The organism is Variovorax gossypii (assembly GCF_003965815.1).
In the GTDB taxonomy this organism is placed as follows: domain Bacteria; phylum Pseudomonadota; class Gammaproteobacteria; order Burkholderiales; family Burkholderiaceae_C; genus Variovorax; species Variovorax gossypii.
The window spans coordinates 1,174,232-1,397,770 of the sequence record NZ_RXOE01000001.1 but is presented as its reverse complement, the minus strand read 5'-3'; the positions used below and the strand labels follow the sequence as shown (position 1 = coordinate 1,397,770).

Below are 223,539 nucleotides of genomic sequence, written 5' to 3'. Positions count from 1 at the left end.
CATCGATTACTTCCTGCCCATCGTGGCCGACGCGGAAGCCGGTTTCGGCGGCGTGCTCAACGCCTTCGAACTCATGAAGAACATGATCACGGCTGGCGCTGCCGGCGTGCACTTCGAAGACCAGCTGGCTGCCGTGAAGAAGTGCGGCCACATGGGCGGCAAGGTGCTCGTGCCGACGCAGGAAGCCTGCGAGAAGCTGATCGCCGCGCGCTTCGCCGCCGACGTGCTGGGCGTGCCGACCATCGTCCTGGCCCGTACCGACGCGGAAGCCGCGAACCTGATCACTTCCGATCACGACGCCAACGACAAGCCGTTCCTGACCGGCGAACGCACGCAGGAAGGCTTCTACCGCGTCAAGAACGGCCTGGAGCAAGCCATCAGCCGCGGCGTGGCCTACGCTCCGTACGCCGACCTGGTGTGGTGCGAAACCGGCGTGCCCGACATCGGCTTTGCGCGCGAATTCGCGCAAGCCGTGCACGCCGCCTGCCCGGGCAAGCTGCTGTCGTACAACTGCTCGCCTTCCTTCAACTGGAAGAAGAACCTCGACGACAAGCAGATCGCTTCGTTCCAGGAAGACCTGTCGGCGCTGGGCTACAAGTACCAGTTCATCACGCTGGCCGGCATCCACGTCAACTGGTTCAACACCTTCCAGTTCGCCCACGCCTACGCTCGCGGCGAAGGCATGAAGCACTACGTGAACATGGTCCAGGAACCCGAGTTCGCGGCGCGCGACAAGGGCTACACCTTCGTGTCGCACCAGCAGGAAGTGGGCGCCGGTTACTTCGACGACGTGACCACCGTGATCCAGGGCGGCTCGTCCAGCGTGAAGGCGCTGACGGGTTCGACCGAGGAAGAGCAGTTCCACTGATTCGACGGACGGATTTTTCGCTGTCACTTTCAGCCCGGCCGCGTGCCGGGCTTTTTTGTTGCTGCGTCCGCCGCGAAGTCAGGCTTCGAGCCGCACTTCGCGCACGCCGCGTCCAAGACGCTGGCGCAGCAGGGTGCGCAGCGTGACGCCGTCGGCGTAGCCGACCATGCCGGCGATCTGCTCGAGGCTCTTGTCGCTGGTCTTGAGCAGGTGCACGGCGCGCTCGACGCGCAGATCCTGCACGTAGGAAAGCGGGCTCTTGCCCAGCACCTGCTGCATGCGTCGGGCCAGCGTGCGCTTGCTCGTGCCGGCGGCCTGCGCGGCCTCGTCGAGCGAGAAGCCGTCGGCCAGCCGGCCGCGCGCCCATCGCTCGAAGCGCTCCACCAGCGGGTCGGAGTGAGAGAGGTGGTCGGAGATCACATAGGCCGATTGCGAGGGCCGCGAATCGACGATCAGGTAGCGCGCGACCAGCGTGGCGAGCTCGGGGCTTGCCTGGCGCACGATCCACAGCGCCAGGTCGACATGGCTCAGCGCCGCGCCGGCCGTGACCAGGTGGCCGGAGCTGACCAGCATTCGCGAGTCTTCCAGCTGCACGCCGGGGTAGCGCTGGCGGAACAGCGTGGCGAGCCACCATGTGGTGGTCGCCTTGTGCCGGTCGAGCACGCCCGACTCGGCCAGCACGAAGGTGCCGATGCAGGCGGCGGCCACGTTGGCGTTTCTGTCCGAGCGTTCTTTGAGCGCGGCGCAGGCGTCGCGCACGTCGGCGCGGCGCAACGCGGGCTCGAGTGTCTCGGGCATCTTGCAGCCCAGGGCGGGGACGATCAGCCAGTCGGCCGTTGCCGTGTCTAGTGCGCGAGCCACCGGAACCGCGAAGCCCTGCGAGGTTCGCACGCGCTTGCGAACGCCCGTCAGCGTGACTTCGAACGGTGCCACGTCGAGCTGCAGCATCGCCGTGAGTTCGTTGGCGGTGGTGAACACGTCGAGCACCGTGGACAGGCCGGTGTCGAACACGCCGTCGAGGGCGAGTATGTCGAGCTTCATGGCCATAACGATATCAAAGATGTCAAAAATGCCAATGGATCCAAGGGCGACGGCTGCCTAGAGTTCATGCCAACGCCGCTCAATGTCGCGCGCCGTTCAACACTCAGGAGATTGACCCATGATCAAGTACGCACTGTTTGCCCGCCTCGAAGCCAAGCCGGGCAAGGAAGGCGATGTCGAGAAGTTCCTGGAAGCAGGCCTCGCCATGGCCCGCGACGAGAAGACAACGCCGATCTGGTTTGCGCTGCGCCTGTCGCCGACCACCTTCGGCGTGTTCGATGCATTCGAGAACGAGGCGGGGCGCCAGGCACACCTGACCGGCCCGATCGCCCAGGCGCTGATGGCGAAGGCTCCCGAGCTGTTTGCCGCGCCGCCGTCGATCGAGCCCATCGAAGTGTTGGGACTCAAGAACGCCGCGCCTGCGTCCTGAAGCGGGCAAAGGCTAGAATCGCTGTCTCTGCACTCAACAAGAGCGAGAAAGGCACCTTGGTTATGACACCGCGAACTACCCCGCAAGGATTCAGCGGCTTTTTCTTCACTGAAGGAAAAGGCCGGTAGCCCCGCGCTCGCTGGTTTCTTCCAGCTCCACGACCAAGCAAAGCGCGGCATCCACCGCGCTTTTTTGTTTTTCTCCCCGAGGTTTCTTCAAATGATCCAGATCACGCTCCCCGACAACTCGCGCCGCGAGTTCCCCGGCCCGGTTTCGGTGGCCGAAGTCGCCCAGTCCATCGGTCCCGGCCTGGCCAAGATGACGGTGGCCGGCAAGGTCGACGGCAGGCTCGTCGATGCCAGCGACGTCATCGACCATGACGCGAAGCTGCAGATCATCACGCCCAAGGACGAAGAGGGCCTGGAGATCATCCGTCACTCGACGGCCCACCTGGTCGGCCATGCGGTGAAGCAGCTCTACCCGACGGCCAGGATGGTGATCGGGCCCGTGATCGAGGAGGGCTTCTACTACGACATCGCCTACGAGCGCCCCTTCACGCCCGAGGACATGGCGGCCATCGAGGCGCGCATGCGCGAGCTGATCGCGCAGGACTACGACGTGGTCAAGAAGATGACGCCGCGTGCCGAAGTCATCGAAGTCTTCAAGTCGCGCGGCGAGGACTACAAGCTGCGCCTCGTCGAAGACATGCCCGACGAACAGTCCATGGGCCTGTACTACCACCAGGAATACGTCGACATGTGCCGCGGCCCGCACGTGCCGAACACGCGCTTCCTGAAGGTCTTCAAGCTCACGAAGCTGGCCGGCGCCTACTGGCGCGGCGACGCCAAGAACGAGCAGCTGCAGCGCGTCTACGGCACGGCCTGGGCCGACAAGAAGCAGCTCGACCAGTACATCCAGCGCATCGAGGAAGCCGAGAAGCGCGACCATCGCCGGCTGGGCAAGGAGCTCGACCTGTTCCACATCGACGAAGTGGCGCCGGGCGTGGTGTTCTGGCACCCGAAGGGCTGGGCCATCTGGCAGGCGGTCGAGCAGTACATGCGCAACATCTACCGCGACACGGGCTACTGGGAAGTGAAGGGCCCGCAGATCCTCGACAAGAGCTTGTGGGAGAAGACGGGCCACTGGCAGAACTATCGCGACAACATGTTCACGACGGAGTCGGAAAAGCGCGAGTACGCGCTGAAGCCGATGAACTGCCCGGGCCACGTGCTGATCTTCAAGAGCGACCTGCGCAGCTACCGCGACCTGCCGCTGCGCTACGGCGAGTTCGGCCAGTGCCACCGCAACGAGCCCAGCGGCGCGCTGCACGGCATCATGCGCGTGCGCGGCTTCACGCAGGACGACGGACACATCTTCTGCACGGAAGACCAGATCCTCGACGAGTGCATTGCCTATACGGCGCAGTTGCAGAAGGTCTATGCCGACTTCGGCTTCACGGACATCCTCTACAAGGTCGCCACGCGTCCCGAGAATCGCGTCGGTTCCGACGAGCTGTGGGACAAGGCCGAGCATGCGGTGATGGAATCGCTGCGCCGCTCGGGCGTCGACTTCGTCATTGCGCCTGGTGACGGTGCGTTCTACGGCCCGAAGATCGAGTACACGCTGCGCGATGCCATCGGCCGCCAGTGGCAGTGCGGCACGATGCAGGTCGACTTCAACACGGCCGAGCGCCTGGGCGGCGAATACGTGACGGAATCGAGCGGCCGCGCGCACCCCGTGATGCTGCATCGCGCGATCGTCGGCAGCCTGGAGCGCTTCATCGGCATGCTGATCGAGCACCACTCCGGCGCCATGCCCGCGTGGCTCGCTCCGGTGCAGGTGGCGGTGCTCAACATCAGCGAAGGACAGGCCGATTACGCTTCGGAAGTTGCGAAAGCGCTGCAAAATCAAGGGCTTAGGGTCCAGCTTGACCTGCACAACGAAAAGATTACGTATAAAATACGGAAGCATTCGTTGCAAAAGCTCCCTTATATCGTTGTCGTGGGCGACAAGGAAAAGGAAGCAGGTGCCGTCGCAGTGCGCGCCCGAGGCAATCAAGACCTCGGTGCAATGTCCCTCGAATCGTTCGTGCAACGGCTCGTCCAGGATGTTGCCGACAAGCGTTGATTTGTCCTCGGAACACCCCATATGTTTCCCTGCCAAATCGTGCCGCTTGTCCGCGAGGGCTGAGCGGTTTTCGCTACAGATTTTGTAGCAAATTTTGAAGGATTCCGACCATCGCTACTGCATTCCGCGACCGCCGCCACCGCGAGGAACGCCAACACCGCCTGAACCGGGAAATCATGGCCCCGGAAGTCCGCCTGATCGGCCCGGATAACGAGCAATTGGGTGTCGTGAGTCTTGCCGAGGCTCTACGCCTTGCCGGTGAGCAGGACGTGGATCTGGTTGAGGTCGTCGCGGCGGCCAATCCGCCGGTGTGTCGCCTGATCGAGTACGGCAAGTTCAAGTACCACGAGCAGAAGAAGGCGGCCGAGGCGAAGTCGAAGCAGAAGGTCATCGAGGTCAAGGAAATCAAGTTCCGGCCCGGTACCGACGATGGCGACTACAACATCAAGATGCGCAATATCCGGCGCTTTCTTGATGACGGCGACAAATGCAAGATCACGCTGCGCTTCCGCGGCCGCGAGATCACGCACCAGGAGCTGGGTCTGGCACTGCTGCAGCGCATTCGCGACGAGCTGGGCGATACGATCCTCGTCGAGCAGTTCCCGAAGCTCGAAGGCCGGCAGATGATCATGATGATCGCGCCGGGTCGCAAGAAGCCGGGTGGCGGTGCGCCGAAGCCGGCGGCAGACGCCGGTGCCGCACCGGCAGCGGCTCCCGCCGCGGCCTGAGTGGCCAGGGGCGCAGTAGAGAGGTTTTGAAGGGATTTCGCCTTTGCCCGCACTTCGCAAGAAGCGCAGGCAGGGGCGGGATGAAGAAGTGTCTCGGGGCCAACAAGTCCGTGGAGCATCCATGGCGCCTCACGAGCACAAACTAAAGGAGCATTCACATGCCCAAAATGAAGACCAAGAGCAGCGCGAAAAAACGTTTCCGCGTTCGTCCCGGTGGCACCGTCAAGCGCGGTCAAGCCTTCAAGCGTCACATCCTGACGAAGAAGACCACCAAGAATAAGCGTCACCTGCGTGGTGCAGTCGCAGTGCACGAGACCAACATGGTTTCCGTCGCCGCCATGCTGCCCGGCCGTGGCATCTAACTCAGACGAACAAGGAGTACACACATGCCTCGCGTCAAACGTGGTGTAACGGCTCGCGCCCGCCACAAGAAAGTTCTCGCACTCGCCAAGGGTTTCCGCGGTCGCCGCGGCAATGTCTTCCGCGTCGCCAAACAGGCGGTGATGAAGGCAGGCCAATACGCCTACCGTGACCGCCGTACCAAGAAGCGCGTGTTCCGTCAGCTGTGGATCGCGCGTATCAACGCCGCCTCGCGTGAACTGGGCCTGACCTACAGCCAGTTCGCCAACGGCATCCGCAAGGCCGGTATCGAGATCGACCGCAAGATGCTTGCGGACATCGCCGTGCACGACAAGGCCGCTTTTGCCGGCATCGTGGAGCAGGTCAAGGCCAAGCTGGCTGCTTGATTCTGCACAGCAGGGTGCCGCCTCCGGGCGGCTTCCTGCGCCCACGGCTCAAGGGCTGGCGCTTGAAAAGGCTCCAGCTCTTTTTTATTTCCCCTCGAAGATTTTTGTTGCTATGAACGAGTTGGACTCCCTGGTCGACACCGCACGCGCCGCCTTCGCCGAAGCGAAGACGCCCGCAGAGCTCGAAAACGCCAAGGCCCAGTTCCTCGGCAAGTCGGGCCGCATCACCGAGCTGATGAAGGGCATGGCCGCGCTGAGTGTCGAAGAGAAGAAGTCCCGCGGTGCCGCCATCAACGTCGCCAAACAGGCCATCGAAGCCGCGCTGACCGACCGCCGCCAACAGCTGGCCGACGACGAACTCTCGCTGCAACTTCGCGCCGAGGCGCTCGACGTGAGCCTGCCCGGCCGCCGCCGTATCTCCGGCGGACTGCACCCCGTGAGCCGCACCCTGGAGCGCATCGAGGAGATCTTCTCGAGCATGGGCTTCGATGTGGCCGACGGCCCCGAGATCGAGAGCGACTGGCACAGCTTCACCTCGCTCAACAACCCGCCGAACCATCCTGCGCGCTCGATGCAGGACACCTTCTACGTCGACCTGAATGGCGACGACGGCATCCCTTACAACCTGCGTCCGCACACCAGCCCGATGCAGGTGCGCTATGCGCATCAGCACATCAAGAAATACGCCGCCGAGTTCGCGGCAGCCGCGGCCGACACCACCGGCACCGTGAAGGCACCCGAGATCCGCGTGATCGCGCCCGGCCGCACCTACCGCGTCGACAGTGACGCCACCCACTCGCCCATGTTCCACCAGTGCGAAGGCCTGTGGCTCGGCGAGAACGTGAGCTTCAAGGACCTGAAGGTCGTCTTCACCGACTTCTGCCGCACCTTCTTCGAGCGCGACGACCTCGTGCTGCGCTTCCGCCCGAGCTTCTTTCCGTTCACCGAGCCGAGCGCCGAGATCGACATCCAGTTCGCGAGCGGCCCTCTGGCCGGCCGCTGGCTCGAGGTGTCGGGTTCGGGCCAGGTGCATCCGAACGTGGTGCGCAACATGGGCCTCGACCCCGAGCGCTACATCGGCTTCGCCTTCGGCATGGGCCCCGACCGGCTCACGATGCTGCGCTATGGCGTGAACGACCTGCGCCTCTTCTTCGACGGCGACCTGCGTTTCCTCTCGCAGTTCCAGTAAGCAGCACCCCATCACAGAAAAAACCAGATCGAGATCGAAGAGATGCAATTCCCGGAATCCTGGCTGCGCGAGTTCTGCAACCCGCCCATCGACAGTGCCACGTTGGCCGAAACGCTCACCATGGGCGGTTTCGAGGTCGAGGAGCGCCGACCGGTGGCGCCGCCTTTCACGCGCATCGTGGTCGGCGAAATCAAGGAAGCGGTGCAGCACCCGAACGCCGATCGCCTGCGCGTGTGCCAGGTCGACGCGGGGCAGGGCGCTCTGCTGAACATCGTGTGCGGTGCGCCCAATGCGCGCGTCGGCATCAAGGTGCCTTGCGCGCTCGTCGGTGCCGAACTGCCGCCGGGTGAAGACGGCAAGCCCTTCTTCATCAAGCTCGGCAAGCTGCGCGGCGTTGAGAGCCAGGGCATGCTGTGCTCGGCGCGCGAACTGCAGCTGAGCGAAGACCACGGCGGCCTGCTCGAGCTCGACGCCGACGCGCCCATCGGCGCCGACGTGCGCGACGTGCTCAAGCTCGACGACGTGCTGCTCACACTCAAGCTCACGCCCAATCTGGCGCACGGCCTCAGCGTCTACGGCGTGGCGCGCGAACTCGCCGCGCTCACCGGCGCGCCGCTCAAGACCCCAGCCATCGCGCCCGTGGCCACGTCGTTCGCCGACGTGCTGCCGGTCAAGGTCGAGGCGCCCGATCTGTGCGGCCGTTTCTCGGGGCGCATCGTGCGCGGCGTGGACACCAAGGTCGCCACGCCCGCCTGGATGGTCGATCGCCTTGCGCGCTGCGGCCAGCGCAGCGTGACGCCGCTGGTCGACATCTCGAACTACGTGATGTTCGAGTACGGCCAGCCCAGCCACATCTTCGACCTCAACAAGATCCACGGTGGCCTCACGGTGCGCTGGGGCAAGGCTAGCGAGCAGCTGAAGCTGCTCAACGGCACGACGATCACCGTCGACGAGAAGGTCGGCGTGATCGCCGACGACCGCGAGGTCGAGTCGCTCGCCGGCATCATGGGCGGCGACGCCACCTCGGTGTCCGACGACACGCGCAACATCTACGTCGAAGCCGCCTTCTGGTGGCCCGAGGCCGTGCAGGGTCGCTCGCGCCGCTTCAATTTCTCGACCGACGCTGGCCACCGCTACGAGCGCGGTGTCGACCCGAGCCGCACGGTCCAGATCATCGAGCGCATCACGCAGCTGATCGTCGAGATCTGCGGTGGCCAGGCCGGCCGGATGGACGACCAGACGCTGCGCGTGCCCGAGGCCGCGCCCGTCACGCTGCGCGTTGCGCGCGCGGCCCGCGTGATCGGCATGCCGCTGACGCAGGCGCAATGCGCCGACGCGCTGAAGCGCCTGGGCTTCGCGATCGCCGAGGGCGAGGGCACCCTGACCGTGACCCCGCCGCCGCACCGCTTCGACCTGCTGATCGAGGAAGACCTGATCGAGGAAGTCGCGCGTCTGATCGGCTTCAACAACCTGCCGACCACCGCGCCGCTCGCGCCCATCACCGCCCGCGTGCGGCCCGAGGCACAGCGCAGCCGCTTCGCGGTGCGTCGCAGCATCGCCGCGCTGGGGTATCAGGAAACGATCAACTTCAGCTTCGTCGAAGCGCACTGGGAACAGGACCTGGCGGGCAACGCCAACCCGGTGAAGCTGCTGAACCCCATTGCCAGCCAGATGAGCGTGATGCGCTCCTCGCTGATGGGCTCGCTGCTGCAGGTGCTCAAGTTCAACCTCGACCGCAAGGCGCCCCGCGTGCGCGTGTTCGAGCTGGGTCGCGTGTTCATGCGCGACGACAGCGTCGTCACGACCGACAGCACCGTGCGCGGCGTGAACCAGCCGATGCGCGTGGCGGGCCTTGCGTGGGGCGATGCCGACGAGGCGCGCTGGGACGGCAAGCCCGAGCGCGTCGACTTCTACGACGTGAAGGGCGATGTCGAGGCGCTGCTCGCGCCGCTGCAGCCGGTCTTCGAGGCGGCCGAGCATCCGGCCCTTCACCCGGGCCGCTCGGCGCGCGTGCTGGTCGACGGCAAGGCCATCGGCTTTGTCGGCGAGCTGCACCCGCGCTGGCGCCAGAAGTGGGACTTCTCGCAGGCGCCTGTGCTGTTCGAGCTCGACCTCGACGCCGTTACCGCGCGGCTCGTGCCCGTGGCGCAGCCGGTGCCCAAGCACCAGGCGGTCGAGCGCGACATCGCTGTCGTGGTGGCCGAGGCCGTCACGCACGATGCGCTGATGCAGACCATCCGCTCCGCCGCGGCGGCGCAGGGCCTGCTGCGCGATGCGACGCTGTTCGACATCTACCGTCCGCAGCCGCTGCGCGACGGCGCAGTGGCCGCACCTGGCGCGCTGGCGCAAGGCGAGAAGAGCATGGCGGTGCGCCTGAGCTTCCAGAGCGACAGCGCCACCCTGACGGACGAGCAGGTCGAGCCCGCTGTCCGCTCGATCGTCGAACAACTGGGCGCCAAGCTCGGCGGCCGCTTGAGGGGATGATGAGAATGAACGCTGCCGAATTCACGCTCGAGGCTCTCGAAACGCCTGCGCTCACCAAGGCGCATCTCGCCGACCTGCTGTTCGAGCAGATCGGCCTGAACAAGCGTGAGTCCAAGGACATGGTCGAGGCGTTCTTCGAGCTCGTGGCCAACAGCCTCATCGAGGGCACGGACGTGAAGATCTCCGGCTTCGGCAACTTCCAGATCCGCGTGAAGGCGCCGCGACCGGGACGCAATCCGCGCACCGGCGAAGCCATTCCAATCGGCGAGCGTCGCGTGGCCACGTTCCATGCGAGTGCCAAGCTCAAGGAGCAGATTCACGGAAGCATCGACCAGGGCGGCGCGTCCGAGGTCGAGTGGAGCCTGGGTTCCACCGAATAAGTGCTTGGTGCTGTGCGCCTGCGTAGAGTAATCTCTGAGGTTTCCCGCGCACAGTCTTGATTTCAATGGAGAAAACGCTCCCGCCGATCCCTGTCAAACGCTACTTCACCATCGGTGAGGTCGGCGAGCTGTGCGGCGTCAAGCCGCACGTGCTGCGTTATTGGGAGCAGGAGTTCACGCAGCTGCGGCCCATGAAGCGGCGCGGCAACCGCCGTTACTACCAGCACCACGAGGTGCTCATGATCCGCCGCATCCGCGATCTGCTCTACGACCAGGGCTTCACGATCAGCGGTGCACGCAACAAGCTGCAGGAGCTCGTTCAGGGCGAACGCGATCGCCGCAAGGCGGGCGAGGTGCCGCTCGAAGGCGTGGAAGCCATCGAGATCGACCAGGAAGAATTCGACGCCGCCATCGTGGAAGATTCCGCCGTGTCGGCTGTCGCTCAAACGGCCGATCTGTCGCAGTTGTTGCACCTGCGGCGCGAGCTCTTTGAAATTCGTGAGCTGCTGAGTGTAGGACGCTGAATTTTCGAGGCTATAATCGAGAGCTTCGGTGTGTGGCGCAGCCTGGTAGCGCACTTGCATGGGGTGCAAGGGGTCGAAGGTTCGAATCCTTTCACACCGACCAAAGTCAGTAAATGGAACAACGGCTTACGCTCACAAGGCGTAAGCCGTTTTTCTTTGTGCGCTCCAAATGAGGGCGGCCTGTTTCAGAAAAATGAAGCTCTGCGCCCCCGAGGTTGCGGCTGCCCGAGCGTTCAACCGCGCCCAACGATTGAATCACTGCGACCAGTTGCCGCGTGGCGATCGATGGCGGTCCGGTCGCGGCCGGATTCTGCCGCAGCATGGCAGGTGCGCTGCTGCCGGGGGGCGCGCGCGAGCGACAGGCTCTCTTTCGTTCATCGATCCTCGGGTGGCACGGGCAAACCGATCCTTCGACGGAGCTCCGTGCGCCAGGCTGCTGCATTCTCCTGCTGCTTGTTGAGAACGATCCCTAGGATGTAAGCCGTCAGGGCGGCGCCGATCAGAGCCACGCCGCTCTCGTAGACGATGTCGACGGCGAACTCCTTGAAGCCGTCCGAGAGGAAGGACAACAGGGCTGAGTACTTCAACACCTTGGACGCGGCGACGAGCACGGTGCCCAGGGCGGCGCATGCCCAGAGGAAGACCCTGTGGATGGCGATCGGCGCGGTGATCTCTTCGATCTGATCGGGATACCTGCGGAAGTACGCAACGTCGTCGTTCGTGACTTCCGCGGAGCTGCCGAAGAGCAGGCGGAGGAAGAAAGAGTCGCTGTCTCTTTTCTTGGGGCGGGTTCTCATGGTCGATCTTCGCTGTAGAAGGGCAGGGCGCGGCGTGCGCTCACAGGAGCATCGTTTGTAGCCGGTCCAGGAACGACAGCCCGTCGTCCAGAGGGTGTCGCCCCGATGTCCTTCATGCCAGCGGTCCGGCAGCAGCCTTGCATGGCTGCCGTCCGCCGAAGCGGCTGACCGGCAGGACGGACAGGTGCAGCAGCGCCTGCCGCAGCGTGGTGTCCACGCGTCGCAGCGACAGCCCGTGCCGTACCGCCACCTCCTGCCGGGTGAGTTCATGCACCCGCAGCGCCACCAGGATGTCCTGGTGCCGGTTGGGCAGGACCTGCATGGCGCGCTCGACCGCTTGCAGATCGGAGCGCGCCTCGGCAATCAGTTCTGGTCCCGGCGCGTGGTCGATCAGGTGCTCCAGCGTGTCTTCGTCGGCGCCCGTGAGCTGCCACGGACGCTCGGCACGCAGGCGGTCCGTGGCGGCGTTGCAGGCCACACGGTAGATGTAGGCCACCGGGCTTTGCAGCGCGCCTTCGAAGCGGACCCCGTCCAGCTTCATCCAGGCCTCGTGCAGGCTCTCGCTGGCCGCGTCGGCGCAGCCCAGATGCCGTGCGAGCCGGCGGTGCAGCTCGGTGTAGTTCTCCACCAGCAGCGCCTGGAAATCCGGCGTGGCAGCGTCCGGCGGCGGGGCGCAGTCGATCTCTGCGGCCTCGCCGCAGGGCATGTACATGAGCATGGTCATGGCGCAGCGACGAGGCCTAGCGTCCGCGCGGCAGGCCGCGGCGCTCGCTTTCGCTGAGCCGCGTGATCTGCGCGTCGGTCAGCGCCCCGTGCCCCACCATCTGGATGAAACTCGACGGGTCGTAGCTCGTCTGCTCCGCCGGCTTGCGCCGTACTTCGCCCGTGCCGGGCGCCCCGGCCGCAGGCTCGTCGCCGAAGCCCAGCACCCGCACTGTGAACACCGAGGGAAGCGCCTGGCGCTGCGCCGCTCGCTCGCGTTGCAGCACCTCCTGCGCGGCGCCTGCGGCTTGCGACGCGGCAGCACTGGCGTTGGTGAGCGCGCCGACGTTGACCGCCGCCAGCGTCGGAATGCCCGCCGACTCTCCCTTGACCGCGATGTTGGCCGCGTTCACCACCTGCAGGGCCGCCAGGTTCACGTTGCCCGACACGCGGATGCCTGCTTCGCCCGCATCGATGGTGCCCAGCGGCGCGATCAGGTCGATGTCGCCGGCCGGCACCTCCGGGATCGGCGCCAGCGTCGCAATGCCCGCGCCGGTGCTCGGCACGTTCGACGACAGCGTCACGTTGCCCCACTGGTCGTACTCGCGCTTGGGTGGCGTGTAGACCACCGTCGTCTTCGAGCCCCGGCCGGCGTTGATGTCGCCCTCGGCCGACCAGCCCATGATGTGGCCGCCGAAGGTGGTCATGATGCGGCTCTGGCCCAGCAGGATGCTGCCCAGCGAGTAGGTCGAGATGTCGCCCTTGCCCTGTGTGATGACGCCCGGCGTGATGCCGCCCCTGGCCACGGGTGCATCGCCTTCGATGCCGAACACCTGCGCGCCGCCCGGCGTGAACATCTGGATGCCGCCGCCGAACAGCGTGTTGACGCCGGCCGGTCCGTACATGGTGATGTCGCCGCGGTAGCTGATGGCGCCGCCCGCGGCATCGCTCTCCGGAAAGAGCGCCGCGATGGCGTTGCGCCCGCGCAGGTAGCTGCCGGAGCGTGCGCTGCCTGCATCGTTGTATTCGCGCCCGCTCGCCTTCAGTTCGGCGAAGTACACCTGGCGCGCGAACACGCGCTGCTGCTCGGCCGGCAGCGCGTCGAAGAAGGCCAGGGCCTCGTCCGCCGTGCCGCTGAAGCCCAGGCCGTTGTCCTTGTCGGAGAGCCATGCGAGCAGCTCCGCCTCGTAGGTCTTGACGACCTTGCCGGGCTGGCTGGCCAGCGAGGTGCCGGCCAGCGCGCGGTTGGCTGCGCCGAGGTAGCGCGCCAGGAAGCCCGAATAGTCTGCGCCCTGTGCGCCCGTGCCGGCCATCATCGCGATGCTCGCGCCCAGTCGCTTGTCGCCCGCCGTCAACGGGCCCAGGCTGGCGATGGCGGCGCGGTCTTCCATCACGATGTTGCGGCCCGCGCTGACTTCCAGCGTGCCGGGGCCCGCCACGTTGAAGCTGCTGTAGAGGATGTCGCGCCCGGCGACCACGCGCGAGACGTCCTGCGCATGGCCGTGGATCGCGAGATTGCCGCTGGACGTCGCACTGGTGCCGCCCAGGCTCGTCAGCGCGGGCTGCCCGAGCACGGTGCCCGCGCTCACGATGTCGCGCCCGGCCATCACCCAGCTCGGTGCCGCCGCTTCGTACCAGGTCCGGCCGTCTTCGCGCGCGACGATCTCGCCGCTTCTCAGGCCCACGATGTCGCCGGTCATCGCATAGAAGCGGGACGGCGTGCGCAGCGCATCGGTGGCCGCATAGGTTTCGGGAGCGAACGCGAACAGGCGGAATGGGTCGGTGCGCGCCGTCATCGTCAGCCCCTCCGTGCCGATGTTGCTGGCCACGCGCGTGTTGCCGCTGAAGCCGGTAAAGGCCGGCTTCAGCGGGCTGGGCATCGCCGCCGGGTCCGCGCCCGACTGGTTGATGGGATAGCTGCCCATGTACAGCGAATCGCCGGCAAGCAACTCGAGCTGGCCGCTGCGCGACGGTGCGAGCAGCAGCGACGTGCGCGACGCGTACTCGTTGACACCGTCGCTCGCCGCGTTGGCCGCCGCACCGTTGTAGATACTGCCGCCCGCGGCCACCGCGCGCAGGATCGCCGGATAGACGAAGCGGTAGTCGCTGGCCGACGCGTTGACGCTGGTGGTCAGCGACTGCAGGGTCGATTCGCTCATCTGCGTGCTCGGGGTCAGGCTGCCGCCGGCCGAGAACAGGTCGATGGCGGTGCGGTCGGTCCACAGCGAGAACCAGCTCAGCCCGCCGCCGCCGTAGGTGCCGGAACCGGTACTGAAAGGCGAGCTGTTCTGCATCCGCACACGGCCGGCATCGGCCGCCGCACCAACCACCAGGTCGCCCATCGTGTCGATGCGCATCGCCGAGTCGCCGGGAACCAGCACCAGGCCGCCGGTCGATTCGGCGCGGTTCGAGCTGAAGGGATCGAAGGCGCGCGGGTCCTTCAGGTCGCGCCCGCCCAGGATCATGCCGCCGAGCGACGCCGCGCTCAGCTGCGTGGCGCCGCGCAGGTTGACCAGCGCGCCCTGCAGGTCGTGGTTCGGAACGAAGGTGGTGTTGGCGTTGCCGCGCGCCAGTTGCGAGCTGTTGACGCCGCCGCCGATGCGCATGTCGATGTCGCCACCGCCCGTGAGCACGATGCTGCCGTCATCGGCCACGCGGCCGGTGCTGCCGACCGCCACCACCAGCCCCTGGCTGCGCGCCGTGCCCTTGCGCTCGAGCATGCCGGCATTGCCGCCGGCCTGCACCTGCACGTTGCCGCCGCCGAGTGCGCCGAAGCCGGTGAAGCCCACCAGCGACGGCTTCACGTCGGCGGCCAGCAGGCCCGCCGGGTCCACCGCGTAGCTGCCGAAGTTGATCCACCACGCCGTCGGCAATTGCGCGCTGCCGTCGCCCTGCCGCCAGAGCCAGTTGCCCACGCCCACGCTGGCCTTCTGCGCCGCGTCGTTGGCGGACGTAGACAGCATGTCGCTCGTGAGGTCGCCGCCCGCGCGCACCGTGAGGTTGCCGCCGGCCTCGGGAAACCACGCTTGGTAGATGCGGCCGTCGCCCGCCACCAGCGATTCGTAGTCGGAGCCGCCCGCGCCGAGCACGCTGGTCGTGCCCGGTGCGTTGCCGCGTGCCCGGTTGAAGCGGCCGTCGACACCCGCCGACTGCGTGCCGGCGGTGTAGATGCCGTAGAGCGAGCGGGCGTCGATGTCGCCCGAGGCGATCAGGTCGAGATCGCCGGTGCCGGTGCGCACCACGCTGATGCCCTGGCCGTGCGCGGCAATCACGTTGACGGCCGAGCCGTAGTCGATGCAGGAGCCGGCAATGATGTCGCAGAGCACCAGGTATTCATCGGGAACGGTCGTGCCCGCGGGCTCGCCGAAGACGTTGCCCGGCGCCCAAACGATGCCGGTCTTGGTGATGCAATCGCCCGGGTCCAGGAGCGGGCACAACGCCTCCTCTTCCTTGGTCACCGGCTGCCCCGCGGGCATGCCCCAGTTGTTGTTCTCCGCCCAGACCAGCGTGCCGCCGCCCTTGGTGACGGTGGCGCCGTAATGCGTGTCGGCCAGGCGCAGGCTGCCGGTGTTCGCCAGTGCGATGCGGGTGTCGGCTGCGCCCAGGTCGGCGCCGGCCACCAGCCGCACCGCCCAAGACTCGCTGCCCGCGGGCAGCATCGGCGCCAGCGCCCAGTTGCGCCCGCGCGTGCCGTCGCTGCCGGGGCGCAGCTCGATGTAGCCGACGCCGTTTTCAAGCACCACGCGCGTGGCCGAGGGAATCAGCGCGCCGCGTCCCAGGTCGAGCGCGCCGCGCAGCAGCACGGTGTTGCGAACGACGTCGTTCTCGTAGGCCACCGGCAGCGGCACGCCCTTGGGCCACAGCATGGCGCGCAGCGCGGTGCCGCTCGGCAGCGGTGTGCCGGCGCCCAGTTGCGTGCCTGCGGCCAGCGTGACGGCGTCCTTCAGCAAGGTGCCGCGCGCATGCAGCAGGTTGCCCGCCGCGTCGCGCACGTCGGCGGCCAGCACGGTGCCGGCGGTCAGGGTGAGCGGTTTCGCCAGCGTCGCGGCCGCCGGCAGGCGCACGGCCGCGCCCAGCGTCAACTCCTGGATCGGCAGGTCGTAGTTCAGCGTCGCGCCAGACGGAAACGCCGTGCCTTCGGCCAGGCGGACGCCGCCGATCGGCAGCACGAGGTCGCCGTTGTAGGGCTGCACGCCCGGCACGAGCGCCCAGCCGTTCTCGTCGGGCGTGAGCGGCGGCGGCGCGAAGCCGTCGTTGATGCTGCCGTAGATGTCCATGTTGCCGGCGGCGCGCAGCACCAGGCTGCCCGCTTCGCCGGAGCCGTACACGCCGGTCTTCTGCGTGCGCGGGTTCAGGCTGGCGTAGCGGTAGCCCGACAGGTCGAGGTCGCCCTGCACCACGAGGTCCTTGTCGGTCACGATCTCCACGCCGGGTCGCAGGTGCAGAGCATCGGCATAGGTGGCGTTGTTCAGGCCGGCGAGCTTGCCGTGCAGCAGCGCGCCGTTGGCGAGCGCGGCGTCGATGAACTTCGTGCTCTGCGCGTGCTTCTGGTCCAGGTAGGCCTGGGTGATCTCGCGGTACGGGCGCCCGCTCACCGAGTCCAGCCCGTCCTTGATGACGGCCAACGGGTCGGTGTCGTCGTAGCGCCAGACGGCATTGAGCGCGATGGAGCGCGCGCCTTCGATGTTCAGGCTGCCGCTGGCGTCGATCTTGATGTCGCCGCTGGTCTCGCCGGTGCGCGCCGCGTTGAGCTCCAGCGTGCCGCGCTTCTGGCCGTCGTGCTGGCCGGGCTGGTTGCCGACGGTGGCGTCCGTGCCGTGGCGCAGGTCGATGCGCGCGCCGCCGGCCAGCGTCAGCACGCCGTCGCCGCCGTTCAATTCGACGATGGCGCGGTTGGGCGCGTCGATGATCTTGCCGCGGCTGTCCACGCGCAGCACCGTGCCGTGCGCGTCGAGCAGCGCGCCGCCGCCGATCGTCAGGCCGTTCTTGCCCGCGAGGCGGATGCTGCCCACGCGTTCTCCGCTGGCGTCGATCGTGCCCAGCACCGTGAGGCTGCCGTTGTCGACCGAGACGTTCACCTCACCAGCCTTCAGGCCGTTGCCGATGACGAGATCGCCTTGCTTCAGCTGGAAGCTGCGGCTGCCATACACCGCGCCGTCGTTCAGGCGCCGGTTGAGGCCCGCGAACTGGTCGTCGAGCGTGCCGCTGTCGCCCAGGCGCTGCGCGCGGACGTCCACGCTGCCGGCCTTGAACGGCACCATCGTGCCGCCGGCATCGTAGTGGCCGCTGCTGGCGCCGAGGATGCGGCCCTGCAGGTCGACCACGCCGGCCGCGCTGCCGAGCGCCACGGCCTTGAGTGTGCCGGCGCGGTTGCCCTGCGCAGACAGGTCGATGGTCGCGCCGGCCGCCTGGCGGATGCTGCCCGCCTGGCTTTCGAGGCCGACGTCTCCGCCCCAGCTGAACTTGTCGAGGTCGTTGAAGCCCAGCTTGCGACCGCCGACGTCGATGAGCGCGCCGTCGGCCAACGTGACGTCGTCCTTCGCCGTCAGCGTCAGCTTGCCGGTGGGCAGCACGATGGCGGTATCGAGCACGATGTCGCGGGCGCTCAGCGCGAGGTCCGCGCCCAGCGTCTGGATCGCCTTGCCCGCCGCCGCGTCGTAGCGGTTGCCCCCGGACGCGCCGATGCGCAGCGAGCCGCCGGCGGTGATGCGGTTGACCGCGCCGGCCTCGCCGGTGACCAGCGGCGTCGCGATTTCCAGGTTGCCGCCGCTGTAGGCGTAGCCCTTGCCGTCTTCGTAGGCGCCCTGGCTCTGGTAGACCGAGAGGCTGCCCCTGCGGCTGCTGGTGAGGCGATCGCTGGCGCCCAGCTTCACGGTGGCGAAGCCGAGCGCGAGGCGCGCGTTATCGTCCTGGCCGTTGCTCACGGTGTGGGGCATGTCGCCGAGTTCGATGCGCTCGGCCTGGATGTCGAGCGTGCCGCCGCCGGTACCCGCGCCGCCGCTTGCCACCGAGCCCGGGGCCTGCGTCGCGCCGCTCCAGACCAGGTTGCGCGTGCGGATGGTTGCCACGTCGCCCGCGCTGCCCGAACCGTAGATCGCCGGCGTGCCGAGCACCAGAGTGTCCAGGCGCGATCTGCCCGTGGCCGGATCGATGGTGTCGAGCGTGAGGCTGCCGTAGAAGTTGATGGCGTCGCGCGCCGTGAGGGTGAGCGACTCGAGCGCCGGCGCGCCGGTGCTGGTGTCGCCGTTCAGCAGGCGCTGCAGCACGTCCTGGTTCAGCGTGAGGCCGCTGGCCAGCACGCCGCGCGCCTGTGCGTCGGCCAGTGCCGGCACCGAGCCGGCGTTCACGCCGCCCACCGCCAGCGCCAGGTGGCGCGTACCGTAGCGCGACGCTTCGCTCAGCTCGAACGCGCCGTTGGTGGCCGCCGTGATCGTGCCCTCCGAATAGAAGGTGCTGTTGGCGCTGCACGACGAGGTGTTGCACACGCCCAGCAGGATCGAGCCCTTGCCCGTGGCGGCGGGTGCCAGCACGTCGAGCCGGCCGTTCGACACGGCCAGCAGGCTCGAATCGCCGGGCTGGTAGACGAAGCCCGAGGACGAGTCGTAGATGGGCGCGCCCTGCCCGAGAGTGGAGATGCCGGCACCGGCCTCGACGACCAGGTTGCCACGGCCCGCGAGAAAGACCTCGGGGGCCTTCAGCACGGCACCCGCGCGCAGCTTCACGTTGCTCATCGCCTCGTTGAAGCCGACGTAGCGCCCCTGCTGGCCGTAGATCACCGTGGGTCTCGCGCCGACCACCAGCCGGTCGGCATGCAGGTCGTTCAGCGTATCCGCGTGCACCGAGGCGCCCTCGAAGCCCGCGGTGCGCGACTGCTCCGAGCCCAGCACCTCGAGGTCGCCGCCCAGCACCATGGCGGTACCGCCACGGCCGCCCTGAGCGGCCTGGAAGCGCGCGAGACCGTCGAACTCCAGCGACATGCCGCCGCGCCCGGAGCCCAGCACGAAGGCCAGCGATCCGGCATCGGCCGGCAGCACCCCGCGCGGCACGCCCAGTCGCGCGGCGTCGGCGCGCACGAAGTCGGCGTAGCTCGTCTCGTTGTACTGCGCGTAGGTGCGCAGCACGTCGGCCGGGGTCACGATCACCTGGCTGGGCAGGCTGTCGCGCTGGCCCGTGCCGGCTACCGACAGCCGGCCCGTGGCGGCCCAGGAACCGTTGCGCATCGCCAGCGCCTGCCCGGTAGTGCCGACGCTTCCGGCCGCGCCGTTGAGCTCCACGCGGAAAGCGCCCGGCAGCAGCGCATAGGTCGACGGCATCAACGTGTAGGTGCCCGCCGGCAGGCCGGGCACGCCCGCGCCGATGGTGATCTGCCGGCCCACAGCCGCCTGCGAAGCCCCCGCCGGACCGCTGGCCGGCGCGGCCAGCGGCTGCGCGCCGGGCACGATGGCGTACACCGCGTTGGTGGACAGCGAGGGCAGCGAGAAGCGGCCGTCGGCGCCGATCTGCATCAGCGGATGGAAGCGCGCGTCGGTCGAGCCGCCACGGCCCGCGATGAAGCCGGCGCCGGTGAGTTCGCCGCCACCCGAGAGATCGAGCACCGCGCCGGCCTGCACGTCCACATGCTCGGCGCCGAGCCGGATGCCCGCGCCGCCGCCCGCGCCCACGGGCTGCACCGAACGCCCGTCGTAGCGGTAGTCGATGCCATCGGTCGTGCCGCCATAGGGCATCGTCAGCCCCGCGCCGCTGACCGAGGTGATGCTGCCCGGCAGCAGCGCCACGTTCAGCGCGCCCTGCTTGAGATCGGTGCCCAGCCGGATGCTGCCGAGCGGCGCGCGGACGACGCCGGCCTGCTCGATCACCGCGGCGCCGAATTCGAGCGCGCCGAAGGCCGAATACGGAACGCCGGCCGGCGTATCGCCGCGGCGTTCGATGCGCAACACGCTATCGGGGTCGTACACGACGCGCAGCGCCACCGGGTCCATGCGATAGCCCGCGTTGACGGACGCGATGGCGCCGGTCTCGGGGTAGAGCTGCGCCGCGGAGAACGTGAGGCCGCCGTGCGTCCACAGGCGCGAGCGGCTGTCGTTGTCGTTGGCCAGCAGGAAGCGGATGTCACCGTCGCTCGCCAGTTCCACCTTGCCGAAACCGCGCCGCTCGACGTGCACCGGCGTGAACTCGCTCTGCATGGCATAGCTGCCCTCGGTGCCGAAGGAGATGCTGTTGCCCAGGTCGAGCAGCCGGCCGGCCTGTACCGAGAACTCGGCCCTGGAGTCCAGCGGCGTCATGCCGTGCAGCATGCGCGGGCGCAGCACCCCGACGGCAGCGTAGTACGCGCCCGTGCCCGACAGCTTCACGTAGGGCGCCGCCAGCTGCACGCGCGCCGACGCGCCGGAAGACTCGGCCAGCGACAGCGAACTGGAGAACAGCGTCAGGCCCTGGCCCATGCGCAGCGACACGTCGCCGTCGAACGAGAGCTGGCCGTTGGCCAGCAGCGTGAGGTTGTCGAAGCCGCCGGCGCCCAGCCGGTCGGCCGACAGCCGGGTCTTGCCGTAGCGCAGCGCCGCGTCCGCCTGGCCGGGCGCGAGATCGTCCGGCAGCAGCGAAGCCCGTGATTGCGATTGGGCCACCGTCAGCTCGCGCGGGACGATGGCCTCCTGCTGCGCCCGGTCGAGCCCGCCGGAGTCGTACAGCGGCGACTCGAGCGCGATGTCGAGCGAGCCGCCCGCGGCTCCCGCGCCGCCGGCCGCCGCGCGCAGCGAGCCGTCGATGTGCAGGCCGAGGTACGAGCTCAGCGAGATGCGTCCGCCGTCGGTGGCAACGGTCGTGGAGCCGAGGCCCGGCACGTCCAGCACCGCCTGCGCGCCCGAGGCATCGAGCTTCGCGCCGGGTCGCACGATCAGGTAGGCGTCGGCCGAACTGGCCACCGCGCGGTCGTGGTCGATCGTGCCGCCCAGCACGATGCTGCCACCGCGTTCCACGCGCCCATAGGTGCGCCCGTGCACGTCGGTGGCCGTGTGCGCGCGGCCCGACACGTCGAGCACCGCGTTGTCGCCGATCCAGATCGAGCGCGTGTGGACCTTGCCGTCGGCCTCCGGCGTAAGGCCGGCGACGTCGACGAAGCCGTACTGCTGCTGGCGCACGTCGATGCTGCCGCCATGCGCGTTCAAGGTTCCGTCGATGGTGATCTGGCCGGCCCCGCGCAGCGCGATGGCCTGCCCGGGATCGACCTCGAGCCGCGCGCCGCGCCCGATGGTCAGCGTGCTCGTTGCCGGATCGATCTCGGTGAGCAGGCTGCGACCGGCCTGCAGGCTCAGGCTCGCGCCCTTGCGCTGCTGCAGGACGGCGTTCACGGCGTCTTCCTGGTACAGCGGCGGGGTCCACAGCTCGAGCGCCCGTGCCGTGCCGGCGTCGCTGGCCACGCGGCGCGCGTCGTCCCGGAAGCGATACACCGGCATCGTCACGTCGACTTGCGTGCCTTCTGCCACGGTGAGGCCTTCGCTGCCGGTGATCTCGTAGGCGGAGAAGCCCTTGTCGAAGAAGCCGCCGCCCAGCACCAGCGTGCCGGAATCCGCGGCTTCGGCGCTCGCCGGCTGGTCGGAGACCAGCACCTTGCCGGCCTGGATGGCCAGCGTGCCGCCGCCAGCGACGCCGTGGCCGCGCAGTTGCGCTTCGGGGTCCAGCCGGAGGCTGCCGGCGCGCGTGGTGGTGGCCAGCGTCACGCTGCCGCCCTTGCCGGCCTGTGTCTTGCCGCCCGTTCGCATGATCGCGCCCGAAGACACGTCGATCACGCTCGCCCTTTGCAGCGCCACGTTGCCGGTGCCGCGGATCGACACGCTGCCGCCGTTCGCATATGCCAGGTCCTGCGTGGAAGGGTCGAGTTCCGCGTTGCGCCACAGGCCGCTCGCGTCGAGCCTGGCGCCCTCGGCCAGGGTCACGTGGCCGCGGGGCTCCTTCGCGTTCACGAAGGTGTCGAGCGTGCCGCTCGGGCCGGGCTGAGCGAGCACGTTGCCCAGCACGATGCTGCCGCCGTGGGCGGTCAGGTCGGCCTTCACCGCGACGTCGTTGCCGTACAGCGTGATGTTGCCGCCCGCGGCCGTCTGCAGGTCCGCGTTGACCTCGATGCGGTTGCGCGCCGCGATGCGCACGGCGCCCAGCGACAGGCCGTTGAGCTGCGCGGTGTCGAGCAGCAGGCTGTTCCGGCGTTCGGCCGGCAGGGCCGTGGCGAGGTCCAGCGCCGCCGCGATGCGTTCGCCCGTGTCGCCGGTTTCCTTGAACTCCACCCGGTCCATGGTGGCGTTCAGCAGGTGGTCCAGCGCACCGGTGCGCCGGTCGAACATCGGCAGGTATTCACCGACGATGAGCTGGCCCCTGCGCGACGCCGCGTCGTGCGACTGGTCGTAGCCGTCCAGCCCCGCCTTCGGTGCCTGGGTCTGCCGCGTGCCCTGGAAGGCTTCGGCGGTGATGCCGCCTTCGAGCACTGCTGCACCCGTGGCGACGACCAGCTTGCCGGCATCGCGCCCGACCGTGTAGCCGTTTTCGAGCCGCCTCTGCGGCCCGATCAGCGGGTTGTAGAAATAGCCGGTGTTCTTGGCACCCCAGCGCTTGTGCTCGTCCTCGAAGCCGCGGTAGAGCCCTTCGTAGCGCTGGTCGCCGGGCGCCTTCGAAACCTCGTACAGGCGCCCGTCCGCGCCCTTGAGCCAGGTCTGGCGGATGAAGCCGGTCTGCACGTTCAGCGTGCCGCCCGAGAGATTGATGCTGGAGCCGCCCTGGGTGACGACCTCCGCGCCGCCGAAGGTGACGGTGCCGCCTTGCGCCATCCACTCGCTGGCGGTGTGGCCCTCGGTGCCGAGATAGCCGCCCACTTCGAGCAGGCCGCCGGCCGTGTACCAGCGCTCGCTCGCGTAGCCGTTGGTGCCCTTGGGCACGAACACCAGGCTGCGCCGGTCGATCCACACGTCGTTGTTGTTCAGGCGCTTGCCATCGCGGTTGAGCGGTGCGTCGCGCTGTTCGTTGCCCTGGACATTGATCTTGACGTTGTTGCTCTCCATGGCCAGGTTCACGCCCACGGCGCCGGAGACGTCGATCTGCGCGCGATCGCGTACCAGGGTGCGGGCGGCGGCGGTCACCGCGATCTGCCCGCCGGTTGCAAGCGTCAGGGAATCGGCCTGGAAGTCGACCGTGCCGCTGCTTGCGATCTCGATGCGCGACTGGTCGCGGCGGTCGGCCACCGCCACGATGTCCTGGTTGCCGGTGACGAGCGCGGGGCCGCGCAGGCCGTCGCGCTGGCTGTCCAGCGCGGTGGTCTTGCCGTCGTCCTCGATCACCACGGCCGTGGTGGCGCCTTGCCCGAGCGCGACCTTGCCGTCGGCCCCCACGGCGGCGAGGTGAACGGTGCCGCGTGTATTGACCGTGGTGGTGGCGAGCGCCACGCCGTCTTGCCGCACGTCGCGTCCCACCATCGTCACGTCGCCTTCGCGAGCGACGATCAGGCCGGTGTTGCTCACCTTGCCCGCAAGACTGTCGGTGATGAATTGGGGCGTGACCTCGTTGCCGCGCGTGGTGGAGGCCTGGTTGCCGCCCGTGCCCGAACCCTTCTTGATGATGAAGCTGTCGCCGGCCGCGAGCACCGCCTGGCCCCTGGGCGTAGCGATGTCGCCGGCGTTGTGCACCTCCTGGCCCACCAGCAGCACGTAGCCGCCGCCATCCGTGGAAACGGTCGGCGCCCGCGTCGCGATTCGTGCGCCGGCTTGGACCTCCACCTTGCCTTGCGCATCGGTGAAGCTGGGCGTGGTGCCCGCGCTGTAGATGCCGTTGGCCTTGAACTGCGAATCGGAAATGTGCGCGGCCGCGGCGACCAAGTTGCGCGTGTCGACCTGGCTGGTGCCACTGAAGACGATACCGTTGCGGTTCGCGATCAGCACCGTGCCGTCGGCCTGGATCTGCCCCTGGATCTGCGAAGGCCGCGCCTTCGGATCGTTCACCCGGTTGAGCACCGCCCAGTCGGCCTGCTGGTCGAACTTCACCGTCGTGTTCCTGCCGACGTTGAAGGTCTCCCAGTTCAGGATGGCCCTGTCGCCGGTCTGCTGGATCGCCACGTTCGTGTGCCCGTCGGCCTGCCGCGTCTGCACCGGCGCGTTGGCGTTGGCCCAGCCGGCCGTGAGGCTGTTGGTGTCGACCCTCAGGCCGCCGTCGGCCAGGCCGTCGGGCACCGATGCGTCGTTCTGCGCGGCCGCGCGCGCAGCAGCCTGCGCCGCCTGTTGCGCCGCGATGCCGCGCGCCGTCAGGTTCAGGTTGTTGATCGACTGTTGCAACTGCACGTTGGCGCGCTGTTGCTGCGCCTGCGGGCTGGTGAGCATCGACGCGGGTATGCCGTTGGGCAGGCGACCGGTGGCGCTGGCAGTGTTCTGCGCCATGTTCTTCTGCGCCATCCACGCCGCGCCGAGGGCCTGTTGCGCGTGGGCCGGCAGGGCGATCGTGGTGGTCGCGCCGGCGGCCAGCGCGAGGGCCATGGCCTGCGCCAGCGGCGAAATGCGGAAACTGCGGAAACTCCTCTGATGCACAACGGCGTCGGGCTTGCGGCTTCGGCTGTTGTGTCCCTCGTGTCTTTTCATCTGGCGCCCGGTAAAGAATGAACTGCACGGGCGCGGAACGCGCACCCCTTACTTGACAGACCGGGCGACGTAAACAGAACCGCTAACTTTTTCAATCCTGACCGGGCTCGGGGGCCAATCGAGCTGTCACAAACATCAGCTAAGCACCAGCACGCGGCCCGGCAGCGTGTGCGCCTCGAGGTCGTACGAGCGCTGGATCTGCACCAGCACCGTGTCGAGCGAGGCGATGGCAAAACGCCCGCTCACCGGCCGGTCGGCCAACGCGCGCGCCAGCAGCACCACGCGGCCTGGCCGGTAGCGGTTGATCTCGGCCACCACATGCGCGAGCGGCGTCTGCCGGAACACCAGCACGCCGGTGCGCCAGGCCGACATGTCGGCGCCTTGCACGCTGGTAGCGCCGCCGATGGAGCCCGCGTCGTACACCACCTGCTGGCCTGCTTGCAGGGTGCGCGCGCCCTTGGCGTGCGTGACGCGCACGCTCCCCTCGACGCAGGTGACGCAGGTGCTGCCGTCGATGTGGCGCACCTCGAAGCGGCCGGCCTGCGCATCGCTGCGGCCGGCGCCTGCGACCACACGGAACGGCTGGTCGGCCACGCCCGAGGTGCCGGCTGCCGGGGAGAGATCGACCGCGGCCTCGCCCGAGATCAGGTCTATGCCGACCGTGCGGCCGTCGCGCGTCTGTCGCTGCGCGCTGGTCTGGGTGTTGAGCACGAGGCCGACCCCCTCGGCCAGCACCACCGAGCGCTGCTCGCCGGTGGCAGTGTGGAAATCGGCGCTCCACTCGCTGACCGACGGCCACAGCGCCAGCGGCGGGTACACGGCGGCCGCGACGCCCGCCGCGCTCACCGCGGCCCCGAGGAACGCACGGCGCGCGAGCCGTGGCGACTGTGTCTTCCCTCGCATCGCCTCGCGATGGTCGGCCAGCAACGCCGGCTGCGCCTCCATCATCCGGCCGACGGCCGGGTCGAGCGCCTTCCACAGCCGCTTGGCCTCGGCGAAGGCCTGCGCATGCAGCGCGCTCGCCTCCTGCCAGCGGCGGAAGCCCTCGAGGTCGCGCTGCGTGGCTTCGCCGGACGTGAGGCGGCGCAGCCAGGCCTGCGCTTCGCGCTGGACCTGCGCGGTCTGATCGGGCTCGGCGCGGATGTTCATATCCATGAGACGGCTGCGAGCGCAGGGAACCGCATTTTATTTTTCATGGGCCTCCGGCACATCGAGCGGGCGGCCCATGCGGGCTGCGCAGAAATCGTGGGCGTCCTTCAGCTCCTTTTCCACCGTGCGCAGCGAAACGCCGAGCCGCGCGGCCACTTCGCGCTGCGGCAGGTGCTCCCAGCGCACCATCACCAGCACCTGGCGGCGGCGCGGTGGCATGCGTGCGATGAGCGCCGCGAGCGCGGCCATCTCGGAACGGTCTTCGGCGATCTGCGCGGGGCCGGGGGAGGGGTCGGGCGCGCCCTCGAGCAGCGCGTCGATCTCTTCCGGGGTGGCCGGCCGACCCTGCTTTGCGAGCTGGTCATAGGCCAGGTTGACGGCGACGCGCAGCAGGTAGGACGCGGGGTCGCGCACGCCGTCGATGTCGTCGCGGCTTTCCAGGCGCAGCCAGGTGTCCTGCAGCGCGTCGCCTGCACTGTCGGCGTTGCCCAGCCGGCGCGTGAGCCGCTGCTTGAGCTCGTCGTAGCGCGAGACCAGGAAGTCGCGCAGGGCCGGCAGCGCGTTCTCGGGCATGGCGGCGCGACCTCAGCGCTGCGCCGGGCATTCGAGCCCCGGCGTCTGCGTGCGCGGCAGGATCAGCATGGTGAGCGGCTGCGCCATCCCGGGCGGCGGCGGTCGGTCGATGCGGGTCCGGCTCAAGGTGTCGAGGATCGCGCCGTCGCGCGCGCGGTCGCCGCTGGTGTGCAGCAGGAAGGCGTTGGCGATGCGGCCGGTGCCGTCGATCACGAAGCGCATCGCGGCGCGGTAGTCGCCGGGTGCGGTGCGAGGGTTGCCGCAGAAGGCTTCCCAGATGCGGGTCTGCACGAGGCCGTCGTAGCCGCGGTCGGGCGATGCGGTCGGCATGGCACCGGTGCCTTCGGTGTCGGCGTTCGAGTCGGGCGCGGCCACGGCATCCACCGGGGCGGACTTGAGCACGAAGGCGGCCGTTGCGGCCGAGCCTGCGTAGTCGGCCACCAGGCCCGTGTCCTTCAGCAGCATGCGCAACGCTTCGGAGGGTGTCGTCACGGCGTGCACCGCATTCGATTCGCGCCCCGCCACCAGTGCCGCGTCGAAGAAAACCGGCAGACCAGTGCGCAGACCGTACTGTTCGAGAGCAGCGTGCAGCGGCTGGCGCACGATGTCGAAGCGCACGCGCTCGGCGCCGTGTGCGTCGTCCTTTGCGACCGCGGCTTGTTGCGGCTGCGCGTGCGCGCTCACGGCCAGCAGCGCCATGCAGCCTGCGAGCGCAAGGCTTGCCAGATGAAGTAGAGAGGGAGAGTCATGCCGCATGAGTTCGAAACGCCCGGCGAAGGCCGCCGCCCGGGGGGCATGTTGCTGCGGATGCTAGGTCCGCTTCATGACGGTCGAGTGACTTGGCGCAATGCCGTCGGTCGCGCCGAACTCCTGCGTCAGCGCCCGGGTGTTCGAGGACGCTCGCAGGTGCCTCGTGATCTGGATCGATCAAAAAAAAGCTCGCCCAAGGGCGAGCTGAAGGACCCCGTTCTCGCATGGGGTCGGAGGGAGGAGCCCGCCGGAGGGCGGCGGGCAAGCCAATGATCGCGACCAATCTGGGAGACATTGAGGATGAAGGGCGCGTCGGAGGCTCTTTGATGACGAATCCGAAGGAATCCTGAATACCTGGGAATTAATTCCTTTGGTTGCAGCGGCCTCGGTCCTATCCTCGACGCCCATCATGAGCGCCGCACAACAAATGCAACTCCTCGTCGACCTGCCCGATGGCTGGTCCAGCCGCATCGACATCAAGCAGACCAGCAGCGGCCGTTATGCCGGCGTCGCCGAACTGAACCTGCGGGGCCTGAAGCGCGGAGTGCTCGTCTTCATGCAGCAGCCCACGCTCGAGGCCGCGCTGCAGCGCGTGCGGCTGCGGGCCAGCCAGTTCGCGAGAGAAAGGCTCGGTCCGCAGGACGCGTCGTCGAAGATGCCGTCGCTGCACAGCTAGCCGCCGCTCCCAAGTTGGGGTTTTCTATCTCGCGGATGAGGATTCCCAACCCACGAACCAGCCGCCCTGCGGCACCATGAGGCGTCATTCCCACCGCGAAAGGAAAACGCCATGAAGGCATTCAGAAGACTCGTGGGCGGCGCCATCTCCATCGCCGGAGCCGTGCTGCTCATTACGCAGCACTTGTAGCCGGAAGAGACGGCCGGTCGCGCCCCATCGGATATTCGTCCAATGGCGGCGCAGGCCCCCGAAGCGGACAGTACGGGCTTCCCAATCACTCCTCTTCCGTACGAGATCCCGCCTCATGAAAACCATCCAACGCTTCAAGCTCGCCGCCGCTGCCGTCGCCATCGGCCTTTCTTTCTCCGCCGTCGCGGCAACGCCCGCTGCGTCGGGCGACGCTTCCAGGCCCAGCGTCGTGATCGTCCACGGCGCTTTCGCCGACGGCTCCGACTGGGCCAAGGTGATTCCGCTGCTCCAGGCCAAGGGCCTGCGCGTCGTCGCGGTGCAGAACCCGCTGAGTTCGCTCGAGGACGACGTGTCTGCTGCGAAGCGCGCCATCGACGCGCAGCCCGGCAAGGTCGTGCTGGTCGGCCATTCGTGGGGCGGCTCGGTCATCACCGAGGCGGGCGCCAATGACAAGGTCGCCTCGCTGGTCTACGTGGCCGCCTTCGCGCCCGATGTGGGGCAGAACACCGCCGAACTCGGCAAGGACTACCCGCCCGCGCCCGGCTTCGCGCACATCGTGCCCGATGCTTCCGGTTATCTCTCGCTCACGAAGGAGGGCATGACGAAGCACTTCGCACAAGACCTGCCGGCTTCCGCCACCGCGGTGATGACCGCGACGCAGGGCCCGATATTCGGCAAGTCCTTCGAGCAGAAGCTGACGGTGGCCGCCTGGAAGACCAGGCCCTCGTGGTACCTGGCCACCAGCGCCGACCACATGATCCAGCCCGCGCTGCAGCTCGACATGGCGAAGAAGATCGGCGCGCACCTCACGCGCGTGAACGCCAGCCACGTGCCGCAGCAGTCGCAGCCGGCCAAGGTGGCCGAGGTGATCCTGGACGCCGTGCGCCAATCCAAGTAAGGTGCCGCGAGCCGCCCAAGGTGCATCGCGCGCCTTGGGCGGCTCGTCTTGTTTTCCGCGTAGCCGTACCAGCAGATCCAGTGCAGCCTTCCTCCTCCATCCGGGTCTTCGACGCCATCCGCGCTCTCGCCTTCGTCGGCGATCTCAGCATGGGCCAGCCCATCGACCATTCGGTGCGCACGGGCTGGCTCGCTTCTCGGCTCGCCGCGGCCATTGGCCGCGATGCCGCGACGCAGGGCCATGTCGTATGCGTGGCCCTGCTGCGATGGTCGGGCTGCACGGCCAATGCGCTGGAGTTTTCCGACCTGCTGGGCGACGACGTGGGCGGGCGCCGCACCATGCTCGCCACCGCCTCGGCGCGCGCCGCGGCCGACTTCGCGAGTTCCGTCAGCCCGCTGGCCGAGATCCATTGCGAGGTCTCGGGCGACATCGCGCGCACGCTGGGCATGCCCGCGGCCGTGGAGCTGCCGCTGCGCCACATCTTCGAAACCTTCGACGGAACCGGCAAGCCGGAGGGCCTCGACGCCTCGCGCATCCCCGCCGAGGTGTTCCTCGTCACCATTGCGGGCGACCTGGAGATCTTCTCGCGCGTGCACGGGCTGAACAACGCGCTGCGCTACATCGCCGAGCGTGCCGATGCGCGTTACCCGGCCTTCCTGGTCGATGCGGTGCGCGAGCATGCCGTGGACTGGCTACACGTGCTGGAGCAGGGCGCGGCCGCCGAGCCGCAGCCGCCGTCCGCCGCGCTGCGGGACGCGACCGCGCCGCTCGAGCTGATCGCCGACGTGATCGACCTCAAGCTCCCCTGGATGACCGGCTACTCGCGCAAGGTCGCGGAAGCGGCGTTGCATTGCGCCCGCGGCATGGGCCTGGGCGACGAGCAGCAGCAGCGCATCTACCGCGCGGGGCTGATCCACGGCATCGGTCGCGCCTCGGTGCCGAACGCGGTCTGGGACTCGCCGCATGCGCGCAGCGAAGCCGATGCCGAGCGGCTGCGCCTGGTGCCCTACTGGACCGAGCGCGCGGCGCGGCGCATCGACACGCTGCGTGCCGAAGCCGAGATTGCCTCTTTCGTCGACGAGCGCCTGGACGGCTCGGGCTTCTTTCGCGGAGCCAGGGGCGCGGCCATCGACGCCGAGGCGCGCGCCCTTGCCGCAGCCGCTCACTGGGTGGCGCTTTGCACCAGCCGGCCCGGCAGATCCGCGTTGCCGCAGGCCGAGGCGCTGGCGGCGCTGCACGCCGAAGGCGATGCCAGCCGGCTCGATCCGCAGGCCATCGCGGCGCTCACGGGCCAGCCGCAATCCGCTACTGCATCGGCTCAGCCGTCCGGCGAAGCCTCGGCGCTCCTTTCGGGCCGCGAGGTCGAAGTGCTCGGCCGCATCAGCCTCGGCGAAAGCAACAAGGAAGCCGCGCGCTCGCTGGGCATCAGCCCGAGCACGGTGCGCGCGCACCTGGAGAACATCTTCCGCAAGCTGGGCTGCACCACGCGGGCGGCCGCCACGCTGAAGGCGATGACGCTGGGCCTGCTCTGAGCTCGGAACTCGAGCAGGCCCGGCCGCCGATCAGCCGAAGGTGAACGCGTAGGCCTGCGCGCCCGCGTCGAAAAACTCGATCTCGAACAGCCGGTCCTTCTGGTTCGCCGCCTGGCGCACCAGCTGGTAGAGGCGCTGTCCGTCGATGACGCCGTTGCCTTGCGCGTCGGTGTCGGTGCCGTGGTCCGCGAGCGGCGGCGCGCCATCGATCCGCACCCTGAAGCGCACCGGCTTGCCGTCGGACGACGGGCCGAGCACCAGGTGCAGGTCGCGCGCATGGAAGCGATAGGCGATGCGGCCGTTGGCCTGCACCAGCACCGCACGCTCGCCTTCCACCTTCCATTCGCCCGCCAGCGTCCACTGGTTGGGCTGCAGCGTGGCGACACCTGAGTAGACGCGCGCCCGGTCGTTGGAAATGCCGCCGGGCGAGGCGAAGTTGCGCGCCTGTTCGTAGCCGAGGTAGGTCTCGGCCGAGAGGGCCGGCTCCGCGGCTGCAGCCGCCTGCGTGCCCTGGCCGTCGGGCGAGACAAGCCCCGCCGACGCGACGGGCCGGCCGGCTTCCGCCAGCAGTTGCTGGATGACCTGCTCCGACTTCGCGTACTTGCCCTCGCCGAACTGGTGATGCCGGATGCGCCCCTGTGCATCGACGAGATAGAAGGCCGGCCAATACTGATTGCCGAAGGCGCGCCAGATCGCATAGTCGCTGTCGACCGCCACCGGAAAGCCGACGCCCAGGTCCTTCACCGCGCGACGCACGTTGGCCGGCTGCTTCTCGAATGCGAACTCCGGCGTGTGCACGCCGACCACCACGAGCCCGGCGTCCTTGTACTTCTCGGCCCATGCGCGGACGTAGGGCAGGGTGCGCAGGCAGTTGATGCAGGAGTAGGTCCAGAAGTCGACCAGCACCACCTTGCCGCGCAGGCCTTCGGGCGTGAGCGGGGCGGAGTTGATCCATTCGGTGGCGCCGGCCAGCGAAGGCAGCTTGCCTTCATCAGGCAGCTTCAGCGCGGGCGCGGCCGGAGCGGATTGCGCCGACACGGTCATCAGGCCTTCCGGGCCGGCGGAGGCCCGTGGCTGCGGCTGCGACTGCGGAGGTGGCGCCGGCATGTCGAGCCTGTTCACGAGCGCCTGCTCCAGCGCCGACGTGGTGCCGACCGACAGACGGCTCAGCAGCCCCGTGTCCAGCCCCAGGGCGATGGCGCCGACGCCCGCGAGCACCGCCACGCCGGCCACGCGCCGCATCCATTCGCCGGTGTGCAGCGACTTCTTCATCGCTGAGAACAGCCGTCCGCTGAAGAGCAGCGCCGCCGCCAGCGAGGTGCACGCGCCGGCCGCATAGGCCAGCAGCAGCAGCGAGGTGCCGACGCTCGCGCCATTGAGCGCCGCGCCGGTGAGGATCAGCCCGAGGATCGGTCCCGCACAGGGTGCCCACAGCAGCCCGGTGCCGACGCCCAGCAGCAGCGGCGAGAACACAGAAGCCTTTCCCGAGGCAGGCTCGGACAGCCGCAGCCCGAGCGCCACCAGCGGACGGGTCAGCCGGTCCGCCACCGACGGGAACAGCAGCGTCACGCCGAACACCGCCAGCAATGCGATCGCGGCGCTGCGCCCGTATTCGTTGAGCGCCACGACCCAGCCGCCGCCCACCGCCGCCAGCGTGGCGATGGCCGAGAACGCCAGCGCCATGCCCAGCAGCATCGGCAGGCCGTGCGAGCGGAACGGCCGGTCGGCGCGCGCGAACACGAAGGGGAGCACGGGCAGGATGCAGGGGCTCAGGATGGTGAGCACGCCACCCAGGTAGGCAACGATGAGGAGGAGCATGGTCGGGTCCGTTCGGTGGATGTTGTGGGTGAATGAAAGCGAAGGCAAGGCGAGCGGGGGCCGTCACGGTCTCGCCTGGCGAGCCGCTTGCCTGTCGGTATGGGTATCGGTGGCGGTGGCCGTTGCCGCGCGGCGGCTCAGTCGTCGTGCGGTGCGTCGCGGGTGTTCATGGTCAGCCGGGCTTCCAGCCCGCCTTCGTCACGGTTGCGCAGCGTGAGCTCCGCGCCCATCGCTGTCGCCAGCTGCTGGGCGATGGCCAGGCCCAGGCCGGTACCGCCGGTGTTGCGGTTGCGCGAGCCCTCCACGCGGTAGAAGGGCTTGAGCACGTTCTCCAGCTGGTCGGGCGGAATGCCCGGGCCGTTGTCGACGACGGCCAGCGTCAGCCGGTTGCCGGCGCCTGCGTGCACCTGCAGCCGCACGTCGGTGCCGAACTTCAGCGCGTTGTCGATCAGGTTCGTCAGGATGCGGCGCAGCGCGTTCGGGCGCGTCACGATGGGCTCGCCCGCGCGGCCCTCGAGCAGCACCTGCTCGCCCGAGTCCTCGTAGTCGGCCACCATGCTCTCGAACAGCGCATCGGCGTCGACGCGGCGCGGCGGCTCGGTGGCGCCGTGCAGGGTGCGCGCATAGGTCACGCCTTCGCGCACCAGGGCGTGCATGGCGTCGAGATCCTGGCGGAACTTGTCGCGGTCATGGCCGTCGTCCATCAGGTCGGTGCGCAGCCGCATGCGGGTGATGGGCGTCTGCAGGTCGTGCGAGATGGCCGCGAGGATCTCCACGCGCTCCGCCATGTAGCCCGCGATGCGCTTCTGCATCGCGTTGAAGGCGCGTGCCGCGTGCCTCACTTCGGTCGGGCCTTCCTCGGCCAGCTGCTGGCCCTTCAGGTCGGGGCCCAGCTCGTCGGCCGCGTCGGCCAGCTGCGCCAGCGGCCGCGTGACCAGCCGCACCGCATACCAGGCGCACACGGCCAGCACCAGCAGCTGGACCCACAGCAGCCACATCACCCAGCTCGACACCGGCATGTCCACGCGCCGGGCATGCACCACCACCGAGGAGCCGTCCGACAGCCGCACCTGGATCTGCAGGCCCTGCGGCGGATTGCTCACCTGGCCGACCTTGACGATCTCGAACGGGCGCATCGCATCGGTGATGGCCGTGGCGAACTGCTGCGACAGCTGCGTGTCGGGCGGCGTGCCCTCCGCGTTGCCGCCCAGCACGAAGTGGTAGTTGCGACGCTCCAGCCGCGCGAGCCAGCCTTCGCGCTCGGCGGCGGGCAGCCGGTCGAGGACGGCGACCGAGCTGGCGATGTCGCGTTCGATGCCGATCATCATCAGCTCGCGCATCGCGATGCCGCGCTCGTAGCGGATGGCCATGAAGGTCAGCAGCTGAGCGATGGCCAGCCCGACGACGATGATCAGTGTGACGCGCGAGAAGAGCGTGCGCGGCAGCAGCCGGTGCAGGCCCGCGGGCGGGGCGGCCGGGGCGAGGTTGGCGGAGAGGCTGGCGGGTGTGGGCATGGACTGGTTTATAGACCGGTCCCGCCCCGCGGCGCGGCGCTTTGTATTCCAGTGTGTTGGGCAGCGCGGCCTGACATACAACATTACCCATTACCCGCCGGGGCGCCCGGGCGCCCTGGCGCTCCCTCGCCCGGCCTGGCCGGCGTGCGCGCAAGCAACATAGTGTGGTCGCCCGGCCCTCCGGATACACGGGCATACAAAGCCGCCCGCCGCGGCCCCGAGGCGGGCTACATTGCGGCTACCCGCCGCGTTCCTCCGGCGGACCATCGCACAGCCATGAACATTCCCAAGACCTCCGACCACATCCTCATCGTCGACGACGACCGGGAAATCCGCGAACTGCTCAGCACCTACCTGGTCAAGAACGGCCTGCGCGTAGTCACGGTGCCCACCGGGCGGCACATGCGCGCGGCGCTGGAGGAGTCGGGGCCCTTCGATCTCATCATCCTCGACCTGATGCTGCCCGGCGAAGACGGGCTCACGCTGTGCCGCGACCTGCGCACGGGCAAGTACAAGGCCACGCCCATCCTCATGCTCACCGCGCGCAGCGAGGAGGCCGACCGCATCCTCGGCCTGGAGATGGGCGCCGACGACTACCTGGCCAAGCCGTTCTCCGCGCGCGAACTGCTGGCGCGCATCCGCTCGGTGCTGCGCCGCACGCGCATGCTGCCGCCGAACATGCGCTCCACCGAGGCGGCTTCGAAGCTGGCGTTCGGCGACTGGCAGGTCGACACCACCGCGCGCACCCTGATCGACGACAGCGGCGTGATGGTGGCGCTCAGCGGTGCGGAGTACCGGCTGCTGCGGGTGTTCCTGGACCATCCGCAGAAGGTGCTGAACCGCGACCAGCTGCTGAGCCTCACGCAGGGCCGCGAGGCCGAGCTCTTTGAGCGCTCGATCGACCTGCTGGTGAGCCGCCTGCGCCAGCGCCTGCGCGACGATGCGCGCGAGCCGCGCTACATCAAGACGGTGCGCAGCGAGGGCTATGTCTTTTCGTCGGCCGTGGAGGCGCTGGACTGAGGCCTACACTCGCGCAATGATCAAAGTACTGACGCTGCCGCTGGGTGCTCTCTTCATCGCCGCATGCGCCCAGCCCGAACCGCCACGAGCCGTGGGCATGGCGAACCCGGCTTCGGTCTACTGCCAGAGCCTCGGGGGCAAGACGCTCATGAGGTCGAACGACAAGGGGCAGTACGGTATCTGCCAGCTTCCGGACGGCAGGCAGATCGAGGAGTGGGAGCTTTACCGCCGGGATCATCCGGGGAAGTAGCGAAGCAGGGCGGCTTCACTTCGAAGGCTTCCGCGAGCGCTTGCGCAAGCCGTCTTCCTGCCTGGACGAGATGCACTGGCAGCTCACCGGGTTGCGTACTTCGTGCGCGACGCCGCCTGCGAAGAAGAGCAGGGCGAGCCAGAGTTTCTTCATTTCTTTGCTCCTGTTTGGTTTTGTTCGGGGGGGCCATGTTCGGGGTGCGTGCGAATGGCACCGGGTACTCCCTCCGCGAATGTCCCCCGGCCTGCGGCCTCCTCCCTTATTTCGCTGCGGGAGCACCCGGTGCCATTCGCACATGGGCGCTGCGCCTGTGCGGCCGGATAGACCGCTGCGTCCATCGATCGCGACGATGGGGTGCCTTGCGCAGCGAAATAAAGGGAGAGGCCGAAGGCCGGAGGACTTTCGCGGAGCAAGGTACCCCGTCGGCGTGATCGCGCCCCGGACAACAGCGCTGTTTCAGATCCCGGCAGGCGCAGGCTCGGCCAGCAGCGCCTGGATCTTCTTCTCCGTCGTGCCGTAGCTGCCCTCGCCGAAGTGCGAGTAGACGATCTTTCCCTGCTTGTCGATCAGGTACACGGCCGGCCAGTACTGGTTCCTGAAGGCCTTCCAGGTGCCGTAGCTGTTGTCCTGCGCCACCGCGTGCCTGATCTGCAGGCGCTCGATGGCGTCCTTCACGTTCTTCGTCGACTTCTCGTACGCGAACTCCGGCGTGTGGACGCCGACGACCACCAGGCCCTTGTCCTTGTACTTCTGGTTCCAGTCCTTCACGTATGGAAGGTGGTTCAGGCAGTTGATGCAGGTGTAGGTCCAGAAGTCGACCAGCACCACCTTGCCGCGCAGCTCGCTCAGCTTGAGCGGCTGCGAGTTGAGCCAGGTGTCGATGTTCTGGAATTCGGGCGCCGCGACGGCTTCAGAAGCCGGTATGTCGCCGCCGAACGGCGAGGGCGCCGCGAAGGTCAGTGTGAGGGCGGCCGCCGAGGCGGCGACGGCAACGGCGAAATAGAGGGCGGAAGAGCGAAAGCGCATGGCGGTTCCTTCGGAAGAGTGACGGGCGTTCGTCTGTGAACGGAACCGATTCTTCGCCGGGGCACCCGCCAGTGGAGCGGATTGCGTATTCCTCTGTATCCGCGGGACGCAGCCCGCACACTACGTTTCACGCGCCGCCGGGCGCGACGCTCAATCGACCCTGATGTTCCGCGAGCGAACCAGCGCGCTCACCCTGCCGGTCTCGTCCTGCACGAACTTCGCGAATGCTTCGGGGGTGGTGCCGGCCGGCTCCAGGCCCAGCTGCAGCAGCTTCTGCCGCACGGCAGGATCGTTCACCGCGGCCTGCACGGCTTTCCCGAGCTTCTGCACGATGTCGGCGGGCGTGCCCTTGGGCAGGAACACGCCGTTCCACTCGACCACGTTGTAGCCCGGCAGGCCCGACTCGGCGAGCGTCGGCACCTCGGGCAGCCCCGGCACGCGCTTGAGCGAGCTCACGCCCAGCGCGCGCAGCTTGCCGCTCTTCACGTAGCCCAGCGTCGAGGCCACGTTGCCGAAGTAGGCCGACACCTGCTCGCCCATCACGTCGGTCAGTGCGGGCGCGCCGCCCTTGTAGGGCACGTGCATCAGGTTGATCTTCGCCTGCTCGTTCAGCGCCTCGCCCGCCAGGTGCGAGCCGGTGCCGCCGCCCGCCGACGCGAAGCTCAGCTTGCCCGGGTTCTTGCGCGCGTAGTCGATGAACTCCGGCACCGTCTTGTACGGCGCGGTCGCGGGCACTACGAGGATCTGCGGCGCGGTGGCCACCAGAGAAACGGGAATGAAGTCCTTCGCCGCGTCGAAGGGCAGCTTGCGCAGCGACGGGTTCACCGAGAACGCCGAGGCGTCGTAGAGCACGGTGTAGCCGTCGGCCGCGGCCTTGGCCACGTTGTCGGCGCCGATCACGCCGCCCGCGCCGGGCTTGTTGTCGATGACGATCTGCTGTCCCAGCGAGGCGCTCATCTGCTGCGCGACGATGCGCGCCGTGTTGTCGGCGCCGCCGCCGGCCGCGTAGGGCACGACCATGCGGATCGGCTTGTCGGGCCACGCGGCCCAGCCCAGCAGGGGAACGGCGCAGGCGGCCAGCGTGGCGATGGATTTCAGGAGTCGCTTCTTCATCTCGATGTCTCGGGTCTTTGAGGTCAGGAAAAGTCGTAGAGCCGCGCCGGGTTGTCGACCAGCACGCGGCGGCGCGCGGCCTCGTCGGGCACCCATTCGCCCAGCAGGTCGAAGAGCTGCGCGTCGTCGGGCTTGGCCGTGCGCTCGGTGGGATGGGGCCAGTCGCTGCCCCACACGATGCGTTCGGGTGCCTGCCGTGCCCAGGCACGGGCGATCTCGACCGTGTCGGCATAGCCGCCTTCGGCGCCGAGGGCGGAGTCGAGATACGCGCCCGACAGCTTGATCCAGGTGCGGCCGTTGTCGAGCAGCCGGCTCACCACGCCGTGTGCGGGGTGCGAGAGGCCATCGGGCTGCGGCAAGCGGGCGAGATGGTCGAACACCACCGTGCAGGGCAGGCGCTCGAGCAGCGTCGAGTGCGCGGCGATCTGGTCTGCGCTCCAGTGCAGCTGCACGTGCCAGCCGAGCGCGTGAACGCGATTCGCCAGCGGCTCGACCATGGAGAAATCCGTCGTCGCGTTCGTTGCGGTGTACAGCGTGAAGCGGATGCCGCGAATGCCGCCCGCGTGCAGATGCTGCAACTCGGCATCGCTTACCTCGGGCCGCACCACGGCAACGCCGCGCGTGCGCTCCGCGCCCAGTGCCTGGATGGCCGCCAGCGTCACGCTGTTGTCGGTGCCGTGCACGCGCGGCTGCACGATCACCGTGCGTTGCGTGCCGGTGCGCTGCTGCAGCAGGCGATAGTCGTCGGCGGTGGCGTTGTCCAGCATCGCGTCGGGCGAGCCGTGCAGCGCGAAGCGGCGGTCGTACACGTGGATGTGCGCGTCGCATGCGCCTTCGGGTGCCGCGATGCGTGGCTTGCGCGTGCCGCTGCTGTGGGGCACGGCGGGTTCGTCGTGCATGGCTCAGTCGTCCCTGCCCCGCGTGGCCAGCACGGCCGACGTGTGCTGCCCCAGCGTCGGCGCCGCGAAAGGCTCCGGGCCCGGCGTGCGGCCGAAGCGCACAGGGCGGGTGAAGCCCCGGTACGAGCCCAGCGTGGGATGAGAAAAGTTCGCCACCATGTCCTCGGCCAGCACCTGCTCGTTGTCGAACATGTCTTCCACCGTGCGGGCGGCGGAGCAGGGCACTTCTTCGCCGAAGAGCTCTTCCCATTCGAGCGCGGTGCGCCCGGCCAGCGCGGCGCGCAGCTTCGGCACGATCTCGGCCGCGTGCTGCGCGCGCTTGCGCACCGAGTCGTAGCGCTCGTCGGCTGCCAGCTCCGGCAGCCCGACCTTCGCGCACAGCGCCTGCCAGAAGTGCGGCGTGTTGGCCGAGATGTAGATGTGCCCCTCGCGCGTGGGGTGGATGCCCGTGATGCCGCCCGAGCGCATGTCGCGTCCCACGTCCTTGGGCTCGCCCTCGGCCCACACCATGCGCGCCGACTGCATCGTGAGCGCCGAGCGCAGCAGCGAGACGCCGACGAACTGGCCTTCGCCGCTCTTCTCCCGCTCGTACAGCGCCGAGGCGACGCCGGCGGCCACCAGCGCGGCCGCATAGTAGTCGACCACCGAGCCGTAGATGATCTCGGGCGGCTCGCCGCGCTTGCCCTGCAGCGCGCACATGCCGGTCATGGTCTGCAGAACCTGGTCGTAGCCGGCCTTCTCGCGCAGCGGCCCCGTCTCGCCGTAGCCGGTGACGGCGCAGTAGATGAGCCGCTGGTTCACCGCCTTCAGCTGCTCGTAGGCGATGCCCAGCCGTGGCGGCACACTGGGACGGAAGTTGTGCACCAGCACGTCGGCGGTGCGCACCAACTCCATCAGCGCGGCCAGGTCTTCCCGGTTCTTGAGGTCGAGCATCACGCCAAGCTTGCTGCGGTTCACGCCGATGAAGGCGCGGCTCTCGGCTTCCAGCGTCGAGGGGTACTTGCGCAGGTTGTCGCCGGTGGGCGGCTCGATCTTGATGACTTCCGCGCCCTGGTCGGCCAGCAGCGAGCAGCCGTACGGGCCCGCGATGTAGGCGCTCAGGTCGAGCACGCGCAGGCCGCTCAGCGGGCCGGCGGGGCCCCGGCGTTCGGGCAGGCGCGTGTCGTCAGGGGCGGTGATGCTCATGGGCTTTCTCTTTCCTTGTTCAGTCTGCGGTGATGTTCTGTTGCTTTGCCAGCTTCTTCCAGCGCTCCACGTCGTCGGCGATGACGGTGCCGAACTGCGCCGGCGTGAGCGGCGTGGCGATGGCGCCTTCGCGCAGGAAGTTGGCGGTGATCTCGGGCTTCGCCAGGATCTGGTTGACCGCGCCGTTCAGCTTGGCCACCACGTCGGCCGGCGTGCCCGCCGGCGCCAGCAGGCCCCACCAGAGTTCGAACTCGTAGCCGGGTACGGCGGTGGAAATGGGCGTGAGGTCGGGCGCGATGGGGCTCGGCTTCAGGCTGGTGATGCCCACCGCGCGCAGCTTGCCGGCGCGCACCATCGGCAGCAGCGAGGGGCCGCTGGAAATCAGCAGCTGCGTCTGGTTGCCCACGAGGTCGGTCACGGCCGGGCCCATGCCCTTGTACGGGATGTGCGCGATCTGCAGGTCGCCCACCTTGGCCTTGAGCAGCTCGGTGCCGAACTGGTTGACGCTGCCCGAGCCGGACGAGGCGTAGTTGTACTGGCCCGGCTTCGCCTTGATGGCGGCGATCAGTTCGGCGGGCGTCTTGGCAGGAAACTCGTTGTTGACAGCGACGATGAACGGCCCCTTGGCGAACATCGCCACGGGTGCGAGGCCCTTGACCGGATCGAAGGGCAGCTTCGTCTGCACCGCAGCGTTGGTCGTCATGCTCGACGACACGGCCACCAGCGTGTAGCCGTCCGGCGCGGAACGCGCCACCTGCGCCGTGCCGGTGTTGCCGCTCGCGCCGGGCCGGTTGTCGATGATGACCGGCTGCTTGAGCTGGTCGCCCAGCTCCTTGGCCACCTGCCGCGCGAAGGTGTCGTTGGAGCCGCCGGCCGGGTAGGGCACGACGATGGTGATGGTCTTGCTGGGATAGCCGCCCTGGGCGAACGCGGCGCCGGCGAATGCGGCAAACGCGACGACGGCGAGCGCTCGCGGACGAAGGAAGGATGGGAAATGCATTTTCTTGTCTCCGGTTTCTTTTATTGATGGAAGGCAGTTCAGCCAGGAATCAAGCCCAGGCTGCGTGCGCTCTCGACGATGGCGCGCGCGCGGATCACGAAGGGGATGTCGATCATCTTTCCGTCCACCACGTAGGCGCCGACGCCCCTGGCATCGGCATCGCGCGCGGCCTCGACCACCTTGCAGGCATGCGCGATCTCCTCGTCGGTAGGACGGAACACCTCGTTGGCGATGGCGATCTGGCTCGGGTGGATGCAGGTCTTGCCGAGGAATCCGAGGTCGCGTGCCAGCATCGCCTCGGTACGGAAACCCTCGGCGTCGCGGATGTTCGCGAAGGCGCTGTCGTAGGCATACAGGCCTGCCTCGCCGGCCGCGATGCGCACCGCGAACATCGCCTGCCGGATCGCCGAAGGCTCGCGCCGGGCGATGCCCAGCGGCTCGAACAGGTCGCCCAGCCCCAGCTGCAGGCCTGCCACGCGGGGATGCGCCAGCGCCAGTTCGGCTGCCGTGCGCAGTGCGTTGGGCGTCTCGATGTTCAGCAGCAGGCCGATGGGTGCCTGCACGCCGTTGGCCCGCTCCGCGCGCTCGATGGCTTCGGCGGCCGCGCGCACATGCGCGGGGCTCTGCGGCTTGGGCAGGTTGATCAGGTGCACGCCGTTGCGCGCCACCGCCGCGACGTCGCGCTCGAAGTGCGGCGTGTCCATGGCGTTGACGCGAACGATCAGCGTCTTGCGCGACGAAGCGGCCTCGCCGCTTTCGAGGAACCTGCGCACGGTCTCGCGCGCCTCGTCCTTGCGCGGCTCGGAAACGGCGTCTTCCAGGTCGAGGCTGATGGCGTCCGCTTCGCCGGCGAGCGCCTTGGCGAACAGTTCGGGGCGGGTGCCGGGAACGAATAGCTTGCTTCTCATGGGAGGGCAGTGTTCCCGGTTCATGAGATGAGAAAAACAGCTGTTTGCTGCGATCACATCGCAGAAAATCTATCTTCATGGAAACGGCCTACCTGCAAAGCTTTCTTCTGGTGGTGGAGTCGGGCTCGATGTCCGAGGCCGCGCGCCGGCTCGACCTGACGCCCGGCGCGGTGGCGCAGCAGATCCGCGCGCTGGAGCGCGAGCTCAACGCGCCGCTGCTCGCGCGCGCCGGCCGCACGGTGCAGCCCACCGAGGCAGGGCACCGGCTGGTGCAGCGGGCCCGCACGCTGCTGCGCGAGGTGAGCGACATCAAGGCGCTGGTGGGCAGCGAAGCGGCCGGGGGCGAGCTGGTCATCGGCACCATCAACACGGCCATCCACAGCCTGCTGCCGGACATCCTCGCGCGCTTCGTGAAGGCGCATCCGGGCGTCAAGGTGTTCCTGCAGTCGGGCACCACCGCCACGCTCTACAAGGCGATGCAGCAGGGAGAGCTCGACGCGGCCGTGTGCCTGTATCCGCCGTTCGCGCTCGCCAAGACCTTCGACTGGGCCCTGCTGCGCGAGGAGCCGCTGGTGCTGCTCGCGCCCAGCCGCCTCGCGCGGCGCGATCCGCACGAGCTGCTGCGCACCTCGCCGCTCATCCGCTACGACCGCAACCTCGGCGGCGGCAAGCAGGCCGACCGCTACCTGCGCGCGGCGGGCATCGTGCCGCAGGAGCGCTTCGAACTCAGCTCGCTGCTGGCGATAGCGATGATGGTGGACCGCGGCCTCGGCGTGGCGGTCGTGCCCGACATCGCCTCGCCGCTGCTCGATGGGCAGCGCATCGTGAAGATCCCGCTGCCGCTGCCTTCGGAGACGCGGCGCTTCGGCATCCTGTGGATGCGGTCTTCGCCCCGGCTGAAGCTGATCCACGGCTTTGTCGAAAGCGCGGGGCTTGTCACTGCCGCGAAGGGCAACAGCAACGGCAATGGCTCCCGCAAGCCGGCTGCGCGCTAGGCCGGCTCCATGCCGTGCCGGCGCTTGGCGTCCCCGGTGGCCGGCGAGGCGAGGTAGGCGAGCAGCCCGTCCACGGCATCCGGCCTGGAGGCATTCGCCACCGGTGCGGCACTGAAGACGGTCGTGATCTGTATTTCCGGCGGAAGAGGCCCCAGCAGTTCGATACCTTCGACGCCGATCAGCTCGCTGAGCTGCTGGAAGCCCAGCGAGGCCTCCCCGCGCGCGACCAGCGAGCCCACCGGAACGCCGGGAGCCGCCTGCACCAGCCGTTCCCTGATCGCGTCGGCGATGCCCCATCGCTCGAACAGCGCGATCAACGCAACGCCGCTGGGCCCGGTCGAGTACGCGATGCGGGCCGCGTCCAGCACGGCACGGCGCACCGCTTCCCCGGTGGAGATGTCGACCTGCGCCGCTCCGGCGGCGACCGCCACCGCAACGCCCGAGCGCACCACGTCGACCTTGCGCGACGCATCCACCTTGCCCGCGGCCGCCAGCTTGTCGATGGCGTCCGATGCCAGGACCACCACGTCGAAGGGTTCTCCCGCCGACACGCGCCGCGCGGCATCCACGCCGCCCACCGCTTCGAAAGCGAGCGGCACGCCGCTCGCGCCCGTGTACGCAGTGGCGAGTTCCGCCAGCAGGCCCTTGGTGGCCATGGAGCTGATGCCCCTGATCGAACCGGCCATGCTCACTTGCGCCCGATGAGCCGGTCCGCGTAGGCCTGCCAGTTGCTCGATGCGTCGAGCCCTTCGAACAGCCCGTCGCGCGCCTGCGCGGCAACCCAGTCCTGCTTGGCGGCGATGGCCGCCGTCATCAGCGGCTCGAAGCCGGCTTCGCGAACTGTCTGCGCGGCCTCGCGCATTTCCTCGGCGCGGCGCTTGCCGTGCTGCACGACGCGGCTGAAGAAGTAGGCGCCTTGCTTTTCCCAGTCGATCTGCGGAAAGGTCTCCTTCAGCGTCGGCAGCACGTGCTCCTCGACTCCGTAACGCCTTGCGGTGGCGTAGCTCTCGATGACCAGCGCCTCCAGCCCCTTGATCATGATGCTGCGGCTCATCTTGATCGCCGAGGCGATGCCGAGCCGGTCGCTCACCACGCGCACGTCCATGCCCCAGCCGGCCAGCGTGGCGGCGAGCGCGTCGGCCTGCGCGCCGCCCAGCAGCATCGGCACGCGAATGCCGTAGGGCGGCACCGAGGTCATGACGCCGGCCTCGACGTAGGCGACGCCCGCGGCCTCCAGCGCGGCGGCCGCGCTCTGCTTGGTGCCGGGCGATGCCGAGTTGAGGTCGAGAAAGCGGCTGCCGCTGCGCCCGTGGCGCGCGGCCTCCTCAGCCACGGCGAGCGTGCTGGATGCGGTGACGGCCGACACCAGCAGGCCGGCGTGGCTGCACAGTTCCTGCATGCCGCCTGCAACCTTCATCCCGTCGCCTTCGGCCGCGGCGCGCGCCGCAGCGCCGGTGGCGGGATCGGCGAAGCGCTTGTCCCAGACCCAGACGGCGTCCACGCCGTCTTTCTCGCGCAGGCCGCGTCCGAAGATGCCGCCCACCTCGCCGTAGCCGATGAGGCCCAGTGTGATTCCCATGATCGTGCGTGTCCTTCCTTCAGAAGATGGCTTTCTCGCCGGGCTTCAGCGCCAGCACGCGCGTGCCGCTGCTGCCCAGTGCGCGGATGTACTCGTCCGGCGTGCCCTTGCCGAGCGGGTTGGCGCCATAGTGCATCGGTATCACCGCGGGCGGGCGCAGCCATTCGCGCGTGGCGTAGGCCGCGTCGGTCGGGCCCATCGTGAAGTGGCCGCCGATGGGCATCAGCACGAGGTCGGGCTTGTAGTAGTCGGCGATGAACTTCATGTCGGTGAAGAGTCCGGTGTCGCCCATGTGGTAGATGCGGAAGCCGTTCTCCAGCTCGATGATGTAGCCCACCGGCTCGCCGCCGGGGTGCACCTCGTCCTTGCCGGTGGCCGGGTTCTTCCACACGATGATCGACGAGTGCTCGGCGTGCACGGCCGTCACCTTGATGCCCGGCACCGGGGTGATGGTGCCGCTCTTGTTGAAGCGCGGCGCCAGGGCGGGCGGCAGGATGCCGAGCACGCTCACCGTCTGGTTCATGTCGCCGGGCGCGTACATCGGCACCTGGTTGAGCTGGGCCAGCGCGGGCGCATCCGCGAAGTGGTCGAGGTGGCCGTGCGTGACCAGCAGCACGTCGACCTTGCCCAAGGCTTCGAGGTTCTTGTACTCGGCGGGCGTCAGCGAGTTCTGCTTGAGCCACGGGTCGGTCACGATCACCTTGCCGCCCGGCGTGGTGATGCGGAACGCGGACTGGCCGAGCCAGAGCACTTCGGTCTTGCCGCCGCCCCTGGCTTGCGGGGATTGCGGCGATTGAGGTGCTTGCGCGCAGGCGGCGAGCAGCATCGCGGTGACGATGGCGAGAAGCAGACGGGCGAAGAGCTTCATGTTCGTTATGTTCCTGCGTGATGTCAGTCGACGGTGATGCGGGCGGTCTTGATCACGCGGTTCCAGCGCTTCATCTCGCTCGCGATCAGCTCGCCGAAGGCCTGTGGCGTGGTGGGCGTCGGCTCGGCACCCTCGGCCGCGAGCCGCGCGTGAACCTCCGCCGCATTGAGCGACTGGTTGATCTGCCTGTTCAGCATGGCGACGATGTCCGCCGGAGTTCCGGCCGGCGCGACCACGCCGTACCACTGGTCGGCCTCGAAGTCCTTGGTGCCGGGCACGCCGCTTTCCGCCACCGTCGGCACGTCGGGCAGCAGCGCGATGCGTTTCGGGCTCGATACCGCCAGCGCGCGCAGCTTGCCGGCCTTGATGTGCGGCAGCAGCGCGGGCGCACCGGTGAAGAGCAGCTGCAGCTGGCCCGCCAGCAGGTCGGTGACGGCCGGCGCCGTGCCCCGGTACGGCACGTGCATGAACGAGGCGCCCGTCTGCAGCTTGAGGTATTCGGTGGCGATGTGTGCCGCGCTGCCGTTGCCGCCCGATCCGAAGGCCAGCTGGCCCGGACGCGTCTTCGCCAGCGCGACCAGCTCGGCCAGCGAACGCGCCGGCACCGAGGCGTGCACCACCAGCACGTTGGGCACGCGCGCCACCCAGGCCACCGGCGCGAAGCTGCGCACCGGGTCGTAGTCGAGCTTCGGGTACAGCGAAGGGTTGATCGCCAGCGTGCCGATGTGCCCCATCAGCAGCGTGTAGCCGTCCGCGGGCGACTTCGCCACCTTGTCCGCGCCGATGGAGCCGCCCGCGCCGGGCAGGTTGTCGACAACCACCGGCTGGTGCCATGCACGGCCCAGCTCGATGCCGATGGCTCGCCCGAGCACGTCGGTGGACCCGCCGGGCGTGAAGGGAATGACCATGCGGATCGGCTTGGCGGGATAGGCCTGCTGCGCCATGGCGGCGCGGCTTGCCGGAAGCAGGGCCGTGGCCGCGACGAGGGCCTGGCGACGGGTGATGCCTGTGGTCATGGCCTTCGTCCTCAATCGGGCTTGATGCCGGCTTCTCGGATCAGCTTGCCGTAGCGCGCCACGTCGGCCTTGAGCAGCCTGTCGAACTGCGCCGTCGGCCCCGGCAGCGGAACGCCGCCCGCCGCCGCGAGCTGGTTGCGCACCTCGGGCGAGTCGATGGCCTTCTGCACCGCGTCGTGCAGCTTCTCGACCACCGGCTTGGGCAGCCCGGCCGGCCCGACGAAGCCGTACCAGACGCTGGCCTCGAAGCCCGGATAGCCCGACTCCGCGACGGTCGGCACGCCCGGCAGCACGGCGGAGCGCTCGGCGCTCATCACCGCCAGCACACGCAGCTTGCCGGACTTGGCCAGCGGCAGCGCCTCGAGCGCGTTGACCGCCACCACTTCGACGTGGCCGCCGAGCACGTCGGTGAGCGCCTGCGCGCCGCCCTTGTAGGGCACGTGCCGAAGCTGCAGTCCAGCGGTGTGCTGGAACAGCTCCATCGCGAGATGCGGCGTGGAGCCGTTGCCGGGCGTGGCGACCGTCACGCCGCCTGGCTTGGCCTTGGCTGCCGCGACCAGCTCCTGCAGCGTCCTGATCGGCGATTCCTCGCGCACCGTGAACACCACCGGCACACGGCCGACCGAGGCGATGGGCGTGAGCTCGCGCTCCAGGTCGTAGGGCGCGGGCTGGAACAGCGAGGGGTTCACCGCCAGCGCATTGGCGGCCAGCAGCAGCGTGTAGCCGTCGGGCGCGCTGGTGATGACCGACTTGATCGCGATGTTCGTGCCGGCACCCGGCTTGTTCTCGACCACCACCGGCTGGCCGAGGATGGCCGACATGCGCTGGCCCACCGAGCGGGCGATGGCATCGACCGCGCCGCCGGCGCTGTAGCCCACCAGGATCTTCAGGGGCTTCGAGGGAAAGGCGTCGGCTGCGCCGGCCGTGCCGAACTGGCCGAACGCGATCAGTGCGGCCATGCCCAGCGCAAGGCGCCGGGAAAGCAGGGTTCTCGTCATCTTCTTTGTCTCCGGAATCGAAATCGGGGGCGGGCTCAGCGCGGCTGCGGTGCGGCGGCGTTGTCCCAGGCTTGCGGCGCGGCATCCTTGCCGGCCACCGAATACAGCGCGCCGGGCACGTTGCGGGTCTGCTGGAAGTCCTCCAGCGACTGGCCGCGCATCGCGGCGTAGATGTGCAGGTTCGACACGCCCACCACCGCGCCCAGCTTCTCCAGCATGAAGAAGATCACGCCGTACTGGATCAGCGCGCGCCAGTCGCGGTGGCGCACCATGTCGCGCTCCTTGTCCGTCAGGCCGGCGGCCTCGAAGGCTGCTTCCTCGTCGGCAAGGAACGCCTCGCGATGGGCGGGGCGCGTCATGCCGTGCAGGAACTTGTTGAGGCGGTAGGCGCGCACGCTGGTCTCCAGCGTGAACGGGTAGGTGCCCTGCAGTCTTTCGACGCCGGCCAGCTCCTGGGCCACGCGCTGGCGGTGGCGCTCCACCTCGCCACCGACGGGCGGGCTCGCCAGGTTCTCGTAGATGGCGGTGGCAATGCCCGTCATCGAGGGCAGGTAGTAGCTCTGGTGCGTCTTGCGCACGTTCGACGACAGCGCGCCGCGCATCACCAGCCACATGATGACCTCGGCGCCCTCCATGCCGCCCAGCGTCGCCAGCTCGGCCTGCGTCATCTCGGTCAGGCGCACCGGGTCGTTCTCGATGAGTTCGAGAAACTGCGCGTCCCATGCCGTGTTGTTGAAGCCCGCGCGCTCGCCGTGCACCTGGTGCGAGAGACCGCCCGTGGCGACGATGGCCACCTTGATGTCGTCCGGATAGCTCTCGATCGCGCGCCGCAGCGCCTGCCCGAGCCGGTAGCAGCGCCGCGCCGAGGGCACCGGCGACTGCAGCACGCCGACCTGCAGCGGAATCACCGGAATCGGCCATGCCGGCTTGTGCGGGCACAGCAGCGACAGCGGCGAGAACACGCCGTGGTCGAGCGCGCGGTCCTGGAAGAAGGACATGTCGAACTCGTCGGCCACCAGCGAGCGGCCGATGTGCCGCGCCAGCGCCGGATGGCCGGCCAGGGCCGGCAGGTCGCGCGCGCCGCCGCCTTCGTCGGCCACCTCGTGCCGCTCGCCCACGCCCAGCGAGAAGGCCGAGTAGTGGTCGAAGAAGAAGGAGCTGACGTGGTCGTTGTAGATGAAGAAGAGCGCGTCGGGCTTTTTCTCGGCCAGCCACTGCCGCACCGGCGCGAAGGCCTCGAAGATGGGGGCCCACACCGGGTCGTCCTGCTTGTTCTTGTCGAAGGCGAAGCCGATGGTGGGGGTGTGCGAGCAGGCGACGGCGCCGATGATCTGGGCCATGTTGGGGTTACTCCTGCGCCCTGTGCGGCGCGATGAAGGGAGAAGGTGAGAGGAAAGGAGCCGGCATGCGGGTTCAGCCCCGCGCCAGTTCGGGCTTGCCGGCGGAGTCGTCGTCGGCTTCGGCGGCCCGGGCGCCGAGCACCGCGCCCGCCGCCAGCAGCGCAGGCAGGGCAAGCAGCGAGACGATGGCGCCGAAGCCCCAGCCCATGGTGAGCAGCACGCCGCCGAACATCGAGCCGACGATGCTGCCGAAGCGGCCCATGCCCAGCATCCAGCTCACGCCGGTGGCGCGCGCCATGGTGGGGTAGCAGCCGGGTGCGAAGGCATTGAGGCCCGTCTGTGCGCCGCTCATGAAGAAGCCGGCCAGCGCCACCAGCAGCGCGAGCGATGCCGACAGCGCACCGGCCGAGCCTAGGCAGAGGATGCAGACCGCACCGGCCGCATAGGCCGCGGCGATGACGCGTGTCGGCGCCACGCGGTCCATCGTCCAGCCGACGAGGATGGCGCCGACCGTTCCACCGATCTGGAACATCGCGGTCACGGTCGCGGCGGTCTCGATGGGCAGGCCCGCGTCCTTGATGAGCGTGGGCAGCCAGCCCGTCAGCAGGTAGATGACGAGCAGGCCCATGAAGTAGGTGGCCCACAGCGCCAGAGTCATCAGCCCGTAGCCGCGCGAGAACAGCACGCCGATGGGCTTCTTCGCCGCGACCGGTGGCTCCGTCGCGATGAAGGTTGTGCCGGCCGGAAACACGGTGCGGCAGATGCGGCCCAGCACGGCGGCGATGCGCTCGGCCGGCTGCCGGCGCACGACCATGAAGCGGGCCGACTCGGGCAGCAGCGCCAGCAGCAGGGGCACGAGCACCAGCGGCAGCGCGCCGCCCATCACCAGCACCGAGCGCCAGCCGAAGTGCGGAATGAGCCACGCGGCCGCGAAGCCCACCACGCCCGAGCCCAGGTTGAAACCGGTGAACATCACCGCGATCAGCAGCGAGCGGGAGCGCTGCGGCACGTATTCCGACAGCAGCGTGGTGGTGTTGGGCATCGCCGCGCCCAGGCCCAGGCCGGTGAGGAAGCGCAGCGCAGCCATCTGCGTCAGGTCCTGCGCGAACGCGGTGGCGACCGTGAACACGCCGAACAGGAACACCGAAGCCGTCAGCACGGTCTTGCGGCCCAGCCGGTCCGATGCGGGGCCGGCCACGAGCGCGCCGAAAACCAGCCCGATGGGCGCGGCGCTCATCACGAGGCCGAAGGCGGCGCGCGACACGCCCCATTCCTGCAGGATGGAGGGCGCGAGGAAGCCCATGATCGCGACGTCCATGCCGTCGGCCGCGACCACGAGGAAGCACAGCACCAGCAGCAGCCACTGCATGGCGCTCATGGGGCGTTCGTCGATGAAGGCCTTGACGTCGATACGGGCCGGGTTGTTCATTGCTGTTGTCTCTCGTTGTTCTGAACAGGCGGTCCCGGTCTAGTCCACGTAGCGCAGGCCGGCCTTGGCCAGCGGCTCGCGCATGCCGTACATGTCCAGCCCCAGCTCGCCGGCCGCGAAGCGGGCGCGCTTGCCGGCTTCGTTGGCTTCGCGCGCCTCGGCGGCATCGGCCACGCGCGCCGCGAGCTGCGCGGGCACGACCACCACGCCGTCGATGTCCGCCACCACCACGTCGCCCGGCTGCACCAGCGCGCCGGCGCAGACCACCGGCACGTTGACCGAGCCCAGCGTGGCCTTGATCGTTCCCTTGGAGTGGATGGCGCGGCTGAACACCGGGAAGTCCAAGGCGATGAGGTCGCGCACGTCGCGCACGCCGCCGTCGATCACCAGGCCCTTGCAGCCGCGCGCCTTGAACGACGTGGCGAGCAGGTCGCCGAAGAAGCCGTCGGTGCTGTCGGCGGTGCAGGCGGCAACCACCACGTCGCCGGGCTGGATCTGCTCCGCGGCCACGTGCAGCATCCAGTTGTCGCCGGGCTGCAGCAGCACGGTGACGGCGGTGCCGCACATGCGCGCCTCGGGGTGGATGGGGCGGATGCGCGGTGCCATCAGGCCGAGGCGGCCCAGCGCCTCGTGCACGGTGGAGACGCCGAAGCGCGAGAGCTTCTCGACGGCGGCGGCATCGGCGCGCACCACGTTGCGGTGCACTACGCCGAGTTCCTGGGGGAGGGGAGTGGCAGACATGTTCTTTCAGAGTCCTCGTTGCTTGAGTGCGCGGTCCAGCCGCGGATACACGCGGCGCGCGTTGCCTTCGTAGATCTGGTGGCGCGCCTTGTCGTCGAGCATCGGCGTGGCGTCGATGTAGCGGCGCGTGTCGTCGTAGTTGAAGCCGGTCTCGGGGTCGATGCCGCGCACCGCGCCGATCATTTCGCTGGCGAAGAGCACGTTGTCGACCGGGATCACGCGCGTGAGCAGGTCGATGCCCGGCTGGTGGTACACGCAGGTGTCGAAGAAGATGTTGTTGAGCAGGTGGTCCTTCAGCAGCGGCTTCTTCATCTCCTGCGCCAGGCCCCGGAAGCGGCCCCAGTGGTAGGGCACCGCGCCGCCGCCGTGCGGGATGACGAAGCGCAGCGTCGGGAAGTCCTTGAACAGGTCCGAGGTGAGGCACTGCATGAAGGCCGTGGTGTCTGCGTTCAGGTAGTGCGCGCCGGTGGTGTGGAAACAGGCGTTGCAGCTCGTGCTCACGTGCACCATGGCGGGAATGTCCAGCTCCACCATCTTTTCGTAGATCGGATACCAGTGCCGGTCCGACAGCGGCGGGCTGGTCCAGTGGCCGCCCGATGGGTCGGGGTTGAGGTTGATGCCCACGAAGCCGTATTCGTTCACGCAGCGCTCGAGCTCGGGAATGCAGCTGGCCGGATCGACGCCGGGCGACTGCGGCAGCATGGCCGCGCCGATGAAGTGATCGGGAAAGAGCTGACTCACGCGATGGCACAGCTCGTTGCAGATGGCGGCCCAGGTCGACGACACCTCGAAGTCGCCGATGTGGTGCGCCATGAAGCTCGCGCGCGGGCTGAAGATGGTGAGGTCGCTGCCGCGCTCCTTCATCAGCCGCAGCTGATTGGTCTCGATGGACTCGCGCAGCTCGTCGTCGCTGATCTTCAGCTCCGACACTTTTGGCCTGGCCGACGGGTCCTGGATGGCGGCGATCTGCCGGTTGCGCCAGGCCTCCAGGGACTTGGGCGCGGTGGTGTAGTGGCCGTGACAGTCGATGATCATGCGCGGCGCTCCGGGTGGTGTGCAGGGGATGCTTCAAGCATGGGAGAAGTCTGCGCCGCGGCGGCCCCGCGTGGCGTGAGTTAGCGTTGCGCTGCCATCATTCTTTTTTATCGAATAGGGTTTACCCTCGGTGCCGGAAATGCATGATCGAGAGTGAGGAATCAGCCGTGAGCCCGAAACCAGCACATCACAAAGTTATCGATCGCACGGACAGCGTGGCGCTGGGCATCAACCTGCGCCACCTGCGCGCGTTCTCGGCCGTGGCCTCGGCCGGCAGCATCGCGGCGGCGGCCGAGGCGCTGTTCCGCGTGGCGTCCGCGGTGACGCGCTCGATCCTCGATCTGGAGGCCGTGCTCGGCAGGCCCCTGTTCGACCGGCGCTCGCGCGGCGTGGCGCTCAATGCATATGGCGAGCTGGTGCTGGTGCGCGCGCTTCGCATCGAACGCGAATTCGAGGAGGCGCGCACCCAACTGGCGGCGCGCGGCGGCGTGGCCGGCATCGGCGGCGGTGCCGACGTGCATTCGCTCTTCGCCTCGATCCTGAACGGCCGGCGCCTTGCCGTGGTCGCGAGCCTCGCGGAAAAGCGCAACATGCCGGCCGTCGCGCGCGAGTTCGGCATCACGCAGCCGGCCATCAGCAGCGCGCTGAAAGACCTGGAGAGCGGACTCGGCGTGACGCTCTTCAACCGCAATGCACGCGGGCTCACGGCCACGCCGGCGGGCGAGATCGTGGCCTTCTACTTCAGGCGCGTGCTGTCGGAGTTGAGGCACATCGGCCCCGACATCGCGGCCAGCGAAGGCACGCTGCAGGGCAGCGTGAACGTAGGCGCGCTGCCGCTGGGGCGCACGCAGATCCTGCCGCTGGCGATCGCCTCGCTGCTCGCGCGGCATCCGGGCCTGCACATCGCCACGGTCGAGAGCCCGTACGACGCGCTGGCGGCGTCGCTGCGCAGCGGCGACATCGATTTCATCCTCGGCGCGCTGCGCACCGCGGGCGAGGCGAAGGACCTGCAGCAGGAGCCGCTCTTCGAAGACCGCATCTCGGTGATCGCGCGCGCCGGCCATCCGCTCGCGCGCGCGAAGCGCATCGACTCCAGGATGCTGCGCGAGGCGAGGTGGACGCTGTCGCGCCCCGGCTCGCCTTCGCGCGAACTGCTCGAGCGCTTCTTCTCCGACGCGCGGCAGGCACCGCCGCTGCCCGCAGTCGAAACGGGCGACCTCGCGGTGCTGCGCGGCCTGCTGCTGGAGAGCGACATGCTCACAGCGATCTCTGCGCACCAGCTGCGCTACGAGATCCGCGACGGCAGCCTCGTGGTGCTCGACTTTCCGCTGGAGGAGACCCGGCGCGAGATCGGCCTGACTCAGCGGCTGGGCGCCTTTCCTTCGCCGGGCGCGCGTGCGCTGATGGACGAGATCCGCAAGGTGGTGGCCGGGTCGCCCGATTTCCGGGAGCCGGGAAGGCGGAAGTGAAAGCGCGCGGCGACGGCGTCGAGGCCCCGGCATGCTCCGAAGGCGAGGGCGCCGGTGACAGCCAGCATCGCCGCCATGTGCACGCCGGCTGCCGCGACGGCCAGCATCAGCGAACCCGACGCAGTGATCTCGCGGGCCGCCGGGGCGTCGCTCATGCACAGGGGGATCAGCGCGGGCACCAGCATCAGCCCGGCTCCGTGCGCGGTGGACATGATGAAGGACCAGAGCGCCAGCCCGGCGTGGCCTGAAGGCACTCGCACGCGGCTCGTCGTGCCGTGCCGGAGGTGATGCGCGACGACGGCCGCGAGCAGCCCGCCCGCCAGCACCTGCAGCACCGTGCGATCCATCGAGGGGACGAGCACGACCACGGCCGCCACGAGAGCAACGGATGCCGCATGGCCGATTGCGATCGGCACGAGGGCCCGCAACACCCGCGACCGGTCGCGCGAGCGGAGGCCCCATGCGGCCGCGAAGGCCCATCCGGTGGCGGGATTCAGCCCGTGCAGGGCGCCGACTCCCGCGACCGCCAGCCACGGCCAGAGGCTTGCCATGATGTCGTCGCCTCCATGTGTCGTGGCTGCTGTCCGCGCTTCAGGCCTGCTTTTCGCAGCAGCACGCGCCGATGGCCGGTGCCTGCGCCTGCGACTCGTAGCGGTCGTGGTGGCGCACCCATTCCATCTTGTAGGGCACCTCGCGCTCGTCGCGGCCCTTGGGCATGAGGTCCATCAGGTTGTACGCGCCCATCATCACTTCCACGCCACGGCCGAAGGTCGAGTAGGTGTGGAACACCTCGCCGGCGTCGTTCCTGCAGAAGGCGCTGAGGCCCGGTGCTTCCCCGTGGGGGAAGGGCTGCAGGCCGTAGTTGTAGTAGACCTCGCCGGCGGCGAGCTCCCCGGGGCCGAAGCTGACGTGGAAGTCGCCGTTGAAGTCGCTCTCGTTCGACGACACCCACCTGAACTTCCAGCCCATGCGTTCGCGGAAGCGCTCGATCTCCGCCAGCGGCGCGCGCGAGACGGCCACCAGCGTGATGTCGCGATGCGCCAGGTGCACGTTCATGCCGTCGGTGTGGTCGGCCATGAAGGAACAGCTCTGGCAGCCCTGTTCCCAGCCCGGGCCGAGCATGAAGTGCTGCACCAGCAACTGGCTGCGCCCTTCGAAGAGATCGGCGAGAGTGCGCTTGCCGTCGGGCGTGTCGAAGACGTAGTTCTTGCGCACGCGTTCCCACGGCAGCGCGCGGCGCTCCCGTGCGATCTGGTCGCGCAGGTGCGTCAGTTCCTTCTCGCGCGCCAGGAATGCCTTGCGTTCGGCAAGCCATTGCTCGCTGGAGACGACGCGATGGTTCGTCGGCCCGGATGTCTGGTTCGTGATGGTGTCGGTGTTCATGGTGTCTCCTGGATCAATGCTGGCGGCCGGTGGTGGGGCGGCGCACGGCGCGGACCTTGCCGCTCGCGCCGCCGCCTGCGTAGAAGAGATCGGCGCCGTCGGACTCGAGCCCGCTCACGCCGGCGCCGCGCGGCATTTCGAGCCGCTCCAGCACGGCGCCGGTCTTCGGGTCGATGCGGCGGATGTCGCTTTCCTCCGCCTCCCAGGTGCCGTGCCAGAGTTCGCCGTCGACCCAGGTCACGCCGGTGACGAAGCGGTTCGACTCGATGGTGCGCACCACCGCGCCGGTCTCGGGGTCGACCTGGTGGATCTTGCGGTCGCGGTACTGCCCGACCCACAGGCTGCCCTCGGCCCACGTGAGGCCCGAGTCGTAGCCGTTGCCCGGCGCCGGGATAGACGCCAGCACCTTGCCGGTGGCGGGGTCGATCTTGTCGATGCGCGACTCCGCGATCTGGTAGATGTGCTTGCCGTCGAAGGCAGTGCCCGCGTCGCACGGCACGTCGAGTGTCTGGCTGGTCTCGCCGCTGGCCGGATCGAATGCCACCAGCTTCGCTCCGGTGGCGGCCCAGACGCGCCGGCCGTCGTGCGTCACGCCGTGTACCTGCGTGGCGCTGCCGAAGGGACCGTATTCGCGCACGATCTCGGCCGCGTGCACCGCGGGCCGGGACTTGTTCCTGCTGTTCTCGCTGCTCATCGTTGGCTCCTTGTGAAACGCCTCGGATCGGCGCCTGGAGACAACTCTATTCAATCGGCAGTGCGGCGGGGAGTAACAAGATCGTCGTGAATCCCGCCAGCGGCGGCGACAGCCACTTCTGCGCGCGTGCCTTGCCGATGGAGCGCACGCGGTGCTCCGCCTCCAGCTCGACCAGCGCGCGCTGCACCGTGCGCTGGCTGGCCCCCAGCGCCAGCGCAAGGGCCGAGGTGGACCAGGCCGCGCCGTCGGACAGCAGCGCCACCAGCGAAGCCTGGTCGCCGTCGATGGGCGGCGCGAGCACGGCGACGCCGCGCCCGTCGAGCGGCCTGAGCACGAAGCCGCGCGGCGTGGCCTCGATGCCGGCCAGCCCGGTGACGAGCGCGCGCAGCCGGCCGATCTCGACGCGCAGGCGCGCGCGATGCGTCTCGTCGGGGCGGCGCGTGCGGAATGCGCTTTCGATCAGGGCCTCGCGATCCACGTCGCCGGGCCATGCCTGCGCGAGCGAGCGCGCCAGGGAGAACAGCACCGGCCGCCGGGCGAGCGGGCGCCATGCATCGCCGGCGGCCAGGCCGCGGCGGCATGCGTCGACCACCAGCGTGTCGGAGGCCAGGAGGGCTGCGACCTCGTCCAGGCGCAGGGGCTGTTCGCCGGCCGCGTCGATCCGGCGGGCGGCGGGGCGCTCGAATGCCGCCAGTGCCTCGTTCACCTCGGCGAGCAGGGCGGGCACGCGGGCGCGCGTCGCGGCCTCGTGTGCGCGCGAAAGCGCGGCGCGTGCGGGAGCGATGCGCAGCGAGCGAAGCGCCAGCTCGGCCGCGGCCAGCTCGGTGACTGCGGCCAGCGACGGGGGCAGGCCGCGCGCATCTAGGTGCGCGAGCGCGGCTTCCGCTTCGGCGAGGCGGCCGAGCAGCAGCAGCCGGCGCGCCGCGATCAGCCGGGCCTGCAGTGCGTTGGCATGGTCCTCGTGCGCCTCCAGCGCGGATGCGGCCGCCGACAGCGAACGCGGCGAACCGCCCAGGTCGCGCATCGCCAGGGCCACCTCGGCCTCCGCGACGATGCAGCGGGCGCGCGAGTGCTCTTCATGCGCGCCGAAGCCGCGCGCGGCGCGCCGCAGCAGCTCGCGCGCACGCGGATGCTCGCCGAGCTGCGCCATCGCGATGCCGCGCAGGGCCAGCGCCGGCGGGTCGTCGCGCAGCGCGACCCGCTTGAGGGCACCGAGTGCATCGCCCGCGGCCAGGGCGCGGGCGGAGGCGGCGATGAGGGAATCCATGGCGACAGGTTACCTTGGCGCCGTGCCTCCCTTGCGGCGGAGGCGGCCGGGGCCTAGGCGCCGGCTCTGCCTTCGGGCAGCTTCGCGATCACCTTGATCTCGAGCTGGAAGCCGTAGAGCCATGTCACACCGATGCCGGTCAGCGTGGGGTGCGGCGGGCCGCCCCAGTGTTCCGACACCACTTTCCAGATGGTCTCGAACTTCGATTCGGGGTCGACGATGAAGACGGTGGCGTCGATCACGTCGTCGAAGGTGCAGCCCGCGGCCGACAGGATCGCATCGAGGTTCTGGAATGCGAGGCGAACCTGGGCTTCGAGGTCGGGCTCGGGCGAGCCGTCGGGGCGGCTGCCGACCTGCCCCGAGACGAACAGGAAGCCGTTGGACCGGATGGCCGGCGAATAGCGGTTCTTTTCATAAAGGGCCTGGCGCCCGGCGGGAAAGACGACGTCGCGTGGAGTCATGGATGGGATGCTTTCTTCATTGCTTCTCGGAGCGGATCAGGGCGGTCCGCTGTTGCGATGAAGGGACTTTAGGCAGCCGCGAGGCCCGGATAAACGGGCAAGGCCAACAATCACTGTTTGCACTGGCCAAACAATCGGGAGCAGACATGGACCGTTTCGATGCGATGCAGGCCTTCGCGCGCGTGGTGGAGGCGGGGAGCTTCACCAAGGCGGCGCAGACGCTGCACATGAGCAAGACCAGCGTGACGCAACTGGTGCAGCAGCTGGAGGCCAGGCTGCGCGTGAAGCTGCTCAACCGCACCACGCGCAAGGTCAACGTCACGGCCGACGGGGCGGCCTACTACGAGCGGGTGGTGCGCCTGCTGGCCGACATGGACGATGCCGAGACCAGCCTGTCCGCCGCGACTTCGTCGCCGAGGGGACGGCTGCGTGTGGACGGGCCGAGCCCGCTGGCCCGCATGATCCTGGTGCCGGCGCTGCCCGCGTTCCACGAGCGCCATCCCGACATCCAGCTCGACATGGGCGTGAGCGACCGCGTGGTCGACCTGATCGGCGAGAACGTCGATTGCGTGGTGCGCGGTGGCGAGCTCACGGACCAGTCGCTGATCGCGCGCCACGTGGGCGACCTGCAGCTCGGGGTGCATGCGGCGCCGGACTACCTCGCGCGGGCCGGCGTGCCCTCGCACCCGAAGGAGCTCGAGGACACGCATCACCGCGTCGTGGGGTTCCTGTGGTCGCGCACCGGCAGGAGCCTGCCGTACGCCATGCATCGCGACGGGGAGAGCGTGGTCGTGCACGGGCGCCACGTGCTCTCGGTGGACGACGGCAATGCCTACCTGGCGGCGGGCCTGGCCGGGCTCGGGGTTCTCTGGCTGCCCGACTACATGTCCCGCGCGCACGTTGCGAGCGGCGAACTCGTGCCCCTGTTCGAGGACTGGCGGCTCGATCCGATGCCGCTTTACATCGCATTCCCGCCGAACCGGCACGTCAGCGCCAAGCTGCGCGTGTTCATCGACTGGGTTGCTGGATTGATGGCGCAGCATGCGCCTGTTGCGACCCGGCCGCCTGTTTCGGCTTCGGCCACGCGCCCGAGCAGTAGAGCGCCCACGCGATGAAGACGGGCTGGAACAGCGGGCGGATCCAGAAGTACCAGGCGCCGAACTCCAGGCCCTGCACCGTCTGCCCCTTGAGCGCGACGTTGATGTTCGCGGCGACCACGCAGACCAGCATCACCGAGAGCCAGATGCCCGCCTGCTTCCGCAGGTTCGGCAGGCCGAGGCGCTCGTAGACCGAAACGGGAACCAGCAGCCCCATCCCTCCGGCAAGCTCGGCCACGCCGGTCAGATAGACCCAGGCCAGGGCATGCTGGGCGAGGGCGTCGGGGATCATCGGGGCATAGCGCGTCGATGCGCTCACGAAGTGGTCGATGCCAGTGAACAGGAAGCCGAGGCCCATGCCCCAGCGCATCGCCCCGCGCAGGTCGAGCGGGCGCTTCAGCAGGCGGGAAACCGCCCAGGCAACCGCGCCGAATGAACAGATGAAGAGGAGAAAGCTCATGATGCACGCTCTGTGTTTACAATGGAAACATTATCGGATTTCATTGTTTCCACTGTCAACATCGGGGCTTCGAGCATGAGCACGTCATATCACCACGGCGACCTGAAGGCCGTTCTTCTCGCATATGCCCGCGAGCAGATGGAGCGCGACAGCCTCGACGGCCTGTCGATGCGCGAGATGGCCAAGGCCGTCGGGGTCTCGCACACGGCGGCCTACCGCCACTTCCAGGACAAGCGTGCGCTGATGGAGGCCGTCGCGCTGCAGGGCTTCGAGGAAATGCTGGCCGGCTGCGAATCGGCGATAGCGGCGGTTCTTTCCGCCGAATCGCGTTCGAGGCTCAAGGCTTGCGGCCGTGCCTATGTCGGATTCGGGTTGAAGTCGCCCCGGCTGCTGGTCCACATGTTCGGCGCGGTCTCGCAGTCGCAATCGAACGAAAGCCTCGTGCAGGCCGGGGCCCGGCTCTTCCATCTGCTGCTCGGGTTGGTCGGCGCGGGCCAGGCGGACGGCACCTTCCGCCAGGGCGACGCGAGGCAGCTTTCGCACACCTGCTGGGCCATGGTGCACGGCCTCTCGACCTTGCTCGGCGTCGGCGTGCTGCGCGCACCCACGGCCGAGCTGGAGGCCCTGCATCTCAGCGCGGAGCAAGCCCTGGACGTGCTGCTCGACGGAATGGCGGCAACGGCCGCGCCGCGCTGAGGGCATCGGGCGCGCGCTGTGCGCGTCCTGCACAACACTTGTCGCCGCTCAGGCCTAGGCCCTGGGCGGGGCCGTTCCTAGACTTTCCCCCATCACTTTCGATGGACCTCAAGGAACAGCAAACATGTCTATGTCACCAGGACTTTCCCGTCGCGGACTCATGAGCGCACTGGCCCTGCCTTGCGCCGCGGGCATCGTCGGCGTTTCGCCGGCCGCGGCCGCGGCAGCATCGGCGCCGGCGCCCACGCCCACCATCCGCGCGATGTCGGGCGCGCAGCCGAGGCGGCAGCTGAGCGGCAAGGCTACGGCCCTGCTCGTGATCGATTTCCAGAACGAGTACTTCACGGGCCGCATGCCCATCGCCGACGGACCGCGCGCGGCGGCCCATACACGGCGCCTGCTGGCCTGGGCGGACGAGCACGCCATTCCCGTGTTCCAGATCCAGCACGTGGCCCCGGCCGGCGCCGCGGTCTTCGCCGGCGACGGCGACACCGTCAGGTTCCATGCGGACATGCAGCCGCGGCCGAGCGACAAGGTCGTGCAGAAGGGCACCGTCAGCGTCTTCGCGGGCACCGACATCGCGCAGCAGCTGCGATCGGCCGGCGTCCGCACGCTCGTGATCGCCGGCCTCATGACCCATGCGTGCGTGGCCGGCGCCGCCCGCGATGGTGCCGCGCAGGGCTTCGAGGTGGTGGTGTCGTCCGATGCTACCGCCACCCGCGCGATCCGCCGCGAGAACGGCGACACCGTGCCGCACGGCACCCTCCACCATGCGGCGCTGGCCGAGATCGAGGACACCTTCGGCGACGTGCTGACCACCGCGCAGATCCTGGCGCTGCCGCTTGCCTGAAAATACGCGGCTTCCCCGGAAGCACGCGAAGGAGGGCGGCGCATGGATCAACTGAAGGCGATGCGCGCCTTTCAACGCATTGCGCAGGCGAAGAGCCTGTCGGCCGCGGCCGAGTCGCTGGGCACCACGCACTCCAGCCTCTCGCGCCAGCTGCAGGCGCTGGAGAAATCGCTGGGCGCGCAGTTGGTGCGCCGCGACACGCGCGGTATCACGCTGACCGAGGCAGGGCAGCGCTACCACGCCGCATGCACGGACATTCTTTCGCGGCTCGATGCGGCCCAGGCGGATGTCGCGGCCGACGGCAAGGCGCCCTCGGGAACGCTGAAGGTCAGCATGCCGCTGGCGATCGCCACGCTCGACCTGCCGCAGTGGCTGCCGGCGTTCCAGTCGCGCCACGCCGGCATCCGGCTGGAGGTGGTCTGCACCGACCGCTTCACGAAGCTGGTGGCCGAAGGCATCGACGTCGCACTGCGCATCAGCGCCGGGCTCGAGGACGCCTCGATGATGGCGCGGACGCTGGCGGTCTCAGACATGGTGCTGGTCGCGGCGCCGCGCTACCTCGTCGAGCACGGCATGCCCGCGACACCCGAGGACCTGGCGGCGCACCAGTGCCTGCTGCACAACGGGTCCGAAAGCCCGTCGCACTGGACGCTGCACATGCCCGACGGCCGGCAGCAGGCGTTCAGGCCCGATGCGCGCTTCGCATGCGACACGATCACGGCGCTGTACTCGGCCGCGAAGTGCGGGCTGGGCATTGCCGCGCTCACATGGCACACGGTCCGTGCCGACCTGCAGTCGGGCGCGCTGGTCCGTGTGCTGCCGAGTGTCACGCTCGGGCAGCGCACCTACGCGGCGCTCTATCCGCGCACGCGGCACGTGCAGCCGGCGGTGCGCGCCTTCATCGACTTCATGGCGGGCCACTACCGGTAGCGCGCGCCGACACCGGCTACGCCACCTTCGGCTCGGGAAGGATCGAGGTCAGCGCGAAGTCGACGAGGTGCAGCCAGGTCGCCTCCAGGCCCATGATGTTGTGATGGTCGGAGGCTGGAACGGTCTGCACGCTGACCGGCGTGGGCCATGCCGCGATGAGCTTCTGCGAGCGCTCGGGCAGAACGACGTCGTCGCTCTCGGCCAGCAGCACCTGGGTTTTGGCCGCGACCTCCTTGCAGTGTTCGAGCGAATTGAACTGGTGGCGCAGCAGCAGCGACAGCGGCACGAGCGGAAAGCGCTTCTTCGCCACTTCCAGCATCGAGTCGTAGGGCGTCACCAGCTGCAGGCTCGCGAAGTCCTGCCGCGCGACGAGCTGGATGGCCACGCCCGTGCCGAGGCTGCGCCCCACCACGTGCAGTCGCGCATGCGGAAAGGCCTTGCGCAGGTGCCGGGCGAACTGGCTGGCGTCCTGCACCGAGGCGATCTCCGAAGGATGCCCTTGCGAATCGGCCACGCCGCGGTAGTTGACTGCCGCGAAGCCGAAGCCCTCGGGCAGCCAGTGCAGCGTCTGGGCCGTGGCGCGGACGTCCTCGCCGCGACCGGCGAAATAGATGAAGAGGTCCTGCAGGGCATCCTCGCCCTGCGGGTGGTAGACGTAGCCGCGGACCATGCCGCCCGGCACGGTGTGGGAGTAGGTCGAGAAATCGTCGGACAGCGGAACGACCGGCAGCTTGCGGGCGTTGAAGAGGATGTGCCCCTGGCGTGTGGCGAGAAGCGTCCAGTACGCGGCGATGCTTCCTATCGCGGCCGCCGAGGCGGACAGGGCAATGCGGGCAGCTTTGTTGGATGACAAATTGGGCTCCGGGGAGAAAGGCTGGCGTCTAGGGCCTGTTCACACTATTTCCGGGGTCGCGTTGGCCCCTGGGAGCGCCAACCCTGCGGGAAGGGCAGCCAGGGCGGGCCACTCGGCGTTGCGCTCCTGGCGTGTGCGCGTGCACACGCGTCGTCGCGCGCCTTGATCGGCCCGCCCTGGCTGCCCTTCGCGACCCCTGAAATAGTGTGAACAGGCCCTAGTTTCGCCTCTTTCTCCCGCCGAGAGCCTGGCGGTCTCTTTCTAGCGGGCCGCGATCAGATGCATGGGGCTGAAGGCGATGCCCGGGGTCGTGTCTTCCTCGGCCTGGCGTTGATGTTCGAGCCTGAACCTGCCCACGATCTGCGAGAGGCTGCCCGCCTGCTCCTGCAGCGACTGGGCGGCGGCCGAGGCTTCCTCGACCAGCGCGGCGTTCTGCTGCGTCGTCTGGTCCATCTGAGTCACGGCCTGGTTGATCTGCTCGATGCCCGAGGTCTGCTCCTGGCTCGCGGCGCTGATCTCGCCCATGATGTCCGTCACCCGCTTCACGCTGCCGACGATCTCCTCCATGGTGCGGCCCGCGTCGGCCACCTGGCGGCTGCCTTCCTCGACCTTCTCGACCGAGTCGCCGATCAGCGTCTTGATTTCCTTGGCCGCCGCGGCCGAGCGCTGCGCGAGGCTGCGCACTTCCGACGCCACCACCGCGAAGCCGCGCCCCTGGTCGCCCGCGCGAGCCGCCTCGACGGCCGCGTTCAGCGCGAGGATGTTGGTCTGGAACGCAATGCCGTCGATCACGCCGATGATGTCCACGATCTTCTTCGAGGAGGCATTGATCGAGCCCATGGTCTCGACCACCTGGAACACCACGTTGCCGCCCCGCGTGGCCACTTCCGAGGCGGAGGCGGCCAGCTGGTTGGCCTGCCGCGCGTTGTCGGCGTTCTGCCGGACCGTCGAGGTCAGTTCCTCCAGCGACGCGGCCGTCTGCTCCAGCGAGCTGGCCTGTTCCTCGGTGCGCGAGGACAGGTCCTGGTTGCCCACGGCGATCTGCGTGCTGGCGGTCGACACGTTCGCCACCACGCCGTGCACCTGCGCCAGCGAGCCCTGCAAGGCGTCGCGCATCTGGTCGAGGGCGCGCAGCAGGTGGCCGGTCTCGTCGCTGGCGTAGCTGGACTGGGCCTTGCCCGTCAGGTCCATGGCCGCGATCGACTGCGCCATGCTCTCGGCGCTGCGCAGCGGGCGCGTGATGCTGCGGGCCAGCAGCCATGCCAGCAGGGCGCCGAGCGCCAGGCTCACGGCGGAGCACACGATGAGCAGCGTGCTGGTCTGCGCGCGCAGGTTGTTGGCGCGGGCGGCGGCGGCATCGAGCTGTTCGCGCTGCATGTCCACCACCTGCTGCACGCCCGCGATGTAGCTCACCGAGGTGGGCTGGAACTGCGAGTCGAAGACGCGGTTGGCGCCGTCGAGGTCGCCGGCGAGCTTGAGCTTGCTCACTTCCTCGCGCGCGCCCAGGTAGGCCTTGCGCAGATTGCCGACCTTCTCGAGCAGGGCGCGCTCGTCGGGCTTGACCAGCTTTTCCTCGATGAACTTCTGCAGCTCGTTGGTGTTCTTGATCGACGCCGCCGTGGCCGGCGCGAAGTAGTCGATCAGGCTGGCATCGCTGCTCTTGGCGATGGCCGCCGCCCGCTGCACGCCGGCGGTGGTGTGGCGCAGCCAGTCGGAGCCGGCGCGCTCGGTCTTCACGTTGTCCTCGATCATGGCGTCTATCTCGCGGCTGAGCTGCTGCAGCTTCCACACCGCGGCGGCGCTGGTGGCGAGAAAGAGCGCCAGGATGATGCCCAGCACGATGGCCAGGCGCTTGCCGATTGAGACGTTGCTCAGGAACATGATCGAACTCCGGAAACCAGGAAAAAGAAGAAGGAGGGCGACCGCCGGGGCGCCCTCCATCGCTGGTTATCGGTAGTTCAATTGAAAACTTTAGAAAACTCCGGGCGGAGTTCTCCTGGAAAGGGGCGCGGCGGTGGCCGGGCGGTCCCCTTCGGTTCAGATCTTCAGCGGCGGGAACGACTTGATCAGGTCGTCCAGTGCCTTGATCTGCGTCAGGAAGGGCTCCAGCTTGTCCAGCGGCAGGGCGCTCGGGCCGTCGCACTTGGCCTGGGCCGGGTCCGGATGGGCTTCGAGGAAGAGGCCGGCCAGGCCCACTGCCATGCCGGCGCGCGCCAGGTCGGCCACCTGCTCGCGGCGGCCGCCCGATGCGGCGGCGCCGGCCTCGCGCTGCTGCAGCGCGTGGGTCACGTCGAAGATGATGGGCAGGTTCTGCGACACCTTCTTCATCACGCCGAAGCCCAGCATGTCGACCACGAGGTTGTCGTAGCCGAAGCAGGTGCCGCGGTCGCACAGGATGAGCTGGTCGTTGCCGGCTTCCTTGAACTTCTCGACGATGTTGAGCATCTGCGAGGGGCTCAGGAACTGAGGCTTCTTGATGTTGATCACCCGGCCGGTCTTTGCCAGCGCCACCACCAGGTCGGTCTGCCGCGCCAGGAACGCGGGCAGCTGGAGCACGTCGACCACCTCGGCGACCGGGGCGGCCTGGGCGATTTCGTGCACGTCGGTCAGCACGGGAACGCCGAAGCTGTCCTTCACCGCCTGCAGGATCTTCAGGCCCTCGTCGAGGCCGGGGCCGCGGTAGGAGTGGATGGACGAGCGGTTGGCCTTGTCGAAGCTGCCCTTGAACACGTAGGGAATGCCCAGCTTCTGCGTGATGCGGACGTATTCCTCGGCGCTGCGCAGGGCGAGGTCCTTCGACTCGAGGACGTTGACGCCCCCGAAGAGGACGAAGGGGGCCTCGTTGCTGGTGGCGACTTTGGGGGTGATGGTGACGGTGGACAAGGTTTTCTCCTGACGGGTGCTTCGGTGCAGGGGCCTATTGTCGTTCCGCCGGCCGGGGTTCAGCCTCCGGGCGTCACCGTCAGGTAGAAGGGCGTCAGCGTGCCCGCCACCGGCCGCAGCAGCTTGAGCAGCAGCGGCTTGCCGTAACCCTCGCCCGCCAGCCGCTTGAGCAGGTCGGACAGCTGGGCCAGCGGCACCCCGTCGCAGCCGACCAGGATGTCGCCGCTGCGCAGCCCGTCGCGCGCGGCGGCCGAGCCGGCCACCACCTCGACCACGCGCACCCCGGTGGCCACCGGCCATTCGTTCTCGCGCACCCAGCGCCGGGGCAGGGCCACCGCCGCGCACTGCACGCCGAGCTTGCCGCGGCGCACCGCGCCATGGCGCATCAGCTCGCCGGCCACCCAGCGGGCGGTGTCGATGGCCACCGCGAAGCTCAGGCCCTGGGCCGATGGAATCACCGCCGTGTTCACGCCGATGACCCGCGCGGCGCTGTCCAGCAGCGGGCCGCCCGAGTTGCCGGGGTTGAGGGCCACATCGGTCTGGATCACGTCCTCGATCATCCGGCCGCCACGCGAGGGCAGGCTGCGTCCCAGCGCGCTCACGATGCCGGCGGTTACCGTGAAGTCGAAGCCCAGCGGGTTGCCGACCGCCACGGCCAGCTGGCCCGGCTGCAGCGCGGCCGAACTGCCCAGCGGCAGGAAGGCGCTGGGGTGCGATTCGATGCGCAGCACGGCGATGTCGGTGGGGGCGTCGATGCCGACCAGCCGTGCCGTGCTCTCGGTGCCGTCGGCGAAGGCGGCGCGCAGCTCGGTTGCGCCCTCGACCACGTGGGCGTTGGTGATCGTGAAGCCGTCGGGGGTGAAGAGAAAGCCCGAGCCGCTGCCCTGGGCGCCGGGTCCGTTGCCGCCGCGCTGCGCGGCCTTGCGGACCTTGATGTGGGCGACCGCCGCGCTGGCGGTGTGCGCCACCTGCGTGACGGTGGCCGAGTAGGAGTCAAGAATGAATTCGTCGCGCGCGCCCATGGAGCACCTCTTCTTTCAGTCGGCGGAACCAGAAGGAAATGGCGGTGCGGTGGAGGTTTTCAACCCGGGCGCGGGGCGCGGCGGATGTTCACGAAGCCTTCAGCGAAGGCTCAGCGAGTCTTCAGCAGCCAGCGGGACACTGGAATTCCCAGAAAAACACCCATACCCACGGGAAAAACCAGCTTGAAGCACTTCATCCTTCTGCTCGCCGTCGCCACCCTCGCGGTGGGCTGCGGCCACGATCGCCATCGCCACAACCGGGACCGCGACCACAACGGCATTCCGGACCGCTACGAGCGCAACCGGGACAGCGACGGAGACGGCGTGCCCGACCGCTACGACCGCCGGCCGGTCGATCCGCGCAGGTACTGATCGCCTCAGGGGCCCTTGGGCCGCGAGGAAGGTTCCCAGGAGTCGGGCGTGGTCGCCACCAGCGACTTGAAATCCTTCCACGGCCGCGCGCCGGGAATGGTGCGTCCGCCGACGATCAGCCCCTTGGCGAACACCACCATGCGTTCGCGCAGGTAGGCCCGGTCGGACTCCGGCCAGGTCTCGATGGAATGGGGCCCGCGCGCAAGCACCATCTCCTTCAGGCCGCGGATGCGGTTGTAGGCGGCCACGGTGCCCTCCAGCGTTTCCGCGCGGTCCCACAGGCCCTTGCCGAAGAAGGCGGCCGGCCAGCGGTCCATGCCCGCGAGCGTCGACGAGTTGGGATAGAACACGATGTGGTGCTCGGCCGCCATGCCGCCCAGGAACAGGTTGCGGTCGGCCAGGTCGGGCGAGTCGCCCACGTAGCCCGCGCCGCTGGCGAACGAAGACAGCAGCAGCGCGCCGCGGATGTTGCGCAGGCCCTTGGGCGGCGTGCAGTTGGGCTGGGGCATGTCGAAGCTGCACTGGGCGACGTAGTTCTTCGTCATGGCCCAGGCGGTGGACATCGAGCCGCGCGAATAGCCGCCGAGCACCAGCGGGATCTCGCTGGCCGGCATGCCCGCCAGCAGCCGGCCCCGGGTGGCCTCGCCTTCGAGCGACTCGCCCCTGGGCGTGAGGATGCGCAGGCCGCGCCCGGTTTCCAGCGCCGTGAGCGCGCGGAACACGTCCTCGCCTTGCTCCAGCGTGTTGGTGTCGCTGAAGCCGCCCGACAGCCCCTCGCCGCGCCGGTCGTAGGCCAGCACGTCGAAGCCGGCCTTGTTGAGCGCGTACAGGTTCTCGCGCCACCAGCGCTGGCCCATGGTCTCGGTGGTCGCGTTGGGGAAGTTGACCGGAACGGTCTTGCCGGTCTTCTCGTCGATGCGGTACGAAACCTCGTCGGGATGCTGGATGGCCGTGAGCTGCCCGCCGCCGCCCGGCGCCATGACGACCAGCGCGCGCGTCTTCTTTCCCTTGCCGTCGTCGATGCCCGCGCCTTCGATGTACCAGCCGCGCAGCTTGATGTCGCCGGTCATCTTCAGGTCGATGCGCTCGAAGGTGTCGCGCGGCGCCGTGAACTCCACCACGTAGGTGCGCGCGTCGGCCTCGGCGATGCCCTCGCGGTACGGCGCCCTGGCGAAGAAGGCGGGGCGGCGGATCTGCTTCAGGTCGACGTTGCCGTCGGGATCTATCCTGCCGGACGGGTCGACCACGCCGGTCGAGCGCGTGGCGCGCTCCTTGTTGGGCGGCAGCCACCGCTGCATCTGCGAGTCGATGCGCTTGAAGCAGGCCGGGTCTTTCTTGCAGGCGCGCCAGCGGGCCTTGAGCTTTTCGTCGGTGAACTCGCTGATGTAGTAGTTGCCGCCTGCATACCCGGCGGGCGGGCGGTTGGCCGTCATCAGCACCGGCACGCAGACCTTGGCTCCCTTGCCGTTCTTCGGATCCCGCGGCAGAAGGTAGCCGCCCATCATCGCGTTGCGGTCGGTGCCGACCCAGGCGGTGCAGTCGGTGGGCGGCGGCGTGCTGGCCGCGGCCTCGCGCTGCGCTTCGGTGGGGCCGCTGCTGCACGCGCCAAGCTGCAGGACGAGGATGGCGGCGGCAAGGCCGGACGCGACGGTCCCGGGGCGAAGCCGGGCAGGGCGCGTCGTGATGGTCGCAGTCATCGGCTCAGGGCTTCCGGTTGAAAGAGAAAAGTGCATGCAGCGAAGCGCGAATCTGGAGGCCCCGATCTTCGCCGGATCGACGCGCGGAAAACGAAGCCATGGCCGTTTCAGGGTGAAAGCGCATGCCTCGATTCGCGTAGGACATTTCCTGCACGCGCATGCGCTGCTTTCCACCATCCATGGCCGCGCCGGGAGCGCCCAATCGCCGCCGGTCCGCAAGGAAACATGCGGACACCGGCAGACACGAGGAGACAAGAGAGATGATGAATTTCGAAGGCATCTACTGCTTCGACACCGCCAGCGTGCGCTTCGCCTTCTATCCCGACGGTCCCGGCGGCCCCCGAGCGATCGCGCAGATTTCCGAGGAGACGCTGCACGACGAATTCGGCGTGCGCGAGATCGGCGAGCACCTGCTCGATGCGTGCCAGGAGCACTTCAACGCGATAGAGCCTGCCGCCGTCGCGCGTTACCGCGCAACGCCTGGCCGGGCCATCACGCTCACCATCGAAGACTTCGGGCTCCGCGCCTGAAGCATCGCGGCCGGCGCGCGGACCATCGCGCGGGGCACGGGCGCCTCTCCGACACGGCGAGGAGGCCCGGGCCGTACCCCGGGGCATCCGGCCCCCGGCAGATTGGCATCAGGCCAGAACGAAGAATGCGCGGCTCCCGCTGATGCGGGGCGCAATCGGCTTGTTGCTGCTGCTATGCGCCCGCCCCAGGCGGCGCGCGATGCCGGATCTCGCTTTGCAGCGCGCGCTGGCCGGACGAAAGCGCCAGCTCGTAGCTCTCCGCAGGCTCGAAGGCCTTGCGCAGCACGCGCGGGTGCGTGCCCTGATCGTCGGTTTCGAGCAGCTGCCAGACAAAGGCACCCGGCAGCGGCTCCTCGATGGTGAGTTCGATGGGATGTGTCATGGCGACACCATGGCGCCGCGCGCGTGTTCTGTCTGTAGGCCTGGAACGACGTTGGGGCTGCGCGCCGCGGCCTCTTTCTTTTTCGATGCGGAGCAGCAGGCCATGCGGTGGGTGCACGACAGGACGGAAGGCCCCCTGGGACAAGCCTGGGCTGCCGCAGGGCCCCGGGAGCAGCTCAGGCGATGTCGCCGTGCACCAGCTGCTCGAACACGTCCTGCGTTCCCATCTGCCCGCCCTTGAGCATGACTTCCATGCCGTCGAGCGACGCGTCGTCGCTGTGCACGCGGCACAGCGATGCGCCGGCGCCCATGTCGGCGGCATATGACAGGCCCCACACGTCCAGCGCCTGCATGCCGTGGCTCGATGTGTCGCCGCCGGCCACGCCGATGCGCCCGAGCGGCTGCTTCGCCAGCACGGCGGCCAGAAGGTCGCCGCCGGCGCGGGCGAGGGCCTGTGCGTCGAGATCCGCCGCCGCAGGCATGCCCGGGGAGCCGGTCGAGTGCGGCGCGCGCGTGCAGGCCAGGACGTTGCGCCCCTGCGCGAGGCTGCGCGAGATCGCCTCCGCCTGGTCGGCAAGTGCTGCCGCGTCGCGTCGGGCGAGCTGCGGTGCATCGAGCCACACGATGTCGAAGGACTTCGCGGCCGCGACCTGCGACGCGGTCACGGGCGAGAGGCTTCCCGCCAGGACCAGCACGGGCCCCCGCGCGGGCGCCAGCTTCGCACGCACGGCCCGTGCGCCGCCCGAAGAAGGCATGGCCGTGGCGAGCGCATCGACCACGCTGCTCGGGCCTACGGCAAGCATGGTCGCGCCCTGCGCGCGGGCCCACAGGACCTTGCCGATGGCCGCGAGCTGGCCGGCATCCGCGACGTCGAACAGGACGGCGTCCGCGGGCGGCGCGTTGAGCGCCTGCCGCAGCGCGGTATCGAGTGCGTCGCTGCCGCGCGAGGCGGCGGTGAAGGGCACGCAGTGCACCTCGGCCAGGCCCTGCCTGGCAAGGTGCAGCCGCAGGTCCGCCTCGTCCATGGGCGTCACGGGATGCCGGCTCATGGTGGGATGGCGGTCGACGCGGAACACCTCGCCGCCGCTTCCAGCCGCGGCGAAGAGATTGCCGAAGAGGCAGTAGCGGCCCAGGCCGGGCTGCCCGCCCACGATCGCGGTCCACGGCTGCTGCACGGCCGAGCGCAGCAGGCGCACGGCCGCGCCGATGGAGCCGATGTGCGGCGCGCTGTCGAAGGTCGAGCAGGTCTTGTAGTGCAGCACGCGCGCGCCGAGCGAGCGGAACAGCGCGCCCACCGGGCGGAGCTCGGCCTGCATCTCTTCCGGCGTCATGGCGCGCGCCGCGCCCGCGATGCCCAGCACGTCGAGCGGCCCAGCGCGGTCGAGGCGCGCCGCGTCGGGCGTCTTCAGGAAGAGCAGCGCGCGCAGGCCCGCGCGTGCCGCCGTGCCCAGGGTGTCCGTCGCGCCGGTGAAGTCGTCTCCGTAGTAGACGATTGCCGGCGCCGATGCCTCGGGCCTCATGGCCTGCCGAAGAATGCGAGGGCGCGCGCCAGCTCGGGCTGGTCCCTGGCCGCGTCGGCCAGCGAGACGCCCGCGCGCGCGGCCGACCAGGCCTGGCGGATGCTCGCCACGCCAGCCGCCGCACCGTCGGGGTGGGCGAGGATGCCGCCGCCGGCCATGAAGAGCAGGTCGTCGCTGCCGACGGCCGCCCAGGTGGCGGGCACGGTGCCGGCCCACTGGCCCGACGAGAACGCCGGCATCACGCGGTCGTCCGCCGCTTCGGTGAGCGGGGTGAAGCAGTCGCGCGCCGATTCGACGACCTCGCCGTCGGGCTGCGAGAACTTGCCCTGCAGCCCGTGCACGTGCATGTGGTCCACGCCGGCCAGCCGCCACAGCGTCTGGTAGGCCTGGAAGGAGATGCCCAGCAGCGGATGCCGCGACAGCGCGCCGTAGCCGTTGCGATGCCCGTGCAGTGCCAGGCCGGTGTGCCGGCGCAGCGTCTGGATGCCCGAGTGCCCGCACCAGTTGAGGCTGGCCATCACGCACGAGCCGCCCTCGCGCTCGACCAGGTCGGCGTGGCGCTTCATCGCATCGGTCTCGTCGGTGATGTTGAAGGCCACCATCACGTGCTTGCCGGTGCGCTCGCGGTGCGCGCGCACGACGGCCATCACCGCCGGCACGCGCTCGGCCAGCGGGGCGTGCGCGGGGTCGGCGCAGACTTCGTCGTCCTTGATGAAGTCGACGCCCGCGGCGCACAGCCGGCCCACCAGCTCGGCGGTGTCGGAAGCCCGCATGCCCACGTTGGGCTTGATGATGGTGCCGACCAGCGCGCCGCTTTCCACGCCGGTGGCGCGGCGCGTTCCGGCGATGCCCGCGCGCGGCATCTCGAAGCGCGCACGGTAGTCGGCCGGCAGCCGCAGCGACTCGAGCCGCAGCCCCGTCACCTCGCCCAGGTCGTACAGGTTGCCCGAGACCGTGGCCGCGAGCGTCGGCAGGTTGGCGCCGATGTTCGCCACCGGAAACGCGATGTCGACATGCGCGCGCCTCCACGGCCCTGGGGTGCCCCTGCGCTCGAGCAGCGCGTTGGGCAGCGAGGGCGCGTCGGCCGCTTCGAGCTCTATGACTGCCTCGACTGTCGCACGCGCGCGTTCGCGCAGCGCGTCGGTCTCGCCCTCCACGCGCGTGAAGGTGCCGCAGGACTGCTCGCCGGCCATCACCTCGGCCACGGCGGCCGGATCGAGCGGCGTCTCGATGAGATACCGCGCGCGGATGAGCCCTGGCATGCGCTCGGGTGCCGTCGCGCTCACAGCTTGTCCAGCGCGGGGAAGGGGCGCACCGGCTCGCTGCCATCCCAGCCTTGCGACGCGCTGCGGATCAGGTCGAACATCCTGCCCTTGGGGCCGGCCACCTCCGACAGCTCGATGACGGTGCCCGGGTGGTATTCGGTGTCGAAGTAGACGAAGCGCCCGCGCTCGCCCACCTCGCCGCTCATTACCGCCCTGAAGCCCTGCGCGGTGAGGCGGGCGAGGTCGGCGTCGTAGTCGGCGGTCCAGTAGGCCACGTGCTGCAGCCCGGTGCGCCCGGCCTGGAGGAAATCGCGGTACATCGAGGGCACGTCGTTGCGCGTCTGTATGAGCTCGACCTGCACGTAGCCCGAGTTGGCCAGCGCCACCGAGTTGTGGGGCTCGTGCGCCTCGCCGTTGTAGCGGTAGTTCCTGATCGGCACCTTGGGGTTGTAGAACCAGGGGCCCACGCCGAGCGTGGTGCTCCAGTAGTCCATGGCGGCTTCGATGTCGTGCACGACATAGCCCAGTTGGCGGATCTCGCCGAGGAATCGACTCATTGCGGGTGGCTCCGTGGATGTGAGTTGTTGTGTGTTGTGTCGTCTGTGGAACGCGAGGGCCGGCTCAGGACTTCAGGAAGCCCGTCGAGAACCACGGGAAGGCGGCCACGATCACGAGGCCGATCAGCATCGCGGCGATGTAGCCCCAGATGTGCCTGATGCCCTCGTCGGGATTGACCTTGCTCACCGCGCAGGCGCCGTAGTAGCCCACGCCGAAGGGCGGCGCGAACAGGCCGATGCCCATCGCGAAGATCACGACCATCGCGTAGTGCACCTCGTGCACGCCCGCGGCCTTGGCAATTGGAAAGAGCAGCGGCCCGAACAGCACGATGGCCGGGATGCCCTCCAGCACGCTGCCCAGCACGATGAAGGCGACGATCGACACAGCCAGGAAGCCGTAGGCCCCGCCGGGCAGCGCGCCCATGAGCCGCGCCAGGTCCTGCGAGAAGCCCGACTGCGTGAGCCCCCAGGCCATGGCGGTGGCGCAGCCGACGATGAAGATGATGGCGCCCGAGAGCGAAGCGGTGTCCACCAGCATCGGCTTGATGCGCTTCCAGTCGAACTGCCGGTACACCACCAGGCCCACGATGGCCGAGTAGACGATGCCGATGGTCGACACCTCGGTGGCCGTGGCCACGCCCTCGACCACCGCCGCGCGGATCACGAAGGGCAGCAGCACGGCCGGCAGCGCGACCAGCAGCAGCTTTCCGATCTCCCGCTTGCTGTGGCGCTGCACCGCGCTCAGGTCTTCGCGGCGATAGCGCCACCACACCACCACGCACAGCGCCGCACCGAGCACCACGGCCGGAAGCAGGCCGCCCGTGAACAGCGCGGCAATCGAGATGCCGGTGACCGAGCCGATGGTGATGAGCACGATCGACGGCGGAATGGTCTCGGTCTGCGCGCCGGTGGCCGACAGCAGCGCCACCAGGTCGCCGGGCTTGGCGCCGCGCTTGGTCATTTCGGGGAACAGCACCGGCGCGATGGCCGCCATGTCGGCGATCTTGGAGCCCGAGATGCCCGACACCAGGTACATGGCGCCGATGAGCACGTAAGAGAGGCCGCCGCGCACGTGGCCCAGCAGGCTGGCCAGGAACTGGATCATGGCGCGCGCCATGCCGGTCATCTCGATGAGCGCGCCGAGGAAAATGAAAAGCGGCACCGCCAGCAGGATCAGGTGCGACATGCCCTCGTCGAGCCGCCCGACCATCACCAGCAGCGGCGTGCGCGTGGTCAGCGCAAGGTAGCCGAAGGTGGCCAGCGCGAAGGAGAACGCGATGGGCACGCCCGAGAGCACCGTGGCCGCCACGACGATCACGAAGAAGATCACCAGGTTGAACTTGCCCAGCGTGGCGAAGAGCGGCGCGGCCAGCCAGAAGGCGCCGACCAGCGCCGCCATGCCGAGCAGGGCCACCGCGATCTGCCGGCCGGAGCACACGCGCAGCAGCCGCAGCAGCGCCATCGCCAGCATGATGCCGATGCCCGCGGGAATGGCCGCGGCGCGCCACGCGTTGCTGACCTCCAGCGCGGGCGTGACGATGAACGACTCCTCGTGCGCGTAGTCGATGGACGGCCAGATGATGAGCGCGAGGAACGCGACCGAGGCGGCGATGGCGAAGGCGTCGAGCATGGCGCGCGCCTGCGGGCGCACCTTCTGCACCAGCGCCGTCATGCGCATGTGCTCGCCGCGCCGCAGCGCCACCACCGCGCCGAGCATCGACAGCCACAGGAAGAGGATGGACGCGAGCTCGTCCGACCACACCAGCGGCGCGTGGAACACGTAGCGCGACACCACGCCCGCGAACAGCACGCAGATCTCGGCCAGCACCAGCAGCGCGGCCACCGCCTCGACCGCGCCGCCGAGCATGCGGTCGGCGTGCGAGGCGAAGCGGACCAGCGGATTGGCCGGGGCACCGGTGGACGTGCCCGTGCCCGGAATGGCTGCAGCCTCGAAGGTCGATTCGTGCACCATGGGTCTTCAGGCCAGCTTGCCGACCGCGCCTTCGAGCAGCGCCCAGGCCTCTGGGCCGAAGCGGCCCTTCCATTCGCCGTAGAAGCCCGAGTCGCGCAGCTTGGCGCGGAAGCTGTCGGCCGCCGGGCGGTTGATGGCGAGGCCCTTGGCCTGCAGGTCGCCTACGACCGATTCGTTGAGCTTCTTGATGTCCTCGCGCTGCTGCATGCCGGCGTCGTTGATGGCGCGCGCCACGATGGTCTTCAGGTCGTCGGGCAGGGCGTCCCAGGCGCGGCCGTTGGCGATGAACCAGTAGCCGTCCCAGATGTGGTTGGTCAGCGAGCAGAACTTCTGCACTTCGAAGAGCTTGGCCACCTGGATGATGGGCAGCGGGTTCTCCTGCGCGTCGACGATCTTCGTCTGCAGCGCCGAATACACCTCGCTGAACTGCAGGCTGGCCGGCGCGGCGCCCAGGCCCTTGAACATGGAGATCGACAGCGGGCTCACCGGCACGCGGATCTTCAGGCCGTCCATGTCCTTCGCGGTGGCCACTGCCGCCTTGCTGCTGGTGGTCTGGCGAAAGCCGTTGTCCCACATCTTCTCGAAGGCGTACAGGCGCGACTTGGCGATGGCGCCGCGCACGTGCGCACCGAGCTTGCCGTCCATGGCGGCCCACACCTGGGCGTAGTCGCTGAACGCGAAGCCCACCGCGTTGATGGCGGCCACGGGTACCAGCGTGGCGATGACCAGCGCGGAGGGCGTGAAGAACTCGATGCCGCCGGAGCGCACCTGCGCCAGCATGTCGGTGTCGCCGCCGAGCTGGTTGTTGGGAAAGATCTTGATCTCGACGCGGCCCTTGGTCTCCCTGGCGATGCGGTCGGCCGCTTCCTGCGCGCGGATGTTCAGCGGGTGCGTCAGCGGCAGGTTGTTGCCGTACTTGTACGAGAACTCCGCGGCGCGCGCGATGCGCGGCACCGCCGCCACGATGCCCGCGGCGGGCAGGGCGGAGAAAGTCCGCAGGGCATCCCTGCGGGTCAGGCGGCTGATTGGGGTCATGTCTCGTTGTCTCCGTGATCTTCTGAAGAAGCGCTGCCCGGCCGATGGGCCGACCAGCTGATTGACGGGTTGCGCCGTTGATGCAATCTGATGCATCGTCGAATTCGATGCACAGCGAAGATAAAAGCCTGCATCATTCGGGTCAAACTTCTGCCTGATGGTTTTTGATGTATGCGGGAAAACCCTTCACACACATCCCGGCCCGGCTCGCCGCGTGAGGCGCGGCGCGCCCGCGTGGTCGACATCGCCCGCTCGGCGCAGGTGTCGACCGCGACCGTCGACCGCGTGCTGAACCGCCGCCCCGGCGTGCGCGACGCCACGGTGCAGCGGGTGCTCAAGGCGGCGGGCGAGCTCGACTACCTGCCGGGGCCCGAGCTTTATGCCGCGCTCACGCCGCCGCCGCTGCGGCTCGTGTTCCTGCTGCCGGCCGGCACCAACCGCTTCATCCGCATGCTGGGCGACATGGTGGGCTACTCGCAGGAGCACTGGGCGCCGTTCAACGTGCAGTGCCGCACGGTGTTCATCGAGAGCTTCAACCCTCACGAGCTGGCCGACGCCCTGCGCAGGCACGGCCAGCGTTGCGACGGCATCGCGATGATGGCGCTGGAGCATCCGGCCGTGCGCGAGGCGGTGGCCGCGCTGGCGGCGCGCGGGCTGCCGGTGGTCACGCTGATCTCCGACCTCTCGAACTCGGAGCGCGCGGCCTTCGTCGGGCTGGACAACCGCGCGGCCGGGCGCACCGCGGGCTATCTCATCGGGCGCTTCATCGGCGCGCGGGCCGCCAAGGTCGCGCTGATCGCGGGCAGCCTGAGCTACAAGGCGCATGAGGAGCGCGAGGCCGGCTTTTTGCACGTCATCGACGAGATGTTCCCGCGGCTGGAGGTGGTGGGCCTGCGCGAAGGACAGGACGACGCGGACAAGAACTACCGCCAGACGCGCGCGCTGCTGGAGCAGCACCCCGACATGGGCGGCATCTACAACATCGGCGGCGCCTCCGACGGCGTGGCGCGCGCACTGAAGGAGGCGGGGCGCGAGCAGAAGGTGGTCTTCATCGGCCACGGGCTCACGCCCGACACGCGCGCGCTGCTGATCGACGGCAGCATGGACGCGGTGATCACGCAGAGCCCGCACACCACGCTCATGAACTGCGTGCGCATCTTCACCAACCTGCGCGACCGGCGCGAGGCGCTCAGCGGCGTCGAGACGACGCGCAGCCAGGTGATCTTCAGGGAGAACCTGCCGTAGGCGGCTTGGCACTCAGGCCTGCGCGCCGGCCGGCAAGGCCATCCGCTGCAGCAGCGGCTGCCTTCGCAGCACCTCCTTGCACGGCCCATGGTCGAGCACATGCCCGGCCTCCATCAGCACCACGGTGTCGAAGCGCTCGAGCAGGCTCAGCCTGTGGACCGATGCGATCAGGCAGGCATCCGGGAACGCGGCCGCGATGCGCTCCAGCACCCGGGCCTCGGTGTTCGCGTCGAGCGCGCTGGTCGGTTCGTCGAGCAGCAGCAGCGAACTGCCTTGTGCCGTGAGCACGCCGCGCGCGAGGCACAGCCGCTGGCGCTGGCCGCCTGAAAGATTGAAGCCGCGTTCGGTCACGGCGGTGTCGAGGTCGCCGCCGTTCGCCTTCAGCACTTCGTCGAAGGTGCTGGTGTGCAGCGCGGCCTGCAGCAGCGCGTCGTCGTGCGGCTGTCCGAAGGCGAGGTTCTCGCGCACGCTGGCTTCGAAGAGTTCGGTTTCCTGCGGGATCAGCGTGGCGAGCCGGCGCAGCCGGGCCCAGTCGGCAGGCCGGCCGTCGAACAGCAGCGTGCCGCTGCCGGGTGCGTAGAGCCCGGCCAGCACGCGCAACAGCGTGCTCTTGCCGCCGCCGCTCGGGCCGACGAGGGCGACGCGTTCGCCGCGGCGCAGCGTCAGCGCCACGTCGTGCAGGCCGCTGCGCACGGCGGGCTCGGCGATGCCGGCTTCGTCGATCGGCGCGCCGCGCGGTGCGTAGCGCCATTGCAGCGCCCGGATGTCCAGCTGCCGCCAGGCGGCATCGGCCTCGATCCGCTCGTGCGCCGGCACCTGCCCGGGCGGCGTGGCCAGCGCCTCCTTGTCCGAGGGCGCCTGCCAGATCGGCCCGGCGCTGCCGTAGTCGGTGTGCATGCGCGCGAAGAAGCTGAAGTTGGCGGCCACCGAGGTGACCACGCCGGCGGCCTGCTGCGCGTACTGGTGGATCATGAACACGGCGCCCAGCATCACGACCTGCCCGGGTGCGCGGGCCTGCCACACGTAGATCACCACCAGCCCCCAGGTCAGCGCAAGCCCCATCAGGTCGACCGCGAACCACTTGCCTTCGTTCAGCACCACGGCGCGCTTCAGCGGCAGCGAAATCGCGGCCATGCGGCGGCGCAGCAGCAGGCGCGAGGCACCCTGCAGGCGCAGGCCGATCACGGTCGAGGCGTTGCCCAGGAAGTCGAGCAGGGCGGCCACGTAGCGGCGGTCGGCGTCGTTCTCGGCGCGCGCGAGCTTCATGAGCGCGCGGTCGATGCGCACGATGACCAGGCCGATCAGCACGTAGCCCGCGAGCGCGGTCATGCCGCTGGTGCGCGACAGCAGCGCCAGCGCCACCAGCGGCCCGACGAAGTTGACGGCGTTGGTGAGCCAGATGAACTGGTTCTGCGCGAAGTCCGACAGCGCGCGGCTGGCCTGGTGCACGCGGTGCTGCAGCTCGCCCGAGTGATGGCCTTCGTGCCAGGCCAGCGGCGCGGCGGCGATGCGTGCATACAGCTGGTCGGCCAGCGCCTCGCGCACCTTCACGCCCACGTTGCGCTCGAGGATGCGGCCCGGCCCGTGCAGTGCCCAGGCGCCCACGTACACGCCGGCGAGCCCCGCGATCCAGCGGCCGGCCGTGCCGAGCTCGCCGCGCTGCAGGGCGTTGATGGCCTGGCCCGCGAGGTAGGGCAGCGTGAGGCGGATCAGCTGCGAGGCCGCGAGCAGCGCGGTGGCCGAGAGCAGCTGCGCACGCGCGCCGGCCGCGAAGTGCCACAGCGCGGCGTAGAGCTGGCGGACGGCGGCGCCGGGACTCGTGCTGTTCGTGCTCTTCTTCTCTTCCTTCTTCTTGTCGTCGATAGCCTGCATGCGTGTCAGCCTGCCTTGCGGAACGTGAGGTTGATGCGGATGGCGCCCAGCAGCGGATGCGGCTCGTCCTTCAGCGGCAGCACGCCGTGGTAGCGCAGCCGGTCTTCGCCGCCCCAGACCACGACGTCGCCGTGCGCCAGCGGTACGCGCGCGGCCTTGTCGCCGCGCGCGAGGCCGCCGAACAGGAACACGGCGGGCATGCCGAGCGACACCGAGACGATCGGCGCGCCGTAGTCGCGCTCGTCCTTGTCCTGGTGCAGCGACAGCCGCGCGCCGGGCGCGTAGCGGTTCACCAGGCAGGCATCGGGCGCGAAGCCGTCGAAGCCCGCCGCCGAAGCCGCTTCACGCGCCAGCCGGGCGAGCGCTTCGGGCATGGCGGGCCAGGGCCTGCCGCTGTCGGGATCGGTGGCGCTGTAGCGGTAGCCGCGCCGGTCGCTGGTCCAGCCGAGCGCGCCGCAGTTGGTGAGCGCGACCGACATGGTGAAGCCGCCGGGCGTGACCAGGTGGCGGAACGGCGCCTGCGCTTCCACTGCGCGGATGGCGGGCAGCAGTTCGTCGACGAAGGGGAGGGCGAAGCCGGGCAGCACGAAGGCGCCCGTTCCCAGCGGCTCGCGCGCCGCGCGGGGCGGGTCGTCGAACAGGGCGAGGGTGGTGGCTGCCGCCGGGCCGCCGCCGCTGCCGGTATTCCTGGAGTTCGTCGTCATCCTGTTCATGTCCCCCCGATCTTGCCGAAAAGCCGCAGCCGCCTCGCGGGCCTCGGCCGGCGGCGGGCTGCCTGGAGGCGGCAGACGGGCCTGTGCCTCCCATGTTCGCGTGATGCCCTTTGGCCGTTCAGACCTTACCGTCGTCACCCCTCTGGCCATGAGTAGTGCTTAGGGTTTAAATTCCGAAAAATACGTATCAAATGGGTGACGGTGAATCCACTATGGACGGCGCTCGACTCGCTCTCAGCGTTCCAGAAGGCTGGACGGGCTGGATCGAGCTCATGCGTACGCCCAGCGGCACCTACGCCGGTATCGCCGAACTGAGCTTCAGCGGCATTCCGCGCTGCGCGCTCGTCATCACTCAGCAGCTGTCGTGGGACGCGGCGGTCGAGCGGGCCACGCTGCGGGCCGATCATTTCGTCAGGCAATGGGGGCCGTCGCGCCGCTCCTGAGGGGGCCTTGAATCTCGTGCGGCGGCGCAGCACATGGGCCGGGCTCGTGGTAGAAACCGCGAGCCTTTTTCCGGGTCACGCCCGACCCACGACCCAACCCACGCGCCGCCATCCATGCCGAATTCCTGCCGCCGGACATCCGACAAACCGCATGTCCGATGGCTCGCATGGCTGCTGCTCGGCCTCGCGGCCCTGTGCCTGGCGGGCTGCGCCGGACTGCCGGCGGAAGTGCCGCGCAAGCCCTCGGCGGCCATCGCCGACGGAACCGAAACCACGCTCGGCCGCCTGGTGAAGGCGGCGGCGCCGCCCGGCGAGCCGCTGAGCGGGTTCAGGCTGCTGCCGATGCCGCAGTTCTCGCTGCATGCGCGCATCGAGCTCGCGCGCCGGGCGCAGCGCTCCATCGACGTGCAGTACTACCTCGTGCAGAACGACGAGACCGGCCGCTACCTGCTGCGTGCCCTGCGTGACGCGGCCGACCGGGGCGTGCGCGTGCGGCTGCTGGTGGACGACCTCTACACCGCCGGCGCCGATCCGCTGTTCACCAGCTTCGCCTCGCACCCGAACGTGGAGGTGCGGCTCTTCAATCCGTTTCCCGCCGGGCGCGACCGCTTCGGCACGCGCTGGGCCTGGTCGATTCTCGACTTCGACCGCGTGCACCGCCGCATGCACAACAAGCTCTACGTGGTGGACAACACCATCGCCGTGATGGGCGGGCGCAACATGGCCAACGAGTATTTCCTGCGCGACGGAGGCTCGAACTTCATCGACATCGACACGCTGGTGGCCGGCGAGGTGGTGCCCAGGCTGTCCTCGCTGTTCGACATGTACTGGAACAGCCAGTACGTCTATCCCATCGAGTCTTTGGTGCCGCCCACCGGCGAGACGCCGCGGCAGCTGCGCGATCGCTTCGATCGCCTGACCACCGGCCCCGAGCAGCTGCATCCCGAGGAGCCAGGCTCCACCGACCTGCTGGGCAACAACCCGCTGGCCAAGGACCTCGACGCCGGCGCGCTGAAGTTGGTCTGGGCGCGCGCCGAGGCGTACGCCGATCCGCCCGCCAAGGCGCTGGGAGCGACCGACGAGGCGCGCGGCCTGCCGGCCGACGAGTCGAAGGACAGCGTGCTCTACAACGTGCAGCGCTACCTGCGCGGCGCCGAGAACGAGATCATGCAGACCACGCCCTACCTGATTCCGGGGCGCGGCGGCATGGAGACGATCCGCATCGTGCGCGGCAACGGCGTGAGCTACACCATCGTCACCAATTCGCTGGCGGCCACGGACGAGTCGCTGGTGCACATCGGCTACCGCCGCTACCGCTCGCAGATGCTGCGCCTGGGCGTGGAGCTTTACGAGCTCAGTCCCAAGCGGGTGGAGCAGACGAAGCGCTTCGGCATGTACGGCTCGGCCAGCGGCCGGCTGCACGGCAAGTCGGCGGTGATCGACCGCAAGATCGTCTTCATCGGCTCGATGAACTTCGATCCGCGCTCGATGCTGCACAACACCGAGATCGGCATCTTCATCTTCAGCCCGCAGATCGCCCAGCAGCTCACCAGCCTGATCGGCTTCATACGGCTGGACGGCGCCTACCAGCTGCAGCTGGGCCCGACGGGCGCCATCGAGTGGGTGAGCCCGGCCTCGGGCGACGCGGCCGACACTATCCTGCACCGGGAGCCCGAAACGGACTTCTGGTCGAGGTGGAAGCTCGAACTGCTCGCGCCGCTGGTACCCGAGAGCCTGCTTTAGGCGGGCACGTCCCGCATCCTCAAAACAGAGGATGGTCGACAGGAGGGGGCTCCAGAAGAATCGCAACGCTCGTGTTACGAGTTGATTCTTTTGTTTGCCCCTTCACTAGACAAGACCATCCATGAATACAAACTTCGCGACCCCAGCGGCCTCCGGCCGGTCCTTCTTCAAGACGACGCGCTGCGCGTGCGCGGTGGCGCTCCTGATCTCGCTCGGTGCCTGTGGCGGCGGCGGTGGTGGCGGAGGCGGCGGCTTCGCCGGTTTCCCGGCCGCGGGCGGTAGCAGCAACCCGCCGGCCAGCGATCCGCCGGCCGCATCGGCGCCTGTTACGTTTTCGGGCACGGCGGCCTCCGGTTTGCCGCTGGTGGGTACCGTCACGGTCAAGGACGCCAAGGGCGCGACCAAGACCGAACCGCTGGTCGACGGCAACTACAAGATCGACGTGAGCGGCATGACCGCGCCTTTCGTCTTCCGCGCCGAGGGCACGGTGGCCGGCGAGCGCGTGGTGATCCATTCGGCCGCGACCGCGGCGGACGTCAACGGCACCATCAACATCACGCCGCTGACCGACCTGGTGGTGGCCAACATCGCCGGCCGGCTGGCCTCGCAGTATTTCGACGGCGGCGAGTTCGCCTCGCTCTCGGCCGACGAGCTCAAGGCCGAGTCCGACGCGCTCAAGGCCAAGCTGCTGCCGGTGCTGCAGGCCATGGGCGTGGACGCCAGCATCGACCTGCTGCGCACCGCCTTCACGCCGCTGTCGAGCGCGCTGGACAAGGCGCTGGACGTGCTGCGCGTGAGCGTCGACCCGGCCACCAACGTGGCGACCATCACCAACATCGTCACCCAGCAGCAGATCTCCGACGACCTGGCGGTGAAGGCCGCGGCCGAGCCCGCCGCCGCGCCGATGAGCGGCTCCGGCATGGACACCGCGGCCGACGACATCGTGGCGATCCGCAAGGTGCTCGCGGACTTCGTGGGCAAGTTCGCCACCGGACTGCCCGCGCCGTCGCAGCTGCTGTCGCTGATGACCGACGGCACCAATCCCGTCACCGGCACCTACGGCTTCAGGTTCTCCGACCTCAGCGCCTCGCAGTTCGCCAACGAGACGGCGACCGACACCAGCCTCGTGGGCGCGAGCTTCACCGACGTGGTGATCCAGCGCATCAACTACACCATCGACGCCAACAACACGAGCCCGCGCGCCTACGTCGAGTTCACGCACAAGGACAAGAACGGCATCGCCTTCAGCAACACGCAGGGCATGCAGATCGTGAAGGGCACGGACGGTGCGTGGCGCCTGCGCGGCGACGGGCGCGTGCTGGACATCAATCCGCACATGCACGCCACCAAGGAGAAGGCGACGGGTTGCGTGAGCAGCTCGCTGCAGTTCGAGATCCAGGACACGAACACCTCCAACAGCGGCAACGTCGCGTCGGTGGTCGTCACCGGCCCGGGCCTGCCCGCGGGCGGCCTGCGCCACGTGCGTCCTTCGGGTGGTGGCGCGTGGCCGATCGATGGCTCGTCGACCTACAACTACTACTACCTGACCTCGAACTGCGCCGGCCTGCCGAACGCCGGCCTGGGCGACAGCGCGATCGCGGCGCTTCCCGCCACGCCCGAGTACACCTTCACCGCCTACGAGAGCGACGGCACGACGGTGGCCAAGTTCAACGGCTTCGACATCATCTACAGGCACCGCTTCCATGGCCGTCCGCTGACGCTGGCCGAAACCGCCGCGGTCAGCTACCCGGCCTTCTCGACCACGCCGGCCCTGTCGTCCTATGTGGGCGGGAGCGATTTCGCCATCAGCGCCACCGGCCTGAACGCGGGCTTCGCCGCGCAGTTCTTCCTGAACCTGATGGCGGGCCCCTCGGCCGGTGCGACAGACCGGGCCGATGTCGCTCCCTCGGCAACGGGCACGGCATCGAAGACCTTCAACCTGCCGGCGCAGGGCTCGGTCTACTACAGGAACATGTTCGTCAGCACCTACGACAGCAACTGGCGCGAGATCGTGCTTCGCGACAACACCACGGCCGAATGACCGACTGATACAGGGAGGAAGGGAGGCAGGGCGCCCGTTATTCGGGCGCCCTGGAAAAGCGGAAGAAAAACAAAAGCCCCCGGAAGGGGGCTTTTTCATTGGCGGCGAGTGCGGCCGGGCCGTCGGCCCGTCGGCCGTTACTGCATCAGGCGACCGCTGAGATACGGCTCGGGATCGACCGGGCTGCCGTTCTTGCGGATCTCGAAGCGCAGCTTCACGCGGTCGGCGTTGCTGCGGCCCATCTCGGCGATCTTGTCGCCCTGGCGGACGACGGCGTTTTCCTTCACCAGGATGGTCTGCACGTGCGCATAGGCCGTGAGGAAGGTCTCGTTGTGCTTGACGATGACCATGTTGCCGTAGGCCGGCAGTTCGCCGCCCACGTACACCACGCGGCCGTCGGCCGAGGCGACGACCGGGTCGCCGAGGTTGCCGGCGATGTCGATGCCCTTGACGCGGTCGCCGTCGAAGCGGGCGATGGTCGGGCCGTTCGCGGGACGGATGAACAGTGCCGCCGGGCGCTGCTGCACCGGTGGCTTGGCCGCCGGGGGCGCCGGCCAGGGCGTGTTGAGGTCGACGGTGGAGCAGGCCGCGAGGCCCGCGGCGAGCAGCGCCATGGCGCCGGTGCGTAAAACAAAAGTCTGAAGGTGCATGGGCTCTGTTCGAACGGGTTCGTTGCGGAGGGTTCCTGCAAACCGGCACGCGCGGGGCGCGCCATGCGGGCGATGCTAGCAAACCGCCGCGCCGGCGCTGCGCGAAAGAGCAACCGGCTGTGAAGAGGGCATCGGGCATCCGGGGCATTGCCTGCCCCGGATGCCCGGATGGCGCTACTTGAGCGGAATGGGCGTGCCGCGGTCGATGGGCACCGCCGTCACGCTGTTCTTGGGCGAGCCGTCGATCAGCAGGTCGGAGTAGGTCAGGTAGACCAGCGTGTTGCGCTTGGCATCCACCATGCGCACCACGCGCAGGCGCTTGAAGAGCACCGACAGCCGCTCGCTGTAGACCTCCTCGCGCTTGGGCAGCGGCTGCGTGATGCTCACCGGGCCGACCTGGCGGCAGGCGATGGAGGCTTCGGCCTTGTCCTCGGCCACGCCGAAGGCGCCGGCCAGCCCGCCGGTCTTGGCGCGCGAGACATAGCAGGTCACGCCGTTGACCTTGGGATCGTCGTAGGCCTCGATCACGATCTTGTGGTCGGGGCCGATGAGCTTGAAGGCGGTGTCGACGTCGCCCACGGTTTCGGCCCTGGCCGCCGCTGCCGCCAGCGCGAAGCCGAGGCTGGCGCCGCACAGGAGGGTGGCGCGAAGTGTCTTGTTCATGGATTTCGTCAAACGATGCTGAGCTCGTGCACGCGGTCGAAGCTGCCGCTCCGCCGGTCCTCGAAGTAGTGCTCGAGCGTCTCGCGCACCGTGCGGAAGGCGATCTCGTCCCAGGGAATCTCTTCCTCGGTGAAGAGCCGCGCCTCGATGGTCTCGTGGCCCGGGTCGAACTTGTCGTCGAGCAGGCGCGCTCGGTAGAACAGGTGCACCTGGCCCACGCGAACCACGCTGATCACCGAGAACAGGCCCTCGATCTCGAAGTTCGCGCCGGCCTCCTCGTCGGTCTCGCGGGCCGCGCCCTGGGCGGTGGTTTCCTCGAGTTCCATGAAGCCGGCCGGCAGCGTCCATTTGCCCCAGCGCGGCTCGATGTTGCGCTTGCACAGCAGCACCTTGTCGCCCAGGACGGGGATGGTGCCGACCACGTTCAGCGGGTTCTCGTAGTGGATGGTGTGGCAGGCCGGGCAGACGGCGCGCTGCTTGGTGTCGCCGTCGTCCGGCACGCGGTAGACCACCGCGGTGCCGCAGTTCTTGCAATGCTTGATGGGTACGCGCAGGAGCATGAATGGGTCCGGCCGCCGTCTTCAGACGATCTTGACGGTCAGCGCCGGCAGGCCCGCGACCTCGCCCACGAGCGTGTCGCCGGCCACCACGGCGGCCACGCCTTCGGGCGTGCCGGTGTAGATCAGGTCGCCGGGCTGCAGCTCCCAGGCCGCCGACAGGTGCTCGATGGTCTCGGCCACGTTCCAGATCAGCTTGCTCACGTTGCTGCGCTGGCGGTCGGTGCCGTTGACCTGCAGCGAGATCTCGGCCTTCTCGGCGTCGCCGGCCTGCGCCACGGGCACGATCGGGCCGATGGGCGCGCTCTGCTCGAAGCCCTTGCCGATGTCCCAGGGGCGGCCCTGCTTCTTCATGTCGTTCTGCAGGTCGCGGCGCGTCATGTCGAGGCCGACCGCATAGCCGTAGATGTGCTTGTGCGCGTCGGCCGCGGCGATGTTCCTGCCGCCGGTGCCGATGGCGACCACGAGTTCGATCTCGTGGTGCAGGTTCTTCGTGAGCGAGGGGTAGGCCATGGTGCCGGTCTGGCCCGCGTCGACCACCACCAGCGCGTCGGCGGGCTTCATGAAAAAGAAGGGCGGCTCGCGGCCGGTGAAGCCCATTTCCTTGGCGTGATCTTCGTAGTTGCGGCCCACGCAGTAGATGCGGTGCACCGGAAAGCGGGCGGACTGGCCGGCCACCGGCACCGAGACGGCGGGGGACGGGGCGAAGACGAACTCGGAAGCCATTGAGACGTGTCCTTTTTCAACGAAACCTGGGCGGGAAACCGGCAGTGTGCCAGAGGCGCGGGGCTCACAATAGACGGCCCGAGCGGCGTATTCCTTCTCCATTCCCCTCATTTCCCACCATGCCCATCCGAATCGGCAAGGCCGGCAAGGCCAACGCGCTCAACGAACTAGGTCGCCGCCTCGACGACGAGGGCGACCAGGACGGCGCGCTGGAGGCCTATGCCCAGGCCGGCGCGGTGCTGCCGAACTGGTCGGCCCCCTGGTACAACATCGGCCTCATCCACAAGTACCGCGGCGACTGGGCCGCCTCGCTGCAAGCCAATGCCCGCGCCGTGCAATGCGATCCGCGCAACGAGGGCGCCATCTGGAACCTCGGCATCGCGGCCACGGCGCTGGGAGACTGGGACGCCGCCCGCAACGCCTGGCGGCAGTACGGCATCAAGGTGCCGGACGGCGAGGGGCCGGTCGACCTCTTCATCGGGCTCACGCCCATCCGCGTGCACGGCGACGAGGCCAGTGAAGTGGTGTGGGCCGACCGCATCGACCCGGCACGGGCCATCCTGCGCAACGTGCCCACACCTGACAGCGGCCACCGCTATGGCGACCTCGTGCTGCACGACGGCGCGGCCAACGGCTACCGCCTGCGGGGCGAGCGCGAGGTGCCGGTGTTCGACGCGCTCGAGCTGATCGCTCCTTCCGACTACTCGACCTACGAGGTCATGGTCGAGGACGCGACGAAGGAAGACATCGAGGCGCTGGTCCGGCGCTTCGAGGCCGCCGACGCGAGCGCCGAGAACTGGACGACCAGCATGCAGATTCTCTGCCGCGCCTGTTCCGAGGGGCGCCCTTACGGCGAGGGCCGGCACAACCACGGCGAGGGCGAAGAGCCCGGCACCCTGGGGCCATGGCGCATCGGCATCGCCGCCCGCCAGGAAGAAGCCGCACGCCGCATCCTCGACGAGTGGCGGGATGCCATCGCCACCACGTCGCCGAAGGCCGCGCTGCTGGACTTCCGCTGCGTGCTGGTGGCTATAGCCCGCTCGTGACGCTGCGCCATGGAGGGAGCGCTATGCTTGCGAAATCATGAAGCTGCATAACTACTTCCGCTCCTCCGCCTCGTTCCGCGTGCGCATCGCCCTCAACCTGAAGGGCCTCGACTTCGAATACATCCCCGTGCACATCGCGCGCGGCGACCACCGTACCGGCCCCTTCGCCTCCATCTCCGCCGACAGGCTCGTGCCGCTGCTCGAGGACGAGGGCGAGCGTTTCTCGCAGTCCATGGCCATCATCGAGTACCTTGACGAAGTGCATCCCGAGCCGCCGCTGCTGCCCAGCGATCCGGTGGGCCGCGCCCACGTGCGCGCGCTGGCGCAGTCGATCGCCTGCGAGATCCACCCGCTCAACAACCTGCGCGTGCTCAAGTACCTCGTGAAGGACCTGAAGCTCGACGAGGACGCCAAGAATGCCTGGTATCGCCACTGGGTGCGCGACGGCCTGATGGCCTTCGAGCGCCAGCTCGCGCAGTACCCCGCCGGCACCTACTGCTGGGGCGACACGCCCACCATGGCCGACTGCTGCCTGGTGCCGCAGATCTTCAACGGCCGCCGCTTCGACTGCGACTTCAGCGGCCTGCCGCGCACCATGGCCGCCTTCGAGGCCTGCATGGAGCACGAGGCCTTCCAGCGCGCCCAGCCTTCGCAGGCGCCCGACGCGGAAGCCTGAAGCCCATGGATGCACGCTGGCTCGTGCCCGAGTGGCCCGCGCCGCCGAACGTGCGGGCCGTGTGCACCACGCGCGAGGGCGGTGTTTCCACGGGGCGCTACCGCAGCTTCAACCTCGGCGACCACGTGGGCGACGAGCCCGCGCATGTGGCGGAGAACCGGAATCGCCTTCGCACCGCTGTCGGCGCGCGTCCGGTCTTCCTGCAGCAGGTGCACGGCACGGGCGTGGTCGCGCTCGATGCCGCACAGGACATGGTGCGCGACGGCACCGCGGCCGATGCCTGCACCGCCACTGCCGCAGGCCTGGCCTGCACGATCATGGTGGCCGACTGTCTTCCCGTGCTCTTCACCGACGAAGCCGGCCACCGCGTGGCGGCAGCGCATGCCGGCTGGCGCGGACTGGCGGGCGGGGTGCTCGAGCAGACCGCGAAGGCCTTCGAGGCCGAGGGCGGTTCGCGCGTCATTGCCTGGCTTGGCCCCTGCATCGGTCCCAAGGCCTTCGAGGTGGGGCCGGAGGTCAAGGCCGCCTTCGAGGCGCATTCACCCGAAGCCGCATCCTGCTTCCGGCCCGCGCCGGCGCAAGGCAAATGGCTGGCCGACCTGCCGGCGCTGGCGCGGCAGCGGCTGCAAGCCGCGGGCATCGGGGCGGTGTACGGCAACGACGGCAGCGATCCGTGGTGCACCGTCACCGACGCTTCAAGGTTCTTTTCGCACCGGCGCGACGGCGTCAGCGGGCGCTTCGCCGCCCTGGTCTGGAAGGTTTGAGCCCGCAGCCTCGGCCGCCGCGCGCCTCGCGGCTTCCTGAGCCTCGAGTTCGCGCTGCTTGATCGCTCGGCGCCGTGCGGGAGTGCCCATCAGGTAAACCACCAGTGCCACCGGCGCCAAACCGTACAAAAGAAATGTGAAGATGGCGCCCAGCACGGTGCCTGTGGTGTTGGTGGCCTCGGCCACGGCCATCATCAAGGCGACATACAACCAGCCGATGACGATCAGATGGATAAACACGGAAAGTTTCAGTTGGTAAGTGAGGAGGGCGGCGTTGTGAGGGCCCTTTGAATGCAGCATACTCAAAACACGCAAGCCATCCGTACCGTTTCAGGCGAGGACCAGGAGACATGATGAAGCAACAAGCCACGGGGGCCGATGCGTTCGCGCCCTTCCAGCAGGCACTTTCGGAAGGGTGGAGCAAGGCGCTGGAATCGTTCCAGCAGTCCGCCGCACAGGGGGCTTCGGCCTTCAATGTCGGCGGCACGCCGCTATGGGAACTGCCCCAGGGCATGAAGATGCCCGATCTGCCCCGTTTTTCCATCGATCCCGAAAAACTCCAGTCCATCCAGCAGCAGTACCTTGCCGAGGCCACAGAGCTATGGCGCCAGGGCTTCGATGCGAAGCCCGAGGGCGACAAGCGCTTCGCCGCCGATGCCTGGGGCCGCAATCCGCTTTCGGCCTTCTCGGCAGCCGTGTACCTGCTCAACGGCCGCACCATGCTGAGCATGGCCGAGGCCATCGAGGCAGACGAGAAGACCAAGGCCCGACTGCGCTTCGCCGTCGAGCAATGGATGGCCGCCTCGGCGCCCAGCAACTCGCTGGCCTTCAATGCCGAGGCGCAGAAGAAGGCCATCGACACGCAGGGCGAGAGCATCGCCAAGGGCATCCAGAACCTGCTGCACGACGTCAGGCAGGGCCACCTCAGCATGACCGACGAGAGTGCCTTCGAAGTGGGGCGCAACGTGGCCACCACCGAGGGCGCCGTGGTGTTCGAGAACGAGTTCTTCCAGCTGCTCGAATACAAGCCGCTCACCGCCAAGGTGCATGAGCGGCCCTTCCTGCTGGTGCCGCCCTGCATCAACAAGTTCTACATCCTCGACCTGCAGCCCGAGAACTCGCTGATCCGCTATGCGAACGAGCAAGGCCACCGCGTGTTCGTGGTGAGCTGGCGCAACCCCGACGAGTCGATGAGCAAGGCCACCTGGGACGACTACATCGAGAACGCCGCCATCAAGGCGATCCACACGGTGCAGGAGATCACGGGCAGCAGGCAGATCAACGCGCTGGGCTTCTGCGTGGGCGGCACCATCCTGAGTACCGCGCTGGCCGTGCTCGCGGCGCGCGGCGAGAAGCCGGCCGCCTCGGTCACGCTGCTGACCACCTTCCTCGACTTCAGCGACACCGGCATCCTCGACATCTTCGTGGACGAGCAGATGGTGCAGTACCGCGAGATGCAGCTGGGCAAGGGCGGCCTGCTGCCCGGTGGCGACCTGGCCTCGACCTTCAGCTTCCTGCGGCCCAACGACCTGGTGTGGAACTACGTGGTCGGCAACTACCTGAAGGGCGAGACCCCGCCGCCCTTCGACCTGCTGTACTGGAACAGCGACGCCACCAACCTGCCGGGCCCGTTCTACGCCTGGTACCTGCGCAACACGTACCACGAGAACAAGCTGGCCAAGCCGAACGCGCTCACCGTCTGCGGCGAGAAGATCGACCTCGGCAGCATCGACATCCCGGCCTACATCTACGGCTCGCGCGAAGACCACATCGTGCCCATCGGCGGCGCGTACGCCTCCACGCAGCTGCTGCCCGGCAAGAAGCGCTTCGTGATGGGCGCCTCGGGCCACATCGCGGGCGTGATCAACCCGCCCGCCAAGAAGAAGCGCAGCCACTGGATCCGCGAGGACGGCAAGTTCCCCAAGACCCAGGCCGAATGGCTGACCGGCGCGCAGGAGCATCCCGGCAGCTGGTGGACCGACTGGGCACAATGGCTCAAGGGGCACGCGGGCAAACAGATTCCCGCTCCCAGGGCGTACGGCAATGGCAAGGCCTACAAGGCCATCGAGCCGGCACCGGGACGCTACGTCAAGGCCAAGGCCTGACGGAGTTCGGCTCGGCAAGGCCGTAGCAACAGAGTTTCAAATCACTTCAACGGAGAACCTCATGGAAGACATCGTCATCGTTTCGGCAGCCCGCACGGCAGTCGGCAAGTTCGGCGGCTCGCTCGCCGGCATTCCGGCCACGGAGTTGGGTGCGATCGTGATCAAGGAAGTGATTGCACGCGCCAACCTCACGGCCGAGCAGGTCGGCGAGGCCATCATGGGCCAGGTGCTGGCAGCGGGCGCGGGCCAGAACCCCGCGCGCCAGGCATGGCTGAAGAGCGGCGGCACCAAGGAAACCCCGGCGCTCACCATCAACGCCGTGTGCGGCTCGGGCCTGAAGGCCGTGATGCTGGCGGCGCAGGCCGTGGCCACGGGCGACAGCGAGATCGTGATCGCCGGCGGCCAGGAAAACATGAGCGCCGCACCGCACGTGCTGCCCAACTCGCGCAACGGCCAGCGCATGGGCGACTGGAAGCTGGTCGACACCATGATCGTCGACGGCCTGTGGGACGTCTACAACCAGTACCACATGGGCATCACCGCCGAGAACGTGGCCAAGAAGTACGGCATCGACCGCTCCGCGCAGGACGAACTGGCGCTGGGCAGCCAGACCAAGGCCGCCGCCGCGCAGGACGCCGGCAAGTTCAAGGACGAGATCGTCGGCGTGAGCATTCCGCAGAAGAAGGGCGACCCCGTCGTCTTCAACACCGACGAATTCATCAACCGCAAGACCAGCGCCGAAGGCCTGGCCGGCCTGCGCCCCGCCTTCGACAAGGCCGGCGGCGTGACCGCGGGCAATGCCTCGGGCCTGAACGACGGCGCCGCCGCCGTGATGGTGATGACGGCCAAGAAGGCCGCAGCCCTCGGCTTGAAGCCGCTGGGCCGCATCGCCAGCTACGCCACCGCCGGCCTCGACCCCGCCATCATGGGCATGGGCCCCGTGCCCGCTTCGACCAAGGCGCTGCAGCGCGCCGGCTGGAAGGCCGCCGACCTCGACCTGCTCGAGATCAACGAAGCCTTCGCCGCGCAGGCCTGCGCCGTGAACAAGGAAATGGGCTGGGACATCAACAAGGTGAACGTCAACGGCGGCGCCATCGCCATCGGCCACCCCATCGGCGCGTCGGGCTGCCGCATCCTGGTGACGCTGCTGCACGAAATGCAGCGCCAGAACGCCAAGAAGGGCATCGCCTCGCTGTGCATCGGCGGGGGCATGGGCGTGGCGCTGACGATCGAACGCTAACCAGCGTACAAGGGACGTGTCGGCCGAAAGGCGGGTACGTCCCATTCGATCTTTCACCGCCACCAGTCATGTGGGTCGGCCTTTCCAGAGAGCCAACGCGCGAGATCATCGAGCAGGCGCTTGCACGTCATGCTTCTGGCGCGCGGGTGTGGTGGGGCGATCTTGCCGATCCCACGTTTGATGCCGAGATTGCGCTCAGCATCGACCCGAACCCCAGCGAGTTCCCGTTCGTCATCAACGGATGGGTCGTCGGCGGTCAGGAGTCGCACCAGTACGAGTTGGGGCTTCGGCTGGCAGGAGAGCTTTGCGTGATGCTCGACTGTTCGACCATCTGCGATGGAAGCCATCACGGCCCGACCAAGAGTCCGTACTGGAGCATCATCTGGCAGCGCGGCGTCCCGTTCCTGGCCGACGATTGCGGCACGCTGTTTGCCGACTATTCGGACGGTCTATCGCTCGAGGAGCGGCAGCAGCTCGGCCCGGTCAAGATACTGCACCCTATCCGAATGGACCCTTGGCCCTTCGACTTCAGCGCGCCATCGCCATCGACGGCCGCTGCGCCATCGCCGCGCGCCAGCGCAGCAGCTCGGGGTGCTGCTCCCCGGGCTTGACCCGCACCACGCGGGCGAAATCCACCGCCACCACGGCGGTGATGTCCGCAATGCTGAGCCGGTCGGTGGCGATGAAATCGCGGCCGGCCAGTCGTTCGTTCAGCGTCTCGAAGAAATGCTGGATCCGCGCGAGTCCGCGCTGTGCGAGCTCGGGGATCTGGGCGTAGTTCACCGGTCCGGGCAGCGCGCGGTCGGCCATGGCGGGGGAGCTGTTGCGCAGCGTCTCGGCAATGGCCAGCAGGCCTTCGAATTCGATGCGCCAGTTCCAGCTGGCGATCTCCGCCTTTTCGCGCGGCGTGACGCCCATCAGCGGCGGCTGCGGGTATCGGGCCTCCACCCAGGCCGCGATGGCGGCGTTGTCGGTCAGCAGCAGGCCGTCTTCTTCGTCCGTGCGCAGTGCCGGCACGGTGCATTGCGGATTGATCGCCCGGTAGGCGTCGCCCATCTGCTCACCACGAGCGAGGTCGACCTGCACGGTCGCGTGCGAAATGCCCTTCTCGGCAAGCAGGATGCGCGCGCGCCGCGGGCTGGGTGCGGTGGCGCAGTCGTAGAGAATGATCATCGTCCGTTCAACTCCTGGAACTCATCGCATGAATGGCACGACAGCCTACACGCCGCCCACCGTCTGGTCATGGAACAAGCAAAGCGGCGGGCGCTTCGCGAACATCAACCGTCCAATCGCGGGCGCCACGCATGAGAAGGATCTGCCGGTAGGCAGGCATCCGCTGCAACTCTATTCGCTGGCAACGCCCAACGGCGTGAAGGTGACGGTGATGCTCGAGGAACTGCTGGCGCTGGGCCACGCGGACGCCGAGTACGACGCCTGGCTGATCCGCATCAACGAAGGCGACCAGTTCGGCAGCGGCTTCGTGGCGGTGAACCCGAACTCCAAGATCCCCGCGCTGATGGACCGCAGCGGCGACGCGCCGATCCGCGTGTTCGAGTCGGCCGCGATCCTGCAGTACCTGGCCGAGAAGTTCGGCAACGCATTCCTGCCGACCGAGCGGGCGGCGCGCGCCGAGTGCCTGTCGTGGCTGTTCTGGCAGATGGGCAGCGCGCCTTACCTGGGCGGCGGCTTCGGGCACTTCTATGCCTACGCGCCCACGAAGATCGAATACGCCATCGACCGCTTCGCAATGGAAACCAAGCGCCAGCTCGACGTGCTCGACCGCCGTCTGGCCGAAAGCCGCTATCTGGCGGGCGATGAATACACCATCGCCGACATCGCAGTCTGGCCCTGGTACGGCGCGCTCGCCAAGGGGCAGCTCTACGAGGCGGGCGAGTTCCTCCAGGTAGGCGAATACAGGAACGTGGTGCGCTGGGCCGACGAGATCGCGAAGCGGCCGGCAGTGCAGCGCGGCCGCATGGTCAACCGCACCTGGGGGCAGCCTTCGAGCCAGCTGCACGAGCGCCACGACGCCGGTGACTTCGACACCCGCACGCAGGACAAGCTCGAAGCGGAACAGAAATAGGGTGCAGCCATGAGCGACAGGATCCTGGTCTTCTACGGTTCTTACCGCTCCGACCGCATGGGCGTGCGCCTGGCGGACTACATCGTCGCCGGCTTGCGCGAACGCGGCGACGACGCGGAGCTGATCGACGCGAAGGCGGTCGACCTGCCCATGCTCGACCGCATGTACAAGGAATATCCGAAGGGCACCGCGCCGGCGGCGATGGAAGCCCTGGCCGAGAAGATCCGCACGGCCGACGCCTTCGTCTTCGTCACCGGCGAATACAACTGGGGCCCGCAGCCCGGCCTGAAGAACCTCACCGACCATTTCCTCGAGGAGTGGTTCTGGCGCCCCGCGGCTATCGCGAGCTATTCGGCGGGGCGTTTCTCGGGCGTGCGCTCGGGCACGGTGTGGCATTCGATCCTGTCGGAGATGGGCATGGTCGTCGTGTCGAGCACGCTGGCCGTCGGGCCGATCTCGCAGACGCTGGATGCGGCAGGCAAGCCGACGGGGCCTGCCGGTGAATCGCTGCAGCGTTCGTTCGGGCGCTTCGCCGACGACCTCGCCTGGTGGACCGAGGCGGCGCGTGCGCAGCGTGCGCGCAAGGCGCCCCCGTACTGATCGATGGCCGTGAGTGCGCGCCGGTCGTTCGTCGCCGCTCTCGTGTTCCTGTTCCTGCTGTCGGGTTGCGTTTCCTTTCCGACGCGGTATGCCACGTTCGATTGCAGCTGCCGCGCGGGCAGGGAGCCGGTTCACCTGATTTCACTGAAGGCGCCCACCGGAAAGTGGGCGATCTCCGGTCACGGTGGCTTCCTGTACGGGGAGGTCGCGTCGCTGTCGATTCGCCTGCCTGAAAAGCCGGTCGTGGCTGCGCGCTATGAAGCGGGGCAGATCGTCCTCACTGATGAAAGTCCGTTCCCTTCTGTCGTCGTACCGGTCACGGGCGGCGAAGTGCAGGTCGATCCGCAGAACAGGAAAGTGACGGTCTCGCTCCAGACGGCCGCCGGCGCGTTCTGGGCGAACGGCGTCTATTCCCTGCGCTAGCAGATTTTTGCCACCGGCACCCGCTGCCAGCGGCATCTTGTTCACCGCTCAAAATTTGGGCAAAGTGTGGAATGCCCTTATAAAACAACGACTTGCGTTCCTTTTACAAGGCTCCGCATGAGTTATCCCCAAAGTTGTGCACTGAAAATGGGGAAGAAGCCGGCTTTTCCACATTCCAGTCGCAAGTGGCTGATCCGATAGCGTTTTTCGCTCACGGGAAACCGTGAAAAACTGGGCCTGGAGGCTGTTTGAGGGCCCGGTGAAGCGGTTTTGGTGGCCAAAGTTGTTCACCGCCCAAATTTTGAGCAAACTAAGGAATACCCTTGTAAAACAACGACTTGCATTCGTTTTACAAGGCTCCTCATGAGTTACCCCCAAAGTTGTCCACGGAAAATGGGGACGGGAGCGGGTTGTTCAGCATTCGCGCGCAAGTTGCTGTTTTTACGGTGCCGCATTCAGCTTTCTGACGAAGCCTGCTGCTCGGCATAGTGCCGGCACAGCGTGTCGACCAGCGCCTGCGCGTAGATCGGCAGCGCCGCGCGGTCGCGCACCAGCAGGTATCGCTCCCGCACGCACCAGGCGTCGGCGAGGTCGATGAGCGCGAGCTGCATGCTTTCCTGGTTGCGCCGCGCCGCCGACTCCGGCACCACGCCGATGCCCACGCCGTTGCCGATCATCCGGCACATGGCGTCGAAGCTGCCGAGCTGGATGCGCAGCTTCTGCCGCTTGCCGAGGTTGTCGGTGATCTGCGCAAGGAAGGTCTGCAGCGTGCTGCCTTGCTGCATGCCGATGGCGTCCTCGTCCAGCGTCTCGGCGAAAGAGATCTTCTTGCGCTTGGCGAAGCGATGTTTGCGCGAGGTTGCGAGCACCAGCCGGTCGGTGCTGAAGTGAATGGCTTCCAGCCCCAGCGTGTCGACGCGGCCGGCGACGATGCCGATGTCGGCGCGGCCGTCGAGCACGCCGCGCGGGATCTGAGCATTCGGTTTTTCCTGAAGGTCGACGTTGATGCGCGGGTTGCGCGCCAGGAAGCCCGGCAGGATCTCGGGCAGGAAGTCGGTCACCGCCGTGGTGTTGGCGAACACGCGCAGGTGTCCACGCAGGCCGCCACCGTACTCGAGCAGGTCGGCGCGCAACTGCTCCGTCTGGTGGAGCACGAGGCGCGCGTGATGCAGGAAGGCTTCGCCCGGCGGCAGCAGCCGCACGCCCCGGGCCTCGCGCTGAAGGAGTTGCAGGCCGGCCTGCGTTTCCAGCGCCTTGATGCGCGCGCTGGCGGCAGCCAGCGACATGTGCTGGCGCTCGGCCGCCCGCGTGAGGTTGCCGAGCTCGGCTGTGGCGACGAAGAGGCGCAGGTCGGTGAGGTCGAAGAGCATCGGGCGATGGTAGGCCGCGGGATGCCCGCAGCCTTCGGAAATGCGGAAGGCTGGGTTCCGAAATGGCAGATTGCGCGCGAGGGTAGGGCGGCAGACCATGCGGGCCATGGAGACAAGACACATGAAATTCCGCGCATTGGCGCTGCTGTCGCTGGCGGCCGCGTTCGTGCTTCCGGCGGGCCCCGCGCTCGCGCAAGGCTATCCCTCGCGCCCCGTCACGCTCGTCGTGCCCCAGGCTGCGGGCGGCACCAACGACATCGTCGGCCGCCTCGTGGGCCAGAAGCTCGGCGAGGTGATGAACAACGCCAGCGTGGTGGTCGACAACCGCCCCGGCGCGGGCGGCAACATCGGCACTCAGCTGGTGGCCAAGGGCCCGAAGGACGGCTACACGCTGCTCATGACCATCAGCAGCAGCCAGGCCATCAACCCGGCGCTGTACAAGAACCCGGGCTTCGACCCCGAGAAGGACTTCAAGCCCGTCGGCCTCGTCGGCGCGGTGCCCAACGTGCTGCTGGTCAACCCTTCGTTCCCGGCGAAGAACCTCGCCGAGTTCCTGAAGCTCGCGCGGGCCAAGGGCGCGAACTACCAGTACGCCTCGGCCGGCAACGGCACGCTCAATCACCTGCTCGGCGAAATGCTCAACAGCATGGCCGGCATCTCGATGCAGCACGTGCCGTACAAGGGCGTGGCACCGGCGCTCAACGACGTGCTGGGCGGACAGCTGCCCATCGTGTTCGCGAGCCTGCCTTCGGCGCTGTCGCACATCAAGGCCGGCAAGCTGCGCGCGCTGGCGGTCAGCGGCGAGAAACGCTCTCCCGTGCTGCCCGACGTGCCCACCATCGCCGAGGCCGTGCCCGGCTACAACGGCACGCTGTGGATCGGCCTCTTCGCTCCCGCGGGCGTGCCGGCCGACGTGCTCGCCACGCTGCAGGACGCCACGCGCAAGGCGCTGGCCTCGAAGGACCTGCGCGACAAGCTCGACCAGCAGGGCGTGGAGATCGCCGCGCCGACCACCCCCGAACATTTCTCGGCGCTGCTGCACGACGACCTCGCCAAGTGGGCGCGGATCGTCAAGGCCTCCGGCGCGGCCGTCGACTGAATGACGAACAGGAATCCATGAGCAACGACACACAGACTTCACCCCTCGCGATCGACGGCGAGGCGCTGGCGAAGCTGCAGGCCTGGCAGGGCCGCAGCGAAACGCTGGCCGACGACATCACCGCCGCGCCCGTGCGCGCGCTTTCCGCCACGCTCGATCGCGACGACGCGCCGCCGCAGGCCGGCACGCGCCTGCCCGAGCTGTGGCACTGGCTCTACTTCCTGCCGCACCACCGCCAGTCCGAGATCGGCGAGGACGGTCACGCGAAGCGCGGCGGCTTCCTGCCGCCGGTGCCGCTGCCGCGCCGCATGTGGGCGGGCGGGCGGCTCGCGTGGGAGCCGGGCAATCCGCTGCAGGTCGGCGACAAGGTGGAGCGCACCTCGCGCATCGTCTCGGTCACGCACAAGGCGGGCCGCACCGGCGAGCTGGTGTTCGTGCTGGTGCGCCACGAGGTGCGCAACGAACGTGGCCTCGCGCTCACCGAGGAGCACGACATCGTCTACCGCGCTGCGGCGCAACCTGGCGAAGCGGGCCCGCCGCCCACGCCAGCGCCGAAGGACGCCACCTTCAGCCGCGACATCGCGCCCGACGACGTGCTGCTCTTCCGCTACTCGGCGCTCACCTTCAACGGCCACCGCATCCACTACGACCGCCGCTACGTCACGCAGGTCGAGGGCTACCCGGGCCTGATCGTGCACGGCCCGCTGATCGCCACGCTGCTGGTCGACCTGCTGCGCCGCAACGTGCAGGGCGCGCAGCTCGCGCGCTTCGAGTTCCGCGCGGTGCGGCCGACCTTCGACATCGCGCCGTTCCGCGTGCACGGCAAGCCGTCGGGCGACGGAAAGACCTTTGCGCTCTGGGGCGAGGACGCCGACGGCTGGCTCACGATGCAGGCCACGGTCGTGCTGGCCTGAGCGGGAGAAAGAACAAATGACAAGACCCCTGGACGGCATCACCGTCATCTCTCTCGAACACGCGATCGCCGCGCCGTTCTGCACGCGCCAGCTCGCCGACCTCGGCGCGCGCGTCATCAAGGTGGAGCGCCCCGAGGTGGGCGACTTCGCGCGCGCCTATGACGCCCGCGTCGGCGGCGAGGCCTCGCATTTCGTGTGGGTGAACCGCTCGAAGGAAAGCCTCACGCTCGATCTCAAGCAGCCCGCCGCGCTCGCCGTGCTGCAGGAGTTGCTGGCCGATGCCGACGTGCTGGTGCAGAACCTCGCGCCCGGCGCCGCCGCGCGCATGGGGCTGGGCGCGCAGGCGCTGCAGGCGAAGCACCCGAGGCTCATCGTCTGCGACATCTCGGGCTACGGCGAGGACGGACCGTACCGCGACAAGAAGGCCTACGACCTGCTGATCCAGAGCGAGGCGGGCTTTCTCTCGGTGACTGGCACGCCGGACGAGCCCTGCAAGTCGGGCAACTCCATCGCCGACATCGCGGCCGGCATGTATGCGTACACCGGCATCCTCGCGGCGCTGCTCCAGCGCGGCAAGACGGGCAAGGGCTCGCACATCGACGTGTCGATGCTCGAATCGCTCGCCGAGTGGATGGGCTACCCGATGTACTACGCCTACGACGGCGCGCCGCCGCCGCCGCGCAGCGCCGCGTCGCACGCGACGATCTACCCGTACGGCCCGTTCCCCGCGGGCGACGGCGGCACCGTGATGCTGGGCCTGCAGAACGAGCGCGAGTGGCGCACCTTCTGCGAGAAGGTGCTGCTGCAGGCGGGGCTTGCCGCCGACCCGCGCTTCGACAGCAACGCGCGGCGCAACGAGAACCGCGAGACGCTGCGCGCCATCATCCTCGAGACCTTCGGCGCGCTGAGCACGCCGCAGGTGCTGGAGCGGCTCGACACCGCGCAGATCGCCAACGCCCGCATGAACGACATGGCCGGCCTGTGGGCGCATCCGCAGCTGCAGGCGCGCGAGCGCTGGCGGCAGGTGGGCTCGCCCGCGGGTGACATACCGGCCCTGCTGCCTGCCGGACGCCAGAGCGCCTTCGACTACCGCATGGACCCGATCCCGGCGGTCGGCGAGCACACCGACGCCATCCTGCGCAGCCTCGGGCGCAGCGAGGCGGACATCGCGGCCCTGCGCGAGGCGAGGGCGGTGTGAGCGCGCCGCCGCTTTCGCTGGCACGCGCCTTTCTCTTCGTGCCCGCCGACCGGCCGGAGCGTCATGCGCGCGCGCTCGCAACCGGGGCGGGCGGCGTGATCGTCGATCTGGAAGACGCCGTCGCGCCCGAGCGCAAGGCATCGGCGCGCGAGCAACTGGCATCTTCGTTCGCCGCGCTGCCCGCCGAAGACCGGCGACGGCTGCTGGTGCGCATCAACGCGGTCGGCACGCCGTGGCACGACGACGATTGCGCGCAGGTCGGGGCGCTCGTCGCGCAGGGGCTGATCGCCGGCATCGTGCTGCCCAAGGCGGAGCGCGCGGCCGATCTCTCTCGGCTGGCTGTCGCCGCCGGACCGGCGGCCGTGCTGGTGCCGCTGATCGAATCGGCCGCTGGCCTTGCTGCGGTCGACGAACTTGCTGCCGCCCCGCAGGTGCTGCGCCTGGCCTTCGGCAACCTGGATTTCCAGGCCGACCTGGGCCTGGCCTGCGACGCCGACGAGGCCGAACTGGTGCCGGTGCGCCTCGCGTTGCTGCTGGCCACGCGCCGCGCCGGCCTTGCAGCGCCCATCGACGGCGTGACACCCGACTGGCGCGACGCCGCCCGGCTGGCGGCGGACACCGCGCGCGCCCGGCGCGGCGGCTTCGGCGCCAAGCTGTGCATCCACCCCGACCAGGTCGCGCCGGTCCATGCGGCGCTCGGCCCCACGGCGCAGGAGCTGGCGTGGGCCCGCCGCGTGGTCGAGGCCATACGCGCGGCCGGCGGCGGTGTCGTGAGCCTCGACGGGCGCATGGTCGATGCGCCGGTGGTGCGGCTGGCCGAACGCCTGCTCGCGCTCGAAGAGCAATCCTGAACAGAGACAAACCACAAAGGAGACAAGCAAGTGACGAGAGCAACGAGAGCAACGAAGAAGACCTGGAAACTCAAGACCCTGATCGCCGCGTCCGCGGGCGCCTGCCTGCTCGCCTTCCAGGCGCCGGCATCGGCGCAGGCCGCATGGCCCGACAAGCCGGTGACGATGGTCGTGCCTTACTCGGCCGGCGGTCCGACCGACGTGGTGGCGCGCATGCTGGCCATTCCCATGGGCAAGTCGCTGGGCCAGCCGGTGATCGTCGAGAACACCGTGGGCGCGGGCGGCACCATCGCGCCCGCGCGGGTGGCCAAGGCGGCGCCCAACGGCTACACCATCCTGATCCATCACATGGGCATGGCCACCGCGCCCGCGCTCTACAAGAAGCTCAACTACGACCCGCTGAAGGACTTCGAATACGTCGGCCAGGTGCTGGACGTGCCGATGACGCTGCTGTCGCGCAAGGACTTCCCGGCCAACAACTACCAGGAGCTGCTGGCCTACGTGAAGGCCAACAAGGACAAGGTCACGCTGGCCAACGCGGGCGTGGGCGCGGTGTCGCAGCTGTGCGGGCTGCTGTTCATGAACCAGATCGGGGTGCAGCTGACCACCGTGCCCTACAAGGGTGCAGGGCCGGCGCTCAACGACCTGATGGGCGGGCAGGTCGACCTGCTGTGCGACCAGACCACGCAGACCGCGCCGGTCATCAAGGACGGCAACCGGGTGAAGGTGTTCGGCGTGACCACGCCGCAGCGGCTGTCGAGCCTGCCGAACATCCCGACGCTAGACGAGCAGGGGCTCAAGGGCTTCGACGTGAGGGTGTGGCACGGCATCTATGCACCGAAGGGCACGCCGCCCGCGGTGATCGAGAAGCTCAACGCTGCCCTGCGCGCCGGGCTGCAGGACGACATGGTGAAGCACCGGCTGGCCGAACTCAGCTCGGAGATCGTGCCGGTGGAAAAGCAGACCCCGGAGAGCCTGCGTACGCATCTGACGGCGGAGGTCGCCAAGTGGGGCAAGGTGATCCGCGCGGCGGGCGTGCAGGCGGACTGATCTTTTCCTTCGTCAGGCCGGGGGCTGTTCGCGCAGGACTTCGTCGAACAGCGTGAGCAGGTGCCGCGCGAACAGGTCCATGTTCACCGGTCGGTCCGCATCGCCGGTCTCGACGGTGCGGCTCACCGTGACCGGGCCGACGATCGCGAGGCACACGCGTCCCGGCACGTCGCCGTACGGGCTCGGCGACGGCCCGGCCGCGCCGCTTTCGGCGATGCCCCAGCTCGAGTGGTGGGTGTCGCGCACCCGGCCGGCGACGAGCCGGGCGTAGGGCTCGGTCTCGCCGCGCATGCCGGTCATGTCTTCGGCGGTCAGGTCCAGCAGGGCGCGGCCGGCTCGCCTCGAGTAGACGACCGCACCACCCTTGAAGTACGCCGAGGCGCCCGCGATGGCGAGCAGGGCGGCCGACACCAGGCCACCTGCCGACGACTCGACCACCGCCACAGTCTGGCCTCGCGCGCGCAGCGCTTCGCCTACGCGCGCCGCGAGCACGGGCAGCGGTTCGGGGAGGACGGGCGAGCTCATTGCGCGTGGGAGCGCGGACCGGGCCGCTTCACGTAGGCCGGCGCGCGCTCGTGGCTCGCGGTGTTTCCGTAGACGGTGTCCGCGGGGTAGTACTCGGCCTGCAGCTGCACCTTGGCGGCGGCTTCCTCGCCCGCGCTGTGGGCGATGTAGGCGAGCATCAGGTCGGTACCGGCCGATACCCCGGCCGAGGTCCAGACGTTGCCGTCCTGCACGAATCGCTGCTCCACCACCTTCACGTCGCCCAGCGCGCGCAGGCGGTCGAGCGATCCCCAGTGCGTGGTCGCGGTCTTGCCCGAGAGCAGCCCGGCCGCGTGCAGCACGAAGGCGCCGGTGCATACCGACATCAGCGTGGTGCATCCGGGCGCCTGGTCGGCGAGGAAGCGGGTCATGACCACGTTGTCGACCTCGCGGCGCGTGCCCATGCCGCCGGGAACGAGCAGGCAGTCGAGCTGGGGGCAGTCGGCGAAGGAAACGTGCGGGTTGATGGAAAGGCCCTTGGCGCAGGCCACCGGCTCGCGCTTCTCGGCCACGATCAGGCAGTGCTCGGGACCGCCGGCCAGCTTGCTCCACATGGTGAGCATTTCCCAGGGGCCGACGAAGTCGAGTTCCTCGACGTCGGGGAAGACGATGATCCCGAAATTCATACTTTGGAACTCCTTGGGTTTTTTGCCTGTGCGGACACGCACGGATGAGAGGATAGAGGCTGGGCACGAAGGCCGCTTCGTGACCACTCTTCGTGACAGCTGGTTGCAAGCTTGGCTCAGTGTTTTCCTCAGAGGGCCCATGGCTTGAAACTCGCTAGAGTGAAGGCGGCCGTTCAGGCTTTTGCCATTACACAAAGGAAATCTCATGAGCAAGAAAGTTGCATATGTCACCGGGGGCATGGGTGGCATCGGAACAGCCATCTGCCAGCGTCTCTACAAGGACGGGTTCACCGTGGTCGCAGGTTGCGGCCCCACGCGCGACTACGCCAAGTGGCTGGCCGAACAGAAAGCCGCAGGCTTCGAGTTCCATGCGTCGGTCGGCAATGTGGGCGACTGGCAATCCACCGTCGAAGCCTTCTCCGCCGCCAAGGCCGCGCACGGCCCCATCGACGTGCTGGTGAACAACGCCGGCATCACGCGGGACCGCATGTTCCTCAAGATGACGCCCGAGGACTGGAGCGCGGTCATCGAGACCAACCTCAACAGCATGTTCAACGTCACCAAGCAGGTGGTGGGCGACATGGTCGAAAAGGGCTGGGGCCGCATCATCAACATCAGCTCGGTCAACGGCGCCAAGGGCCAGGCGGGCCAGACCAACTATTCGGCGGCCAAGGCCGGCATGCACGGCTTCACCATGGCGCTCGCACAGGAGCTGGCCAACAAGGGCGTGACGGTCAACACCGTGAGCCCGGGCTACATCGGCACCGACATGGTCAAGGCCATCCGCCAGGAAGTGCTCGACAAGATCGTGGCCACCATTCCGGTCAAGCGCCTGGGCGAGCCGAGCGAAATCGCCTCCATCATTTCGTGGCTGGCCACCGACGAAGGCGGCTACAGCACGGGGGCCGACTTCTCCGTCAACGGCGGTCTCCACATGCATTAAGCATGCTGACTTACACCTGATCGACAAGACCCGCTTCGGCGGGTCTTTTCATTTCGACGATGCGGGTTCCACGGATAGAAAACCGCGAATACGCGTCCTACAGTCTTCAACCCTCCGGAGGCAAACATGGAAAGCACAACAAGCACATCCGCCAGAAAGCTCCCGCTCTACCGCTCCCTCTACGTGCAGGTGATCACCGCGGTGATCATCGGCGTGCTGCTCGGCCATTTCTACCCGGCGGCGGGCGAGGCGATGAAGCCGCTGGGCGACGGCTTCATCAAGCTGATCAAGATGATCATCGCGCCGATCATCTTCTGCACGGTGGTGGTCGGCATCGCCGGCATGGAAGACATGAAGAAGGTCGGCAAGACCGGTGGCCTCGCGCTGCTGTACTTCGAGGTGGTGAGCACCATCGCGCTCATCGTGGGGCTGGTGCTGGTCAACGTGCTCAAACCCGGCGCGGGCATGAACGTCGATCCGGCCACGCTGGACACCAAGAGCATCGCGGCCTACACCGGCCCGGGCAAGATGACCGGCACGATCGACTTCATCATGAACATCATCCCCAACACGGTGGTGGATGCATTCGCCAAGGGCGAGATCCTGCAGGTGCTGCTGATCGCCGTGATGTTCGGCTTCGCGCTGCACCGCTTCGGCGGCCGCGGCACGCTGGTGTTCGACGTGATCGAGAAGGGCTCGCACGTGCTCTTCGGCATCGTCAACTACATCATGAAGCTGGCGCCCATCGGTGCCTTCGGCGCAATGGCCTTCACCATCGGCAAGTACGGGCTGGGCAGCCTGTTCTCGCTTGGCAAGCTGATGGGCACCTTCTACCTGACCTGCCTGCTGTTCATCTTCGTGGTGCTGGGGCTCATCGCGAGATTCCACGGATTCAGCATCTGGAAGTTCATCAAGTACATCAAGGAAGAACTGCTGATCGTGCTGGGCACCTCGTCCAGCGAATCGGTGCTGCCGCGCATGATGGAGAAGATGGAGAACCTGGGCGCGAACAAGACCTGCGTGGGCCTCGTCATACCGACCGGCTACTCGTTCAACCTCGATGGCACCTCCATCTACCTGACGATGGCGGCCGTGTTCATCGCGCAGGCGACCAACACGCCGATGACGCTCACGCAGGAAATCACGCTGCTGGCGGTGCTGCTGCTCACCTCGAAGGGCGCGGCCGGCGTCACGGGCAGCGGCTTCATCGTGCTGGCTGCCACGCTGTCGGCGGTGGGCCATGTGCCGGTGGCGGGGCTGGCGCTGATCCTGGGCATCGACCGCTTCATGTCGGAAGCCCGCGCGCTGACCAACCTGATCGGCAACGGCGTCGCCACCATCGTGGTCGCCAAGTGGACCGGCGAACTCGACGAGACCCGCCTGCGGGCCGGGCTCAACAACGAGAGCTGGGTGGAGGCGCAGGAGCCCGAGGTGCTCGATGCCGCCCGCACCAGCAAGATGGCGGGCTGAACAGGCCGCCTGAAACGGCCGGCCGGGAAGGCCGTTCGAAATGAAAGGCCGGGCATCGTTCCTGCAAAATGGAGCGATGCCCCACAGCGTCTCCCTTATCAACACGATCGCCGCCGGCCTGGGGCTGGCGCTCATACTTGGCTTCCTGGCGGCCAGGCTGCGATTGCCGGCGCTGGTCGGCTACCTGCTGGCGGGCGTGATCATCGGCCCCTTCACCCCGGGCTTCGTGGCCGATGCGGGCATTGCCGCCCAGCTAGCCGAAATCGGCGTGATGCTGCTGATGTTCGGCGTGGGCCTTCATTTCTCGCTCGACGACCTGCTGGCCGTGCGCAAGATCGCGCTGCCCGGCGCGCTCGCCCAGATCGCGGTGGCCACGCTGCTCGGCGGCGGCCTGGCCCTGTGGTGGGGCTGGAGCCCCGGCGCGGCGCTGGTGTTCGGGCTGGCCTTGTCGGTGGCCAGCACGGTCGTGCTGCTGCGCGCGCTCGAAAGCCTGGGCATCCTCGATTCGTTCACCGGCCGCATCGCCGTCGGCTGGCTGGTGGTGGAAGACCTGGCGATGGTGCTGGTGCTCGTGCTGCTGCCGCCGCTGGCGGGCACGCTGGGCGTGTCGGGTGCTGCCGGATCGGGCGATCCGCTGTGGCAGACGCTGGGCCTCACGCTGCTGCAGGTGGGCGGCTTCGTCGCGCTGATGCTGGTGGTGGGGCGGCGCGTGTTCCCGTGGATCCTCTGGCAGGTCACGCGTACCGGCTCGCGCGAGCTGTTCACGCTGTGCGTGGTGGCTGCGGCAGTGAGCATCGCCTACGCGTCGGCTGCGCTCTTCGGCGTGTCGTTCGCGCTGGGCGCCTTCTTCGCCGGCATGGTGATGCGCGAGTCGCAGTTCGCCCACCGGGCGGCGCAGGAATCGCTGCCGCTGCGCGACGCCTTCGCGGTGCTGTTCTTCGTGTCGGTCGGCATGCTGTTCGATCCCTCGGTGCTGATCGAGCGGCCGCTGCAGGTGCTGGCGGTGGTGCTGGTCATCGTGCTGGGCAAGTCGCTCGCGGCCTGCGCGCTGGTGCTGGTGTTCCGCTATCCGCTGGGCACGGCGCTCACGGTCAGCGCCAGCCTGGCGCAGATCGGCGAGTTCTCTTTCATCCTGGCGGGGCTGGGCGTTTCGCTGGGCCTGCTGCCGGTGGAAGGGCAGAGCCTGGTGCTGGCCGGGGCGCTGATTTCCATCGCCACCAATCCGCTGTGGTTCAGCCTGATCGCGCCGATGCAGAAATGGCTGCATGCCCATTCCTCCTTCGCGCGCGGACTCGAGATGCGCGACGACCCGCTGGCCGAACTGCCCATGACCACCGAGGCGAAGTACCTCTCGCGGCAGGTGGTGCTGGTGGGCTACGGCCGGGTGGGGCGCCGCATCGCAGCGGAGCTCGACGCGAACGACGTCCCCTACGTGGTGGCCGAGCAGAACCGCGAACTGGTCGAGAAGCTGCGCGAGGCCGGCACCCCGGCCGTGTGGGGCGACGCGGCCGATCCGGCAGTGCTGATCCAGGCCCACATCGCCCGCGCCCGCGTGCTGGTCGTGGCCACGCCCGACACCATGAACGTGCGCCAGATGATGGAAACCGCGCGCACGCTCAACCCGACCATCCAGACCGTGATCCGCAGCCACAACGAGCAGGAGGCCCGGCTGCTCACGCAGGAAACCTCCGCCACCGTGTTTCTCGGCGAGCAGGAACTGGCCCAGGCCATGGCCCGCGACGTGGTCCAGCGCGCCGTGTCGATGGCCGTGCCGGCCTGAGGGCCCCTGAAAGGGACTCTTTCCCTTCAGGACTTCAGAGGTCCTCGATCACCAGCGTGCGGTAGCGCTGGGCGATGGAGTAGGGCACGGTTCGCACCAGCTCCATCAGCCGTTCGGCGGCCGCGCCGTCCTTCGTCCTGACGAGCAGGCCGGTATGGCCCTCTTTCGCCAGCTTGGCATAGGCGCGCACCGTGGCCGCGTCGGTGCCGGCGGAGGGCAGGGGGCTGTCGGCCGACCTCACGGTCGGGACGATCTCCGCGAGAACCGTCTCGGCTGGAAGCAGGTAGACCTCGTCGCCGCTCATGCCTTTTTCGATCAGGCGGTGGCCGATGCGGTCCGCATCCTCGGCGCTGGGGAACATCACCATCGAGTAGCCGGTCGGGTAGAAGGCGCCGCCGATGCTCGATCGCATGCCGGGTTCAAGAGTGAAGTGCTTCATGCTGCCTCCTGTTCTTGGTCGGTTCTTCTTGGAGTCTCGTGAGTCCCTGTTGATACAACATTAGGTCGCACCCGGGGCGTGCTCTGTAGGAGAACCCCGAAAGCTCTGTCAACCACGCCCGTGCATTTCCTGTTCATCCAGTAGTCAGGCAGCACATTCATCCTTGCACCATGCCCTCACCCAGAAACATCGCACTCACCGTCCACGAACTGGAGGCGGGCGAGTTCTACTGGGTGCTGATGGAGGCCGTGGACGACACGCCCGGCGAAACCTCCCACGTCTACGTGCCGCTCGAAGCCGCCCACGAGCCCTACGCCACCTATTCGAACGCCCTGGTGGCCGGCGTGGCCATGATGCGGCGGCTGTTCGGGCCCGACGGAAAGCCCGGCTGAAGCCCGCGGCGCGGCCCCTCTCGAGGGGGTGCTACCTATAATCCCGCCGTTCCGGTGCGGCAGTTTTCATTAACCGCGCCGGGCAACACGGTTCGAAGGTGCCCCGCACGCCATCTCATCCATGGCGACGGGGTTAAACGGGAAGCAGGTGCGCCGCGTCGTCGTTCTCTTGATCGATCGATGCGTCAATTCCTGCGCTGCCCCCGCAACGGTCAGCGGATCTGGAAACCCTCACGCACGTGCCATCTCGGTTGGCACGGGCAGCCACTGCGCTTCGGCGTGGGAAGGCGAGGATTTCCGTCGTGGCGTGCCTCCACATGAAGCACGCCGCGGCGCTCCGCAAGCCCGGATACCGGCCCTCGCAACCGCCTTCGGACGCTGCGGGAGTGCGTGTCCGGGCCTGCCGCATCCCTCGCCCCCGAGCCGCCGCAGTCCCTTCGCCTCTTCTTCCGCCGCGTCCTTCATCGGTCGGGAGCCTGCGGGGACGCAGGCCGGAGGAGAAGCTACATGGGTCATGCATCGCCGCGGCGCGATCGCAAGGGTGTGCCGCCACCGCGCAGGACACGCCTTTCGGGTCTTTCGGGCCTTTCGGGCATTTCATTGGGATTGGGGCTGGTTTTCGGGCCTTCGGTGGCCCTGGCGCAATCCCAGGACGAAACAGTCGTCGGCGGCGGCCAGAGCCTCAAGCCCATACAGGTGGAGGCCGACCGGCACGTGCCGCTGGCCATCGACGAGCCCACCCAGACCGGCAGCCGCCTCGGCCTCACGCCGCTGGAGACGCCGGCCAGCATCGAGGTGCTGACGGGCGACACCATCCGCGCGCGCGGCGACGTCTCGGTGGTCGATGCCGTCACCCGAGCCACCGGCATCACCGGCGCGCCGGGCCCGGGCAACGGCGGCACCGCGCTGGGGGCTCGCGGCTTCCTGGGCCACGGTTCGGTGATGCAGCTCTTCGACGGCACGCGCCTCTTCGCGGGTGCGGGCACCGTCACCTTCCCCTTCGACACCTGGTCTGCCGACCGCATCGAGGTGCTGCGCGGCGCGGCCTCGGTGATGTACGGCGAGGGCGCCATCGGCGGCGCGATCAACGTGGTGCCGAAGAAGCCCACGCGCGGCCCGATCCGCAATGAAGCGCTGGTCACGCTGGGCTCCGACGCCACGCGACAGGTGGCCTTCGGCAGCGGCGGGGCGATCGACGACAGGCTTTCGTACCGCTTCGACATCAGCCAGCGCAACACCGACGGCTTCATGCAGCGCGGCGAGGCCGAGAGCCTTGCCGTGAGCGCGGCCGTGCGGCTGGACGTATCCCCGCAGCTGCAGTTCACGCTCTCGCACGACGAGGGCCGGCAGTCGCCGCAGCGCTACTACGGCGTGCCGCTGATCGACGGCCGCCTGAGCAGCCAGACCCTGCGCCAGAACTACAACGTGGACGACGCCGAGATCAAGTACCGCGACAAGTGGACCCGCCTCGACGCCCAGTGGACGCCCAACGAATCCGTCACCGTGCGCAACCAGCTCTACCGGCTGGAGAGCAAGCGCCACTGGCGCAACAGCGAGACCTACACCTACAACGCCATCACCCGTCGCGTGACGCGCGGCGACTACCTGGAGATCGGCCACGACCAGGAGCAGATCGGCAACCGCACCGACGCCACCTTCAGGCACCGGCTGTTCGGCCTCGCCAACCAGGTGCTGGTGGGCTTCGACGCGAACCGCATCGACTTCACGCACACCAACGATTCGCCTTACGGCGGCCGCTCGGTGGTCGACCCCTTCGTCTTCAACCCGGGCTACTACGCCTCGCCCGTGGCCTACACGCCGCGCTACAAGACGAAGACCAGCACCTACGCCTTCTTCGCCGAGGACAAGCTGGCCTTCGACGAACAGTGGTCGGTGGTGGGCAGCCTGCGCTGGGACCACGCGAAGGTCGCGCGCACCGACTTGCAGAACGCCGCCAACAGCTTCGGCAAGACCTTCGAGTACGCCACCGGCCGTCTCGGCGTGGTCTACGCGCCGGACGCCTCGCAGTCGTTCTACGCGCAGATTGCGCGTGCGGCCGATCCGCTGGGCTCGCTGGTGACCACCTCGGCCTCGCAAGCGGCCTTCGACCTCAGCACCGGCAGGCAGGTCGAAGTCGGCTACAAGCGCCAGCTCGCGGACAACCGCGGCGCCTGGACCGTGGCCGCGTACAGCATCAAGAAGAACAAGCTGCTCTCGCGCGACGCCATCGACCCGACCGTCACCCAGCAGGTCGGCAGCCAGTCTTCGCAAGGCATCGAGGCCACGCTCGACCTGGCGCTCAGTTCCACGCTGCGGCTGGAGGCCAACGCCACCAAGCTGCGCGCGCGCTATGACGACTTCAACGAAGTCGCCAGCGGCAGGCTGGTTTCGCGCGCGGGCAACACGCCCACCGGCGTGCCCGAGGAGGCCGCGAACATCTGGCTCACCTGGCGCTTCCTGCCGCAGTGGGAGGCCGACGTCGGCGTGCGCTACGTCGGCCCGCGCCAGGTCGATGCGGCCAACTCGCGCAGGATCGGTTCGTACACCGTGGCCGACGCGGGCGTGAGCTGGCAGGCGAACCCGTCGCTCAAGCTCGCGCTGCGTGCCTACAACCTGGCCGACCGGCGCTACCCGGTGTCGTTCTCTAACGGCGGCAACCAGTGGCTGCTGGGGCGTCCGCGCTCCTTCGAGCTGTCGGCGCTGGTCAGCTTCTGAATGGCAGACAGGACCGGGAACGCATGACCTCCGCATGGCGCCGCGCCTGGCCGCGCATCCGGCACTGGCTCTACTGGACGCACCGGTGGCTGGGCATCGGCGGCTGCCTGCTGTTCGTCATGTGGTTCGTCTCAGGCGTGGTCATGATGTACGTGGGGTATCCCAACCTCACGGACCAGGAGCGGCTCGCGGGGCTCTCTCCGCTGCGTTTCGACCAGGCGGTGGTGCCGCCCGCGATCGCGCTCGATGCGCTGCCGAAGGATGCACGGTCGCGCCCGCCGCGTCGCATGGTGCTGGAGATGCAGGGCGGAGACGGTGCCAGCCCCGTCTGGCGCATCGTCGATGCGCGCGGTGGCCGGCACACCGTGTCGGCGCGCGACGGCCATGTGCCCGGCCCGGTCGATGCCGCGCAGGCCGAAGCCATCGCGCGCGCCTTCTCGGGTCACGCCGGCGCGCACTGGGCCGAGACGCTGGAGCGCGACCAGTGGACCGTGCCGCAGGGCCTGAACCCGCTGCGCCCGCTGCACCGCATCGAGGTCGGCGACGAGGCGGGCACCGAGCTCTACGTGTCGCAGGTCAACGGCGAGGTGGTGCGCGACACCACGCGCTCCGAACGCTTCTGGAACTGGCTGGGCTCGGTGCCGCACTGGATCTACTTCACGCCGCTGCGCGCCGATCCGCCGCTGTGGCACGACGTGGTGGTGTGGCTGTCGGCCGCCTGCATCGTCTCGGCGGTGACGGGCATCGTCATCGGCATCCTGCGGGTGCGGCTGCGCCGCAGGTTCCGCAACGGTGCGGTCACGCCGTACTCGGGTTGGATGGCCTGGCACCACATCGCGGGGCTGGTCGGCGGCTTCTTCGTGCTGACGTGGATCGTCAGCGGCTGGCTGTCGATGAACCCCAACGGCTGGTTCCAGCGCGGGGCGGGCGACGCGGCGGCGATGGCGGGCTACACGGGTGTCGGCAAGTCGCCGTTCCCGTGGCCGCTGGCTTCGCTGCCGGCGGGCGAGGGCGAGGCTGCCGCGCGCGAGGCCGTGCTGCTGTGGTTCGACGGCAGGCCGCTGCTGCAGCTGCGCGATGCGAAAGCGCGGGTGCGCGTGGTCGATGCAGTCACCGGCGAGCCGGCCGTCATCGCGAAGGACGACATCTTGCGCGCCGCGGCCCGCCTGCGGCCCGGATACGCCATCACCGGGGCCACGCTGCAGACCCGTGAAGACTTCCACTGGTACGGCCACCACCGCGAGCGCATCGTGCCCGTATGGCGCGTGCAGTTCGACGACCCGGCGCGCAGCTGGATCTACATCGACCCGGCCAGCGGCCAGGTCGCGGGCAGCAGCGACGGCAACTCGCGCCTGCGCCGCTGGCTCTTCAATGCGGCGCACAGCCTCGACTTCCCCTGGCTCATCCAGTACAGGCCGGCCTGGGATCTCGTGATGTGGCTGCTTTCCATCGTCGGCGCCGTGGCTTCGGCCAGCGGCGTCGTGATCGGCTGGCGACGGTTGCGGCGAAAGCCCCGGCCGGCGACGGCCATGCAGGGAGCGCAGCGCGCGCTCCAGCGTCCATGACGGGGGCTTGCGTGCGCCAGCCCATCCACCAACAATCAACTTTCGCACCACGGTGCATTTCAGGAGGTGCTCGATGCACATCGAACCAGGTCTAGTCGACGGATCCAAGATATTCCTCAGCTACGCGACGGCGGCAGCCGCTCTTGCCTACACGGGCAAGGTCGCGTTCCAGACTCTCGTGAAGGACGGCCCCGCCGCCCTGTTGCTGCGCTCGGCCATCGCCATCGCGCTGGTGTTCTGCTTCTTCGAGGTGTTCCCGCACCACCCCGTGGGCGTGTCTGAAGTGCACCTGATCCTCGGCACCACGCTGCTGCTGGTGTTCGGGCTGGCGCCCGCCGCCATCGGCCTTGCGGGCGGCCTGCTGATCCAGGGCCTGTTCTTCGAGCCGCAGGACATTCCGCAGTACGGCATGAACGTCACGACCCTGCTGGTGCCGCTGTTCGCGACTTCCGCACTGGCCCGCCGGATCATTCCCGAGAAGCTGGCCTACGTGGACATCGGCTACCAGCAGGCCTTCAAGCTGTCGGTGGCCTACCAGGGCGGCATCGTGGTGTGGGTCGGTTTCTGGGCGCTGTACGGGCGCGGCACCGGCATCGAGAACATGAGCCAGATCGCCAGCTTCGGCGCTGCCTACATGACCGTCGTGCTCGTCGAGCCGCTGGTCGACCTGGGCGTGCTGGCAGCGGCCAAGGCCTGGCGCCGGCTGCAGGGCTCCGTCTTCGTCGAGCGCCGCCTGTACGGCGGCGTCTGATCGCCTTCTGTCGTCGATTCCCCGGCTTTGCGCCGGGGAGGCCATTCATCACCATCAGTGGCGCCGGAATCATCCGGCGCCACTTTCGCCTTGCCGGCTGCGCGCCGCCCGCAGGCGCCTGAAAGAATCCACCCCATGACCTCAAGCAACGCCAAGATCCCCGTCACCATCGTCACGGGCTTCCTCGGCAGCGGCAAGACCACGCTGCTGCGCCACATCCTCGGCAACGCCGAAGGCCGCCGCATCGCGGTGATCGTCAACGAGTTCGGCGAGCTGGGCATCGACGGAGAAATCCTGCGTGGCTGCGGCATCGGCTGCGACGACGAAGGCAACGAGCGCGAAGGCGCGCTCTACGAACTGGCCAACGGCTGCGTCTGCTGCACCGTGCAGGAAGAGTTCCTGCCCGTGATGCTGCAGCTGGCCGAGCGGCGCGGCGAACTCGACGCGGTGCTCATCGAGACCTCGGGCCTCGCGCTGCCGAAGCCGCTGGTGCAGGCCTTCCAGTGGCCGGACATCGCCAACATCTTCACCGTCGACTCGGTCGTCACCGTGGTCGACGGCCCGGCCGCCGCCTCGGGCCAGTTCGCCGAGAACCCCGAGGCCGTGGACGAAGCCCGCCGCGCCGACCCCAACCTCGACCACGAATCGCCGCTGCACGAGCTGTTCGAAGACCAGCTCTCCGCCGCCGACCTTGTGGTGCTCAACAAGACCGACCTGATGGACGACGCCGCGCGCGCCAAGGTCGAGGCGCTGGTGCGCGAAGAGCTGCCGCCCGAGGTGAAGATCGTCGCCGCCAGCGAAGGCAAGCTGCCGCTCGCGCTGCTGCTGGGCCAGGGCCGCGCGGCCGAGGCCACCATCCACCTGCGCGAGAGCCACCACGACCACGAGGAAGACCACGACCACGACGAGTTCGACTCGCTCGTGATCGAGCTGCCGCCCGTGGACCGCGACGGCCTGCTCGCCGTGCTCGGCAAGCTGGTCGAGCAGCACACCATCTACCGCGTGAAGGGCTTCGTCGCCGTTCCGGGCAAGCCGATGCGCCTGCTGGTGCAGGGCGTGGGCCGCCGCTTCGACCACCATTTCGACCGCCGCTGGCGCGACGGCGAGGCGCAGCGCACGCGGCTCGTGTTCATCGGCGAAGACCTCGACGAGGCGGCGCTGCGCAAGGCGCTCGACGAGGTGAGCGCGGTCGCCGCCTGACGCTGCCTTGATCGCATGCACCTGCTGAGCACCCAGCCCGGACGCTTCGTCGAGGACGACAGCGTCGTCACCCGTCTCGACCAGACGCCGGGCGACATCGTGGTGCTCAGCTCGGCCGACACCACGCTCGCGCTGCTCGCCGCCGCGCGCACCGCGCTGGCGGCCACCGACCCCGGCTATCCGTCGCTGCGGCTGGCGAACCTGATGCACCTGCGCCAGCCGGCCTCGCTCGACCTGTATGTCGACGAGGTGCTGCAGCATGCGCGCGTGGTGGTGGTCGATCACCTGGGCGCCGAATCGGCCTGGGCCTACGGGCTGCAGCAGCTCGAGAGGCTGGCGAAGCGCAAGGGCCAGCAACTCGCGATGTTCTCCGGCGACCTGCAGGAGGACGAAGACCTGCTCGCGCGCGGCACGGCGCCGCGCGCAGTGAGCCGCCAGCTCTGGCAGTACATGCGCAGCGGCGGGGCCGGCAATGCGATGCAGTTCCTGCGCGCGGTGGCCTTTCACGGACTCGGCCATGGCGAGGCACCGCTGCCGCCGCGCAGCCTGCCGCAGGTGGCGCTGCATGTGCCGCGCGGCATGGACGCGGCGCACACCGTGGCCGGCATCGACGACCTGCGCGCCGGCTGGCATGCGGGCGCGCCGGTGGTGGCGCTGGTGTTCTATCGCTCGCACCTGCTGTCGGGCAACACGGCGGCTTTCGATGCGCTCGCGGCGGCGCTGAGCGGGCAGGGGCTGAATCCGTTGCCGGTCGCGCTCGATTCGTTGAAGGACCCGCTGTGCCTGTCCACGCTGCGCGAGCTGTGCGCGGAGCACGACGTGCAGCTCGTGCTCAACACCACGGCCTTCGCGGCGCTGGGGCAAGGCGGGCAGGGTGAGGATGTGGAACTGGCCGGCGACGCGCCCGTGCTGCAGGTGATCGTGAGCGGCGGCAACCGCGAGGACTGGCTGGCCGACAGCCAGGGCCTGCGCCCGCGCGACATCGCCATGCAGATCGCGCTGCCCGAGATGGACGGCCGCATCGTCACGCGGGCCGTGAGCTTCAAGGGCCTGTCGCACCGCTGCGAACTCACGCAGACCGAGGTGGTCAGCTACCAGCCCGAGCCCGACCGCATCGCCTTCGTGGCCGAGCTGGCGCGGCGCTGGTGCCGTCTGCGCAGCCTGCGCGCCGGCGAGAAACGCATCGCGCTGATCCTCGCCAACTACCCGGGCAGCGAAGGCCGCATCGGCAGCGGCGTGGGGCTGGACACGCCGGCTTCGGTGATGGCGATCCTGCATGCGATGGCGGCCGAAGGCTACGCGCTGGGCGAGCCCGGCTCGCTGCCGGCCGACGGCGATGCGCTGATGCGCAGGCTGCAGGAAGGCATCGCGAACGACCCCGCGCAATGGGCCGTGCGGCCCGCGTGGCAGAGCTTCGGGCTGGCCGAGTACCGCGCGTGCCTGGCGAAGCTGCCCGAGGGCATGGCGGCGGCCATCGACGAACGCTGGGGCACGCCCGAGCAAGACCCGATGCTGCGCAACGGCCGTTTCATGATCGCCGGCCTGCGGCTGGGCCGCGTGTTCGTCGGCATCCAGCCCGCGCGCGCTCTCGGCACATTGGGCGCAGCCGACTACGCGAGCTACCACGACGCCGAGCTGGTGCCGCCGCACAGCTACCTGGCCTTCTATTTCTGGCTGCGCGAAGCCTTCGCCATCGACGCCGTGGTGCACGTGGGCAAGCACGGCAACCTCGAATGGCTGCCGGGCAAGAGCATCGCGCTGTCGCAGGCCTGCTGGCCCGATGCCATCCTCGGGGCACTGCCCAACGTGTATCCGTTCATCGTCAACGACCCGGGCGAGGGCGCGCAGGCCAAGCGTCGTACGCAGGCGGTCATCGTCGACCACCTGATGCCGCCGCTCACGCGCGCCGAGAACCACGGCCCGATGCAGGACCTTGAGCGGCAGGTCGACGAGTACTACGACGCGCTGCTGGTCGACGCGCGCCGCGCGAAGGTGCTGCGCGCGCAGATCCTCGCGGCGGTGCGCGCGCAGCACCTGGTCGAGGAGCTGGGCATGCCGGGCGAGGAAGACGACGCAGTGCTCGCGCGCGTGGACGCCTACCTCTGCGAGCTGAAGGAAACGCAGATCCGCGACGGGCTGCATGTGTTCGGCGCGTCGCCGCAGGGGCGGTTGCGGCGCGACACGCTGCTGGCGCTGGCGCGCTACCCGGCCGCCGATGGCGCGGGAGCGAACGCCGGACTGCTCGGCGCGCTGTCGCAGGACCTGCTGCCGGACGACGGCTTCGATCCGCTCGACATCGACGCCGCCACGCCATGGCAGGGCGCACGCCCCGCGCTGCTGCAGTCGGTGAGCACCGATGCATGGCGGCACCACGGCGACACACGCGAGCGGTTGGAGCTGCTCGCGCAGCGGCTGATGGAAGAGGGCGCATGCCCGCCGGAGCTGCCGCGCGCCGCCGTCGTGATGGCGCGCATCGACCGCAGCCTCGCGCCCGCGCTCGATGCCTGCGGCGCGCAGGAGCTGCTGCAGCTTTGCCGCGCCCTGCAGGGCCGCTTCGTGCCACCGGGCCCGAGCGGCTCTCCCTCGCGCGGCAGGCCCGACGTGCTGCCGACCGGCCGCAATTTCTACGCGGTCGACACCCGCGCGATCCCGACGCCCACGGCCTGGATGCTCGGCCTCAAGTCGGCCGCGCAGCTGGTGGAGCGGCACATGCAGGAGCATGGCGACTATCCGGCGGCCCTGGGCCTGTCGGTCTGGGGAACCGCCACCATGCGCACCGGCGGCGACGACCTGGCGCAGGCCTTCGCTCTCATCGGCGTGCGGCCGAAGTGGGCGCCGGGCAGCCAGCGGGTGGTCGATTTCGAGGTGCTGCCCACGGTCGGGCTCGGCCGTCCGCGCATCGACGTCACGCTGCGCATCTCGGGCTTCTTCCGCGACGCGTTTCCCAATGCCGTGCAGATGTTCGACGCGGCGGTGCAGGCCGTTGCCGCGCAGGAAGACGAGGACGAGGAGCGCAACCCGATCCGCGCACGCATCCTCCGCGAAGCTGCCGCACTGGAAGCGCAGGGCGTGGCACCCGAGGCCGCCCGCACCCAGGCCGGCTGGCGCGTGTTCGGCTCGGCGCCCGGCAGCTACGGCTCGGGTCTGCAGCCGCTCTTCGACCGCGGCGACTGGCAGACCGACGACGACCTGTCGCGGGCCTATGTCGGCGGCAGCGCCCACGCCTACGGCCAGGGCAGCGACGGCGTGCCTGCCGCCGGGGCGCTGGTTCGCCGCCTGCGCGCGATGAACGTCGTGATGCAGAACCAGGACAGCCGCGAGCACGACCTGCTCGACTCGAACGACTACTACCAGTTCCAGGGTGGCATGGCCGCCGCCGTGCGCCACCTGAGCGGCCGGCAGCCGGCCATGTACCACGGCGACCACGGCAACCCGCAGGCGCCGCGCGTGCGCACGCTGAAGGAGGAGATCGGCCGCGTCATCCGCTCGCGCGTGGTGAACCCGAAATGGATCGACGGCGTGAAGCGCCACGGCTACAAGGGCGCCTTCGAGATGGCCGCGACGGTCGACTACCTGTTCGGCTTCGACGCCACCGCTCGCGTGGTCGGCGACCACCAGTACGCGATGGTGGCCGAGGCCTACGTGCTCGACGAAGCCACCCGCGATTTCGTGAACGAACACAACCCGCGCGCGCTGACCGACATGCTCAACCGCCTGCTCGAAGCCATGCAGCGCGGCCTGTGGCAGTCGCCCGGCGACTACCGCGCCCAGCTGGAGAACCTGCTGCTCGACCACGAGCAGCGGATGGAAGGAATCCCCCGATGACCACAGCCGCCCCGATGCCGGTGCCTTTTCCCTTTGCCGCGATCGCGGGCCAGCCGCATCTGCGCCAGGCCCTGCTGCTCGCTGCCGTCGACCCGGGCCTGGGCGGCGTGCTGATCGAAGGGCCGCGCGGCACCGCCAAGACAACGGCGGCGCGCGCGCTCGCCGAGCTGCTGCCCGGCGCGCCCTTCGTCACGCTGCCGCTGGGCGCGAGCCTCGAAAGCCTGGTCGGCACGCTGGACCTCGCAAAGGCCCTGGCCGGCCACGAGCTCGCCTTTGCGCCCGGCCTGCTGGCGCGCGCGCATGGCGGCGTGCTGTACGTGGACGAGATCAACCTGCTGCCCGACGCGCTGATCGACTCGCTGCTCGATGCCGCAGCCAGCGGCGTCAACGTGGTGGAGCGCGACGGCATCTCGCACCGGCATGCCGCGCGCTTCGTGCTGGTGGGCACGATGAACCCGGAAGAGGGCACGCTGCGTCCGCAGCTGCTCGACCGCTTCGGCCTGTGCGTGCAGCTGCGCAACATCGACGACCCCGCCGGGCGGCAGGCCATCGTGCGCGCCCGGCTGGCTTTCGACGCCGATCCGCAGGGCTTTCGCGCGAAGCATGCGCAGGAAGAGGCCGCGCTGGCTGCCTCGCTGGCGCGCGCGCGGGCCCTCGTGGCCGATACGTCGGCGCTGCCCTACGGCGATGCGGTGCACGAGGCGGTAGGCGCACTGTGCATTGCCGCCGGCGTGGACGGATTGCGCGCCGACCTCGTGATGCTGCGCTCGGCCCGGGCGCTCGCCGCGTGGGAAGGCGCCGACGAGATCACGGCCGATCACGTGCGGCGCGTGGCTGAAGCGGTGCTGCTGCACCGTCGCAAGCCCGAAGCCGAGGCTGCAGCGCCGTCTCCGGCACCCCTCGCCACAAGGCCCGATGCCACGGCGAACGGGCAGCGCGGCACGAACGGCACGGGCGACGAGGACTGGGGCGCCATGCCCCCCGAGCCCGTCGGCATCGAGCGCGTGAAACCGCTGCGCCCGCTGATCGCCCCGGCGCAGGCCGTCGCCCCAAAAAAAGCCTGAGCCTCCGGGACGCCGCACCCGCTGGCGCGCGCCAGGGTGACCGGAGGCAGGGCTCGCACAGGGACGCATGGCACGGCCCCGCCACGCAGGGCGGAGCCTTCGATTGGCCGCGCACCTTCGCGGCGCGCGGTGCCGACCGGCTTCGCACCCAGCATCTGCGCCATCGCCCGCAGGAAGCACGCAGCGGCGCGCTGCACTGCTTCCTGCTCGACTGCTCGGCCTCGATGCGCAACGACGGCAATCTCGCGCGTGCCAAGGGCCTGCTGCTCGCGCTGATGCATGAGGCCTACCAGCGCCGCGACCATGTCGCGCTGCTGTGCTTTGCCGGCGACACGGTCGAACTGCGCCTGCCGCCGCGCCGCGCCAGTGCGTGGAACGACGACTGGATCGCGCCGATCGCGGCAGGCGGCGGCACGCCGCTCGCGCTGGGGGTGCGGCGTGCCGACCAGCTGCTGGCGAAGAGCGAGACCAGGCAACGCTGGCTGTGGCTGCTGACGGACGGGCGCAGCAGCGTGCACCCCGCGCGGCCCGCGTCCGCCGACGTGGCCTGCGTGGTCGACTTCGAGGCGGCACGGTTGCCGCTGCATCGCGCGAGGCAGCTCGCCGAGGATTGGGACGCGCGCTATCTGCCGGCCGCCGGCACGGCGTGAATCACAAGAGCGGCCGGCGTGCCTGGCCACCGGCGTATCGGCTTGCGTCCGGAGGGGCCATCTTCCGCGCGGCGCCATGAGCGGCGCTGGTCCTTCGATACTGCCGCCGTTCAACGAGAGGATCAGTCATGCCGGCATCGAGGCGCGTAGTGCGCGAGGGACCATTCCGAAAAATCATTGCCGACGGCGTGCAGGTCGGCGACACCATCTATCTCTCTGGCCAGGTGAGCGTGGACGGCGAGGGCCGCACCATCGGCGCGGGCGACATCGCGGCGCAGGTGAAGCAGGCCTATGCCAACGTCCGCACGGTGCTCGAATCCTTCGGCGCGACCATGGCGGACGTCGTGGACGAGACCGTCTTCGTGACCGACATCGACGGCTTTCTGGGCAGGGGCGACGAACTGTTCGGGCTGCGCGCCGAAATGTTCGGCGGCGATCCTCAGATCTCCCAGACGCTGGTGCAGGTCGCGAGGCTCGGCAGCGCGGACTGGCTGCTCGAGATCAAGTGCATCGCCAGGGTGGCTGACGCCGCTCAGGCGGGCTGATCGGCCGGAGCTTCCTGGAGAAGAGGAAGAGGCGCTTCCTGCGGAGGCGCTTCGTCGGGCGGCGCCAGCATCGTTCCCCTGCAGTTGGGCGAGCCGCAGTGGCAGGGGTATTTCGACGGCGGCGAGCCGTCGTCCGCCGTGAGCGAGTAGTCGATGAACAGCTCGTCGCCCGCGTCCACCGCCATCAGCGTCTGGAACTTGAGCACCAGCTCGCCGCCCTCGTCGTATTCCTCCACGGCCTCGCAGTTCGGCTCGCACGAGTGATTGAGGTGGCGCGTGGCGTTGCCGCCCTTCGCGCCGTCGATGGTCTCGTTGTTCGACAGGGTGAACAGGTAGGTGAGCTGGTCGTCCCAGACCTTGGTGGCGATCTCGGCCTTGGTGTAGCGGCGGCCTTCGTAGAGGCCGAGGAAGGCTTCGGCCGGCAGGTCGCGCGTGGCGAAGGCGCCGAGGCCGTGCACGCCGCTGGGGCCGACGCGCACGAAGGGGGTGGACGAGGTTCGCTTGTGATGCTTCATCGGGGGGAGGGAAACGAAAAGGACTGTCGGTTCAGGGCTTCGGGTCGCCCAGGGAATTCAGGCAGCCCACGATCGCGTCGGCTGCTTCGTCGAGCCTCGGGCCGGGCCGCATCATCAGGTCGAAGCGCGCCGAGGCGAAGCTGCACACCCGTCCGCGCTGGATGGCCGACATGGCCGACCAGCCGGGCCGCGAGGCCATGGCGGAGATTTCGCCGAGGGCCGACACCATCAGCACGTCGGGGTTGGCTCGCACCACGAATTCGGGGCTCATCTTGGGAAAGGGGCCGAGCGTGCCGGGCACGGCGTTGCCGAGCCCGAGGCGGGCCAGCGTCTCGCCGATGAAGGAGCTTTCGCTGGCCGCGGCCATGCCGCCATGCACCTCGAAATACACGCGCCGGCCTCGCCAGCCGGCCGGAACGCGGGCACGGGCCGCGTCCAGCCCGGCGTCGAGCTTGCGCCAGTAGGCCTCGCCCGCGCCGGGGCGGCCGGTGGCGCGGGCCACGGTTTCCATCACGCGGCGCATGTCGGCATGGGTCTTGGCGTCGAGCGCCAGCACCTTCAGGCCAAGGCGCTCCAGCGGTTCGGCGGCGCGGCTGCGCGGGCGCAGCAGTACCAGGTCGGGCTTGAGCGCGACGATGCGCTCGACGTTCGCGTCGTCGATGCCGCCCACCTGCGGCAGCCCCTTCACCGACACCGGCCAGTTGGCATGGCGATCGATGCCCACCAGCCGGTCGCAGGCGTCGAGGGCGCAGACGGTTTCGGTCAGCGATGGCATCAGCGACACGATGCGCCTTGCAGGCGCCTGCAGTTCGACGGTGGTGCCGCGGTCGTCCTCCAGCCGGATGCCGGCGGCGTGGGCCGCCGGGCCGAAGCCCAGGGCCACGAAGGCTGCGGCCTTTGCGATGCGCCGCGCGGCGGCGGTGGCGGGGAAGAGCGGGCGCGGGGCGCGGGGCGGCGGGGCAGTGGCGGTCATCGGGGCGGGCATCCAGGGCCCGCTATTGTCGCGGCGTCCGCACGCGCAGCCGGCGCGCCGTCGCTTCTTCCATGCGGGCGTCGTTCACCTCGCGCAACACCTCGCGCAGGTCGACCGGGCGGGTGTCGGGCTCGAACCTGCCGGTCAGCTCGGTTTCCGGGCGCAGCATGCCGCGCTCGTAGAGGTGCCAGATCTCCTCGCCGTAGCGCGTGCGCAGCAACGCCGGCGCGAACCGGCCGAAGAAGTCGCGCAGGTTCCCGACGTCGCGCAGCAGCATGCGCTGCGCATGGTTGTTGCCAGCGGCGTCCACGGCCTGGGGCAGGTCGATGACGACCGGGCCGTCTTCGGCCAGCAGCACGTTGAACTCCGAGAGGTCGCCGTGCACGATACCGGCGCAGAGCATGCGCACCACTTCCCGCAGCAGGCCGGCGTGGTGGCGCAGCGCCTCCTGCGGCGAGAAGTCCACGTCGGACAGGCGCGGGGCGGCGTCGCCGTCCGCATCGGTCACCAGGTCCATCAGCAGCACGCCTTCGAAGAAGTCGTGCGGGGCGGGCACCCGAACGCCCGCGGCGGCCAGACGGTAGAGGGCATCGACCTCGGCGCTCTGCCAGATGGCCTCGGTCACCTTTCGACCGAAGCGCGTGCCCTTGGCCATGGCGCGCGCCTCGCGCGAGTTCTTGACGCGCCGGTTCTCGGTGTAGTCGACGGCCTGGCGGAAGCCTCGCTTGTCGGCCTCCTTGTAGACCTTGGCGCAGCGCGTCTCGTCGCCACAGCGCACGACGTAGACCATGGCTTCCTTGCCGCTCATGAGCTGGCGCACCACGGCGTCGACGAGGCCTTCGTCGATCAGCGGCTGGAGTCGCTGCGGGGCCTTCATGGGCGCACCTCCCGGTCGGAGAGGTAGGACCTCAGGTTTTCGGTGCCGAGCTGGTAGTACCCGTCGTGCCTGTACGCCTTGTAGCCGAGCCGGTGGTTGATGGACAGCATGGGCGCGTTGACCTCGGCGTTGTGGGTGTAGGCCATCGTCACTTCGGGGTGGCGCTCGCGCACGAGCTGCAGCATCGCGGCCTTCACGGCCTTGGCCAGGCCCTTGCCGCGCCAGCGGCGGTCGACGGCCGTGAGCCGCTGGTGCATGCGGTCGGGGAAGTGCCGGTTCCACGCGGCGTCGCATACCGCGACCACTTCGTCGCCGTCGAGCAGCAGCACGAGGAAGTGGTCGCCGCCGCGCCGGTCCATGTCGGCGTACCAGGGCGGGAAGTCTTCCAGGTCGTAGCGCAGCGGCGGGCGCTCGAGCAACGTCGTGGGCGCATCGTTCAGCAGCGCGGACAGCGGCGCCATCAGCGTTGCCAGCCGCTCCAGCGGCACGCGCCCCGCATGCATCTCGGCGCGAAGACCGTGGCCGGGCCCGAAGCCTTCGGCGCGCCAGCCTGCGAGCTCATGCCAGTCGAGATCCGCGAAGTACATGCGGTTCTCGACGCTGCGATGCCGATGAGGGGCACCGACGGCCTGCATGAAGGCGTGGCCCTCTGGCAGGTGGGTCTTGATGGTCGCGACGGACTTGCCTCGCGCTTCCATCAGCTCGAGCAGCGCGCGAAGCAGGGCGCTCGCGACGCCCTGGCGCCGGTGCGGGCGCAGCACGCCGCCCCAGGCTTCGACGAAAGGCGCGAAGGCCTCGTGTCCGGACGTGCCTTCGCGACGGAAGCTCGCGCTCAGGCTGCCGATGAATTCGCCGCTCGCGCCGACGGCCAGCACGCGATGGAACTCGTACAGCGGGTTCGACTGCTGCACGTTGTGCCGGGTATCGGCATCGGGAGCGACGGGGTCACCGGGAAAGTCTTCCTCGGTGCGCAGTCGCCAGTAGGCGAGAAAGTTGGCCCAGTCGGCTTCGCTCGCGCGCTGGGATCGAACACTGTTGTTGTCACGGTATGCCGCGCGTTAGCGGCACGGTTTTCAAGCATGGTTGCTGCCTTGATTCGACAAATGAACGGGGCACCGCGGGCACGGGCGTGCCTGCGGCGGCGTCTTGATTGAATCGGGGCGGTTCGGGGGCGCTGCGGCCGGAGAAGATGGCCGCTGGGCTGACCGGCCAGGCGGTCGGTGCTTGCTGCTGTTGAACGATCAGTTCAGATGAGGCCCGACGAACCGCACGATGGTGGGGGCATGAATTACGGCGTTTTCCATCTCGTACCTCCTGTTCCTGCGTGGTTGTCGAAGCGGTGAATGTAGCGGGCTTGCCGCGTGCTGTGAAGTGCCGCGTTGTTTGCGCGCGTGCAGCGCATCAACGCAGGGTGCGAGGGCGGTCGATGCGATAGACGAAGTGAGCCGTGCCGTGGACCGGGTTGTCGGGCGTGAGCGGCCCTTCGGCCACGCGAATGAATCCCACACGCTCCAGCACGCGAAAGGAAGCCGTGTTGGCCGCCGACACCGGCACCACGATGCACGGCGCTGCAGGGTAGTCGCGCCAGGTGGCGTCGACGAGCGTGCGGATCATCGCCGCGCCAAGGCCTCGGCGCAGCAGGTCGGGCTCTGCGACGAAGTAGTCGATGCTCAGCGCCTCGCCCGGCGCTTCGACGAGCGGCGCGAGCTCCTCGATGTAGCCGGGGTTGTCCTCGAAGGTGTAGCGCTGCACCAGGCCGAAGTCGCGGCCCTCGATGGAGGCGATGTAGATCTCGGCCGTGTCGCTTCCGTCCACCGACGGCCCGAAGTCGCGTTCGAGTGCTTCCGGCGTTGTCTCGTGGTTCCACCAGCGGGCCACGTGCGGCTCGGCGAGCCAACGCCCGAGCATCGCGAAGTCGGCGCGCGAGAGCCGGCGCAATGCGATCGGTGCGTCGGCTGCCGCGGGCATGGGACCTCAGTTCTTCATGCTGTGGACGAGGGAAGCCAGCGCCGACGAAATGAAGATTGCGACGATGAAGCGCAGCCAGCCGGACTTGCGCTGCACGAAGTTGCCGATGGCGACGCCGCCCGTCAGCAGCCAGATCAGCGGGCTGCTTCCCGAGAGGAAGACGCTGACGACGTACAGGGCCTGAAGCATCATGCTGGCGATCCAGCCGATCTGCGAGAGGGCGCCCAGTGCCTGTTTCGCAGTCTGCTGGGTGGTTTCCCCGGCCGCGGGTTGCGCCGGTGCGGGTGCGCGCGCCGTTGCTTGCGCCAGGCCGGTCCTGGCCGGTTGCGGACGCGCCGCTTCGCGCTGCGCCTTCTTTTCTTCCGCGATCTGCTCGGCGGTCTTCTCGAGCACCGGTGCGGGCGCCTGGGCCGGCTGCCACCATTCGGGCCACGGAGCCTTGCCGGCGGCGGACTGCTTGCGGAATTCGCCCTCGGCGAGCTTGCGCGGCGAGGGCGTGCTGGTCGTCGTCGTCGAGGCGCGGCTGCCCTCATGCTTCGCTGCCAGCGCGCGAACGCGCTGCAGGTACGGCTCGCCACGCGCCGCGTCGGTCATCGCGATGAAGTTCGCATAGCCGCGCAGCGCGCCGATCACGTCGCTGTTGCCGTTCCATTGCAGCCCCTGCGGGCCGCTGCGTTCGGCCTGGTGCAACACGGCGCGGAAGCGCCGCAGCGTGTCGCGGTCGACGGAGAGCTTGTCGTTGACCACGATGCCCGTCACGTGCTGCTGCCGGTGCTTGCGCATCACCTGCTGCTTGTCGGGGTGCACCGTGAGGCCTTCGCTGGCCACGATCTGCTTCACGCGCCACAGCAGCCTGGCCGTGTCGCGGCTGTGCTCGGGGCCGGCCGAGAAGGTCAGGTCGTCGGCATAGCGGGTGTAGCGGAAACCCAGCTTCGCGGCGCTCGCTGCCAGCCGCGCGTCGAGGCGGCGGCACAGCAGGTTGGTCAGCATCGGGCTGGTGGGGGCGCCCTGCGGCAGCACGCGTTCGCCGCGCGCGACGAAATAGCGGTTGCCGTCCAGCTGCACTTCGTCCGTCGGCGCCTCGGTGCACACCAGCGCCAGCAGGCTCGCCACCTGCGGCGAGTAGCCGAGCTGGCGGAACACGCCGCGCACGCGACGCATGCCGATGGAGGGAAAGAAGTCCTTCAGGTCGAGGTTGATCACCACGTCGCGGCCCACGTGCGGCGCGGCATTGGTGAGGATCGATCGGCCCGGCAGGAAGCCGTGCGCCGCCTCGTGCACCGGCATCTTCGCGAGGATGTTGTCGAGCACCCAGTACTGCGCGCGCTTCAGGCGCGGCATCGGCGCGGAGATGTGACGCTCGCCGCCGCTCTTCTTGGGCATGGTGAAGCGCTGGTAGTGGCTCACGCTCGACACTTCGCGGTGCCATGCCAGGAAGCGCAGTTCGCCCAGGCCGATGCCCATGGCCTGCGCGAGATCGCCCGCGTGGTCGAGCGCGGGCAGGGCATTGCGCGCCAGCGCCTGGCTGTCGCTGTGCGCGTCGTTGAGTCCGCCCGACACGCCGTCGCCCACGTACAGCAGCTCGCGCTGGCGCCGCTCGTGCCATGCGACGGCGCGTGCATGGCGGCCCTGCGCGAGGCGCTGACGGGTTTCCTCGCGACGCTCGCGGGCCCGGGCCATGCGCTCCTTGCGCATGGTCTTCAGGGCCCTGTCGCGATCCTCGATGCCGCGCAGCTCGTCGCCGAGCTTCGTGAGCGCCGTCTGCAACTCGCCTTCGCGGCGGATCAGCTGTTCCTCGACCGTCGGGCGCGCCGCGTCCTGAGGCCAGAAGCCCAGGCGCTGCATTTCCTCGAGGACGACTTCCTGCTTGGAGCTCTTGCGGATGCGCTCGTACAGCTCCTCGCGGGTGAGCGCCGAGTCGGGAATGGAGGATGAAGAGGAGGCGGGAGACTGCATGGTCGTGGCGCTGCGCCACCGGCCGATGCACTGCTTGAAGAGAAAGATTGCGAACGAAGCGGGAATCTCGTCGAAGAGCCTCGGGACTGGAGGGCTCCACTCGACGCCGGATGGCCATGGTGACGCCGATGAGCTTCGAGGAAGCCGCACTGTTGTCGCGTCACCATGGCCATCCGGCACAGTGAAGAGACGTCCAGTGACGCTTGGGAAGTGCTGTATGCGAGGGCGGCGATACGCCGACCGGATTGCAAGAGCCTTCCCGCTCCGTTCGCAAAAAGCAGTGTATCAGCCGATGTGGGCGGTGGTCCTTTCCTGATCTGTCGTCTTTGTTGTCTTTTCCGTCATGGCCGTTACTGCCGGTGCGGCCGAGAGGCGCAGCGCGAGCATGTGCTCGCACGGGCCCTTGGTCATGCGGTGGCGCACGAAGTGGCTGCACTGGCATTCGCCCGAGGCCACGCGCTGGTCGGCGTCGAGCTGCAGGCTCGTGAAGTACTCGCGCTGGCCGGCCGAGCCCTTGCACTTGCCGCTGAGCGAGACGCCGCCGTCGGAGCGCGCCTGCGTCTTCACGTTCGTGATGCGGCGTGCGCGCACCAGCTCGGCGGCGGCTTCTTCCTCGGGGCTGGCGTAGCGCAGCTTGTCCATCGGCAGCGGTTCGCGGCTCAGCTCGCGCAGCCGCCACACGCCGTGCGCGATGTCGTACACCACGCGGCCGGCCTGCACGTAGCCGCCGAGCGCGGCATCGACGGTGAGCGTCGAGAGACCCGTGGCTGCCGCGAGCTCGTCGGTGGTGGCGCGCCAGCGTTCGCCCAGTGCCGCGAATACGCGCAGCAGGCTGTCCTGGTCGACCGTCTGGCGCGGCTGCAGCAGCTCGAAGTGGCCGTTGCGCGACCAGTCGTTGGCGGTCCAGCCCGAAAGGCCGAGCGTGAATTCCATGTCGGGCAACTGAGCCACCCAGAAGCTGGGCATGCCGGTGCCCAGCAGGTGCACCGTGAAGCCCTGGGCCACCGGCACGAGGCGCTCGAGCTGCAGCAGGCGTCGTCGGCCCCACACGCGGATGTCGGTGTCGGAGACGGCGCTGTGCGTGGAGCGCGGGCACACCATCTCGTGCCCCCAGGGCTCGAACAGGATGCGCACCGGCTGCCCCGGCCGCAGTATGAAGCGCAGCGAGCGCGGACCCGCGCGCTCCTTGCGCCGGCGCAGCACCAGGCAGATGTTGTGGATGTCCATCGGATGCAGCTGCAGCCGCTGCGCGGGCAGCAGCATCGCGCTGCTGACCTGCAGGAAGCCGCGCACCCAGCTGTCGGGCACGTCGATCTTCGGCTCGTGGAAGGCCGGGTCGTTGTCGCTCTGCACCTGGAAGCCGCCGGGGTCGATGGTCAGCCGCGTGGTCTTGTAGTTGCGGATCTTCTGGAACTCGTCGTACAGCGACTCGGAGTAGTCGACGTTGGTGGTGCCGAAGGCGTGGTCGCTCACCCGGTCGAAGATGTCGTGGCTGCACGAGAACATGCCGTAGCTCGACTCGTCCTGGCTGAAGCACTCGAAGAAAACGCGGTCGGGGTGCACCGTGATCACCGGGTCGAGCACGAACCAGGCTTCGCGGTTGACCTTGTAGATGTGGTCGAAGTAGCGCTGCTGCGCGCTCATGAAGGGCTGCATCACCGCGCGCTTGCTCTTGCGCAGTTCGGTCAGCTCCTTGCTGATCGGCTCCATCTGCGCCTTGATCGCATCGCTGCGCGCCATGAACTGCGCAAGCAGCTCGCCTTCCTGCCCGGCCAGCCATTCGAGGTACGCGCTCTTGTCGCGCGGCTTGAAGCGCAGGTCGCCCACCACCACGTCGTGCAGCGCGGACATGCCTTCGCGAAACGGCAGGTGGCGGTTGATGTCGGCGACGAAGTGCACCGGCGCGCGCAGCGTGTCGGGCGCGAACTGCAGGGCGGTGCTGTTGGCGGTGTGCTGCGCGCCCGAATGGCCGAAATAGCGGTACTGGAATCTCATGCGACGGGCCCTCGCGAGGGGGCGACGGAGGGAGGGGCGCGGCGCGGCGCGATGCTGCGCACCGGTGCGGTCTGCAACGGGTTTTCCAGGTCGGGGAAGAGAGCCTGGATGCTGCGCAGCCCGGCCACGTACTGGGCCCGCTCGGCGATGGCGCCGGTGACGGCCTGCCGCGCGAACACGCGCGCCACGATGCGCGCGATGTCTTCCGAGTGCGCCGCCTGGGCAGCCAGGAACTCCATGACGCGCGCCTTGGCCAGCCGGCCCCGGTTGGCCTGCGACAGCACGCTCAGGAAGTAGGGCTCCAGGCGTGCGAGCACGTCCGCATTGCGGCTCGCGGCCGATGCCAGCCAGTTGGTGACGAAGAGCTGCATGCCCGCCGACGGGTGCTGGCTGAGCTGCAGCATGTAGGTGGTGACGTCGGTCACGTCGAAATGCGTGGTGAGCAGCTCGCGGCCCAGTCGCTGTGCGCCCGCGTCCTTGTGGTCGCACAGGCGGACCAGCAGCGCGGGCGTCCACTGGCTGGCGCCGCTCTGGGCGCCGAACCACTGGCGGGCCCAGTCGCGCGCGTCGTCCCAGCGGCTGTCGAAGATGCGCAGCGCATCGCCGAGGTTCGAGAGCGTGCGCCCGGGGTTCGAGGCCAGCTGGTCCATGGCCCAGCTGCGCGCGGCGGCGGTGTCGACGAGGCCGAGGCTGGCGGTCTGCAGCACGTCGAAGCCCTGTGCGTCCTGTTGCGGCAGCAGCCACGCACCCAGGCGCTGCGCACCCTTGCTGCGTGCCTCGAGCAGGCGAAGCGTGACGGCAGGATCGCCGCGGCGGGTGTGCTCGGCCAGCGGGCCGCACAGCCATTGCAGCAGCGAGTCGAACACGCCTTCGGCCGCTTCGGAGCGGAACAGCTCGTCGCGCAGCAGCGGCATCAGCGCCGCGGCGAATTCGGGGTGAGCGGGAATCAGCTGTGCCAGGCGCGGCGCGACGGCGGTGCGCACGGCCGGCATCGGGCTGCTGCAGAAGGCCGCGAACAGCTCGGGCTGGATGACCAGCGTGGCATCGGGCAGGGAGGTGAAGAGCCGCACGCCCGCGCCGCGCAGGCGCTCGTCGTCCGACTGCAGCAGGCGCGTGAGCACACTCACCGGCAGGCCCTGGACCGAGGCCGGATGCAGCAGCAGCCACTCGGCGGCCGTGCGCACCACGTCCGGACTCGCGTGATCGAAGAGCGCGAGCAGCCTGTTCAGCGGCGCCTTCGCGGCCGCCGTGCGCAGCAGACCCTGCAGCGCCCATTGCACGTTCTCGCAGATGGCGTCGAGCGCCGGCTGCGTGGCGTCGCAGGCGGACAGCCATGCGAGCAGTTCGGTGCCCAGCGCATCGAGCGTCGAAAGATTCGGGGCGGCGGCCTGCAGCAGCAGGCGCGAGGCGCGGCGCACTTCGACATCGGCCGAGGTCAGCAGCATCAGCAGCAGGTCGACCTGCTGGCTGTAGAGGCCCGGATCCTGTCCGATGTATTCGAGCGCGAGCGTGCGCGCCTCGGCCAGCGGCGAGCCCAGCATCGCGGGCAGCCAGGGCAGGGCGGGCTCGCCCGCCGTGATGCGCTGGCGCGCGATGGCGAGCGCGAAGCGCGCGGTGTCGTCCCAGGTGCTGGCCAGCAGGCGCCACACCGCGGGCGGCTCGAGGGCATCCCAGAAGGGCTTGTTGTCCTGCAGCGCGCGCGCTGCGAAGGCGTGCACGACAGCGCAGCGGCCCTGCTGCATCAACTGCAACAGTGCTTGCGGATGTCGGTCCCAGCGCTCGGGCCAGGCTTCGGTGCGGTTCAGCCGCTGCGCGGGCAGCGGCGTGCTGCGGCGCCACTGCAGGCCTCCACGCTGGGCCTCCCATTCGGAGTCGTGGCGATGCAGCAGCTGCATCAGCACCAGCCAGCGGCTGTAGGGGCCGGTGTGCCAGCTGCGGGGCTCGGGCGTCCAGCGCGATTCGCGCTGCTGGCCGGCGGTGCCGGCTTCGCTGTCGTCGGCGGCGAGCAGCACGCCCATGGCGAGCCGCAGCCAGTCTGGTTCGTCGGCCGTGCCGGCCAGCGCCAGCCGGCGCAGGTTGCGCCACGTGCGGCGGCGCAGGTAGTCGCGCGTGCGCTGGCTGTAGGCGAGGCGGCTGTCGGGCCGCACGATTTCCTTCGCGATCTCAACGTAGCGGCCGTTGACCTGTGCCCAGCGTCCGCCGGTGCGGAAGGCCGCGCGCTGCGTTTCGAGGCGCTGGTGCAGCACGCCGAGCAGGGCGTAGTCGCCCGAGAACTCTGCGCCCTTGTAGAGCCGGCGCCACGCGCGGAAGCTGCCGGCCGCGAGCTGCAGCGTCGGCGCGATCTCCAGCAGCGCGGCATGCGCGAGCCCGTCGCCCGCGGGGCCTTCGAGCAGCGCGAGGTCGAAGAGTTGCTCGACCCAGGCCGCGTACTTCATTCCGTTCCAGAGCGCGGGGTCGGCCAGGTGCTGCCGCAGCATCGGCATGGCCTGCCCGGCGGGCGCTTCGCCCATGGCGGCCCAGGCGCGGCGAAGCGGGGCGGGCCAGTCGTCGACGATGCGTGCCGCTTCGGCCGCGCGCTGTTCGGCGGGCCAGAGGGCGAGCGCGGCCCAGCGCGCGGCGCGGGTGACCACGGGCGTGCGGCCACGCCGGGAGAGTTCGCGCATCGCCTCGAAGGCGCCGCCGTCGCCGCAGCGGCCGATGGCCCAGGCGATGCAGTAGTCGAGCATCGGCTCGCCGGTTTCGATGTGGTCGACGAGCTGCGGCACCGCGGCCGCCAGCCGGCGTTCGCCGATGCGCCACACCACGCGGCTGCGGCGCACCGGGGGCAGCAGCCTCCATGCGTCGGGGCGGATGCTGGCGAGCAGGACGGCGTCGCCGGGGTGGGAGAGGGCGGCGGCCACGGGGGGCGCGGCAGGAGCGACGGCGGAGCCCTCGGGCACATAGCCCTGCGCGATTTGCGCCGCCACGGCGCGCTCGAAGGCGGCGGTGGCTGCTTCGAGCGGCAGCGGCGACGGGGTATGGACCGTCTCCTTCCACTGCAGCCCGTCGCGGCTGGTGCTCACGTGCACCACGTGGCCGGCGGCTTCCGGCAGGGCGAACAGTTCCACGGTGCTGAAGCCGGCGGCGCCTGCCACGCCGGGCTTCGAGCGGATGAATTTTTCTGAGCGAATGCGCTTCACGCGGAGGCCTCCCCTGCCTTCGGTTGATGCTTGTGCTGCTTTCTTGTATCGCCGCGCATCTTAGCGGGCGTTTGCGTCGGCGCCGCCTGTGTAGCATGCGCGGTCCGGCAATCGTGTGGGGGTTCTTCAGGTGTCGAATATGGAACAGGCTGAGCGATCGAGCTTTCTCTACTTCACGGGCCAGGGCTCGGACAAGGTCTACCAGGTGCATCTGCGCCCGAAGGACGACGGCTGGGTGGTCGACTACGGCAACGGCCGCCGCGGCGGCACGCTCTCCACCGGCACCAAGACCAGCAGCCCGGTCGCCTACGAGGCCGCGCTGAAGATCTACGACAAGGTCGTCAAGGAAAAGACCTCGAAGGGCTACACGCCCGACCAGTCCGGCGCGCTCTACACCTCGACCGACCTCGCAGGCCGGGTGAGCGGCGAGCTGCCGCAGCTGCCGACGCTGATCCTCGAGGAACAGGCCGCGCGCTACTTCGACGACCCGGGCTGGGGCCTGCAGGAAAAGGCGGACGGCGAGAACCGCATCCTGCTGATCGAAGGCGAGGCCGTACGCGGCACCAACCGGCGCGGGTTGTTCGTGGACATTCCGCAGGCCTGGACCGGCACGGCAGGCGCGGCGGCAGGGCGCACGGTGATCGCCGGCGAGCACGTGGGCGATGCCTTCATGGCCTTCGACCTGCTCGAACTCCAAGGCCAGGACCTGCGCGGCGCGCCCTTCATCGAGCGCTTCGGCCATCTGCGCACGGTGGCCTCGTCCATGCCGTGGATCGCGCTGCTCGAGCTCGAACTCACCGCCGAGGGCAAGCGCCGTCGCGCCGCAGAGCTGCTGGCCGCGCATGGCGAGGGCTACGTGCTCAAGGCACTCGACGCGCCTTTCTCCGCGGGACGCAGCACGAGCAGCCTGAAGTTCAAGTTCAACCAGAGCGCGACCTGCGAGGTGATCCGCGTCAACGCACAGCGCTCGGTGGCCGTGGGGCTGCGCGACGACGCGGGCGCCATGATCGACCTGGGCAACGTGACCGTGCCGCCCAACGAGGCGCTGCCCGCGGTGGGCACGCTGGTCGAGGTGCGCTACCTCTACCGCTATGCCGGCGGCAAGTTCGAGCAGCCCGTCTACAAGGGCCAGCGGCCGGACATGACGGCCGAAGATGCGGTGCTGTCGCAGGTCACGCGCATCAAGGACCGCAGCGCGGCTCTCGACGACGAAGTCGCCTGAAGGAGGCTCAGCCGAAGGCCGCTCGCAGCTTCGCCGCGAGCCTGTTCGCCTCGGCGGCGGTGGCGATGTTGGTGAAGCCCATCAGCAGGCCCTGCGCGGCCGGCCCCGCCACGCCGCGCGCCGAGAGCGGCTGGCAGTTCAGCCCGGCCTGCTGCGCGCGCAGGGCGAGTTCTGCATCGCTCTCGCGGCGCTTGTCGAAGCGCGCGATCAGGTGCATGCCGCCGCTGCGCAGGTCGATGCGCACTTCGTCGCCGAATGCCTTCAGCAAGCCGGCCGCTAGCATGGCGCGCCGCCGCGCATAGAGCAGGCGCATCTTCTTCAGGTGGCGCGGGAAGTGCCCCTCGCGCATGAAGTCGGCCACCACGGCCTGCGTGGCCTGCGGGCAGCCGTTCGAACCGATGCGCGCGGCCTCCTCAAAGCGGGCGCGCAGCGATTCGGGCACGACCAGGTAGCCCAGCGCAAGTCCGGGAAAGAGTACCTTCGAGAAGCTGCCCGCGTACAGCACGCGGTCGTTGCCGTCCAGGCTCTTGAGCGCTGGCAGCGGCGCTCCGGCATAGCGGTATTCGCCGTCGTAGTCGTCCTCGACGATCCACGCGTTCGCACGAGTGGCCCATTCGAGCAGCTGCAGGCGGCGCGCTAACGTCATCGACACGCCCAGCGGCGCCTGGTGGGAAGGCGTGACGACGGCCATGCGCGCCTTCGGCGCCTTGCGCAAGCCGCGCGCGACGACGAGGCCGTCTTCGTCCACCGGTACCGGCACTGCGCGCTGGCCGGCTGCGCGCAGCACCTCGTGTGTGGGAGGAAAACCGGGGTCCTCGATCCAGACGCGGTCGTCCTTCTTCAGCAGCGTGCGCGCGACGAGCGAGAGCGATGCGCGATAGCCGCCCGTCACCAGCACCTGCGCGGCATGGCACGAGACGCCGCGCGACACCAGCAGGTAGGCCGCGATGGCCTCGCGCAGCGGCGCATAGCCGCAAGGGTCGCCGTAGAACATGTCGGCCGCGTTCATGGCCCGCGCGCGGCGGGCGGCGAGGCGCGACCACAGTTTGCGCGGGAAGGCGTCCAGCGCCGGAATGCCCAGCTGCATCGGCGGCGGCTCTCCCGGCTGCTTAAGCGCGTCGCCGGATGTGCGGGTGTCCGCGCGGCGAGGCGCATCGCGCCGAGCGGGCCGATGGAGCGGAAGCGACGGGGAGACCACGGTGCCGGCCTGCCCGCGTGATGAGAAGTAGCCTTCGCCCGTCAGCTGGTTGTAGGCCGTTTCGATGGTGCCGCGCGCCACGCCGAGCTCGGCGGCGAGGCTGCGCGCGGAGGCGACGCGATCTCCGGGGCGCAGCGTGCCCTGTTCGATGGCGCTGCGGTAGCGCTCGTAGATCTGGCGGAACAGCGGCGTCGGCTTCGAGCGGTCGATCCTGAGTGTCATGGCCTGGTCGTTTTCATGATTCTTGGCTCTTTTCGATGGGGCATGGTAAATCCATGATCGACCTTCGCAACAGCCTGGAAGGAAGAAACGCAATGAGCGAGAAGGTTTTTTTGGCGGGCGCCACCGGAGCGGTCGGCACCGCGCTGGTTCCGATGCTGATCGAGGCGGGCTACGCCGTGCATGGCAGCACGCGGCGTGCGGACCGCGCGGAGGTGCTGGAGGCACAGGGCGTGCACCCGGTCGTCGTCGACGTGTTCGATGCACAGGCGCTGCATGCCGCGCTGGTGCGCATCGCGCCGTGGGGCGTGATCCACCAGCTCACGGACCTGCCCAGAGACCTGGACCCGACCCGCATGGCCGAGGCGGCCGTGCTCAACGCGCGGGTGCGCATCGAAGGCACGCGCAATCTCGTGGCCGCCGCGCAGGCCGCGGGTGCGAAGCGGTTGGTGGCGCAGAGCATCGCCTGGGCCTACGCACCGGGGCCCAGGCCCTTCGCGGAAGAGTGGCCGCTCGATACGGAGGCCGAAGGCTCGCGCTGCATCAGCGTCGACGGCGTGGCCGCGCTGGAACGGAGCGTGATGGCCGCGCGCGGCATGACCGCCACGGTGCTGCGCTACGGACAGCTCTACGGGCCGAACACGTCGACCGGGACGCCCAAGGGGCCGAGTCCGCTGCATGTGGAGGCCGCCGCGCGGGCTGCCTTGCGGGCGCTGCAGCGCTCACCGGGTGGCATCTTCAACATCGCCGAGGACGGGGCCGAGGCCAGCAGCGAGAAGGCCAAGCGCGTGCTGGGCTGGCGTGCGGACGAGCGGCTGCCGCAGGGAGCCCTGCGATGAATGCCCGGATTTTTCCCGCGCACCGCCATGCGGGCGCCGGACTCGCCGCGCTGGCCGTCGCTGCGGCGGGCTGGGCGCTGCTGCCGCATGCCGGCAGGCAATCGACCCTCCGGCTCATCGACGACATCTGCAGCAGCGTAAGCCGGCCGATGTTCTCGTCGGCACCGGCCCCCGAAGGCTCGGCCACTGCGGCGCGGCCTCAGACCTCGTCCCGGGTCATTTCCTGCGAGGCCCTGCCCAACGTGCCGGGCAAGTCGGTCACCACGGTGATCGTCGACTTTCCGCCGATGGCCTATTCGCCTGCGCACCGGCATCCGGGCTCGGTGACCGCCATCATTCTCGATGGCACGGTGCGCTCGCAGCTGGCCGGCACTCCGGTGGGCGACTACAAGTCAGGCGAAACCTTCTTCGAGCCGCCGGGCACGCTGCATCTGTTCGCGGAGAACCCCGATCCGGTCAAGCCGGCCAGGCTGGTGGCGGTGTTCGTGGCCGAGGAGAACTGCGGGCCGCTGTTGCTGCCGCCCTGAACCTGCGGAGCGCTCAGGCCGTCGTTTCGAAGGCCGCGTGATACGAAACGGTGCCGAACGGCATCGCTCCGGCCAGCAGCAGCGCCTGGAAATACTGCGCCGGCACGCCGGGGTAGACCAGCACAGGCATGGCCGCGAAACCGAAGCGGCCGTAGTAGGCCGGGTCGCCGAGCACGACGCAGCCGGATGCGCCCATGTCGCGCAACGCGGCCAGCGCTTCGTTCACGAGCCGCTTGCCGATGCCGAGAGCCTGATGTCCGGGTGCAACCGACACCGGACCGAGCCCGTACCAGCCGAGAGAACCGTCGGAGATGCGCACAGGGGAAATGGCGACGTGCCCGACGATCTGCCCGGCATCTTCCGCGACGAGCGAGACCGAGAGCTGGCCAGCGCGCCGCAATGCATTGACGATGAACTGCTCGGTGTGGCTCGAATGCTCTGCATCGAGAAAGGCGGCTGCCGTCACCGCTTCGATGGCGGGTGCGTCCGCGGGAACTTCGTTCCGGATATGGATGTTCATCGGCCGCTACCGCACCCTTTCCCCGTCGCGCACCGATTCGATGGTGCCGTTGTAGAACCTCACGATGCCCAGGAAGTTGCCCTGGCCCCGGTGGTATACCCAGTCTTCCATCGGCACGCACGCCTGCGTCACCACCTGCTGCGCCGGTGCGCCGGGGTAGGGCGAAAGCACCCATGCCACCTGCGGGCGGGGCACGCAGACGAATTCCTTCGACATCGGTTCGCCACACTTCTGAACCACCGAGAACTTGGAGTCGCCCACGCCGGAGAGCGTGCCGCCGCAGCTCAGCGATTGGGCCGAGGCGCTGCCGGCGTGCATGAGGGCGACAAGAAAGACGAGGGTGCTGGCTGCGAGTGTGCGCATGGTGTCGATGGGCTCCTTGAGCGGCTTGGAATTGCGAGCGGCCCCGATAGTTTCCCTTGCCGCCATCAGGACCTCGGGCCGCGCAGCTTGACGATGCCGAAGCCCAGCGCGAAGGCCGCGCAGAGAAAGACCAGCAGTGCCAACCACATCGATCGCGTGGAGAAATAGGTGCCCAGCGTCGCGGCTGCCGACAGCGCGACGGCCAGCCATTCGAGCACCGGGTCGATCCAGCTCTTGGGCCGGCTCCTGAGCTTTTCCGCCGGTTGCGTGCTTCCTTCCTTTCGCGGCTTTCGTTGCCTCGGGTCGGGGAAGAGGCGTCTCAGTTCCGGCGTGGGCCATGGGTTGTCCGGCGATGCACCGATGCCGGCCAGTCGCCAGACCGGGTCGGAGTCGTGGCGCGAGAGATCCGACATGAGGTTGCCGATCAGGCTGCTGTCGTCGAGGCGATCGATGGACGCCTGCTCGGCGCGCAGCCATGGCTCGGCATCCGCGGCATCGGGCAGTCCTTCGGTCCGCAGCAGGATGTAATCCGCGAAGCCTCGAGCGATCCAGGCTTCGAAGCCTTCGTAGAGCGGCCGGTAGCGTTCGCCGATGGCTGCGACGACGGCTTCGCGCCGTGCGGCGAGTCGCGTGAGCGCGCTGGTCTTGTCGGTGACGAGGTAGGGGTAGGTGGCGTCGGCACCGAAGTCTTCGAGGTACTCCTCGCGTTCGATGGCGCTGTCCTCGTCATCGATGTCGTACGAGTCGATGAAGCGCGCGTGGCGGATGTCGCCTTCGCCGAAGAGCGCCCGCCAGAAGAGCGGAAAGAAGGCATTGGCCTCCAGTTCTCCGCCATGGCCGAAGAAGCCGCGCCATTCGTTGCGGCTGCCTTCGGGCATGCGCGGCAGGTGCGAGCTGGAAAGGTAGACGGGGTGGGACATCTTTTTCTTCTTCGCTCCAGGCAAGGGCCGAAGTGGCGGGCGCCATCTTACGGGCGTGCCTGCGGATTACGCCCTTGTAATCCGCGTGAAAGGAGATGGCCGGGTGGGCTTTCCAGAATCCGGCGCGTGTCGGTCTGTCTGCTTTTTTCTTCATTCGCCATTCACCCCAAGGAGCATCGCATCATGAAACACGCATTCCTCGCCACCTCCGCCTTCGCAACGCTGCTCGCCGTGCTTGCCACCGGTGCATCGGCCTCTGGCACGCACAACGACGCGATCGGCAAGCCCGGCGTGGCCGCCAAGGCGACCCGCACGATCGAAGTCGACATGACGGACGGCATGCGCTTCACGCCGGCCGACATCAGCGTCAAGCAGGGCGAGACCGTGCGCTTCGTTGTCAGGAACTCGGGCAAGCTGAAGCACGAGCTGGTGCTCGGCACTGCGCAGGAACTGAAGTCGCACTACGCCGCGATGATGAAGAACCCGGAAATGGAGCACGCCGAGCCAAACATGGTGACGCTGGCGCCGGGCAAGACGGGCGAGGTCGTCTGGCAGTTCACGAAGGCCGGCAAGGTCGATTTCGGCTGCCTGCAGCCCGGGCACTACGACGCGGGAATGAAGGGCGCGGTGAACGTGGCGCAGGCCGGCCGATAGGGGCATTGGCTGCGCGGCGGGCGGGATTGGATAGATTCCCGAGGGCAACCCAACACACTTTGCGCCCGCACCCGCCGCATGCATTTGTCGACACAAGGCCTTCCGGATCCCCGGCATCTTCTTCCTGTTCCTCCAGCCGGCATCGAGTGGCTCCCGGTGAATCTCGGGGAGTCGGGAGACAGCGTCTATCGCCGCAGCGATGGGGTTGCGTTCGCCAAGGTGTCCGTGAGCGGCTCCGATGGCGTGGAGTCGCTGGCCGGCGAGAGGCTTCGCACCGAATGGCTAGCGCCTTTCGACCTGGGGTCCGCGAAGGTGCTCGACTGGCATGCGTCGCAGGAGGGCGCATGCCTGGTCATGAGTGCCGTTCCCGGCGTGCCCGCCAGCGAATTGCCGGCCGGACAGCTGCTTCAGGCGTGGCCCTCCATGGCCCATCGGCTCAGGCTGTTGCACGAGATTCCCGCGGCAAGCTGCCCGTTCGCGCGCGCTCTTTCCACGATGTTCGAGCGTGCCTGCGACGTGGTGGCACGCAATGCGGTCAACAAGGAGTTCCTGGATCCGGAACAGCAGGACATTCCGCCGCCGCTTCTGCTCGATGCACTGCGCGTGCAGTTGCCGCTGCGCCTGGCACAGGAGGCGCGCGACCGCGTCGTGTGCCATGGCGATGCATGCATGCCGAACTTCATGGTCGATCCGCGGACGCTTCGCTGCACCGGGCTGATCGACCTCGGCCGTCTCGGCACGGCCGACCGGTATGTCGATCTTTCGCTCTTTCTTGCGAATGCGCGCGACAGTTGGCGCGGTCCGGACGACGAGCTTGCCGCTCGCAAGAGCCTGTTCGACACCCTGGAGATCGGCGAGCCCGATGACGGGCGGCTCGATTTCTATCTGGGCCTCGACCCGCTGACCTGGGGCTGAGGGGGCACGCCCGCTGCGGCGCTGCGATTGTTTCCATCGCATGAACGCCGCGGTTCTCTTTGCTGCGGGTTTTTACCTACCCGGCGGCTCACAATTCGTCTCACAGACCAGCCCGCAAGCCGATCTGGATGAACAGGCCCCGAGCGAGGTGGCCGCCCCCGAAAGGGACGGTGCCCCACCCAAGACCGGTTCGAAACCATCCCGTATGCAAAGAACTGAATTGAAGGAAATCCAAATGACCGCCTCGAAGCTCCTCTCCGCCATCTCCATCGCCCTGCTGGCCGCCGCCGGTGCCGCTCATGCCGAAAGCTATGACGGCGTGCATCAACTGACCTCGGCCACCAGCCGTGCCGACGTTGCCAGCCAGGCCGTGGTCGCCGCCCGCAGCGGCAACCCGTATGCGGACGGCGCCAACCAGGGCCCCGTGCAACTGATTGCTTCCACGACCAGCCGCGCCGCCGTTCGCGCCGAAGCCGTGGCCGCCGCCCACAGCGAGAACCCGTATGCCGAAGGCGTGACCTCGCGCGTCGCACCGGTTCTCGCCAGCGGCCTGGACCGCTCCACGGTGCGCGCAGCTGCCCGTGCCGCCGCACGCGGCGACGCATTGCCGCTGTAATCGGCTGGAGCGTTGTGGCGCGATAGTGCGATAGTGCGATAGCGCGAAAGCAAAAGTAAAAAGCCGGGCCCCGTGAAAGCGGGGCCCGGCTTTTTGCTTGTCTGCGTTGATGTGCGTGCTGCGTGTCGAGTGGTCAGTAGACGCGCTCTTCGATCGGACCCACGCGATCGGGATAGAACGCCACGTAGTCCTTGAGCTGCGAGACCGGTTCGTACGGCGACTCGTAGGTCCATACGGCATTCACCGAGCGTTCGCCGCCGGCGGGAATGCTGTAGTAGTTGCACTCGCCCTTGTACGGGCAGTAGGTTGCGTGCGAGGTACGTTCCAGAAGCGACATCTTCACGTCCTTGCGAGGAAAGTAGTGCACGGTGCCGAAGTGGGCTTCGCGTACCGTCAGGGCCTCGCGGGTATCGGCGATGACGCAACCGTCGACCGACACCACCACGCGCAGCGGGTTGGGTGTGATGGTGATCGGGTGCTCGGGGCCGGGGGTCTTGATGGTGCGCTCTGCTGTAGCGAACATGGAAGGCTCCTTAGTCCTCAGGTCAGATCGGTTGACACAAGAATCGGGGGATGCGGATATTGCCGCGACCGCGTGTCGATTTGAAGTCCCCGAAAAATCAGCCCATTGCCGACATGGTTAAAGGCTGAATCCCCATCAGAACCGCTCTGCAAGCCTTTCGGCTTCATTTCGGGCCCGGGCCAGGGAGGCCGAGACGGCCTCCGGCGATGCAAGCGTCGGCGCCGCCGTTATCTCGAGGATTTCGTCGATTCCGAGGAAGCCGAGCCACGTGCGCATGTATGGTTTCTGGAAGTCCTTATCGAGGGACGGAAGGCCCACCGGATAGTCGCCTGCACTCGAATAGATCAGCGCGGCGCGCTTGCCGTGCAGGAGGCCGCTGTAGCCTTCCTGGGGCGTCCAGAGCCAGTTTTCGCCAGGCAAGGTAACAACATCGATGTAGTGCTTCAGTATGTAAGGTATGCCGAAGTTCCACATGGGAAGACTGAAGACATATTTGTCCGCCGCGTTGAAGGCGCGCGCCAGCCGCACGGCCTTCTGCCAGTGGCGCTTCTGCTCCTCGGTGGCGTTGGCGGCGCGAAGCACCGCGAACTTGGCCTCGATCATCGTGGCGTCGAAGGCGGGCAGGTCGAGGTCCCAGAGGCGCAGCGTCTCGATCTCCACGTCGGGGTGGAGTGCACGATGTTGTTGCAGGAAGTGACGCGCCGTCTCGGCGGAGCGCGAACGCGCGGCTGAAGGCGAGGCTTCGATGTGCAGGATGCGTGTGGTCACGATTTTGTGTCCTTCCCGCATCAGCCGTTGACCAGGCGCAGGCCCACGGTGCCGCCGATCACCAGCGCGATGCATGCAAGCCGCGCAGGCGAAAGCGCTTCGCCGAAGAACAGCACGCCCATCAGCACCACGCCCACCGAACCGATGCCGGTCCAGATCGCGTACGCCGGCCCCAGCGGCAGATAGCGCAGCGCCTTGGCCAGCAGGTAGATGCTCAGCAGTGCGGTCAGCACGCCGATGGCCGAGGGCACGAGCTTCGACCAATCCTCCGATTGCTTGAGTGCCGCGGCCATCGCGATCTCGACGAGACCGGCCGCCAGCAGGAATACCCAGCCCATGAAAACTCCTTTGGTGTTGTTGCGGGAAGAACAGGAACCCGATAATTCCGGGCCAGGCACCGGGCGACAAGTACGCACCTTCTGGTAACCATGGGAAATCCAGGCATGTCATCGAAGAAGACAACGGCTGTGGCAGAGACGCAGGCCGAGACGGCACCGGCCGACGTGTGGAGCGCCGGCTGCCCCTCGCGTCGCGTGCTCGAGCTCATCGCCAACAAGTGGGCGCTGCTGCTCATTCCGCTGCTGCGCGGAAAGCCGCAGCGCAACAACGAGCTGCTGCGCAAGGTGGGCGGCATCTCTCAGAAGATGCTCACGCAGACCCTGCGCGATCTCGAGCTCAACGGGCTGGTGCTGCGCGAAGACCACCAGACCGTGCCGCCGCACGTCGAGTACAGGCTGAGCCCGATCGGCCTTTCGCTGAGCAGGACGCTGATCGCCGTTGACCGCTGGGCCGAGGCGAACCATGCCCAGATCGACGCGGCGCGGCAGGCCGCGCGAGAGCGGGCCTGAGCGCCGGATTCGGTGATAACTTCCCGCGACCCCACGCCATCGAAGGACCGAAGTGAAGAAGAAGCAGCTCGCCACCTTCCTGCTCGCCAGCCTGCTGGCCGCCGGCGCATGGGCGCAGGCATGGCCGTCGAAGCCCGTGCGCGTGATCGTGCCCGCGCCGGCGGGCAGTTCGCTCGACCTGATCGCGCGCACGCTGGCCGATCGCCTGCGCGTGATGTGGAAGCAGCCCGTGGTGATAGAGACCAAGGCCGGCGCCGGAGGGCTGATCGGCATGGAGGCCGTGGCGAAGGCTCCGCACGACGGCTACACGCTGGGCGTCGGCTTCAACGGGCCGATCGCTTTCGGTCCCTACATGTATGCACGCATGCCCTACGAGCCTTCGCGCGACCTGGTGCCCATCGTGCTCACCACGTCGCAGCCCAACGTGCTCGCGGTGCGGGCAGACAACCCGGCGAACACGCTGCCGGAGTTCGTCGAATGGGCGAAGAAGCGCGGCAACAGGTTCAGCTATGCGTCGGTGGGGGCGGGCAGCTCTTCGCATCTCACGATGGAGCTGTTCCGCAGCGTGGCGCACATCGAGGCGGTGCACGTGCCGTACTCGGGCTCGCCGCCCGCCGGGCTTTCGCTCGCGGCCGGCGACACGCAGGCGCTCTTCACCGTGGCGCCCGCGCTGCTGCCGCTGATCCAGGGGCAGCGCGTGAAGCTCATCGCCGTCACCAGCGCGAAGCGCTCCGATCTCATGAAGGAGCTGCCGACGGTGGCCGAGTCGGGCTACCCGGGATTCGAGTCGCTGGCCTGGAACGGCTTCTTCACCGCCGCGGGCACGCCGCACGATGTGGTTCAGCGCATCAATGCCGACGTCAATGCCGTGTTGCGCGAACCCGCGGTGCGCGAGCTGCTGGCCAACCAGGGGCTGGCGGTGGGAGGCGGCTCGCCCGAGGAGTTCAAGGCCTTCATCGACAGCGAAGGCCGCAAGTGGGGTGCGATCATCGCCAAGGTCGGAATCCGCCTCGACCAGTGAGCCGGTGAGCGACACTTCGGCATCCCGCACCAGAAGATTCATTGAGGAAGAGAAGAACATGGAACAGCAGCCCACGCAATTCCCGCGCGACATCTACACCGAACCCGAGCCCGATCCGCACACGCTCGCCAACCTGGGCCCGCTCACCGCGCTGGCCGGCATCTGGACCGGCACGGCAGGCCACGACGTGAGCCCCAAGGAAGACGGCCCGGAAGCCGAGGCCTACATCGAGCATGCGGAATTCCAGCCCATCGACGCGCAGACCAACGGGCCGCAGATCTTCTACGGCCTGCGCTACCACTTGCGCATCGTGAAGCCCGACGAGGTCGAGAGCTTCCACGACCAGGTCGGCTACTGGCTCTGGGAGCCCGCCACGGGCGCGCTGATCCAGACGCTGACCATCCCGCGCGGGCTCACCGCCATGGCCACGGGCCGCGCGAAGGCCGACGACCGCAGCTTCAGGCTCGAGGCCGTGCGCGGCGGCGAAACCAACGGCATCGTGGCCAACCCGTTCCTGGAGCATGCGTTCAAGACGCTGCGCTACAGCATCGAGGTGACGGTGCACGACGACGGCAGCTGGTCGTACGAACTCGAGACGGTGCTGGACGTGCTCGGAAAGCCCGAGCCCTTCAGCCACACCGACCGCAACACGATGCGCAAGATCGGCGAGCCCACGCCGAACCCGACGGCGCGCGCCGCGATGGCGGAAGCGGGCACCGCGGCGGCCTGAGCCTTGGCTACGTCGCGAGCGCCGCCTCCACGTCGGCGTGGAAGCGCGCCGAGCAGCATTCCGTGGCGCCGAAATACAGCGACGACTGCGCGCCGCTCGCGAGCGTGGACTGCGCCGACACGCCGAGCGCGAAGTCTTCGTTCAGCGCACCCCAGAACGATTCGATGTTCTTGCGCCAGTAGTTCGCCGACTTCTCCGTTTTCGGCGGTTCGGGAATCAGCGTGCTCGCGATCACGCGCGAGCGCCCCGGCGACTCTGGCAGCACCGTGAAGGCGTTGGCGTGGTCGCCCTCGTGCAGGATGAAGGTCGCGGGGAAGAAGTAGTAGATGATGTTCGAGTGCGGCGCCACCTGCCACTCTTGCTCGGGCACGTCGCGCAGCCCCTCGATGCTGCGCTTGGGCAGGAACAGGCGCTGGTGCTGGCGATCCTGGTCGGCCACCAGCAGGTTGTCGTAGAAAAGCCCGGCGATGCTGTCGCGGTGCGCGTACTGGAAGTGATACGTCTCCAGGTTGGCCTCGAAGGGGATCTTCCAGTTGGCCGCGTTGTCGAAGGCGCGCTGATGGAAGGGCACCCAGCCGTCGTAGCCCCATGAGCGCAGGTCGGCGCCGAAGCGGCCGAGCCACTCGGCGATGTCCAGCCCGGGGCTTTCTCCATCGGCCAGCACGCGCGGAACGGCCCAGACGAAACCCAGCGCCTCCGCGACCGGTACGCGTGCGAGGCTGCATTTCGATGCCGGCGCGTGCGGAAAGTCTTCGGCCGAGGGACGGCCGCGCAAGGCGCCGTCGAGGCCGTAGGTCCAGCTGTGATACGGGCAGATCAGCGCACGCTGGCCCGGCGATGCGCCGGGCGGCTTCAGCCGTGCGCCGCGATGGCGGCATGCGTTGACGAAGCCGTTGACTTCGCCCTCATGCCCGCGCACGAACAGCAGCGGCATGCCGGCCACGTCGATCGCGAACGAGTCGCCCGCATTCGCGAGCGAGGCCGAAGGACACAGCGCCAGCGGATAGCGGCGGAAGATGCGCTCCACCTCCAGCTCATGGCGTGCCGGATCGAGGTACCGCGCCACCGGGCTCACTGCCGGCTCGCCGCGCTCGCTGCCGCCGGCCGCGATCAGCGCGAGCGCGCGCCGGACCAGGGCGATCTGTTCTTCCTGCTTCATGCGCGCGATTGTGGTGAGCGTCCGCCACTGCGGCTTGTTTCAACTGGTCGTGTTCCGTCTGCCGGATAGAACAAACACGCATAGCTGCGAACCGGTTATGCCGATAGCCTCAGGGGCATGGATCTCAAGCAGCTGGAGTACTTCATCCGCGTCGCCGAACTCGGCAGCTTCACCCGCGCATCGGACGTCATCGCCATTGCGCAGCCCGCGCTGAGCCGCCAGGTTCGCCAGCTCGAGGTGGAGCTGCGGCAGAACCTGCTGGTGCGCAACGGACGCGGCGTGGTGCCCACCGATGCCGGCAAGCGCCTGCTGGAGCATGGCCGCGGCATCCTGCACCAGGTCGAGCGCGCGAAGGAAGACATGAACCGGATGCGCGGCGCATTGGCCGGCCGCGTGGCCGTGGGCCTGCCGCCCAGCGTGGCGGGCGTGCTCACGGTGCCGCTGGTGCGGGCCGCGCGCGAGCGCCTGCCCGACGCGGCGCTGTCGATCACCGAGAGCCTTTCCACCGCGATGCAGGAATCGCTGCTCACCGGCCGGCTCGACATCGCGCTGCTCTACAACCCGCAGCCTTCGCCCGACGTGGACAGCGAGACGGTGCTGGAGGAAGACCTGTTCCTGGTCAGCGCCACCAAGGGCTCGGGCGCGAAGCGAAGCGGCGCACCGCTGGCGCTGCACCAGCTGGCCGAGCAGCAACTGGTGATTCCGACCCGGCCCAACGCGATCCGCATGCTGGTCGAGGCCGAGCTTGCCGCCATCGGCCGCAGGCCGCAGATCGCGCTGGAGATCGACGGCGTCGCCGCGATCCTCGCGTTGGTGGCCGACGGTGCCGGTCACGCGGTGCTGTCGCGCAATGCCGTCGCCATCGCCGAGCGCTCGCGGCGCTATGCGATCCGGCCCATCGTCAAGCCGGTGCTGCGAAGCCGGCTCGCACTGGCGGCGAGCTCGCAACGGCCGGTCACGCGCACGCAGCGCGCCATGGGGGAGTTGCTGCGCGAGCTGGTCGGGCAGCACCTGGGCGCGAACGCCACGGCGCCCGTGGAGAGCGCGGATCAGAAGCGGTGACGCATGCCGACGCCCACGCTGCCGCTGCCCGAAAAGCCGGTCAGCCTGTCGCGCATGTAGACCGCGTACAGGTCGGTGCGCTTCGACAAAAAGTGGTCGTAGCCTAGCGCCCAGGTGGTCCGCTGCGTTCCGGGGCTGCCGGTGACCTTGCGCTCGGTGCGCGCCACCGAGGCCAGGAAGCGACCGGCACCCACCGGCACGGCCGCACCCAGCTGCGCGGTGTCGGCGGTGGTGCGGATGTCGGGCGTGCGGGTGCGCTGCAGCTGGCCGTAGAGCTGCACGGCCTTGAAGTCGTAGGAGGCGCCGATCAGTGCCGCGTCCTGCCGGCCGATGGTCGCGGTGAATCCCGGGCCGGTCTTCGCCTGCTGCACCGACACCACCGCGGCGAACGGGCCGGCCGCGTAGTTGAGCGCGAGGTTCAGATTGCGGATGCCCTCGCGGTCCTGCACCTCGCCCATGCCGTAGAGCAGGCTGGCGCGCAGGCCCGCGAAGGTGGGCGAGGTGTACTGGATGGCGTTGCTCCACACGCTGTCGCCGAGCACGGCGCGGTTGTACGTCGGTTGCCACGTATGAAGCATCACGGGCGAGAACTGCAGCGAGACACCGAAGGGGTTGAAGGCTCCGCTGGCCACGAACATCGGGTTGGTCTGGCGGCCGAGCGAGAGTTGCCCGAAGCCGCCCGCCAGGCCCACCCACGCGTTGCGCGAGAAGTACGGATCTGTGCTGTTGCGCCCGAAGGTGCCGGAGTCTGTCTGGAAGAAGCTCTCCAGCGCGAACTGCGCCTGCAGCCCGCCGCCCAGGCTCTCGCTGCCACGCACGCCCCAGTAGGCGGTCGTCATGCCGCCGCTGCCCAGAAGCTTCGTGCGGCCGGGCTCGTCGCTGCGCTTCATCGATCCGACGAAGGCGTCGAGCAGGCCGTAGATCTGCACGCTGGATGCATCGGCGGCCTGTGCCCACGCCGAATGCGTGGCGGTGCACAGGGCCAGCGCCGGCAGCGTGCGCAAGGCCGTGCGCTTCGAGAGTGCCGGAAGGCGGGAAAGTCTTCTCATGTCGTCTGTCTCCTCGTTGGTTTTCTGTGGCTTGTGGCCTGCAGTGGCGCAGGCGCGTGCTGTCGCACGCCACGGGGGGCCGTGGCGTGGGAGCGGTGTCGGTCAGTGGAAGCGGTGAGCGGCGAGGCGCTCAGTCGTACCAGTACAGGCGCGTCGGGTTGTCGACCAGCAGCTTGCGAAGCTGCGCCGGGTCGTCACTGAAGAGCGGCAGCAGGTCGACCAGCTTGCCGTCGTCGGGCATTTCGCGCACGTTGGGATGCGGCCAGTCGGTGCCCCACAGCACGCGGTCGGGCGCAGCCTCGATCAGCTGGCGCGCGAAAGGCACGGCGTCGGCATAGGGCTGGCCTTGCGTCGAGAGCGTCTGCGAGATGCGCTCGGCGCCGCTCACCTTGACCCAGGCGCGCTCGTCGCGCATCAGCTCCAGCATCATCGTGCAGGCCTGCTGGCCGAGGCCGTGCTCGACCATCGTGCGGCCCATGTGGTCGATGACGAAGGGCACTGGCAGCGTGTCGAGGAAGGCGCGATACGTCAGCAGGTCTTCCGCGTCCAGGTGCAGCACCAGGTGCCAGCCCAGCGGGCGGATGCGCTCGGCCATGCGCAGCACCGTCGGCAGGTCGGGCGCGCCGCCCAGGTGCTGCACGAAGTTGAAGCGCACCGAGCGCACGCCGGCCTTGTGCAGCCCGGCGAGTTCGGCGTCGGAGATGTCCGCGCCCACCATGGCGACGCCGCGATAGGCGTCCGGCGACTGCGCGATGGCGTCGAGCATGGCGCGGTTGTCGTGGCCGTGCACGCTGGCCTGCACCAGCACCACGCGCTCGATGCCCAGCAGCTCGTGCAGGGCGCGCAACTTCGCAGCGGGTGCGTCGGGCGGCGTGTAGCGGCGGTTGTCCGAGTACGGGAACACGTCGCCGGGGCCGAACACGTGGCAGTGGGCGTCGCAGGCGCCGGTGGGCAGGCGGAAGGCGGGGCGGCTCGGGTTCGGATGGGGCGGGGCGATGGTCTTCATCAAGGTGTTGCTCACTGTTTGGGAATGCCGGCGCGCTGGATGACGCCCGACCAGCGCCGGATCTCGCTGTCGAGCAGTCGTGCCTGTTCCTGCGGCGTGCTGCCGCGCGGCTCCACGCCGAGGTTCTGCAGGCGCTTGCGGACTTCGGGGGAATCCAGCGCCTTGCGCGCCTCCTGGTTCAGCCGGGCGATCACGTCGGGTGGCGTCTTCGCGGGCGCGGCGAGTGCGTTCCAGGACGCGACCTGGAAGCCCGGCGTGCCGCTTTCGGCCACCGTCGGCACCTCCGGCAGGCTGGGCGAGCGCTTCTCGCCCATGACCGCCAGCGCGCGCAGCGCCTTGCCTTCGATCTGCGAGAGCACGGGCGAGAGGATCTCCACCGCCACGTCGACCTGCCCGCCGCGCAGCGCCGTCACCACGGCCGGCGTGCCGTTGAAGGGCACGACCTGCGCATCGATGCCCAGCGAAGTCTTCAGCAGTTCACCGGCCAGGTTCTGCGTGCTGCCGACGTTGATGGTGCCGATGTTGAGCTTGCCCGGATGGGCCTTTGCATGGGCCACGAGGTCGGCGAAGCTCTTGAACCTGCTGTCGCTCGCGGCGAGCACGGCCATGTCGAAGTAGCCGAGCGTGGAGACCGGCGCGAAGTCTTTCAGCGTGTCGTAGGGCAGCGACTTGAACAGGCCCACGCTCACGGCATTGCCGTTGGACATCAGCAGCAGCGTGTGGCCGTCCGGCGGCGCCTTGGCCACGGTGTCGGAGGCCACCACGCCGCCCGCGCCGGGCTTGTTGTCGACCACGATGCTCTGGCCCATCGACTCGGACATCTTCTGGGCCACGCTGCGCGCGACAAGATCCGCCACGCCGCCGGCGCCGAATGGCACCACCAGGCGGATCGGGCGGGAGGACAGGGGAGCGGCGAGCGCTGATGGCGATGCGCGCAGGCCGGCGGCCAGGGCCAGCATCAGGCCGGCGAAGCCGCGGCGGGAATGTCTCATGGGTCTCCTTTAAACTTGCGGGCGGCCATGTGCGCCGCCAACCCGGACTATTCCCGCCGGTGCGGCCACCGGCAAGATCGCGTTCGCACTGGGAGATATCGCTTTTCGGCATGGCCAGGCGCCCGGTGCGGCGCCGGCCTTCAGTCCAGCCGCAGCGAACCGAGCCGCTCGACGATCAGGTCGTGCAGCGTCTGCGCGGCCACCGACAGGCTGCCTTCGCGCCGCTGCACCACGTAGAGCGTGCGCGTGAGCGAGGGCAGGGGCAGCGGGCGCGTCACCAGCGTCTCGCGCTGGAAGTGGAACAGCGTGAGCGCGGGCACCACGCTGATGCCCAGGCCGGCTTCGACCAGGCCCATCACGGTGGCCAGGTGCTCAACCTCGAACACAGCGTTCAGCCTCTGCGGATGCAGGGCCGCGTCGAGCGCCTGCCGCACGCTGCTGTTGCGTGCCATCTGTATGAAGGGGTAGGGCGCGATCTTCTTCACCGTCAGGCGCGGCTCGCGCGCGAGCGGATGATCGGCGCGGCACACCAGATGAAAGCGGTCGGTGCAGAGCTTGCGTGCGCGCAGGTCGCTGTCGGCGGTGCCGCCGGCGCCCGATGCGGCAAGCGCGAAGTCGGCCTGGCCGCTGCGCACGAGGGCGATGCAGGCGTCGGAGAGCGCGTCGTCCAGGTCGATGCGGATGCCTGGCCAGGCCTGCATGAACTCGGCGAACACGGTGGGCAGCCAGCCGGCCGCGAGCGAAGGGAGGGCGGCCACGCGCACGCGGCCCTTGCGGCGCTCCACGTGGTCGGCCAGGTCGCCCATGGCGCTGCCCATGTCGTCGAGCAGCCGGCGCGCCGACCCCTCGAACAGCCGGCCTTCGGGCGTGAGCTGCACGCTGCGCGTGTCGCGGTCGAACAGGCGGGTGCCGACGGCGTCTTCCAGCGTGCGGATCAGCGCGCTGAAGGCGGGCTGCGAGAGATGGCTGCCCTGCGCCGCGCGCGTGAAGTTGCGGTGCTCGGCCAGCGCGAGAAAGGCACGCAACTGGCGCGTGGAGAGGTCGGGCGTCTTTCTCATGATGTCTCTCTTGTTATTTGAAAAGCGGATCAATCGATCCGGATTTTCGATTTTACGGATGACCCCGTGCTGCCTACAGTGCACGCCGATGAATCCGAATGTTCCGCCCACGCTGTTGATCGGTTGCGCCGCCGGTTTCTCTGGCGACCGCACCGACGCCGCCGGGCCGGTGGTCGACACGCTGATCGCGCGCCTGGCCAGCGGTCCCGCAGGGCAGCGCGCCTTCCTGATCTTCGAGACGCTGGCCGAACGCACGCTCGCTCTGGCGCAACTGCGCCGCCGCGACAACCCCGAGGCGGGTTACGAGCCGCTGCTCGACCCCATGCTGCGGCCCGTGCTCGCACGCTGCCTGGCGCACGGCATCCGCATCGTGAGCAACTTCGGCGCGGCCAATCCGCGCGCCGCCGCCCGGCACATCGCCCGCATGGCGCGCGAACTCGGTGCGGGCGCGCCGCGCATCGCGGTGGTGGAGGGCGACGACCTGTCGGGCCCGGAACACCGCGCATTGCTTGACGAAGCGCTCGGGGCACGCATGCAGGGCCTGCGCGTCGTGAGCGCCAATGCCTACATCGGCGCCGAGCCGATCGCGGCCGCGCTCGATGCGGGTGCGCAGATCGTGGTGTGCGGCCGCGTGGCCGATCCTTCACTGACCGTCGGCCCTGCCATGTCGCACTTCGGTTGGCGCTGCGACGACTGGGACCGGCTGGGCCGCGCGACCATGGCCGGCCATCTGCTCGAATGCGGCGCGCAGGTGTGCGGCGGCTACTTCGCCGACCCGGGCTACAAGGACGTGCCGGGCCTGGAGGCAGTGGGCTTCCCGATTGCCGAGATCGACGCCGACGGCCGCTGCACCATCGGCAAGGCCGACGGCACCGGTGGTCTCGTGAGCGAGGCCACGGTGAAGGAACAGCTGCTCTATGAGGTGCACGACCCGGCCGCCTACCTGACGCCCGACGTGGTCGCCGACATCTCCGAAGCCGAAGTAAATGCGCTCGACGGAGCCGATCGGGTGGCGCTTTCCGGCGTGCGAGGCCACGCGCGGCCCGACCGCTACAAGGTCAACGTGTGCCATGAAGGCGGCTGGCTGGCCGAAGGCGAAATCTCCTATGCAGGCCCGGGCGCCGAGGCCCGTGCGCGGCTCGCGGCGGAGGTGCTGAGAAAGCGCCTCGAAGGCCTCTCGCTGCGCGTGGACCTCATCGGTGCCCTGAGCATCTTCGGCGACGACGCCGGCCGTGCGCTGGCGGATACGCCCGATGCCGGCCTGCGCGACGTGCGCCTGCGCGTCGCGGCTTCGCACACGGAGCGCGCGCAGGCCGAGCGGCTGGCGCGCGAGGTGATGGCGCTCTACACCTGCGGCCCGGCGGGCGGCGGCGGCGTGCGCACCGCACTCACGCCCAGGCTGAACACGCTGTCGTGCCTGTTGCCGCGCGAGGCGATACCGGTGCGCTTCGAGCTGATCCCGCAGGAGCAACTGGCATGAACGACATCGCAGACACCGTCGAAGTGCCGCTGTACCGCGCCGCCCACGGCCGCACCGGCGACAAGGGCGATCGATCCAACATCAGCGTCATCGCCTGGCACGCGCGGCTCTATCCCGTGCTGGTCGAGCAGATCACGCCGGAGCGCGTGGCTGCGCAGTTCCTTCACCGCTCGCCTTCGCAGGTGCAGCGCTTCCTGCTGCCGAAGCTGCATGCGATGAACTTCGTGCTCGACGCGGTTCTCGACGGCGGCGTCAACGACGCGCTGAACCTCGACGCGCACGGCAAGGCGCTTTCCTTCCTGCTGCTCGACATGCCGGTGCGCGTGCCGCGCGAGCTGGTGCCGCTGCTGGCCGGGCCGTAGCCGCAACCCTTTTCCTTTTCCTTTGCCAAGCGATTCCATACGGAGACAAGACAATGAAGCGATTCCCCCTCACCGTGCTGACTGCTGCCCTGGCCCTGGCGCCGCTGCTGGGCCATGCGCAGGCCTTTCCCGAGAAGCCCATCACCTTCGTCGTGCCGTTCGCGGCGGGCACCGCCACCGACCAGATCGCCCGCGCGCTCGGCACCCAGATCACCGCCGAGACCAAGCAGGCCGTGGTCATCGACAACAGGGCCGGCGCCAGCGGCTTCATCGCTTCGCAGAACGTGGCCAAGGCGCCGGCCGACGGCTACACGGTGCTCATCACCACCAACACCACGCACGCGGCCAACGAGCACCTGTTCAAGAAGCTGCCCTACGACCCGGTGAAGGACTTCTCGCCCGTCGCGGCGCTGGGCAAGGGCGGGCAGATCATGGTGGTGAACCCCACGTTCCCCGCGAAGAGCGTGGCCGAATTCATCGCGCTGGCGAAGAAGGAGCCGGGCAAGTACAGCTTCGGCAGCGGCAGCTCGTCGAGCCGCATGGCAGGCGAACTGCTGCAGCAGATGGCCGACATCAAGCTGCTGCATGTGCCCTACAAGAGCAACACGCTCGCCGTGACCGACCTGCTGGGCGGGCAGATCAACATGATGATCACCGACACCGCCACCGGCCTGCCGCAGGTCAAGGCCGGCAAGCTGCGTGCGCTGGGCTTCTCCAGTTCCACGCGCTCGGCACTCGCGCCCGACGTGCCCACCATCGCCGAGGCGGGCGTCAAGGGCTACGAGATGGGCTACTGGTTCGCGGCCTACGCACCCGCGAAGACGCCGCCGGCCGTGGTGAAGCGGCTCAACGGGCTGCTGGTGAAGGCAGCGAAGAGCGAGGCCGCGAAGACCGCCTTCTATGAGCCGACCGGCACCGAGGTGTTCACCAGCTCGCCCGAGGAACTCGGGAAGTTCCAGGCTGGCGAGTCGCAGAAGTGGGGCCGCATCGTGAAGGCCGCCGGCATCGAGGCCGAGTAGCCGCCTGCGCGCCGTAGCGGGGATCGGCGCCGCACGCAGACAAAGACACACAACGAAGGAGACAAACCATGAAACGCTGGAGCCTCAGGGCTGCCACGGTGGCTTCGGCCGCCCTTTTTCTTCTGAGCGGCTGCGGCGGCAGCGGCGGTGGAGGAGGCGGCCTGCTGCTGCCGTCCGCCACCACGCCGCCGGCCGCGACACCACCGGCGGCCGCATCGGCACCGAAATACAAGCTCGCGATCACCGCGACGGAAGACGTGCCGGGCACCTTCGGCAGCGTCGGTGCCTACGAGAAGATCAGCGGCACCTTCACCGGAGAGGTCGACCCGAAGGATGCGCGCAACGCGATCATCCAGGACCTGCAGCTCGCGCCGCTCAACGCCAACGGCAAGGTCGAGTACACGTCCGACTTCGTGCTCTTCAAGCCCAAGGACATGAGCAAGGCCAGCGGCGTGCTGCGCTACGACGCGCCGAACCGCGGCAACATCGTGAACCTCGATCCGTACTTCGCCTCGCGCGGCTATGTGTTCCTCACGGCCGCATGGCAGGGCGACGTGCCGGCCGCCACCGGCAAGCTCACGCTGAAGGTGCCGGTCGCGAAGAACGCCGACGGCAGCAGCATCACCGGCACCTATCGCGCCGAGCTGCTGCCCACCGCCGCCACCAACGATTCGCTGCCGCTGCCCGGTGGTCCGTTCAATGCCGCGATGCAGGCCTACGCGACCGCGAGCCTCGACAACGCCAAGCCCGGCTATGTGCTCACGCGCCGCATCAACGAAGGCGACGCACGGCAGCTCATCCCGGCGAGCGACTGGAAGTTTGCGAAGTGCAGCGCCGCAACGCCATTCCCCGGCACGCCCGACGAGACGAACGTGTGCCTGAAGGACAAGTGGGACCCGGCCTACCTCTACGAACTGGTCTACGTCGCGAAGGACCCGAAGGTCATGGGCCTGGGCCTCGCGGCGCTGCGCGACATGATCACCTTCTTCCACCGCGACGCGAGCGACTCGACGGGCACGGCCAACCCGGTGGCCTCAGCCATCAGGAACACGATCGCCTCCGGCGTCTCGCAGTGCGGCAACTTCATGAAGACCTTCGTGCACCTCGGCTTCAACGAGGACCGCGCGGGCCAGAAGGTGTTCGACGGCGTATTCGCGCAGATCGCGGCGCGGCAGACGAACATCAACATGCGCTTTTCCATTCCGGGCGGCGGTGGCGGCGTGCGTGCCGACCACACGGCCTTCGGACAGGCCGGCACGCGCGGCCTCTCGAAGGACTACGTGGACGACGTGGCACAGCGCCGCGGCGGCATCCTGTCGCGCTGCGAGGCGAGCGGCAGCTGCCCCAAGCTCTTCATCGGTTTCAGCGGCACCGAGTTCTACGTGCTGCAGGGCTCGCCGCTGCTGACCGACGCCTGGGGCACGACCGACCTCGTGCAGCCCGCCAACGCGCGCGTCTACTACTACGCCAGCACGCACCATCTGCTGGGCTTGGCATCGCTGCCGGGCGCGAGCGCCGGCGCGCTCTACGCGACCAACGGCAATGCAGGCGTGATCCCTGTGGTGCGCGCGCTGTACCAGAACCTGGAAGACTGGGTCGTCAAGGGCACCACGCCGCCCGACAGCCAGGTGCCAAAGATCGCCGACGCCACGCTGGTGCGCCCGCAGCAGGTCAAGTTTCCGGCCATTCCGGGCGTGAGCTACACGGGGCTGGTCAACAACTATTCGCTGCTCGACTGGGGCCCGAACTACCGGCCGCAGGACGAGAGCGGCATCGCCACGCAGGTGCCGCCGGCCTACCTCGGCCGCGACTACGCGATCCTGGTGCCGCAGGTGGACGCCGACGGCAACGACATCGCCGGCATCCGCAGCCTCGACGTGGCCGTGCCGCTGGGCACGAATACCGGCTGGAACTACACGAGCGTGCCCGGGCGTATCGATCAGGCGGGCCTGTTCGGCTCGTACTTCCCGCTCGCGAAGACCGCCGCGTTGCGTGGCAGTGACCCGCGTCCTTCGCTGCAGGAGCGCTATACGGACCAGGCGGGCTATGTGGCGGCGGTGACTACGGCCGCCAACGACCTGGTGGCGAAACGCTTCATGCTGCGCGTTGATGCGGACTCGGCCATCGCGAATGCGGTGGCCAATCCCGTGTTGCCCTGAGACTCGGGCATCTGCTGTGATGCACGCACTGGTTGGATCCCTGGAGGGGTCGACCAGTCGAACTGCGGGCTCATATCGACTTATCACTGCAATGCGTGTGTCCTCCAATTGATGGGCTCGCCGGAAGGCGTGCCTATCAAAAAAAGGGGGATCACATCTCGCTGGTGATCGATGCTGCTTACAGCGGTATCACCGTAATCGATGGACAACCTACATATGGAGAAGCGGGCTTGCGCAATGTCCTGCGAATCAGGACCAACATCTATGCAAACCAGTTGCCCGCTGAAGCACTCATCCGGATCCCGTTGGACCCTCCAAGCGGTATGAGCCGTCAAACATTCGCGCAGGAGCTGATCAAGCGGGCGTTGAACTTTGCAAGCTATGTCTCCCCGTACAGCTTCCCGGCAAAGGTGAGAGGCGAGAGGATGAACCCCGGTGAGTACAACAGCAGCTCGTATCTCGCTGCATTGCTTCGCAGCGTGATGGGGTATGTGCCGGAACTCAAGGTAGCCGGCTATCAGATGCCCGGTTGGGAAGAGCCCATGCCCCTGCATTTCTTCAAGGGCGAGGCCCTGCGGTGAAAGTCGGTTGGCGACTTGCTCTGAGCGTCGCCCTCTGGGCTGTCGCGTTTCCTGTCATCGGTGTGTTGACCTCGGTGCTCGCCAGGACGGTCTATCCGACCATCATCACCGACTGGTTGCCTGTTCCGCTTGCGTGGACGGCAATGATCCTGTGGGGCCTCTGGATCTATTGGCGTTGCGTGCCGTCTACCCCGAGCATTCCAAGGCGCGTCATGTATCTTGCGCTTTTTGCAGTGCTCATGGTGATCGTCGGCATCCTTGCACTGGACTTCGCCATCGTGCTGGTCGTTGTGATCTTTGGCGTGTGATTTGCGGCGACCTACAGGAGGCAGGTTGGAGATGTGCCGGCACGAGCGCTGCCGGCATTTGCTTCAGGCGGTGTGCGCCGCGAAGCCCGTCCTGCCCGGTGCGATGTGCTCGCGCAGGGTGAGCGCGGGAATCTCGTAGTCGCCCGCGTTCTGGCGGCGGAAGGGAATCGGGTCGGCGGTGAAGAGGGTGTCCAGCCGCTGGCCCAGTTCGTCCGTGATGCGCGCATAGGCGGCCTCGTCGACCTTGTGCGTGCGATGCACCACGTAGGGCGACAGCACGTCGAAGCCGGGGTAGTAGAGGATGCCGTGGTGGATCGGGAAGAGCAGGTCGTCCATCGGCCCGTTGATGCCGCGCGGCGCGTAGTGCGAGGCCCAGCCGCCGGTCGTGACCACCAGCATGGCGCGCTTGCCGGCCATCACGCCTTCGCCGAAGCGGTCGCCCCAGTGCGTGTCGGAATGCTCGCCGACGCCGTAGGCAAAGCCGTAGGCGTAGATGCGCTCGATCCAGCCCTTGAGGATGGCGGGCATCGAGTACCACCAGAGCGGGAACTGCAGGATCACTGCGTCGGCCCAGAGCAGCTTTTCCTGCTCGGCGGCGATGTCGGCGGTCTGGGTGCCGGCCTCGAAGGCCTGCTGCGAATCGAGGGCCGGGTCGAAGCGCGCGGCGGTGTCGCGCGCGGGAAAGTCGTCGGCATCGAGCGCCGGCTTCCAGCGCATGGCGTACAGGTCGGACACGCGCACCGAATGCCCGGCGGCCGTCAGGCGTTCGAGCATGAAGCGGTGGAGCGAGCCGTTGAGCGAAGCGGTTTCGGGGTGGGCGAGTACCAGCAGGACATTCATGATTTCAGGAGGATTCGAGTGGAGATGCCCTCAGGTTAGGCTCCGTGGCGATATATTGGAAATGAATAGTATGAATTCCAGGAATTGCCATGAACAATTTCAGCCGCCTCGACCTCAACCTGCTGGTCACGCTCGACACGCTGCTGGCCGAGCGCAACGTGACGCGCGCAGCCGAGCGGCTGAACCTGTCGCAGCCCTCGGTGAGCGTGCAACTGGCCAAGCTGCGAGAGGTGTTCGGCGATCCGCTGCTGCTGCCCGCGCAGCGCGGCATGCGGCCCACCGCGCGAGCCGATGAACTGCGGGAGCCGCTGCGCGAGGCGCTGGAGGCGCTGGGCCGTGCGGTGGCGCCGACGCGCCCCTTCGACCCCGCCGAGGCGAGCACCACCTGGCGCGTTGCCGCGGCCGACTACGCCGAGTCAGCCATCCTGCTGCCGGCGCTGGCCGGGCTGCGCGCCGCCGCGCCGAACACGCGGCTGGCGGTGGTGGAGGCCGTGCCTTCGCGCATGGCGCGGCAGCTCGAGAGCGGGGAGATCGACCTGTTCTTCCACACCAGCGTGGGCGCGCCGCCCGGCCTGCACGCGCGCGTGCTGTTCCACGAGCGCTATGTGCTGGTCGGGCGTGCGGGCCATCCGCGGCTGAAGCGGCGGCCGACGCTCGCGCAGTTCTGCGCGCTGGAGCACGTGGTGGTCTCGCTCGCCGGCGGCGGCTTCGCAGGGCCTACCGACGAGGCGCTCGCCGAAAGAGGGCTGACGCGGCGCGTGGTGCTGTCGGTGCCGCACTTTCTCTTCATGATGTCGGCGCTGGCCGCCACCGACATGGTCGCGATGCTGCCCGAGCGACTGGCGCGCGGCGCGTCCGGGCTGCGCGTAGTGGAGGCGCCGCTGGAGGTGCCGGGCTACGAGATGGCGATGCTCTGGCACGAACGCCGGCACCGCGATCCGGCCCACAGATGGCTGCGCGAGCAGATCGTCGCGGGCCTCTGAGCCGCCGGCTTCTCAGAAGGTGCTGATGGCCGCCTTGTCGGTCTCGGCCTTGCGGTGCAGCGGCAGCCAGAGCGTGAAGCGAGTTCCGTTGGCGCCAGACTGCCAGCCCACCGTGCCGCCGATCGCATGCGCGCGGCGCTGCTGGTTGCGCAGGCCCCGGCCGCCACGGCGCATGGCTTCCTGCAAGTCGAAGCCCCCGCCGTTGTCCTCGACGACCACGCATACGCCGTCGTCGACCGTCGCGGTGCTGACGCAGATGGTGGTGGCCCGGGTGTGGCGCAGCACGTTGGCCACGCACTCCTGCACGATGCGCAGGATGTGCAGCGCGCCGTCCGGGTCGAGCCAGGGGAGGCTGGGCACGGGCTGCACTTCCCACTGCAGCGTGATTCCCGCGCTCTCGATGCGCGGCGCGAGGCGGAAGCGCATGGTCGCCAGCAGCAGGAGCAGGTCGGCCTCCACGCTTTCCATGGAGTCGATCACCAGCCGCAGGTCTTCCATGCAGCCTTTCAGCACGCGGGAAATCTCGGCCTCGGTCATGGCGCCTCTTTCCACCGAGCGGATCGCGCTGATGAGCGAGGAGCCCAGGCCATCGTGCATGTCCTGCATCAGGCGGCGGCGCTCGGCGTTGAGCATGTTCTGGTTCTCGATCACGCGCAGCCGCTGGTAGCTCTGCTCCAGCTCGGCCTCGCGAGCCTGCAGGCGCTGGGCCAGGCCCTTGTTCAGCCGGCCCACCTCGGCGAAGGCACCGGTGTAGCGCTGGAACATGATGTACGAGAACACGAAGAACAGGCTGATGATCGCGTACGGAGACATGTACACGCTCTCAGGGCTGACGAGGTTGTTCTGCAGCAGCCCGTCGTAGGAGGTGAGCGCCACCGCGAACACCGTCCAGCCCGCCACCAGCTGCCCCTCGGTCAGCTGCGTGCGCAGCGACTTGCGCAGGTTGACCGTGAAGATCAGCACCGCGACGGGCAGTACCGCCAGGTTGAGCAGCGGCGTGAACAGGTAGAGGTTGACGATCTTCGTCGACAGGTGGGGCAGCGTCGTGATGTTGCAGGCCAGCACCAGCCCGATCGAGATGCGCGTCAGCCAGACCGAGGGCTGCTGGTGAAGGCGCTGCAGGAACAGGTGGATGAGGATGATCAGCCAGAGCAGGCTGGAGACGGTCATCCACTCGAACCAGTCGTCCGAGATCGGGATGTAGCTGCCGCCCGCGTAGTAGTGCAGCGTGCGCAGGAAAGCCATCGCCGAGATGGCGAAGAACAGCAGGTAGAGCGATTCGCGCCGCCTGCCCAGCCACACCGCGAACGCGAATGCGCCGACCGCCAGGAAGGCTGCGCTGCCCATGAACGGCAGCTGTACCTGGAGCAGCTGGCGAAGCTGGTAGCGCCAGCTCAGCGAGGCTTCGTCGCCCACCCACAGGGTCGAGAAGCCGCTGCCGCTGTTGCGCAGGCGGTCCACGCGGATCAGTACGGACTGTGGCGACAGCGTGCCGGCGGTCGCGTTCAGCGGCAGCAGCAGCGGATGGTTGTAGCCGTTGTGGATGGGGCTGCCGTGCGACTGGTAGAGCAGGGCGCCGTCGCCGTACACGGCGATCTGGCCCAGCGTCTTCCATCGCGGCAGGTAGAGCAGGCGCGGCTCGTTCGAGGGCGCCATCCGGCTCAGGTCGATGCGGTACCAGTCCGTGACGGTGCGTGCGCCGCTGGCACCGTCGGGCACCAGTTCGCGCCCGACCGTGTGGGGCAGGCCGATGGCCTTCCAGCCGTCGGCGGGCAGCTTCGCGTCCTCGACGCGCGGCGGGGGCGCGGTGTAGCCGGTGCCAACGACGGAGAGCAATTCGGCGCGGGTGATGTGGATCGCGCCTTCGCGCTGCGGGAAGGCCTGTGTCGTGCCGGCCGGACCGGCCGGCTCATCCGGCTCGGCGGCGTTCGCGCATGGCAGGAGAGCCGGCGCGACGGCCAGCAACAACTTCGCGATCAACTGGCCGACTCGCCAACAGCTCTTGCTGCCCAGCTTCATAGATCGCTTCTGCCTTGGACGTCACTCTTGTTGGATGCGTCAGCCCAGCGCCGACGCCACTCGGCCCGCTGTGGCGGGGCCGGAGCCCCCGCTCCCGGCGGCCGGGCGCAATTATGTCCCTGCCCGGATATTCCGGCGATCCATGGGGATGCGCGCAGGCAGGCGATGGGCGGGCATGGCATAGGCCGTCCGTCGAATGCACAGCGGCGGCGTCGCTGCCTAGCATGGAGCGGGGCGGGTTTTCTCCCGCTTTTTCCGCCTTCTCCGCTTTCTCGGGTTTTCCCTTTTCATATTTCCTGTCCGGGCCTGCCGATGAAACAGCCTGCCTTCGTGGCCTCCCTTGTCCGCCTGGCCGGCGCGACCCTGCTGTCGCTGTGCGCCTGCGCCTCTACTTCCGCCGCTGAGCCCGGCAAGGACCATCCCCTGGTCGGCCGCTACGAAGGCTCGGTGCTCGACGGCTACAAGGCGTCGGCCTACGACGAGGTCGGCCTCATCAAGGAGCCGTTCCAGAACTGGGGCGGCGGCAAGCCCGACCTGCTCAAGGTCGAGGGCAAGGTCACGCTCTACCTTTACAAACTGCCCAAGGAGCGTTCGCTGCTCGAGGTGCAGCGCAACTACGAGGCCAGCCTGAAGGCCAAGGGCTTCGAGATCGTGTTCAGCTGCGGCACCGCCAATGCCTCCTGCTACAAGCCGCGCCCCGGCAGCGGGGACTCCACCACGCCCTACGACTTCGCGCTGGCCTTCGACGACCCCGAATGGCCGCGCCTGGGCAGCCGCGGAGACTACGCGCGCAACTATTTCGCCGTGAGCGGCCGCTACCTGCTGGCCAGGAAGAGCGGGCCCGCCGGCACCGTCTACGCGAGCATCGCGCTGGCCGAGCACAACGCCGACGTCGGCAACCACGCCTTCGTGCGGGTGGTGGAGAGCAAGGCGATGGAGGAGAACAAGATCGTGTTCCTCGACGCCACGGCCATGCAGAAGAGCCTGGCGGAGACGGGGCGCGTCAATCTCTACGGCATCCTGTTCGACCTCGACAAGGACGTGATCCGCCCCGAGTCGCAGCCCACGCTCGACGAGATGACCAAGCTGATGCGCAACAACCCGCCGCTGAAGCTGTCGGTGGTGGGCCATACCGATGCACAGGGCGAGGCGAAGCACAACGACGACCTGTCGAAACGCCGGGCACTGGCGGTGATCGCGGTACTGGTGAAGGCGGGAGTGGACCCGCGCCGCTTCACCACGCGCGGGGCGGGTGCCTCGGAGCCGGTGGCGCCCAACGACAGCGAGGCGGGGCGGGCGAAGAACCGGCGGGTGGAGCTGATCCGGCTCTGAGCCCGGACTCGGCCCGGCCATGGTCGGCGGACTGGCTCAGATGACCGGCACGCTCGCTTCCTTCAGCACGCGCAGCACGAAGTGCGACTTGCTGTGCCGGATGCCCGGGATCTTGTAGAGCTTCTCGCGCAGCAGCCGCTCGTAGTCGCGCGTGTCGCGCACGGCGATGCGGATGTAGTAGTCGTAGTCGCCCGAGACGAGGTAGGCCTCCTGGATCTCCGGAATGGTGGCGAGCGTACGGCCGAAGTCGTAGAGGGTCTCGTCGGTGTGGCTCTCGAGCGTGACCTGCACGATCACCGAGTCGTGGTAGCCGAGCTTGGCCGGATCGACGTCCACCGTGTAGCGCTTGATGACGCCCGTGGCCTCCAGTTTCTTGATGCGCGTCCAGCAGCTGGTGGGCGAGAGGCCGACCTCGTTGCCGATCTCCTGCAGGGTCTTGCGCGAGTCGAGCAGGAGCACCCGCAGGATCGCCAGGTCGGTCTTGTCGAAAGATCCTTCGCCATCGTTCGGGGTTTGCCGATTGGTTTTCATGAATCGAGCTTAAAGAGCCAAAAGAAAGATGCATATTCTGCGCCCGAAACGGAAGAATTGACGGCATGCGACTGCTCGACCTACCCCCCACGTCCTCTCCGTCCCTCCGTCCTCTCCACACCGAGACGCCGGCCCGGATCCGCAACGGCGCCGAAGCCCTGCTCGACACGCTGGTCGAGTGCGGCGTGGACACCATCTTCGGCTACCCGGGCGGCGCGGCGCTGCCGCTGTACGACGCGCTGCACGGCGAACCCCGGCTGCGCCACGTGCTGGTGCGTCATGAGCAGGCCGCCGTGCACGCTGCCGAGGGCTATGCGCGCAGCACCGGCCGCGTGGGCGTGGTGCTGGTCACCTCGGGACCGGGCGTGGGCAACACCATCACCGGGTTGCTGGATGCGATGAGCGATTCGGTGCCGGTGCTGTGCATCAGCGGGCAGGTGGCGACCGCCGTCATCGGTACGCAGGCGTTCCAGGAGAGCGACGCGCTGGGCATGTCGCGCCCGGTGACCAAGTGGAACCGCCAGGTGCGCTCGGCCGACGACGTGCCCTCGCTGGTGCGCCGGGCGCTGGAGATCGCCGCCGGCGGCCGTCCCGGGCCGGTGCTGCTCGATGTGCCGAAGGACATCCAGCTCCAGCGCCTGGGCCACGCCCCCGAGCCCGCGCCGCTGCGCGCCCTGCGCACCAGCCGCACGGCGCTGCCGCCGAAGGCCATGGTGCAGCGCGCCGCCGATCTGCTCTCGACCGCGCGCCGCCCCGTCATCTACGGCGGCGGCGGGCTGGTCAACTCGGGCCCTGCCGCCTGCGAAGCCTTCGCGAAGCTCGTGAACCTGATGCATGCGCCGTGCACGCTCACGCTGATGGGGCTGGGCGCATTCCCGGCGTCGGACCCGAAGTTCATCGGCATGCTGGGCATGCACGGCATGCTCGAGGCCAACCTCGCGATGCACGAGGCCGACCTGGTGGTGTGCGTCGGCGCGCGATTCGACGACCGCGTGACCGGCAAGCTCGACGAGTTCTGCCCGCACGCCCGCAAGATCCACATCGACATCGACCCCGGCAGCATCAACAAGGTGGTGCGCGTGGACGTGCCGATGGTGGGCGACTGCGCGGCGATCCTCGAGAGCCTGCTGGCGCTGTTGCCGGCGGAAGGCTTCGCGCCGGAGCGCCTGGCACCGTGGTGGGCGCGCATCGAGCGCTGGCGTGCCGAGGACTGCCTGGCCTTCGAGCCGAAGGCCGGTTCGATCCTGCCGCAGCAGCTGATGAGCTCGCTGCAGCGCGCCATCGCCGGCCGCGACGCCATCGTGTCGACCGACGTGGGCCAGCACCAGATGTGGGCTGCGCAGTACCTGCGCTTCGACAGCCCGCGCCGATGGCTCACCTCCGGCGGGGCTGGCACCATGGGCTACGGGTTGCCCGCGGCCATCGGCGCGCAGATCGGCCACCCCGGCGCGCTCACGGTGTGCGTGAGCGGCGATGCATCGGTGCTGATGAACATCCAGGAGCTGTCCACTGCCGTGCAGCACCGCACGCCGGTGAAGCTCGTGCTGAGCAACAACGGCTACATGGGCATGGTGCGGCAGTGGCAGGAGCTGAACCACGGCAACCGCCTGAGCCACAGCTGGAACGAGGCGCTGCCCGACTTCGTGGCGCTGGCCAAGGCATTCGGCTGGGGCGCGCGGCGGGTATCCGACCCGGCGGAGCTGGAGGACGCGCTGGCCGAGTGCCTCGCGAGCGAAGGGCCGTTCTTTCTCGACGTGCAGGTGGAGGCGCAGGAGAACTGCTTTCCGATGATGCCCTCGGGGCACGGGCACCACCGGGTGATGCTGTCGAAGGACCGGTGGTACGAGGAGGTTTGACGGTCTTGTTCCCTCTCCCGGAGGGAGGGGGAACAGTGCGCGTCAGACGCTCTGCAGCCGGACGTCGCTCGCCGGGATGGCGTTGAGTTCGGCCCAGTCCATCTCTTCCTCGAGCTGGTGGTAGACGTCGTCCTCGATCTGACCGCCGTGCCGCAGCGCATCGAGCGCGCGGCGCTGAGCGCGGATCGCCACTGCGCGCAGCCGGTCGTGCGCGGTCTTGGCCTGCGGCTGCTGCGTGTCCTGGGCCAGGGTGCGTGCCGCACGGTACTCCTCGCGCACCGCCGCGGCTTCGCCGCCGGGCTCGGCTTCGAGGGCGGCGAGCGCCGCATCCATCATCGTGGTGCGCGCCAGCGAGATCTCCCTTTCGAGCGAATCGTCGGGTGCGATCTTCAGTGCCTTGATGAGCGGCCCGATGGTGAAGCCCTGGATCACCAGCGTGCCCAGCACCACCGCGAACGCTGCGAGCACGATGAGGTCGCGCCCCGGAAAGTCCTCCGGTAGCGCGAAAGCCGTGGCCAGCGTCACCAGCCCGCGCATGCCCGACCAGCCGATCAGCAGGTTGATGCGCCTGGACGGAAGGGGAACGGCGCGTCCTCGCGCGATCAGGCCCAGCTTGTACCTGCGCATGGCCGCGCCGTAGACCTGCACCCATGCCACCCGCACCGCGATGACCAGCACCAGCACGAGGCCGGCGAACTCCAGCGCGTGGGCGAGCTGCGGCCCCGACAGCCGCGTGAGGATGCCGCGCGCCTGCAGCCCCATCAGGAAGAAGGCCAGCACGTTGAGCGTGAATACCACCGCGCCCCACACAGCGTAGGAATGCACGCGGTCGCGCGGCGCATGGCGCTTCGGCGCGAACTGGCCCAGCGTCATGCCGAAGGCCACCACCGAGATGATGGGCGACAGGTGCAGCCGCTCGGCCACGATCCACGCGCCGAAGGTCATCACGAACTGGAAGATGATGGCCGAGCGCGTGCCCGCGAAGAGCGGCGCGCCGAAATGCAGGTTGAGCTTGGCGAAGGCGAAGCCCACCAGCGCGCCGCCCGGTACCGCCACCAGCAGCATCGGCAGCGAGCTCGACATGGGCACGTGCGCCGCGCCGGCCGCCGACACCGCCACGCCGAAGACCAGCAGCGCCACCGCGTCGTTGAGCAGGCTCTCGCCGTTGATGATCGACAGCGTGCGCCGCGGAATGCGGAACTGCTGCATCACCGCCGCCGCGGCCACCGCGTCGGGCGGCGCGACGATGGCGCCGAGCGTGATCGCCGCAGCCAGCGGCAGCCCCGCGAAGGCCCAGCCGGCCCATGCGACCACGGCCGTGGTGAGCAGCACCGCCACCAGCACCAGCGAGACCAGCGGCATCCAGTTGCGCCGCAGCTCGCGCGGCGAGGTGTCGAAGGCCGAGTCGAGCAGCGCGGGCGCGATGAAGAGAGCCAGCGCCAGGTGCGGATCGAGGCTGATATGCGGCACCCACGGCATTGCGCCGAGCGCCACGCCGGCCAGCGCAAGCATCGATGGATAGGGCAGCGCGAGACGCCGCGAGAGCTGCAGCAGCAGGCAGGCGGCGACCAGCATGACGAGCACGTTCTCGAAGATGTCCATCGGGGCCTCGGTCTTGGTGTTGTTTGCCCCGAATACTAAGAGCTCGGGTCGCCCCGTCCGATAAAAAAAGGGGCCGCTGCGGGCCCCTTCGTTTCCTGGTCGGTGCGTCAACGCATCAGGACTTGGCGAACGCCAGCAGGTCGGCGTTGAACTTGTCCTTGTGCGTGTCGGTCAGGCCGTGCGGCGCGCCGGGGTAGACGATCAGCTTGTTGTTCTTCACCAGCTTTGCCGACGCCAGGCCGGCCGCGCCGATGGGCACGATCTGGTCGTCGTCGCCGTGCACGATGAGCGTGGGCACGTCGAACTTCTTCAGGTCCTCGGTGAAGTCGGTCTCCGAGAAGGCCTTGATCGAGTCGTAGGTGTTCTTGTGGCCGCCCAGCATGCCCTGCGCCCACCACGAGTCGATGAGGCCCTGCGACACCTTGGCGCCGGGGCGGTTGAAGCCGAAGAAGGGGCCCGAGGGCACGTCCTTGTAGAACTGCGAGCGGTTCGCCAGCTGCGCGGCGCGCAGGCCGTCGAACACTTCGATCGGCAGGCCGCCGGGGTTGGCGGCGGTCTTCAGCATCAGCGGCGGCACGGCGGAGATCAGGGCGGCCTTGGCCACGCGCTTCGTGCCGTGGCGGCCGATGTAGCGCGCCACTTCGCCGCCGCCGGTCGAGAAGCCGACCAGGATGGCGTTCTTCAGGTCCAGCGTCTCGATGACGGTGGCGAGGTCGTCGGCATAGGTGTCCATGTCGTTGCCGTTCCACGGCTGGCTCGAGCGGCCATGGCCGCGGCGGTCATGGGCGACGGTACGGAAACCCTGCGATGCGAGGAAGAGCATCTGCGATTCCCAGCTGTCGGAGTTCAACGGCCAGCCGTGGCTGAACACGACGGGCTGGCCGGTGCTGGGGCCCCAGTCCTTGTAGTAGAGCTCGGTGCCGTCCTTGGTGACGATGATGTTCTTGCTCATGGTCTTCTTTCCTTTCGAAGAGGCGTGGGCCGCGCCCGATGCGGGCGCGGCGGTGGAAGCGGCGGATGCCGCGCTTGAGAAGCCGGCGCCCACGAGGGCTCCGGCTGCGACGGAGGCACCGCCCAGCAGCAGGCTGCGGCGGGTCGGTGCGGTGTTGGTTGGGGACTGGTCGTGTTCCGGGGTCATGGTGCTGTGCTTTGGGTGGCGGGTCGAGGGAAGGAATGGAGTACGAAAGATCGCATGAATTAATATCGCATGCGATGTATTTGGCCGGAAAAAGCAGGAACGGCAAAGCGATCGGGCATCACGCGTTTCTGTCGAGGCTGGCGCGCATTTCCAGCAGCTGGGTGCGCAGCGCGCCGATCTGGTCGGGGGAAAGCTCCATGGCCTGTGCCACGCAACCCGGCAGCCCTCGCGCCTTCGTGTGCAGCGCGCGGCCATCGGCCGTGAGCGACACGATGACCTGGCGCTCGTCCCTTGCGGAACGCGCGCGCTGGATCAGTCCGCGGGCTTCGAGCCGCTTGAGCAGAGGGGTGAGGGTGGTGGTTTCCAGCGCGAGGCGCGAACAGATCTCGGAGACGTTGATCTCGTCCTTCTCCCACAGCACGAGCATGACAAGGTACTGCAGGTAAGTGAGGTCCAGGTCGCGCAGCAGGCCGCGATACACCTTGTTGAGGCTCAGCATCGTCGAGTAGACGGCGAAGCAGAGCTGCTCGTCGAGCGCCAGCGGATTGCTCGCGGAGGCGTCGGCTGGTTGGGCGGTGGAGCGCTTGGCTGGCATGGCGCGAATATTAGATCGCATGCGATCTAATGGCAAGCGATATTTTCTGTCGCGCGGTCAAGCTGCCATGCAGCCGTCTCAGTCCGGCGATCTGCGGAAGGCCCCGGGCGGAACGCCGAACCGGCTCCTGAAGCTGCGGCTGAAGTGGCTCGCATCGCCGAAGCCGTTGCGATAGGCGATCTCCGAGACGCTCAGGTGATCGAGGCGCCGGTTCTGCAGCTCGTCCTTCGCGCGCTCCAGGCGACGCATCTTCAGGTAGGCGCCGTACTGCGTGCGCTGCATCTCGAACAGGCGATGCGTGAGCCGCCTCGAAATGCCTAGCTCCCTCGAGACCGCATCCACGGACAGCTCCGGATCGCCCAGGTGCGCCTCGATGAACGCTGCGAGCCGCTGCCAGCGGTCGCGCTCGCGCCGCTTGCCGTCGGCGGCATCGTCATCGATGGATTCGCAATAGGCCGCGGCCAGCAGCGAAACGAAGGACTGCTCGGAAAAGTAGGCAAGCGCCGGCGCAACCTGTGCCGAGCCCGGAAACACATGCCCCATGTGCGAGCGCGCCGCCTCTGCCAGGCGCGAATCCGCCTGCGCGAGAGAGGGCACGAAGCGATCGTGCAGGTCGGCATAGATGCCGAAGAAGCGGTCGGAGGGCACGCGCAGCATCACCAGCTTGCCGGATGAGTTCAGCGTGCAGGTCGAGGGGAGCCGTGTCGTGCGGAAAGTGATGTCGCCCTTGCGGAAGGCCATGCGTCGCCCGCCCTGGTCGATGGTGCCTTCGCCTTCGACGGCGATCATGGCAAGCACGTCGCCCGCACCGCCGATGGACGCCAGGGCAGTGTCATGGCGAACCGCCAGCGGCGTCGACGAGAAGCTGATCGCCAGCCCGCCGCCCACGAGGCGGCAGGCTTCGAGGCTCATGCTCGGGTTGCTGTCCCGCACGCTGAGCTCGCCGGGATAGACCAGCGAATCGAGCGCGTTCGAGTAGCCCTGCACGTCGCCCGGATAGAGCGAACGGAAACGGGGCGCGAAGCTCAGGTCGGTGGCTGCTGTCGTGTCGTGGTGCATGGGTGGGGCTCCTGCCGTCGGCCCGCACGCTTCATGCCAGGCGGGGCGGCCGGTGCAGTCTAGGCAGCCATCCGTTGCGCACGGGCTAAGACTTTCCACTAGTTGGCACGCTGGATCAATGCGCGTGCACCCAGGCGCAAGAGCGAACCAGGGGCTGCTTCTTACATTGGCCGCACCCCCCACGAACGCACAGGAGCCACAGCGTGAGCGACACGAGCCCAGGAAGACACGACACCCCCGCACCGTCCCTCGACGGCCTCAGCTATGGCAACTGGACCGAGGCCGAGAAGCTCGCGCTGAGCTGCCGCATCCTCGCGAAGGAGGGCCACTCCGAAACCCTGGCCGGACAGGTCACCGTGCGGCAGCCGGACGGCACTTTTCTCACCACGCCGCTCGCACATGCCTTCGGCGAGATCCGCCCGGAATCGGTGATGCGCATCGACGACTCGCTGCGCGTGCTCGAAGGCCGCGGCGTGCCCAACCCGGCGGTGCGCTTCCACCTGTGGGTCTACAGGCGCAGGCCGGACGTGAATTGCGTGATCCACACGCATCCGCCGTACGTGTCGGCGCTGTCGATGACCGGCGAGCCGCTGCAGATCGCGCACATGGACGCCACCCCCTTCTTCGACGACTGCGCCTTCCTGCCCGAGTGGCCCGGCCTGCCGATCGCCGACGTCGAGGGCGAGATCATCTCGGCCGCGCTGGGCGGCAAGCGCTGCGTGCTGCTCGCCAACCACGGCTTCCTGGCCGCCACCTCGAGCATCGAGGAGTCGCTCTACATGTCGGTGCTCATCGAGCGTGCGGCGCGCAACCAGTTGATCGCGCAGTCGGCCTACGGCCGGCTCAAGCTGGTGGACCCGGTGCTGGCGAAGGAGTCGCACGACTTCCTGCTGCAGCGAAGCATCGTCAACGCCAGCTTCGCGATGTTCGCGCGGCAGATCACCGGGGATCGCCCATGAACAGCATCGCGCCCCCGCTGCAGGGCACCGCCGGAAAGAAGCACCAGAGCGTGTGGAAGATCGGCGCCGCCACCATGGTCGGCACGGCCATCGAGGCTTTCGACTTCCTCGCCTACGGCACCGCCGCGGCGCTGGTGTTCAACAAGCTCTTCTTTCCCAACTTCGACCCCACTGTCGGTACGCTCGCGGCCTTCGGCACCTTCGCGAGCGGCATGCTCGCGCGTCCACTGGGCGGCATCATCTTCGGGCACTACGGCGACCGGCTGGGCCGCAAGTCGATGCTCACGCTGAGCCTGCTGATGATGGGCATCTGCACGGTGCTGATCGGCATGCTGCCGACCTACGAGTCGATAGGCCTGTGGGCCGCGGTGCTGCTCGTGCTGCTGCGCATCGGCCAGGGCCTGTCGTTCGGCGGCGAGCTCGGCGGCGCGATGCTGATGGCCGTGGAGCATGCGCCGCCCAAGTGGCGCTCGCTGGTCGGCAGCATGCCGCAGATGGGGGCGCCCATCGGTGTGCTGCTGTCCTCGGGTGCCTTCGCGCTGGTCACGCAACTGCCCGAGTCCAGCTTCCTGAGCTGGGGCTGGCGGCTGCCATTCCTCGCGAGCGCGGTGCTGATCGTGCTGGGCGTGTTCATCCGCATGAAGGTGGAGGAGTCGCCCGAGTTCATGCAGGTCAAGGTCCACCGCAAGACGGCAGTGCTGCCGGCGCGCGAGGTGGTGGTGGCGCACCTGAAGCCGCTGCTGCTGACCATCGGCGGCAAGCTGGCCGAGGTGACGCTGATCTACACGGTGCTGGTGTTCTCGATCTCGTACGCGACCAGCCGGCTGGGCTTCTCGCGCTCCGACGCGCTGCATGCGCTGATCGCCGGTTCCGCTGCGATGGTCTTCACCATTCCGGCCAGCGGCTGGCTCGCGGACAAGGTGGGAGCGCGGCGGCTCTACGTGTTCGGCGGGCTGCTGCTGGCACTGATGGCGGTGCCGCTCTTCCAGGCCATCGGCAGCGGATCGCTCACGGCCTACACGGTGGCGATGGTGCTGGCGCTGTCGCTCAACTACCCGCTGATGTTCGCGCCGCAGTCCAATCTCTACGCCGCGCAGTTCCCGGCGGAGCTGCGCTACTCGGGCATTTCCATCGGCATCCAGTTCGCGGCGGCCATCGGTGGCGGGCTGGCGCCGATCATCGCGGCCACGCTGGTCGCGAAGTACTCGAGCATCGTGCCGGTGGGCGTTTATGTCGCGGTGCTCGGCGTGGTGGCGGCGGTCTCGGCCTGGCTGATGCGCCCCACGGCGAACGAGTGAACGGCGAAAAGGGCGCTGCTCAGGAGTGCCCGTCCACCCGCATCTGGAACAGGAAGTAGGGCGGTATGCAGGCGCCGCGTCCCTCGGGCTGGCCCTCGGCCTGCGCGCAGATGTAGTCGTCGCGGCACGCCTGCTGCGCCGAGCAGCTGCGCAGGTTGCCGGGGCGCGTGTGCTTCGCCAGGCATTCGCCGAAAGGCTTCTTCGCGGCCAGGCAGCTGTTGAAGTCGCTGAGGATGGCGATGCCGCCGCAGGTGCCGTTCCTGTCGTTCGGATCGCAGGGGGCCGAGCACATGCCGCCGGGGAAGCCGACCGAGGTTTTCTCGCACACGGAGAGGAGGCCCTCGCAGGAAATGCGAGGCAGCTTCTCTGCGCGGTCCAGCCATGGGTTGGCGGATTGGGTGATGCGCGTGGGCTCGCAGCGTGCGCCGACCGTGGGCTTCTCGGCCACTGTGCCGGCGTCGTCGGGTTCGGCCAGCGGACGGAACGGATCGGGCCGTTGCGTCGACAGCGACGCCTGCATGTAGGTGCCGCGGCGTGCAAGCTCGTCCTGCACATGAGGCGAATGCGCCACCGCGAGCGCGTTGCCGGTAGTGAACGTGCGCGACGCGCCGCGCCGGTCCACGCCCAGCAGGTGAAAGCCCGCGACCGCGCGGCTCTGGTGGCAGCCCATGCAGCTCAGGTCGTCGAGGCGGCGCAGCACGGCCTGCGGCGATTGCAGCGTGCGGCTGCCCGCGACGGCCTGCCACTCGCCCGGCGCGAAGACCTGCGCGAAGGGTCGGTTCGCCAGCCGTTCGAGTCCGCGCGGCGCGACCGAGATCGCTTCGGTCGCGAGGAACTTTTCAGGAATCTGCAACGTGGCTTCGTCCAGCGCCCGCAGGTTCGCGGGCTGCTGCAGCCATTGCTCCAGCTCCTTGCGCAGCGGGGCGTTGGCCTTCAGCTTCGCGACGTCGGGCGTGTTCTCGAGCGGCGCCACGTCGAAGCGCTTCGCCGGCGCGTTCCAGCGGAAGGCGCGCAGCATGTATTCGGCATGGCCGCCCAGGTCGGGACGCACCGCCGAAGGCCAGCGCACGCTCTGGAGGTTGGTCGTTACTTGCGCGATGCGCTCGTGCTCGAGACGGCGCGGCGCCAGGGGGCCGTCGGCCGACACCAGCCAGCGGCCCAGCGCTTCGTCGGCCATCGAGGCCTGCGGCGGCTGCCAGCGCTTCGCGGCGCTCGCGCAGCTGCCGTCCGCATCGGGCGCATCGCCGCGCAGCTCGACGTTGACCGTCATCGGCAGGCGCGACTGCATCTCGGCCGTGCGGTAGGCCAGCCGGTACACGAGCCGTGTCTCGCCGCACGCGCCATCCTGGAAGGGCCTGCGGTCCATGCGGTTGGCCACGCCCACGAGTTCGAAGAAGGCGTCGGGGCTCGCGAGCCAGCGCGCGTCGAACAGCCGGTGCGGATAGCGCGAAACGCCGATGCCGGCCTGCTTGTCTCGCCGCTGGATGCCGGCGAGGCTGGCGCCCAGCGGGTCCGCGATGGAGCGCCAGGCCGGTGCGCGCATCAACGCCTGGTTGGTTGTGACACCATCGGTGGATTGCGCCGTCTCGCCGTTCATCCAGCGCGCGAAGCCGGCGCCGGATTTCTCCGCGGCCTGCAGCGCGGCGGGCGACGTGACGAGCAGCACCGGCTCCGCAGCGTGCGCCACGGGCATGGCGAGCGCGACTGTCAGTGCGAGGAGGGCGACGGGGAGGTGGTGTCGAATGGGTGGCACGCGAACGATTGTGCCGCCGTGCCATCCGCGATCACGCGAAAGCCCGTCCCGCTTCGGGCATTGCCTCGGCGGCATCCAGCGCCGCCAGCGGCCGGGGCGTCGCCGCGAGCAGCGCCTGCGTGTAGGCATGCCGCGGGTCGTCGAACACCGCGTCGCGCGCGCCTTGCTCCACGATGCGCCCGCGCTCCATCACGATCACGCGGTCTGCGATCTGCTCCACGGCCGCGAGGTCGTGGCTGATGAAGAGGCAGGCGAAGCCGTGGTGCTGCTGCAGGCTCTGGAACAGCTTGAGCACCTGCGCCTGGATCGTCATGTCGAGCGCGGACACGGGTTCGTCGGCCACCACGAAGGCGGGCCTGCGTACCAGGGCACGGGCGATCGCCACGCGCTGGCGCTGGCCGCCCGAGAGTTCGTGCGGGTAGCGCGCGCCGAGGCCGTCCAGGCCCACTTCGTCCAGCGTTTCCTTCACGCGTCGCACACGCGCGGCCGCATCGAGCTGGGGCAGGTGGCGCAGCGGCTCGGCCACGATGTCCTGCACGCGCATGCGCGGGTCGAGCGAGGAGAACGGGTCCTGGAACACCAGCTGGCAGGCCAGCCTGAAGCGATGCAGCGCGGCGCGGTCGGCGGTGCGCACGTCTTCGCCGCGGAACAGGATCTGCCCGGCGTGCGACGGCGCGAGCCGCAGGATGGCGCGGCCCAGCGTGGTCTTGCCCGAACCGCTGCCGCCGACCAGTGCGACCATCTCGCCACAGTGGATGTCGAGGTCGAGCGAGTCGATCACGCGGATCGGAGGATGCCGTTTGAACAGGCCGGTACGCGCGCCCGGATAGCTCACGCACAGTCCGCGCACCTGCACCAGCGACTGTTGCGGTGCGGCGGTTTCCGCCCTGGCGGCCTGCCGGCGCGGCAGCGCGTCGACCAGCTTGCGGGTGTAGGGCTGCTTCGGTTCGAGCAGGATGCCGGGCACCTCGCCGGTCTCGACCAGCCGGCCTTTCTCCAGCACGATGGCGCGCTGCGCGTAGCGCCCCACGAGGCCGAGGTTGTGCGTGATGAGCAGCACGGCGGTGCCGTTGTCGCGCGCCAGGCCCACCATCAGGTCGAGCACTTCGCGCTGGCTCAGCGTGTCGAGCGCGGTGGTCGGCTCGTCGGCGATCAGCAGGCGCGGCTTCAGCAGCATCACGCTGGCCAGCATGATGCGCTGGCGCATGCCGCCCGAGAACTCGTGCGGGTAGGCGTGCATGCAGCGATCGGGGTCGGCGATCTGCACGCGCCGCAGCATGTCGACGATGCGCGCACGGATTTCCGCCGCCGGCAGCTGGGTGTGCATGCGCAGGCCCTCGGCCATCTGCTCGCCGATGCGGTGCACCGGGTTGAGCGAGACCATCGGCTCCTGGAACACCATGCCGATGCCCGGCCCGCGAATGGGCCGCATCGCCTTCGCGTCGCGCGCGGCCAGGTCCTCGCCGTCGAACACGATGCGCCCGCCGGTCTGCGAGATGCCCGGCGGCAGCAATTGCAGGATGGCGCGCGCCGCCATGGTCTTGCCGCTGCCCGATTCGCCCACCACGGCCAGGAACTCGCCGGCCTTCACTTCGAAGGACAGGTCGTGCACCAGCGGCTGGGTGCCGTGGCGCAGCTCGATCTTCAGGTGCTCGACGGACAGCACGGTCGGGTTCGATGCGGCGCTCATGACTTCTCCGTCCGTGGATCGAGCCGGTCGCGCAGCGATTCGCCCAGCAGGTTGATGCCCAGCAGCGTGAGCGCGATGCACAGGCCCGGCACCACGCACAGCCACACGGCCGAGGCCATGTAGGGCCGGGCGCTCGCGAGCATGTTGCCCCAGGTGGGCGCGGGCGGCGGAACGCCCAGGCCGAGGAAGCTCAGCGCGCTTTCCGACAGCAGTACCCAGCCGAACATGCTGGTGGCCAGCACCGCCACCGGCGCCATGCAGTTGGGCAGCACGTGGCGCCACATGGTGTAGAGCTCGCCGTTGCCGATCATCCGCGAGGCCTCGACGTACTCGCGCTCGCGCAGCGACAGCACGGTGCCGCGCACCACGCGCACCACCGAGGGCGCATAGGCCAGGCTCAGCGCCAGCACGATGCCCCACTTGTTGGCGCCGACGATCACCATCACGCCCAGCGCCAGCAGCAGGCCCGGAAAGGCCAGCAGCGTGTCGTTGAAGGCCATCAGCACGCGGTCGGTCCAGCCGCGCACGAAGCCCGCGACCACGCCGACCACCAGGCCCATGGCGGTGGCCAGCGTCACTGTGAGCAGAGCCACCAGGCAGCTGGTGGCCGCGCCCTGCATGGCGCGGCTGGCCACGTCGCGGCCGAACTCGTCGGTGCCGAGCCAGTGCGCCAGCGAGGGCGACTGCAGCTTGGAGCGCAGGTCGATGCCCACCGGGTTGTAGGGCGTCCACAGGGCCGCCACCACGGCCGTGGCCAGCAGCGCCGCGATGAGCACGCCGCCGATGAGGGTATGGGTCTTGAACTTCTTGGTCACTGCACCGAGACCCGCGGGTCGAAGAGGGGGTAGCACATGTCGACGATCAGGTTGATGACGACGTAGATGCACGCGGTGAACAGCAGGCAGCCCTGCAGCACCGGGTAGTCGCGCGCGAAGATCGAGTCGATCATCAGGCGGCCGAGGCCGGGCAGCGTGAACACCGTCTCCAGCACCGCGATGCCGCTGAGCAGGTGCCCGAGAATCAGCCCGATCATGGTGAGCGTCGGGTTGAAGGCGTTGGGCAGCACGTGGCGGCGCAGCACCTGCGACTCGGGCACGCCCTTGGCGCGTGCATGCGTCACGTATTCGAGCCGCAGGATCTCGATGGTGCTGGCGCGCGACATGCGCGTGAGCACGCCGGTCTCCACCAGCAGCAGCGTGGCGATGGGAAGGATCACGTAGAGCACGCCCTGCGAAAAGTTCTCCGACATGGGCACGTAGCCCACCACCGGCAGCCAGCCCAGGTACTGGCCGAAGAACATCAGCAGCAGCAGGCCCAGCCAGAAGCTGGGCACCGAGAGCATCAGCGTGGCCGCGCCGATGATGGCGAGGTCGGTGGGTTTGTCCTTGCGCCAGGCGGCAACCAGCCCGGCGGGCACCGCGATCAGCGAGGCCAAAGCCACCGCGACCAGCACGATGACCGCGCTGACGTGGAAGCGCTCCCAGATCAGCGGCAGCACCGGCAGGCCGTTGGTGGTCGAGAGGCCCAGGTCGCCGGCCACCGCGTGGCGCAGCCACACGAGGTACTGCACGGGCAGGGGCTGGTCCAGCCCCATCTGGTGGCGCATCAGCTCCAGCTGCGCGGGGTCGGCGCCTTCGCCCAGCATCAGCAGCACCGGGTCGCCCGGAATCAGTCGCATCAGGGTGAAGACCGCGATGGAGACCAGCAGCAGCGTCGGGATCGTCATCGCGATCCGGCGCAGGAGGTAGGCGGGCATTGCTCGCGAGATCCCGCTCAGCCGGCGGCGGCCAGCCGCACGTTCCAGAACCTCGGCTTGGCCGGCGCCCAGCCCTTGAAGCCGGTCACGCTCTTGCGCATGGCGGTGGCGTCGCTGGCGTTGAAGAGCACGATCATCGGCACGTCCTGCAGCATCTGCTTGTGCATCTCGTCGAAGAGCACCTGGCGGCGCGCCTTGTCGCGCGTGACCATCGATTCGGTGAGGCGCGCCTGGGCATAGGGGCTGTCCCACACCTTGCGCGGCTGGGTGGCCTTGTCGCCCGACACCATCTCGTAGTTGAGCGAGGGGTCGATGCGCGCCGAGTAGATGAAGGCCATGCTCTGGTACTGGCCCTTGGTGTAGCGGTCGAGCTGCGTGGCCCAGTCGAGCACTTCGAGCTCGACGTTGATGCCCGCCTCGGAGGCCATGGCCTGCACCAGCACCGCCGCCGAGTACAGCGCCTCGTAGCGCTTGTTGGCGATCATGCGGATCGGCTGGCCACGGTAGCCGGCCTCGGCGAGCAGCTTCTTCGCGGCGGCGAGGTCTCGTTTGAAGCCTCCGCCTTGCACGGCGTCGTAGTAAGGGCTCGAAGAGGGCACCACCGAGTTGTTGACGGCCGAGAGGCCTTCGGTAACGGAGCGAGCGATTTCCGGCATGTCGAGCGAGAGCGCCAGCGCGCGCCGGACGCGCACGTCCTTCAGCACCGGGTCGTTGGTCTGCAGCAGCAGCCCGACCATGGTCATCACCGGCGTGGTGTCGACCAGCACGTCGCTTCGCTTGCGCATCTCGACCACGTCGGCCGGGCTGGGGCTGACGAAGGCGTCGATGCCGCCGCTGTAGAGCGCGGCCTTGGCGGCGGCCGAGTCGGGAATGACGACGAAGCGCAGGTTCTCGACTTCCGCCTTCTTGCCGCCGGTGAGGCCGTCGCGCGGCTCTGCGCGCGAGCTGTAGCCGTCGAAGCGCGTGAGCTCGACGTACTGGCCGCGCTTCCATTCCTTGAGCTTGTAGGGGCCGGTGCCCACCGGTTCCTTCCAGGCGCCGTCGGGGCCGACCGAGCTGCGGTGCAGGATGGCGGCGCCGCCGCAGTCGGGGCGCGCCATCATCGTGAGGAAGAGGGCGCTGGCGCGCTCCAGCTTGAACACCACCGTCTTCGGATTGGGCGCTTCCACCGAGAGCACCTTGGTCATGCCCTTGCCGTCGAACTCGGGCAGGCAGCGCCAGCCGCTGGTGGGTTTCAGGTAGCGCTGCCAGTTCCAGACCACGTCGTCGGCGGTGAGAGTGGCGCCGTTCTGGAACTTCACGCCGTCGCGCAGGGTGAAGGTGTAGGTCAGGCCGTCGGCCGAGGTGTCGACCTTGCTCGCGAGCATGGGGCCCACCGAGGTGTCCTCGCGCAGCGCGACCAGCCCTTCGCCCACGTGCAGCAGCACGTTGTCGGTGTTGTCGTCGCGGTTGCCGCCAGGGTCGGTGGTGCGTATGTCGGAGTTGATCTGGATGCGCAGTGTCTGGCCCGTGCCCACGGCGGGCTGGGCGGAAGACGAGGCCGCGGCGGCGAGGCCCAGTGCCAGGGCGGCGATTCGACGTGCGGAACACGGACGAGAGGGCGGGCGAGAAGGGGGGACGGGGACTTTCTTCATGGCAACACTCCTGGCATGGGCTGGGCGGTCGATAGAGCGGTCGGACTCAGAGGGAATATTCGGTGAAGCGGTGTTCCTTGAAGGGCGCCGGGGCGATGCGCATCTTTCGTGCCGCCGGGTCCATCACGATGGTCGCCACCGTGGCGGAAGATGCCCCGCCGGGGCCCGCGCTCGGGCTGCGGCACACGGCGCGCGGCGCGCCGAAGCGGTCCTGCAGCGCGTCGAGCACGTCCTGTTCGGTGAGGAGGCCGGCAGCGCGCTTGTTGTGCAGCGCCTCGGTCACGCGGCGGTCGCGGTAGAGCGAGTCGGGCGTGGTCTCCAGGCTGCGGTCCACCACGCGCGCGAGCGCCGCCGGCGTCTTGAAGTGATTCGCGTGCACCAGGATGCCGGCCTCGGGCTGCTGCCAGAACACCTGCTCGGGGCAGGTCTCCAGGCTCACGGCCTCGCCGTCGGCGTGCGTGAGGATCATGTTGTTGGAAATGGAGCGCGCCGTGCGGCACACCACGCCGAGCGCGTTGGCGTACAGCTCCGACTGCAGGATGCCGCGGCGGATGAGTGCCAGCGGCACGCCCTGCTGCCTGCCGTCGCTGTCGGCCTTGATGAAGTTGCCGGTGACGGCGATGCCCGCGCTGTTGAGGCCGGCGCGCGCGAGCGTGCCCGCCTCGGCGAAGGTCAGCATCGACGGACCCTTGGCCGGCTGGATGCGCAGCACCACGCCGAGCTCCAGGCTCTCGATGCGCCAGTCCCAGTTCTGCGCGTGGATGAGCCTGCCCTCGCGCGCGGCCGAGGGCATGACCACCACGCCGGTGCAGCCGTCGGGCGGCTCGGTCGCTTCGAGCTGCTGGAAGGCGTAGAGCATCTCGCTGCGCGCGTTGAGCGCCACGATGTCTTCCGGCGGCACGCCCGCGCCCTCGGCCACGCCCTCGATCTCGCGCAGCATGCCGGCGTCGAAGGCTTCGATCATCGGCATGAAGCGGCGGGCCAGCGCGCGCGTGCGGTCCCAGTTCAGGCCCACGCGCTCGAAGGCGGCGCGGTAGGTGCGAAGGCTCAGGTCGATGCGCTCGCCGGCGGCGCGGCCGTATTGCTGGCCGCACTGGCGCGCGTCGCCTTCGATGTCGTAGAGGGGAAAGGATTCGATGTCCATCTCGTTCGTGCTTTCCGGGGTGTTCAGGCCGCGGCGCTCGCGGGCTGGACGGTTTGCTTGATGGCCGCGTGCAGGGTGTCGACGATCTGGTCGACGTGCCGGCGCTCCAGCGTGAAGGGAGGCGACAGCGCGATGGTCTCGCCCACCGGGCGCACCAGCAGGCCGTTGTCCAGGCAGTGCTGCGCCACGGCTTGCGCGTGCATGCCGGGGCCCGAGGCCCAGGCCTCCAGTTCCACGCCGCCGAGCAGGCCGAGGTTGCGGATGTCGATCACGCCCGGCAGGCCGCGCAGCGCGTGCAGGCATTCCTCGAAATAGGGCGCCAGCGCGGCCGACTGGGCGATCAGGCCGTCCTGCGTGTAGGCGTCGAGCGTGGCCAGGGCCGCGGCGCAGGCCAGCGGGTGGCCCGAGTAGGTGTAGCCGTGCGAGAGCTCGACGGCGCTGACGCTGCCGTGCATGAAGGCGTCGTGCACCTCGTCGCGCATCAGCACCGCGCCCATGGGCACCGCGCCGTTGGTCAGGCCCTTGGCGGTGGCGATGAGGTCGGGCGTCACTCCGAACAGGTCGGCCGCGAAGTTGGTGCCCAGGCGGCCGAAGCCGGTGATGACCTCGTCGAAGATCAGCAGGATGCCGTGTTTGTCGCAGATCTCGCGCAGGCGCCTGAGGTAGCCGCGCGGCGGCGGCAGCACGCCGGTGGAGCCGGCCACGGGCTCCACGATGACGGCGGCCACGGTCGACGGGTCGTGCAGCGCGAGCAGGGACTCGAGCGCGTCGGCCTTGTCGATGCCGTGCCCGGGTTCGCCGCGCGAGAAGGCGTTGCGCGCCAGGTCGTGCGTGTGGGGCAGGTGGTCCACGCCGTTGAGCAGCGGGCCGAAGGTGCTGCGCTGGCGCCCGATGCCGCCGACCGAGATGCCGCCGAAGCCCACGCCGTGATAGGCGCGCTCGCGGCCGATGAGGCGGTAGCGGCCGGCGTTGCCGCGTGCGCGGTGGCAGGCCAGCGCGATCTTCAGCGCGGTGTCGACCGACTCCGAGCCGGAGTTGGTGAAGAACACGTGGTTCATGCCGGCCGGCGCCATCTCCGAGAGGCGCTGCGCCAGTGTGAAGGCGGCGGGGTGGCCGATCTGGAAGCTCGAGGCGTAGTCGAGCACGTCGATCTGCGCCTTCAGCGCGGCGCTGATGCGCGGGTTGCGGTGCCCGGCGTTCACGCACCACAGGCCCGCGATGCCGTCGAGCACGCGGCTGCCGTCGGCCATGTCGTAGTGCACGCCTTCGCTGCCGACGATCAGGCGCGGCGATTGCTTGAACTTGCGGTTGGGGGTGAAGGGCATCCAGTACGCGTCGAGCGACGCGGGGGAGGCGAGGGTGTCGGCTTGGGCCACGAGATGGTTCTCCGTTGGAAAGCGACCCGGCTCGGGTCGTCGTGGGGCCGATCTTGAAACTCAAATTGTATTTTTGGCACGATATGTACATGGTTTTTCCGGGCCAAAAATACAAAACCGGGTTGATGATCGCTCCCGAGGAGTCCACCGCGATTCCGGAGAACCCTGGATGGACGCATCACAGATATGAGCAAGTCGCTTGTGCCGATCCCGCCGCTCACCCAGCGCGTGAGCCGCTACATCCTCGACCAGGCCCTGGCCGGCGGCTACGAGAACGGCCGCCACCTCACCGAGGCCGAGCTCGCGGGCCGGCTCGGCATTTCGCGCACGCCGGTGCGCGCCGCGCTGCGCTTCCTGCACGAACGGGCCCTGCTGGCGCACGTGCCGAACCGCGGCTACACCCTGGTCGCCGATCGCGACGCACTGAACCGCGCGCGGCGCGAGATGCCCGAGGACGAGGAGAAGACGCTCTACTACCGGCTGCTGCGCGATCGCCTCGCCGGCAAGCTGCCGACGCGCGTCAACGAACTGGAGCTCGCGCAGGCCTACGCGGTGCCGCGCCCGCTGCTTCGCACCGTGCTCACCACGCTGCTGCAGGACGGCGTGCTGCGCGGGCGCCACTACCAGCGCTGGGAGTTCACCGAAACGCTGGATTCGGTCGAGAGCGAGCGCGAGAGCTACAGGTTCCGGCTCACGGTCGAATGCGCCGGCCTGCGCGAGCCCGGCTTCAAGGTCGACCAGCAGCGGCTGCTGGCCTGCCGCGAGCGGCAGCAGGGGCTGTTGGCCCAGGCCTCGCGTTATTCATGGATGGATTTCTTCGAGGCCAACGCGCAGTTCCACGAACTGCTGGCCAGCGCCTCGGGCAACCGCTTCTTCCTCGATGCAGTGCAGCAGCAGAACCGGCTGCGCCGCATGTCGGACCTGTCGGACTACCCGCTGGTGAACATCGACTTGCTCCACAAGTCGTGCCACGAGCACCTGGAAATACTCGATGCGGTGGAGCGCAACGACCTAGGCACCGCCGCCGAGCACATGCGGCAACACCTCAGCCGCGCCAGCGACCTGCTCGAGCGGCGGGTGATGGGCGTGCTGGGCGACTGACCGATCAGTGCGCCATCAGCGGCGCGGGCTGATGTTCAGATTGCTGCAGAAGTCGTAGAAGGCTTCGAGCTGCAGCGACTTGTCGAACACCGCGTCGACGCCGGCGGACAGCGCGCCTTCGCGCACCTCGGAGGTCGCGTGGTTCATGAGCACCACCGTGCGCTGCTCCGGCAGCTTGTGCTCGTTGAGGTATTGCGCCACGGTGAGCCCGTTGCCCTCGGCCAGGAACACGTCGATGACCGCGGCGTCCCAGCCTCCGGGGTTGTCCTTGAACCAGTCGATGGCGTCGCGCGAAGTGGCGGCGGTACCGATCACATTGCATTCGGAGAATTCGTGCAGCCCGTCGGACAGCGTGGTGGCGATCAGGGGGTTGTCTTCTATCAGGTAGATGCGGGTCATCTTGCGTGGTCGGGGCTTCTTGCCGTATTCGTTTTCGTCATGTGCGGCTTGTCTCGGGCCGACGCGGTGATTCTCTCCATCGGGGCCGCGCGGCGAGTCGGACAACGCCGTCATCTGCCGTAGCGGATCACCGGCGCGCGCGGTACCGCGTGCCATACTGGCCGCGTGTGTATTCACGTGGCGCGGCAGCCATCGAGGAGGAAGAGGGCACATGGTCCAGCAGGCCAAGCGCAGCGCAACCACTGTCGGGGCGATCCTCGCCTCGGCGCGACAGCTTTTCATCGAACGCGGTTTCGCGGCCGTCAGCATCGACGACATCGCGGCCGGCGCCGGGATCGCGAAGGGCGGTCTCTATCACCACTTCCGTTCCAAGCAGGACATCTTCGAGGCCGTGCTCGACGCGGTGCAGGCGGAGCTCGCGGCGGAACTCGGAACGCGCATCCAGCGCATCGAGGGGCATCGCTCGCCGCACACCATCGCGACCAATCTGCGGATCTACCTGGAAGCGGCCACGCAGGAAGGGCTGCGGCAGCTGATCCTGGTCGACGGCCCCGTGGTGCTCGGCTGGGAGCGCTGGCGCAGCATCGACGACCGTCACTTCATGGCTTCGATCCACAGCGGGCTGGTGGCGATCATGCCGGCGGGCACGGCACCGGTGGAGATCGATGCCGCGACACGGCTGATTGCAGGCGCGGTCGCCGAAGCGGCGCTGGCCTGCGGCGTTGCGCAGGACCCGGTCGCCGCCGTGCAGCTGCATTGCCGGCTGCTCGAAACCATGCTGTGCGGATTGCAGGAGCACGGGGCCGGCGAGCCGCACGATTGACAAACCGACTTCGAGTCGGTAAATTTTCTCCATCAAAAGAACGGATGGAGACAAACATGGTTTTCTCTGGCGCTGCCGCCCCCGGTCTCGCGGGCGAAGAGTTGTTCGCCCGCTACCACGTCGGATGGGAAACGCGCGATCCGGACCGGATCGCATCGCTGCATTCGGAAGACACCCTCTACTGGCTGCATGACGGCTCCGAGCCGGTGCGAGGGCGCGAGGCACTGCGCCAGTACTGCATCGGCGTGTTCGCGCGCTATCCCTTCACCTTCGAGCTGCGCCGCAGCCTGTTCGCCGAACGGCACTGGGTGCTGGAGTGGGTGATGGTGCTGCCGCTGAAAGACACGGCAGGACAGCCGTTCACCGCGCGCGTGGAGATGCTCGACGTTGTCGACTTCAACGAGGCCGGCGAGGTGACGCGCAAGGACGTCTACATGAACGGTGCCCAATCGCAGGCCGCCTTCGCGCGGGCGGGCGTCGCTACAGGCGCGGACCGCCAGCCGCACTAGCTGGCGCCGCCGCGCGCGGCCACCCGGACGAAGAACTGCCCCCGCATCGGCATTGCCGGATGCGGGCAGGGCAGCGCCACGCCTGCATCCGGCAGGCTCCCCCGTCTCATTCACCAGGAAGAAGGAGCAACGCATGCAAACACGTCCGCATCACACGTTCTGGCCCCGGCGCCTGCCTCGCGCGATGAACGCGCCGCGCACGCCGCTGTGGGACAACCTCGCGGTCAACGCCCGTCGCTTCCCCGACAAGGCGGCGTTGATCTTCATGGGGAGCACCATGAGCTATGCGCAGTTGTGGTCCGCCGTCGAGCGCTTCGCGGGCCACCTGCACGAGATGGGCGTGCGCAGGGGCGACCGCGTGATGCTGGCGATGCAGAACTGCCCGCAGCTGGTCGCCGCCCATTTCGCGATCCTGCGTGCCGATGCGGTGGTGGTGCCGGTCAATCCGATGAACCGGGCCGAGGAGCTGAAGCATTTCATCGTCGACCCCGATGCGCGGGTGGCGGTCGCCACGGCCGACCTCGCGGTCGAACTCGCGAAGGCCAGCGACGCGCTGCCGGAGGGGCAGCGCCTGCGCCACCTGGTCGTCACGCAGTTCACCGATGCATTCGATCCCGCCGCGCTGCCGGCGGAAGACATGCCCGCGGCCTGGGCGCCCTGGATGCTGACGCGGCGCGATCTTCCGTCCCTGGCCGGCGGCACGGTGCACTGCTGGGTGGACTGTCTGGCACGCGAGGCCGAACCTCCTGCCTCCGAGGCTGGCGCGGACGACCTGGCCCTGCTGCCCTACACCAGCGGCACGACCGGCCTGCCCAAGGGCTGCATGCTCAGCCACGCGAACGCGATGCACAACGCGATGGCCATCAATGCCTGGGGCAACGTGACGCCGGAGAGCGTGCAGCTGGTGGCGGTGCCGATGTTCCACATCACCGGCATGGTGGGCGTCATGCATGCGGCGATCCTTGCCGGCGTGACCATGGTGCTGATGCCGCGATGGGACCGCGAGCTGGCCGGCCGCCTGATCTCGGCATGCCGGGTGACGCACTGGGCCAACATCCCGACCATGGTCATCGACCTGCTGGCCAGCCCGAACGTCGCGCGCTTCGACCTGTCGAGCCTGGTCTCCATCGGGGGCGGCGGGGCGGCGATGCCGCAGGCGGTGGCGCAGCGGCTCTTCGAGCAGTACGGCCTGCGCTACATCGAGGCCTATGGCCTCACCGAGACCGCCGCGCCCTCGCACTACAACCCGCCCGAGGCGCCCAAGCTGCAGTGCCTGGGCATCCCGTTCATGAGCGTCGATGCACGCGTCGTCGACCCCGAGACGGGCCGTGAAGTCGAGCAGGGCGCGATGGGCGAGATCGTCATCCACGGGCCGCAGGTGTTCGGCGGCTACTGGAAGCGCCCGGACGACACCGCGGCCACCTTCATCCAGATCGACGGCAAGTCCTTCTTCCGCTCCGGCGACATGGGGCACGTGGACGAGGAGGGCTATTTCTTCGCCACCGACCGGCTCAAGCGGATGATCAACGCCTCGGGCTTCAAGGTCTGGCCGGCCGAGGTGGAGGCGCTGATGTTCCGGCATCCCGCGATCCAGGAAGCCTGCGTCATCGCCACGAAGGACGCCTATCGCGGCGAATCGGTCAAGGCGCTGGTGGTGCGCAAGCCCGCGCAGCCGCCGGTGAGCGAACAGGACATCGTCGACTGGTGCCGCGAGAACATGGCGGCCTACAAGGTGCCGCGCGTGGTGCAGTTCGTCGATGCGCTCCCGAAGAGCGGCAGCGGCAAGGTGATGTGGCGGGCGCTGCAGGAGGCGGAAGCCGGCGCGTCGGCTTGACTGATCCCGGGCGGCGGCGCATGGAAAGGGCCGCGTGAGAAACTAGCGGGCTTGCCGGCCCGGCGTCGGGGCCGGCGACCACAGTCACAGGAAGCCCGCGTTTTGGAAGAGAAGGTCGTCTCCGTTGCCCCGATGATGGACTGGACCGACAGGCATTGTCGGTATCTCCATCGCCTGCTGTCGCGTCACGCGCTGCTCTACACGGAGATGGTGACGACCGGCGCGCTGATGCATGGCGACGTGCCCCGGCACCTGCGCTTCAACGCCGAGGAGCATCCCGTCGCGTTGCAACTCGGCGGCAGCGAGCCGGCCGACCTTGCGCACTGCGCGAAGCTCGGCGAGGAGTGGGGCTACGACGAGATCAACCTGAACTGCGGCTGCCCCAGCGAGCGCGTGCAGCGCGGCGCTTTCGGCGCCTGTCTCATGAACGAGCCGCAACTCGTGGCCGATTGCGTGAAGGCGATGGTTGACGTGGTCGGCATACCGGTCACGGTCAAGCACCGCATCGGTATCGACAAGATCGAGAGCTACGAGTTCGTGCGCGACTTCGTCGGCAAGGTGAGCGAGGCTGGTTGCCGGACCTTCATCGTGCATGCGCGCAACGCCTGGCTGCAGGGCCTGAGCCCGAAGCAGAACCGCGAGATCCCGCCGCTGCGCTACGAGCTGGTGCACCGGCTGAAGCACGAGTTTCCCGACCTGCACATCGCCATCAACGGCGGCATCACCGTCAACGCTCAGGTGCACGAGCACCTGCGGCTGCTCGACGGGGTGATGGTCGGGCGCGAGGCGTATCACAACCCCTGGTGGCTGGCCGAGTGGGACGCCGAGTTCTTCGGCGCGAAGGCGCAGCCGCTGACGCGGGAAGAGGTCGAGTCGCTCATGTGCGACTACATGGCACGCGAGGCGGCGGAGCACGGCACGCACTGGTGGCCGATCGCGCGCCACATGCTGGGCCTGCGCAACGGCCTGCCGGGCGCGCGCCGCTGGCGCCAGGTCTGGAGCGACCACCGGCTCAAGACTCTGCCGGCGCACGAAGTCATGGCGCTGGCCCGCGAGCCGGCCGCCCAGGCTGCCTGAACCTTCCTTTTTCCGCGCGACTTCTCGTCTTTCTTGCGGGCCGCCGCCGACCGGGCGCGGCTCCGTTGCCGCTCGCCTGAAACATTGTTCCGAAATTGCTACTTCACGATTAGTGGCGCGTCAACCGTTTTTTGCTGAAGAATGAGGAGCATCAGGGACATAAAAAGGTTTGGAATACATGAGTGACGCGATTGGCGGCAAGGAAGAAGTGAGTGCACTCGCCAGAGGGCTGGCCCTCCTCAGGGTCATCGGAATGGCATCGGCTCCCATAGGCAATCGCGAACTGGCAGACACCACGGGCATTCCCAAGGCCACGGTATCGAGGCTCACTGCCACGCTGGTGAGTGCGGGGTATTTACGACAGTCCCAGGACAGCGAGCGCTTCAGCCTCGGCCCGGCGCTGCTGGACATGAGCAGCCGCTACCTGCGCCATTTCGACCTGCGCACCGTGGCGCGGCCGCACCTGTCGGCGCTGTCCGAGGCGGCGGGCGTCAGCGTGCACCTGGGTGTGCGCGACGAACTCGACATGCTCGTCATCGATTCGCTGCGGCCCCGCTCGGTGGTCATCAGCTCGCGCATCGAGGTGGGCACGCGCATGACCATCGCCACCTCGGCCGCCGGACGCGCCTACCTCGCGGCGCTGCCCGAGGCGGAGCAGTCCGAGCTGCTGGCGCAGATCCGGGCCGAGAGCGGGGAAAGCTGGGGTGCCATCGAGCCGGGCCTGGTCTCCAGCCTGGACGAGTACGGCTCGCTGGGCTACTGCGGCTCCTTCGGCGAATGGAATCCGCACATCCACGCCATCGGCTTTGCCCTGGAAGGCCCGCGCGGCGAGCGCTATTCGGTGAGCTGCGGCGGCCCGGCCTACCTGCTGCCCAAGGAAACCATGGTGGCGCGCATCGCGCCGCTGCTGCTCGAAACCGCCCAGCGCCTGGCAGGCGAGGTCGGCACGTCGGCCGGGGTCGATGAAAGAGCAGGGGAAAGGGCGGGCCGGCCGTCGGCCTAGCGGCTGTTTTCCAGCTTCAGCACATAGCCTTTGCCGCGCACCGTGTGGAGCAGCTTGAGGCCGAATGGATCGTCCAGCTTCTGCCGAAGCCTCAGGATGCCGACAGTGACCATGTTGTCGCGCTCGTCGGCAGCCGACCCCCACACGGCCTGGATCAGCCTGGCACGCGAGAGCACCTGGCCCTTGTGCGTCATCAGCACGTACAGGAGCTCGAACAGCGTGGCACTGAGGCCCAGTTCGGTGTCCTGGCGAAACGCCTTGCCGCGCGTGCGGTCGATCGCCAGGTCCGCCAGCCGCAGGACGGCCGTTTCCGGGCCGCGGCCGCGCGAAGCGAGCGCCCAGGCGCGCGCCAGCAGGTCGGCGGGACCATAGGGCTTGACGATGTATTCGGTCGCGCCTTGCGCCAGTCCTTCCAGGCGATCGGCCAGCTGGTCGCGCTGCGTGAGCACGAGGAGCGGGGCATTCGTGCCGCGCCTGACCAGCCGTATCGCGTCATGGGTCGCCGCCGGTTGCACGGCGTCGAGCAGGATCAGCGCGTATGGCTTGCCTGCCGAGAGCCACGCGCCGGCGTCGCACGCGGCGGCCACGTCGACGGTGAAGCCGCATCTGCCGAGCATGCCGCCGAGCTCGTCGCGCATCCTGCTTTCGGATCCGAGGAACAGGACATTCATGGGCGGGAATCCTTGGCTGCCGAGCGTCCCTGCTCGGTGTAGGTAAGGGGTGCCGGAGCCGTCGTATCCTGGGTGCCGGGGGAGGCGTCGCGCTGTCTGTGCGCGCAGCCGTCCATCAGGAAGACGCACACCACCAGTGAAAGCACGGTGGCGTGGGTGATGGCAAAGCTGGAGGGATATTTCATTTCCTTCGTTTCCTGTCGTCCTGTTTGCCGCGCTTCAGTCGAAAAGCACGACGCGATCGCCCTCTGCGGGCCGGCAGCCGTCGGCAACGGGCTCCCAGCCCCGGTGCACCACCACCTGCCTGCCGTCGTGGCACAGCTCGATGCGCTCGCTTGCGGCGCCTTGTTGTTCGCGCACGAAGGTCTCCACGGTCGACGGCAGGCTGACGCGCAGCTTCAGCGCGTAGATGTCGTCTTCCGGGTGGTCGTCCAGATGCAGCAGCGGCACGAAGTTCGACGCGAAGACGAGCGCATGCGAGCCGACATCGACAGGCTCCGGCCTGTAGGGCGCGGCGCGCAGCCATTGCTGGGCGCGCTCGCGCAGGTCGTCCCCGTCGGGCAGCTTGCCCCACGCGACCGCGAGCAGCTCCATGACCCACTGGTTGCAGTTCTGGTAGCGCAGGCTGAACGGATAGGCATTGGCGCTGTAGCGCGCGGCCAGCAGGTGCAGGGCGCGCGGCGTGTCGAGTGCCGCATTGCGCAGCGCCCGCGCCGCTTCTGAGGGCAGCGACACGATGGAGACGTAGCCTAGCGCCGGGTCGTCGATGCCCATGACGAAACCGGCCAGGCCCTGGTCGTAGAGGCGCGGGTGCCCTTCGTCACAGGCGTAGTACAGCTGCCGCGCGAGCCAGGTGCCGTCCGCGCCTTTCCAGGCGATGGCGGCATGGGAGTAGCGGATGCGGAAGCGCGAGAGATCGAGGCCGGAGCGGCTGATCAGCACGGCGTCGCCGCCGGTGCTCGAGAGCGCCTCCTGCACGGCGCCGGCAAAGCGCAGCACGCGATCCTGCTGGCTTGCGTTGAGCGGCTGCGTTCGATCGCAATACTGCGCGGAGGCGGCGTGCGCAACGCTCCCCGCGAAGGCGACGGCCGCCGCAAGGCCCGGCAGCGCAAGCCGGCGGGCGATGAAAGCCCACGCGCTCAAAGGCTCACGGGGCGCGCGGCGAGCCCCCGATACCAGTCGTCTGCGAGCACGAGGTAGAACGCCTCGTGCGTGTCGCCGCGGCCGAAGGCGGTGCCGTAGGCGCGCTGCCGTGCGCGCACCAGGTCGCCGAGACCCAGGCGCTCCTTCGCGAACGTGGCCTGTGGCAGTTCGAGCACGATGCGACGCTGCGGGTCGCTGTCGCTCTGCATGGCCACGCGCGTGAAGCCCTCGCGGTCGCCGGCCTGTGCGATTTCCGTGATGCGGTAGTCGCCCTCGGCCACCTTGTCGCCGTCGAACGAACTCCTGCTCGATCCGCGCAGCGAATCGGACACGCTCCCGCTGGAGGCCGACCCGGCGCTCGAGGCCACGGACGACGCGAAGCTGTCGGCATGGGCATTGAAGGCCGCGACGAGCAAGACTGCGCTGCCCGCGGCACGGAAGAAATGAAGAAAGGTCATGGAACGCTCCGGCTGTGAATGGGTGAAGTTCATTTCGCGTGGAAGATGCCGAGTCCCTGCCGGCGGGCCCGCGCGAAGGCGCACTGCAGCTTGATGCAAGCCCTGCGCAACTCGCGCCGCAGCGCCAGCCTCCAGCCCGGTGCCTTGCCCGACGGGGTGGTGACGGCGGTCTTCGTCATTGCAGGTACGCGGCGAGCTGCTCGGCGCCCTTTTCGATGCCGACGATGGAGGCGCTGCGGGCCCCGATGCCGGCCTTGAGGTTCCATGCGTTCGGGTACTGCTTGGCGACGTAGGCGCCGAGCAGTTCGTTGGTCGACGCGTCGTAGATCTCGACGGCGAAGCTCACCGAACCCGTCATCGCGCCTTCCTTGCCGCGCACGGCCTGCACGGCGTTGTAGGGGCCGCCCAGCAGGTCGAAGCGCGAGAAGGTGCTGAGAACGGCTGTGTTGGTCTTGGCGCCGGTGAGCGTCAGCTTGATCCGTATCGCGTTGGTGCTTCTGCCGGGGGAGTTTCGAAGGAAGCGTGCATTCAGCTTGTCGTTGAACTGGTTCTGCATGTAGCGCGCCAGGAAGACCTTGTCGTCCTCCGACACGTCTTCGAACTGGCTGTCGCTGCCGCGGTAGATGGCGACCGGATCGAGGACGAAACCCGAATACCGTCGCCAGTCGATGTTTGTCCTGTATTCGAAGGGAATGCGACCGGAGTCGTCGTGCTGGCTCGGCCGCAGCTGGGTCGCGGAGGCGATGCCGGCATAGGGAACCGGCTGTGTACTGGCGCACGCCGTCAGGATCAGGCAGACCGCCAGGGTGATGGCCTTCGGGGCATCGGAAAGAGCACGCATCGCGTTCCTCGGTTGGAAAAGGTGAATGAACAAGGCAATGACCGTTTCCAGATTTAAAACTGTACGGTACGGTTCATTATTGAATCGGATTTTGACGATGTCAAGAAAACTGTACAGTTGGGTATTCTTTTGAAAGGGCGCGATGAAGGTCAGGACAGAAGCGCGGCGCAACGTCATCCTTGAAGCGGCGGTGGCGCTGTTCAAGGAACTGGGCTACGAGCGCTCGTCGATGAACGAGCTCGCCAAGCGCCTGGGAGGGTCGAAGGCCACCCTGTACGGGTACTTCGCGTCGAAGGAGGAGCTCTTTCGGGCGGTCGTGCAGACCGTGGCCGTCTCGCATCTGGCGGAAGCCGCGGCCGAGTTGCAGGAGGTGAGCGAGACCGCCACGCTCGAAGCGCAGTTGATGCGCTTCGGCGAGCGGATGCTGTTCGTGCTGACCAACGACGCGGATGCGCTGGCGGTCTACCGGATGGTGCTGGCCGAGGCCGGGCGCTCCGACGTGGGGCAGCAGTTCCAGGAGTCGGGCCCCACCGAATACATCCGGACCCTTGCCGGGTTCATGGAGGCGGCGATGGCGCGTGGCGAGTTGCGGCGCCTGGACCCGCACGTGACCGCGCTGCAGTTCACCGCGCTGGTCACGGCGGAGACCCAGCGGCGGCTTTTCCAGGCCAATCCCGAGCCGGTGTCGGTAGAAGAGATCCGCGCGCTGGTCGAGCGCGCCGTCGAGATGTTCCTGGCCGGCGCAACGCCGCGCTAGACAGGCCGCGTCAGTTCGCGGCTTCCAGCCCGTTCTGGAAGTGCTCGCGCATCCGGGCCATGGCGGCTTCCGCGTCGTGGGCCTCGATGGCGGCCATCACCGAGCGGTGCTCGGCCAGCGATTCCCCGATCCGGCCAGTCTTCAGCAGCGAGTTGTGCCGGTTGAGCTTCATCACCTTGCGCAGGTCGGCCACCATCTGGTCGCGCCACTTGTTGTTGGCGATGGCCAGCAGGCGCATGTGGAAGCGCTCGTTCACGGCGAAGAAGTGTTCCCGGTCCTCGGGCGAGGCGGCAGCCTCGAGTTCGGCGTGCAGCGCCTTCAGCTCGGCCCGCTGCGCATCGGTTGCGCGTTCGGCCACCACGCCGGCGGCATCGCTCTCCAGCAGCGAGAGCAGATGGTAGACGTCGGCCAGGTCCTGCTCCGACACCTCGGTCACGTACGCGCCGCGGCGCACCTTCATCGTCACCAGGCCTTCGGCGGCCAGCACCTTCAGCGCCTCGCGCAAGGGCGTGCGGCTGATGCCGTATTCCTCGGCCAGCTTGAGTTCGTCTATCCAGCTGCCGGGCTCCAGCTCGCGGCGGAAGATCCGCTGGCGCAGCAGCTCTGCCACTTCTTCGTAGAGGGCGCGGGGGGTGAGGGTGACGGCGGACATGGGCCGGACTGTACTTCAAAAATGGTGTTTGAATTAATAATTATGGATCGGTTAGACTCGCCGCCAGCTTGCAGAACCCTGCAGGCGAATCTGCGAAACCCTGCAAGCGAGACACTGCGAACGGCCCCCTTCATGAGCAGCAAACCAGAACCCTCTTTCAAGCAAGCCGACCTCGAAGCCTGGGCCAAGGCCGCAGCCAAGTCCGCACCCGGTGGCGACGTGAGCGCGCTGAACTGGATCACGCCCGACGGCATCAGCGTCAAGCCGCTGTACACCGCGGCCGACCTGCAGGGCCTGAAGTACACCGACACGCTGCCCGGCTTCGAGCCCTACCTGCGCGGCCCGCAGGCCACCATGTACGCGGTGCGCCCCTGGACCATCCGCCAGTACGCCGGCTTCTCGACCGCCGAGGAGTCGAACGCCTTCTACCGCAAGGCGCTGGCCGCCGGCGGGCAAGGCGTGAGCGTGGCCTTCGACCTCGCCACCCACCGCGGCTACGACAGCGACCACCCGCGCGTGACCGGCGACGTCGGCAAGGCCGGCGTGGCGATCGACTCGGTCGAGGACATGAAGATCCTGTTCGACCAGATCCCGCTGGACAAGGTGAGCGTGTCCATGACGATGAACGGCGCCGTGCTGCCGGTGCTCGCGGGCTACGTGGTCGCGGCCGAGGAGCAGGGCGTGGCGCAGGACCAGCTCAGCGGAACCATCCAGAACGACATCCTCAAGGAGTTCATGGTCCGCAACACCTACATCTTCCCGCCCGGGCCGAGCATGCGGATCATCGGCGACATCATCGAGTACACGGCGCAGAAGATGCCCAAGTTCAACTCGATCTCGATCAGCGGCTATCACATGCAGGAAGCCGGCGCCAACCAGGCGCTAGAGCTCGCCTTCACGCTGGCCGACGGCAAGGAATACGTGAAGACCGCGTTGGCCAAGGGCCTCGATGTCGACGGCTTCGCCGGGCGCCTGAGCTTCTTCTGGGCCATCGGCATGAACTTCTATCTCGAAGTCGCCAAGATGCGCGCCGCGCGCCTGCTGTGGTGCCGCATCATGAAGGAGTTCGAGCCGAAGAACCCCAAGAGCCTGATGCTGCGCACCCACTGCCAGACCTCGGGCTGGAGCCTCACCGAGCAGGACCCGTACAACAACGTGGTGCGCACCACCATCGAGGCGATGGCCGCGGTGTTCGGCGGCACGCAGTCGCTGCACACCAACGCGCTCGACGAAGCCATCGCGCTGCCCACCGAATTCAGCGCCCGCATCGCGCGCAACACGCAGCTCATCATCCAGGAAGAGACGCACATCACCAACGTGATCGACCCCTGGGCCGGCAGCTACATGATGGAGAAGCTCACGCAGGACATGGCCGACGCGGCCTGGGCCATCATCGAGGAAGTCGAGGCCATGGGCGGCATGACCAAGGCCGTGGACAGCGGCTGGGCCAAGCTCAAGATCGAAGCCGCCGCCGCCGAGAAGCAGGCGCGCATCGACTCCGGCAAGGACGTGATCGTCGGCGTCAACAAGTACAAGCTCAAGAACGAGGACGCGATCGACAGCCTCTCGATCGACAACGTGAAGGTGCGCGAGCAGCAGGTCGCCCGGCTGCAGAAGATCCGCGCATCGCGCGACAGCGCCAAGGTGCAGGCCGCGCTCGACGCGCTCACCGAAGCCGCCGAGAACAACACCGGTAACCTGCTGGCGCTGAGCATCGACGCGGTGCGCCTGCGCGCCACGGTGGGCGAGATTTCCGATGCGCTCGAAAAATCCTTCGGCCGCCACCGCGCCGATACGCAGAAGGTGACCGGCGTGTATGCCGCCGCCTACGACTCGGCCGAAGGCTGGGAAACGCTGAAGACTGAAATCAATGCCTTCGCCGAGGAGCAGGGCCGCCGCCCGCGCGTGATGATCTCCAAGCTCGGCCAGGACGGCCACGACCGCGGCGCGAAGGTCGTCGCCACCGCCTTTGCCGACCTGGGCTTCGACGTGGACATGGGCCCGCTCTTCCAGACGCCGGAAGAATGCGCGCGCCAGGCCATCGAGAACGACGTGCATGCCGTCGGCGTCAGCACGCTCGCGGCCGGCCACAAGACTCTGGTGCCCGCCATCATCGACGAGCTGCGCAAGCAGGGCGCGGACGACATCATCGTGTTCGTCGGCGGCGTCATTCCGCGGCAGGACTACGAATTCCTCTACGACGCCGGCGTCAAGGGCATCTACGGACCGGGCACGCCGATTCCCGCCAGCGCCAAGGACGTGCTGGAGCAGATTCGCGCGGCGGTCACGGCCTGAGGCGCGTCGTCGTGAGCGATCTCTTGTCGCGGCTGTCGCTGCAGCCGGTGGATTCCAGCGATTTCGAGGCCATGCTGGCCCTGCGCATCGACGCGATGCGCCCGAGCCTGGAGCGCGTCGGCCGCTTCGACGTGGCGCGCTCGCGCGAGCGCCTGAGCGCGGGCTTCGTGGTGCCGTACATGCACCACATCGTGCTCGATGGCGACCAGCGCATCGGCTTCGTCACGCTGAAGCCCGAGGACAGCGACGCGCTGCGCCTCGACCATCTCTACCTGCGCACCGGCTTCCAGGGCCTGGGCATTGGCGAATGGGTGCTCGAATGGGCCAAGTCGCAGGCGCGCGAACAGCGGCTGGACATCAAGCTCACCGCGCTCGTCAAGAGCGACGCCAACCGCTTCTACCTGCGGCACGGCTTCGTGCTCGAAGGCGGCGAGGGCGTCGACCTGCATTACCGCTGGCGCGTGGCGTCGGAGGCTGCGTGCTGAGCGACAAGGCACAGGCTCTCGAGAACGCGATCGCCGGCACCGAAGGCATGCCGCAGCGGCGCGCCATCGCCAAGGCCATCACGCTGCTCGAATCGACGCGCGGCGACCACCGCGCGCAGGCCGACGAGCTGCTCACGGCGCTGCTGCCGCGCACGGGCAATTCGTTCCGCCTCGGCATCTCGGGCGTGCCGGGCGTCGGCAAGTCGACATTCATCGAGACGCTGGGCCTGCTGCTGATCGGCAAGGGGCATCGCGTCGCGGTGCTCACCATCGACCCGTCGTCCACCGTGTCGGGCGGCTCCATCCTCGGCGACAAGACGCGCATGGAGCGCCTCTCGGTGAACGAGCGCGCCTACATCCGGCCCAGCCCTTCGAGCGGCACGCTCGGCGGCGTGGCCGAGAAGACGCGCGAGGCGATGCTGGTGTGCGAGGCCGCCGGCTACGATATCGTGATCGTCGAGACGGTCGGCGTGGGCCAGAGCGAGACCGCCGTGGCCGGCATGACCGACATGTTCGTGCTGCTGCAGCTGCCCAACGCGGGCGACGACCTGCAGGCCATCAAGAAGGGCGTGATGGAGCTGGCCGACCTCGTCGTCATCAACAAGGCTGACATCGACAAGGACGCTGCCACGCGCGCGCAGGCGCAGATCACTTCGGCGCTTCGCCTTTTCGGCCACCAGGGCAACCCCGAGCACGCCCATGCCGCGCACGACGCGCACAGCGGCGCCGAGGTGCGCTTCTGGCTGCCCAGGGTGCTGCAGCTCAGCGCGCTGGCCAACACCGGCGTCGACGCTTTCTGGGATGCCGTCACGCAATTCAGGCAACTGCAGACCGCCAACGGCCGCCTCGCGAAGCGCCGCGAGAAGCAGGCCACCGCGTGGATGTGGGAGCGCATCGACGCAGGCCTCAAGCAGGCCTTCAGGCATCACCCCCAGGTCCGCGAGTTGCTGCCGCAGCTCACGCGGCAGGTGGCGCAGGGCACGCTGCCGGCCTCCACGGCCGCGCGCAACCTGCTCGCCGCGGCGGCCATCACGGCCAGACCATGAAGAAAAACGGAATCCAGGACCACAGCTTCGAAAGCACACCATGCAAGAACTGATCGAACAACTCGAAAAGCGCCGTGCCCAGGCGCGTCTCGGCGGCGGGCAGAAGCGCATCGACGCGCAGCACGCCAAGGGCAAGCTCACGGCGCGCGAGCGCATCGAGCTGCTGCTCGACGACAACACCTTCGAAGAGTGGGACATGTTCGTCGAGCACCGCTCGGTCGACTTCGGCATGGCGGAGCAGAAGATCCCCGGCGACGGCGTGGTCACCGGCTACGGCATGATCAACGGCCGCCTGGTGTTCGTGTTCAGCCAGGACTTCACCGTCTTCGGCGGCGCGCTCAGCGAGGCGCATGCCGAAAAAATCTGCAAGGTGATGGACCAGGCCATGAAGGTCGGCGCACCGGTCATCGGCCTGAACGACTCGGGCGGCGCGCGCATCCAGGAAGGCGTGGCCTCGCTCGGCGGCTATGCCGACGTGTTCCAGCGCAACGTGATGGCCTCGGGCGTGGTGCCGCAGATCAGCATGATCATGGGCCCCTGCGCCGGCGGCGCCGTGTACTCGCCCGCCATGACCGACTTCATCTTCATGGTGAAGGACTCGAGCTACATGTTCGTCACCGGCCCCGAGGTGGTGAAGACCGTCACGCACGAGAGTGTCACGGCCGAGGAGCTCGGCGGCGCCATCACCCACACCACCCGCAGCGGTGTGGCCGACATGGCTTTCGAGAACGACGTCGAGGCGCTGATGATGCTGCGTCGCCTCTACAACTACCTGCCGCTCAACAACCGCGAGAAGCCTCCGGTGCGCCTGGGCAACAACGGCCTGGGCGATCCGGCCGACCGGCTCGACTACTCGCTCGACACGCTGGTGCCCGACAACCCGAACAAGCCCTACGACATCAAGGAACTGATCCTGAAGGTGGTGGACGACGGCGACTTCTTCGAGTTGCAGCCCGACTATGCGAAGAACATCGTGATCGGCTTCGCGCGCATGGAAGGCCAGACCATCGGCATCGTCGCCAACCAGCCGCTGGTGCTGGCGGGCTGCCTCGACATCAAGAGCAGCATCAAGGCCGCGCGCTTCGTGCGCTTCTGCGACGCCTTCAACATCCCGGTGGTCACCTTCGTCGACGTGCCCGGCTTCATGCCCGGCACCGGCCAGGAGTACGGCGGCATCATCAAGCACGGCGCCAAGCTGCTCTACGCGTACGCGGAGTGCACGGTGCCGAAGATCACAGTCATCACGCGTAAGGCCTACGGCGGCGCCTACGACGTGATGGCCTCCAAGCACCTGCGCGGCGACGTCAACCTCGCCTGGCCGCGCGCCGAGATCGCGGTGATGGGCGCCAAGGGCGCGGTGGAAATCATCTTCCGCGAGGACAAGAACGACCCCGAGAAGCTCGCCGCCCGCGAGGCCGAGTACAAGGCCCGCTTCGCCAACCCATACGTGGCGGGCGCGCGCGGCTACATCGATGACGTGATCCTTCCGCACGAGACGCGCAAGCGCATCTGCCGCTCGCTGGTGATGCTGCGCGAGAAGAAGCTCGAGAACCCGTGGCGCAAGCACGGCAACATTCCACTGTGAGCGGCACGGAGAAGAAGAACATGTTCAAGAAGATCCTGATTGCGAACCGCGGCGAGATCGCCTGCCGCGTGATCCAGACCGCCAAGAAGATGGGCATCCTGACGGTGGCTGTCTATTCCGACGCCGACAAGGAGGCTCGTCACGTCGAACTGGCCGACGAAGCCGTGCACATCGGCGCCGCGCCCAGCCGCGAGAGCTACCTGCAGGCCGAGCGCATCATCGCGGCCTGCAAGAAGACCGGCGCCGAGGCCGTGCATCCGGGCTACGGCTTCCTGTCGGAGAACGAAGCTTTCGCGCGGCAGGTCGAGGAAGAGGGCATTGCCTTCATCGGTCCCAAGCACTATTCGATCGCGGCCATGGGCGACAAGATCGCCTCGAAGAAGCTCGCGAACGAAGCCCAGGTCAACACCATTCCGGGCTGGAACGACGCCATCGAGACGGCGGAGCGCGCTGTCGAGATCGCCAAGGACATCGGCTACCCGGTGATGATCAAGGCCTCGGCCGGCGGCGGCGGCAAGGGCCTGCGCGTGGCCTTCAACGACAAGGAAGCCTTCGAGGGCTTCACCTCCTGCCGCAACGAGGCGCGCAACAGCTTCGGCGACGACCGCGTGTTCATCGAGAAGTTCGTCGAGGAGCCGCGCCACATCGAGATCCAGGTGCTGGGCGACTCGCACGGCAACGTGATCTATCTGAACGAGCGCGAGTGCTCCATCCAGCGCCGCCACCAGAAGGTGATCGAGGAGGCGCCGTCGCCCTTCATCAGCGACGCCACGCGCAAGGCGATGGGCGAGCAGGCCGTGGCGCTGGCCAAGGCCGTCAAGTACCAGAGCGCGGGCACGGTGGAGTTCGTGGTCGGCAAGGACCAGAGCTTCTACTTCCTCGAGATGAACACCCGCCTGCAGGTGGAGCACCCGGTGACGGAGTGCATCACCGGCCTCGACCTGGTCGAGCTGATGATCCGCGTGGCGGCCGGCGAGAAGCTGCCGCTGACGCAGGAGCAGGTGAAGCGCGACGGCTGGGCCATCGAGTGCCGCATCAACGCCGAAGACCCGTTCCGCAACTTCCTGCCTTCCACCGGCCGGCTGGTGAAGTTCCAGCCGCCGGGCGAGACCATGTTCGCGAGCGACACGCAGCACCTGAACGGCGTGCGCGTGGACACCGGCGTGTACGAGGGCGGCGAGATCCCGATGTACTACGACTCGATGATCGCCAAGCTCATCGTGCACGGAAAGGACCGCCAGCACGCGATCGCCCGCATGCGCGAGGCGCTCAACGGCTTCGTGATCCGCGGCATCAGCAGCAACATCCCGTTCCAGGCGGCGCTGCTGGCGCATCCGAAGTTCGTGGCGGGCGACTTCAACACCGGCTTCATCGCCGAGCACTACGGCAAGGGCTTCCACGCGGAAGACGTGCCGCACACCGATCCGTCCTTCCTGGTCGCGCTGGCGGCGTACGTGCATCGGCGCTACCGTGCCCGCGCTTCCGGCATCAGCGGGCAGCTCGAAGGCCATGGCGTGAAGGTGGGCGAGCAGTTCGTCGTGGTCGAGCTGGGGCACGAGGGCAAGCATGTGCACCACCCGGTTTCGGTGACCGACTTCCACGGCAAGACCGGCGCGAGCTCGGTGACCGTGAGCGGCAAGACATACAAGATCGACAGCAGCCTCGCGCTGGGCTCGATCCGCGTGCAGGGCGTCGTCAACGACAAGCCCTTCACCGCACAGGTGGAGCGCGGCGCGGGCAAGAACCCGCTGGCGCTGCGCGTGTCGCACGACGGCACGCAGATCGAGACGATGGTGCTGTCGCCGCTGGGCGCGCGCCTGCTCGAGCTCATGCCCTACAAGGCGCCGCCGGACCTCAGCAAGTTCCTGATGTCGCCGATGCCGGGCCTGCTGGTCGAGGTGTCGGTGCAGCCGGGGCAGCAGGTGCGTGCCGGCGAGAAGCTGGCCGTGATCGAGGCGATGAAGATGGAAAACGTGCTGTTCGCCACGCAGGACGGCGTGGTGGGCAAGATTTCGGCGAACAAGGGCGAATCGCTCGCCGTCGATCAGATCATTCTGGAGTTCAACTGATGGGTGCCAACGACTTTCAACAGGCGCAACAGGCGATCACGCTGCACCGGCCCGCGAAGATCGCGACGCCGCAGGGGCCGTGGTCCGTCGAGGCGATCCAGGCGCTGCTCGACAAGCCGCTGATGGACCTGCTGTTCGAGGCGCAGACCGTGCACCGCCAGCATTTCCCCGAGGGCGACATCGAGCTGGCCACGCTGCTGTCGGTGAAGACCGGCGGCTGCCCCGAGAACTGCGGCTATTGCCCGCAGTCGGCCGAGTTCGACACCGGCGTGAAGGCGCAAAAACTCATGGAGGTCGACGAGGTGGTGCGCGCCGCGCAGGCCGCCAAGGACGCCGGTGCCACGCGCTTCTGCATGGGCGCCGCCTGGCGCGCACCGAAGGACCGCGACGTCGAGAAGGTGGCGGTGCTGGTCGAGGCGGTGAAGGGCCTGGGCATGCAGACCTGCGCCACGCTCGGCATGCTGGAGCCGCACCACGCGCATCAGCTCAAGGCCGCCGGCCTCGACTACTACAACCACAACCTCGACACCGCGCCCGAGTACTACACCGACGTGGTCGACACGCGCACCTACCAGGATCGCCTCGACACGCTGGCCAACGTGCGCAGCGCCGGCATCAGCGTGTGCTGCGGCGGCATCGTCGGCATGGGCGAGCAGCCGGTGCACCGCGCGGGGCTGATCGCGCAACTGGCCAACCTGAATCCGTACCCGGAATCGGTGCCCATCAACAGCCTGGTGCGCGTGCCCGGCACGCCGCTGGCCGATTCGGAGCCGGTCGATCCCTTCGACTTCGTGCGCATGATCGCGGTGGCCCGCATCACGATGCCGACCGCGCGCGTGCGTCTGTCGGCCGGCCGCCAGCAGATGGGCGACGCGGTGCAGGCGCTGTGCTTCATGGCGGGTGCGAACTCGATCTTCTACGGCGACAAGCTGCTGGTCACCGGCAACCCCGACGTGGAGGCCGACACGGTGCTGCTGCGCAAGCTGGGGCTGAATTCGCGCCAGGTGCAGGAGCAGGCGGAAGGCTGCGCAGCATGACCGCCGCCACCACGCGCCCTTTCAAGGTGCTGGGCATCCAGCAGATCGCCATCGGCGGCCCCGACAAGCTGCGCCTGCAGAAGTTGTGGGTCGACATGCTGGGGCTCGAAGTCACGGGCACGTTCAGGAGCGAGCGCGAGAACGTCGATGAAGACATCTGCGCGATGGGCGCGGGGCCCTTCAAGGTCGAGGTCGACCTGATGCAGCCGCTGGACCCCGAGAAGAAGCCCGCCGTTCACACGACGCCGCTGAACCACGTCGGCCTGTGGATCGACGACTTGCCCAGGGCTGTCGAATGGCTCACGGCGCAGGGCGTGCGCTTCGCGCCGGGCGGCATCCGCAAGGGCGCGGCGGGTTTCGACATCTGCTTCCTGCATCCGAAGGCGAACGACGAATTCCCGATCGCGGGCGAGGGCGTGCTGATCGAGATGGTGCAGGCGCCGTCCGAGGTGGTGGCGGCCTTCGGCGCGCTGGCCGCTACGCGTTGACGATCTTCCTGATCGGCGGCTTCACGTCGGAGCGCCTGGGCGGCAGCATCGGCTGGTGCTCGCGCGCAGGGTTCAGGATGATCGAAGTCGCCGTCTCGGTCAGGATGCAGAACTTGGTGAGCACCGCGTCGAGGTGGCTCACGTCGATCACCGCGATCTCGAGGATCCAGCTGTCCTCGCCGGTCACGTTGTAGGCATTGACGCATTCGGGCGTCTCCTGCACCAGCTTGACGACGAGGTCGTAGTCGGCGCGGCCGACGCGGATGATGGCGCGGATGCCGTAGCCCAGCTTGCCGAGGTTGACGGTGGCGCGGTAGCCGCTGATGACGCCGGCTGCCTCCAGCTTCTTCACGCGCTCGGTCACGGCCGGCTGGCTCAGGTGCACGCGTCGGCCGAGTTCGGCCATGGTCAGGCGCGCGTCGGCCTGCAGTTCGGCGAGGATGCGGGTGTCGTGGGCGTCCAGGGAGGGATTCAAGGAAAAGTCCATGCAAGTCCTTCAAATCGACGGTGCGGCAGGGGCAGAACCATGAAATCTGCATGGCTGCGGAAAGATGGCTTTCATACCATGGCCGGCATCCGATACCAAGAAGAGACACCCTCGACATGCCGACCCTCGCTTCCCCCGCCAACGCCGCGCCCGCGGCTGCACGCTCCGGATTGCCGCCGCTTCTGTGGCTTTGCCTTGCCGCCACCTGGGTGGTGTGGGGCTCGACCTATCTCGCGATCAAGTACGCACTGATCAGCTTCCCGCCATTCCTGCAGATGGGTTCGCGCTTCCTGTTCGCGGGCGTGCTGCTGGCGGCGTGGATGCGCTGGCGCGGGGCGCCGTGGCCGTCGATGGTGCAGTGGCGCAATGCCCTGGTCGTGGGTGCGCTGATGCTGGGCGGCGGCATGGGGGCCACGGCGTACGCCGAGGTGTCGATCGGCTCGGGGCTGGTGGTGGCGTTCATTGCCGTGATTCCGCTGCTGATCGCGCTGCTCAACCTGATCTGGGGCGTGAAGCCTTCGCGGCTGGAGGCGGCGGGCATCGCGGTGGGCCTTGCCGGCGTGCTGATGCTCACGCAGGGCGGCGGTTTCAAATCCTCGCCCGAGGGGCTGCTGGCGCTGTGCATCGGCTGCGCCTGCTGGTCGCTGGGCAGCGTCCTGAGCCAGCGCAGCCTGCCGCTGGCGCCCGGAGCGATGGGCTTCGCGAGCGAAATGCTCTGCGGCGGCGTGGTGCTGATGGTGCTGGCCGCCGTGTCGGGCGAGACCATGAGCTGGCCGCCACAGCCCCAGGCGCTCGCCGCATGGGTCTACCTGGTGGTGTTCGGCTCGCTGATCGCCTTCAACGCCTACATGGTGCTGCTGGCCAGGGCGCCGGCCGGCCTGGCGGCAAGCTACACCTTCGTGAACCCGGTGATCGCGATGCTGCTGGGCGTATGGATCGCCAACGAGACGGTTACTCGCTTCGAGTGGTACGCGGTAGCCGTTGTGTTGGCAGGCGTATTGCTGCTGCTCTTCAAGCGCCGGGGCGGCGCCACACAGCAAGCGTAGCGGCGAGCAGCCACATGCCGGCTGCGCAGCCGCGGTTCATCATCCTGATGCCGCGCTGGGAGAGAAAACGCACGGCCTGCGTGCCGGCGCCTGCGTAGGCCAGCATCACGCAGGTGTCGAGCGCCACGAACACCGCGCCCAGCAGCAGGTACTGCGGGCCCTGCGGCTTCGCGATGTCGACGAATTGGGGGAGGAAGGCCGCGAAGAACAGCACCGTCTTCGGGTTCGACAGGGCCACCGCCAGGCTGCGCATCAACGCGACGCGGCCCTGCGGCCGCACTTCGAGCGGCGACCTGGCCAGCGCGGTGCTCAGGTCGGTCGCTTCGCTGCGCCACAGCTTGATGCCCAGCCACACGAGATACGCCACGCCGGCCACGCGGATGGCGTTGAAGAGCCATTCCGAGGCCGCCAGCAGCGAACCCAGCCCGAGCGCAACGACGGTGATCAGCGTGATGCTGCCGAGCGATGCCCCGGCAATGCCCCAGCTCGCGCGGCGCATGCCGCCCTCGATGCCGTTGGACAGCGCCAGCAGCATCGTCGGCCCCGGGATGAGGGCCAGGGCGAGCGAGGCGACGATGTAGACGAGCAGGGTGTCGAGCGTCATGGCTTGGCCGCCGGAGGGCGTTTCTGTTGCGAGGCGGCGCGGGCGCGCGCCAGTGCCGCTTCGACGATGGAGCGCTTGCGCGCGTCGGCGTCCTGCGGGGCTTCGGGTGCGGGAGTTGCAGCTTCTGCCAGCCGGGCGTCGGTGTTGCGGTGCCTGCCGTGCACCTCGTAGCGCCGCCGTGCGCTGAGGGCCTGCTCGGCCGACCAGGCCTGCCAGCCGCTGAGGCCGGGAGTTTCGACCTCTAGCGAGATGCAGTCGACCGGGCAGACCGGAATGCAGAGCTCGCAGCCCGTGCAATGGGCTTCGATCACGGTGTGCATGCGCTTGTTGATGCCTACGATCGCATCGGTCGGGCAGGCGTCGAGGCACAGGGTGCAGCCGATGCACCAGGCCTCGTCGATGACCGCCATGGCGCGCGGACCTTCGGTGCCGAACTTGGGGTCGAGAGGAAGCGGCGCGCGGCCGGTGATCTGCGCGAGCCGCTCGATGCCTTCGGCGCCGCCGGGCGGGCACTGGTTGATGCCGGCCTCGCCGTCGGCAATGGCCTGCGCGTAGCCCGCGCAATCCGGGTAGCCGCACCGTGTGCACTGCGTTTGAGGCAGTGCGTCGTCGATGCGTGCGGCCAGCCCGTTCACTTGCTGCAGATGGCGATGCGTGCGCGCCTCAGCGCGCGGCACGGGCGCCGGGCTGCTTGCGCGCGGCGGGCTTCTTCGCCGCCACGGTCGCGGTCTTCTTCGCGGGCGCCTTCTTGGCGGCCACGGAGGCGGGGATCTTGCGCCCGGGCCTGACGGTGTCTTCGGCGCCGAGGCCGCCACGGCTGCTGGCGCGGCTTTGCGGCTGGTCGTTCGCCTCGATGAACTTCTTCATCTTCGGATAGACCAGCTCGCGCCAGCGGCGGCCGCTGAAGATGCCGTAGTGGCCGGCACCCTTGACCTCGTAGTGCTCGCGCTTGTCGTCGGCAATGCCGGTGCACAGGCTGTGCGCCGCCTCGGTCTGGCCTGAGCCCGAGATGTCGTCGAGCTCGCCTTCGACGGTGAGCAGGGCGGTGCTGTGGATGTCCTGCGGACGCACGCGCTCCACCTGGCCCTTGGGGTTCTTGACGTCCCAGGTTCCGTTGACCAGGTCGAACTCCTGGAAGACGGTGCGGATGGTCTCGAGGTAGTAATCGGCGTCCATATCGAGCACTGCGTTGTACTCGTCGTAGAACTTGCGATGGGCCTCGGCGCTGGCGTCGTCGCCCTTGATCAGGTCCTTGAAGTAGTCGTAGTGGCTGCTGGCGTGGCGATCGGGGTTCATCGCCACGAAGCCGGTGTGCTGCAGGAAGCCGGGGTAGACCTTGCGACCCGCGCCCGGGAAGCCCTGCGGCACGCGGTAGATCACGTTGTTCTCGAACCACTCGAAGCTCTTGTTCATCGCGAGGTTGTTCACCGCGGTGGGCGACTTGCGAGCGTCGATGGGGCCGCCCATCATGGTCATGGAGAGCGGCAGCGCCTCGCCGCGGCTGGCCATGAGCGACACGGCCGCGAGCACCGGCACCGTCGGCTGGCACACGCTCACCACGTGGCAGTTGCCGTACTCGGCCTGCAGGCGGCGGATGAACTCCTGCACGTAGTTGATGTAGTCGTCGAGGTGGAATTCGCCTTCCGACAGCGGCACCAGGCGCGCGTTCTTCCAGTCGGTGATGTAGACCTTGTGGTCCTGCAGCATGGTGCGCACGGTGTCGCGCAGCAGCGTGGCGTAGTGGCCCGACAGCGGCGCCACGACCAGCACCACGGGCTGGCTCTTGAGCGTCTTGAGGATGTGCGGCTCGTCGGTGAAGCGCTTGAAGCGGCGCAGTTCGCAGAAGGGCTTGTCGAGCTCGACGGCCTCCTGGATCACGACTTCCTTGCCGTCGACCTTGACGGACTTGATGTTGAACTCGGGCTTCTCGTAGTCCTTGCCGAGGCGGTAGAGCAGGTCGTAGCTCGCAGCCATGCGCTGGGCCATCGGCAACTGGCCCCATACGGCACCGGGGCTGTAGAGCTTGGAGGCCGCCTGGGCGAAGTCCGAGAACGGCTCCATCAAGGAACGCTGGGCTTCGTAGAGTTGATAGAGCATCGCTGGTGTTGGAGTGAAATGTTGCGGCGCAATATATCAGCGCATCCGCTGCGTTGCAGGAGGCCTAACCCCTACATCGGTCCGCCGCCAGGGCCCTTCTGAGAGGGAGTGTGAAGGAATCGTCGCTCGGGGCGGATTCCCTCACACTTTGCTGTCACCTAGATGACTTTGGCGATCGAGGCGCAGACGTGTCCGATGTTCTTGCTGTTGAGCGCGGCCACGCACATGCGGCCGGTGTCGGTGCCGTACACGCCGAATTCATTGCGCAGGCGGACCATCTGGTCCTTGGTGAGGCCCGAGTAGCTGAACATGCCGATCTGGGTGGTGATGAAGCTCATGTCTTCCTTCACGCCCGCGGCCTTGAGGCCGTCGACCAGCGCCTGGCGCATGGCCTTGATGCGCACACGCATCTCGCCGAGTTCCTTTTCCCACAGGGCGCGCAGCTCGGGGTTGCCGAGCACCGCGGCCACCACGGCGCCGCCGTGCGTGGGCGGGTTGCTGTAGTTGGTGCGGATGGCGATCTTGAGCTGCGACAGCACGCGGCCGGCTTCTTCCTTGTTCTCGCACAGCACCGACAGGGCGCCGACGCGTTCGCCGTACAGGCTGAAGCTCTTGGAGAACGAAGTCGAAACGAAGAAGGTCAGGCCGGCTTCGACGAACTTGGCGACGGCGGCGCCGTCTTCCTTCAGGCCGTAGCCGAAGCCCTGGTAGGCCATGTCGAGGAAGGGCACCAGGCCCTTGGCCTTGACGGTGGCGACGACCTGGTCCCACTGGGCCGGGGTGATGTCGTAGCCGGTGGGGTTGTGGCAGCAGGCGTGCAGCACGACGATGGTGCCGGCCGGGGCCGCGTTGAGCGCGGCCAGCATGCCGTCGAAGTTGATGCCGCGCTTGGCGGCGTCGTAGTAGGGGTAGCTTTCGACTTCGAAGCCGGCATTCGTGAAGAGTGCGCGGTGGTTTTCCCAGCTCGGGTCGCTGATCAGCACCTTGGCGTTGGGGTTGAGCTTCTTCAGGAAGTCGGCGCCGACCTTCAGGCCGCCGGTGCCGCCGATGGCCTGGATGGTGGCGACGCGACCCGAGGTGACGGGTTCGCCGTCGGCGCCGAAGACCAGCGCCTTGACGGCGTTGTCGTAGGCGGCGATGCCGTCGATGGGCAGATAGCCGCGCGCGGTGGGCGCTTTCATCATGTTCTGCTCGGCGGCCTGCACGCACTGCAGCAGGGGCAGCTTGCCGTTGTCGTCGTAATAGACGCCGACGCCGAGATTGACCTTGTTGGGGTTGGTGTCGGCTGCAAATTGTTCGTTGAGGCCGAGGATCGGGTCGCGCGGTGCCATTTCGACCGCGGTGAACATAGACATGGAAAGGTCCTTTGGGATGAAAGCTTCGCTGCAACCGGAGGAGGCTTTATGCTTTCCGGTTGCCTTGAATTTTACCGGCGCGAGCGCCACCTGTCGGGAACAGCCATGCCAGAGAACAACGAAGCCATAGCAGACCTGAAGAAACTCGACCCCATCGGGCCGGTGAAGCAGGGCGAATTCGTCAGGTTTCCCGACTCCCCGTTCGAGCTCTACCAGCCCTATCCGCCGGCCGGCGACCAGCCCACCGCCATCGAAGGCCTGGTCGAGGGCGTGATGGACGGCGAGTCGTTCCAGACCCTGCTGGGCGTGACGGGCTCGGGCAAGACCTTCACCATGGCCAACGTGATCGCCCGGCTGGGCCGCCCGGCCATCGTGTTCGCGCCCAACAAGACGCTTGCGGCCCAGCTGTACAGCGAATTCCGCGAGTTCTTCCCCAAGAACGCCGTCGAGTACTTCGTCAGCTACTACGACTACTACCAGCCCGAGGCCTACGTGCCGCAGCGCGACCTGTTCATCGAGAAGGACTCGTCGATCAACGAGCACATCGAGCAGATGCGCCTTTCGGCCACCAAGAGCGTGCTGGAGCGGCGTGACACGGTCATCGTGGCCACGGTGAGCGCCATCTACGGCATCGGCACGCCCGAGGACTACATGGAGATGCGGCTGATTGCCCGCGTCGGCGACAAGGTCGGCCAGCGGGACCTGATCTCGCAGCTGATCCGCATGCAGTACACGCGCAACGAACAGGACTTCGCGCGCGGCACGTTCCGGGTGCGCGGCGACACCATCGACGTGTTTCCGGCCGAGCACAGCGAGCTGGCGATCCGCTTCGAGCTGTTCGACGACGAGATCGAGTCGCTGCAGCTCTTCGACCCGCTGACGGGGCGCATCCGGCAGAAGGTGCCGCGCTTCACGGTGTATCCGTCGAGCCATTACGTCACGCCGCGCGACAAGGTGCTGGCGGCCGTGGAAACCATCAAGGTCGAGCTGGCCGAACGGCTCAAGGAGCTTGTCGGTGCCGGCAAGCTGGTGGAGGCGCAGCGGTTGGAGCAGCGCACGCGCTTCGACCTCGAGATGCTGTCGGAAATCGGCCACTGCAAGGGCATCGAGAACTACACGCGGCATCTCTCGGGCGCCGCCCCGGGCGATCCGCCGCCCACGCTGACAGACTACCTGCCGAAGGACGCGCTGATGTTCCTCGACGAGAGCCACCAGATGGTCGGCCAGCTCGGCGGCATGTACAACGGCGACCGGGCGCGCAAGGTCACGCTGGTCGAGTACGGCTTCCGCCTGCCGAGTGCGCTGGACAACCGGCCGCTCAAGCTGGAGGAGTTCGAGGCGCGGGTGCGCCAGTGCATCTTCGTGTCGGCCACGCCTGCGCAGTACGAGAAGGACCATGCCGGCAACGTGGTCGAGCAGCTGGTGCGCCCCACCGGGCTGATCGACCCCGAAGTCGAGGTGCGCCCCGCCACGCACCAGGTGGACGACGTGCTGGGCGAGATCCGCACGCGAGTCGAGAAGAACGAGCGCGTGCTGATCACCACGCTGACCAAGCGCATGGCCGAACAGCTGACCGACTACCTGGGCGACAACGGCGTGAAGGTTCGCTACCTGCACAGCGACGTCGATACGGTGGAGCGGGTGGAGATCCTGCGCGACCTGCGCCTGGGCACCTTCGACGTGCTGGTGGGCATCAACCTGCTGCGCGAAGGGCTGGACATTCCCGAGGTGTCGCTGGTGGCGATCCTCGACGCCGACAAGGAAGGCTTCCTGCGGGCGGAGCGCTCGCTGATCCAGACGATCGGCCGCGCCGCGCGGAACCTGAACGGCAAGGCCATCCTGTACGCCGACAGGATGACGGAGTCCATGAAGAAGGCCATCGGCGAGACCGAGCGCCGCCGCGCCCGGCAGATCGCCTACAACGAGGCCAACGGCATCACGCCGCGCAGCATTGTCAAGCAGGTGCGCGACCTGATCGACGGCGTCTACAGCGAGAAGAGCGGCAAGGAAGCGGCCAAGCTCGACCTGGAGCGCGCCAAGGTCGAGGACATGAGCGAGAAGGACATCGCCCGGGAGATCAAGAGGCTCGAGAAGCAGATGCTGGAGCACGCCCGCAACCTCGAATTCGAGAAGGCGGCCCGGGTTCGCGACCAGCTGGCGCTGCTGCGGGAGCAGGCTTTCGGGGCGTCCGGCGGCGACAACATCGCCGGCCTGGCGCAGTAAGTCGGACGTTCGCATCTCCTTGCTGCGCCGCGCTGGGGTTTACCCGAGCAGACCTCAGGGCCTTCTGTTATACTTGAGCGAAATACTCAACAACAACGAGAAGAACTTCGCGATGAAGGACCGACTCCTACCGACTGGTTCACCAGCGTCAAGGGTCGGGCAGGGCGGAGACGAAGTCACCGCGGCCCCAGGCCACGGTGTCATTTCAACGGTAAGCACTTGAAGGAGCTTGCGATGCGTCTCACTACCAAAGGCCGTTTTGCGGTCACAGCAATGATCGATCTGGCGTTGCGTCAGAACACCGGTCCGGTCACGCTGGCTGCGATCAGCCAGCGGCAGCAGATCTCGCTGTCGTATCTCGAACAGCTGTTCGGCAAGCTGCGCCGTCACGAGCTGGTCGAGTCGACCCGCGGCCCCGGCGGCGGCTACAGCCTCGGCCGCAAGGCAGCGGACATCACCGTGGCCGACATCATCGTTTCCGTCGATGAGCCCATCGACGCCACCCAGTGCGGCGGCAAGGAAAACTGCCTCGGCGAAGCCGGCCGTTGCATGACCCACGAACTCTGGGCCTCGCTGAACCAGCGCATGGTCGAGTTCCTCGACTCCGTCACGCTGCAGAAGCTGGTCGACGACCAGATCGCCAAGGGCGTGCAGATCGAGAACAAGCCGGTCGTCAAGCGCGCGATCTCCGCGCAGCCGGTGGTCAAGCCGATTCGCGTGAACGCGCCGAACTCGGTGTTCGCACTCGGGAACGCTTTCGCCAAGTCCTGAGTACAGAGTCCCGGCGGCGCCTTCGGGCGCCTCCCTGAGCAGCCCAGATCAAAGAACAACCCCCACGCCAGCACGAGCCAGCCATGGACGTAACTCCTCATTTCCCGATCTATCTCGATTACGGCGCAACGACGCCGGTCGACCCGCGTGTGGTCGACGCCATGATTCCCTGGTTGCGCGAACACTTCGGCAACCCGGCGTCGCGCAGCCACGCATGGGGCTGGGAGGCTGAAGAGGCGGTCGAGAAAGCGCGCGGCCAGGTGGCCGAACTGATCAATGCCGACCCGCGCGAAATCGTCTGGACCTCGGGCGCAACGGAGTCGATCAACCTCGCGCTCAAGGGCGCGGCCAATTTCTACAAGGGCAAGGGCAAGCACCTCATCACCCTGAAGACCGAGCACAAGGCTGTGCTCGACACCATGCGCGAACTGGAGCGCCAGGGCTTTGAGGTCACCTACCTCGACGTCGAGGAAAACGGCCTCGTCGACCTCGAAAAGTTCAAGGCCGCGATCCGTCCCGACACCATCCTGGTCAGCGTGCTGTTCGTGAACAACGAGATCGGCGTGATCCAGGACGTGGTCTCGATCGGCAACATCTGCCGCGAGAAGGGCATCGTCTTCCACGTCGATTCGGCCCAGGCCACCGGCAAGATCGACATCGACATCACGAAGCTGCCCATCGACCTGATGAGCCTGGCTTCGCACAAGACCTACGGCCCCAAGGGCATCGGCGCGCTGTTCGTGCGCCGCAAGCCGCGCGTGCGCCTCGAGGCGCAGATGCACGGCGGTGGCCATGAGCGCGGCATGCGTTCGGGCACGCTGCCCACGCACCAGATCGTCGGCATGGGCGAGGCCTACCGCATCGCGAAGCTCGAGATGCACAACGACATCGCCCACGCGCGCCGCCTGCAGCAGCGCCTGCTCGACGGCCTGAAGGACATCGATCAGGTGTTCATCAACGGCGACCTCGAGCACCGCGTGCCGCACAACCTGAACATGAGTTTCAACTATGTCGAAGGCGAGTCGCTGATCATGGGCATCAAGGGCCTGGCGGTGTCGTCGGGTTCGGCCTGCACCTCGGCCAGCCTCGAGCCCAGCTACGTGCTGCGCGCCCTAGGCCGCAGCGACGAGCTGGCCCACAGCAGCCTGCGCATGACCATCGGCCGCTTCACGACCGAAGAAGAAATCGACTACGCCATTTCGACCATCAAGCACAACGTTGCCAAGCTGCGCGAGCTGAGTCCCCTGTGGGAGATGTTCCAGGACGGCGTCGACATCAGCACGATCCAGTGGTCGGCCCACTGACACGACAGGTCAGCTCAGACCCGCACCAGGCACCACGATTGAACAAAGTTTGAGAGGTACACCATGGCATATTCTTCCAAGGTCATCGACCACTACGAAAACCCGCGCAACGTCGGCTCCTTCGAAAAGGGCGACGACTCCGTCGGCACCGGCATGGTCGGCGCACCGGCCTGCGGCGACGTGATGAAGCTGCAGATCAAGGTCAATCCCGAAACCGGCGTGATTGAAGACGCGCGCTTCAAGACCTACGGCTGCGGCTCGGCCATCGCCTCGTCGTCGCTCGTGACCGAATGGGTCAAGGGCAAGACGCTCGACGAAGCCGCGGCGCTCAAGAATGCGCAGATCGCTGAAGAACTGGCGCTGCCGCCGGTGAAGATCCACTGCTCCATCCTGGCCGAAGACGCCATCAAGGCAGCCGTGAACGACTACAAGGCCAAGCACGGCGTCAAGACCGAATCCGCTGCCGCCGAAGCTGTCCACTGACATGGCCGTCACGCTGACCGAAGCCGCTGCCCGACATGTCACCCGCTACCTCGGCAAGAGGGGCAAGGGGGTGGGCGTGCGGCTGGGCGTGAAGACCACGGGTTGCTCGGGCCTGGCCTACAAGCTCGAATACGTGGACGAACTGACGCCGGAAGACGTGGTGTTCGAAGACCACGGCGTGAAGGTGCTGGTCGATCCGAAGAGCCTCGCCTACATCGACGGCACGCAGCTCGACTTCGTGCGCGAAGGCCTGAACGAGGGCTTCAAGTTCAACAACCCCAACGAGCGCGACCGTTGCGGCTGCGGGGAAAGCTTCCGCATCTGAGCTGATGCGCCGTCGCTGACTGCGACCACGGCCGCCAACACGTCATGTGCTGGCGGTTTTTTCTTGCCATGAACCTGAACGACACCGACTTTCAACTGTTCGCCGTCCCGGCGACCTTCGCGCAGGACCGCGCCGCGCTTGACGCGCGCTGGAAGGAGCTGCAGCGCGAGGCCCATCCGGACCGTTTCGCCGCGCAGGGCGCCGCGGCGCAGCGCGTGGCCATGCAGTGGTCGGTGCGCATCAACGAGGCCTACCAGCGGCTCAAGGACCCGATCCGCCGCGCCAGCTACATCTGCGAGCTGAACGGCGCGCCGCTCGATGCCGAGAACAACACGGCGATGCCGCCCGACTTCCTGATGCAGCAGATGGAGTGGCGCGAGTCGCTCGACGACGTGGTGGACATCGCTTCGCTGGAAAAGCTCCACGCAGAGGTCGAGGCCGGCCGTGCCCGCGCGCTGTCGTCGCTCGACTGGCTGATCGACGAGAAGGGCGATTACCCCGCCGCGGCCACGCAGGTGAGAGCCCTCATGTTCATTGAGCGCTTCGCGCAGGACGTCGAAGCCAAATTCGATCAGTTGGGACAATAACGGCATGGCTCTTCTCCAGATTTCCGAACCCGGCCAGGCGCCCGATCCCCATCAGCGCCGCATTGCCGTTGGCATCGACCTCGGCACCACGCATTCGCTGGTGGCCTCGGTGCGCAATGGCGTGGCCGAATGCCTGCCCGACGAAAACGGCCGCCTGCTGCTGCCTTCGGCCGTGCGCTACCTCGAAGGCGACCGCCGCCAGATCGGATTCGACGCTCTGGCCGCGCGCGCGCAGGACCCGGCCAACACCATCACCTCGGTGAAGCGGCTCATGGGCCGCGGCCTGGCCGACATCGCCAACCGCGAGTCCATGTCGTACCGCATCGGCAGCAGCGACGGCGGCATGGTCAAGGTGCAGACGCTGGCGGGCGAGAAGTCGCCGGTCGAGATCAGCGCCGAGATCCTGGCCACGCTGCGCTTCCGTGCCGAGGACACCTTCGACGACGAGCTCTATGGCGCCGTCATCACCGTGCCCGCGTATTTCGACGAGGGCCAGCGCCAGGCGACCAAGGACGCCGCGCAGCTCGCCGGCCTCAACGTGTTGCGCCTGATCAGCGAGCCCACGGCCGCCGCCATTGCGTACGGCCTGGACAACGCGAGCGAAGGCGTCTACGCGGTCTACGACCTGGGCGGCGGCACCTTCGACATCTCTATCCTGCGGCTGACGCAGGGCGTGTTCGAGGTGATCGCCACCGGCGGCGACTCGGCCCTCGGCGGCGACGACTACGACCACGCGCTGGCCGACTTCGTGCTCGCGCAAACGGGCGCGCAAGCCGGCAGCGATGCCGACAAGGCCGCGCTGCTCGTGGCCGCGCGTGCAGCCAAGGAAGCCTTGACCGATTCCGGTTCGGTCGTCTTCAAGGCCGAGGTCGCGGGCAAGACTGTCTCGCTCGACCTGACCCGCGAGCAGTTCGACGCCGCGACCAAGCCGCTCACCGACCGCACCATCGCCGCCGTGCGCAAGGCGCTGCGCGACGCGAAGCTCAAGGCGGAAGAGCTGCAGGGCATCGTGCTGGTGGGCGGCTCCACCCGCATGCCGCAGGTTCGCCGCGCGGTGGCCGAGTTCTTCGGCCGCGATCCGCTGGTCAACCTGAATCCCGACGAAGTCGTGGCGCTGGGCGCTGCCATCCAGGCGAACCAGCTTGCCGGCAACAACGGTGCTGGCGAGCTGCTGCTGCTCGACGTGATTCCGCTGTCGCTCGGCATCGAGACGATGGGCGGCCTGGTCGAGCGTATTGTGCCGCGCAACCAGACCATCCCGACCGCGATGGCGCAGGATTTCACGACCTACCAGGACGGCCAGACCGCGCTGGCGCTGCACGTGGTGCAGGGCGAGCGCGACCTGGTGTCCGATTGCCGCAGCCTCGCGCGCTTCACGCTGCGCGGCATTCCGCCGATGGCGGCCGGCGCGGCGCGCATTCGCGTGACCTTCACGGTCGACGCCGACGGCCTGCTGAGCGTGAGCGCGAAGGAGCAGGGCAGCGGCGTCGAGGCCAGCGTGGCGGTCAAGCCTTCGTACGGCCTGTCGGACGACCAGATCGCGACCATGCTGCAGGAGAGCTTCTCCACGGCGCAGCAAGACATGCAAGCCCGCGCGCTGGTCGAGGCACGCGTCGATGCCGACCGCATGCTGCTCGCCACGCAGAGCGCGCTCGATGCAGACGGCGACCTGCTGAACGACGAAGAGCGCGCCGTCATCGATGCATCGATGGCGCAGCTGCGCGAAGCCGCAAAGGGCGGCACCGAGGCCGCGGCCATCGAGGCCGCCACCAAGAAGCTGGCCGACGACACAGAAGCCTTCGCCGCACAGCGCATGAACGCGGGCATCGCGCGCGCGCTTGCCGGGCGCAAGGTCGAATCTCTCTAGAACAACGACATGCCCACGATCAAGATCTACCCGCATCCCGAGTACTGCCCGAACGGCGCAGAAATCACCGCGCCCGCCGGCACCTCGATCTGCGAGGCGCTTCTCGACAACCACATCGACATCGAGCACGCCTGCGAGATGAGCTGCGCCTGCACCACCTGCCACGTGATCGTGCGCGAGGGCTTCAATTCGCTGAACGAGGCGGAAGAGGGCGAGGAAGACCTGCTCGACCGCGCCTGGGGGCTGGAGCCGCAGTCGCGCCTGAGTTGCCAGGCGATCCTGGCGCAGGAGAATGTGACCGTCGAGATTCCGAAGTACTCGATCAACCACGCCAAGGAAAACCACTGATGAGCGCAGCGCCGGGCCGTCCCAAGCAAGCTCGCACCCCCTCGGGGGGCGGTGAGGACACGAAGTGCCGAGACTGGGGGCGTACATGAGCCGTCAGATCGTCCTCGACACCGAAACCACCGGCCTCTCCGCGGAGAACGGCGATCGTGTCATCGAGCTCGGCTGCGTGGAGCTGTTCAACCGCAAGCTCACCGGCAACGACCTGCACATCTACTTCAACCCCGAGCGCGAGAGCCACGAGGACGCGCTCAAGGTTCACGGCCTGACGACCGACTTCCTGCGCGACAAGCCGAAGTTCGGCACGCTGGCCAACGACATCGTCGAGTACCTGCGCGATGCGGAGTTGATCATTCACAACGCGGCCTTCGACGTCGGCTTCCTCAACAAGGAGTTCGAGCGTGCCGGCCTGCCGCCGCTGCGCACCTTCGTCAGCGAAGTGACCGACACGCTGGCCATGGCCAAGCAGGTGTATCCGGGCAAGCGGAATTCGCTCGACGCGCTGTGCGACCGTTTCGGCGTCGATCGCTCGAACCGCACCTTCCACGGCGCCAAGCTCGATGCGCAACTGCTGGCCGACGTCTACATCAACCTCACCCGCGGACAGGACGCGCTGCTCATCGACGTGGCCGCTGCCGAGCCCGTGCAGGGCACTGCCGTGGTGTCTGTCGACCTGAGCCAGTTCGAGCTGCCGGTGATCATGGCGGCCGAGCATGAGCTGACCGCGCACGAGGCCGTGTTGGTCCAACTCGACAAATCTAGTGGCGGTCGCACACTCTTTCGTGAAAACGGCTGAAAAGCTATGGCATAATCTGAGGCTTCGCAGAACGCGATACGCAATTCAAAGCAACGCAGTCAAACGCGCTGCTTGGGGCGGTTAGCTCAGGGGTAGAGCACAGCATTCACACTGCTGGGGTCGGAGGTTCGAAGCCTCCACCGCCCACCAAATCAAAAAGCGACCTGGATTTCCAGGTCGCTTTTTTGTTTTCTGCGCCGGGATTGTCTTCGTCGCTTACTTCATTGCTTACTTCATCGTGCCGAGCAGGTCGCCGCAGTTGTCGCATGCGAAGTACAGCTTCTGCCCGCCGCATTGCACTGACCCCGTCGCGCCCGCGCGGATCTGCCAGTCGCACGACTTGCCCTGGCGGATCAGCGTGCCCTCGGCGTAGCAGGGCGCCAACTCGTAGTTGTCGTGCAGCGTCTTGTAGTCGACCTCGCGCGCCTTCGAGAAGAACTCGCGCGCCTGTCCATGATTGCGCGGCACGTCGGAACTGCGGCAGGTGGCCGGCGAGTCCGAATGGAAGTCGGCGACGTAGACGTCGGTGAATGCGGTATCGCGCGTCGCCGCGCAGGCTGTGACCAGCATGATCCCGACCGCGAGGCATATCGCGCGAAGTCTCACTTCCATATCGCCGAGCTCGCTTCGCCGGGGTTCTTGTACGAAACCGTCGGGTGCTTGTAGACGTCTTCCGCCTTGAGGTTGAACTGTGCGTACAGCTCCTCGATCAGCCACTGGAGCGAGCTGTTCTGCGCGGCAGTCACCGCTTCGTAGGTCTTGTCGTCGATGTGCATGCCGACCAGCTCGATGCCGATCGAGTCGCTGTTCACCGGATACCGGTCGGGGTAGGGCTTCGCGCGTTCGTGGGCGTCGATGGCATTGATCTGGTTGACCCACGACATCGCCAGCATCTTGGCCATTGCCCCCGTGTCGCAGCTGTTCTTGTTGATGGTCAGGCACTTCGACTTGATCAGCTTGCCGACGTGATAGCAGCGCGCGAAGACGCTCGCGGTCTGGTAGATCTGGCCGTTCTTGTCGATCAGGAAGTGGGCGCCGTTGCCTCCTACCTGATAGCCGTTGAGGCTGGATTCGGCGGTGGACGAGTCGGTCTGGTGGACGACGATGGCGAGCACGCTGGGAAGGGCGCCGTGTTCGATTCCCGATGAGCGCCTGAGGATCACCTTGGGATCGATCAGCATCCCGTTTGCATCGATGGTGGACATTTCTCTCCCTGAAGAATGTGGCACCTGCCGGGCGTCGGCAGCGCAGGGCAGTACAACACATCCGTTCTCGCTCCCCAAGTCGCAGTAAGTAGTAAGGCGGCTCGTCCGCATCGAATGAGTAAGCTGTCCGTGTCGGCGCGCACTGACGACAGGTGCAGCCGCGGGCTGTCGACTTTCCTGCCACGGTGATCTAGAACCAAAGGGAAAGGAGTGCAGCCATGGCCACTCATCCCGATGTTCCCCCGCCCGTCGCACCGGACCTGCCTGTCGAGCCCGACGAAGGGGCCGAGACGGCGCCCGACGAGCCCACCGATCCCGAGCCGCCGCCGTCCGTGCAGTGACGGGGTGAAACCCACGATCCGCGCGCGAGCCGCGCTAAGCTCGCGCGATGGATGAAATCGATTGCGCCGTCATCGGCGGTGGTGTGGTGGGGCTGGCAGTGGCGCGCGCCTTGGCGCTCGCGGGCCGGGAGGTGCTGGTGCTCGAGTCCGAAGGTGCCATCGGCACGGGAACGAGTTCGCGCAACAGCGAGGTCATTCATGCAGGCATCTACTATCCGCAGGGCTCGCTCAAGGCGAAGCTCTGCGTCGAAGGCAAGGAGCTGCTGTACGCCTATGCGGCCGAGCGCGGCGTGCCGCACCAGCGCTGCGGCAAGCTGATCGTGGCGACATCGCCCGAGCAGGCAGGGCAGCTCGAGGTCATCCGGACGAAGGCTGCCGCGAACGGCGTCGACGACCTGGTGCTGCTCACTGGGCAGCAGGCCATCGCGATGGAGCCGCAGCTGTACTGCGTCGCGGCCCTGCATTCGCCGAGCACCGGCATCGTCGACAGTCATGCGCTCATGCTGAGCCTGCTCGGCGACCTCGAGAACACGGGCGGCATGCTGGCGCTGAAATCGCCCATCTCGCACGCCGAATGCGGTGGCGAAGCCATCGTGTTGATGGCTGAAGACGGCACTGCGCTGCGCTGCCGCACCGTGGTCAACGCGGCCGGCCTCGGGGCTCCGGCGCTGGCCCGTCGCTTCGAGGGGTTGCCTCCCGCCGCGGTACCGAAGGAATATTTCGCCAAGGGGAACTACTTCACCCTGTCGGGACGTGCACCCTTCGGGCGCCTCGTCTATCCCGTGCCCGAGCCGGGTGGACTGGGCGTGCATCTCACGATCGACCTTGGCGGGCAGGCCAAGTTCGGGCCCGATGTGCAGTGGGTGTCCTCGCCTGACGACCTGGTGGTCGACCCCGCGCGCGGCGACGGCTTCTATGCCGAGGTGCGCAAGTACTGGCCCGCGCTGCCCGACGATGCGCTCATTCCGGGCTATGCGGGCATGCGGCCCAAGATTTCCGGCCCGGGCGAGCCCGCGGCCGACTTCATGATCGACGGACCCGCGTCGCACGGCGTGCCGGGGCTGGTCAATCTCTTCGGCATCGAGTCGCCGGGGCTCACTAGCAGCCTGGCCATAGGGCGCCATGTGGCAGCCCTGCTGGCCGGCGGCTGATGAGCTTCATGCGGGCGATGGAGCGTATTGCGTGCCAAAAGCTGCACATCTGTCGCGCCCGAGGGTCTTTTGTGCCTGTAACATGACAGGACGCCATTTGCGGCGCGAAGCCGCCGGCGCGGTGCCGGTGTCATCACGGAGGAAAGTTTCCAATGAGTGCATCCAAAAATCTTGAAGCAGCAGCCGAAGACATTGCAAGCGACGTGCGCGGCGTGCTGGCAAGCAAGGACCTGGATTCGGTTCCCCACATCAAGGCGCTGCGCCAGCGCATCGACACCAAGCTGGCCATCGCACGCGAACTCGCGGCTGAGAAGAGCAAGCTCGCCGCCAAGAAGGCTCGCGAGGCGGCCACCTCCGCCAACGCCTACGCCCACGACGAACCATGGCAGATCGCCGGTGCCGCACTGGCCGTCGGCGTGCTGGTGGGCCTGCTGCTTGGCCGCCGCTGACCTGAACACGCATCGCAGCAGCAGCATCTTTCGCCCGGACATGACGGGAGCCGGCCCATGAGGCTGTTGTCCCTGTTCGGACTGAATGCCCGGATCCGCCGGTTGCGCATCGCCGCGGCTGAAGGCGCACTGGCCGCCGAAGATCGGGTGCAACTGCTGCGCATGGCCTGGGAGGACGAGAAGCAGCGCCTCAAGCTGATGCTTTTCCTCGCGCTGGCCGTACTGGGGCTGACCACGGTCACGGTGGCCCTGCTGTCGGTGGCGGTGGTGGTGAACTACTGGGACACGCCGTACCGCATCACCGCCGCATGGTCGGTGGCGGGCGTCTGGATCGCGCTCTGGCTGGCTGCGGCCATCGGTTTGCTGCTGACCCTGCGCAATGCGTCCAACGGCTTCCTGCCTGCGCGCCAGGAATTCGAGCGCGACTGGGCCTGGGCCCAGGAGCGCTTCGGACTGGGCAAGGACCCGGCGGACGACGAGGAAGAGGCGCCGCGCCGCGTTCGCAGGCCGGTCACTCGCGAAGAACTGCTGGCGCGCATGGAGCTCCAGCGCCTGCGCATCGCGACGATGCAGGGCGGGCGCGAGACCCGGCCTGCTGACGACGATGCGCCCCCGCACAACGAATCGGCGGCCGCCGCTGCATTGCGCATCGCGCGTGCGCATCCCGTCGCGACGGGCGTCGTCGCGGCTGCCGCCGTGGTGGTGATCCGGCCGAAGCGGCTGCTGCGCTGGGCCGCAGTCATTGCGCCAGTGCTCTGGCGCATGCGCTGAAAGAAAGAAGAAGGACGCTCAGGCCTTGCTGCCGCGATCGCGCAGCAGCGCCTGGGCAGCTTCGCGGACCAGCGCGGGGCCGCGATAGATCAGCCCGGTGTAGATCTGCACCACGTCCGCGCCCGCGGCGATCTTCGCCTTGGCATCGGCGCCGCTGAGAATGCCGCCGACCCCGATGATCGGAAAGCCCGCACCCAGCGCCGCGCGCAGCTGGGCGATCACGCGGTTGCTCGCCTCGCGCACCGGCGCTCCCGACAATCCTCCCGTTTCCTCCGCATGCGGCAGGCCCTTGACCGCGTCGCGCGCGAGCGTGGTGTTGGTGGCGATCACGCCATCCATGCCGTGGCGCTTCAGCGTGGCGGCGATGACTGCGACCTGGGCTTCGTCGAGATCGGGTGCGATCTTCACGAACAGCGGCGAGCGCTTGTTGTGGCGCGCCGCCAGCGCCTCGCGCCGCTCGGCCACGGCGCCGAGCAGCGCGTCGAGGGCCTCGTCGCTCTGCAGTGAGCGCAGGTTGGCGGTGTTCGGGCTGGAGATGTTGATCGTCACGTAGTCGGCGTGCGGATAGACGCCGTCGAGGCAGGCCAGGTAGTCGTCCACTGCGCGCTCGATGGGCGTGGCGGCGTTCTTGCCGATGTTCAGGCCCAGCAGCATCGGCGATTTCGCGCTCCCGCTCTTGCGGAAGCGCGCCTTCTGCACGTTGGCCAGGAAGGCGTCGAGCCCTTCGTTGTTGAAGCCGAGCCGGTTGATCAGCGCATCGCGCTGCGGCAGGCGGAACATGCGTGGCTTGGGGTTGCCCGGCTGGGCCTTGGGCGTGACCGTGCCGACCTCGACGAAGCCGAATCCCATGGCGGCGAAGGCGTCGATGCAGCGGGCGTTCTTGTCCAGCCCGGCGGCCAGGCCCACGCGGTTCGGAAAGCTCAAGCCGGCGAGTTCGATCGGATCGTCGACGCGCGGCGCCGAATAGGCGCAGGCCAGCGGCGTGTTCTGGGTGCGCGCCAGCCCGTCCAGCGTGATTTCGTGGGCATGCTCGGGGTCGAAGCCGAACAGGAAGGGGCGGGCCAGGCCATAGAGCGAGGAGGGCATCAGCAGGGGCATCGGATAATTCGGGGCTTCAATGAGCCAAGGATTGTCCGTGATGACCGCACCCGCCTCCCCAACCCCCTCCAAACCGCTTTCCCAGGACGAACTCAAGGCCCAGGTCGGCCGCGCCGCGCTGGCCTACGTGGCCAGGGGCGAAATCGTCGGTGTCGGCACCGGCTCGACGGTGAACAAGTTCATCGACGCGCTGGCCACGATCAAGGACGAGATCAAGGGCGCGGTCTCCAGCTCGGTCGCCTCGACCGAACGCCTGCGGGCCCTCGGCATCTCGGTGTTCGACAGCAACGAGGTGGAGGAACTGTCGGTCTACATCGACGGCGCCGACGAGATCGATCACCGCGGTTTCATGGTGAAGGGCGGCGGCGCGGCGCTCACGCGCGAGAAGATCGTCGCGGCCCAGTCGCGAAAGTTCGTCTGCATCGCCGACGCATCCAAGCTGGTGGAGGTGCTGGGCGCCTTTCCGCTGCCGGTGGAAGTCATTCCGATGGCGGCCCGCCGCGTGATGCGCCAGTTCGCGGCCATGGGCGGCATCGCCCAGGTGCGAGAGAAGGACGGCCTGCCGCTGGTCACGGACAACGGCCAGCACATCGTCGATGTCACCGGCCTGAAGATCACCGACCCGCTGGCTTTCGAATCCACCGTGAGCCAGTGGCCGGGCGTGGTGACGGTCGGCGTCTTCGCCCATCAGAAGGCCGACGTGTGCCTGCTGGGCACCTCGGAAGGCGTGAAGACGATGGAATTCGCCGCCTGAGGCCGGCGGCCCCGGTCAGAACTTGATGCCCGCCGGATTGCTCGGGCTCGGATCGCTCGATGCGGGCGGCGGTGGCGCGGGCTGTGCGGCCGGCGCCGGCGCGGCGGCTCGGGCCGCAGGTGCCGCCTGCTGCGCGACCAGGGGGCGGACCTGCCCGTTGCGGTAGCCCGCTGGCAGGCTGTTGCTCTTGGGGTAGCCGGCCGCGTCGAGGTACTGCGACCACTCGGCATCGGAGTAGCCCTTGAGCTGCTGCGATCCGATGGTGAGCAGCGGCAGCGAACTCTGGCTGCTCAGGCGCTGCAGCGCCTCGATTTCCTCGTTGCTCTTGACCGTGCGTTCCTCGAAGGGAATGCCGCGCGTCACCAGCAGGGTGCGGGCCGCGCCGCAGGGGGAGCACTCGTCGCCGCTGTAGAGAGTGACGGGGTAGCGCTGGGCCACCTGGCGCAGTTCGTACGGCAGGCCCGCGCCGGCGCTGGATGAGGTGGCGGAGCCTTGCGAGCCCGATGCCGCTTCGCTGCTGGCGGTGGGCGCCCGGTCGGAGAAGGTGACCTTGCCGTTCTTGTCCACCTGGCGGTAGATGGGTTGCGCCATGGCGCCCGCGGCAACGAGCACAAGGGCAAGGCCGGTCAGGCGATGCAATGGTGAGATTTTGTAAATCGGATGCATCGCCCGAGTATCGCAAGCTTCAGCGTCGCATCAAGCGGGCTGGGGCTCGGCCATGCCCTGATGTCGCAGCAGCGCATCAAGCTGGGGCTCGCGGCCGCGGAAGGCCTTGAACGAATCCATGGCACTGCGGCTGCCGCCGGCCTCCAGGATGGCCTGGCGGTACTTGCGGCCGGTCTCGATGTTCGGCTCGCCGTCGGCGCCCACGGTTTCCTCGAAGGCCGCGTAGGCGTCGGCGCTCAGCACCTCGGCCCACTTGTAGCTGTAGTAGCCGGCAGCGTAGCCGCCCGAGAAGATGTGGCTGAAAGTATTCGGCGTGCGGCTGAACGCAGGCGAGGGCATCACCGCCACCTCGTCGCGCACGCGGCCCAGCAGCGCCATCACGTCGCCGGGCTTGGCAGTGGCGGCGTGGTACTCGGTGTGCAGCAGCATGTCGAACAGCGAGAACTCGATCTGGCGCAGTGTCTGCAGGCCGCTCTGGAAGTTCTTGGCCGCCGTCATCTTGTCGAAGAGGGCGCGCGGCAGCGGTTCGCCGGTGTCGACGTGGGCCGTCATGTGCTTGAGCACGTCCCACTCCCAGCAGAAGTTCTCCATGAACTGGCTCGGCAGTTCGACCGCGTCCCACTCGACGCCGCTGATGCCCGAGACGTCGCGCTCGTTCACCTGCGTGAGCATGTGGTGCAGGCCGTGGCCGAACTCGTGGAAGAGGGTGGTCACGTCGTCGTGCGTGAGCAGCGGCGGCTTGCCGTCGACGCCGCTGGCGAAGTTGCACACCAGTTGCGCGACCGGCGTCTGCAGCACGCCGTTGTCGGGGCGCAGCCAGCGGGCGCGCACGTCGTCCATCCAGGCGCCGCCGCGCTTGGCAGCGCGGGCGGACGGGTCGAGGTAGAACTGCCCGACCTTCTGGCCTGCACGCTCGATGCGATAGAACTCGACGCTCGGATGCCAGGTGGGCGCCGAGTCGCGGCGGATCGACACCTCGAACAGCGTCTCGACGATCTTGAACAGCCCGGCCATGACCTTCGGCGCCGGGAAGTACTGCTTCACCTCCTGCTCGCTGAAGGCGTAGCGCGCTTCCTTGAGCTTCTCGCCGATATAGCTCCAGTCCCAGGGCTGCGGATCGGCAATGCCCAGCTGCTGGGCCGCGAAGACCCGCAGGTCGGCAAGGTCGCGCTCGCCGTAGGGCCTGGCCTTGGTCGCGAGATCGCGCAGGAACTTCACGACCTGCTCGGGAGACTCGGCCATCTTCGGCACGACCGACAGCTCGCCGTAGTTCCTGTAGCCAAGCAGCTTGGCTTCTTCCTCGCGCAGCGCGAGGATCTCGGTGATGAGCGCGGTGTTGTCGAAGGCCGTGTCGCCGAACTCGCTGGCGCGCGTGACGTATGCGCGGTAGAGCTTCTCGCGCAGTGCGCTGCTCTTGGCGAACTGCATCACCGGCAGGTAGCACGGCATCTTCAGCGTGAGCTTGTAGCCTTCCTTGCCGTCGGCCTCGGCGGCCGCGCGCGCGGCACTCACCACATCTTCGGGCACGCCTTCGAGCTCGCCGAGATTGGCGTAGTACGCGAAGGCGTCGGTGGCGTCGAGCGCGTTCTCGCTGAATTTCTGGCTCAGCTCGGCCTGGCGTTCCTGGATGTCGGCGAAGCGCTTCTTGGCCTCGCCCTGCAGCTCGGCGCCGCCCAGCACGAAGTTGCGTACCGCGTTGCTGTGCGCCTGGCGCTGCTCGGCGTTGAGGGTGCCGACGTCGATGGCCTTGTACTTGGCATACAGGCGCTCGTCGGAGCCCAGCCGGGTCCAGAAGGCGGTGACGCGCGGCATCGCCTCGTTGTAGGCGGCGCGCAGTTCGGGCGTGTCGGCCACGGCGTTGAGATGGCCGACGGCACCCCAGGCGCGGCTGAAGCGTTCGGAGGCCACGTCGAGCACCTTGGAGATGGCGTTCCAGTCGGCGGGAAATTCGGGCGCGGTCACGGTCTGCAGCGCGGCCTCGGCATCGGCCAGCAGCGCATCGACGGCGGGCGACACGTGCTCCGGCTTGATCTTGTCGAACAGAGGGAGATCGGTGAAATCGAGGAGCGGGTTGGTCATTGGAGAAATCCTGTTCGAACTGACGGGACCATTTCGGGAGCCGCTGCGGAACCGCCTGTAAAGGCGGCTGCAGGCAGCGGGCAAGCGACAGGCTGATTCTTATCTTGCGGCGCGCTCTGCGGCTTCAAGGGTGTTGACCAGCAGCATGGCGCGCGTCATGGGCCCCACGCCGCCGGGCACGGGCGTGATCCATCCGGCCACTTCCTTGACGCCGTCGAAGTCGACGTCGCCGGCGAGCTTGCCGTCGGTCTTGCGGTTCATGCCCACGTCGATGACGACCGCGCCGGGCTTCACCATGTCGGCAGTGAGAAGGTCGAGCTTGCCCACCGCCGCGACGATCACGTCGGCCTGGCGCGTGATGGCGCCGAGGTCTTTCGTCGCGCTGTGGCAGATGGTCACGGTCGCGCTCTTGGCGAGCAGCATCATGGCCATCGGCTTGCCGACGATGTTGCTGCGGCCGATGACCACGGCGTGCTTGCCGCGCAGGTCGTAGCCGATGGATTCGAGCATCTTCATGCAGCCGTGCGGCGTGCAGGGCCAGAAGCCGGGCGCACCGGTCATCAGCGCGCCCGCGCTGGCGACGTGGAAGCCGTCGACGTCCTTGGCCGGCGAGATCGTCTCGATGACCTTCTGGCTGTCCATGTGCTTGGGCAGGGGCAGCTGCACCAGGATGCCGTGCACCTTCGGGTCATCGTTGAGCGTGCGGATGCGGGCCAGCAGGTCGGCCTCGCTCATGTCGGCGGGGTAGGTCTCGAGCGTGGCGTCGAGGCCGGTCTGGGCGCTGTCGTTGACCTTGTGCCTGGTATAGACCTGGCTGGCCGGGTCTTCGCCCACGAGGATGATGGAAAGGGCCGGGTTCACGCCACGGGCCTTGAGTGCGGCGGTGCGGCCGGACACCTCGGCGCGGATGGTTTTGGCGAGGGCGTTGCCGTCGATCAGTTGGGCGGTCATCGGTTTCGATTTTCCAAGTAAAAACGCCCGCTTGCGCAGGCGTGGGGGTCATTCGTCGCTATCGGGCGGATAGCTGCTTCTAGGCCTTGGCCGCTGGCGCCGCCTGCCCCAGCGCGATCTTGAGCAGATCGGCCACGGTGTTGGCGTTGAGCTTTTCCATGATGTTGGCGCGGTGCGCCTCGACCGTCTTGATGCTGATGCCCAGGTCGTCGGCGATCTGCTTGTTCAGGCGGCCGGCGACGATGCGCTCGAGCACCTGCGCCTCGCGGCCCGTGAGCTTGGACAGCAGCGCGTCGCGGCTGGCCGATTGCTGGTGCTGCGTGAAGGCGCCGCGCGCATGTTCGAGCATGCGCTCGACCAGCGTGACGAGCTCTTCGTCGTTGAAGGGCTTCTGGATGAAATCCATCGCGCCCTTCTTCATGCTGTCGACCGCCATCGGCACGTCGCCGTGGCCGGTGATGACCACGATGGGCAGCGGGGAGCGCCGTTCGATCAGGCGATCCTGCAGCTCCAGGCCGGTCATGCCGGCCATGCGGATGTCGACTATCAAACAGGCGACTTCACGCGGGTCGTATCGGGAGAGAAAGGATTCGGCGGAATCGAAACAGCGGACTCTGTAGTCCTTGCCTTCGAGCAGCCATTGCAGCGAATCGCGTACGGCTTCGTCGTCGTCGACGACATAGACCGTGCCCTTCTTCGGAATCAAACTCATGCAGGTACCTTTGCCTCGTCGCTAGCTACGGAACTGATAGCGTCCAACACCGGAATCCAGAAGGAAAAACGGCATCCGATCACATCCGGGCCATTGTAGATGTTCTCCGCCTGCATCCGGCCGCGATGCGACTCGACGATGGTGCGGCACAAATTGAGCCCGATGCCCATGCCCTCGGGCTTGGTGGAGAAGAAGGCCTCGTAGAGCCGGTCCATCACCTCGGGCGCCAGGCCCTTGCCGGTGTCCTGCACCGAGAACTCGATGGCGTTGTGGCCCTCGATCACCTTGGGCAGCACGCGCAGCTCGACGCTGCGGCGCGCCAGCGGACGGTCGGCGAGGTCGATGGATTCGGCCGCGTTCTTCAGCAGGTTGACCATCACCTGCTCGATGAGGATGGGGTCGACCCGCACCACCGGCAGCCGCGCGGCCACGTAGTGGTTCAGGCGCACGTTGCGCCGGCGAAGCTCGATGCCGGCGAGCTCCACCGCCTCGCTCACCATGGTGGCCACGTCGGCCGGCGTGCGGTTGGGTTCGCTGCGCTTCACGAAGGAGCG

212 protein-coding genes, 2 tRNA genes and 1 riboswitch (2 of these 215 only partly in view) are annotated in these 223,539 nt (G+C 68.4%); of the genes, 105 read left to right on the top strand and 109 right to left on the bottom strand.

The window, feature by feature from the left end; translation table 11 throughout:
* Positions 1–868: the 3' portion of an isocitrate lyase gene (aceA, locus tag EJP69_RS06545; protein ID WP_093202116.1), read on the top strand. Its footprint begins 464 nt before the window's first position; 868 of the gene's 1,332 nt are visible here — the last part of the coding sequence; its start codon lies off the left edge, out of view; the stop codon is at positions 866–868.
* Positions 869–946: 78 nt separating this feature from the next.
* On the opposite strand, the gene EJP69_RS06540 is transcribed toward aceA, so the two are convergent.
* A complete protein-coding gene (locus tag EJP69_RS06540) occupies positions 947–1,909 on the bottom strand; it encodes a GlxA family transcriptional regulator (RefSeq protein ID WP_126469113.1) in 963 nt (320 codons plus the stop codon).
* A gap of 118 nt (positions 1,910–2,027) precedes the next feature.
* Between EJP69_RS06540 and EJP69_RS06535 the strand changes: the two genes are divergently transcribed.
* The 10 genes from EJP69_RS06535 (at position 2,028) to EJP69_RS06490 (ending at position 10,620) form a co-directional block, all read left to right on the top strand.
* The gene (locus EJP69_RS06535; RefSeq protein WP_126469112.1) at positions 2,028–2,339 is read left to right on the top strand and encodes a putative quinol monooxygenase; all 312 of its coding nucleotides are present in this window, start codon (positions 2,028–2,030) and stop codon (positions 2,337–2,339) included.
* 219 nt (positions 2,340–2,558) lie between these two features.
* The gene (gene thrS / locus EJP69_RS06530; protein WP_126469111.1) at positions 2,559–4,466 is read left to right on the top strand and encodes a threonine--tRNA ligase; all 1,908 of its coding nucleotides are present in this window, start codon (positions 2,559–2,561) and stop codon (positions 4,464–4,466) included.
* Positions 4,467–4,567: 101 nt separating this feature from the next.
* On the top strand, positions 4,568–5,194 hold the full coding sequence (gene infC / locus EJP69_RS06525) for a translation initiation factor IF-3 (protein WP_093202108.1): 627 nt from the start codon (positions 4,568–4,570) through the stop codon (positions 5,192–5,194).
* 158 nt (positions 5,195–5,352) lie between these two features.
* On the top strand, positions 5,353–5,556 hold the full coding sequence (rpmI, locus tag EJP69_RS06520; protein ID WP_007832497.1) for a 50S ribosomal protein L35: 204 nt from the start codon (positions 5,353–5,355) through the stop codon (positions 5,554–5,556).
* Positions 5,557–5,580: 24 nt separating this feature from the next.
* Positions 5,581–5,940 (top strand): 50S ribosomal protein L20, encoded by a 360-nt coding sequence (rplT, locus tag EJP69_RS06515; protein ID WP_007832499.1) that lies wholly within the window; start codon positions 5,581–5,583, stop codon positions 5,938–5,940.
* Positions 5,941–6,052: 112 nt separating this feature from the next.
* Entirely contained in the window at positions 6,053–7,129 is a 1,077-nt protein-coding gene (gene pheS, locus EJP69_RS06510) for a phenylalanine--tRNA ligase subunit alpha (RefSeq protein ID WP_126469110.1), read from the top strand.
* Positions 7,130–7,171: 42 nt separating this feature from the next.
* Entirely contained in the window at positions 7,172–9,613 is a 2,442-nt protein-coding gene (pheT, locus tag EJP69_RS06505) for a phenylalanine--tRNA ligase subunit beta (protein WP_126469109.1), read from the top strand.
* 5 nt (positions 9,614–9,618) lie between these two features.
* Complete coding sequence (locus EJP69_RS06500) at positions 9,619–9,993, top strand: integration host factor subunit alpha (RefSeq protein ID WP_093202101.1); 375 nt, start codon at positions 9,619–9,621, stop codon at positions 9,991–9,993.
* A gap of 65 nt (positions 9,994–10,058) precedes the next feature.
* Positions 10,059–10,517: a MerR family transcriptional regulator gene (locus EJP69_RS06495; protein WP_093305161.1), complete on the top strand. Its 459-nt coding sequence runs from the start codon at positions 10,059–10,061 to the stop codon at positions 10,515–10,517.
* Between the two features lie 26 nt (positions 10,518–10,543).
* Positions 10,544–10,620: transfer RNA gene (locus tag EJP69_RS06490), tRNA-Pro, on the top strand.
* 271 nt (positions 10,621–10,891) lie between these two features.
* On the opposite strand, the gene EJP69_RS06485 is transcribed toward EJP69_RS06490, so the two are convergent.
* From EJP69_RS06485 to EJP69_RS06460, 6 genes are all read right to left on the bottom strand, one after another.
* A complete protein-coding gene (locus EJP69_RS06485; protein WP_093202093.1) occupies positions 10,892–11,314 on the bottom strand; it encodes a hypothetical protein in 423 nt (140 codons plus the stop codon).
* A 112-nt stretch (positions 11,315–11,426) separates the two neighbouring features.
* Entirely contained in the window at positions 11,427–12,038 is a 612-nt protein-coding gene (locus tag EJP69_RS06480) for a sigma-70 family RNA polymerase sigma factor (RefSeq protein WP_126469108.1), read from the bottom strand.
* Between the two features lie 16 nt (positions 12,039–12,054).
* Positions 12,055–24,522: a filamentous haemagglutinin family protein gene (locus tag EJP69_RS06475; protein WP_206169286.1), complete on the bottom strand. Its 12,468-nt coding sequence runs from the start codon at positions 24,520–24,522 to the stop codon at positions 12,055–12,057.
* Positions 24,523–24,759: 237 nt separating this feature from the next.
* The gene (locus tag EJP69_RS06470; protein ID WP_126469106.1) at positions 24,760–25,779 is read right to left on the bottom strand and encodes a FecR family protein; all 1,020 of its coding nucleotides are present in this window, start codon (positions 25,777–25,779) and stop codon (positions 24,760–24,762) included.
* A 30-nt stretch (positions 25,780–25,809) separates the two neighbouring features.
* Positions 25,810–26,346, bottom strand: a complete 537-nt coding sequence (locus EJP69_RS06465; protein ID WP_126469105.1) for an RNA polymerase sigma factor — start codon at positions 26,344–26,346, stop codon at positions 25,810–25,812.
* A gap of 12 nt (positions 26,347–26,358) precedes the next feature.
* Positions 26,359–27,045 carry a TonB C-terminal domain-containing protein gene (locus EJP69_RS06460; protein WP_170217049.1) on the bottom strand — a complete coding sequence of 229 codons (687 nt, stop codon included), beginning with the start codon at positions 27,043–27,045 and terminating at the stop codon, positions 26,359–26,361.
* 478 nt (positions 27,046–27,523) lie between these two features.
* On the opposite strand from EJP69_RS06460, the gene EJP69_RS06455 reads away from it, so the two are divergent.
* From EJP69_RS06455 to EJP69_RS06445, 3 genes are all read left to right on the top strand, one after another.
* Entirely contained in the window at positions 27,524–27,772 is a 249-nt protein-coding gene (locus tag EJP69_RS06455; protein WP_240652049.1) for a hypothetical protein, read from the top strand.
* Positions 27,773–28,076: 304 nt separating this feature from the next.
* A complete protein-coding gene (locus tag EJP69_RS06450) occupies positions 28,077–28,859 on the top strand; it encodes an alpha/beta fold hydrolase (RefSeq protein ID WP_126469102.1) in 783 nt (260 codons plus the stop codon).
* 80 nt (positions 28,860–28,939) lie between these two features.
* Positions 28,940–30,391, top strand: a complete 1,452-nt coding sequence (locus EJP69_RS06445) for an HD domain-containing phosphohydrolase (protein ID WP_126469101.1) — start codon at positions 28,940–28,942, stop codon at positions 30,389–30,391.
* A 30-nt stretch (positions 30,392–30,421) separates the two neighbouring features.
* Here EJP69_RS06445 and EJP69_RS06440 read toward each other — a convergent pair whose 3' ends face one another.
* Both EJP69_RS06440 and EJP69_RS06435 read right to left on the bottom strand, forming a co-directional pair.
* Positions 30,422–32,209: a cytochrome c biogenesis protein DipZ gene (locus EJP69_RS06440; RefSeq protein WP_126469100.1), complete on the bottom strand. Its 1,788-nt coding sequence runs from the start codon at positions 32,207–32,209 to the stop codon at positions 30,422–30,424.
* Positions 32,210–32,346: 137 nt separating this feature from the next.
* Positions 32,347–33,723 carry an ATP-binding protein gene (locus tag EJP69_RS06435; RefSeq protein ID WP_093202083.1) on the bottom strand — a complete coding sequence of 459 codons (1,377 nt, stop codon included), beginning with the start codon at positions 33,721–33,723 and terminating at the stop codon, positions 32,347–32,349.
* 276 nt (positions 33,724–33,999) lie between these two features.
* On the opposite strand from EJP69_RS06435, the gene EJP69_RS06430 reads away from it, so the two are divergent.
* Both EJP69_RS06430 and EJP69_RS06425 read left to right on the top strand, forming a co-directional pair.
* Positions 34,000–34,743 carry a response regulator gene (locus tag EJP69_RS06430; RefSeq protein ID WP_093202080.1) on the top strand — a complete coding sequence of 248 codons (744 nt, stop codon included), beginning with the start codon at positions 34,000–34,002 and terminating at the stop codon, positions 34,741–34,743.
* Between the two features lie 16 nt (positions 34,744–34,759).
* Positions 34,760–34,993: a putative hemolysin gene (locus EJP69_RS06425; RefSeq protein ID WP_126469099.1), complete on the top strand. Its 234-nt coding sequence runs from the start codon at positions 34,760–34,762 to the stop codon at positions 34,991–34,993.
* A gap of 15 nt (positions 34,994–35,008) precedes the next feature.
* Here the strand turns inward: EJP69_RS06425 and EJP69_RS29425 are convergent, their stop codons facing one another.
* From EJP69_RS29425 to EJP69_RS06395, 7 genes are all read right to left on the bottom strand, one after another.
* Complete coding sequence (locus EJP69_RS29425) at positions 35,009–35,146, bottom strand: hypothetical protein (RefSeq protein ID WP_170217048.1); 138 nt, start codon at positions 35,144–35,146, stop codon at positions 35,009–35,011.
* Between the two features lie 303 nt (positions 35,147–35,449).
* Positions 35,450–36,019 (bottom strand): thioredoxin family protein, encoded by a 570-nt coding sequence (locus EJP69_RS06420; protein WP_093202075.1) that lies wholly within the window; start codon positions 36,017–36,019, stop codon positions 35,450–35,452.
* 150 nt (positions 36,020–36,169) lie between these two features.
* Positions 36,170–37,132 (bottom strand): Bug family tripartite tricarboxylate transporter substrate binding protein, encoded by a 963-nt coding sequence (locus tag EJP69_RS06415; protein WP_093202073.1) that lies wholly within the window; start codon positions 37,130–37,132, stop codon positions 36,170–36,172.
* A 23-nt stretch (positions 37,133–37,155) separates the two neighbouring features.
* Positions 37,156–38,031: an amidohydrolase family protein gene (locus EJP69_RS06410; RefSeq protein ID WP_126469098.1), complete on the bottom strand. Its 876-nt coding sequence runs from the start codon at positions 38,029–38,031 to the stop codon at positions 37,156–37,158.
* Between the two features lie 3 nt (positions 38,032–38,034).
* Positions 38,035–39,216, bottom strand: a complete 1,182-nt coding sequence (locus EJP69_RS06405) for a CoA transferase (RefSeq protein WP_126469097.1) — start codon at positions 39,214–39,216, stop codon at positions 38,035–38,037.
* Positions 39,217–39,235: 19 nt separating this feature from the next.
* Positions 39,236–40,216, bottom strand: a complete 981-nt coding sequence (locus tag EJP69_RS06400; protein ID WP_093305143.1) for a tripartite tricarboxylate transporter substrate binding protein — start codon at positions 40,214–40,216, stop codon at positions 39,236–39,238.
* A 38-nt stretch (positions 40,217–40,254) separates the two neighbouring features.
* Positions 40,255–41,124, bottom strand: coding sequence for an HpcH/HpaI aldolase/citrate lyase family protein (locus EJP69_RS06395; RefSeq protein WP_126469096.1), 870 nt, complete (start codon positions 41,122–41,124; stop codon positions 40,255–40,257).
* 77 nt (positions 41,125–41,201) lie between these two features.
* Between EJP69_RS06395 and EJP69_RS06390 the strand changes: the two genes are divergently transcribed.
* Entirely contained in the window at positions 41,202–42,119 is a 918-nt protein-coding gene (locus EJP69_RS06390) for a LysR family transcriptional regulator (RefSeq protein ID WP_126469095.1), read from the top strand.
* On the opposite strand, the gene EJP69_RS06385 is transcribed toward EJP69_RS06390, so the two are convergent.
* The 9 genes from EJP69_RS06385 to EJP69_RS06345 all read right to left on the bottom strand — a co-directional run bounded on the left by EJP69_RS06385 (position 42,116) and on the right by EJP69_RS06345 (position 51,125).
* The gene (locus tag EJP69_RS06385; protein WP_206169285.1) at positions 42,116–42,805 is read right to left on the bottom strand and encodes a substrate-binding domain-containing protein; all 690 of its coding nucleotides are present in this window, start codon (positions 42,803–42,805) and stop codon (positions 42,116–42,118) included. The two genes, EJP69_RS06390 and EJP69_RS06385, sit on opposite strands and share 4 nt — an antisense overlap.
* A gap of 2 nt (positions 42,806–42,807) precedes the next feature.
* Entirely contained in the window at positions 42,808–43,698 is an 891-nt protein-coding gene (locus EJP69_RS06380) for a DUF1932 domain-containing protein (RefSeq protein ID WP_126469094.1), read from the bottom strand.
* A 19-nt stretch (positions 43,699–43,717) separates the two neighbouring features.
* On the bottom strand, positions 43,718–44,566 hold the full coding sequence (locus tag EJP69_RS06375) for a metal-dependent hydrolase (RefSeq protein ID WP_126469093.1): 849 nt from the start codon (positions 44,564–44,566) through the stop codon (positions 43,718–43,720).
* Positions 44,567–44,589: 23 nt separating this feature from the next.
* A complete protein-coding gene (locus EJP69_RS06370; RefSeq protein ID WP_126469092.1) occupies positions 44,590–45,582 on the bottom strand; it encodes a Bug family tripartite tricarboxylate transporter substrate binding protein in 993 nt (330 codons plus the stop codon).
* Positions 45,583–45,593: 11 nt separating this feature from the next.
* The gene (locus EJP69_RS06365) at positions 45,594–46,580 is read right to left on the bottom strand and encodes a Bug family tripartite tricarboxylate transporter substrate binding protein (protein ID WP_126469091.1); all 987 of its coding nucleotides are present in this window, start codon (positions 46,578–46,580) and stop codon (positions 45,594–45,596) included.
* A 35-nt stretch (positions 46,581–46,615) separates the two neighbouring features.
* On the bottom strand, positions 46,616–47,920 hold the full coding sequence (locus EJP69_RS06360; RefSeq protein ID WP_126469090.1) for a gallate dioxygenase: 1,305 nt from the start codon (positions 47,918–47,920) through the stop codon (positions 46,616–46,618).
* Between the two features lie 73 nt (positions 47,921–47,993).
* Positions 47,994–49,349 carry an MFS transporter gene (locus EJP69_RS06355; RefSeq protein WP_093202045.1) on the bottom strand — a complete coding sequence of 452 codons (1,356 nt, stop codon included), beginning with the start codon at positions 49,347–49,349 and terminating at the stop codon, positions 47,994–47,996.
* A gap of 39 nt (positions 49,350–49,388) precedes the next feature.
* Positions 49,389–50,090: a 4-carboxy-4-hydroxy-2-oxoadipate aldolase/oxaloacetate decarboxylase gene (gene ligK, locus EJP69_RS06350; RefSeq protein WP_126469089.1), complete on the bottom strand. Its 702-nt coding sequence runs from the start codon at positions 50,088–50,090 to the stop codon at positions 49,389–49,391.
* A 6-nt stretch (positions 50,091–50,096) separates the two neighbouring features.
* Positions 50,097–51,125, bottom strand: a complete 1,029-nt coding sequence (locus tag EJP69_RS06345) for an amidohydrolase family protein (RefSeq protein WP_093202040.1) — start codon at positions 51,123–51,125, stop codon at positions 50,097–50,099.
* A 167-nt stretch (positions 51,126–51,292) separates the two neighbouring features.
* Here EJP69_RS06345 and EJP69_RS06340 point away from each other — a divergent pair, with 167 nt between their 5' ends.
* Positions 51,293–52,594: a LysR family transcriptional regulator gene (locus EJP69_RS06340; protein WP_240652048.1), complete on the top strand. Its 1,302-nt coding sequence runs from the start codon at positions 51,293–51,295 to the stop codon at positions 52,592–52,594.
* On the opposite strand, the gene EJP69_RS06335 is transcribed toward EJP69_RS06340, so the two are convergent.
* From EJP69_RS06335 to EJP69_RS06315, 5 genes are read right to left on the bottom strand one after another with little or no spacing between them, the layout of a single operon-like run.
* On the bottom strand, positions 52,486–53,145 hold the full coding sequence (locus tag EJP69_RS06335) for a hypothetical protein (protein WP_240652047.1): 660 nt from the start codon (positions 53,143–53,145) through the stop codon (positions 52,486–52,488). The genes EJP69_RS06340 and EJP69_RS06335 overlap by 109 nt on opposite strands.
* A gap of 40 nt (positions 53,146–53,185) precedes the next feature.
* Positions 53,186–53,977, bottom strand: coding sequence for a DUF899 domain-containing protein (locus tag EJP69_RS06330; RefSeq protein ID WP_126469087.1), 792 nt, complete (start codon positions 53,975–53,977; stop codon positions 53,186–53,188).
* 13 nt (positions 53,978–53,990) lie between these two features.
* A complete protein-coding gene (locus tag EJP69_RS06325) occupies positions 53,991–54,671 on the bottom strand; it encodes a Vgb family protein (protein WP_093202032.1) in 681 nt (226 codons plus the stop codon).
* Between the two features lie 46 nt (positions 54,672–54,717).
* Positions 54,718–55,938 (bottom strand): helix-turn-helix domain-containing protein, encoded by a 1,221-nt coding sequence (locus EJP69_RS06320; protein WP_126469086.1) that lies wholly within the window; start codon positions 55,936–55,938, stop codon positions 54,718–54,720.
* A 53-nt stretch (positions 55,939–55,991) separates the two neighbouring features.
* Positions 55,992–56,399, bottom strand: a complete 408-nt coding sequence (locus tag EJP69_RS06315) for a RidA family protein (protein WP_126469085.1) — start codon at positions 56,397–56,399, stop codon at positions 55,992–55,994.
* Positions 56,400–56,545: 146 nt separating this feature from the next.
* Here EJP69_RS06315 and EJP69_RS06310 point away from each other — a divergent pair, with 146 nt between their 5' ends.
* Positions 56,546–57,514, top strand: coding sequence for a LysR family transcriptional regulator (locus tag EJP69_RS06310; protein ID WP_126469084.1), 969 nt, complete (start codon positions 56,546–56,548; stop codon positions 57,512–57,514).
* Here EJP69_RS06310 and EJP69_RS06305 read toward each other — a convergent pair.
* Positions 57,408–57,956, bottom strand: a complete 549-nt coding sequence (locus EJP69_RS06305; protein WP_126469083.1) for a DoxX family protein — start codon at positions 57,954–57,956, stop codon at positions 57,408–57,410. The two genes, EJP69_RS06310 and EJP69_RS06305, sit on opposite strands and share 107 nt — an antisense overlap.
* 75 nt (positions 57,957–58,031) lie before the next feature.
* Here EJP69_RS06305 and EJP69_RS06300 point away from each other — a divergent pair, with 75 nt between their 5' ends.
* The 3 genes from EJP69_RS06300 to EJP69_RS06290 all read left to right on the top strand — a co-directional run bounded on the left by EJP69_RS06300 (position 58,032) and on the right by EJP69_RS06290 (position 60,432).
* On the top strand, positions 58,032–58,652 hold the full coding sequence (locus EJP69_RS06300; RefSeq protein ID WP_170217047.1) for a TetR/AcrR family transcriptional regulator: 621 nt from the start codon (positions 58,032–58,034) through the stop codon (positions 58,650–58,652).
* A gap of 160 nt (positions 58,653–58,812) precedes the next feature.
* Positions 58,813–59,502 carry a cysteine hydrolase family protein gene (locus EJP69_RS06295; RefSeq protein ID WP_126469081.1) on the top strand — a complete coding sequence of 230 codons (690 nt, stop codon included), beginning with the start codon at positions 58,813–58,815 and terminating at the stop codon, positions 59,500–59,502.
* A gap of 42 nt (positions 59,503–59,544) precedes the next feature.
* The gene (locus tag EJP69_RS06290) at positions 59,545–60,432 is read left to right on the top strand and encodes a LysR family transcriptional regulator (RefSeq protein WP_126469080.1); all 888 of its coding nucleotides are present in this window, start codon (positions 59,545–59,547) and stop codon (positions 60,430–60,432) included.
* 16 nt (positions 60,433–60,448) lie between these two features.
* Here the strand turns inward: EJP69_RS06290 and EJP69_RS06285 are convergent, their stop codons facing one another.
* From EJP69_RS06285 to EJP69_RS06270, 4 genes are all read right to left on the bottom strand, one after another.
* Positions 60,449–61,285, bottom strand: a complete 837-nt coding sequence (locus EJP69_RS06285; RefSeq protein ID WP_126469079.1) for an alpha/beta hydrolase — start codon at positions 61,283–61,285, stop codon at positions 60,449–60,451.
* A 261-nt stretch (positions 61,286–61,546) separates the two neighbouring features.
* Positions 61,547–63,166, bottom strand: a complete 1,620-nt coding sequence (locus EJP69_RS06280) for a methyl-accepting chemotaxis protein (protein WP_093202010.1) — start codon at positions 63,164–63,166, stop codon at positions 61,547–61,549.
* A 156-nt stretch (positions 63,167–63,322) separates the two neighbouring features.
* Positions 63,323–64,168, bottom strand: a complete 846-nt coding sequence (kdsA, locus tag EJP69_RS06275; protein WP_126469078.1) for a 3-deoxy-8-phosphooctulonate synthase — start codon at positions 64,166–64,168, stop codon at positions 63,323–63,325.
* 59 nt (positions 64,169–64,227) lie between these two features.
* The gene (locus EJP69_RS06270; protein ID WP_126469077.1) at positions 64,228–65,190 is read right to left on the bottom strand and encodes a S1C family serine protease; all 963 of its coding nucleotides are present in this window, start codon (positions 65,188–65,190) and stop codon (positions 64,228–64,230) included.
* Between the two features lie 183 nt (positions 65,191–65,373).
* Here EJP69_RS06270 and EJP69_RS06265 point away from each other — a divergent pair, with 183 nt between their 5' ends.
* Positions 65,374–65,562 (top strand): hypothetical protein, encoded by a 189-nt coding sequence (locus EJP69_RS06265; RefSeq protein ID WP_093202002.1) that lies wholly within the window; start codon positions 65,374–65,376, stop codon positions 65,560–65,562.
* Between the two features lie 5 nt (positions 65,563–65,567).
* Here the strand turns inward: EJP69_RS06265 and EJP69_RS06260 are convergent, their stop codons facing one another.
* Positions 65,568–67,259: an alpha/beta fold hydrolase gene (locus tag EJP69_RS06260; RefSeq protein WP_126469076.1), complete on the bottom strand. Its 1,692-nt coding sequence runs from the start codon at positions 67,257–67,259 to the stop codon at positions 65,568–65,570.
* A 260-nt stretch (positions 67,260–67,519) separates the two neighbouring features.
* Between EJP69_RS06260 and EJP69_RS06255 the strand changes: the two genes are divergently transcribed.
* The gene (locus EJP69_RS06255) at positions 67,520–67,789 is read left to right on the top strand and encodes a hypothetical protein (RefSeq protein ID WP_093305100.1); all 270 of its coding nucleotides are present in this window, start codon (positions 67,520–67,522) and stop codon (positions 67,787–67,789) included.
* A 172-nt stretch (positions 67,790–67,961) separates the two neighbouring features.
* Here the strand turns inward: EJP69_RS06255 and EJP69_RS06250 are convergent, their stop codons facing one another.
* The 6 genes from EJP69_RS06250 to EJP69_RS06225 all read right to left on the bottom strand — a co-directional run bounded on the left by EJP69_RS06250 (position 67,962) and on the right by EJP69_RS06225 (position 74,510).
* Entirely contained in the window at positions 67,962–68,171 is a 210-nt protein-coding gene (locus tag EJP69_RS06250; protein WP_093201995.1) for a hypothetical protein, read from the bottom strand.
* A 175-nt stretch (positions 68,172–68,346) separates the two neighbouring features.
* Positions 68,347–69,690 carry a four-carbon acid sugar kinase family protein gene (locus tag EJP69_RS06245; protein ID WP_126469075.1) on the bottom strand — a complete coding sequence of 448 codons (1,344 nt, stop codon included), beginning with the start codon at positions 69,688–69,690 and terminating at the stop codon, positions 68,347–68,349.
* Entirely contained in the window at positions 69,687–70,952 is a 1,266-nt protein-coding gene (locus EJP69_RS06240; RefSeq protein ID WP_126469287.1) for a ribulose-bisphosphate carboxylase large subunit family protein, read from the bottom strand. The genes EJP69_RS06245 and EJP69_RS06240 overlap by 4 nt, the downstream gene beginning before the upstream one ends.
* 20 nt (positions 70,953–70,972) lie before the next feature.
* The gene (locus tag EJP69_RS06235; protein ID WP_126469074.1) at positions 70,973–71,512 is read right to left on the bottom strand and encodes a VOC family protein; all 540 of its coding nucleotides are present in this window, start codon (positions 71,510–71,512) and stop codon (positions 70,973–70,975) included.
* A 64-nt stretch (positions 71,513–71,576) separates the two neighbouring features.
* Entirely contained in the window at positions 71,577–73,484 is a 1,908-nt protein-coding gene (locus tag EJP69_RS06230) for a TRAP transporter large permease (protein WP_126469073.1), read from the bottom strand.
* 6 nt (positions 73,485–73,490) lie between these two features.
* Positions 73,491–74,510, bottom strand: coding sequence for a TRAP transporter substrate-binding protein (locus EJP69_RS06225; protein ID WP_126469286.1), 1,020 nt, complete (start codon positions 74,508–74,510; stop codon positions 73,491–73,493).
* Positions 74,511–74,690: 180 nt separating this feature from the next.
* On the opposite strand from EJP69_RS06225, the gene EJP69_RS06220 reads away from it, so the two are divergent.
* Positions 74,691–75,764: a LacI family DNA-binding transcriptional regulator gene (locus tag EJP69_RS06220; RefSeq protein WP_093201978.1), complete on the top strand. Its 1,074-nt coding sequence runs from the start codon at positions 74,691–74,693 to the stop codon at positions 75,762–75,764.
* 12 nt (positions 75,765–75,776) lie between these two features.
* Here EJP69_RS06220 and EJP69_RS06215 read toward each other — a convergent pair whose 3' ends face one another.
* Positions 75,777–77,636, bottom strand: a complete 1,860-nt coding sequence (locus EJP69_RS06215; RefSeq protein ID WP_126469072.1) for an ABC transporter ATP-binding protein — start codon at positions 77,634–77,636, stop codon at positions 75,777–75,779.
* A 5-nt stretch (positions 77,637–77,641) separates the two neighbouring features.
* The gene (gene alkB / locus EJP69_RS06210) at positions 77,642–78,340 is read right to left on the bottom strand and encodes a DNA oxidative demethylase AlkB (RefSeq protein WP_126469071.1); all 699 of its coding nucleotides are present in this window, start codon (positions 78,338–78,340) and stop codon (positions 77,642–77,644) included.
* 281 nt (positions 78,341–78,621) lie between these two features.
* Here alkB and EJP69_RS06205 point away from each other — a divergent pair, with 281 nt between their 5' ends.
* From EJP69_RS06205 to EJP69_RS06195, 3 genes are all read left to right on the top strand, one after another.
* Positions 78,622–78,792: a hypothetical protein gene (locus tag EJP69_RS06205; RefSeq protein ID WP_240652046.1), complete on the top strand. Its 171-nt coding sequence runs from the start codon at positions 78,622–78,624 to the stop codon at positions 78,790–78,792.
* Positions 78,793–78,906: 114 nt separating this feature from the next.
* Positions 78,907–80,535, top strand: a complete 1,629-nt coding sequence (locus EJP69_RS06200; protein ID WP_126469070.1) for a phospholipase D family protein — start codon at positions 78,907–78,909, stop codon at positions 80,533–80,535.
* A 121-nt stretch (positions 80,536–80,656) separates the two neighbouring features.
* Positions 80,657–82,576 carry a hypothetical protein gene (locus EJP69_RS06195; protein WP_126469069.1) on the top strand — a complete coding sequence of 640 codons (1,920 nt, stop codon included), beginning with the start codon at positions 80,657–80,659 and terminating at the stop codon, positions 82,574–82,576.
* 137 nt (positions 82,577–82,713) lie between these two features.
* Here EJP69_RS06195 and EJP69_RS06190 read toward each other — a convergent pair whose 3' ends face one another.
* From EJP69_RS06190 to EJP69_RS06175, 4 genes are all read right to left on the bottom strand, one after another.
* Entirely contained in the window at positions 82,714–83,226 is a 513-nt protein-coding gene (locus tag EJP69_RS06190; protein WP_093201965.1) for a murein hydrolase activator EnvC family protein, read from the bottom strand.
* A 174-nt stretch (positions 83,227–83,400) separates the two neighbouring features.
* Positions 83,401–83,889 carry a CreA family protein gene (locus tag EJP69_RS06185; RefSeq protein ID WP_093201963.1) on the bottom strand — a complete coding sequence of 163 codons (489 nt, stop codon included), beginning with the start codon at positions 83,887–83,889 and terminating at the stop codon, positions 83,401–83,403.
* A gap of 8 nt (positions 83,890–83,897) precedes the next feature.
* Positions 83,898–84,449: an NUDIX hydrolase gene (locus EJP69_RS06180; RefSeq protein ID WP_126469067.1), complete on the bottom strand. Its 552-nt coding sequence runs from the start codon at positions 84,447–84,449 to the stop codon at positions 83,898–83,900.
* A gap of 21 nt (positions 84,450–84,470) precedes the next feature.
* Positions 84,471–85,172, bottom strand: coding sequence for a fumarylacetoacetate hydrolase family protein (locus tag EJP69_RS06175; RefSeq protein ID WP_093305086.1), 702 nt, complete (start codon positions 85,170–85,172; stop codon positions 84,471–84,473).
* A 119-nt stretch (positions 85,173–85,291) separates the two neighbouring features.
* Between EJP69_RS06175 and EJP69_RS06170 the strand changes: the two genes are divergently transcribed.
* Genes EJP69_RS06170 through pgeF form a run of 3 tightly spaced genes read left to right on the top strand, consistent with a single transcriptional unit; the run spans position 85,292 to position 87,658 of the window.
* A complete protein-coding gene (locus EJP69_RS06170; protein ID WP_126469066.1) occupies positions 85,292–86,218 on the top strand; it encodes a tetratricopeptide repeat protein in 927 nt (308 codons plus the stop codon).
* 37 nt (positions 86,219–86,255) lie between these two features.
* Entirely contained in the window at positions 86,256–86,894 is a 639-nt protein-coding gene (maiA, locus tag EJP69_RS06165; protein WP_093305083.1) for a maleylacetoacetate isomerase, read from the top strand.
* 5 nt (positions 86,895–86,899) lie between these two features.
* Positions 86,900–87,658, top strand: coding sequence for a peptidoglycan editing factor PgeF (gene pgeF / locus EJP69_RS06160; protein WP_126469064.1), 759 nt, complete (start codon positions 86,900–86,902; stop codon positions 87,656–87,658).
* On the opposite strand, the gene EJP69_RS06155 is transcribed toward pgeF, so the two are convergent.
* A complete protein-coding gene (locus EJP69_RS06155; RefSeq protein ID WP_126469062.1) occupies positions 87,590–87,898 on the bottom strand; it encodes a hypothetical protein in 309 nt (102 codons plus the stop codon). The genes pgeF and EJP69_RS06155 overlap by 69 nt on opposite strands.
* Positions 87,899–88,011: 113 nt before the next feature.
* On the opposite strand from EJP69_RS06155, the gene phaC reads away from it, so the two are divergent.
* The 3 genes from phaC (at position 88,012) to EJP69_RS06140 (ending at position 91,614) form a co-directional block, all read left to right on the top strand.
* Positions 88,012–89,763 carry a class I poly(R)-hydroxyalkanoic acid synthase gene (phaC, locus tag EJP69_RS06150; protein ID WP_126469285.1) on the top strand — a complete coding sequence of 584 codons (1,752 nt, stop codon included), beginning with the start codon at positions 88,012–88,014 and terminating at the stop codon, positions 89,761–89,763.
* A 61-nt stretch (positions 89,764–89,824) separates the two neighbouring features.
* Entirely contained in the window at positions 89,825–91,003 is a 1,179-nt protein-coding gene (locus EJP69_RS06145) for an acetyl-CoA C-acetyltransferase (protein WP_093201945.1), read from the top strand.
* 68 nt (positions 91,004–91,071) lie between these two features.
* Complete coding sequence (locus EJP69_RS06140) at positions 91,072–91,614, top strand: hypothetical protein (RefSeq protein WP_126469060.1); 543 nt, start codon at positions 91,072–91,074, stop codon at positions 91,612–91,614.
* Here EJP69_RS06140 and EJP69_RS06135 read toward each other — a convergent pair.
* Positions 91,532–92,176, bottom strand: coding sequence for a glutathione S-transferase family protein (locus EJP69_RS06135; protein WP_126469058.1), 645 nt, complete (start codon positions 92,174–92,176; stop codon positions 91,532–91,534). The two genes, EJP69_RS06140 and EJP69_RS06135, sit on opposite strands and share 83 nt — an antisense overlap.
* 28 nt (positions 92,177–92,204) lie before the next feature.
* Between EJP69_RS06135 and yghU the strand changes: the two genes are divergently transcribed.
* From yghU to EJP69_RS06120, 3 genes are read left to right on the top strand one after another with little or no spacing between them, the layout of a single operon-like run.
* A complete protein-coding gene (gene yghU, locus EJP69_RS06130; RefSeq protein WP_126469056.1) occupies positions 92,205–93,086 on the top strand; it encodes a glutathione-dependent disulfide-bond oxidoreductase in 882 nt (293 codons plus the stop codon).
* 9 nt (positions 93,087–93,095) lie between these two features.
* Positions 93,096–93,686 carry an NADPH-dependent FMN reductase gene (locus tag EJP69_RS06125; RefSeq protein ID WP_093201937.1) on the top strand — a complete coding sequence of 197 codons (591 nt, stop codon included), beginning with the start codon at positions 93,096–93,098 and terminating at the stop codon, positions 93,684–93,686.
* Between the two features lie 3 nt (positions 93,687–93,689).
* Positions 93,690–94,109 carry a hypothetical protein gene (locus tag EJP69_RS06120; RefSeq protein ID WP_206169284.1) on the top strand — a complete coding sequence of 140 codons (420 nt, stop codon included), beginning with the start codon at positions 93,690–93,692 and terminating at the stop codon, positions 94,107–94,109.
* Positions 94,110–94,564: 455 nt separating this feature from the next.
* Here EJP69_RS06120 and EJP69_RS06115 read toward each other — a convergent pair whose 3' ends face one another.
* Positions 94,565–95,479, bottom strand: coding sequence for a LysR family transcriptional regulator (locus EJP69_RS06115; RefSeq protein ID WP_093201932.1), 915 nt, complete (start codon positions 95,477–95,479; stop codon positions 94,565–94,567).
* 121 nt (positions 95,480–95,600) lie between these two features.
* Here EJP69_RS06115 and EJP69_RS06110 point away from each other — a divergent pair, with 121 nt between their 5' ends.
* Genes EJP69_RS06110 through EJP69_RS06090 form a run of 5 tightly spaced genes read left to right on the top strand, consistent with a single transcriptional unit; the run spans position 95,601 to position 100,591 of the window.
* Positions 95,601–96,578, top strand: a complete 978-nt coding sequence (locus EJP69_RS06110; RefSeq protein WP_126469053.1) for a tripartite tricarboxylate transporter substrate binding protein — start codon at positions 95,601–95,603, stop codon at positions 96,576–96,578.
* Between the two features lie 17 nt (positions 96,579–96,595).
* The gene (locus tag EJP69_RS06105) at positions 96,596–97,492 is read left to right on the top strand and encodes an HTD2 family dehydratase (protein WP_126469051.1); all 897 of its coding nucleotides are present in this window, start codon (positions 96,596–96,598) and stop codon (positions 97,490–97,492) included.
* A 16-nt stretch (positions 97,493–97,508) separates the two neighbouring features.
* Positions 97,509–98,690: a CaiB/BaiF CoA transferase family protein gene (locus EJP69_RS06100; protein ID WP_126469049.1), complete on the top strand. Its 1,182-nt coding sequence runs from the start codon at positions 97,509–97,511 to the stop codon at positions 98,688–98,690.
* A complete protein-coding gene (locus tag EJP69_RS06095; protein ID WP_126469047.1) occupies positions 98,687–99,541 on the top strand; it encodes an HpcH/HpaI aldolase/citrate lyase family protein in 855 nt (284 codons plus the stop codon). The genes EJP69_RS06100 and EJP69_RS06095 overlap by 4 nt, the downstream gene beginning before the upstream one ends.
* A 30-nt stretch (positions 99,542–99,571) precedes the next feature.
* Complete coding sequence (locus tag EJP69_RS06090) at positions 99,572–100,591, top strand: tripartite tricarboxylate transporter substrate binding protein BugD (protein ID WP_126469046.1); 1,020 nt, start codon at positions 99,572–99,574, stop codon at positions 100,589–100,591.
* Positions 100,592–100,603: 12 nt separating this feature from the next.
* Here the strand turns inward: EJP69_RS06090 and EJP69_RS06085 are convergent, their stop codons facing one another.
* A complete protein-coding gene (locus tag EJP69_RS06085; protein WP_126469044.1) occupies positions 100,604–101,116 on the bottom strand; it encodes a CinA family protein in 513 nt (170 codons plus the stop codon).
* A complete protein-coding gene (locus tag EJP69_RS06080) occupies positions 101,113–101,760 on the bottom strand; it encodes a DJ-1/PfpI family protein (protein ID WP_093201913.1) in 648 nt (215 codons plus the stop codon). Before EJP69_RS06080 ends, EJP69_RS06085 begins: the two co-directional genes overlap by 4 nt.
* A 205-nt stretch (positions 101,761–101,965) precedes the next feature.
* On the opposite strand from EJP69_RS06080, the gene phbB reads away from it, so the two are divergent.
* The 3 genes from phbB to EJP69_RS06065 all read left to right on the top strand — a co-directional run bounded on the left by phbB (position 101,966) and on the right by EJP69_RS06065 (position 105,953).
* A complete protein-coding gene (gene phbB / locus EJP69_RS06075) occupies positions 101,966–102,703 on the top strand; it encodes an acetoacetyl-CoA reductase (RefSeq protein ID WP_093201910.1) in 738 nt (245 codons plus the stop codon).
* A gap of 126 nt (positions 102,704–102,829) precedes the next feature.
* Positions 102,830–104,173 carry a dicarboxylate/amino acid:cation symporter gene (locus EJP69_RS06070; RefSeq protein WP_126469042.1) on the top strand — a complete coding sequence of 448 codons (1,344 nt, stop codon included), beginning with the start codon at positions 102,830–102,832 and terminating at the stop codon, positions 104,171–104,173.
* 76 nt (positions 104,174–104,249) lie between these two features.
* Positions 104,250–105,953: a cation:proton antiporter domain-containing protein gene (locus EJP69_RS06065; protein WP_126469040.1), complete on the top strand. Its 1,704-nt coding sequence runs from the start codon at positions 104,250–104,252 to the stop codon at positions 105,951–105,953.
* A gap of 34 nt (positions 105,954–105,987) precedes the next feature.
* On the opposite strand, the gene EJP69_RS06060 is transcribed toward EJP69_RS06065, so the two are convergent.
* Positions 105,988–106,392, bottom strand: a complete 405-nt coding sequence (locus EJP69_RS06060; RefSeq protein ID WP_093201901.1) for a hypothetical protein — start codon at positions 106,390–106,392, stop codon at positions 105,988–105,990.
* 170 nt (positions 106,393–106,562) lie between these two features.
* On the opposite strand from EJP69_RS06060, the gene EJP69_RS06055 reads away from it, so the two are divergent.
* The 9 genes from EJP69_RS06055 (at position 106,563) to EJP69_RS06015 (ending at position 119,099) form a co-directional block, all read left to right on the top strand.
* Positions 106,563–106,784 (top strand): hypothetical protein, encoded by a 222-nt coding sequence (locus EJP69_RS06055; RefSeq protein ID WP_093201899.1) that lies wholly within the window; start codon positions 106,563–106,565, stop codon positions 106,782–106,784.
* A gap of 80 nt (positions 106,785–106,864) precedes the next feature.
* A riboswitch (cobalamin riboswitch) is annotated at positions 106,865–107,159 on the top strand.
* Positions 107,160–107,291: 132 nt separating this feature from the next.
* Positions 107,292–109,499: a TonB-dependent receptor gene (locus EJP69_RS06050; RefSeq protein ID WP_126469038.1), complete on the top strand. Its 2,208-nt coding sequence runs from the start codon at positions 107,292–107,294 to the stop codon at positions 109,497–109,499.
* A 23-nt stretch (positions 109,500–109,522) separates the two neighbouring features.
* The gene (locus EJP69_RS06045; protein WP_126469036.1) at positions 109,523–111,064 is read left to right on the top strand and encodes a PepSY domain-containing protein; all 1,542 of its coding nucleotides are present in this window, start codon (positions 109,523–109,525) and stop codon (positions 111,062–111,064) included.
* A gap of 73 nt (positions 111,065–111,137) precedes the next feature.
* Positions 111,138–111,815 (top strand): energy-coupling factor ABC transporter permease, encoded by a 678-nt coding sequence (locus EJP69_RS06040; RefSeq protein ID WP_093201892.1) that lies wholly within the window; start codon positions 111,138–111,140, stop codon positions 111,813–111,815.
* A gap of 135 nt (positions 111,816–111,950) precedes the next feature.
* Positions 111,951–113,015, top strand: coding sequence for a cobalamin biosynthesis protein CobW (cobW, locus tag EJP69_RS06035; RefSeq protein ID WP_093305049.1), 1,065 nt, complete (start codon positions 111,951–111,953; stop codon positions 113,013–113,015).
* A gap of 15 nt (positions 113,016–113,030) precedes the next feature.
* Complete coding sequence (gene cobN / locus EJP69_RS06030) at positions 113,031–116,840, top strand: cobaltochelatase subunit CobN (RefSeq protein ID WP_126469034.1); 3,810 nt, start codon at positions 113,031–113,033, stop codon at positions 116,838–116,840.
* The gene (locus tag EJP69_RS06025) at positions 116,837–117,904 is read left to right on the top strand and encodes a magnesium chelatase ATPase subunit I (protein WP_126469032.1); all 1,068 of its coding nucleotides are present in this window, start codon (positions 116,837–116,839) and stop codon (positions 117,902–117,904) included. The genes cobN and EJP69_RS06025 overlap by 4 nt, the downstream gene beginning before the upstream one ends.
* 155 nt (positions 117,905–118,059) lie before the next feature.
* Complete coding sequence (locus EJP69_RS06020) at positions 118,060–118,554, top strand: vWA domain-containing protein (RefSeq protein WP_338067617.1); 495 nt, start codon at positions 118,060–118,062, stop codon at positions 118,552–118,554.
* A gap of 128 nt (positions 118,555–118,682) precedes the next feature.
* Positions 118,683–119,099 carry a RidA family protein gene (locus EJP69_RS06015; protein WP_093305042.1) on the top strand — a complete coding sequence of 139 codons (417 nt, stop codon included), beginning with the start codon at positions 118,683–118,685 and terminating at the stop codon, positions 119,097–119,099.
* On the opposite strand, the gene EJP69_RS06010 is transcribed toward EJP69_RS06015, so the two are convergent.
* The 8 genes from EJP69_RS06010 to EJP69_RS05975 all read right to left on the bottom strand — a co-directional run bounded on the left by EJP69_RS06010 (position 119,087) and on the right by EJP69_RS05975 (position 130,562).
* On the bottom strand, positions 119,087–119,614 hold the full coding sequence (locus EJP69_RS06010; RefSeq protein ID WP_126469029.1) for an SET domain-containing protein: 528 nt from the start codon (positions 119,612–119,614) through the stop codon (positions 119,087–119,089). The genes EJP69_RS06015 and EJP69_RS06010 overlap by 13 nt on opposite strands.
* 31 nt (positions 119,615–119,645) lie before the next feature.
* Entirely contained in the window at positions 119,646–120,587 is a 942-nt protein-coding gene (locus EJP69_RS06005; protein WP_093201877.1) for an ABC transporter substrate-binding protein, read from the bottom strand.
* A gap of 22 nt (positions 120,588–120,609) precedes the next feature.
* Positions 120,610–121,464 carry a PA4780 family RIO1-like protein kinase gene (locus EJP69_RS06000; protein ID WP_126469028.1) on the bottom strand — a complete coding sequence of 285 codons (855 nt, stop codon included), beginning with the start codon at positions 121,462–121,464 and terminating at the stop codon, positions 120,610–120,612.
* The gene (locus EJP69_RS05995; protein ID WP_240652044.1) at positions 121,461–122,375 is read right to left on the bottom strand and encodes a GNAT family N-acetyltransferase; all 915 of its coding nucleotides are present in this window, start codon (positions 122,373–122,375) and stop codon (positions 121,461–121,463) included. Before EJP69_RS05995 ends, EJP69_RS06000 begins: the two co-directional genes overlap by 4 nt.
* A 490-nt stretch (positions 122,376–122,865) precedes the next feature.
* A complete protein-coding gene (locus tag EJP69_RS05990; RefSeq protein ID WP_126469026.1) occupies positions 122,866–123,432 on the bottom strand; it encodes a GNAT family N-acetyltransferase in 567 nt (188 codons plus the stop codon).
* A gap of 6 nt (positions 123,433–123,438) precedes the next feature.
* On the bottom strand, positions 123,439–125,388 hold the full coding sequence (locus tag EJP69_RS05985) for a reverse transcriptase family protein (protein ID WP_126469024.1): 1,950 nt from the start codon (positions 125,386–125,388) through the stop codon (positions 123,439–123,441).
* 285 nt (positions 125,389–125,673) lie between these two features.
* Positions 125,674–127,383: an SWIM zinc finger family protein gene (locus EJP69_RS05980; protein WP_126469022.1), complete on the bottom strand. Its 1,710-nt coding sequence runs from the start codon at positions 127,381–127,383 to the stop codon at positions 125,674–125,676.
* Complete coding sequence (locus EJP69_RS05975; protein ID WP_126469021.1) at positions 127,380–130,562, bottom strand: hypothetical protein; 3,183 nt, start codon at positions 130,560–130,562, stop codon at positions 127,380–127,382. Before EJP69_RS05975 ends, EJP69_RS05980 begins: the two co-directional genes overlap by 4 nt.
* A gap of 139 nt (positions 130,563–130,701) precedes the next feature.
* Between EJP69_RS05975 and EJP69_RS05970 the strand changes: the two genes are divergently transcribed.
* On the top strand, positions 130,702–131,784 hold the full coding sequence (locus EJP69_RS05970) for a DNA ligase (RefSeq protein ID WP_126469019.1): 1,083 nt from the start codon (positions 130,702–130,704) through the stop codon (positions 131,782–131,784).
* Between the two features lie 7 nt (positions 131,785–131,791).
* Here the strand turns inward: EJP69_RS05970 and pdxR are convergent, their stop codons facing one another.
* Complete coding sequence (gene pdxR, locus EJP69_RS05965; RefSeq protein ID WP_126469017.1) at positions 131,792–133,204, bottom strand: MocR-like pyridoxine biosynthesis transcription factor PdxR; 1,413 nt, start codon at positions 133,202–133,204, stop codon at positions 131,792–131,794.
* A gap of 92 nt (positions 133,205–133,296) precedes the next feature.
* Between pdxR and EJP69_RS05960 the strand changes: the two genes are divergently transcribed.
* Both EJP69_RS05960 and EJP69_RS05955 read left to right on the top strand, forming a co-directional pair.
* Complete coding sequence (locus tag EJP69_RS05960) at positions 133,297–134,040, top strand: NAD-dependent epimerase/dehydratase family protein (RefSeq protein ID WP_126469015.1); 744 nt, start codon at positions 133,297–133,299, stop codon at positions 134,038–134,040.
* Positions 134,037–134,567 (top strand): cupin domain-containing protein, encoded by a 531-nt coding sequence (locus EJP69_RS05955; protein ID WP_126469014.1) that lies wholly within the window; start codon positions 134,037–134,039, stop codon positions 134,565–134,567. The genes EJP69_RS05960 and EJP69_RS05955 overlap by 4 nt, the downstream gene beginning before the upstream one ends.
* Before the next feature lie 13 nt (positions 134,568–134,580).
* On the opposite strand, the gene EJP69_RS05950 is transcribed toward EJP69_RS05955, so the two are convergent.
* From EJP69_RS05950 to EJP69_RS05940, 3 genes are all read right to left on the bottom strand, one after another.
* The gene (locus tag EJP69_RS05950) at positions 134,581–135,087 is read right to left on the bottom strand and encodes a GNAT family N-acetyltransferase (protein ID WP_126469012.1); all 507 of its coding nucleotides are present in this window, start codon (positions 135,085–135,087) and stop codon (positions 134,581–134,583) included.
* A 6-nt stretch (positions 135,088–135,093) separates the two neighbouring features.
* The gene (locus EJP69_RS05945) at positions 135,094–135,450 is read right to left on the bottom strand and encodes a DUF2845 domain-containing protein (RefSeq protein ID WP_126469011.1); all 357 of its coding nucleotides are present in this window, start codon (positions 135,448–135,450) and stop codon (positions 135,094–135,096) included.
* Positions 135,451–135,515: 65 nt separating this feature from the next.
* Positions 135,516–136,370, bottom strand: coding sequence for a hypothetical protein (locus tag EJP69_RS05940; RefSeq protein WP_126469009.1), 855 nt, complete (start codon positions 136,368–136,370; stop codon positions 135,516–135,518).
* 183 nt (positions 136,371–136,553) lie between these two features.
* Here EJP69_RS05940 and EJP69_RS05935 point away from each other — a divergent pair, with 183 nt between their 5' ends.
* The 3 genes from EJP69_RS05935 to EJP69_RS05925 all read left to right on the top strand — a co-directional run bounded on the left by EJP69_RS05935 (position 136,554) and on the right by EJP69_RS05925 (position 138,555).
* On the top strand, positions 136,554–137,024 hold the full coding sequence (locus tag EJP69_RS05935) for a cupredoxin domain-containing protein (RefSeq protein WP_093201842.1): 471 nt from the start codon (positions 136,554–136,556) through the stop codon (positions 137,022–137,024).
* Between the two features lie 78 nt (positions 137,025–137,102).
* Positions 137,103–137,939, top strand: coding sequence for an APH(3'') family aminoglycoside O-phosphotransferase (locus EJP69_RS05930; protein ID WP_126469008.1), 837 nt, complete (start codon positions 137,103–137,105; stop codon positions 137,937–137,939).
* A gap of 235 nt (positions 137,940–138,174) precedes the next feature.
* Positions 138,175–138,555 (top strand): helicase SNF2, encoded by a 381-nt coding sequence (locus tag EJP69_RS05925; RefSeq protein ID WP_093305019.1) that lies wholly within the window; start codon positions 138,175–138,177, stop codon positions 138,553–138,555.
* 133 nt (positions 138,556–138,688) lie between these two features.
* On the opposite strand, the gene EJP69_RS05920 is transcribed toward EJP69_RS05925, so the two are convergent.
* The 3 genes from EJP69_RS05920 to EJP69_RS05910 all read right to left on the bottom strand — a co-directional run bounded on the left by EJP69_RS05920 (position 138,689) and on the right by EJP69_RS05910 (position 140,184).
* Positions 138,689–139,078: a DUF427 domain-containing protein gene (locus tag EJP69_RS05920; protein WP_126469006.1), complete on the bottom strand. Its 390-nt coding sequence runs from the start codon at positions 139,076–139,078 to the stop codon at positions 138,689–138,691.
* 135 nt (positions 139,079–139,213) lie between these two features.
* On the bottom strand, positions 139,214–139,846 hold the full coding sequence (locus EJP69_RS05915) for an FMN-dependent NADH-azoreductase (RefSeq protein ID WP_240652043.1): 633 nt from the start codon (positions 139,844–139,846) through the stop codon (positions 139,214–139,216).
* Between the two features lie 20 nt (positions 139,847–139,866).
* Positions 139,867–140,184: a DMT family transporter gene (locus EJP69_RS05910; protein WP_093201830.1), complete on the bottom strand. Its 318-nt coding sequence runs from the start codon at positions 140,182–140,184 to the stop codon at positions 139,867–139,869.
* A gap of 105 nt (positions 140,185–140,289) precedes the next feature.
* Between EJP69_RS05910 and EJP69_RS05905 the strand changes: the two genes are divergently transcribed.
* From EJP69_RS05905 to EJP69_RS05895, 3 genes are read left to right on the top strand one after another with little or no spacing between them, the layout of a single operon-like run.
* Entirely contained in the window at positions 140,290–140,694 is a 405-nt protein-coding gene (locus tag EJP69_RS05905; protein WP_126469003.1) for a winged helix-turn-helix transcriptional regulator, read from the top strand.
* A 52-nt stretch (positions 140,695–140,746) separates the two neighbouring features.
* Positions 140,747–141,715, top strand: coding sequence for a Bug family tripartite tricarboxylate transporter substrate binding protein (locus tag EJP69_RS05900; RefSeq protein ID WP_126469002.1), 969 nt, complete (start codon positions 140,747–140,749; stop codon positions 141,713–141,715).
* 58 nt (positions 141,716–141,773) lie between these two features.
* Positions 141,774–142,445 carry an FABP family protein gene (locus EJP69_RS05895; protein ID WP_093305010.1) on the top strand — a complete coding sequence of 224 codons (672 nt, stop codon included), beginning with the start codon at positions 141,774–141,776 and terminating at the stop codon, positions 142,443–142,445.
* 7 nt (positions 142,446–142,452) lie between these two features.
* Here EJP69_RS05895 and EJP69_RS05890 read toward each other — a convergent pair whose 3' ends face one another.
* Positions 142,453–143,604, bottom strand: coding sequence for an aromatic ring-hydroxylating oxygenase subunit alpha (locus tag EJP69_RS05890; RefSeq protein ID WP_126469000.1), 1,152 nt, complete (start codon positions 143,602–143,604; stop codon positions 142,453–142,455).
* A gap of 117 nt (positions 143,605–143,721) precedes the next feature.
* On the opposite strand from EJP69_RS05890, the gene EJP69_RS05885 reads away from it, so the two are divergent.
* A complete protein-coding gene (locus EJP69_RS05885) occupies positions 143,722–144,666 on the top strand; it encodes a LysR substrate-binding domain-containing protein (RefSeq protein ID WP_126468998.1) in 945 nt (314 codons plus the stop codon).
* Here the strand turns inward: EJP69_RS05885 and EJP69_RS05880 are convergent.
* The 4 genes from EJP69_RS05880 to EJP69_RS05865 form a co-directional block, all read right to left on the bottom strand.
* On the bottom strand, positions 144,654–145,715 hold the full coding sequence (locus EJP69_RS05880; RefSeq protein WP_126468997.1) for a porin: 1,062 nt from the start codon (positions 145,713–145,715) through the stop codon (positions 144,654–144,656). The two genes, EJP69_RS05885 and EJP69_RS05880, sit on opposite strands and share 13 nt — an antisense overlap.
* A 130-nt stretch (positions 145,716–145,845) precedes the next feature.
* Complete coding sequence (locus EJP69_RS05875) at positions 145,846–146,721, bottom strand: amidohydrolase family protein (RefSeq protein ID WP_126468995.1); 876 nt, start codon at positions 146,719–146,721, stop codon at positions 145,846–145,848.
* A gap of 11 nt (positions 146,722–146,732) precedes the next feature.
* Entirely contained in the window at positions 146,733–147,713 is a 981-nt protein-coding gene (locus EJP69_RS05870) for a Bug family tripartite tricarboxylate transporter substrate binding protein (RefSeq protein ID WP_126468994.1), read from the bottom strand.
* A gap of 140 nt (positions 147,714–147,853) precedes the next feature.
* The gene (locus tag EJP69_RS05865; protein ID WP_126468992.1) at positions 147,854–148,771 is read right to left on the bottom strand and encodes a LysR family transcriptional regulator; all 918 of its coding nucleotides are present in this window, start codon (positions 148,769–148,771) and stop codon (positions 147,854–147,856) included.
* An 88-nt stretch (positions 148,772–148,859) separates the two neighbouring features.
* On the opposite strand from EJP69_RS05865, the gene EJP69_RS05860 reads away from it, so the two are divergent.
* From EJP69_RS05860 to EJP69_RS05835, 6 genes are all read left to right on the top strand, one after another.
* The gene (locus tag EJP69_RS05860) at positions 148,860–150,251 is read left to right on the top strand and encodes an acyclic terpene utilization AtuA family protein (RefSeq protein WP_126468991.1); all 1,392 of its coding nucleotides are present in this window, start codon (positions 148,860–148,862) and stop codon (positions 150,249–150,251) included.
* Positions 150,248–150,613 carry an AtuA-related protein gene (locus EJP69_RS05855; RefSeq protein ID WP_126468989.1) on the top strand — a complete coding sequence of 122 codons (366 nt, stop codon included), beginning with the start codon at positions 150,248–150,250 and terminating at the stop codon, positions 150,611–150,613. Before EJP69_RS05860 ends, EJP69_RS05855 begins: the two co-directional genes overlap by 4 nt.
* Positions 150,614–150,666: 53 nt before the next feature.
* Positions 150,667–151,632 carry a Bug family tripartite tricarboxylate transporter substrate binding protein gene (locus EJP69_RS05850; protein WP_126468987.1) on the top strand — a complete coding sequence of 322 codons (966 nt, stop codon included), beginning with the start codon at positions 150,667–150,669 and terminating at the stop codon, positions 151,630–151,632.
* Between the two features lie 68 nt (positions 151,633–151,700).
* On the top strand, positions 151,701–153,791 hold the full coding sequence (locus EJP69_RS05845) for an alpha/beta hydrolase domain-containing protein (protein WP_126468986.1): 2,091 nt from the start codon (positions 151,701–151,703) through the stop codon (positions 153,789–153,791).
* 230 nt (positions 153,792–154,021) lie between these two features.
* Positions 154,022–154,372: a hypothetical protein gene (locus tag EJP69_RS05840; protein ID WP_093201800.1), complete on the top strand. Its 351-nt coding sequence runs from the start codon at positions 154,022–154,024 to the stop codon at positions 154,370–154,372.
* Positions 154,369–154,680 (top strand): hypothetical protein, encoded by a 312-nt coding sequence (locus EJP69_RS05835; protein ID WP_093304992.1) that lies wholly within the window; start codon positions 154,369–154,371, stop codon positions 154,678–154,680. The genes EJP69_RS05840 and EJP69_RS05835 overlap by 4 nt, the downstream gene beginning before the upstream one ends.
* Positions 154,681–154,743: 63 nt before the next feature.
* Here the strand turns inward: EJP69_RS05835 and EJP69_RS05830 are convergent, their stop codons facing one another.
* Positions 154,744–155,520 carry an NAD(P)H-dependent oxidoreductase gene (locus EJP69_RS05830; RefSeq protein ID WP_126468985.1) on the bottom strand — a complete coding sequence of 259 codons (777 nt, stop codon included), beginning with the start codon at positions 155,518–155,520 and terminating at the stop codon, positions 154,744–154,746.
* A gap of 89 nt (positions 155,521–155,609) precedes the next feature.
* Here EJP69_RS05830 and EJP69_RS05825 point away from each other — a divergent pair, with 89 nt between their 5' ends.
* Positions 155,610–156,503, top strand: coding sequence for a LysR family transcriptional regulator (locus EJP69_RS05825; RefSeq protein WP_126468983.1), 894 nt, complete (start codon positions 155,610–155,612; stop codon positions 156,501–156,503).
* Positions 156,504–156,515: 12 nt separating this feature from the next.
* On the opposite strand, the gene EJP69_RS05820 is transcribed toward EJP69_RS05825, so the two are convergent.
* Entirely contained in the window at positions 156,516–158,522 is a 2,007-nt protein-coding gene (locus EJP69_RS05820) for a sensor histidine kinase (RefSeq protein ID WP_126468982.1), read from the bottom strand.
* A 312-nt stretch (positions 158,523–158,834) separates the two neighbouring features.
* On the opposite strand from EJP69_RS05820, the gene EJP69_RS05815 reads away from it, so the two are divergent.
* Positions 158,835–159,854, top strand: a complete 1,020-nt coding sequence (locus tag EJP69_RS05815) for an OmpA family protein (RefSeq protein ID WP_126468981.1) — start codon at positions 158,835–158,837, stop codon at positions 159,852–159,854.
* 36 nt (positions 159,855–159,890) lie between these two features.
* Here EJP69_RS05815 and EJP69_RS05810 read toward each other — a convergent pair whose 3' ends face one another.
* Positions 159,891–160,385 (bottom strand): Lrp/AsnC family transcriptional regulator, encoded by a 495-nt coding sequence (locus tag EJP69_RS05810; RefSeq protein ID WP_176947556.1) that lies wholly within the window; start codon positions 160,383–160,385, stop codon positions 159,891–159,893.
* A 65-nt stretch (positions 160,386–160,450) separates the two neighbouring features.
* On the opposite strand from EJP69_RS05810, the gene ilvB reads away from it, so the two are divergent.
* On the top strand, positions 160,451–162,241 hold the full coding sequence (gene ilvB / locus EJP69_RS05805) for a biosynthetic-type acetolactate synthase large subunit (RefSeq protein WP_126468980.1): 1,791 nt from the start codon (positions 160,451–160,453) through the stop codon (positions 162,239–162,241).
* Positions 162,242–162,283: 42 nt separating this feature from the next.
* Here the strand turns inward: ilvB and EJP69_RS05800 are convergent, their stop codons facing one another.
* From EJP69_RS05800 to EJP69_RS05785, 4 genes are all read right to left on the bottom strand, one after another.
* A complete protein-coding gene (locus EJP69_RS05800) occupies positions 162,284–163,843 on the bottom strand; it encodes a cation:proton antiporter (RefSeq protein WP_126468978.1) in 1,560 nt (519 codons plus the stop codon).
* A gap of 115 nt (positions 163,844–163,958) precedes the next feature.
* Positions 163,959–164,795 carry an alpha/beta fold hydrolase gene (locus EJP69_RS05795; protein WP_420824205.1) on the bottom strand — a complete coding sequence of 279 codons (837 nt, stop codon included), beginning with the start codon at positions 164,793–164,795 and terminating at the stop codon, positions 163,959–163,961.
* A gap of 304 nt (positions 164,796–165,099) precedes the next feature.
* On the bottom strand, positions 165,100–165,576 hold the full coding sequence (locus EJP69_RS05790; protein WP_126468976.1) for a MarR family winged helix-turn-helix transcriptional regulator: 477 nt from the start codon (positions 165,574–165,576) through the stop codon (positions 165,100–165,102).
* 78 nt (positions 165,577–165,654) lie between these two features.
* Positions 165,655–166,635 (bottom strand): helix-turn-helix domain-containing protein, encoded by a 981-nt coding sequence (locus EJP69_RS05785; RefSeq protein ID WP_126468975.1) that lies wholly within the window; start codon positions 166,633–166,635, stop codon positions 165,655–165,657.
* Positions 166,636–166,838: 203 nt separating this feature from the next.
* Here EJP69_RS05785 and EJP69_RS05780 point away from each other — a divergent pair, with 203 nt between their 5' ends.
* Positions 166,839–167,594 (top strand): aldolase, encoded by a 756-nt coding sequence (locus EJP69_RS05780; RefSeq protein WP_093304977.1) that lies wholly within the window; start codon positions 166,839–166,841, stop codon positions 167,592–167,594.
* A gap of 74 nt (positions 167,595–167,668) precedes the next feature.
* Positions 167,669–168,892 (top strand): MFS transporter, encoded by a 1,224-nt coding sequence (locus EJP69_RS05775; RefSeq protein WP_420824204.1) that lies wholly within the window; start codon positions 167,669–167,671, stop codon positions 168,890–168,892.
* A gap of 19 nt (positions 168,893–168,911) precedes the next feature.
* Here the strand turns inward: EJP69_RS05775 and EJP69_RS05770 are convergent, their stop codons facing one another.
* The 7 genes from EJP69_RS05770 to aptA all read right to left on the bottom strand — a co-directional run bounded on the left by EJP69_RS05770 (position 168,912) and on the right by aptA (position 178,245).
* Positions 168,912–170,585: a hypothetical protein gene (locus tag EJP69_RS05770; protein ID WP_240652042.1), complete on the bottom strand. Its 1,674-nt coding sequence runs from the start codon at positions 170,583–170,585 to the stop codon at positions 168,912–168,914.
* Between the two features lie 91 nt (positions 170,586–170,676).
* Positions 170,677–172,335, bottom strand: a complete 1,659-nt coding sequence (locus EJP69_RS05765) for an ABC transporter ATP-binding protein (protein WP_126468971.1) — start codon at positions 172,333–172,335, stop codon at positions 170,677–170,679.
* On the bottom strand, positions 172,332–173,150 hold the full coding sequence (locus EJP69_RS05760; RefSeq protein WP_093201761.1) for an ABC transporter permease: 819 nt from the start codon (positions 173,148–173,150) through the stop codon (positions 172,332–172,334). The genes EJP69_RS05765 and EJP69_RS05760 overlap by 4 nt, the downstream gene beginning before the upstream one ends.
* Positions 173,147–174,091: an ABC transporter permease gene (locus EJP69_RS05755; RefSeq protein WP_126468970.1), complete on the bottom strand. Its 945-nt coding sequence runs from the start codon at positions 174,089–174,091 to the stop codon at positions 173,147–173,149. The genes EJP69_RS05760 and EJP69_RS05755 overlap by 4 nt, the downstream gene beginning before the upstream one ends.
* A gap of 17 nt (positions 174,092–174,108) precedes the next feature.
* Positions 174,109–175,725 (bottom strand): ABC transporter substrate-binding protein, encoded by a 1,617-nt coding sequence (locus EJP69_RS05750; RefSeq protein ID WP_126468969.1) that lies wholly within the window; start codon positions 175,723–175,725, stop codon positions 174,109–174,111.
* Between the two features lie 46 nt (positions 175,726–175,771).
* Positions 175,772–176,869 carry a C45 family autoproteolytic acyltransferase/hydrolase gene (locus EJP69_RS05745; protein ID WP_126468967.1) on the bottom strand — a complete coding sequence of 366 codons (1,098 nt, stop codon included), beginning with the start codon at positions 176,867–176,869 and terminating at the stop codon, positions 175,772–175,774.
* Positions 176,870–176,892: 23 nt separating this feature from the next.
* The gene (gene aptA / locus EJP69_RS05740) at positions 176,893–178,245 is read right to left on the bottom strand and encodes an omega-aminotransferase AptA (RefSeq protein ID WP_240652041.1); all 1,353 of its coding nucleotides are present in this window, start codon (positions 178,243–178,245) and stop codon (positions 176,893–176,895) included.
* Between the two features lie 186 nt (positions 178,246–178,431).
* Between aptA and EJP69_RS05735 the strand changes: the two genes are divergently transcribed.
* Entirely contained in the window at positions 178,432–179,346 is a 915-nt protein-coding gene (locus EJP69_RS05735; protein WP_093201750.1) for a GntR family transcriptional regulator, read from the top strand.
* 15 nt (positions 179,347–179,361) lie between these two features.
* Here EJP69_RS05735 and EJP69_RS05730 read toward each other — a convergent pair whose 3' ends face one another.
* Positions 179,362–179,745 (bottom strand): response regulator, encoded by a 384-nt coding sequence (locus EJP69_RS05730; RefSeq protein WP_093201748.1) that lies wholly within the window; start codon positions 179,743–179,745, stop codon positions 179,362–179,364.
* 211 nt (positions 179,746–179,956) lie between these two features.
* Here EJP69_RS05730 and EJP69_RS05725 point away from each other — a divergent pair, with 211 nt between their 5' ends.
* The 5 genes from EJP69_RS05725 to EJP69_RS05705 all read left to right on the top strand — a co-directional run bounded on the left by EJP69_RS05725 (position 179,957) and on the right by EJP69_RS05705 (position 184,991).
* The gene (locus tag EJP69_RS05725) at positions 179,957–180,568 is read left to right on the top strand and encodes a TetR/AcrR family transcriptional regulator (RefSeq protein ID WP_126468966.1); all 612 of its coding nucleotides are present in this window, start codon (positions 179,957–179,959) and stop codon (positions 180,566–180,568) included.
* Positions 180,569–180,624: 56 nt separating this feature from the next.
* Entirely contained in the window at positions 180,625–181,077 is a 453-nt protein-coding gene (locus EJP69_RS05720) for a nuclear transport factor 2 family protein (protein ID WP_170217045.1), read from the top strand.
* Between the two features lie 133 nt (positions 181,078–181,210).
* The gene (locus tag EJP69_RS05715) at positions 181,211–182,911 is read left to right on the top strand and encodes a long-chain fatty acid--CoA ligase (RefSeq protein ID WP_126468963.1); all 1,701 of its coding nucleotides are present in this window, start codon (positions 181,211–181,213) and stop codon (positions 182,909–182,911) included.
* A gap of 132 nt (positions 182,912–183,043) precedes the next feature.
* Complete coding sequence (dusA, locus tag EJP69_RS05710; protein WP_240652076.1) at positions 183,044–183,988, top strand: tRNA dihydrouridine(20/20a) synthase DusA; 945 nt, start codon at positions 183,044–183,046, stop codon at positions 183,986–183,988.
* Between the two features lie 178 nt (positions 183,989–184,166).
* Positions 184,167–184,991, top strand: a complete 825-nt coding sequence (locus tag EJP69_RS05705; protein WP_126468959.1) for an IclR family transcriptional regulator — start codon at positions 184,167–184,169, stop codon at positions 184,989–184,991.
* On the opposite strand, the gene EJP69_RS05700 is transcribed toward EJP69_RS05705, so the two are convergent.
* The 6 genes from EJP69_RS05700 to EJP69_RS05680 are packed head-to-tail and all read right to left on the bottom strand — an operon-like array spanning position 184,988 to position 188,104.
* Positions 184,988–185,662 (bottom strand): winged helix-turn-helix domain-containing protein, encoded by a 675-nt coding sequence (locus tag EJP69_RS05700; protein ID WP_126468957.1) that lies wholly within the window; start codon positions 185,660–185,662, stop codon positions 184,988–184,990. The two genes, EJP69_RS05705 and EJP69_RS05700, sit on opposite strands and share 4 nt — an antisense overlap.
* Positions 185,659–185,847, bottom strand: a complete 189-nt coding sequence (locus tag EJP69_RS05695) for a hypothetical protein (RefSeq protein WP_126468956.1) — start codon at positions 185,845–185,847, stop codon at positions 185,659–185,661. The genes EJP69_RS05700 and EJP69_RS05695 overlap by 4 nt, the downstream gene beginning before the upstream one ends.
* A gap of 34 nt (positions 185,848–185,881) precedes the next feature.
* Entirely contained in the window at positions 185,882–186,805 is a 924-nt protein-coding gene (locus tag EJP69_RS05690; protein ID WP_126468954.1) for a DUF2145 domain-containing protein, read from the bottom strand.
* Complete coding sequence (locus tag EJP69_RS05685; RefSeq protein ID WP_093201723.1) at positions 186,802–187,263, bottom strand: hypothetical protein; 462 nt, start codon at positions 187,261–187,263, stop codon at positions 186,802–186,804. The genes EJP69_RS05690 and EJP69_RS05685 overlap by 4 nt, the downstream gene beginning before the upstream one ends.
* 29 nt (positions 187,264–187,292) lie before the next feature.
* Complete coding sequence (locus tag EJP69_RS29420; protein WP_170217044.1) at positions 187,293–187,442, bottom strand: hypothetical protein; 150 nt, start codon at positions 187,440–187,442, stop codon at positions 187,293–187,295.
* Entirely contained in the window at positions 187,439–188,104 is a 666-nt protein-coding gene (locus EJP69_RS05680) for a DUF3313 domain-containing protein (protein WP_093304948.1), read from the bottom strand. The genes EJP69_RS29420 and EJP69_RS05680 overlap by 4 nt, the downstream gene beginning before the upstream one ends.
* A gap of 142 nt (positions 188,105–188,246) precedes the next feature.
* Here EJP69_RS05680 and EJP69_RS05675 point away from each other — a divergent pair, with 142 nt between their 5' ends.
* Positions 188,247–188,861: a TetR/AcrR family transcriptional regulator gene (locus EJP69_RS05675; protein ID WP_126468953.1), complete on the top strand. Its 615-nt coding sequence runs from the start codon at positions 188,247–188,249 to the stop codon at positions 188,859–188,861.
* A gap of 10 nt (positions 188,862–188,871) precedes the next feature.
* On the opposite strand, the gene EJP69_RS05670 is transcribed toward EJP69_RS05675, so the two are convergent.
* A complete protein-coding gene (locus EJP69_RS05670; protein ID WP_126468951.1) occupies positions 188,872–189,513 on the bottom strand; it encodes a GntR family transcriptional regulator in 642 nt (213 codons plus the stop codon).
* A 132-nt stretch (positions 189,514–189,645) separates the two neighbouring features.
* Between EJP69_RS05670 and scpA the strand changes: the two genes are divergently transcribed.
* Genes scpA through EJP69_RS05635 form a run of 7 tightly spaced genes read left to right on the top strand, consistent with a single transcriptional unit; the run spans position 189,646 to position 198,518 of the window.
* Positions 189,646–191,808, top strand: coding sequence for a methylmalonyl-CoA mutase (gene scpA, locus EJP69_RS05665; protein WP_126468950.1), 2,163 nt, complete (start codon positions 189,646–189,648; stop codon positions 191,806–191,808).
* An 11-nt stretch (positions 191,809–191,819) separates the two neighbouring features.
* Positions 191,820–192,293 (top strand): GNAT family N-acetyltransferase, encoded by a 474-nt coding sequence (locus EJP69_RS05660; RefSeq protein WP_019653178.1) that lies wholly within the window; start codon positions 191,820–191,822, stop codon positions 192,291–192,293.
* Between the two features lie 47 nt (positions 192,294–192,340).
* Positions 192,341–193,339 (top strand): methylmalonyl Co-A mutase-associated GTPase MeaB, encoded by a 999-nt coding sequence (gene meaB, locus EJP69_RS05655; RefSeq protein ID WP_420824203.1) that lies wholly within the window; start codon positions 192,341–192,343, stop codon positions 193,337–193,339.
* A 40-nt stretch (positions 193,340–193,379) separates the two neighbouring features.
* Positions 193,380–194,924 carry an acyl-CoA carboxylase subunit beta gene (locus EJP69_RS05650; protein WP_093201705.1) on the top strand — a complete coding sequence of 515 codons (1,545 nt, stop codon included), beginning with the start codon at positions 193,380–193,382 and terminating at the stop codon, positions 194,922–194,924.
* 20 nt (positions 194,925–194,944) lie between these two features.
* Complete coding sequence (gene accC, locus EJP69_RS05645; protein WP_126468947.1) at positions 194,945–196,993, top strand: acetyl-CoA carboxylase biotin carboxylase subunit; 2,049 nt, start codon at positions 194,945–194,947, stop codon at positions 196,991–196,993.
* A complete protein-coding gene (gene bioB / locus EJP69_RS05640) occupies positions 196,993–198,030 on the top strand; it encodes a biotin synthase BioB (RefSeq protein WP_126468946.1) in 1,038 nt (345 codons plus the stop codon). Before accC ends, bioB begins: the two co-directional genes overlap by 1 nt.
* Positions 198,027–198,518: a VOC family protein gene (locus EJP69_RS05635; RefSeq protein WP_126468945.1), complete on the top strand. Its 492-nt coding sequence runs from the start codon at positions 198,027–198,029 to the stop codon at positions 198,516–198,518. Before bioB ends, EJP69_RS05635 begins: the two co-directional genes overlap by 4 nt.
* Here the strand turns inward: EJP69_RS05635 and EJP69_RS05630 are convergent.
* The gene (locus EJP69_RS05630) at positions 198,508–199,005 is read right to left on the bottom strand and encodes an Lrp/AsnC family transcriptional regulator (protein ID WP_093201697.1); all 498 of its coding nucleotides are present in this window, start codon (positions 199,003–199,005) and stop codon (positions 198,508–198,510) included. The genes EJP69_RS05635 and EJP69_RS05630 overlap by 11 nt on opposite strands.
* A 116-nt stretch (positions 199,006–199,121) precedes the next feature.
* Here EJP69_RS05630 and yedA point away from each other — a divergent pair, with 116 nt between their 5' ends.
* Positions 199,122–200,051 (top strand): drug/metabolite exporter YedA, encoded by a 930-nt coding sequence (gene yedA / locus EJP69_RS05625; RefSeq protein ID WP_126468944.1) that lies wholly within the window; start codon positions 199,122–199,124, stop codon positions 200,049–200,051.
* On the opposite strand, the gene EJP69_RS05620 is transcribed toward yedA, so the two are convergent.
* The 4 genes from EJP69_RS05620 to EJP69_RS05605 all read right to left on the bottom strand — a co-directional run bounded on the left by EJP69_RS05620 (position 200,017) and on the right by EJP69_RS05605 (position 204,107).
* Positions 200,017–200,655, bottom strand: a complete 639-nt coding sequence (locus EJP69_RS05620; RefSeq protein WP_093304934.1) for a LysE family translocator — start codon at positions 200,653–200,655, stop codon at positions 200,017–200,019. The two genes, yedA and EJP69_RS05620, sit on opposite strands and share 35 nt — an antisense overlap.
* On the bottom strand, positions 200,652–201,290 hold the full coding sequence (locus tag EJP69_RS05615; protein ID WP_093202206.1) for an RnfABCDGE type electron transport complex subunit B: 639 nt from the start codon (positions 201,288–201,290) through the stop codon (positions 200,652–200,654). Before EJP69_RS05615 ends, EJP69_RS05620 begins: the two co-directional genes overlap by 4 nt.
* Before the next feature lie 28 nt (positions 201,291–201,318).
* A complete protein-coding gene (locus EJP69_RS05610; protein WP_126468943.1) occupies positions 201,319–202,752 on the bottom strand; it encodes a polyhydroxyalkanoate depolymerase in 1,434 nt (477 codons plus the stop codon).
* A 158-nt stretch (positions 202,753–202,910) separates the two neighbouring features.
* Positions 202,911–204,107, bottom strand: a complete 1,197-nt coding sequence (locus EJP69_RS05605; RefSeq protein ID WP_093201686.1) for an amino acid aminotransferase — start codon at positions 204,105–204,107, stop codon at positions 202,911–202,913.
* Between the two features lie 105 nt (positions 204,108–204,212).
* Between EJP69_RS05605 and uvrB the strand changes: the two genes are divergently transcribed.
* From uvrB to EJP69_RS05555, 10 genes are all read left to right on the top strand, one after another.
* Positions 204,213–206,330 carry an excinuclease ABC subunit UvrB gene (gene uvrB / locus EJP69_RS05600; RefSeq protein WP_126468942.1) on the top strand — a complete coding sequence of 706 codons (2,118 nt, stop codon included), beginning with the start codon at positions 204,213–204,215 and terminating at the stop codon, positions 206,328–206,330.
* A 234-nt stretch (positions 206,331–206,564) separates the two neighbouring features.
* Positions 206,565–207,101: a Fe-S cluster assembly transcriptional regulator IscR gene (iscR, locus tag EJP69_RS05595; RefSeq protein ID WP_007828186.1), complete on the top strand. Its 537-nt coding sequence runs from the start codon at positions 206,565–206,567 to the stop codon at positions 207,099–207,101.
* 83 nt (positions 207,102–207,184) lie between these two features.
* Complete coding sequence (locus EJP69_RS05590; RefSeq protein WP_093201681.1) at positions 207,185–208,405, top strand: IscS subfamily cysteine desulfurase; 1,221 nt, start codon at positions 207,185–207,187, stop codon at positions 208,403–208,405.
* Positions 208,406–208,468: 63 nt separating this feature from the next.
* On the top strand, positions 208,469–208,888 hold the full coding sequence (gene iscU / locus EJP69_RS05585; protein WP_093201679.1) for a Fe-S cluster assembly scaffold IscU: 420 nt from the start codon (positions 208,469–208,471) through the stop codon (positions 208,886–208,888).
* A 1-nt stretch (position 208,889) separates the two neighbouring features.
* Positions 208,890–209,213, top strand: a complete 324-nt coding sequence (gene iscA / locus EJP69_RS05580; RefSeq protein ID WP_093201676.1) for an iron-sulfur cluster assembly protein IscA — start codon at positions 208,890–208,892, stop codon at positions 209,211–209,213.
* Positions 209,214–209,281: 68 nt separating this feature from the next.
* Entirely contained in the window at positions 209,282–209,800 is a 519-nt protein-coding gene (gene hscB / locus EJP69_RS05575) for a Fe-S protein assembly co-chaperone HscB (RefSeq protein WP_093201674.1), read from the top strand.
* 4 nt (positions 209,801–209,804) lie between these two features.
* Positions 209,805–211,667, top strand: coding sequence for a Fe-S protein assembly chaperone HscA (gene hscA, locus EJP69_RS05570; protein WP_093304923.1), 1,863 nt, complete (start codon positions 209,805–209,807; stop codon positions 211,665–211,667).
* 9 nt (positions 211,668–211,676) lie between these two features.
* Positions 211,677–212,015 carry an ISC system 2Fe-2S type ferredoxin gene (gene fdx / locus EJP69_RS05565; protein WP_093201668.1) on the top strand — a complete coding sequence of 113 codons (339 nt, stop codon included), beginning with the start codon at positions 211,677–211,679 and terminating at the stop codon, positions 212,013–212,015.
* A gap of 85 nt (positions 212,016–212,100) precedes the next feature.
* On the top strand, positions 212,101–212,808 hold the full coding sequence (gene dnaQ, locus EJP69_RS05560; protein ID WP_093304920.1) for a DNA polymerase III subunit epsilon: 708 nt from the start codon (positions 212,101–212,103) through the stop codon (positions 212,806–212,808).
* A gap of 75 nt (positions 212,809–212,883) precedes the next feature.
* Positions 212,884–212,958, top strand: a tRNA-Val gene (locus tag EJP69_RS05555).
* Positions 212,959–213,036: 78 nt separating this feature from the next.
* Here the strand turns inward: EJP69_RS05555 and EJP69_RS05550 are convergent.
* Positions 213,037–213,420, bottom strand: coding sequence for a hypothetical protein (locus EJP69_RS05550; RefSeq protein ID WP_126468940.1), 384 nt, complete (start codon positions 213,418–213,420; stop codon positions 213,037–213,039).
* Positions 213,411–214,013, bottom strand: coding sequence for a peptidoglycan recognition protein family protein (locus EJP69_RS05545; protein WP_126468939.1), 603 nt, complete (start codon positions 214,011–214,013; stop codon positions 213,411–213,413). The genes EJP69_RS05550 and EJP69_RS05545 overlap by 10 nt, the downstream gene beginning before the upstream one ends.
* A gap of 218 nt (positions 214,014–214,231) precedes the next feature.
* On the opposite strand from EJP69_RS05545, the gene EJP69_RS05540 reads away from it, so the two are divergent.
* From EJP69_RS05540 to EJP69_RS05525, 4 genes are all read left to right on the top strand, one after another.
* On the top strand, positions 214,232–214,354 hold the full coding sequence (locus tag EJP69_RS05540) for a stereocilin (RefSeq protein WP_093201658.1): 123 nt from the start codon (positions 214,232–214,234) through the stop codon (positions 214,352–214,354).
* Positions 214,355–214,401: 47 nt separating this feature from the next.
* Positions 214,402–215,505 (top strand): NAD(P)/FAD-dependent oxidoreductase, encoded by a 1,104-nt coding sequence (locus tag EJP69_RS05535; RefSeq protein ID WP_126468937.1) that lies wholly within the window; start codon positions 214,402–214,404, stop codon positions 215,503–215,505.
* Between the two features lie 152 nt (positions 215,506–215,657).
* Complete coding sequence (locus EJP69_RS05530; protein WP_093201653.1) at positions 215,658–215,954, top strand: glycine zipper domain-containing protein; 297 nt, start codon at positions 215,658–215,660, stop codon at positions 215,952–215,954.
* A 57-nt stretch (positions 215,955–216,011) separates the two neighbouring features.
* Positions 216,012–216,725 (top strand): phage holin family protein, encoded by a 714-nt coding sequence (locus EJP69_RS05525; RefSeq protein ID WP_126468935.1) that lies wholly within the window; start codon positions 216,012–216,014, stop codon positions 216,723–216,725.
* 18 nt (positions 216,726–216,743) lie between these two features.
* Here EJP69_RS05525 and EJP69_RS05520 read toward each other — a convergent pair whose 3' ends face one another.
* Positions 216,744–217,823 (bottom strand): quinone-dependent dihydroorotate dehydrogenase, encoded by a 1,080-nt coding sequence (locus tag EJP69_RS05520; RefSeq protein WP_093201648.1) that lies wholly within the window; start codon positions 217,821–217,823, stop codon positions 216,744–216,746.
* 40 nt (positions 217,824–217,863) lie between these two features.
* Here EJP69_RS05520 and rpiA point away from each other — a divergent pair, with 40 nt between their 5' ends.
* Positions 217,864–218,577, top strand: coding sequence for a ribose-5-phosphate isomerase RpiA (gene rpiA, locus EJP69_RS05515; protein WP_126468934.1), 714 nt, complete (start codon positions 217,864–217,866; stop codon positions 218,575–218,577).
* A 15-nt stretch (positions 218,578–218,592) separates the two neighbouring features.
* On the opposite strand, the gene EJP69_RS05510 is transcribed toward rpiA, so the two are convergent.
* From EJP69_RS05510 to EJP69_RS05490, 5 genes are all read right to left on the bottom strand, one after another.
* A complete protein-coding gene (locus EJP69_RS05510; RefSeq protein ID WP_126468933.1) occupies positions 218,593–219,243 on the bottom strand; it encodes a glutaredoxin family protein in 651 nt (216 codons plus the stop codon).
* Between the two features lie 30 nt (positions 219,244–219,273).
* A complete protein-coding gene (locus EJP69_RS05505; RefSeq protein ID WP_126468931.1) occupies positions 219,274–221,322 on the bottom strand; it encodes a M3 family metallopeptidase in 2,049 nt (682 codons plus the stop codon).
* Between the two features lie 99 nt (positions 221,323–221,421).
* Entirely contained in the window at positions 221,422–222,273 is an 852-nt protein-coding gene (gene folD, locus EJP69_RS05500; protein ID WP_126468930.1) for a bifunctional methylenetetrahydrofolate dehydrogenase/methenyltetrahydrofolate cyclohydrolase FolD, read from the bottom strand.
* 79 nt (positions 222,274–222,352) lie between these two features.
* On the bottom strand, positions 222,353–222,985 hold the full coding sequence (locus EJP69_RS05495; protein WP_012747279.1) for a response regulator transcription factor: 633 nt from the start codon (positions 222,983–222,985) through the stop codon (positions 222,353–222,355).
* A protein-coding gene (locus EJP69_RS05490; protein WP_093201634.1) for a PAS domain-containing sensor histidine kinase crosses the window boundary here: on the bottom strand, positions 222,982–223,539 show its end. The gene runs 1,983 nt beyond the window's last position; 558 of the gene's 2,541 nt are visible here — the last part of the coding sequence; its start codon lies off the right edge, out of view; the stop codon is at positions 222,982–222,984. The genes EJP69_RS05495 and EJP69_RS05490 overlap by 4 nt, the downstream gene beginning before the upstream one ends.

Coding starts and splice junctions, on each gene's coding strand:
- EJP69_RS06540 (WP_126469113.1), bottom strand. CDS start 1,909: ATGAAGCTCGACATACTCGCCCTCGACGGCGTGTTCGACACCGGCCTG.
- EJP69_RS06535 (WP_126469112.1), top strand. CDS start 2,028: ATGATCAAGTACGCACTGTTTGCCCGCCTCGAAGCCAAGCCGGGCAAG.
- thrS (WP_126469111.1), top strand. CDS start 2,559: ATGATCCAGATCACGCTCCCCGACAACTCGCGCCGCGAGTTCCCCGGC.
- rpmI (WP_007832497.1), top strand. CDS start 5,353: ATGCCCAAAATGAAGACCAAGAGCAGCGCGAAAAAACGTTTCCGCGTT.
- rplT (WP_007832499.1), top strand. CDS start 5,581: ATGCCTCGCGTCAAACGTGGTGTAACGGCTCGCGCCCGCCACAAGAAA.
- pheS (WP_126469110.1), top strand. CDS start 6,053: ATGAACGAGTTGGACTCCCTGGTCGACACCGCACGCGCCGCCTTCGCC.
- pheT (WP_126469109.1), top strand. CDS start 7,172: ATGCAATTCCCGGAATCCTGGCTGCGCGAGTTCTGCAACCCGCCCATC.
- EJP69_RS06500 (WP_093202101.1), top strand. CDS start 9,619: ATGAACGCTGCCGAATTCACGCTCGAGGCTCTCGAAACGCCTGCGCTC.
- EJP69_RS06495 (WP_093305161.1), top strand. CDS start 10,059: ATGGAGAAAACGCTCCCGCCGATCCCTGTCAAACGCTACTTCACCATC.
- EJP69_RS06485 (WP_093202093.1), bottom strand. CDS start 11,314: ATGAGAACCCGCCCCAAGAAAAGAGACAGCGACTCTTTCTTCCTCCGC.
- EJP69_RS06480 (WP_126469108.1), bottom strand. CDS start 12,038: ATGACCATGCTCATGTACATGCCCTGCGGCGAGGCCGCAGAGATCGAC.
- EJP69_RS06475 (WP_206169286.1), bottom strand. CDS start 24,522: ATGGCCCTCGCGCTGGCCGCCGGCGCGACCACCACGATCGCCCTGCCG.
- EJP69_RS06470 (WP_126469106.1), bottom strand. CDS start 25,779: ATGGATATGAACATCCGCGCCGAGCCCGATCAGACCGCGCAGGTCCAG.
- EJP69_RS06465 (WP_126469105.1), bottom strand. CDS start 26,346: ATGCCCGAGAACGCGCTGCCGGCCCTGCGCGACTTCCTGGTCTCGCGC.
- EJP69_RS06460 (WP_170217049.1), bottom strand. CDS start 27,045: ATGGCGCTGCTGGCCGTGAGCGCGCACGCGCAGCCGCAACAAGCCGCG.
- EJP69_RS06455 (WP_240652049.1), top strand. CDS start 27,524: ATGCAACTCCTCGTCGACCTGCCCGATGGCTGGTCCAGCCGCATCGAC.
- EJP69_RS06450 (WP_126469102.1), top strand. CDS start 28,077: ATGAAAACCATCCAACGCTTCAAGCTCGCCGCCGCTGCCGTCGCCATC.
- EJP69_RS06440 (WP_126469100.1), bottom strand. CDS start 32,209: ATGCTCCTCCTCATCGTTGCCTACCTGGGTGGCGTGCTCACCATCCTG.
- EJP69_RS06435 (WP_093202083.1), bottom strand. CDS start 33,723: ATGCCCACACCCGCCAGCCTCTCCGCCAACCTCGCCCCGGCCGCCCCG.
- EJP69_RS06430 (WP_093202080.1), top strand. CDS start 34,000: ATGAACATTCCCAAGACCTCCGACCACATCCTCATCGTCGACGACGAC.
- EJP69_RS06425 (WP_126469099.1), top strand. CDS start 34,760: ATGATCAAAGTACTGACGCTGCCGCTGGGTGCTCTCTTCATCGCCGCA.
- EJP69_RS29425 (WP_170217048.1), bottom strand. CDS start 35,146: ATGAAGAAACTCTGGCTCGCCCTGCTCTTCTTCGCAGGCGGCGTCGCG.
- EJP69_RS06420 (WP_093202075.1), bottom strand. CDS start 36,019: ATGCGCTTTCGCTCTTCCGCCCTCTATTTCGCCGTTGCCGTCGCCGCC.
- EJP69_RS06415 (WP_093202073.1), bottom strand. CDS start 37,132: ATGAAGAAGCGACTCCTGAAATCCATCGCCACGCTGGCCGCCTGCGCC.
- EJP69_RS06410 (WP_126469098.1), bottom strand. CDS start 38,031: ATGCACGACGAACCCGCCGTGCCCCACAGCAGCGGCACGCGCAAGCCA.
- EJP69_RS06405 (WP_126469097.1), bottom strand. CDS start 39,216: ATGAGCATCACCGCCCCTGACGACACGCGCCTGCCCGAACGCCGGGGC.
- EJP69_RS06400 (WP_093305143.1), bottom strand. CDS start 40,216: ATGCATTTCCCATCCTTCCTTCGTCCGCGAGCGCTCGCCGTCGTCGCG.
- EJP69_RS06395 (WP_126469096.1), bottom strand. CDS start 41,124: ATGAGAAGCAAGCTATTCGTTCCCGGCACCCGCCCCGAACTGTTCGCC.
- EJP69_RS06390 (WP_126469095.1), top strand. CDS start 41,202: ATGGAAACGGCCTACCTGCAAAGCTTTCTTCTGGTGGTGGAGTCGGGC.
- EJP69_RS06385 (WP_206169285.1), bottom strand. CDS start 42,805: ATGGCCGGTTCGATCAGGGGCATCAGCTCCATGGCCACCAAGGGCCTG.
- EJP69_RS06380 (WP_126469094.1), bottom strand. CDS start 43,698: ATGGGAATCACACTGGGCCTCATCGGCTACGGCGAGGTGGGCGGCATC.
- EJP69_RS06375 (WP_126469093.1), bottom strand. CDS start 44,566: ATGAAGCTCTTCGCCCGTCTGCTTCTCGCCATCGTCACCGCGATGCTG.
- EJP69_RS06370 (WP_126469092.1), bottom strand. CDS start 45,582: ATGACCACAGGCATCACCCGTCGCCAGGCCCTCGTCGCGGCCACGGCC.
- EJP69_RS06365 (WP_126469091.1), bottom strand. CDS start 46,580: ATGACGAGAACCCTGCTTTCCCGGCGCCTTGCGCTGGGCATGGCCGCA.
- EJP69_RS06360 (WP_126469090.1), bottom strand. CDS start 47,920: ATGGCCCAGATCATCGGCGCCGTCGCCTGCTCGCACACCCCCACCATC.
- EJP69_RS06355 (WP_093202045.1), bottom strand. CDS start 49,349: ATGAACAACCCGGCCCGTATCGACGTCAAGGCCTTCATCGACGAACGC.
- ligK (WP_126469089.1), bottom strand. CDS start 50,090: ATGTCTGCCACTCCCCTCCCCCAGGAACTCGGCGTAGTGCACCGCAAC.
- EJP69_RS06345 (WP_093202040.1), bottom strand. CDS start 51,125: ATGATCATCGACTGTCACGGCCACTACACCACCGCGCCCAAGTCCCTG.
- EJP69_RS06335 (WP_240652047.1), bottom strand. CDS start 53,145: ATGGCAAGCCTCTGGCCGTGGCTGGCGGTCGCGGGAGTCGGCGCCCTG.
- EJP69_RS06330 (WP_126469087.1), bottom strand. CDS start 53,977: ATGAACACCGACACCATCACGAACCAGACATCCGGGCCGACGAACCAT.
- EJP69_RS06325 (WP_093202032.1), bottom strand. CDS start 54,671: ATGAGCAGCGAGAACAGCAGGAACAAGTCCCGGCCCGCGGTGCACGCG.
- EJP69_RS06320 (WP_126469086.1), bottom strand. CDS start 55,938: ATGGATTCCCTCATCGCCGCCTCCGCCCGCGCCCTGGCCGCGGGCGAT.
- EJP69_RS06315 (WP_126469085.1), bottom strand. CDS start 56,399: ATGACTCCACGCGACGTCGTCTTTCCCGCCGGGCGCCAGGCCCTTTAT.
- EJP69_RS06310 (WP_126469084.1), top strand. CDS start 56,546: ATGGACCGTTTCGATGCGATGCAGGCCTTCGCGCGCGTGGTGGAGGCG.
- EJP69_RS06305 (WP_126469083.1), bottom strand. CDS start 57,956: ATGAGCTTTCTCCTCTTCATCTGTTCATTCGGCGCGGTTGCCTGGGCG.
- EJP69_RS06300 (WP_170217047.1), top strand. CDS start 58,032: ATGAGCACGTCATATCACCACGGCGACCTGAAGGCCGTTCTTCTCGCA.
- EJP69_RS06295 (WP_126469081.1), top strand. CDS start 58,813: ATGAGCGCACTGGCCCTGCCTTGCGCCGCGGGCATCGTCGGCGTTTCG.
- EJP69_RS06290 (WP_126469080.1), top strand. CDS start 59,545: ATGGATCAACTGAAGGCGATGCGCGCCTTTCAACGCATTGCGCAGGCG.
- EJP69_RS06280 (WP_093202010.1), bottom strand. CDS start 63,166: ATGTTCCTGAGCAACGTCTCAATCGGCAAGCGCCTGGCCATCGTGCTG.
- EJP69_RS06270 (WP_126469077.1), bottom strand. CDS start 65,190: ATGGGCGCGCGCGACGAATTCATTCTTGACTCCTACTCGGCCACCGTC.
- EJP69_RS06260 (WP_126469076.1), bottom strand. CDS start 67,259: ATGACTGCGACCATCACGACGCGCCCTGCCCGGCTTCGCCCCGGGACC.
- EJP69_RS06255 (WP_093305100.1), top strand. CDS start 67,520: ATGATGAATTTCGAAGGCATCTACTGCTTCGACACCGCCAGCGTGCGC.
- EJP69_RS06250 (WP_093201995.1), bottom strand. CDS start 68,171: ATGACACATCCCATCGAACTCACCATCGAGGAGCCGCTGCCGGGTGCC.
- EJP69_RS06245 (WP_126469075.1), bottom strand. CDS start 69,690: ATGAGGCCCGAGGCATCGGCGCCGGCAATCGTCTACTACGGAGACGAC.
- EJP69_RS06240 (WP_126469287.1), bottom strand. CDS start 70,952: ATGCCAGGGCTCATCCGCGCGCGGTATCTCATCGAGACGCCGCTCGAT.
- EJP69_RS06235 (WP_126469074.1), bottom strand. CDS start 71,512: ATGAGTCGATTCCTCGGCGAGATCCGCCAACTGGGCTATGTCGTGCAC.
- EJP69_RS06230 (WP_126469073.1), bottom strand. CDS start 73,484: ATGGTGCACGAATCGACCTTCGAGGCTGCAGCCATTCCGGGCACGGGC.
- EJP69_RS06220 (WP_093201978.1), top strand. CDS start 74,691: ATGCGGGAAAACCCTTCACACACATCCCGGCCCGGCTCGCCGCGTGAG.
- EJP69_RS06215 (WP_126469072.1), bottom strand. CDS start 77,636: ATGCAGGCTATCGACGACAAGAAGAAGGAAGAGAAGAAGAGCACGAAC.
- alkB (WP_126469071.1), bottom strand. CDS start 78,340: ATGACGACGAACTCCAGGAATACCGGCAGCGGCGGCGGCCCGGCGGCA.
- EJP69_RS06205 (WP_240652046.1), top strand. CDS start 78,622: ATGCGTACGCCCAGCGGCACCTACGCCGGTATCGCCGAACTGAGCTTC.
- EJP69_RS06200 (WP_126469070.1), top strand. CDS start 78,907: ATGCCGAATTCCTGCCGCCGGACATCCGACAAACCGCATGTCCGATGG.
- EJP69_RS06195 (WP_126469069.1), top strand. CDS start 80,657: ATGAATACAAACTTCGCGACCCCAGCGGCCTCCGGCCGGTCCTTCTTC.
- EJP69_RS06190 (WP_093201965.1), bottom strand. CDS start 83,226: ATGCACCTTCAGACTTTTGTTTTACGCACCGGCGCCATGGCGCTGCTC.
- EJP69_RS06185 (WP_093201963.1), bottom strand. CDS start 83,889: ATGAACAAGACACTTCGCGCCACCCTCCTGTGCGGCGCCAGCCTCGGC.
- EJP69_RS06180 (WP_126469067.1), bottom strand. CDS start 84,449: ATGCTCCTGCGCGTACCCATCAAGCATTGCAAGAACTGCGGCACCGCG.
- EJP69_RS06175 (WP_093305086.1), bottom strand. CDS start 85,172: ATGGCTTCCGAGTTCGTCTTCGCCCCGTCCCCCGCCGTCTCGGTGCCG.
- EJP69_RS06170 (WP_126469066.1), top strand. CDS start 85,292: ATGCCCATCCGAATCGGCAAGGCCGGCAAGGCCAACGCGCTCAACGAA.
- maiA (WP_093305083.1), top strand. CDS start 86,256: ATGAAGCTGCATAACTACTTCCGCTCCTCCGCCTCGTTCCGCGTGCGC.
- pgeF (WP_126469064.1), top strand. CDS start 86,900: ATGGATGCACGCTGGCTCGTGCCCGAGTGGCCCGCGCCGCCGAACGTG.
- phaC (WP_126469285.1), top strand. CDS start 88,012: ATGAAGCAACAAGCCACGGGGGCCGATGCGTTCGCGCCCTTCCAGCAG.
- EJP69_RS06145 (WP_093201945.1), top strand. CDS start 89,825: ATGGAAGACATCGTCATCGTTTCGGCAGCCCGCACGGCAGTCGGCAAG.
- EJP69_RS06140 (WP_126469060.1), top strand. CDS start 91,072: ATGTGGGTCGGCCTTTCCAGAGAGCCAACGCGCGAGATCATCGAGCAG.
- EJP69_RS06135 (WP_126469058.1), bottom strand. CDS start 92,176: ATGATCATTCTCTACGACTGCGCCACCGCACCCAGCCCGCGGCGCGCG.
- yghU (WP_126469056.1), top strand. CDS start 92,205: ATGAATGGCACGACAGCCTACACGCCGCCCACCGTCTGGTCATGGAAC.
- EJP69_RS06125 (WP_093201937.1), top strand. CDS start 93,096: ATGAGCGACAGGATCCTGGTCTTCTACGGTTCTTACCGCTCCGACCGC.
- EJP69_RS06120 (WP_206169284.1), top strand. CDS start 93,690: ATGGCCGTGAGTGCGCGCCGGTCGTTCGTCGCCGCTCTCGTGTTCCTG.
- EJP69_RS06115 (WP_093201932.1), bottom strand. CDS start 95,479: ATGCTCTTCGACCTCACCGACCTGCGCCTCTTCGTCGCCACAGCCGAG.
- EJP69_RS06110 (WP_126469053.1), top strand. CDS start 95,601: ATGAAATTCCGCGCATTGGCGCTGCTGTCGCTGGCGGCCGCGTTCGTG.
- EJP69_RS06105 (WP_126469051.1), top strand. CDS start 96,596: ATGAGCAACGACACACAGACTTCACCCCTCGCGATCGACGGCGAGGCG.
- EJP69_RS06100 (WP_126469049.1), top strand. CDS start 97,509: ATGACAAGACCCCTGGACGGCATCACCGTCATCTCTCTCGAACACGCG.
- EJP69_RS06085 (WP_126469044.1), bottom strand. CDS start 101,116: ATGAGCTCGCCCGTCCTCCCCGAACCGCTGCCCGTGCTCGCGGCGCGC.
- EJP69_RS06080 (WP_093201913.1), bottom strand. CDS start 101,760: ATGAATTTCGGGATCATCGTCTTCCCCGACGTCGAGGAACTCGACTTC.
- phbB (WP_093201910.1), top strand. CDS start 101,966: ATGAGCAAGAAAGTTGCATATGTCACCGGGGGCATGGGTGGCATCGGA.
- EJP69_RS06070 (WP_126469042.1), top strand. CDS start 102,830: ATGGAAAGCACAACAAGCACATCCGCCAGAAAGCTCCCGCTCTACCGC.
- EJP69_RS06065 (WP_126469040.1), top strand. CDS start 104,250: ATGCCCCACAGCGTCTCCCTTATCAACACGATCGCCGCCGGCCTGGGG.
- EJP69_RS06060 (WP_093201901.1), bottom strand. CDS start 106,392: ATGAAGCACTTCACTCTTGAACCCGGCATGCGATCGAGCATCGGCGGC.
- EJP69_RS06055 (WP_093201899.1), top strand. CDS start 106,563: ATGCCCTCACCCAGAAACATCGCACTCACCGTCCACGAACTGGAGGCG.
- EJP69_RS06050 (WP_126469038.1), top strand. CDS start 107,292: ATGGGTCATGCATCGCCGCGGCGCGATCGCAAGGGTGTGCCGCCACCG.
- EJP69_RS06045 (WP_126469036.1), top strand. CDS start 109,523: ATGACCTCCGCATGGCGCCGCGCCTGGCCGCGCATCCGGCACTGGCTC.
- EJP69_RS06040 (WP_093201892.1), top strand. CDS start 111,138: ATGCACATCGAACCAGGTCTAGTCGACGGATCCAAGATATTCCTCAGC.
- cobW (WP_093305049.1), top strand. CDS start 111,951: ATGACCTCAAGCAACGCCAAGATCCCCGTCACCATCGTCACGGGCTTC.
- cobN (WP_126469034.1), top strand. CDS start 113,031: ATGCACCTGCTGAGCACCCAGCCCGGACGCTTCGTCGAGGACGACAGC.
- EJP69_RS06025 (WP_126469032.1), top strand. CDS start 116,837: ATGACCACAGCCGCCCCGATGCCGGTGCCTTTTCCCTTTGCCGCGATC.
- EJP69_RS06015 (WP_093305042.1), top strand. CDS start 118,683: ATGCCGGCATCGAGGCGCGTAGTGCGCGAGGGACCATTCCGAAAAATC.
- EJP69_RS06010 (WP_126469029.1), bottom strand. CDS start 119,614: ATGAAGCATCACAAGCGAACCTCGTCCACCCCCTTCGTGCGCGTCGGC.
- EJP69_RS06005 (WP_093201877.1), bottom strand. CDS start 120,587: ATGACCGCCACTGCCCCGCCGCCCCGCGCCCCGCGCCCGCTCTTCCCC.
- EJP69_RS06000 (WP_126469028.1), bottom strand. CDS start 121,464: ATGAAGGCCCCGCAGCGACTCCAGCCGCTGATCGACGAAGGCCTCGTC.
- EJP69_RS05990 (WP_126469026.1), bottom strand. CDS start 123,432: ATGCCCGCGGCAGCCGACGCACCGATCGCATTGCGCCGGCTCTCGCGC.
- EJP69_RS05985 (WP_126469024.1), bottom strand. CDS start 125,388: ATGCAGTCTCCCGCCTCCTCTTCATCCTCCATTCCCGACTCGGCGCTC.
- EJP69_RS05980 (WP_126469022.1), bottom strand. CDS start 127,383: ATGAGATTCCAGTACCGCTATTTCGGCCATTCGGGCGCGCAGCACACC.
- EJP69_RS05970 (WP_126469019.1), top strand. CDS start 130,702: ATGGAACAGGCTGAGCGATCGAGCTTTCTCTACTTCACGGGCCAGGGC.
- pdxR (WP_126469017.1), bottom strand. CDS start 133,204: ATGACACTCAGGATCGACCGCTCGAAGCCGACGCCGCTGTTCCGCCAG.
- EJP69_RS05960 (WP_126469015.1), top strand. CDS start 133,297: ATGAGCGAGAAGGTTTTTTTGGCGGGCGCCACCGGAGCGGTCGGCACC.
- EJP69_RS05955 (WP_126469014.1), top strand. CDS start 134,037: ATGAATGCCCGGATTTTTCCCGCGCACCGCCATGCGGGCGCCGGACTC.
- EJP69_RS05950 (WP_126469012.1), bottom strand. CDS start 135,087: ATGAACATCCATATCCGGAACGAAGTTCCCGCGGACGCACCCGCCATC.
- EJP69_RS05945 (WP_126469011.1), bottom strand. CDS start 135,450: ATGCGCACACTCGCAGCCAGCACCCTCGTCTTTCTTGTCGCCCTCATG.
- EJP69_RS05940 (WP_126469009.1), bottom strand. CDS start 136,370: ATGTCCCACCCCGTCTACCTTTCCAGCTCGCACCTGCCGCGCATGCCC.
- EJP69_RS05935 (WP_093201842.1), top strand. CDS start 136,554: ATGAAACACGCATTCCTCGCCACCTCCGCCTTCGCAACGCTGCTCGCC.
- EJP69_RS05930 (WP_126469008.1), top strand. CDS start 137,103: ATGCATTTGTCGACACAAGGCCTTCCGGATCCCCGGCATCTTCTTCCT.
- EJP69_RS05925 (WP_093305019.1), top strand. CDS start 138,175: ATGACCGCCTCGAAGCTCCTCTCCGCCATCTCCATCGCCCTGCTGGCC.
- EJP69_RS05920 (WP_126469006.1), bottom strand. CDS start 139,078: ATGTTCGCTACAGCAGAGCGCACCATCAAGACCCCCGGCCCCGAGCAC.
- EJP69_RS05910 (WP_093201830.1), bottom strand. CDS start 140,184: ATGGGCTGGGTATTCCTGCTGGCGGCCGGTCTCGTCGAGATCGCGATG.
- EJP69_RS05905 (WP_126469003.1), top strand. CDS start 140,290: ATGTCATCGAAGAAGACAACGGCTGTGGCAGAGACGCAGGCCGAGACG.
- EJP69_RS05895 (WP_093305010.1), top strand. CDS start 141,774: ATGGAACAGCAGCCCACGCAATTCCCGCGCGACATCTACACCGAACCC.
- EJP69_RS05890 (WP_126469000.1), bottom strand. CDS start 143,604: ATGAAGCAGGAAGAACAGATCGCCCTGGTCCGGCGCGCGCTCGCGCTG.
- EJP69_RS05885 (WP_126468998.1), top strand. CDS start 143,722: ATGGATCTCAAGCAGCTGGAGTACTTCATCCGCGTCGCCGAACTCGGC.
- EJP69_RS05880 (WP_126468997.1), bottom strand. CDS start 145,715: ATGAGAAGACTTTCCCGCCTTCCGGCACTCTCGAAGCGCACGGCCTTG.
- EJP69_RS05875 (WP_126468995.1), bottom strand. CDS start 146,721: ATGAAGACCATCGCCCCGCCCCATCCGAACCCGAGCCGCCCCGCCTTC.
- EJP69_RS05870 (WP_126468994.1), bottom strand. CDS start 147,713: ATGAGACATTCCCGCCGCGGCTTCGCCGGCCTGATGCTGGCCCTGGCC.
- EJP69_RS05865 (WP_126468992.1), bottom strand. CDS start 148,771: ATGAGAAAGACGCCCGACCTCTCCACGCGCCAGTTGCGTGCCTTTCTC.
- EJP69_RS05860 (WP_126468991.1), top strand. CDS start 148,860: ATGAATCCGAATGTTCCGCCCACGCTGTTGATCGGTTGCGCCGCCGGT.
- EJP69_RS05855 (WP_126468989.1), top strand. CDS start 150,248: ATGAACGACATCGCAGACACCGTCGAAGTGCCGCTGTACCGCGCCGCC.
- EJP69_RS05850 (WP_126468987.1), top strand. CDS start 150,667: ATGAAGCGATTCCCCCTCACCGTGCTGACTGCTGCCCTGGCCCTGGCG.
- EJP69_RS05845 (WP_126468986.1), top strand. CDS start 151,701: ATGAAACGCTGGAGCCTCAGGGCTGCCACGGTGGCTTCGGCCGCCCTT.
- EJP69_RS05830 (WP_126468985.1), bottom strand. CDS start 155,520: ATGAATGTCCTGCTGGTACTCGCCCACCCCGAAACCGCTTCGCTCAAC.
- EJP69_RS05825 (WP_126468983.1), top strand. CDS start 155,610: ATGAACAATTTCAGCCGCCTCGACCTCAACCTGCTGGTCACGCTCGAC.
- EJP69_RS05820 (WP_126468982.1), bottom strand. CDS start 158,522: ATGAAGCTGGGCAGCAAGAGCTGTTGGCGAGTCGGCCAGTTGATCGCG.
- EJP69_RS05815 (WP_126468981.1), top strand. CDS start 158,835: ATGAAACAGCCTGCCTTCGTGGCCTCCCTTGTCCGCCTGGCCGGCGCG.
- EJP69_RS05810 (WP_176947556.1), bottom strand. CDS start 160,385: ATGAAAACCAATCGGCAAACCCCGAACGATGGCGAAGGATCTTTCGAC.
- ilvB (WP_126468980.1), top strand. CDS start 160,451: ATGCGACTGCTCGACCTACCCCCCACGTCCTCTCCGTCCCTCCGTCCT.
- EJP69_RS05800 (WP_126468978.1), bottom strand. CDS start 163,843: ATGGACATCTTCGAGAACGTGCTCGTCATGCTGGTCGCCGCCTGCCTG.
- EJP69_RS05795 (WP_420824205.1), bottom strand. CDS start 164,795: ATGAGCAAGAACATCATCGTCACCAAGGACGGCACCGAGCTCTACTAC.
- EJP69_RS05790 (WP_126468976.1), bottom strand. CDS start 165,576: ATGCCAGCCAAGCGCTCCACCGCCCAACCAGCCGACGCCTCCGCGAGC.
- EJP69_RS05785 (WP_126468975.1), bottom strand. CDS start 166,635: ATGCACCACGACACGACAGCAGCCACCGACCTGAGCTTCGCGCCCCGT.
- EJP69_RS05775 (WP_420824204.1), top strand. CDS start 167,669: ATGGTCGGCACGGCCATCGAGGCTTTCGACTTCCTCGCCTACGGCACC.
- EJP69_RS05770 (WP_240652042.1), bottom strand. CDS start 170,585: ATGCCCGTGGCGCACGCTGCGGAGCCGGTGCTGCTCGTCACGTCGCCC.
- EJP69_RS05765 (WP_126468971.1), bottom strand. CDS start 172,335: ATGAGCGCCGCATCGAACCCGACCGTGCTGTCCGTCGAGCACCTGAAG.
- EJP69_RS05755 (WP_126468970.1), bottom strand. CDS start 174,091: ATGCCCGCCTACCTCCTGCGCCGGATCGCGATGACGATCCCGACGCTG.
- EJP69_RS05750 (WP_126468969.1), bottom strand. CDS start 175,725: ATGAAGAAAGTCCCCGTCCCCCCTTCTCGCCCGCCCTCTCGTCCGTGT.
- EJP69_RS05745 (WP_126468967.1), bottom strand. CDS start 176,869: ATGGACATCGAATCCTTTCCCCTCTACGACATCGAAGGCGACGCGCGC.
- EJP69_RS05735 (WP_093201750.1), top strand. CDS start 178,432: ATGAGCAAGTCGCTTGTGCCGATCCCGCCGCTCACCCAGCGCGTGAGC.
- EJP69_RS05730 (WP_093201748.1), bottom strand. CDS start 179,745: ATGACCCGCATCTACCTGATAGAAGACAACCCCCTGATCGCCACCACG.
- EJP69_RS05725 (WP_126468966.1), top strand. CDS start 179,957: ATGGTCCAGCAGGCCAAGCGCAGCGCAACCACTGTCGGGGCGATCCTC.
- EJP69_RS05720 (WP_170217045.1), top strand. CDS start 180,625: ATGGTTTTCTCTGGCGCTGCCGCCCCCGGTCTCGCGGGCGAAGAGTTG.
- EJP69_RS05715 (WP_126468963.1), top strand. CDS start 181,211: ATGCAAACACGTCCGCATCACACGTTCTGGCCCCGGCGCCTGCCTCGC.
- dusA (WP_240652076.1), top strand. CDS start 183,044: ATGATGGACTGGACCGACAGGCATTGTCGGTATCTCCATCGCCTGCTG.
- EJP69_RS05705 (WP_126468959.1), top strand. CDS start 184,167: ATGAGTGACGCGATTGGCGGCAAGGAAGAAGTGAGTGCACTCGCCAGA.
- EJP69_RS05700 (WP_126468957.1), bottom strand. CDS start 185,662: ATGAATGTCCTGTTCCTCGGATCCGAAAGCAGGATGCGCGACGAGCTC.
- EJP69_RS05695 (WP_126468956.1), bottom strand. CDS start 185,847: ATGAAATATCCCTCCAGCTTTGCCATCACCCACGCCACCGTGCTTTCA.
- EJP69_RS05685 (WP_093201723.1), bottom strand. CDS start 187,263: ATGACCTTTCTTCATTTCTTCCGTGCCGCGGGCAGCGCAGTCTTGCTC.
- EJP69_RS29420 (WP_170217044.1), bottom strand. CDS start 187,442: ATGACGAAGACCGCCGTCACCACCCCGTCGGGCAAGGCACCGGGCTGG.
- EJP69_RS05680 (WP_093304948.1), bottom strand. CDS start 188,104: ATGCGTGCTCTTTCCGATGCCCCGAAGGCCATCACCCTGGCGGTCTGC.
- EJP69_RS05675 (WP_126468953.1), top strand. CDS start 188,247: ATGAAGGTCAGGACAGAAGCGCGGCGCAACGTCATCCTTGAAGCGGCG.
- EJP69_RS05670 (WP_126468951.1), bottom strand. CDS start 189,513: ATGTCCGCCGTCACCCTCACCCCCCGCGCCCTCTACGAAGAAGTGGCA.
- scpA (WP_126468950.1), top strand. CDS start 189,646: ATGAGCAGCAAACCAGAACCCTCTTTCAAGCAAGCCGACCTCGAAGCC.
- meaB (WP_420824203.1), top strand. CDS start 192,341: ATGCCGCAGCGGCGCGCCATCGCCAAGGCCATCACGCTGCTCGAATCG.
- EJP69_RS05650 (WP_093201705.1), top strand. CDS start 193,380: ATGCAAGAACTGATCGAACAACTCGAAAAGCGCCGTGCCCAGGCGCGT.
- accC (WP_126468947.1), top strand. CDS start 194,945: ATGTTCAAGAAGATCCTGATTGCGAACCGCGGCGAGATCGCCTGCCGC.
- bioB (WP_126468946.1), top strand. CDS start 196,993: ATGGGTGCCAACGACTTTCAACAGGCGCAACAGGCGATCACGCTGCAC.
- EJP69_RS05635 (WP_126468945.1), top strand. CDS start 198,027: ATGACCGCCGCCACCACGCGCCCTTTCAAGGTGCTGGGCATCCAGCAG.
- EJP69_RS05630 (WP_093201697.1), bottom strand. CDS start 199,005: ATGGACTTTTCCTTGAATCCCTCCCTGGACGCCCACGACACCCGCATC.
- yedA (WP_126468944.1), top strand. CDS start 199,122: ATGCCGACCCTCGCTTCCCCCGCCAACGCCGCGCCCGCGGCTGCACGC.
- EJP69_RS05620 (WP_093304934.1), bottom strand. CDS start 200,655: ATGACGCTCGACACCCTGCTCGTCTACATCGTCGCCTCGCTCGCCCTG.
- EJP69_RS05610 (WP_126468943.1), bottom strand. CDS start 202,752: ATGCTCTATCAACTCTACGAAGCCCAGCGTTCCTTGATGGAGCCGTTC.
- EJP69_RS05605 (WP_093201686.1), bottom strand. CDS start 204,107: ATGTCTATGTTCACCGCGGTCGAAATGGCACCGCGCGACCCGATCCTC.
- uvrB (WP_126468942.1), top strand. CDS start 204,213: ATGCCAGAGAACAACGAAGCCATAGCAGACCTGAAGAAACTCGACCCC.
- iscR (WP_007828186.1), top strand. CDS start 206,565: ATGCGTCTCACTACCAAAGGCCGTTTTGCGGTCACAGCAATGATCGAT.
- EJP69_RS05590 (WP_093201681.1), top strand. CDS start 207,185: ATGGACGTAACTCCTCATTTCCCGATCTATCTCGATTACGGCGCAACG.
- iscU (WP_093201679.1), top strand. CDS start 208,469: ATGGCATATTCTTCCAAGGTCATCGACCACTACGAAAACCCGCGCAAC.
- iscA (WP_093201676.1), top strand. CDS start 208,890: ATGGCCGTCACGCTGACCGAAGCCGCTGCCCGACATGTCACCCGCTAC.
- hscB (WP_093201674.1), top strand. CDS start 209,282: ATGAACCTGAACGACACCGACTTTCAACTGTTCGCCGTCCCGGCGACC.
- hscA (WP_093304923.1), top strand. CDS start 209,805: ATGGCTCTTCTCCAGATTTCCGAACCCGGCCAGGCGCCCGATCCCCAT.
- fdx (WP_093201668.1), top strand. CDS start 211,677: ATGCCCACGATCAAGATCTACCCGCATCCCGAGTACTGCCCGAACGGC.
- dnaQ (WP_093304920.1), top strand. CDS start 212,101: ATGAGCCGTCAGATCGTCCTCGACACCGAAACCACCGGCCTCTCCGCG.
- EJP69_RS05550 (WP_126468940.1), bottom strand. CDS start 213,420: ATGGAAGTGAGACTTCGCGCGATATGCCTCGCGGTCGGGATCATGCTG.
- EJP69_RS05545 (WP_126468939.1), bottom strand. CDS start 214,013: ATGTCCACCATCGATGCAAACGGGATGCTGATCGATCCCAAGGTGATC.
- EJP69_RS05540 (WP_093201658.1), top strand. CDS start 214,232: ATGGCCACTCATCCCGATGTTCCCCCGCCCGTCGCACCGGACCTGCCT.
- EJP69_RS05535 (WP_126468937.1), top strand. CDS start 214,402: ATGGATGAAATCGATTGCGCCGTCATCGGCGGTGGTGTGGTGGGGCTG.
- EJP69_RS05530 (WP_093201653.1), top strand. CDS start 215,658: ATGAGTGCATCCAAAAATCTTGAAGCAGCAGCCGAAGACATTGCAAGC.
- EJP69_RS05525 (WP_126468935.1), top strand. CDS start 216,012: ATGAGGCTGTTGTCCCTGTTCGGACTGAATGCCCGGATCCGCCGGTTG.
- EJP69_RS05520 (WP_093201648.1), bottom strand. CDS start 217,823: ATGCCCCTGCTGATGCCCTCCTCGCTCTATGGCCTGGCCCGCCCCTTC.
- rpiA (WP_126468934.1), top strand. CDS start 217,864: ATGACCGCACCCGCCTCCCCAACCCCCTCCAAACCGCTTTCCCAGGAC.
- EJP69_RS05510 (WP_126468933.1), bottom strand. CDS start 219,243: ATGCATCCGATTTACAAAATCTCACCATTGCATCGCCTGACCGGCCTT.
- EJP69_RS05505 (WP_126468931.1), bottom strand. CDS start 221,322: ATGACCAACCCGCTCCTCGATTTCACCGATCTCCCTCTGTTCGACAAG.
- folD (WP_126468930.1), bottom strand. CDS start 222,273: ATGACCGCCCAACTGATCGACGGCAACGCCCTCGCCAAAACCATCCGC.
- EJP69_RS05495 (WP_012747279.1), bottom strand. CDS start 222,985: ATGAGTTTGATTCCGAAGAAGGGCACGGTCTATGTCGTCGACGACGAC.